The sequence below is a fragment of the Campylobacter sp. CFSAN122748 genome (assembly GCF_045277125.1).
In the GTDB taxonomy this organism is placed as follows: Bacteria; Campylobacterota; Campylobacteria; order Campylobacterales; family Campylobacteraceae; genus Campylobacter_D; species Campylobacter_D jejuni.
Map to the genome: position 1 here is coordinate 1 of NZ_CP116953.1, position 230,686 is coordinate 230,686.

General features: G+C 30.8%; 237 protein-coding genes, 3 tRNA genes, 3 rRNA genes, 1 other RNA gene and 5 pseudogenes (1 of these 249 cut by a window edge). 135 read left to right on the forward strand and 114 right to left on the reverse strand.

What is annotated here, in order from left to right; all coding sequences use genetic code 11:
• The 3 genes from dnaA (at position 1) to gyrB (ending at position 4,888) form a co-directional block, all read left to right on the forward strand.
• Complete coding sequence (dnaA, locus tag OT390_RS00005) at positions 1-1,323, forward strand: chromosomal replication initiator protein DnaA (RefSeq protein ID WP_237952485.1); 1,323 nt, start codon at positions 1-3, stop codon at positions 1,321-1,323.
• Between the two features lie 159 nt (positions 1,324-1,482).
• Positions 1,483-2,550, forward strand: a complete 1,068-nt coding sequence (dnaN, locus tag OT390_RS00010; protein ID WP_002855594.1) for a DNA polymerase III subunit beta — start codon at positions 1,483-1,485, stop codon at positions 2,548-2,550.
• Between the two features lie 28 nt (positions 2,551-2,578).
• On the forward strand, positions 2,579-4,888 hold the full coding sequence (gene gyrB / locus OT390_RS00015) for a DNA topoisomerase (ATP-hydrolyzing) subunit B (protein WP_057031568.1): 2,310 nt from the start codon (positions 2,579-2,581) through the stop codon (positions 4,886-4,888).
• Positions 4,889-4,913: 25 nt separating this feature from the next.
• Here the strand turns inward: gyrB and OT390_RS00020 are convergent, their stop codons facing one another.
• Positions 4,914-5,255, reverse strand: coding sequence for a monoheme cytochrome C (locus tag OT390_RS00020; RefSeq protein ID WP_002853099.1), 342 nt, complete (start codon positions 5,253-5,255; stop codon positions 4,914-4,916).
• Between the two features lie 2 nt (positions 5,256-5,257).
• Positions 5,258-6,496 carry a sulfite oxidase gene (locus tag OT390_RS00025; protein ID WP_002888412.1) on the reverse strand — a complete coding sequence of 413 codons (1,239 nt, stop codon included), beginning with the start codon at positions 6,494-6,496 and terminating at the stop codon, positions 5,258-5,260.
• A gap of 203 nt (positions 6,497-6,699) precedes the next feature.
• Between OT390_RS00025 and OT390_RS00030 the strand changes: the two genes are divergently transcribed.
• From OT390_RS00030 to OT390_RS00040, 3 genes are all read left to right on the forward strand, one after another.
• The gene (locus tag OT390_RS00030) at positions 6,700-8,007 is read left to right on the forward strand and encodes a Na+/H+ antiporter family protein (protein WP_072227286.1); all 1,308 of its coding nucleotides are present in this window, start codon (positions 6,700-6,702) and stop codon (positions 8,005-8,007) included.
• Between the two features lie 133 nt (positions 8,008-8,140).
• Positions 8,141-12,631: a glutamate synthase large subunit gene (gltB, locus tag OT390_RS00035; RefSeq protein ID WP_002859726.1), complete on the forward strand. Its 4,491-nt coding sequence runs from the start codon at positions 8,141-8,143 to the stop codon at positions 12,629-12,631.
• A gap of 9 nt (positions 12,632-12,640) precedes the next feature.
• Entirely contained in the window at positions 12,641-14,086 is a 1,446-nt protein-coding gene (locus OT390_RS00040; protein ID WP_002859727.1) for a glutamate synthase subunit beta, read from the forward strand.
• Here OT390_RS00040 and OT390_RS00045 read toward each other — a convergent pair whose 3' ends face one another.
• The 3 genes from OT390_RS00045 to OT390_RS00055 form a co-directional block, all read right to left on the reverse strand.
• Entirely contained in the window at positions 14,087-14,662 is a 576-nt protein-coding gene (locus tag OT390_RS00045) for a ribonuclease HII (protein ID WP_002853153.1), read from the reverse strand.
• Positions 14,663-14,694: 32 nt separating this feature from the next.
• Positions 14,695-14,934 carry a ComEA family DNA-binding protein gene (locus OT390_RS00050; protein WP_002853093.1) on the reverse strand — a complete coding sequence of 80 codons (240 nt, stop codon included), beginning with the start codon at positions 14,932-14,934 and terminating at the stop codon, positions 14,695-14,697.
• Between the two features lie 64 nt (positions 14,935-14,998).
• Entirely contained in the window at positions 14,999-15,646 is a 648-nt protein-coding gene (locus OT390_RS00055; protein ID WP_002855562.1) for a ferritin family protein, read from the reverse strand.
• A 159-nt stretch (positions 15,647-15,805) separates the two neighbouring features.
• Between OT390_RS00055 and ilvD the strand changes: the two genes are divergently transcribed.
• Positions 15,806-17,482, forward strand: a complete 1,677-nt coding sequence (ilvD, locus tag OT390_RS00060; protein WP_002860154.1) for a dihydroxy-acid dehydratase — start codon at positions 15,806-15,808, stop codon at positions 17,480-17,482.
• An 11-nt stretch (positions 17,483-17,493) separates the two neighbouring features.
• Here ilvD and OT390_RS00065 read toward each other — a convergent pair.
• A pseudogene (locus tag OT390_RS00065) lies at positions 17,494-17,890 on the reverse strand (DUF1440 domain-containing protein).
• Positions 17,891-17,981: 91 nt separating this feature from the next.
• Positions 17,982-19,208, reverse strand: a complete 1,227-nt coding sequence (locus OT390_RS00070) for an HD domain-containing protein (protein ID WP_002855588.1) — start codon at positions 19,206-19,208, stop codon at positions 17,982-17,984.
• 77 nt (positions 19,209-19,285) lie between these two features.
• On the opposite strand from OT390_RS00070, the gene queC reads away from it, so the two are divergent.
• Positions 19,286-19,960, forward strand: a complete 675-nt coding sequence (queC, locus tag OT390_RS00075) for a 7-cyano-7-deazaguanine synthase QueC (RefSeq protein ID WP_002859730.1) — start codon at positions 19,286-19,288, stop codon at positions 19,958-19,960.
• Between the two features lie 20 nt (positions 19,961-19,980).
• Here the strand turns inward: queC and dsbI are convergent, their stop codons facing one another.
• The 6 genes from dsbI to OT390_RS00105 all read right to left on the reverse strand — a co-directional run bounded on the left by dsbI (position 19,981) and on the right by OT390_RS00105 (position 26,431).
• On the reverse strand, positions 19,981-21,507 hold the full coding sequence (gene dsbI, locus OT390_RS00080) for a disulfide bond formation protein DsbI (protein WP_002859731.1): 1,527 nt from the start codon (positions 21,505-21,507) through the stop codon (positions 19,981-19,983).
• An 11-nt stretch (positions 21,508-21,518) separates the two neighbouring features.
• Positions 21,519-21,686: a disulfide bond formation protein Dba gene (gene dba / locus OT390_RS00085; protein WP_002779270.1), complete on the reverse strand. Its 168-nt coding sequence runs from the start codon at positions 21,684-21,686 to the stop codon at positions 21,519-21,521.
• Positions 21,687-21,791: 105 nt separating this feature from the next.
• On the reverse strand, positions 21,792-23,570 hold the full coding sequence (locus OT390_RS00090) for a methyl-accepting chemotaxis protein (RefSeq protein ID WP_002853148.1): 1,779 nt from the start codon (positions 23,568-23,570) through the stop codon (positions 21,792-21,794).
• Positions 23,560-24,474: a cytochrome-c peroxidase gene (locus OT390_RS00095; RefSeq protein WP_394535940.1), complete on the reverse strand. Its 915-nt coding sequence runs from the start codon at positions 24,472-24,474 to the stop codon at positions 23,560-23,562. Before OT390_RS00095 ends, OT390_RS00090 begins: the two co-directional genes overlap by 11 nt.
• A 63-nt stretch (positions 24,475-24,537) precedes the next feature.
• Complete coding sequence (locus OT390_RS00100) at positions 24,538-25,416, reverse strand: fumarylacetoacetate hydrolase family protein (protein ID WP_394535939.1); 879 nt, start codon at positions 25,414-25,416, stop codon at positions 24,538-24,540.
• A gap of 112 nt (positions 25,417-25,528) precedes the next feature.
• Entirely contained in the window at positions 25,529-26,431 is a 903-nt protein-coding gene (locus OT390_RS00105) for an RluA family pseudouridine synthase (RefSeq protein WP_002877921.1), read from the reverse strand.
• 77 nt (positions 26,432-26,508) lie between these two features.
• On the opposite strand from OT390_RS00105, the gene purB reads away from it, so the two are divergent.
• Together purB and OT390_RS00115 are read left to right on the forward strand one after the other, a co-directional pair.
• The gene (purB, locus tag OT390_RS00110) at positions 26,509-27,837 is read left to right on the forward strand and encodes an adenylosuccinate lyase (RefSeq protein ID WP_002857713.1); all 1,329 of its coding nucleotides are present in this window, start codon (positions 26,509-26,511) and stop codon (positions 27,835-27,837) included.
• A 15-nt stretch (positions 27,838-27,852) separates the two neighbouring features.
• Positions 27,853-30,222 carry a ribonucleoside-diphosphate reductase subunit alpha gene (locus tag OT390_RS00115; protein ID WP_002859734.1) on the forward strand — a complete coding sequence of 790 codons (2,370 nt, stop codon included), beginning with the start codon at positions 27,853-27,855 and terminating at the stop codon, positions 30,220-30,222.
• Between the two features lie 39 nt (positions 30,223-30,261).
• Here the strand turns inward: OT390_RS00115 and OT390_RS00120 are convergent, their stop codons facing one another.
• Together OT390_RS00120 and thyX are read right to left on the reverse strand one after the other, a co-directional pair.
• Positions 30,262-31,647, reverse strand: a complete 1,386-nt coding sequence (locus OT390_RS00120) for a cation:dicarboxylate symporter family transporter (protein ID WP_052795004.1) — start codon at positions 31,645-31,647, stop codon at positions 30,262-30,264.
• 119 nt (positions 31,648-31,766) lie between these two features.
• Positions 31,767-32,390 carry an FAD-dependent thymidylate synthase gene (gene thyX / locus OT390_RS00125; protein ID WP_002853111.1) on the reverse strand — a complete coding sequence of 208 codons (624 nt, stop codon included), beginning with the start codon at positions 32,388-32,390 and terminating at the stop codon, positions 31,767-31,769.
• 119 nt (positions 32,391-32,509) lie between these two features.
• Here thyX and OT390_RS00130 point away from each other — a divergent pair, with 119 nt between their 5' ends.
• The 11 genes from OT390_RS00130 (at position 32,510) to OT390_RS00180 (ending at position 50,997) form a co-directional block, all read left to right on the forward strand.
• Positions 32,510-34,141: a CTP synthase gene (locus OT390_RS00130; RefSeq protein WP_002855601.1), complete on the forward strand. Its 1,632-nt coding sequence runs from the start codon at positions 32,510-32,512 to the stop codon at positions 34,139-34,141.
• Positions 34,128-35,699, forward strand: coding sequence for a single-stranded-DNA-specific exonuclease RecJ (gene recJ / locus OT390_RS00135; RefSeq protein WP_002855578.1), 1,572 nt, complete (start codon positions 34,128-34,130; stop codon positions 35,697-35,699). The genes OT390_RS00130 and recJ overlap by 14 nt, the downstream gene beginning before the upstream one ends.
• A gap of 83 nt (positions 35,700-35,782) precedes the next feature.
• The gene (locus OT390_RS00140) at positions 35,783-36,790 is read left to right on the forward strand and encodes a type II asparaginase (protein WP_260629698.1); all 1,008 of its coding nucleotides are present in this window, start codon (positions 35,783-35,785) and stop codon (positions 36,788-36,790) included.
• A 595-nt stretch (positions 36,791-37,385) separates the two neighbouring features.
• Positions 37,386-38,898: ribosomal RNA gene (locus OT390_RS00145) — 16S ribosomal RNA — on the forward strand.
• A 102-nt stretch (positions 38,899-39,000) separates the two neighbouring features.
• Positions 39,001-39,076, forward strand: a tRNA-Ala gene (locus tag OT390_RS00150).
• Positions 39,077-39,084: 8 nt separating this feature from the next.
• Positions 39,085-39,161: transfer RNA gene (locus OT390_RS00155), tRNA-Ile, on the forward strand.
• A gap of 533 nt (positions 39,162-39,694) precedes the next feature.
• A 23S ribosomal RNA gene (locus OT390_RS00160) occupies positions 39,695-42,601 on the forward strand.
• Positions 42,602-42,856: 255 nt separating this feature from the next.
• Positions 42,857-42,973 (forward strand): 5S ribosomal RNA (rrf, locus tag OT390_RS00165).
• Together the 16S, 23S and 5S rRNA genes with 2 tRNA genes alongside form the textbook arrangement of a ribosomal RNA operon.
• Before the next feature lie 105 nt (positions 42,974-43,078).
• Positions 43,079-44,476: a PD-(D/E)XK nuclease family protein gene (locus tag OT390_RS00170; protein ID WP_100608639.1), complete on the forward strand. Its 1,398-nt coding sequence runs from the start codon at positions 43,079-43,081 to the stop codon at positions 44,474-44,476.
• A 60-nt stretch (positions 44,477-44,536) separates the two neighbouring features.
• Positions 44,537-48,283: a class I SAM-dependent DNA methyltransferase gene (locus tag OT390_RS00175; protein ID WP_406611489.1), complete on the forward strand. Its 3,747-nt coding sequence runs from the start codon at positions 44,537-44,539 to the stop codon at positions 48,281-48,283.
• Positions 48,283-50,997, forward strand: coding sequence for a pentapeptide repeat-containing protein (locus OT390_RS00180; protein WP_406611490.1), 2,715 nt, complete (start codon positions 48,283-48,285; stop codon positions 50,995-50,997). The genes OT390_RS00175 and OT390_RS00180 overlap by 1 nt, the downstream gene beginning before the upstream one ends.
• 29 nt (positions 50,998-51,026) lie before the next feature.
• Here OT390_RS00180 and OT390_RS00185 read toward each other — a convergent pair whose 3' ends face one another.
• A complete protein-coding gene (locus OT390_RS00185; protein WP_002782323.1) occupies positions 51,027-51,728 on the reverse strand; it encodes an SIMPL domain-containing protein in 702 nt (233 codons plus the stop codon).
• Positions 51,725-52,927 carry a multidrug effflux MFS transporter gene (locus OT390_RS00190; RefSeq protein WP_011049574.1) on the reverse strand — a complete coding sequence of 401 codons (1,203 nt, stop codon included), beginning with the start codon at positions 52,925-52,927 and terminating at the stop codon, positions 51,725-51,727. Before OT390_RS00190 ends, OT390_RS00185 begins: the two co-directional genes overlap by 4 nt.
• Positions 52,928-53,029: 102 nt before the next feature.
• On the opposite strand from OT390_RS00190, the gene OT390_RS00195 reads away from it, so the two are divergent.
• Positions 53,030-54,379 carry a DUF2130 domain-containing protein gene (locus OT390_RS00195; protein ID WP_052821664.1) on the forward strand — a complete coding sequence of 450 codons (1,350 nt, stop codon included), beginning with the start codon at positions 53,030-53,032 and terminating at the stop codon, positions 54,377-54,379.
• A gap of 23 nt (positions 54,380-54,402) precedes the next feature.
• Here the strand turns inward: OT390_RS00195 and OT390_RS00200 are convergent, their stop codons facing one another.
• The 3 genes from OT390_RS00200 to typA all read right to left on the reverse strand — a co-directional run bounded on the left by OT390_RS00200 (position 54,403) and on the right by typA (position 58,079).
• Positions 54,403-55,446, reverse strand: a complete 1,044-nt coding sequence (locus tag OT390_RS00200) for a c-type cytochrome (RefSeq protein ID WP_002898852.1) — start codon at positions 55,444-55,446, stop codon at positions 54,403-54,405.
• A 177-nt stretch (positions 55,447-55,623) separates the two neighbouring features.
• Positions 55,624-56,271, reverse strand: a complete 648-nt coding sequence (locus OT390_RS00205; RefSeq protein WP_284095374.1) for a poly(A) polymerase — start codon at positions 56,269-56,271, stop codon at positions 55,624-55,626.
• Positions 56,271-58,079 carry a translational GTPase TypA gene (typA, locus tag OT390_RS00210; RefSeq protein ID WP_002859745.1) on the reverse strand — a complete coding sequence of 603 codons (1,809 nt, stop codon included), beginning with the start codon at positions 58,077-58,079 and terminating at the stop codon, positions 56,271-56,273. Before typA ends, OT390_RS00205 begins: the two co-directional genes overlap by 1 nt.
• Before the next feature lie 134 nt (positions 58,080-58,213).
• On the opposite strand from typA, the gene OT390_RS00215 reads away from it, so the two are divergent.
• Genes OT390_RS00215 through OT390_RS00230 form a run of 4 tightly spaced genes read left to right on the forward strand, consistent with a single transcriptional unit; the run spans position 58,214 to position 62,925 of the window.
• Positions 58,214-58,537 carry a hypothetical protein gene (locus tag OT390_RS00215; RefSeq protein WP_002782892.1) on the forward strand — a complete coding sequence of 108 codons (324 nt, stop codon included), beginning with the start codon at positions 58,214-58,216 and terminating at the stop codon, positions 58,535-58,537.
• Between the two features lie 15 nt (positions 58,538-58,552).
• Positions 58,553-60,346: a flagellar hook-length control protein FliK gene (locus OT390_RS00220; RefSeq protein ID WP_074471117.1), complete on the forward strand. Its 1,794-nt coding sequence runs from the start codon at positions 58,553-58,555 to the stop codon at positions 60,344-60,346.
• Between the two features lie 53 nt (positions 60,347-60,399).
• On the forward strand, positions 60,400-61,284 hold the full coding sequence (locus tag OT390_RS00225; protein WP_002805290.1) for a flagellar basal body rod modification protein: 885 nt from the start codon (positions 60,400-60,402) through the stop codon (positions 61,282-61,284).
• Between the two features lie 3 nt (positions 61,285-61,287).
• Entirely contained in the window at positions 61,288-62,925 is a 1,638-nt protein-coding gene (locus OT390_RS00230; protein ID WP_002888850.1) for a flagellar hook protein FlgE, read from the forward strand.
• A 3-nt stretch (positions 62,926-62,928) separates the two neighbouring features.
• Here OT390_RS00230 and OT390_RS00235 read toward each other — a convergent pair whose 3' ends face one another.
• The gene (locus OT390_RS00235) at positions 62,929-64,800 is read right to left on the reverse strand and encodes a FapA family protein (protein WP_002851645.1); all 1,872 of its coding nucleotides are present in this window, start codon (positions 64,798-64,800) and stop codon (positions 62,929-62,931) included.
• Complete coding sequence (locus OT390_RS00240) at positions 64,797-65,522, reverse strand: hemerythrin family protein (protein WP_074471118.1); 726 nt, start codon at positions 65,520-65,522, stop codon at positions 64,797-64,799. The genes OT390_RS00235 and OT390_RS00240 overlap by 4 nt, the downstream gene beginning before the upstream one ends.
• A gap of 179 nt (positions 65,523-65,701) precedes the next feature.
• Between OT390_RS00240 and ffs the strand changes: the two genes are divergently transcribed.
• From ffs to OT390_RS00255, 3 genes are all read left to right on the forward strand, one after another.
• Positions 65,702-65,799: signal recognition particle sRNA small type (ffs, locus tag OT390_RS00245), an RNA gene on the forward strand.
• Positions 65,800-66,036: 237 nt separating this feature from the next.
• Positions 66,037-66,171, forward strand: a complete 135-nt coding sequence (locus tag OT390_RS00250) for a hypothetical protein (RefSeq protein ID WP_032591666.1) — start codon at positions 66,037-66,039, stop codon at positions 66,169-66,171.
• A 335-nt stretch (positions 66,172-66,506) separates the two neighbouring features.
• Positions 66,507-67,550, forward strand: a complete 1,044-nt coding sequence (locus tag OT390_RS00255) for a DASS family sodium-coupled anion symporter (RefSeq protein ID WP_406611520.1) — start codon at positions 66,507-66,509, stop codon at positions 67,548-67,550.
• 34 nt (positions 67,551-67,584) lie between these two features.
• Here OT390_RS00255 and mnmA read toward each other — a convergent pair whose 3' ends face one another.
• From mnmA to OT390_RS00275, 4 genes are all read right to left on the reverse strand, one after another.
• Entirely contained in the window at positions 67,585-68,601 is a 1,017-nt protein-coding gene (gene mnmA, locus OT390_RS00260) for a tRNA 2-thiouridine(34) synthase MnmA (RefSeq protein ID WP_406611491.1), read from the reverse strand.
• On the reverse strand, positions 68,601-69,206 hold the full coding sequence (locus tag OT390_RS00265; RefSeq protein ID WP_002858801.1) for a TIGR00730 family Rossman fold protein: 606 nt from the start codon (positions 69,204-69,206) through the stop codon (positions 68,601-68,603). Before OT390_RS00265 ends, mnmA begins: the two co-directional genes overlap by 1 nt.
• Before the next feature lie 118 nt (positions 69,207-69,324).
• On the reverse strand, positions 69,325-70,473 hold the full coding sequence (locus OT390_RS00270; RefSeq protein WP_032586492.1) for a Cj0814 family flagellar-dependent secreted protein: 1,149 nt from the start codon (positions 70,471-70,473) through the stop codon (positions 69,325-69,327).
• A gap of 57 nt (positions 70,474-70,530) precedes the next feature.
• The gene (locus tag OT390_RS00275) at positions 70,531-71,046 is read right to left on the reverse strand and encodes a hypothetical protein (RefSeq protein WP_002870295.1); all 516 of its coding nucleotides are present in this window, start codon (positions 71,044-71,046) and stop codon (positions 70,531-70,533) included.
• Positions 71,047-71,178: 132 nt separating this feature from the next.
• On the opposite strand from OT390_RS00275, the gene OT390_RS00280 reads away from it, so the two are divergent.
• Both OT390_RS00280 and OT390_RS00285 read left to right on the forward strand, forming a co-directional pair.
• Positions 71,179-72,033, forward strand: a complete 855-nt coding sequence (locus tag OT390_RS00280; protein ID WP_032586494.1) for a hypothetical protein — start codon at positions 71,179-71,181, stop codon at positions 72,031-72,033.
• Positions 72,018-72,614: pseudogene (locus OT390_RS00285) on the forward strand (C39 family peptidase). The gene OT390_RS00280 and the pseudogene OT390_RS00285 overlap by 16 nt, the downstream one beginning before the upstream one ends.
• A 48-nt stretch (positions 72,615-72,662) precedes the next feature.
• On the opposite strand, the gene fliY reads toward OT390_RS00285, so the two are convergent.
• Genes fliY through aroQ form a run of 8 tightly spaced genes read right to left on the reverse strand, consistent with a single transcriptional unit; the run spans position 72,663 to position 78,907 of the window.
• Positions 72,663-73,505, reverse strand: coding sequence for a flagellar motor switch protein FliY (gene fliY / locus OT390_RS00290; RefSeq protein WP_032583199.1), 843 nt, complete (start codon positions 73,503-73,505; stop codon positions 72,663-72,665).
• Positions 73,502-74,581, reverse strand: coding sequence for a flagellar motor switch protein FliM (gene fliM / locus OT390_RS00295; protein ID WP_002851710.1), 1,080 nt, complete (start codon positions 74,579-74,581; stop codon positions 73,502-73,504). The genes fliY and fliM overlap by 4 nt, the downstream gene beginning before the upstream one ends.
• A complete protein-coding gene (locus OT390_RS00300) occupies positions 74,581-75,273 on the reverse strand; it encodes an RNA polymerase sigma factor FliA (protein WP_002851943.1) in 693 nt (230 codons plus the stop codon). The genes fliM and OT390_RS00300 overlap by 1 nt, the downstream gene beginning before the upstream one ends.
• Positions 75,254-75,610, reverse strand: a complete 357-nt coding sequence (locus OT390_RS00305; RefSeq protein ID WP_002851727.1) for a membrane protein — start codon at positions 75,608-75,610, stop codon at positions 75,254-75,256. Before OT390_RS00305 ends, OT390_RS00300 begins: the two co-directional genes overlap by 20 nt.
• Positions 75,611-75,628: 18 nt before the next feature.
• Positions 75,629-76,495, reverse strand: coding sequence for a flagella biosynthesis ATPase FlhG (flhG, locus tag OT390_RS00310; RefSeq protein ID WP_002851985.1), 867 nt, complete (start codon positions 76,493-76,495; stop codon positions 75,629-75,631).
• A complete protein-coding gene (gene flhF / locus OT390_RS00315) occupies positions 76,488-77,942 on the reverse strand; it encodes a flagellar biosynthesis protein FlhF (RefSeq protein ID WP_002860569.1) in 1,455 nt (484 codons plus the stop codon). The genes flhG and flhF overlap by 8 nt, the downstream gene beginning before the upstream one ends.
• 9 nt (positions 77,943-77,951) lie before the next feature.
• Entirely contained in the window at positions 77,952-78,425 is a 474-nt protein-coding gene (gene folK, locus OT390_RS00320; protein WP_002851803.1) for a 2-amino-4-hydroxy-6-hydroxymethyldihydropteridine diphosphokinase, read from the reverse strand.
• A gap of 2 nt (positions 78,426-78,427) precedes the next feature.
• Positions 78,428-78,907: a type II 3-dehydroquinate dehydratase gene (gene aroQ, locus OT390_RS00325; protein ID WP_002852001.1), complete on the reverse strand. Its 480-nt coding sequence runs from the start codon at positions 78,905-78,907 to the stop codon at positions 78,428-78,430.
• Positions 78,908-78,997: 90 nt separating this feature from the next.
• Here aroQ and OT390_RS00330 point away from each other — a divergent pair, with 90 nt between their 5' ends.
• The 3 genes from OT390_RS00330 (at position 78,998) to OT390_RS00340 (ending at position 82,108) form a co-directional block, all read left to right on the forward strand.
• Positions 78,998-80,227, forward strand: coding sequence for a metal-dependent hydrolase (locus tag OT390_RS00330; RefSeq protein ID WP_002867896.1), 1,230 nt, complete (start codon positions 78,998-79,000; stop codon positions 80,225-80,227).
• Entirely contained in the window at positions 80,215-81,111 is an 897-nt protein-coding gene (sppA, locus tag OT390_RS00335) for a signal peptide peptidase SppA (RefSeq protein WP_011049582.1), read from the forward strand. The genes OT390_RS00330 and sppA overlap by 13 nt, the downstream gene beginning before the upstream one ends.
• Positions 81,112-81,199: 88 nt before the next feature.
• Positions 81,200-82,108, forward strand: a complete 909-nt coding sequence (locus tag OT390_RS00340; RefSeq protein WP_079757842.1) for a Cj0069 family protein — start codon at positions 81,200-81,202, stop codon at positions 82,106-82,108.
• On the opposite strand, the gene OT390_RS00345 is transcribed toward OT390_RS00340, so the two are convergent.
• The 3 genes from OT390_RS00345 to OT390_RS00355 form a co-directional block, all read right to left on the reverse strand.
• The gene (locus tag OT390_RS00345) at positions 82,105-82,329 is read right to left on the reverse strand and encodes a hypothetical protein (protein WP_406611492.1); all 225 of its coding nucleotides are present in this window, start codon (positions 82,327-82,329) and stop codon (positions 82,105-82,107) included. The two genes, OT390_RS00340 and OT390_RS00345, sit on opposite strands and share 4 nt — an antisense overlap.
• 66 nt (positions 82,330-82,395) lie before the next feature.
• Positions 82,396-83,097 carry a hypothetical protein gene (locus OT390_RS00350; protein ID WP_002878919.1) on the reverse strand — a complete coding sequence of 234 codons (702 nt, stop codon included), beginning with the start codon at positions 83,095-83,097 and terminating at the stop codon, positions 82,396-82,398.
• Positions 83,097-83,771 (reverse strand): S24 family peptidase, encoded by a 675-nt coding sequence (locus OT390_RS00355; protein ID WP_002791430.1) that lies wholly within the window; start codon positions 83,769-83,771, stop codon positions 83,097-83,099. Before OT390_RS00355 ends, OT390_RS00350 begins: the two co-directional genes overlap by 1 nt.
• Positions 83,772-83,920: 149 nt before the next feature.
• Here OT390_RS00355 and OT390_RS00360 point away from each other — a divergent pair, with 149 nt between their 5' ends.
• From OT390_RS00360 to OT390_RS00430, 15 genes are all read left to right on the forward strand, one after another.
• Positions 83,921-84,121 carry a hypothetical protein gene (locus OT390_RS00360; protein WP_002826948.1) on the forward strand — a complete coding sequence of 67 codons (201 nt, stop codon included), beginning with the start codon at positions 83,921-83,923 and terminating at the stop codon, positions 84,119-84,121.
• The gene (locus OT390_RS00365) at positions 84,118-86,193 is read left to right on the forward strand and encodes a DDE-type integrase/transposase/recombinase (RefSeq protein ID WP_002878918.1); all 2,076 of its coding nucleotides are present in this window, start codon (positions 84,118-84,120) and stop codon (positions 86,191-86,193) included. The genes OT390_RS00360 and OT390_RS00365 overlap by 4 nt, the downstream gene beginning before the upstream one ends.
• A 70-nt stretch (positions 86,194-86,263) precedes the next feature.
• Positions 86,264-87,187, forward strand: a complete 924-nt coding sequence (locus tag OT390_RS00370) for an AAA family ATPase (protein ID WP_002806833.1) — start codon at positions 86,264-86,266, stop codon at positions 87,185-87,187.
• Positions 87,188-87,189: 2 nt separating this feature from the next.
• Positions 87,190-87,381 carry a sigma factor-like helix-turn-helix DNA-binding protein gene (locus OT390_RS00375; RefSeq protein ID WP_002795448.1) on the forward strand — a complete coding sequence of 64 codons (192 nt, stop codon included), beginning with the start codon at positions 87,190-87,192 and terminating at the stop codon, positions 87,379-87,381.
• A complete protein-coding gene (locus OT390_RS00380; protein WP_002824157.1) occupies positions 87,378-87,563 on the forward strand; it encodes a hypothetical protein in 186 nt (61 codons plus the stop codon). The genes OT390_RS00375 and OT390_RS00380 overlap by 4 nt, the downstream gene beginning before the upstream one ends.
• Positions 87,564-87,619: 56 nt before the next feature.
• Entirely contained in the window at positions 87,620-87,961 is a 342-nt protein-coding gene (locus OT390_RS00385) for a DUF4406 domain-containing protein (RefSeq protein WP_002791419.1), read from the forward strand.
• A gap of 106 nt (positions 87,962-88,067) precedes the next feature.
• Positions 88,068-88,553, forward strand: a complete 486-nt coding sequence (locus tag OT390_RS00390; RefSeq protein WP_168952602.1) for a host-nuclease inhibitor Gam family protein — start codon at positions 88,068-88,070, stop codon at positions 88,551-88,553.
• Positions 88,550-88,729, forward strand: coding sequence for a hypothetical protein (locus OT390_RS00395; protein ID WP_002791416.1), 180 nt, complete (start codon positions 88,550-88,552; stop codon positions 88,727-88,729). Before OT390_RS00390 ends, OT390_RS00395 begins: the two co-directional genes overlap by 4 nt.
• A 63-nt stretch (positions 88,730-88,792) precedes the next feature.
• On the forward strand, positions 88,793-89,065 hold the full coding sequence (locus tag OT390_RS00400; RefSeq protein ID WP_002791414.1) for a hypothetical protein: 273 nt from the start codon (positions 88,793-88,795) through the stop codon (positions 89,063-89,065).
• Positions 89,062-89,448: a YopX family protein gene (locus OT390_RS00405; protein WP_002791413.1), complete on the forward strand. Its 387-nt coding sequence runs from the start codon at positions 89,062-89,064 to the stop codon at positions 89,446-89,448. The genes OT390_RS00400 and OT390_RS00405 overlap by 4 nt, the downstream gene beginning before the upstream one ends.
• 111 nt (positions 89,449-89,559) lie before the next feature.
• Positions 89,560-90,522: a hypothetical protein gene (locus OT390_RS00410; protein WP_002878917.1), complete on the forward strand. Its 963-nt coding sequence runs from the start codon at positions 89,560-89,562 to the stop codon at positions 90,520-90,522.
• Positions 90,519-90,788 (forward strand): hypothetical protein, encoded by a 270-nt coding sequence (locus OT390_RS00415; RefSeq protein ID WP_002784531.1) that lies wholly within the window; start codon positions 90,519-90,521, stop codon positions 90,786-90,788. The genes OT390_RS00410 and OT390_RS00415 overlap by 4 nt, the downstream gene beginning before the upstream one ends.
• Positions 90,788-91,480 carry a hypothetical protein gene (locus tag OT390_RS00420; protein WP_002878916.1) on the forward strand — a complete coding sequence of 231 codons (693 nt, stop codon included), beginning with the start codon at positions 90,788-90,790 and terminating at the stop codon, positions 91,478-91,480. The genes OT390_RS00415 and OT390_RS00420 overlap by 1 nt, the downstream gene beginning before the upstream one ends.
• The gene (locus tag OT390_RS00425) at positions 91,477-91,926 is read left to right on the forward strand and encodes a regulatory protein GemA (RefSeq protein WP_002865478.1); all 450 of its coding nucleotides are present in this window, start codon (positions 91,477-91,479) and stop codon (positions 91,924-91,926) included. The genes OT390_RS00420 and OT390_RS00425 overlap by 4 nt, the downstream gene beginning before the upstream one ends.
• Positions 91,927-91,972: 46 nt before the next feature.
• Positions 91,973-92,248: a hypothetical protein gene (locus tag OT390_RS00430; RefSeq protein WP_002795452.1), complete on the forward strand. Its 276-nt coding sequence runs from the start codon at positions 91,973-91,975 to the stop codon at positions 92,246-92,248.
• Here the strand turns inward: OT390_RS00430 and OT390_RS00435 are convergent.
• Positions 92,240-92,911 carry an endonuclease gene (locus tag OT390_RS00435; RefSeq protein WP_002852234.1) on the reverse strand — a complete coding sequence of 224 codons (672 nt, stop codon included), beginning with the start codon at positions 92,909-92,911 and terminating at the stop codon, positions 92,240-92,242. The two genes, OT390_RS00430 and OT390_RS00435, sit on opposite strands and share 9 nt — an antisense overlap.
• A 93-nt stretch (positions 92,912-93,004) precedes the next feature.
• Here OT390_RS00435 and OT390_RS00440 point away from each other — a divergent pair, with 93 nt between their 5' ends.
• The 3 genes from OT390_RS00440 to OT390_RS00450 all read left to right on the forward strand — a co-directional run bounded on the left by OT390_RS00440 (position 93,005) and on the right by OT390_RS00450 (position 94,488).
• Positions 93,005-93,289 carry a Mor transcription activator family protein gene (locus OT390_RS00440; protein ID WP_043012815.1) on the forward strand — a complete coding sequence of 95 codons (285 nt, stop codon included), beginning with the start codon at positions 93,005-93,007 and terminating at the stop codon, positions 93,287-93,289.
• Positions 93,290-93,410: 121 nt separating this feature from the next.
• Positions 93,411-93,617 (forward strand): CJH_07325 family protein, encoded by a 207-nt coding sequence (locus OT390_RS00445; RefSeq protein ID WP_002865476.1) that lies wholly within the window; start codon positions 93,411-93,413, stop codon positions 93,615-93,617.
• Positions 93,583-94,488: a hypothetical protein gene (locus OT390_RS00450; protein ID WP_002878915.1), complete on the forward strand. Its 906-nt coding sequence runs from the start codon at positions 93,583-93,585 to the stop codon at positions 94,486-94,488. Before OT390_RS00445 ends, OT390_RS00450 begins: the two co-directional genes overlap by 35 nt.
• On the opposite strand, the gene OT390_RS00455 is transcribed toward OT390_RS00450, so the two are convergent.
• From OT390_RS00455 to OT390_RS00510, 12 genes are all read right to left on the reverse strand, one after another.
• Entirely contained in the window at positions 94,485-95,462 is a 978-nt protein-coding gene (locus tag OT390_RS00455; protein ID WP_002855003.1) for a phage late control D family protein, read from the reverse strand. The genes OT390_RS00450 and OT390_RS00455 overlap by 4 nt on opposite strands.
• The gene (locus OT390_RS00460; protein WP_002784520.1) at positions 95,456-95,647 is read right to left on the reverse strand and encodes a tail protein X; all 192 of its coding nucleotides are present in this window, start codon (positions 95,645-95,647) and stop codon (positions 95,456-95,458) included. Before OT390_RS00460 ends, OT390_RS00455 begins: the two co-directional genes overlap by 7 nt.
• Positions 95,640-96,014 (reverse strand): phage tail protein, encoded by a 375-nt coding sequence (locus OT390_RS00465; RefSeq protein ID WP_002784519.1) that lies wholly within the window; start codon positions 96,012-96,014, stop codon positions 95,640-95,642. Before OT390_RS00465 ends, OT390_RS00460 begins: the two co-directional genes overlap by 8 nt.
• Before the next feature lie 124 nt (positions 96,015-96,138).
• Positions 96,139-97,377 carry a phage minor head protein gene (locus tag OT390_RS00470; protein WP_002865473.1) on the reverse strand — a complete coding sequence of 413 codons (1,239 nt, stop codon included), beginning with the start codon at positions 97,375-97,377 and terminating at the stop codon, positions 96,139-96,141.
• Between the two features lies 1 nt (position 97,378).
• Positions 97,379-98,755, reverse strand: coding sequence for a DUF935 family protein (locus tag OT390_RS00475; RefSeq protein ID WP_002865472.1), 1,377 nt, complete (start codon positions 98,753-98,755; stop codon positions 97,379-97,381).
• 9 nt (positions 98,756-98,764) lie between these two features.
• Positions 98,765-100,435, reverse strand: a complete 1,671-nt coding sequence (terL, locus tag OT390_RS00480; protein ID WP_002865471.1) for a phage terminase large subunit — start codon at positions 100,433-100,435, stop codon at positions 98,765-98,767.
• Positions 100,435-101,034 (reverse strand): DUF1804 family protein, encoded by a 600-nt coding sequence (locus tag OT390_RS00485; protein WP_002803360.1) that lies wholly within the window; start codon positions 101,032-101,034, stop codon positions 100,435-100,437. Before OT390_RS00485 ends, terL begins: the two co-directional genes overlap by 1 nt.
• Positions 101,027-101,485 carry a phage protein Gp36 family protein gene (locus tag OT390_RS00490; RefSeq protein WP_002855185.1) on the reverse strand — a complete coding sequence of 153 codons (459 nt, stop codon included), beginning with the start codon at positions 101,483-101,485 and terminating at the stop codon, positions 101,027-101,029. Before OT390_RS00490 ends, OT390_RS00485 begins: the two co-directional genes overlap by 8 nt.
• Positions 101,486-101,601: 116 nt before the next feature.
• Positions 101,602-102,579: a major capsid protein gene (locus OT390_RS00495; RefSeq protein ID WP_002865469.1), complete on the reverse strand. Its 978-nt coding sequence runs from the start codon at positions 102,577-102,579 to the stop codon at positions 101,602-101,604.
• A 2-nt stretch (positions 102,580-102,581) separates the two neighbouring features.
• Complete coding sequence (locus OT390_RS00500; RefSeq protein ID WP_002784505.1) at positions 102,582-103,109, reverse strand: hypothetical protein; 528 nt, start codon at positions 103,107-103,109, stop codon at positions 102,582-102,584.
• 2 nt (positions 103,110-103,111) lie between these two features.
• Complete coding sequence (locus OT390_RS00505) at positions 103,112-103,927, reverse strand: phage protease (protein ID WP_002865468.1); 816 nt, start codon at positions 103,925-103,927, stop codon at positions 103,112-103,114.
• A 1-nt stretch (position 103,928) separates the two neighbouring features.
• Entirely contained in the window at positions 103,929-104,363 is a 435-nt protein-coding gene (locus tag OT390_RS00510) for a hypothetical protein (RefSeq protein WP_002784501.1), read from the reverse strand.
• A gap of 147 nt (positions 104,364-104,510) precedes the next feature.
• On the opposite strand from OT390_RS00510, the gene OT390_RS00515 reads away from it, so the two are divergent.
• The 16 genes from OT390_RS00515 to OT390_RS00590 all read left to right on the forward strand — a co-directional run bounded on the left by OT390_RS00515 (position 104,511) and on the right by OT390_RS00590 (position 113,911).
• On the forward strand, positions 104,511-104,900 hold the full coding sequence (locus tag OT390_RS00515) for a D-Ala-D-Ala carboxypeptidase family metallohydrolase (RefSeq protein WP_002878913.1): 390 nt from the start codon (positions 104,511-104,513) through the stop codon (positions 104,898-104,900).
• 10 nt (positions 104,901-104,910) lie between these two features.
• The gene (locus OT390_RS00520; protein WP_002865466.1) at positions 104,911-105,252 is read left to right on the forward strand and encodes a hypothetical protein; all 342 of its coding nucleotides are present in this window, start codon (positions 104,911-104,913) and stop codon (positions 105,250-105,252) included.
• Positions 105,249-105,497, forward strand: a complete 249-nt coding sequence (locus tag OT390_RS00525; RefSeq protein ID WP_002784496.1) for a hypothetical protein — start codon at positions 105,249-105,251, stop codon at positions 105,495-105,497. The genes OT390_RS00520 and OT390_RS00525 overlap by 4 nt, the downstream gene beginning before the upstream one ends.
• A 111-nt stretch (positions 105,498-105,608) precedes the next feature.
• Positions 105,609-105,923, forward strand: coding sequence for a phage holin family protein (locus OT390_RS00530; protein ID WP_002784492.1), 315 nt, complete (start codon positions 105,609-105,611; stop codon positions 105,921-105,923).
• Positions 105,923-106,555: a phage baseplate assembly protein V gene (locus tag OT390_RS00535; protein WP_002827116.1), complete on the forward strand. Its 633-nt coding sequence runs from the start codon at positions 105,923-105,925 to the stop codon at positions 106,553-106,555. The genes OT390_RS00530 and OT390_RS00535 overlap by 1 nt, the downstream gene beginning before the upstream one ends.
• A gap of 8 nt (positions 106,556-106,563) precedes the next feature.
• Positions 106,564-106,755, forward strand: a complete 192-nt coding sequence (locus OT390_RS00540) for a hypothetical protein (protein ID WP_002795238.1) — start codon at positions 106,564-106,566, stop codon at positions 106,753-106,755.
• Positions 106,752-107,042, forward strand: a complete 291-nt coding sequence (locus OT390_RS00545; RefSeq protein ID WP_002795239.1) for a GPW/gp25 family protein — start codon at positions 106,752-106,754, stop codon at positions 107,040-107,042. The genes OT390_RS00540 and OT390_RS00545 overlap by 4 nt, the downstream gene beginning before the upstream one ends.
• Positions 107,039-108,205 (forward strand): baseplate J/gp47 family protein, encoded by a 1,167-nt coding sequence (locus OT390_RS00550; RefSeq protein WP_002878912.1) that lies wholly within the window; start codon positions 107,039-107,041, stop codon positions 108,203-108,205. The genes OT390_RS00545 and OT390_RS00550 overlap by 4 nt, the downstream gene beginning before the upstream one ends.
• A complete protein-coding gene (locus tag OT390_RS00555; RefSeq protein WP_002878911.1) occupies positions 108,202-108,822 on the forward strand; it encodes a phage tail protein I in 621 nt (206 codons plus the stop codon). The genes OT390_RS00550 and OT390_RS00555 overlap by 4 nt, the downstream gene beginning before the upstream one ends.
• A complete protein-coding gene (locus OT390_RS00560) occupies positions 108,822-109,853 on the forward strand; it encodes a phage tail protein (RefSeq protein ID WP_002896214.1) in 1,032 nt (343 codons plus the stop codon). Before OT390_RS00555 ends, OT390_RS00560 begins: the two co-directional genes overlap by 1 nt.
• Before the next feature lie 24 nt (positions 109,854-109,877).
• The gene (locus OT390_RS00565) at positions 109,878-110,384 is read left to right on the forward strand and encodes a DUF4376 domain-containing protein (protein ID WP_002878909.1); all 507 of its coding nucleotides are present in this window, start codon (positions 109,878-109,880) and stop codon (positions 110,382-110,384) included.
• On the forward strand, positions 110,381-110,767 hold the full coding sequence (locus OT390_RS00570; RefSeq protein ID WP_002878908.1) for a DUF1353 domain-containing protein: 387 nt from the start codon (positions 110,381-110,383) through the stop codon (positions 110,765-110,767). The genes OT390_RS00565 and OT390_RS00570 overlap by 4 nt, the downstream gene beginning before the upstream one ends.
• Positions 110,764-111,771 (forward strand): hypothetical protein, encoded by a 1,008-nt coding sequence (locus OT390_RS00575; protein ID WP_406611493.1) that lies wholly within the window; start codon positions 110,764-110,766, stop codon positions 111,769-111,771. The genes OT390_RS00570 and OT390_RS00575 overlap by 4 nt, the downstream gene beginning before the upstream one ends.
• Positions 111,772-111,789: 18 nt before the next feature.
• Entirely contained in the window at positions 111,790-112,983 is a 1,194-nt protein-coding gene (locus tag OT390_RS00580; protein ID WP_406611494.1) for a phage tail sheath family protein, read from the forward strand.
• Between the two features lie 26 nt (positions 112,984-113,009).
• Positions 113,010-113,519: a phage major tail tube protein gene (locus tag OT390_RS00585; RefSeq protein WP_052774619.1), complete on the forward strand. Its 510-nt coding sequence runs from the start codon at positions 113,010-113,012 to the stop codon at positions 113,517-113,519.
• A 152-nt stretch (positions 113,520-113,671) separates the two neighbouring features.
• Positions 113,672-113,911 (forward strand): phage tail assembly protein, encoded by a 240-nt coding sequence (locus OT390_RS00590; protein WP_002873740.1) that lies wholly within the window; start codon positions 113,672-113,674, stop codon positions 113,909-113,911.
• A gap of 111 nt (positions 113,912-114,022) precedes the next feature.
• On the opposite strand, the gene OT390_RS00595 is transcribed toward OT390_RS00590, so the two are convergent.
• A complete protein-coding gene (locus OT390_RS00595) occupies positions 114,023-114,328 on the reverse strand; it encodes a hypothetical protein (protein WP_002865378.1) in 306 nt (101 codons plus the stop codon).
• Positions 114,329-114,369: 41 nt separating this feature from the next.
• Here OT390_RS00595 and OT390_RS00600 point away from each other — a divergent pair, with 41 nt between their 5' ends.
• From OT390_RS00600 to OT390_RS00610, 3 genes are all read left to right on the forward strand, one after another.
• Positions 114,370-116,586 carry a phage tail tape measure protein gene (locus tag OT390_RS00600; protein ID WP_406611495.1) on the forward strand — a complete coding sequence of 739 codons (2,217 nt, stop codon included), beginning with the start codon at positions 114,370-114,372 and terminating at the stop codon, positions 116,584-116,586.
• A gap of 3 nt (positions 116,587-116,589) precedes the next feature.
• Positions 116,590-117,078, forward strand: a complete 489-nt coding sequence (locus OT390_RS00605; RefSeq protein WP_406611496.1) for a phage virion morphogenesis protein — start codon at positions 116,590-116,592, stop codon at positions 117,076-117,078.
• Between the two features lie 201 nt (positions 117,079-117,279).
• Complete coding sequence (locus tag OT390_RS00610) at positions 117,280-118,095, forward strand: DNA adenine methylase (RefSeq protein ID WP_025985917.1); 816 nt, start codon at positions 117,280-117,282, stop codon at positions 118,093-118,095.
• Positions 118,096-118,124: 29 nt separating this feature from the next.
• Here OT390_RS00610 and OT390_RS00615 read toward each other — a convergent pair whose 3' ends face one another.
• From OT390_RS00615 to cdtA, 12 genes and pseudogenes are all read right to left on the reverse strand, one after another.
• Complete coding sequence (locus tag OT390_RS00615; RefSeq protein WP_002865266.1) at positions 118,125-118,412, reverse strand: hypothetical protein; 288 nt, start codon at positions 118,410-118,412, stop codon at positions 118,125-118,127.
• A gap of 79 nt (positions 118,413-118,491) precedes the next feature.
• Positions 118,492-118,686 carry a hypothetical protein gene (locus tag OT390_RS00620; RefSeq protein ID WP_002843339.1) on the reverse strand — a complete coding sequence of 65 codons (195 nt, stop codon included), beginning with the start codon at positions 118,684-118,686 and terminating at the stop codon, positions 118,492-118,494.
• A 9-nt stretch (positions 118,687-118,695) separates the two neighbouring features.
• Positions 118,696-119,016 (reverse strand): hypothetical protein, encoded by a 321-nt coding sequence (locus OT390_RS00625; protein WP_002865000.1) that lies wholly within the window; start codon positions 119,014-119,016, stop codon positions 118,696-118,698.
• An 80-nt stretch (positions 119,017-119,096) separates the two neighbouring features.
• A complete protein-coding gene (locus OT390_RS00630) occupies positions 119,097-119,726 on the reverse strand; it encodes a LexA family transcriptional regulator (protein WP_002878902.1) in 630 nt (209 codons plus the stop codon).
• Between the two features lie 653 nt (positions 119,727-120,379).
• A pseudogene (locus OT390_RS00635) lies at positions 120,380-120,945 on the reverse strand (hemerythrin family protein).
• Between the two features lie 230 nt (positions 120,946-121,175).
• Positions 121,176-121,832, reverse strand: a complete 657-nt coding sequence (locus tag OT390_RS00640; RefSeq protein ID WP_032586499.1) for a lactate utilization protein C — start codon at positions 121,830-121,832, stop codon at positions 121,176-121,178.
• On the reverse strand, positions 121,825-123,264 hold the full coding sequence (locus OT390_RS00645) for a LutB/LldF family L-lactate oxidation iron-sulfur protein (RefSeq protein ID WP_032586501.1): 1,440 nt from the start codon (positions 123,262-123,264) through the stop codon (positions 121,825-121,827). The genes OT390_RS00640 and OT390_RS00645 overlap by 8 nt, the downstream gene beginning before the upstream one ends.
• Positions 123,261-124,001, reverse strand: a complete 741-nt coding sequence (locus OT390_RS00650; protein ID WP_002859761.1) for a (Fe-S)-binding protein — start codon at positions 123,999-124,001, stop codon at positions 123,261-123,263. The genes OT390_RS00645 and OT390_RS00650 overlap by 4 nt, the downstream gene beginning before the upstream one ends.
• A 121-nt stretch (positions 124,002-124,122) precedes the next feature.
• Positions 124,123-125,805: an L-lactate permease gene (locus OT390_RS00655; protein WP_002859762.1), complete on the reverse strand. Its 1,683-nt coding sequence runs from the start codon at positions 125,803-125,805 to the stop codon at positions 124,123-124,125.
• Positions 125,806-125,976: 171 nt separating this feature from the next.
• Complete coding sequence (cdtC, locus tag OT390_RS00660) at positions 125,977-126,546, reverse strand: cytolethal distending toxin subunit Cj-CdtC (protein ID WP_002851967.1); 570 nt, start codon at positions 126,544-126,546, stop codon at positions 125,977-125,979.
• Positions 126,547-126,556: 10 nt separating this feature from the next.
• Positions 126,557-127,354 carry a cytolethal distending toxin nuclease subunit Cj-CdtB gene (cdtB, locus tag OT390_RS00665; protein WP_002851847.1) on the reverse strand — a complete coding sequence of 266 codons (798 nt, stop codon included), beginning with the start codon at positions 127,352-127,354 and terminating at the stop codon, positions 126,557-126,559.
• Positions 127,351-128,157 (reverse strand): cytolethal distending toxin subunit Cj-CdtA, encoded by an 807-nt coding sequence (gene cdtA / locus OT390_RS00670; RefSeq protein ID WP_002854626.1) that lies wholly within the window; start codon positions 128,155-128,157, stop codon positions 127,351-127,353. Before cdtA ends, cdtB begins: the two co-directional genes overlap by 4 nt.
• A 112-nt stretch (positions 128,158-128,269) precedes the next feature.
• Between cdtA and OT390_RS00675 the strand changes: the two genes are divergently transcribed.
• From OT390_RS00675 to cydB, 3 genes are read left to right on the forward strand one after another with little or no spacing between them, the layout of a single operon-like run.
• On the forward strand, positions 128,270-128,503 hold the full coding sequence (locus OT390_RS00675; RefSeq protein ID WP_002851632.1) for a DUF4492 domain-containing protein: 234 nt from the start codon (positions 128,270-128,272) through the stop codon (positions 128,501-128,503).
• Entirely contained in the window at positions 128,504-130,066 is a 1,563-nt protein-coding gene (locus tag OT390_RS00680; RefSeq protein ID WP_002859765.1) for a cytochrome ubiquinol oxidase subunit I, read from the forward strand.
• Entirely contained in the window at positions 130,066-131,190 is a 1,125-nt protein-coding gene (gene cydB / locus OT390_RS00685; RefSeq protein ID WP_002867829.1) for a cytochrome d ubiquinol oxidase subunit II, read from the forward strand. Before OT390_RS00680 ends, cydB begins: the two co-directional genes overlap by 1 nt.
• Positions 131,191-131,383: 193 nt before the next feature.
• Here cydB and OT390_RS00690 read toward each other — a convergent pair whose 3' ends face one another.
• Both OT390_RS00690 and ung read right to left on the reverse strand, forming a co-directional pair.
• Positions 131,384-132,079: an aspartate/glutamate racemase family protein gene (locus OT390_RS00690; protein ID WP_394535968.1), complete on the reverse strand. Its 696-nt coding sequence runs from the start codon at positions 132,077-132,079 to the stop codon at positions 131,384-131,386.
• Positions 132,080-132,198: 119 nt separating this feature from the next.
• Positions 132,199-132,894, reverse strand: a complete 696-nt coding sequence (ung, locus tag OT390_RS00695; protein WP_002859767.1) for a uracil-DNA glycosylase — start codon at positions 132,892-132,894, stop codon at positions 132,199-132,201.
• A 270-nt stretch (positions 132,895-133,164) separates the two neighbouring features.
• Between ung and aspA the strand changes: the two genes are divergently transcribed.
• The 36 genes from aspA to OT390_RS00875 all read left to right on the forward strand — a co-directional run bounded on the left by aspA (position 133,165) and on the right by OT390_RS00875 (position 162,570).
• Positions 133,165-134,571: an aspartate ammonia-lyase gene (aspA, locus tag OT390_RS00700; RefSeq protein ID WP_002851742.1), complete on the forward strand. Its 1,407-nt coding sequence runs from the start codon at positions 133,165-133,167 to the stop codon at positions 134,569-134,571.
• Between the two features lie 16 nt (positions 134,572-134,587).
• A complete protein-coding gene (locus OT390_RS00705) occupies positions 134,588-135,925 on the forward strand; it encodes an anaerobic C4-dicarboxylate transporter (protein ID WP_070309852.1) in 1,338 nt (445 codons plus the stop codon).
• Positions 135,926-136,032: 107 nt separating this feature from the next.
• Positions 136,033-137,394, forward strand: a complete 1,362-nt coding sequence (locus tag OT390_RS00710; RefSeq protein WP_032586505.1) for a COG3014 family protein — start codon at positions 136,033-136,035, stop codon at positions 137,392-137,394.
• Positions 137,395-137,403: 9 nt separating this feature from the next.
• Entirely contained in the window at positions 137,404-137,772 is a 369-nt protein-coding gene (locus OT390_RS00715) for a YcfL family protein (RefSeq protein WP_032582572.1), read from the forward strand.
• A 23-nt stretch (positions 137,773-137,795) separates the two neighbouring features.
• Positions 137,796-138,419 carry a penicillin-binding protein activator LpoB gene (gene lpoB / locus OT390_RS00720; RefSeq protein ID WP_002851945.1) on the forward strand — a complete coding sequence of 208 codons (624 nt, stop codon included), beginning with the start codon at positions 137,796-137,798 and terminating at the stop codon, positions 138,417-138,419.
• 60 nt (positions 138,420-138,479) lie between these two features.
• Positions 138,480-139,838: a DUF6844 domain-containing protein gene (locus OT390_RS00725; RefSeq protein ID WP_070309851.1), complete on the forward strand. Its 1,359-nt coding sequence runs from the start codon at positions 138,480-138,482 to the stop codon at positions 139,836-139,838.
• Between the two features lie 9 nt (positions 139,839-139,847).
• Positions 139,848-141,050, forward strand: coding sequence for a CsgG/HfaB family protein (locus OT390_RS00730; RefSeq protein WP_032586507.1), 1,203 nt, complete (start codon positions 139,848-139,850; stop codon positions 141,048-141,050).
• A gap of 158 nt (positions 141,051-141,208) precedes the next feature.
• Positions 141,209-141,517 carry a 50S ribosomal protein L21 gene (gene rplU, locus OT390_RS00735; RefSeq protein ID WP_002778820.1) on the forward strand — a complete coding sequence of 103 codons (309 nt, stop codon included), beginning with the start codon at positions 141,209-141,211 and terminating at the stop codon, positions 141,515-141,517.
• 10 nt (positions 141,518-141,527) lie between these two features.
• Positions 141,528-141,782, forward strand: coding sequence for a 50S ribosomal protein L27 (gene rpmA, locus OT390_RS00740; RefSeq protein ID WP_002800974.1), 255 nt, complete (start codon positions 141,528-141,530; stop codon positions 141,780-141,782).
• A 106-nt stretch (positions 141,783-141,888) separates the two neighbouring features.
• Complete coding sequence (gene obgE / locus OT390_RS00745) at positions 141,889-142,959, forward strand: GTPase ObgE (protein ID WP_032586508.1); 1,071 nt, start codon at positions 141,889-141,891, stop codon at positions 142,957-142,959.
• Positions 142,960-143,046: 87 nt separating this feature from the next.
• On the forward strand, positions 143,047-143,802 hold the full coding sequence (proB, locus tag OT390_RS00750; protein ID WP_032586509.1) for a glutamate 5-kinase: 756 nt from the start codon (positions 143,047-143,049) through the stop codon (positions 143,800-143,802).
• 73 nt (positions 143,803-143,875) lie between these two features.
• Positions 143,876-144,793: a methionyl-tRNA formyltransferase gene (gene fmt, locus OT390_RS00755; protein WP_002859775.1), complete on the forward strand. Its 918-nt coding sequence runs from the start codon at positions 143,876-143,878 to the stop codon at positions 144,791-144,793.
• Positions 144,756-145,409: a biotin--[acetyl-CoA-carboxylase] ligase gene (locus tag OT390_RS00760; protein WP_002859776.1), complete on the forward strand. Its 654-nt coding sequence runs from the start codon at positions 144,756-144,758 to the stop codon at positions 145,407-145,409. The genes fmt and OT390_RS00760 overlap by 38 nt, the downstream gene beginning before the upstream one ends.
• Positions 145,406-146,191 carry a ParA family protein gene (locus OT390_RS00765; protein WP_002851697.1) on the forward strand — a complete coding sequence of 262 codons (786 nt, stop codon included), beginning with the start codon at positions 145,406-145,408 and terminating at the stop codon, positions 146,189-146,191. Before OT390_RS00760 ends, OT390_RS00765 begins: the two co-directional genes overlap by 4 nt.
• Before the next feature lie 5 nt (positions 146,192-146,196).
• Complete coding sequence (locus OT390_RS00770) at positions 146,197-147,033, forward strand: ParB/RepB/Spo0J family partition protein (RefSeq protein ID WP_002859778.1); 837 nt, start codon at positions 146,197-146,199, stop codon at positions 147,031-147,033.
• A 60-nt stretch (positions 147,034-147,093) separates the two neighbouring features.
• A complete protein-coding gene (locus OT390_RS00775; protein ID WP_002859779.1) occupies positions 147,094-147,519 on the forward strand; it encodes a FoF1 ATP synthase subunit B' in 426 nt (141 codons plus the stop codon).
• 10 nt (positions 147,520-147,529) lie between these two features.
• Positions 147,530-148,042 (forward strand): F0F1 ATP synthase subunit B, encoded by a 513-nt coding sequence (locus tag OT390_RS00780; RefSeq protein WP_002859780.1) that lies wholly within the window; start codon positions 147,530-147,532, stop codon positions 148,040-148,042.
• A 2-nt stretch (positions 148,043-148,044) separates the two neighbouring features.
• The gene (locus tag OT390_RS00785; protein WP_002851861.1) at positions 148,045-148,566 is read left to right on the forward strand and encodes a F0F1 ATP synthase subunit delta; all 522 of its coding nucleotides are present in this window, start codon (positions 148,045-148,047) and stop codon (positions 148,564-148,566) included.
• A 13-nt stretch (positions 148,567-148,579) separates the two neighbouring features.
• Positions 148,580-150,085, forward strand: a complete 1,506-nt coding sequence (gene atpA, locus OT390_RS00790) for a F0F1 ATP synthase subunit alpha (RefSeq protein WP_002851836.1) — start codon at positions 148,580-148,582, stop codon at positions 150,083-150,085.
• Between the two features lie 8 nt (positions 150,086-150,093).
• Positions 150,094-150,978, forward strand: a complete 885-nt coding sequence (atpG, locus tag OT390_RS00795; RefSeq protein WP_002860587.1) for an ATP synthase F1 subunit gamma — start codon at positions 150,094-150,096, stop codon at positions 150,976-150,978.
• Positions 150,979-151,003: 25 nt separating this feature from the next.
• On the forward strand, positions 151,004-152,401 hold the full coding sequence (atpD, locus tag OT390_RS00800; RefSeq protein WP_002852005.1) for a F0F1 ATP synthase subunit beta: 1,398 nt from the start codon (positions 151,004-151,006) through the stop codon (positions 152,399-152,401).
• Between the two features lie 3 nt (positions 152,402-152,404).
• On the forward strand, positions 152,405-152,794 hold the full coding sequence (atpC, locus tag OT390_RS00805; RefSeq protein WP_002885351.1) for an ATP synthase F1 subunit epsilon: 390 nt from the start codon (positions 152,405-152,407) through the stop codon (positions 152,792-152,794).
• The gene (locus tag OT390_RS00810; RefSeq protein ID WP_002885353.1) at positions 152,794-153,348 is read left to right on the forward strand and encodes a MotA/TolQ/ExbB proton channel family protein; all 555 of its coding nucleotides are present in this window, start codon (positions 152,794-152,796) and stop codon (positions 153,346-153,348) included. The genes atpC and OT390_RS00810 overlap by 1 nt, the downstream gene beginning before the upstream one ends.
• 8 nt (positions 153,349-153,356) lie before the next feature.
• Positions 153,357-153,746, forward strand: a complete 390-nt coding sequence (locus OT390_RS00815) for an ExbD/TolR family protein (protein ID WP_002866730.1) — start codon at positions 153,357-153,359, stop codon at positions 153,744-153,746.
• 2 nt (positions 153,747-153,748) lie between these two features.
• Entirely contained in the window at positions 153,749-154,528 is a 780-nt protein-coding gene (locus OT390_RS00820) for a TonB C-terminal domain-containing protein (RefSeq protein ID WP_014516669.1), read from the forward strand.
• Between the two features lie 9 nt (positions 154,529-154,537).
• Entirely contained in the window at positions 154,538-155,746 is a 1,209-nt protein-coding gene (tolB, locus tag OT390_RS00825; protein ID WP_002858647.1) for a Tol-Pal system protein TolB, read from the forward strand.
• Positions 155,747-155,822: 76 nt separating this feature from the next.
• On the forward strand, positions 155,823-156,320 hold the full coding sequence (gene pal / locus OT390_RS00830) for a peptidoglycan-associated lipoprotein Pal (protein ID WP_002859785.1): 498 nt from the start codon (positions 155,823-155,825) through the stop codon (positions 156,318-156,320).
• A 3-nt stretch (positions 156,321-156,323) separates the two neighbouring features.
• A complete protein-coding gene (locus OT390_RS00835) occupies positions 156,324-157,271 on the forward strand; it encodes a tol-pal system YbgF family protein (protein ID WP_002851738.1) in 948 nt (315 codons plus the stop codon).
• 14 nt (positions 157,272-157,285) lie between these two features.
• Entirely contained in the window at positions 157,286-157,855 is a 570-nt protein-coding gene (locus tag OT390_RS00840; protein WP_002851661.1) for a peptidylprolyl isomerase, read from the forward strand.
• Positions 157,856-157,902: 47 nt separating this feature from the next.
• A complete protein-coding gene (locus OT390_RS00845; RefSeq protein WP_229151379.1) occupies positions 157,903-158,775 on the forward strand; it encodes an ACP S-malonyltransferase in 873 nt (290 codons plus the stop codon).
• The gene (gene pfs / locus OT390_RS00850) at positions 158,772-159,461 is read left to right on the forward strand and encodes an aminodeoxyfutalosine nucleosidase (protein WP_002860591.1); all 690 of its coding nucleotides are present in this window, start codon (positions 158,772-158,774) and stop codon (positions 159,459-159,461) included. The genes OT390_RS00845 and pfs overlap by 4 nt, the downstream gene beginning before the upstream one ends.
• Complete coding sequence (locus OT390_RS00855; protein ID WP_002851719.1) at positions 159,458-160,213, forward strand: tRNA 2-thiocytidine(32) synthetase TtcA; 756 nt, start codon at positions 159,458-159,460, stop codon at positions 160,211-160,213. The genes pfs and OT390_RS00855 overlap by 4 nt, the downstream gene beginning before the upstream one ends.
• A 4-nt stretch (positions 160,214-160,217) precedes the next feature.
• Positions 160,218-160,739: an isochorismatase family cysteine hydrolase gene (locus OT390_RS00860; protein ID WP_002785057.1), complete on the forward strand. Its 522-nt coding sequence runs from the start codon at positions 160,218-160,220 to the stop codon at positions 160,737-160,739.
• Positions 160,739-161,353: a recombination protein RecO gene (gene recO / locus OT390_RS00865; RefSeq protein WP_002851895.1), complete on the forward strand. Its 615-nt coding sequence runs from the start codon at positions 160,739-160,741 to the stop codon at positions 161,351-161,353. Before OT390_RS00860 ends, recO begins: the two co-directional genes overlap by 1 nt.
• Entirely contained in the window at positions 161,350-161,757 is a 408-nt protein-coding gene (ybeY, locus tag OT390_RS00870) for an rRNA maturation RNase YbeY (RefSeq protein ID WP_002851664.1), read from the forward strand. Before recO ends, ybeY begins: the two co-directional genes overlap by 4 nt.
• A gap of 123 nt (positions 161,758-161,880) precedes the next feature.
• Complete coding sequence (locus tag OT390_RS00875) at positions 161,881-162,570, forward strand: hypothetical protein (RefSeq protein ID WP_052800351.1); 690 nt, start codon at positions 161,881-161,883, stop codon at positions 162,568-162,570.
• 24 nt (positions 162,571-162,594) lie between these two features.
• On the opposite strand, the gene OT390_RS00880 is transcribed toward OT390_RS00875, so the two are convergent.
• The 7 genes from OT390_RS00880 to bamA are packed head-to-tail and all read right to left on the reverse strand — an operon-like array spanning position 162,595 to position 169,112.
• Positions 162,595-163,521 carry a tRNA-dihydrouridine synthase gene (locus tag OT390_RS00880; protein ID WP_002854309.1) on the reverse strand — a complete coding sequence of 309 codons (927 nt, stop codon included), beginning with the start codon at positions 163,519-163,521 and terminating at the stop codon, positions 162,595-162,597.
• Positions 163,518-164,504, reverse strand: coding sequence for a membrane protein (locus OT390_RS00885; RefSeq protein WP_032586515.1), 987 nt, complete (start codon positions 164,502-164,504; stop codon positions 163,518-163,520). The genes OT390_RS00880 and OT390_RS00885 overlap by 4 nt, the downstream gene beginning before the upstream one ends.
• Entirely contained in the window at positions 164,494-164,856 is a 363-nt protein-coding gene (gene dksA, locus OT390_RS00890) for a molecular chaperone DnaK suppressor DksA (protein WP_002860595.1), read from the reverse strand. The genes OT390_RS00885 and dksA overlap by 11 nt, the downstream gene beginning before the upstream one ends.
• Before the next feature lie 11 nt (positions 164,857-164,867).
• Positions 164,868-165,317, reverse strand: a complete 450-nt coding sequence (locus OT390_RS00895; protein ID WP_002910084.1) for a 23S rRNA (pseudouridine(1915)-N(3))-methyltransferase RlmH — start codon at positions 165,315-165,317, stop codon at positions 164,868-164,870.
• 1 nt (position 165,318) lies between these two features.
• Positions 165,319-166,161 carry an acetyl-CoA carboxylase, carboxyltransferase subunit beta gene (accD, locus tag OT390_RS00900; protein ID WP_406611497.1) on the reverse strand — a complete coding sequence of 281 codons (843 nt, stop codon included), beginning with the start codon at positions 166,159-166,161 and terminating at the stop codon, positions 165,319-165,321.
• 9 nt (positions 166,162-166,170) lie between these two features.
• Complete coding sequence (locus OT390_RS00905) at positions 166,171-166,893, reverse strand: inositol monophosphatase family protein (RefSeq protein WP_002888545.1); 723 nt, start codon at positions 166,891-166,893, stop codon at positions 166,171-166,173.
• Positions 166,893-169,112: an outer membrane protein assembly factor BamA gene (gene bamA / locus OT390_RS00910; RefSeq protein WP_032586517.1), complete on the reverse strand. Its 2,220-nt coding sequence runs from the start codon at positions 169,110-169,112 to the stop codon at positions 166,893-166,895. The genes OT390_RS00905 and bamA overlap by 1 nt, the downstream gene beginning before the upstream one ends.
• A gap of 76 nt (positions 169,113-169,188) precedes the next feature.
• Here bamA and OT390_RS00915 point away from each other — a divergent pair, with 76 nt between their 5' ends.
• The 11 genes from OT390_RS00915 to OT390_RS00965 all read left to right on the forward strand — a co-directional run bounded on the left by OT390_RS00915 (position 169,189) and on the right by OT390_RS00965 (position 180,752).
• Entirely contained in the window at positions 169,189-170,016 is an 828-nt protein-coding gene (locus OT390_RS00915) for a prephenate dehydrogenase (protein ID WP_032586519.1), read from the forward strand.
• Between the two features lie 79 nt (positions 170,017-170,095).
• On the forward strand, positions 170,096-171,469 hold the full coding sequence (locus OT390_RS00920) for a M23 family metallopeptidase (RefSeq protein WP_002858680.1): 1,374 nt from the start codon (positions 170,096-170,098) through the stop codon (positions 171,467-171,469).
• Positions 171,469-172,353 (forward strand): UDP-3-O-acyl-N-acetylglucosamine deacetylase, encoded by an 885-nt coding sequence (lpxC, locus tag OT390_RS00925; protein ID WP_002869857.1) that lies wholly within the window; start codon positions 171,469-171,471, stop codon positions 172,351-172,353. The genes OT390_RS00920 and lpxC overlap by 1 nt, the downstream gene beginning before the upstream one ends.
• Positions 172,354-172,391: 38 nt before the next feature.
• A complete protein-coding gene (locus tag OT390_RS00930; protein WP_032586521.1) occupies positions 172,392-172,793 on the forward strand; it encodes a tRNA (adenosine(37)-N6)-threonylcarbamoyltransferase complex dimerization subunit type 1 TsaB in 402 nt (133 codons plus the stop codon).
• A gap of 8 nt (positions 172,794-172,801) precedes the next feature.
• A complete protein-coding gene (gene thrB / locus OT390_RS00935) occupies positions 172,802-173,680 on the forward strand; it encodes a homoserine kinase (RefSeq protein ID WP_002851909.1) in 879 nt (292 codons plus the stop codon).
• Positions 173,681-173,704: 24 nt separating this feature from the next.
• Positions 173,705-173,962, forward strand: a complete 258-nt coding sequence (locus tag OT390_RS00940; RefSeq protein WP_002859353.1) for a DUF448 domain-containing protein — start codon at positions 173,705-173,707, stop codon at positions 173,960-173,962.
• Complete coding sequence (gene infB / locus OT390_RS00945) at positions 173,949-176,564, forward strand: translation initiation factor IF-2 (protein WP_002868393.1); 2,616 nt, start codon at positions 173,949-173,951, stop codon at positions 176,562-176,564. Before OT390_RS00940 ends, infB begins: the two co-directional genes overlap by 14 nt.
• Positions 176,561-176,923, forward strand: coding sequence for a 30S ribosome-binding factor RbfA (gene rbfA, locus OT390_RS00950; protein ID WP_002778650.1), 363 nt, complete (start codon positions 176,561-176,563; stop codon positions 176,921-176,923). The genes infB and rbfA overlap by 4 nt, the downstream gene beginning before the upstream one ends.
• Complete coding sequence (gene rimP / locus OT390_RS00955; RefSeq protein WP_071311216.1) at positions 176,913-177,335, forward strand: ribosome maturation factor RimP; 423 nt, start codon at positions 176,913-176,915, stop codon at positions 177,333-177,335. Before rbfA ends, rimP begins: the two co-directional genes overlap by 11 nt.
• A gap of 104 nt (positions 177,336-177,439) precedes the next feature.
• On the forward strand, positions 177,440-179,428 hold the full coding sequence (locus OT390_RS00960) for an McrB family protein (protein ID WP_406611498.1): 1,989 nt from the start codon (positions 177,440-177,442) through the stop codon (positions 179,426-179,428).
• Positions 179,421-180,752, forward strand: coding sequence for an McrC family protein (locus OT390_RS00965; RefSeq protein WP_394535969.1), 1,332 nt, complete (start codon positions 179,421-179,423; stop codon positions 180,750-180,752). Before OT390_RS00960 ends, OT390_RS00965 begins: the two co-directional genes overlap by 8 nt.
• On the opposite strand, the gene OT390_RS00970 is transcribed toward OT390_RS00965, so the two are convergent.
• The 3 genes from OT390_RS00970 to OT390_RS00980 are packed head-to-tail and all read right to left on the reverse strand — an operon-like array spanning position 180,741 to position 183,294.
• A complete protein-coding gene (locus tag OT390_RS00970) occupies positions 180,741-181,544 on the reverse strand; it encodes a metal ABC transporter permease (RefSeq protein WP_002874273.1) in 804 nt (267 codons plus the stop codon). The genes OT390_RS00965 and OT390_RS00970 overlap by 12 nt on opposite strands.
• The gene (locus OT390_RS00975) at positions 181,537-182,391 is read right to left on the reverse strand and encodes an ABC transporter ATP-binding protein (RefSeq protein WP_002869855.1); all 855 of its coding nucleotides are present in this window, start codon (positions 182,389-182,391) and stop codon (positions 181,537-181,539) included. Before OT390_RS00975 ends, OT390_RS00970 begins: the two co-directional genes overlap by 8 nt.
• 12 nt (positions 182,392-182,403) lie before the next feature.
• Complete coding sequence (locus OT390_RS00980) at positions 182,404-183,294, reverse strand: metal ABC transporter solute-binding protein, Zn/Mn family (RefSeq protein ID WP_002874274.1); 891 nt, start codon at positions 183,292-183,294, stop codon at positions 182,404-182,406.
• Between the two features lie 268 nt (positions 183,295-183,562).
• Between OT390_RS00980 and OT390_RS00985 the strand changes: the two genes are divergently transcribed.
• Both OT390_RS00985 and OT390_RS00990 read left to right on the forward strand, forming a co-directional pair.
• Positions 183,563-185,533 carry a methyl-accepting chemotaxis protein gene (locus tag OT390_RS00985; RefSeq protein WP_406606533.1) on the forward strand — a complete coding sequence of 657 codons (1,971 nt, stop codon included), beginning with the start codon at positions 183,563-183,565 and terminating at the stop codon, positions 185,531-185,533.
• A gap of 134 nt (positions 185,534-185,667) precedes the next feature.
• Positions 185,668-187,449, forward strand: coding sequence for a PhoX family protein (locus OT390_RS00990; RefSeq protein WP_406611499.1), 1,782 nt, complete (start codon positions 185,668-185,670; stop codon positions 187,447-187,449).
• Between the two features lie 37 nt (positions 187,450-187,486).
• Here the strand turns inward: OT390_RS00990 and trxB are convergent, their stop codons facing one another.
• The 19 genes from trxB to mqnP form a co-directional block, all read right to left on the reverse strand.
• Positions 187,487-188,425 carry a thioredoxin-disulfide reductase gene (gene trxB, locus OT390_RS00995; RefSeq protein ID WP_002867934.1) on the reverse strand — a complete coding sequence of 313 codons (939 nt, stop codon included), beginning with the start codon at positions 188,423-188,425 and terminating at the stop codon, positions 187,487-187,489.
• A gap of 133 nt (positions 188,426-188,558) precedes the next feature.
• On the reverse strand, positions 188,559-188,873 hold the full coding sequence (gene trxA / locus OT390_RS01000; RefSeq protein WP_002778629.1) for a thioredoxin: 315 nt from the start codon (positions 188,871-188,873) through the stop codon (positions 188,559-188,561).
• A gap of 56 nt (positions 188,874-188,929) precedes the next feature.
• Positions 188,930-189,268 (reverse strand): YraN family protein, encoded by a 339-nt coding sequence (locus tag OT390_RS01005; RefSeq protein ID WP_002851874.1) that lies wholly within the window; start codon positions 189,266-189,268, stop codon positions 188,930-188,932.
• Positions 189,268-190,515, reverse strand: a complete 1,248-nt coding sequence (locus OT390_RS01010) for a homoserine dehydrogenase (protein ID WP_002851705.1) — start codon at positions 190,513-190,515, stop codon at positions 189,268-189,270. Before OT390_RS01010 ends, OT390_RS01005 begins: the two co-directional genes overlap by 1 nt.
• 3 nt (positions 190,516-190,518) lie before the next feature.
• Positions 190,519-191,721 carry an LL-diaminopimelate aminotransferase gene (locus OT390_RS01015; RefSeq protein ID WP_002867932.1) on the reverse strand — a complete coding sequence of 401 codons (1,203 nt, stop codon included), beginning with the start codon at positions 191,719-191,721 and terminating at the stop codon, positions 190,519-190,521.
• Between the two features lie 11 nt (positions 191,722-191,732).
• Positions 191,733-192,539, reverse strand: a complete 807-nt coding sequence (locus tag OT390_RS01020) for a hypothetical protein (protein ID WP_002873411.1) — start codon at positions 192,537-192,539, stop codon at positions 191,733-191,735.
• Positions 192,533-193,471: a membrane protein gene (locus OT390_RS01025; protein ID WP_002854357.1), complete on the reverse strand. Its 939-nt coding sequence runs from the start codon at positions 193,469-193,471 to the stop codon at positions 192,533-192,535. The genes OT390_RS01020 and OT390_RS01025 overlap by 7 nt, the downstream gene beginning before the upstream one ends.
• Positions 193,464-194,147 (reverse strand): 23S rRNA (guanosine(2251)-2'-O)-methyltransferase RlmB, encoded by a 684-nt coding sequence (rlmB, locus tag OT390_RS01030; protein WP_044258376.1) that lies wholly within the window; start codon positions 194,145-194,147, stop codon positions 193,464-193,466. The genes OT390_RS01025 and rlmB overlap by 8 nt, the downstream gene beginning before the upstream one ends.
• A gap of 13 nt (positions 194,148-194,160) precedes the next feature.
• A complete protein-coding gene (rsmI, locus tag OT390_RS01035; RefSeq protein ID WP_052775315.1) occupies positions 194,161-194,985 on the reverse strand; it encodes a 16S rRNA (cytidine(1402)-2'-O)-methyltransferase in 825 nt (274 codons plus the stop codon).
• Between the two features lie 2 nt (positions 194,986-194,987).
• Entirely contained in the window at positions 194,988-195,188 is a 201-nt protein-coding gene (rpmE, locus tag OT390_RS01040; RefSeq protein ID WP_002860655.1) for a 50S ribosomal protein L31, read from the reverse strand.
• A gap of 78 nt (positions 195,189-195,266) precedes the next feature.
• On the reverse strand, positions 195,267-195,923 hold the full coding sequence (locus OT390_RS01045; RefSeq protein WP_002851903.1) for a 16S rRNA (uracil(1498)-N(3))-methyltransferase: 657 nt from the start codon (positions 195,921-195,923) through the stop codon (positions 195,267-195,269).
• Position 195,924: 1 nt separating this feature from the next.
• Positions 195,925-196,332, reverse strand: coding sequence for a membrane protein (locus tag OT390_RS01050; RefSeq protein ID WP_002851635.1), 408 nt, complete (start codon positions 196,330-196,332; stop codon positions 195,925-195,927).
• Complete coding sequence (locus tag OT390_RS01055; protein ID WP_002867930.1) at positions 196,332-196,757, reverse strand: cytochrome c; 426 nt, start codon at positions 196,755-196,757, stop codon at positions 196,332-196,334. The genes OT390_RS01050 and OT390_RS01055 overlap by 1 nt, the downstream gene beginning before the upstream one ends.
• A complete protein-coding gene (locus OT390_RS01060) occupies positions 196,757-197,338 on the reverse strand; it encodes a 6-carboxytetrahydropterin synthase (protein WP_002858675.1) in 582 nt (193 codons plus the stop codon). Before OT390_RS01060 ends, OT390_RS01055 begins: the two co-directional genes overlap by 1 nt.
• Positions 197,335-198,078 carry a 7-carboxy-7-deazaguanine synthase QueE gene (locus OT390_RS01065; RefSeq protein WP_002899315.1) on the reverse strand — a complete coding sequence of 248 codons (744 nt, stop codon included), beginning with the start codon at positions 198,076-198,078 and terminating at the stop codon, positions 197,335-197,337. Before OT390_RS01065 ends, OT390_RS01060 begins: the two co-directional genes overlap by 4 nt.
• Before the next feature lie 2 nt (positions 198,079-198,080).
• A complete protein-coding gene (gene moaA, locus OT390_RS01070) occupies positions 198,081-199,043 on the reverse strand; it encodes a GTP 3',8-cyclase MoaA (protein WP_002860653.1) in 963 nt (320 codons plus the stop codon).
• 12 nt (positions 199,044-199,055) lie between these two features.
• Entirely contained in the window at positions 199,056-199,571 is a 516-nt protein-coding gene (locus tag OT390_RS01075) for a DUF6115 domain-containing protein (RefSeq protein WP_002851715.1), read from the reverse strand.
• Positions 199,568-200,065: a hypothetical protein gene (locus OT390_RS01080; protein ID WP_002851641.1), complete on the reverse strand. Its 498-nt coding sequence runs from the start codon at positions 200,063-200,065 to the stop codon at positions 199,568-199,570. The genes OT390_RS01075 and OT390_RS01080 overlap by 4 nt, the downstream gene beginning before the upstream one ends.
• Entirely contained in the window at positions 200,056-200,940 is an 885-nt protein-coding gene (mqnP, locus tag OT390_RS01085) for a menaquinone biosynthesis prenyltransferase MqnP (RefSeq protein ID WP_002859371.1), read from the reverse strand. Before mqnP ends, OT390_RS01080 begins: the two co-directional genes overlap by 10 nt.
• 70 nt (positions 200,941-201,010) lie before the next feature.
• Between mqnP and miaA the strand changes: the two genes are divergently transcribed.
• Positions 201,011-201,880 carry a tRNA (adenosine(37)-N6)-dimethylallyltransferase MiaA gene (gene miaA / locus OT390_RS01090; protein WP_002851982.1) on the forward strand — a complete coding sequence of 290 codons (870 nt, stop codon included), beginning with the start codon at positions 201,011-201,013 and terminating at the stop codon, positions 201,878-201,880.
• On the opposite strand, the gene OT390_RS01095 is transcribed toward miaA, so the two are convergent.
• On the reverse strand, positions 201,866-202,429 hold the full coding sequence (locus OT390_RS01095; RefSeq protein WP_002867928.1) for a manganese efflux pump MntP family protein: 564 nt from the start codon (positions 202,427-202,429) through the stop codon (positions 201,866-201,868). The two genes, miaA and OT390_RS01095, sit on opposite strands and share 15 nt — an antisense overlap.
• A gap of 147 nt (positions 202,430-202,576) precedes the next feature.
• On the opposite strand from OT390_RS01095, the gene OT390_RS01100 reads away from it, so the two are divergent.
• Positions 202,577-202,651 (forward strand) — tRNA-Glu (locus OT390_RS01100).
• 135 nt (positions 202,652-202,786) lie between these two features.
• Here the strand turns inward: OT390_RS01100 and OT390_RS01105 are convergent.
• Complete coding sequence (locus OT390_RS01105; RefSeq protein WP_032586622.1) at positions 202,787-202,969, reverse strand: hypothetical protein; 183 nt, start codon at positions 202,967-202,969, stop codon at positions 202,787-202,789.
• 267 nt (positions 202,970-203,236) lie between these two features.
• On the opposite strand from OT390_RS01105, the gene sodB reads away from it, so the two are divergent.
• Positions 203,237-203,899, forward strand: a complete 663-nt coding sequence (gene sodB, locus OT390_RS01110) for a superoxide dismutase [Fe] (RefSeq protein WP_002851662.1) — start codon at positions 203,237-203,239, stop codon at positions 203,897-203,899.
• Positions 203,900-203,926: 27 nt separating this feature from the next.
• Here sodB and OT390_RS01115 read toward each other — a convergent pair whose 3' ends face one another.
• Genes OT390_RS01115 through OT390_RS01135 form a run of 5 tightly spaced genes read right to left on the reverse strand, consistent with a single transcriptional unit; the run spans position 203,927 to position 208,814 of the window.
• Entirely contained in the window at positions 203,927-205,132 is a 1,206-nt protein-coding gene (locus OT390_RS01115; protein ID WP_032586624.1) for a saccharopine dehydrogenase family protein, read from the reverse strand.
• A 41-nt stretch (positions 205,133-205,173) separates the two neighbouring features.
• A complete protein-coding gene (locus OT390_RS01120; protein ID WP_010891842.1) occupies positions 205,174-206,082 on the reverse strand; it encodes an ABC transporter ATP-binding protein in 909 nt (302 codons plus the stop codon).
• Positions 206,066-207,682 carry an iron ABC transporter permease gene (locus tag OT390_RS01125; RefSeq protein WP_002852018.1) on the reverse strand — a complete coding sequence of 539 codons (1,617 nt, stop codon included), beginning with the start codon at positions 207,680-207,682 and terminating at the stop codon, positions 206,066-206,068. Before OT390_RS01125 ends, OT390_RS01120 begins: the two co-directional genes overlap by 17 nt.
• Positions 207,682-208,686: a Fe(3+) ABC transporter substrate-binding protein gene (locus OT390_RS01130; RefSeq protein WP_394535983.1), complete on the reverse strand. Its 1,005-nt coding sequence runs from the start codon at positions 208,684-208,686 to the stop codon at positions 207,682-207,684. The genes OT390_RS01125 and OT390_RS01130 overlap by 1 nt, the downstream gene beginning before the upstream one ends.
• Entirely contained in the window at positions 208,683-208,814 is a 132-nt protein-coding gene (locus tag OT390_RS01135; protein WP_002859376.1) for a lipoprotein, read from the reverse strand. Before OT390_RS01135 ends, OT390_RS01130 begins: the two co-directional genes overlap by 4 nt.
• A gap of 218 nt (positions 208,815-209,032) precedes the next feature.
• Here OT390_RS01135 and OT390_RS01140 point away from each other — a divergent pair, with 218 nt between their 5' ends.
• The 7 genes and pseudogenes from OT390_RS01140 (at position 209,033) to OT390_RS01170 (ending at position 216,778) form a co-directional block, all read left to right on the forward strand.
• On the forward strand, positions 209,033-209,878 hold the full coding sequence (locus tag OT390_RS01140) for a ChaN family lipoprotein (protein ID WP_032587472.1): 846 nt from the start codon (positions 209,033-209,035) through the stop codon (positions 209,876-209,878).
• Between the two features lie 10 nt (positions 209,879-209,888).
• A pseudogene (locus OT390_RS01145) lies at positions 209,889-212,166 on the forward strand (TonB-dependent receptor domain-containing protein).
• A gap of 18 nt (positions 212,167-212,184) precedes the next feature.
• A pseudogene (locus OT390_RS01150) lies at positions 212,185-212,926 on the forward strand (MotA/TolQ/ExbB proton channel family protein); the annotation flags it as partial.
• Positions 212,913-213,323: a biopolymer transporter ExbD gene (locus OT390_RS01155; RefSeq protein WP_032587474.1), complete on the forward strand. Its 411-nt coding sequence runs from the start codon at positions 212,913-212,915 to the stop codon at positions 213,321-213,323. The pseudogene OT390_RS01150 and the gene OT390_RS01155, both read left to right, overlap by 14 nt.
• A 1-nt stretch (position 213,324) precedes the next feature.
• Positions 213,325-214,071, forward strand: a complete 747-nt coding sequence (locus OT390_RS01160; RefSeq protein ID WP_002860645.1) for an energy transducer TonB — start codon at positions 213,325-213,327, stop codon at positions 214,069-214,071.
• A gap of 50 nt (positions 214,072-214,121) precedes the next feature.
• Complete coding sequence (locus tag OT390_RS01165) at positions 214,122-215,321, forward strand: putative transporter (protein WP_002860644.1); 1,200 nt, start codon at positions 214,122-214,124, stop codon at positions 215,319-215,321.
• 98 nt (positions 215,322-215,419) lie between these two features.
• Entirely contained in the window at positions 215,420-216,778 is a 1,359-nt protein-coding gene (locus tag OT390_RS01170) for a hemolysin family protein (RefSeq protein ID WP_032586629.1), read from the forward strand.
• A 12-nt stretch (positions 216,779-216,790) separates the two neighbouring features.
• Here the strand turns inward: OT390_RS01170 and OT390_RS01175 are convergent, their stop codons facing one another.
• From OT390_RS01175 to tig, 10 genes are all read right to left on the reverse strand, one after another.
• Entirely contained in the window at positions 216,791-217,975 is a 1,185-nt protein-coding gene (locus tag OT390_RS01175) for a metallophosphoesterase (RefSeq protein ID WP_032586631.1), read from the reverse strand.
• 9 nt (positions 217,976-217,984) lie between these two features.
• Positions 217,985-218,194: an alkylphosphonate utilization protein gene (locus tag OT390_RS01180; protein ID WP_002851709.1), complete on the reverse strand. Its 210-nt coding sequence runs from the start codon at positions 218,192-218,194 to the stop codon at positions 217,985-217,987.
• Entirely contained in the window at positions 218,187-218,906 is a 720-nt protein-coding gene (locus tag OT390_RS01185) for a TerC family protein (RefSeq protein ID WP_002900759.1), read from the reverse strand. The genes OT390_RS01180 and OT390_RS01185 overlap by 8 nt, the downstream gene beginning before the upstream one ends.
• A 71-nt stretch (positions 218,907-218,977) precedes the next feature.
• Positions 218,978-219,544, reverse strand: coding sequence for a phosphoribosylglycinamide formyltransferase (gene purN / locus OT390_RS01190; RefSeq protein ID WP_032586632.1), 567 nt, complete (start codon positions 219,542-219,544; stop codon positions 218,978-218,980).
• A complete protein-coding gene (locus OT390_RS01195; RefSeq protein ID WP_032586634.1) occupies positions 219,535-220,905 on the reverse strand; it encodes a bifunctional ADP-dependent NAD(P)H-hydrate dehydratase/NAD(P)H-hydrate epimerase in 1,371 nt (456 codons plus the stop codon). The genes purN and OT390_RS01195 overlap by 10 nt, the downstream gene beginning before the upstream one ends.
• Positions 220,889-221,587: an NYN domain-containing protein gene (locus OT390_RS01200; protein ID WP_002826913.1), complete on the reverse strand. Its 699-nt coding sequence runs from the start codon at positions 221,585-221,587 to the stop codon at positions 220,889-220,891. The genes OT390_RS01195 and OT390_RS01200 overlap by 17 nt, the downstream gene beginning before the upstream one ends.
• 1 nt (position 221,588) lies before the next feature.
• Positions 221,589-223,094 carry a YifB family Mg chelatase-like AAA ATPase gene (locus tag OT390_RS01205; RefSeq protein ID WP_002882259.1) on the reverse strand — a complete coding sequence of 502 codons (1,506 nt, stop codon included), beginning with the start codon at positions 223,092-223,094 and terminating at the stop codon, positions 221,589-221,591.
• Positions 223,091-223,618 (reverse strand): peptide deformylase, encoded by a 528-nt coding sequence (gene def / locus OT390_RS01210; protein WP_002882260.1) that lies wholly within the window; start codon positions 223,616-223,618, stop codon positions 223,091-223,093. Before def ends, OT390_RS01205 begins: the two co-directional genes overlap by 4 nt.
• A gap of 35 nt (positions 223,619-223,653) precedes the next feature.
• Positions 223,654-224,238 (reverse strand): ATP-dependent Clp endopeptidase proteolytic subunit ClpP, encoded by a 585-nt coding sequence (clpP, locus tag OT390_RS01215; RefSeq protein WP_002806309.1) that lies wholly within the window; start codon positions 224,236-224,238, stop codon positions 223,654-223,656.
• The gene (gene tig / locus OT390_RS01220) at positions 224,238-225,572 is read right to left on the reverse strand and encodes a trigger factor (RefSeq protein ID WP_406611500.1); all 1,335 of its coding nucleotides are present in this window, start codon (positions 225,570-225,572) and stop codon (positions 224,238-224,240) included. The genes clpP and tig overlap by 1 nt, the downstream gene beginning before the upstream one ends.
• A gap of 142 nt (positions 225,573-225,714) precedes the next feature.
• Here tig and folE point away from each other — a divergent pair, with 142 nt between their 5' ends.
• The gene (folE, locus tag OT390_RS01225) at positions 225,715-226,287 is read left to right on the forward strand and encodes a GTP cyclohydrolase I FolE (RefSeq protein ID WP_002869503.1); all 573 of its coding nucleotides are present in this window, start codon (positions 225,715-225,717) and stop codon (positions 226,285-226,287) included.
• The gene (gene fliI, locus OT390_RS01230) at positions 226,287-227,672 is read left to right on the forward strand and encodes a flagellar protein export ATPase FliI (protein ID WP_002900770.1); all 1,386 of its coding nucleotides are present in this window, start codon (positions 226,287-226,289) and stop codon (positions 227,670-227,672) included. The genes folE and fliI overlap by 1 nt, the downstream gene beginning before the upstream one ends.
• Positions 227,673-227,674: 2 nt before the next feature.
• Here fliI and purF read toward each other — a convergent pair whose 3' ends face one another.
• The 3 genes from purF to OT390_RS01245 all read right to left on the reverse strand — a co-directional run.
• Positions 227,675-229,012: an amidophosphoribosyltransferase gene (gene purF, locus OT390_RS01235; protein WP_002857257.1), complete on the reverse strand. Its 1,338-nt coding sequence runs from the start codon at positions 229,010-229,012 to the stop codon at positions 227,675-227,677.
• A gap of 1 nt (position 229,013) precedes the next feature.
• The gene (dapB, locus tag OT390_RS01240; protein ID WP_002851754.1) at positions 229,014-229,742 is read right to left on the reverse strand and encodes a 4-hydroxy-tetrahydrodipicolinate reductase; all 729 of its coding nucleotides are present in this window, start codon (positions 229,740-229,742) and stop codon (positions 229,014-229,016) included.
• Positions 229,743-229,804: 62 nt separating this feature from the next.
• A protein-coding gene (locus OT390_RS01245) for a replication-associated recombination protein A (protein ID WP_002868214.1) crosses the window boundary here: on the reverse strand, positions 229,805-230,686 show its 3' portion. It continues 300 nt past the right edge of the window; 882 of the gene's 1,182 nt are visible here — the last part of the coding sequence; its start codon lies off the right edge, out of view; its stop codon occupies positions 229,805-229,807.

Consider the following 230,686-nt stretch of genomic DNA (forward strand, 5'->3'; position numbering starts at 1 on the left):
ATGAATCCAAGCCAAATACTTGAAAATTTAAAAAAAGAATTAAGTGAAAACGAATACGAAAACTATTTATCAAATTTAAAATTCAACGAAAAACAAAGCAAAGCAGATCTTTTAGTTTTTAATGCTCCAAATGAACTCATGGCTAAATTCATACAAACAAAATACGGCAAAAAAATCGCGCATTTTTATGAAGTGCAAAGCGGAAATAAAGCCATCATAAATATACAAGCACAAAGTGCTAAACAAAGCAACAAAAGCACAAAAATCGACATAGCTCATATAAAAGCACAAAGCACGATTTTAAATCCTTCTTTTACTTTTGAAAGTTTTGTTGTAGGGGATTCTAACAAATACGCTTATGGAGCATGTAAAGCCATAGCACATAAAGACAAACTTGGAAAACTTTATAATCCAATCTTTGTTTATGGACCTACAGGACTTGGAAAAACACATTTACTTCAAGCAGTTGGAAATGCAAGCTTAGAAATGGGAAAAAAAGTTATTTACGCTACCAGTGAAAATTTCATCAACGATTTTACTTCAAATTTAAAAAATGGTTCTTTAGATAAATTTCATGAAAAGTATAGAAACTGCGATGTTTTACTTATAGATGATGTACAGTTTTTAGGAAAAACCGATAAAATTCAAGAAGAATTTTTCTTTATATTTAATGAAATCAAAAATAACGATGGACAAATCATCATGACTTCAGACAATCCACCCAACATGCTAAAAGGTATAACCGAACGCTTAAAAAGTCGTTTTGCACATGGAATCATAGCTGATATAACTCCACCTCAACTAGATACAAAAATAGCCATCATAAGAAAAAAATGTGAATTTAACGATATCAATCTTTCTAATGATATCATAAACTATATCGCTACTTCTTTAGGGGATAATATAAGAGAAATCGAAGGTATCATCATAAGTTTAAATGCTTATGCAACCATACTAGGACAAGAAATCACACTCGAACTTGCCAAAAGTGTGATGAAAGATCATATCAAAGAAAAGAAAGAAAATATCACTATAGATGACATTTTATCTTTGGTATGTAAAGAATTTAACATCAAACCAAGCGATGTGAAATCCAATAAAAAAACTCAAAATATAGTCACAGCAAGACGTATTGTGATTTACCTAGCTAGGACACTCACGGCTTTGACTATGCCACAACTTGCGAATTATTTTGAAATGAAAGATCATACAGCTATTTCACATAATGTTAAAAAAATCACAGAAATGATAGAAAATGATGGTTCTTTAAAAGCAAAAATCGAAGAACTTAAAAACAAAATTCTTGTTAAAAGTCAAAGTTAAGTGAAAGGATGTGAAAAATAAATTCTAGAGTGTGAAAAAAAGAAATTAAGCAAAGTATGATAAAATACAAATTTGATTATTTTGCTTTGAAGAATTTCACAATTTCAACAAGCTTATTATTACAACGAATTTAAAATTAAAATAAACCAAGGAGAAAAAATGAAGTTAAGTATCAATAAAAATACTTTAGAATCTGCAGTGATTTTATGTAATGCTTATGTAGAAAAAAAAGACTCAAGCACCATTACTTCTCATCTTTTTTTTCATGCTGATGAAGATAAACTTCTTATTAGAGCTAGTGATTATGAAATAGGTATCAACTATAAGATAAAAAAAATCCGCGTAGAATCAAGTGGTTTTGCTACTGCAAATGCAAAAAGTATTGCAGATGTTATTAAAAGCTTAAACAATGAAGAAGTTGTTTTAGAAACCATTGATAATTTTTTATTTATAAGACAAAAAAGCACAAAATACAAACTTCCTATGTTTAATCATGAAGATTTTCCAAATTTTCCAAATACAGAAGGAAAAAACCAATTTGACATTGATTCAAGTGACTTAAGTCGTTCTCTTAAAAAGATATTACCAAGTATTGATACAAACAACCCAAAATACTCCTTAAATGGTGCATTTTTAGATATAAAAACAGATAAAATTAACTTCGTAGGAACTGATACAAAACGCCTTGCAATCTATACTTTAGAAAAAGCAAATAATCAAGAATTTAGTTTTAGTATCCCTAAAAAAGCTATCATGGAAATGCAAAAACTTTTCTATGAAAAAATAGAAATTTTTTATGATCAAAATATGCTTATCGCTAAAAATGAAAATTTTGAATTCTTTACAAAACTTATTAACGATAAATTTCCAGATTATGAAAAAGTTATACCAAAAACTTTCAAACAAGAACTCAGTTTTTCAACCGAAGATTTTATAGATAGTCTTAAAAAAATCAGCGTTGTAACTGAAAAAATGAAACTTCATTTTAACAAAGATAAAATCATCTTTGAAGGTATAAGTTTAGACAATATGGAAGCAAAAACAGAACTTGAAATTCAAACAGGAGTAAGTGAAGAATTTAATCTTACTATAAAAATCAAATATTTACTTGATTTCTTAACTTCTATAGAAGAAGAAAAATTCACTTTAAGTGTAAATGAACCTAATTCAGCATTTATAGTCAAATCCCAAGGACTATCAATGATTATTATGCCTATGATTTTGTAATAAAACAAGTAAAAGATAAAGGAAAAATATGCAAGAAAATTACGGTGCGAGTAATATTAAAGTCCTAAAAGGCCTAGAAGCTGTTAGAAAACGCCCAGGTATGTATATAGGAGATACAAACATAGGCGGACTTCATCATATGATTTATGAAGTTGTGGATAATTCTATCGATGAAGCTATGGCAGGACATTGTGATACTATAGATGTAGAAATCACTACTGAAGGAAGCTGTATAGTTAGTGATAATGGTCGTGGTATTCCTGTTGATATGCACCCAACTGAAAATATGCCAACTTTAACTGTTGTTTTAACTGTCCTACATGCAGGGGGAAAATTCGATAAAGATACTTACAAAGTTTCAGGCGGTTTGCACGGTGTTGGGGTTTCAGTTGTAAATGCACTCTCTAAAAAACTTGTAGCTACAGTTGAAAGAAATGGAGAAATTTATCGTCAAGAATTTTCAGAAGGTAAAGTTATCAGTGAATTTGGTGTGATAGGAAAAAGTAAAAAAACAGGAACAACTATAGAATTTTGGCCTGATGATCAAATTTTTGAAGTGACTGAATTTGATTATGAAATTTTGGCTAAAAGATTTCGTGAACTTGCATACTTAAATCCAAAAATCACTATAAATTTTAAAGATAACCGCGTAGGCAAACATGAAAGTTTTCACTTTGAAGGTGGAATTTCTCAGTTTGTTACAGACTTAAATAAAAAAGAAGCTTTAACTAAAGCAATTTTCTTTAGCGTAGATGAAGAAGATGTGAATGTTGAAGTAGCTTTGCTTTACAATGATACTTATAGTGAAAATTTACTCTCTTTTGTAAATAATATCAAAACTCCAGATGGTGGAACACACGAAGCTGGTTTTAGAATGGGTTTAACTCGTGTGATAAGTAACTATATAGAAGCAAATGCAAGTGCTAGAGAAAAGGATAATAAAATCACAGGCGAAGATGTGCGTGAAGGCTTGATCGCTGTTGTGAGTGTAAAGGTGCCTGAACCACAATTTGAAGGACAAACCAAAGGAAAACTTGGTTCAACTTATGTGCGTCCTATAGTTTCAAAAGCAAGTTTTGAGTATTTGACTAAATATTTTGAAGAAAATCCTATCGAAGCTAAAGCTATAATGAATAAAGCTTTAATGGCAGCTAGAGGAAGAGAAGCAGCGAAAAAAGCTAGAGAATTAACGCGTAAAAAAGAAAGTTTAAGCGTAGGAACTTTACCAGGGAAATTAGCTGATTGTCAAAGTAAAGATCCAAGTGAAAGTGAAATTTATCTTGTGGAAGGGGATTCTGCAGGAGGTTCTGCAAAACAAGGTAGAGAAAGATCTTTTCAAGCTATACTGCCTTTGCGTGGTAAAATTTTAAATGTTGAAAAAGCAAGATTAGATAAAATTTTAAAATCTGAGCAAATTCAAAATATGATTACCGCTTTTGGCTGTGGTATAGGTGAAGATTTTGATCTTTCAAAACTTAGATATCATAAAATCATCATCATGACAGATGCGGATGTTGATGGATCACATATACAAACCTTGCTTTTAACTTTCTTCTTCCGTTTTATGAATGAACTTGTAGCAAATGGACATATTTATCTAGCACAACCACCTTTATATCTTTATAAAAAAGCTAAAAAGCAAATTTATTTAAAGGATGAAAAAGCTTTGAGCGAATACCTGATAGAAACAGGAATAGAAGGTTTAAACTATGAAGGTATAGGAATGAATGATTTAAAAGATTATTTAAAAATCGTTGCAGCTTATCGTGCGATTTTAAAAGATCTTGAAAAGCGTTTTAATGTGATTTCTGTGATACGCTATATGATAGAAAATTCAAATTTAGTTAAAGGAAATAATGAAGAATTATTTAGTGTAATCAAACAATTTTTAGAAACACAAGGACACAATATCTTAAATCATTATATCAACGAAAATGAAATTCGAGCTTTCGTTCAAACTCAAAATGGCTTAGAAGAACTTGTGATCAATGAAGAACTTTTCACTCATCCACTATATGAAGAAGCAAATTATATTTTTGATAAGATTAAAGATAGAGGCTTGGAATTTGATAAAGATATTTTAGAAGTTCTTGAAGATGTTGAAACCAATGCTAAAAAAGGTGCTACTATACAACGCTATAAAGGTTTAGGGGAAATGAATCCTGAGCAACTTTGGGAAACCACAATGGATCCAAGTGTAAGAAGACTTTTAAAAATCACTATTGAAGATGCACAAAGTGCAAATGATACCTTTAATCTCTTTATGGGTGATGAGGTTGAACCAAGACGCGATTATATCCAAGCACACGCTAAAGATGTAAAGCATTTGGATGTGTAAATTTATCATTGAAGAAATGATTTCTTCAATGAGTTTTGTTTTGTAAGAGTATAGCTAGAGGAATTCTTCTTCTTGTATCGTATTTTTCTCCATAATATTTTTCAAGATAATTTAAAATTTTTTCTTCATCTTCAGGTTCTATTTCCCAAAGTCCTTCACTATCTTGCATCCATCTTATAGCTGCTAACCAAGCTTTTCTACTTGCATGCATATTAGTAATGAGATTGGATCCATGACAAGCTAAACAATTTGCTTCCACTAAAGGTGAATCAGGATCGATAATCAATCCTGTATCAGGGTTAATTTCAAGATTTTGAGCCCAACTTGCACTTAAAAACAATGCTAAGATCAATATAATTTTTTTCATACTTAAACTCCATAAATATTAACTCTATGGCATGCATTATTGATATATCCTCCTGGATTCCACTGTGCTAAAACCATAGGTTGACTGTTACCTTGACTATCGATAGCTCTTGCCCAAATTTCATAATATCCTTTTGTTGGTATTGATATTTGAGCACTCCATTTTTGCCATGCTAATCTATTTAATGGTTTTTCTACCTTTGCTTTAGTCCATGTTACGCCATAATCATTGCTTATATAAACTTCACTAACTTCAAGTTCTCCAGCCCAAGCTTTACCTCTAACTTCAAATTTTTTATTTGCTTTTATTTCAGAACCATTTTTGATATTAGTAATTACAGATCTTATAGGCATTGATTCTATGATTTTCATCTCGCCTTTATAGTTAAAATCTCCTGGTTTTACCGGATTTACAGGAACTTTATAAGAACCTTCCATTTTTTCACCATCATGAATTTTATTTCTTACTGAAATTTTATAAAGCCATTTACCACTTGTACTTGCAGGGTAACCACCACAAACAAGTCTAAGTGGATAGCCATTGACTAAAGGAATATCTTTGCCTTCATAAGCCCAAGCTATTAGAGTTTCATCTTGTAAAGCTTTAGAAATAGGAACTCCTCTACTAATAGGTGAAGTTTCTTCACCATTTAATTTTGTATCTATGCCATAATATCCGATATAAACCGCATCATTTTTGATGCCACAATCTTTTAAAATATCTTTTAAACGTACTCCTGTCCATCTACCGCAAGCTACTGCACCATAACCCCATTGAGTTCCTTTTGTGCTAGGTATAACTTCGGATCTACCATTTCCACCGCATTCAACTGTTAAGGCATAAGTATAGGTTTTAAATTTCTTTTTTAAATCTTCTATGGTGTAAGATTTTTTATTGATAATGCTTTCTCCATCGATTTCTAAAGTCCAACCTTTGTGAAGTCTTTCTTTTATCGTTTCTAGGCTTGGTGGTAAGCCATTATTTCTAACAAAGAAATTTTCAGGTTTGGTAAAATCAGAATCAAGAGCATAAATTTCAGTTTCTGCTGTTAATGGTTTTTCGCCATGGTAGATAAGATCTTTTTTACCTTCTATTTTAAAATCAGGCAATTCTTTTGCCAAAGCCTTACTTCCTAAAAAATTCTCAAAAGAAAAATTTGACAATACACTGATGCCAAGCAAACCAAATCCTATATTTTTTAAGAAATTTCTGCGATCTTCTTTTTGATTGTTTTGTTTCATTGAAATATCCTTATATTTTTATGATTTTTTTATTTTATTATAAATTTTAGGAATTTAAATAATTGATTATATTAATCTTTTTGATTAAAAAAAATAATTATTTTTATAATTTTGCATATTAAAATAAAATCATTATATGTTCGAGTTTTATTACATTTTAACTAAGTTTTTTCTACAATTAAATTTTTAAAATTATTTAAGGAATAATTTTGACTTTACTTACTAATCCTATCATTATCAGTGTTGTTTTGATGACTTTACTTTGTTTGTTTCGTTTTAATGTACTTTTGAGTCTTTTGATCTCAGCTCTTGTTGCAGGTGTATTTTCTCATCTTGAACTCGTAGATACTATGAATATACTTATAAGCGGAATGAAAGAAAATTTAAAAACAGCTCTTAGCTATATACTTTTAGGGGCCATTGCCGCAGCGATTTCAAAGACAAATTTAACTGCATATTTGATTAAGATAGTAAGTCATTTTATATCTCATAAAAAATATTTATTGCTTTTGTCTATAGCTTTGATTTCTTGTTTTTCTCAAAATTTAATTCCTATTCATGTGGCTTTTATACCTTTGTTGATTCCACCTCTTTTAAGTCTTTTTAATAAACTTAAAATCGATCGTAGAGCGGTTGCTTGTGCTTTAACTTTTGGACTTACTACGCCTTATATGGTTTTGCCAGTAGGCTTTGGACTTACTTTTCAAGATCTTTTAAAAGATAATTTAAATGCAAATAATGTAAGTGTATCTTTAAATGATGTTACAAATACTATGTATTTCGCTGCTATTTGTATGATAGCAGGACTTTTTCTAGCGCTTTTTGTGTTTTATCGTAAGTCAAGAGAGTATCAAGAAGTAGAAATTGCTAAAGTGGATTTAGAAAATCTTGAAATGACGCGTAAAGAATGGGGTGTTTTAGCTGGGCTTGTTTTAACTTTAATTTTGCAAATTTTGACTATGAATTTACCTTTATCAGGGCTTTTGGGTTTTGTTTTAATGGTTATTTTGGGTGGAGTTGAATTTTCAAAAGTCAATGAAGTTTTTGATGATGGGCTTAAAATGATGGGTTTTATAGCTTTTGTTATCCTTGTTGCTGCAGGATATGGAGAAGTTTTAAAAGAAAGTGGATCAGTAGTAGATCTTGTAAATTCAGTCGTTCCTTGGATGGAGCAAAGTAAATTTTTAGCAGTATTTTTCATGCTTTTAATAGGACTTATCATCACTATGGGTATAGGTACTTCTTTTGGAACTATACCTATCATAGCTACGCTTTTTTGTCCTATTTGTTTGGAACTTGGTTTTAGTACAGCACTTATTATATTTATCTTAGGAGTAGCAGGAGCTTTAGGAGATGCAGGAAGTCCAGCCAGTGAAACAACCATGGGAACTACTGTAGGATTAAATGCTGATAAACAACACGATCACATTAAAGATACTTGCATACCAACTTTTATTTTTTATAATGGTCCATTATTGATTTTGGGTAGTATTATCGCCATGTTTTTATAATTTTTGCAAATCTATCAAAATATTTTTTAATTTATTTATTTTTAAGATAAAAATTATATCGATTTTAAAAAAATGTATGCTATAATCCTTATAAAGCTAACAAAATTTAAATCAGTCTTATAAGGAGAGCAAAATGGATTTAGAAAATATCCTAGAAAATAATCAAAGCATAGGTTTATACCACCCAAAGAACGAACACGATGCCTGTGGTATCGCTGCAGTTGCTAATATACGCGGTATTGCTTCTTATAAGGTTATTTGTGATGCTTTAGAAATTTTGATGAATCTTGAACACCGAGGTGGTGCAGGAGCTGAAGAAAATTCAGGTGATGGGGCGGGGATTTTAATCCAAATTCCACATGATTTTTTTAAAACTCAAGAATTGGGTTTTGAACTTCCTAAAAAGGGTGATTATGCTGTAGCACAGATGTTTTTATCACCCAATACTGATGCAAAAGAAGAAGCAAAAGAAATATTTTTACAAGGTTTAAAGGATAAAAAACTTGAATTTTTAGGTTTTAGAGAAGTGCCTTTTAATCCTAGCGATATAGGTGCAAGTGCTTTAAAAGCTATGCCTTATTTTTTACAAGCCTTTGTGAAAAAACCAAGTAAAATAAGTGCAGGACTTGAGTTTGAAAGAGTGCTTTATAGTACGCGTCGACTTATAGAAAAAAGAGCTATTAATGTGCCAAAATTTTATTTTTCAAGTTTTTCTTCACGCACCATAGTTTATAAAGGAATGCTTCTTTCAACTCAATTGAGCGATTTTTATCTTGATTTTAAAGATGTCAATATGAAATCAGCCATCGCTTTGGTGCATTCTCGCTTTTCGACTAATACCTTCCCAAGTTGGGAAAGAGCCCATCCAAACCGTTATATGGTGCATAATGGAGAGATTAATACCATACGCGGAAATGTTGATAGCATAAGAGCTAGAGAAGGCTTGATGCAAAGTGAGTATTTTGAAAATTTAGATGAAATTTTTCCTATCATAGCTAAGCCTAGCAGTGATTCTGCAATGTTTGATAATACTTTAGAATTTTTAGCTCTAAATGGTCGTACTTTAGAAGAAGCTTTTATGATGATGGTGCCAGAACCTTGGCATAAAAATGAAAATATGGAAAGCAAAAAGCGTGCTTTTTATGAATATCATTCTTTATTGATGGAGCCTTGGGATGGGCCTGCTGCTATAGTTTTTACTGATGGAGTGATTATGGGGGCGAGTTTGGATAGAAATGGTTTTCGTCCTTCAAGGTATTATCTTACAAAAGATGATATGCTCATACTTTCAAGTGAAACAGGGGCTTTAAAACTTGATGAAAAAAATATCAAAGCCAAAAAACGCTTAGAACCTGGAAAACTTTTACTTGTTGATACAGCAAGAGGTAGGGTTATAGCTGATAATGAAATCAAAGAGCATTATGCTAATGCTAAGCCTTATAAAAAATGGCTTAAAAATTTAGTTGAACTTGAAAAACAAAAAAGCGGAGTTTATAAACATCAGTTTTTAAAAGAAGATGAGGTTTTAAAACTCCAAAAAGCTTTTGGTTGGAGTTATGATGAGCTTAAAATGAGTGTGGCTGCTATGGCTCAAAATGGTAAAGAAGCTATAGCAGCTATGGGTGTAGATACTCCTTTGGCTATACTTTCTAAAACTTATCAACCTTTGTATAATTATTTTAAACAACTTTTTGCACAAGTAACTAATCCTCCTCTTGATGCCATAAGAGAAGAGATTGTTACTTCTACAAGGATTTATCTAGGAAGCGAAGGCAATTTATTAAAACCTGATGAAAACAATGCAAAACGCGTAAAAATAGCCTTGCCTGTGATAAGCAATGAAGAACTTTTTGAAGTTAAGGCTTTAAATAAATTTCAAGTTAAAGAATTTTCTATACTTTATGATTATTCTAAAAAAACTTTAGAAAAGGCTTTAGATGAGCTTTGCGTTAAGATAGAAGATGAGGTTAAAAAAGGTGTTTCTATTATCATTTTAAGCGATAAAGGAGTGGATGAAAAAAACGCTTATATCCCCGCTTTGCTTGCTGTTTCTGGAGTGCATAATCATCTAGTAAGAAAAAATTTAAGAACACACACAAGTCTTATTATCGAAAGTGGTGAACCTAGAGAAATTCATCATTTTGCATGTCTTTTAGGTTATGGTGCGACTGTTATTAATCCTTATTTGGTTTATGAGAGTATACAAAAACTCATTGCCAATAAAGATTTAAATTTAAGTTATGAAAAGGCGGTAGAAAATTTCATCAAGGCAAGTTCAAGTGGCATAGTCAAAATTGCTTCTAAAATGGGAGTTTCTACCTTGCAAAGTTATAATGGCTCTGCACTTTTTGAATGTCTGGGCTTAAGCTCTAAAGTGATTGATAAATACTTCACTTCTACAACTTCACGCATTGAAGGTATGGATTTAGAAGATTTTGAAAAAGAGCTCATTGCTTTACATAAACATGCTTTTAACGATACGCATAAGGCTTTAGATTCTAAAGGAATTCATGGTTTTAGAAGTGCTAAAGAAGAACATTTAATCGATCCACTTGTGATTTTTAATCTTCAGCAAGCCTGTCGCAACAAAGACTATAAAAGCTTTAAAAAATACTCGGCTTTAGTAGATGAAAAACAAGTTAATTTGCGTTCTTTGATGGAATTTGATTTTAGTGAAGCTATCAGTATAGATAAGGTTGAAAGTGTAGAAAGTATAGTTAAACGCTTTAGAACAGGGGCGATGAGTTATGGTTCTATTTCTAAAGAAGCACACGAGTGTTTAGCACAGGCTATGAATAAAATAGGTGCTAAATCAAATTCAGGTGAAGGTGGTGAGGATGAAGAACGTTATGAAATCAAAGAGGGTGTGGATAAAAACTCAGCCATTAAGCAAGTAGCAAGTGGGCGTTTTGGCGTGGATTTAAACTACTTAAGTCATGCAAAAGAAATTCAAATCAAAGTCGCTCAAGGTGCAAAACCAGGTGAGGGCGGACAATTAATGGGCTTTAAAGTCTATCCTTGGATAGCTAAGGCTAGACATTCTACTGCAGGTGTGACGCTTATTTCCCCACCTCCTCATCATGATATTTATTCTATAGAAGATTTGGCTCAACTTATTTATGACCTAAAAAATGCTAACAAAGACGCTAAAATTTCAGTAAAACTTGTAAGCGAAAATGGCATAGGAACGGTTGCTGCAGGTGTGGCTAAGGCAGGCGCGAATTTAATCCTTGTTTCAGGTTATGATGGAGGTACGGGTGCAAGTCCTAGAACTTCTATACCGCATGCTGGAATTCCTTGGGAGTTAGGCTTAGCTGAAACGCATCAAACTTTGATCTTAAATAAGCTTAGAGATAGGGTAAGATTAGAAACTGATGGAAAGCTTATGAATGGGCGTGATTTAGCCATAGCAGCACTTTTAGGAGCTGAAGAATTTGGTTTTGCAACCGCGCCTTTGATTGTTTTAGGTTGTACAATGATGAGAGTTTGTCATCTAAATACCTGTCCTTTTGGTATAGCCACTCAAGATACAGAACTTAGAGATCGTTTCAAAGGCAAAGTAGATGATGTGATTAATTTCATGTATTTTATAGCCCAGGAGCTTAGAGAATACATGGCAAGGCTTGGTTTTGAACGCCTAGATGATATGATAGGTCGCGTGGATAAACTCCGCCAAAAAAGTGTGCAAGGTAAAGCAGGAAAGCTAAATTTAGATAAAATTTTAAAATCCTTGCCTACTTATAATAGAACCGCTGTGCATTTTAAAGATTATAAAGACAATAAACTTGAAAAAACGATTGATTATAGAATTTTACTACCACTTTGTAAAAATGCTGTGGAGAAAAAAGAGCCTATCAAACTTTCTTTAGAAGTAGGAAATCAAAGTCGTACTTTTGCAACTATGCTTTCAAGTGAAATTTTAAAAACTTATGGAAAAGATGCTTTAGATGAAGATAGTATCCATATCAAAGCTATAGGCAATGCAGGCAATAGCTTTGGAGCGTTTTTGTTAAAGGGTATTAAACTTGAGATTATAGGCGATAGCAATGATTATTTAGGCAAGGGTTTAAGTGGTGGTAAAATCATAGCAAAAATTTCAAATGAAGCCACTTTTTCACCTGAAGAAAATATCATCGCAGGAAATGCTTGTTTATACGGAGCTACAAAAGGTGAAGTGTATTTAGATGGTATAGCAGGGGAAAGATTTTGTGTAAGAAATTCAGGGGCTTTGGCTGTGGTTTTAGGAACAGGCGTGCATGGTTGTGAATATATGACAGGTGGACAAGTTGTAGTTCTTGGAGATGTGGGTGCGAATTTCGCTGCTGGTATGAGTGGGGGCGTTGTTTATATCTTTGGAAGACACAATGAAGCTCATGTAAATACCGAGCTTGTGGATATTAAAGATCTTAATGCTAAGGATGAAAAAGAATTAAAAGCCGTGATAGAAAAACATATCACTTATACAGATTCTAAAAAGGCTAAAGATATTTTAGAAAAATTCGATAAAAAAGACTTTTTTAAAGTCATGCCAAGAGATTATGAAAAGATGTTAAAAATGCTTGATCTTTGTAAAAATGAAAAAGATCCAAATTTAGCAGCATTTTTGAAAATCACACAAAAATAAGGAGTAAAAATGGGAAATGCAAGAGGTTTTTTAGACTTTAAAAGAATGGATTTTAAAAAAATTGCTCCTAAGGAAAGGGTTTTAAATTTCAAAGAATTTACTATACCTTTGGATAAAAAAGAACAAGAAATTCAAGGTGGACGATGTATGGATTGTGGGGTAGCTTTTTGTCATACGGGTGTGATGAGCGAAGGAAAAGATGTGGGCTGTCCTTTAAACAATCTCATTCCTGAATGGAACGATCTTGTTTATCGTTCTTTATGGAAAGAAGCTTATGAAAGACTTGATCTTACCAATCCTTTTCCTGAATTTACCGGTCGTGTTTGCCCTGCTCCTTGTGAGGATTCTTGTGTGTGTGCGATAAATGGTGTTAGTGTGAGCATAAAAAATAATGAATTATCCATTATAGAAAATGCTTTTAAGGAAAATTTAGTAAGAGTAAATAAACCTAAGCAATACAATGGCAAAAAAATCGCTGTCATAGGAAGTGGGCCTGCTGGGCTTGCTTGTGCCAATACTTTAAATTCACTAGGTTATAAAGTAAGTGTTTTTGAAAGAAGCGATAAAATAGGCGGACTTTTGATGTATGGCATCCCTGATATGAAGCTTGATAAAAGTATAGTTCAAAGACGGGTGGATTTGCTTAAAAAAAGTGGGATTGAATTTAAAGTGAATGAAAATATAGACAGCAAAGATAAGGTTTCAAAACTTCTAAAAGAATTTGATGCTTTGGTGCTTTGTACAGGAGCAAGTAAGCCTATAGATCTTGATATAGAAGGTAGAAAGCTAAAAGGGGTTGAATTTGCCCTTGATTTTTTAACGCAAAATACCAAAACTTTGTTAAAAACAGGCAAGGGTGCAGATATGGCCAAAGGTAAAAATGTCTTGGTTATAGGAAGCGGGGATACAAGTGTGGATTGTATCGCTGTAGCGACAAGACAAGGGGCTAAATCTATAGTGCGTTTTGAAAGAAGTCCAAAAAGACCTTTGCAAAGAAGCCAAAACAATCCTTGGCCTTTAAAAGCTGACATTTTTACTACTGATTATGGTTTAGAAGAAGCCATTGCTGTATATGGCAAAGATCCTAGGGAATATCAAAAAATGACAAAGAAATTTTTAGGAAAAACTCATGTAGAAGGTGTTGAAGCAAATGATTTAAAACGCGAGTTTAAAGAAGGCAAAGCTATAAATGTCGAAATTTCAAATTCTAAAAAAACTTATAAAGCGGATTTAGTGCTTTTAGCTATGGGTTTTAGCGGGTGCGAAGAAGCTATCTCTAAAAATTTTGGAGTGAAATTAGATGAGAAAAACAACATAAGCACAGAAAATTTCCAAACCACTCATAAAAAAATCTTTGCTTGTGGAGATGCTAGAAAAGGACAATCTTTAGTTGTTTGGGCTATAAAAGATGGTATAGAATGTGCTTTGAGTTTGCATCAAAATTTAGCAAAATAATCATAAAAGTTTAAAACTTTTTCGGTGGAGTTTGCAAATTCCAAATTTAGCTATAAATTCTTTATGAGCTTTTGTGCCATAGGCTTTGTTTTTTTCAAATTCATAACAAGGAAAGTCTTTAGCTAAGAAATTCATCACCCTATCTTTACTAACTTTTGCAAGTATGCTAGCTGCACTTACTTGCAAAATGCTAGTGTCGGCTTTGATTTGTGTTTTTATCCCGTTTATACCTAGGTTGGTGTTTCCATCATATAAGAAGTTATTTTCTGTTTTAAAATGCTTTTTTATAAGTTTTAAGCCTTTTTTTAAACAAGTGCTTAAGCCTAGTGCGTCGATTTGTTCTGAAGAAAAAGCAAGTATGAGATAGTTTGAATTTTTGATGATGATTTCATAAAGTTCTTCGCGTTTTTTTTCGCTTAGTTTTTTAGAATCACACAACCCATCAAGTTGTTTGTTCAGTTTGCAAGCTGCCATCATCATAGGACCTGCTAAAGCACCGCGTCCTGCTTCATCAATACCGATTAAATTTATATCAAATTCGTTTAAAAGTTCTTTTGTGTCAAATAAAGTTTTCAAATTTTTCTAAAAAGAAGGGCAAAAATGCCCTTTTATTCTATTGTGATATCATTTTTGATTTTTTCAAAAAGCTTATCACCTATGCCTTTAACTTTTTTAAGATCATCAATACTTGTAAAATTTGCTTCTTTGCGGTATTCTAAAATCGCTTTAGCCTTAGCTTCGCCAATACCATTTAAACTTTTTAATTCTTTTAGTGTTGCAGTGTTGATATTTACAGCACCAAAGAGAAAAGCCGTTAAAGCAAAAAATAAAAATAGTAATTTTTTCATTTTCTTATCCTTTTATTAAAAAATAATTATAATATTATCTTAAAAAGGATAAGAATTTCTTAACTTAACCCAAAAATTCGCGTTTAAAATACTCTTTTGGTGCTTTACATAAAGGACAGGCTGCTGGAGCTTTTTTGCCACGATGTATATGTCCGCATACTTCACAAACCCATAATTCTTCTACTTCACTATTAAAAAATTCTTCTTCTTCGAGCATTTTTTTAAGCGCTAGATATTCTCTTTCGTGTTCGATTTCTACTTTACCAATAGCTGTAAATAATCTTGCTATAGCCTTTTTACCTTCATCTTCAGCAATTTTTGCAAAATTTGGATACATAGTTGTGTGCTCATAGTTTTCACCTTCTGCAGCACTTACTAGGTTTTTTGTAGTTACTTCTAAAGGTTTTCCATCAACGATTTCATGATAAGCTTTAAATTCTGCTCTTGCATGCCATTTTTCATTTTCAGCTGCTTCTCTAAAATGTCTAGCAACCGCATGCCAACCTTCTTCTTCAGCTACATCAGCAAATAAATCGTATTTGTTTCTCGCCATAGATTCGCCCGCAAAAGCTTTCATCAAATTTACTGCAGTTAAATCTGTAGTGATACATTTCATTTCTTCACCGCAACAACTAAGCTTACCTCCACCTACATTTTGAACTTCTACTTCATTACCACATTTTTGGCATTTATAGGTTTCATATTGTCTCATTTTGACTCCTTTTTTGATTATCAAAAAGCATTGTATTATAAAAAAATATTTTTGTCAATTAATAATTTTTATCATTTATGAAAATGTATATCAAAATAAATTTCACAAAAATTAAGCTTTGCTAAATATAATTTTAAAAAATTATTATCAGGAGTTACAATGAGAAGCGATGCGATAAAAAAAGGACATTTAAAAGCACCTAATCGTTCTTTACTTCGTGCTTGTGGTTTGAAAGATGAAGATTTTGACAAACCTTTTATAGGTGTAGCAAATAGCTATATAGATATAATCCCAGGACATTATTTTTTAAATAATTATGCTAAAATCATTAAAGATGAGATATGCAAAAATGGTTGTGTGCCTTTTGAGTTTAATACCATAGGTGTAGATGATGGTATAGCTATGGGACATGAAGGTATGCTTTATTCTTTACCAAGTCGTGAAATCATCGCAAATTCCATTGAAACAGTGATGAATGCTCATCAACTTGATGCTTTAATCTGTGTTCCAAACTGCGATAAAATCACTCCTGGTATGTTAATGGGAGCTTTAAGAGTAAATGTTCCAACCATTTTTGTAAGTGGTGGGCCTATGGCTTCAGGGGTAACTAAAAAAGGAGAAAAGATTAGTCTTAGCTCTGTTTTTGAAGCTGTAGGGGCTTATGAAGCCAAAAAAATTAGCGAAGAAGAATTTAAAGATATAGAATGTTCAGCCTGTCCAAGTGGTGGATCTTGCTCGGGAATGTTTACAGCAAATTCTATGAATACCTTATGCGAAGCTATGGGTATAGCACTAGAAGGTAATGGAACCATCTTAGCTTTAAGCAAAGAAAGAGAAGAGCTTTTAAGAAAAGCAGCGCGTCGTATTTGTGAAATCGCCTTAGATGAGCGTTTTAAAATTCGCAATATCATCACTCAAAAAGCCGTGCGTAATGCTATGGTAGTAGATATGGCAATGGGTGGAAGTAGCAATACTGTTTTACACATGCTTGCCATTTCGCGTGAAGCAGGGGTGGCACTAGATATTAAAGATTTAAATTTCATCTCAAGCAAAGTTGCACACATAGCAAAAATAGCCCCGTCGCTAAATAGTGTTTATATGGATGATATCCACAAAGCAGGCGGTGTGAGTGCAGTTATGGCTGAAATTTCAAGCAGACAAGGACATATTTTAGAACTTGATGCACTGACCATTACAGGAGAAAGTCTCAAAGAACGCTTAAAAAATGCCAAAATCAAAGATGAAAATATCATTCGTAAAGTAGATAATGCTTACTCAAAAGTAGGTGGGCTTGCCATTTTGTTTGGAAATTTAGCCGAGCAAGGTTGCGTTATAAAAACCGCAGGAATAATCGGAGAAAGAAAATTTAAAGGCAAAGCTGTTTGTTTTAACTCTCAAGATGAAGCTATAAAAGGCATTATCAAAGGCAAGGTGCAAAAAGGAAATGTTTGTGTAATACGCTATGAAGGTCCAAAAGGGGGTCCTGGTATGCAAGAAATGTTAAGTCCTACTTCACTTTTAATGGGTATGGGTTTAGGTGCTGATGTAGCTTTAATCACCGATGGTCGTTTTAGCGGGGCTACAAGGGGTTTAAGCGTTGGTCATATTTCCCCTGAAGCAGCTGAAGGTGGTCTTATAGGACTTTTAAAAGATGGAGATGAAATAGAAATTGATGTAGATGCTTATACTATCCATGCAAATGTAAGTGAAGAAGAAATTGCTAAACGTAAAAAAGAATTTGCATTGCCTCAAAAAGAGGTGTCTTCAAGATGGCTTAGAATGTATCAAAAACTTGTTAGCAATGCTAGTAAAGGTGCGGTTTTAGATATGGAATGAAAGGTTTCCTTTCATTCTTCTATGTCTTTGGTTATACGATTTCTTATATCTCTACGAACTATTTCCATGCCCCACAGCCAAACAATATGGCCAAAAATTTCAGACAGGTGTTCATCAAAAGGAATTTCAGAAAGTGGTGGAACTTCTGCAATTAAAGGCATTACAATAACATGGGCAAAAAGATAAACAAAAAATCCAAAAACTGCACCTTTCAGTAGGTAAGCCTAGTTGTTCTAGAAAAATTTTAGGTGGAGTAACACGTTCTAAAGCATCTGCTGGTCAAAAAACATTGGGATTTCTTGGAGGAAAAGGTACTTCCCAACCCCATTTAACAATAGCTCCGAAAATACCCGCTAATATACCTATAAAAAAGGCTAAAGTATAGCGCTTTTGAAAGTATTTTTTCATAATAACTCCTTTATATTTTATACAAAATAAAATTTGAAATTATAATATTTTTATTTAAAACATATTGAAAATAGTAGTATAAAAATCTTATTTAAATTTTAAAATACTCTCTTAAACTTTCACAAATTTCAAAAAAATTCACCCCATCTATGGTAGGATTTTCTTTAAAAAACTCATACATTCCTAAAAAACCACTTTCAAGTTCTTTAGACTTTACACCATAACTTATACTAAGTCCTGCTTCTATATAAGCAGCAATTTTATCGCAGTATTTAAGCGCCTTACCATCTATAGCACCAAATTCATTTTCATTAAAAGAGCTTAAACTTCCGCTGCAAAGCTCGATTTTAGCATTTTTATAAGTGCGATTTTCAAACTCATTTTTTACAAAATTTGACTCACCGTTTCTACCTTCTCTAATGCCTAAAATATAAGAAAACTCAGCCCTTAAACCCTCAGGTACAAAGGGTAAAATTCTTTCATTAATAAGTTTCATTTCATAATCATTTATGATATCATGAAGTCCATCAATGCCGTATTTTACAGGGCTGATAATATCACGTGTTAAAGACTCTGGCAAATCATGAAACAAAGCACAATAAAAATTATTCTCAAGTCTTTTATCGCAAGCCTTGATTTTTAGTGAGTAAAAATATCCTAAAATCGCCACCACAAGCATATGTCCTAAAACCGCGGTTTCTGGTATGCGTGGAGTTTGAGCCCAACGTTTTTGAAAGCGAAGTCTTCCGCTAAGATCAATAATTTTGGCTATTTTTTGATTTAAAGCAATTTTTCTAGCTCCTATAAGCTCATAGTAATCTTCTAATTCTTCTTCAACTTTGTTTTTAATCTCATCAATATCATTTAAAAAAGCTGAGGTTTGATAAACTATGTTAAATTCCCATCTTGTAGCAAAATATGAAGCTGCTTTTAAGATAAGTCTTTCTTTAGCATAAGCATTACCGTTTAAATACGCTTCAAAACGCTTTAGAAATTCCCCATCTTCTATATCTTCTATCATAGGTTCGATTTTGCTTAAAACCCAAGCATTAACTTCAGCTTTTTTTTGACGCACGATTTCATGATACACATCAGGGCGTATATCAGTTACCACAACACGACTTAAAAACTCAAAAATTCCCCCTTCTATAATCACTCTCATATCCACATCTTTTTCCATTTTAGCGATAAAATATGCGATGATGAATTTATGAGCTTGTTTGTCAAGTTCAACCAAATTTGCCATTCTTGGATAATCATTCCAACGACTGATAGAAGCGGCTTTAAAAATGTGTTCTATGAGTTTTATGTTTATCATGCTTTTGCCTTTTTTTGCAATTTAAATTTAAAAATTTTCGTTAAAATTGTGAAATTATAGCAAATTTAAGGATAAAAATGAGTAAAAAAGCACTTTGTATCATAAGTGGCGGTATGGATAGTACTTTGTGTGCTTATCTGGCCAAAAAAGAAGGTTATGAAATCATCGCTTTGCATTTTGACTATGAACAACGCACTCAAGAAAAAGAAAAAGAATGTTTTAAGCAAATTTGCAAGGCTTTAAAAGTAGAAAAATCTTATATTTTAGATGTGAGTTTTATCAAAGATATAGGGGGTAATGCCTTAACCGATAAAAGTATAGATATCCCTAAAAATGAGCTTTGCATAAGCGATGTCCCACCTATCACTTATGTGCCTTTTCGCAATGGAATTTTCTTAAGCATAGCAGGATCTTTGGCTGAAAAGGAAAATTGTGAGAGTATTTTTATAGGGGTGGTAGAAGAAGATGGCAGTGGTTATCCTGACTGTACTGATGAGTTTATACAAAAGGCACAAGAATTTATCAATGAAGGTACGAGTAAGAATTTCAAAGTTTGTATAAAAACTCCGCTTGTTAGACTAAACAAAGCTAAAATTGTAGAACTAGCCTTAAAAGAAAATGTACCTTTAGAACTTACTTGGTCTTGTTATGAGAGTGAAGATGAAGCTTGTGGGGAGTGCGATAGTTGTTTGCTTCGTTTAAGAGGTTTTGAAAAAGCAGGATTTAAAGATAAGATTAAATATAAGTCCTAGTTTTCACTAGGACTTAAAGCTTAGTTTAAAGTATAAAGCTTGTTTGCTCCATCTTGATAAGAAAGAATATTGATTTTTCCATCTTTAAAGAAAATGCTTCTAGCATTAGTGATAGAGCTTGGGAAAGCGATAGTTTTCACTACTTCTTCTTTGACTGGATCAATTACGGCAATCACATTGTGATTTTTGCTAAGTGCATAAATTTCCCCATCTTTAAAAGTCATAGAAGTTACATAAAGATCGCCTAAAGTTTTACCTTCTTTAAGATTTGCTTTTGGAGTAAATTCTCCTGAAAGAACACGATCTTTTAAAGAAACTTTAGAGATTACAAAAGTTTTAGCGTCTTTGTTGTTTGGAACAGTTGCAAGATAAAGATAATTTCCATCTGTAGTCATACTTGCTACATGGTTAAATTTTGCTCTTACGGTATCAAGTCTTCCGCGACCTAAACTTTCGCCTTGACCTTTAAATTTATCATTGCCTTTTACAAAGTCAGCGTATTGTTTAGCGATATCTTCTTCACTTGCATTAGGATTTTTTGCAAATCTTAAGAAAGATTTGTTTGAGCCCATAAGAATGAATTTATCGTTCATATAAGGTATGATACCGATGATTGGATCAATAGTAGCTGAAAAATAAGGATCAAGTTCAAAACCTTCTTTAACGCTAAAATTATTATCTAAGAAAGCTACATCCCATTTAGAACTTGCTACAAATTCGTTATTGATATAATCAAGAGTATTGATGGCTTTGTCAAAATTTATGGTTTGTTCATTTGTGATTTTAAGCTCATCATTGATTTTTGCAAATGGAGCATTGTTGATATCATTATCAAATTTTATGCCAAGTTTTTCACTTGCAGGTGCAAAAGCATAATCAGGAGCTTTAACATCGCGTTTTCCTAAGAAAGAAATATTTTGCCATAAACCATTCCAACCTTCTTTACTCCAAATGATGTATTTTGGATTTAAACTAAATCTTACAGGATCGCCTTGTCCTACATAAGGAGGAATACCTGTGCTAACAAAGGCTTGGAAAACATTTGATGCTACGATGATAGCACTGATTAAAACTGCTGCAAAGCTAAATTTAGTATATTTTCTAAACTTTTCTCCATTTAGTTCAGCTTCAAAAGCATTAAATTTAGGAGCAAAAGCAAAAATCACACCTAAGAGCAATACAACAGCCCAAAATACTACTTCAGCCCAAAAATAAGTATGGATACCAAAAACTGCTAAACCAAAACCTTGATCTAAATCTCTATGAGCGTGATTACCATAGTGAGCAAAAGATTGATAAAGCCCTACTGCTGTCATGATTAAAAGAGCAGCAAGGTATTTACCTTTCATACCATAACGAACAATGAAAAGCGCCATTACACCGATAAAGATCATTGCTTCTCTTTGTCCCCAGCAAAGCGTGCAAGGACTATCGCCCAACATATAACCAAATATCAAATTTGCAATACCTACAGGCAAGAGTATAATCAAAAAGCCTGCTAAACACATTAGTGTGTAGAAATTTTTTGTTTTATTGATTTCGTTCATTTAGCCCTTCCTTACAGATTCATTATTGTTAATAGTGCGCCTGTTTTGTGGCCAACATAGAAAAAAACCATTAAAAGCCAAGCTACCATTACCAAACCAAAAGCCAAATTTTCTTTTTCTGGTTTTTTGATAATCAGTATCAAGGCGATTAAAACTAATAAAAGTTCAAGAAACTCCATAGTATCTCCTTTGAAATAAAAACTGCTAATTTTACTTGAAAAACATAAATTAAAAATAAAATTTTTATTGAAATTTCACGTTAAGTTAAATTAACGTGAAAAAAGTTACTGAAAGCTACTTAATTTTTCGGAGAGTTTAGAGGCACCATTTAGAACATTTTGAGAGATATTATTGATTTCACATGATAAATCTTTAACAGAATTTGCAAGTTCGTTAACTTTATCTATATTTGTTCCTAAGATAAGCATTTTATCTTTTACTTCCATGCTTTTATCTTTCATGGTTTGGGTTGATTCTATAGAGCTTTCCAATTTATGCATAGAATTTACAAGTTCTTGTTGTAAATCATTGGTTTTTGAAGAGGTTTCTTTCATAGAATCATGGATAAGATCCATTAAGGCTTTGTTGTCATTGATTTGTTGGACTATAGTATTAACAGTAGCATTGATGTTTAAAAGAGATTTACTTGTTTTATCAGCAAGCTGTCCAACTTCATCGGCTACAACAGCAAATCCACGCCCATGTTCGCCTGCTCTTGCAGCTTCGATAGCTGCATTTAGGGCAAGTAAATTAGTTTGATCAGCTATGTCTTTAATGGAGTTTGTGATTTCTATAATATTATCCGCACTTTGGGTTAGATTGTCCATATTGGCTACTATATTTTGTTCTTTTTCATTGTTTTCATTTATTAAATTTACAAGTTCAGATAGAGTAAGTTCTACTTTATCCATTAGTATGTGCATATCTTGCATATTTTCTATACTTTCTTGTGCTAAATTTCCCGCAAGATTGATATGATCATCTAAAACATGAGTGATTTCTTTAACTCCTTGAATTTGTTCATGTTGCGAATTAGAGCTGTTTTCAAGCATCATAGAGTTGTTTTTGAGTTTTTGTGAATTTTGATGACTTGATTTAGCATTTTCTATGGCTTCTATGATTGAGTTTTGAACGGTGGAAATAAATGAATTAATATATTGAGCACTTTGTCCAAGCTCACTTTTTGGATCTATATTTAAACGAGAGTGTAGATTGGCTTCTTTGCTAGCTAAATTAGCGCTTAGTTTTTCTAAAGTATGAATTGGCATGATGACTTTTTTTAGTGTTAATAAAATAAAAAATACAAATAATACAAGAGTGATTCCAAATACTGCTAAAGCGATATAAAATTTAAATAAATTAGATTGTTCTATAGTATTTTGGGTAAAAGTGTTAAGTTGTTTTAACTCTTTCATGAGAGAATTATTCTCATAAATAGAAGAATTATCTTGCATAATAGAAATTTGCTTTACAATCATTTTATAGTGTTTTAAAAAAAGTTGTAAATTTTCACTTTTTGTATCATTTTTGATTTCTTTCATAAGATTGTTGAGTTGATTTAGTGTTGTTTTTTGTAAAATATTTTCAGTTGAAAGAACGCTTAACATAGAACTCATTGTTTTATAGTTGTTTTTATTTGTTTCATGGTTTTGTTCCAATTCTTCAAAATAATTTTTAGCTAGTTCAAATAAATAAAGTTTTGAATTTACTGCTATGGAATTTGCGGATTTAAAATAATTAAGCTGGATTAGTTTGGCATTAAAAATTTCTTCTGCTTTGTTTATGTCAATCCCAAAAGTTTTAAGTTTTGTAAAGTTTTCTTGCATTTTTTTTATTGCTTGCACACTTGGATCGTAGTTGATAAAATTAAAACTATTTTGAAAAATAGAATTGATTTTTTCATCTGAAATTTCTAGTTGCTGAACTATGTTTATCAAGTCTTTGTTATTTTTAGATGAAGAATAGTTATTAAAAATAATAGCCAATAAAACAAGAATGAAAGTCAAAACTAGTATAGATAAGATAATAAATTTTATCAAAAATGAACTTTTTTTATTTGTCATGATATTCTCCTGTTAAGCTTTCTAAGAATGCAACTATATTGTCAACTGTTTCTTGATCTAAAAATTTTCCTAGTTGATAGTAAGCCATAAACTGAACACAAGCATCTAAAGTAGGTATAGAACCATCATGAAAATAAGGCGCGGTTTTGGCTATATTTCTAAGACTAGGAACCTTAAATACCATTTTATCAGCTTCTCTTTTTGTGATTTCATAACGCCCTAAATCTTCTTGGTTTGGGTATTCTTCAAAAATACCGATTTTTTGAAACATATTCCCGCCTATATTTTGACCTTGATGACAAGAGATGCAGCCATTAGCTTTAAAATCTTCGTAACCTTTTTTAGCTTGAGTTGAAATAGCATTTTGATCCCCGCTAAGATAGCGATCAAAAGGAGAATTTGGGGTGATTAAGGTTTTTTCAAATTCAGCAACTGCAAGGGCTATGTTTTCTACCGTAACTTCTCCATAAAGTTTTTTAAAAGTTTTTACATAATTTTCATTTGAATTAACTTTTTGTAAAAGAAGTTCAGGACTTAGCCCCATTTCTTTTGGATTGAAAAAAGGTCCCATAGCTTGTTCTGTTAAATCTTTAGCTCTGCCATTCCAAAATTGCACAAAATTAAACACAGAATTAAAGGTTGTAGGAGTGTTAAAGGGTTTATCGAGTTGATTATCAACTCCTATTGAAAATTCAAGCCCATCAACACCGTGTTGATCAAGCCTATGGCAAGTATTGCATGAAACTTTTCCATCTTTAGATAAACTTTTATCCATATAAAGACTTTTTCCAAGTTCAGCTTTTTCTTTATCATAAGAGATGGAATTTGGAATAGGGGTTATCATATCTACTGCAAAGACTATATTTACATAAGATAAACATAAAATCATTATTATTTTTTTCATGATAAATTTCTGCCTTAATTTAAGTTTTTAAAATGCCATTATAGTATAATTTTAGTAAATTATTTAATAATTGATATTTTTTATTTTATTACAAAGTTCTCCTGAATTTTCTATAACGCAACGTACTTTATCTCCTGATTTTAAAAAAGTAGGTGGATTTAACCCCATACCTACTCCACTAGGAGTTCCCATAGATATAATACTTCCAGCTTTTAAAAGCATGCCTGCACTAAGTTCTTCTAAGACATAAGCAATATCAAAAATAAACAATTGAGTGTTAGAGTTTTGGCGTAGTTCATCATTGACATAGCTTTGAAGTTGGAGTTTAGGAGGATAAGAAATTTCATCTACGCTTGTGATATAAGGTCCCATTATAGTGCTACCTTCAAGACTTTTTGCTTGGTAGAATTGTTTGTGGCGTTTTTGAAGTTCGCGAGCTGAAATTTCATTGATAATAGTATAGCCAAAGATATAATCTTTTGCATCTTTAGCTTTGATTTTATAAGCATCTTTACTTAAAATAAATGCAAGCTCGCATTCATAATCAAGCTGAGAAGTTACATCTGCATGTAAAGGTATATCGCCAAAAGGTGGCGTAGCTTGATTGCAACGTTTTCCAAAATATACAGGATATTCTCTTTCTTCAAATTTTTCACCCTTAAATTTGGCAGATTCTTTGGCATGATCTAAAAAATTAATCCCAAGACATATAATATCTTGACGAGGTTCTATAATAGGGGCTAGATAATTTTCTTGTGGAATTTCATAGGCTATTTTAGAATCCAAGTCTGTAAGTTTGTGTTTAAATTTATCAAAATGGATAATAAATTCATTCATATCGTTAGCTTCAATGCCAAGATCATCAAAACTTACAATTTTTCCACTAGAATTTAGTACTCCTAGATTGGGTTTTTGACCCTGTATAAAATTAACAAATTTCATTTGGAAAATCTCGCTTTTTTATTTAATTATACTTAAAGTTTTAGCAAGAATTATTTTTTTGTTTTAAAATTTGGTAAAAAAGTGATTGATTGTAGCGTAGTGAAACATCATTTTATTTTATAGAATTGTTGAAAATTTCTTTTATGTTTATTTTTGAGTTGATATTAAAATTTTGATTTTTATATTGAAATTTCAAACGATAAGAATGCAAACACAAACGCAAGGCACCTGTAAGTTTTAAGCGTTCTTTGGGGGTTAATTTTTCATCTAAAATACTTTCGATTTGTTCTTTGCTAAGCCCATAAAGTGGATCGCCTAAAATGGTATGATTTTTATAGTGTAAATGCACTCTTATTTGGTGTTGTCTGCCTGTTAAGGGTTTGCAGAGTAAAAGAGTAGCGTTGATTTTAGGAAAGTATTCTAAAATTTCAAACTCAGTGATAGCTTGTTTTCCTTCCTTACAAATTTGCATCCTTGTTTTTACATCATCGTAGTTTTTGGCTAAATTTATGGCTTTATCAATTATAAAATTTTCTTCTATTTTTCCGTTAGCTAGAGCAAGGTATTCTTTTTGAACCAGTTTTTTTTCAAACAAAGCTTTAAGATCAATTTGAGCTTTTTTATTTTTGGCTACAAGTATAAGTCCGCTCGTTTCTTTATCAAGTCTGTGTGCTACGCAAGCTTCTTTTCCCCAAAGATGCCAAATTTCATCACTAAGACTGTATTTACAATGTCTACCATTTGGATGACTTAAGATCCCACTTTCTTTTTCAAGTATGGCAAAGTCTTCATTTTCAAAGACAATTTCTACTCCTTTGGGATTGTTTTCATAGACTATAAGCTCTACTAAACCATTTAAAATTTCATTCTTTTCTTCTACTAAAATTCCATCACAAAAAAGTCTTTTTTTGTCTATGAGTTTTTGTGCTTCATTTATGCTAATTTTTAAATTTTCCATAAGGACTTGAAATGCCTTTTTTCCATTATTTGAGAGTTTTATTTTTATGTAAGCCATTTAATAACTTTCTTAGGATAATTTGATATAATTTCTGTTTTTTAAAATATAAAATTATAGCTAAAAAGGTTTCAAAGATGGTTGAAAGATATAGCAGAGAAATCATGGCTAAAAAATGGGACATGCAAGCAAAATACGATGCGTGGTTAAAAGTAGAATTAGCCGCTGTAAAAGCTTGGAATAAACTCGGTCTCATTAATGACACAGACTGCGAAAAAATTCTTAAAAATGCAAAATTTGATATTGCAAGAATAGACGAAATAGAAAAAACCACAAAACACGATGTTATCGCTTTTCTTACAAGTGTAAGTGAAAGTTTGGGAGAAGAGAGTCGTTTTGTGCATTATGCAATGACAAGTTCTGATTGTATAGATACGGCTGTTGCTTTACAGATAAAAGAGAGTTTGGAGCTTATTTTAGAAGATGTTTCTTTGCTTTTAGAAGTGATCAAAAAGCGTGCTTTGGAGCATAAAAATACCTTAATGGTAGGAAGAAGTCATGGAATTCATGGAGAGCCTATCACTTTTGGTTTAGTGTTAGCTATTTGGTATGATGAAATTTTGCATGCAAAAGAGCTTTTAGAACATGCAAAAGAAGTGATAAGCTATGGAAAAATCAGTGGTGCAATGGGAAATTTTGCTCATGCTCCTTTAGAATTTGAAGAAGAAGTTTGTAAAAATTTAGGTCTTAAAGCTGCCCCTGTTTCAAATCAAGTGATCCAAAGAGATCGTTATGCTCAAGTTATTTCTGCTATTGCAATTTTAGCTTCAAGTTGTGAGCAAATCGCTGTAGCGATAAGACATTTTCAAAGAACTGAAGTTTATGAGGCTGAAGAGTATTTTAGTGTAGGACAAAAAGGAAGTTCAGCTATGCCACATAAAAGAAATCCTGTTTTAAGTGAAAATATCACAGGGCTTTGTCGTGTGCTTAGATCTTTTGTAACTCCAGCTTTAGAAAATGTTGCACTTTGGCATGAAAGAGATATATCTCATTCTAGTGTTGAAAGATTTATTTTGCCTGATGCTTTTATCACGGCTGATTTTATGCTTATGCGTCTTACAAATTTGATTGATAAGCTTTTAGTTTATCCTGAAAATATGATGAAAAATTTAAATCTTACAGGCGGGCTTGTATTTTCAGGGAGGGTGCTTTTAGAGCTTCCATTTAAAGGCATTAGTCGTGAAGAAGCTTATAAAATAGTTCAAAGAAACGCTATGAAAGTTTGGGCAGATTTGCAAAATGGTAAGGCTGCTATCAATGAAAAAAATGAAAGTTTGTTTTTGTTAGCGCTTTTAAGCGATGAAGATTTAAGAAAAAGTTTGAGCGAAGAGGATGTAAGAAAATGTTTCGATTATAACTACTATACAAAAAATGTTGATGTAATTTTTAAAAGAACATTTAAATAAAAAGCAAGGAAGGCAATGAAAGTTATTAAAAGAAATGGTCGTACAGAAGAATTGGATGTTTCTAAGATCAAAAAATGCACCTCTGATGCTGTAAAAGATTTAGAAGGTGTGAATTTAAGCGAACTTGAACTCGATGCAAAGATTCAATTTCGTGATGGAATTTCAACTGAAGAAATTCAAAAAACTTTAATTAAAACTGCAGTAGATAAGATAGATATTGATTGTCCAAATTGGACCTTTGTTGCAGCTAGACTTTTTTTATTTGATTTATATAAAAAAGTTAATGGTATGAATCGCTATAATCATTTGCGTGAGTATTTTGAAAAGGGCGAAAAAGAAGGAAGAATCTTACTTGGTCTTAAAGAAAAATACGATTTAGATGATTTAAATGCTTATATTAAACCTGAACGCGATATGCAATTTACTTATCTTGGTATTAAAACTTTATATGATAGATACTTGATTAAAGATAGTAAAGGTATGCCTATAGAACTTCCTCAACAAATGTTTATGGCCATTGCGATGTTTTTAGCGCAGAATGAATTTAATCCTCAAGAATGGGCGAAGAAATTTTATGATTTAATTTCTAAATTTGAACTCATGCTTGCAACTCCGACTTTATCTAATGCAAGAACAACGCGCCATCAGCTTAGTTCTTGTTATATAGGATCAACCCCTGATAATATTGAAGGTATTTTTGATTCTTACCAAGAAATGGCTTTGCTTTCTAAATTTGGTGGCGGTATAGGTTGGGATTGGTCTAAAGTGCGTGCTATGGGTGGAAGCATAGATGGGCATAAAAATGCCGCAGGAGGGATTATACCTTTCTTGAAAATTACTAATGATATTGCCGTGGCAGTAGATCAGCTAGGAACCAGAAAAGGAGCTATAGCTGTTTATATAGAACCTTGGCACATGGATATAAGTGATTTTATTGATTTGCGTAAAAATTCAGGTGAAGAAAGACGCCGTGCCCATGAACTTTTCCCTGCTTTATGGATCAATGATCTTTTTATGAAGAGAGTAAGAGCTAATGATAAATGGACTCTTTTTGATCCTGCAGATACAGCAGATTTATGTGATTTATATGGCGAGGCTTTTGAAAAACGCTATGAAGAATATGAAAAAGATGAAAGCATTACCAAAGAAATCGTAGAAGCTAAAGAGCTTTGGAAGAAAATTTTGCTAAATTATTTTGAAACAGGCTTGCCATTTTTATGTTTTAAGGATAGTGCTAATAGAGCAAATCCAAATGCTCATGTAGGAATTATTAGAAGTTCAAATTTATGTACTGAAATTTTTCAAAATACCGAGCCAAATTATTATCAAATTAAAGTAGTTTTTGAAAATGGAGATGAACTTCATTTTGATGAAGAACAAAAAGTTGCGATCGATGGGGGATATGAAAAACCAGCCAAAAAAATCTCAACTTTAGATAGTATTGATGGTAATAAAGTTTATATAGTAGAAAAATATAAAAATGATGGAAAAACAGCCGTTTGTAATCTAGCAAGTATAAATCTTAGCAAAGTATATACTAAAGAAGATATAGAGCGTGTTGTGCCAACGGCTATTCGTATGCTTGATAATGTGATAGATTTAAATTTTTATCCTCATAGAAAAGTAAAAGATACAAATTTAAAATCTCGCGCCATAGGTCTTGGAGTCATGGGTGAGGCACAAATGCTTGCTGAAGCTAAGATTTATTGGGGAAGCGATGAGCATTTAAATAAAATCGATGAGATTATGGAACAAATTAGCTTTGAGGCTATTAATGCGAGTTCAAATTTAGCTCTTGAAAAAGGTTCTTATGAGGATTTTGAAGGATCAAATTGGAGCAAGGGGATTTTTCCTATTGATGTAGCAAGTCCTAAGGCTAAAGCTTTAACTTTAAGAGAGGGCTTATTTGATCAAAGTGAATGCGACTGGGTTAAACTTAGAGAAAAAGTTAAAAAAGATGGTATGAGAAATGGTTATTTGATGGCCATTGCACCTACTTCTTCTATTTCTATTTTGGTGGGTACTACGCAGACTATAGAACCTGTTTACAAAAGAAAGTGGTTTGAACAAAATTTAAGTGGTATGATACCTGTTGTTGTGCCAAATTTAAGCCTTGATACTTGGCAATACTATACTCCAGCCTACGAACTTGATCAAAAAATTCTTGTAAAGGCTGCTGCTGTGCGTGGTAAATGGATCGATCAAGGGCAGAGTTTAAATATCTTTTTATCGCTTGATAAAGCAAGTGGGGGATATTTAAATGAAATTTATCAACTCGCTTGGGAGCTTGGAGTAAAATCTACTTATTATCTAAGAAGCGAAAGCCCTGATAGTGAAAAAGTCAATGTTGCAGATCGTAGCATAGAATGTGAAGGTTGCCAATAAATACTAAAACCCAATGAAAAATTATTGGGTTTTAAGAAATTAAGAATTGTAAATTTCTTTATCTAGGGCTTTTAGATTTTTTGCAGTACAAAGTGCCGAAGTCATAGCTCCTGAGACATTACTTGCTGTTCTTGCCATATCTATAATAGGATCTATAGCTAAAATCAAACTTAGCATGACAAAATTATTACCAAATCCAATCCCTGTTAGCATAATAGAAGCTGCCATAGTTGCACTTCCAGGTACTCCAGCTATACCCAAGGATCCAATAACAGCTACCAAAACTATCATTAAAGCAAATGTAAAATCAATATGTGTATGTGTAGCAAAAGCTACAAAAACTGCCGCTAAAGCTGGAAAATATCCCGCACAACCATTAAGTCCTGTTGTTGTACCTATAGATGCTACAAAATTAGCTATAGCTGAATTAACTCCAAATTTATTTTGCAAAGTTGAAGTAGTCATAGGCAAAGTGCCCAAAGAAGATCTTGAGCTAAATGCAAATAACCATACAGGAAATGCTTTTTTTGCATATTTTATAGGGTTTAGCCCTTGTGAAGCAAGAAGTAAAAAATGCACCCCGAACATCATAAACATAGCTATATAAATAAGCATTATAAAAAGTCCAGCTGTTTTGATAGCTTCAAAACCATTGCTTAAAAGCACATTAGCCATCATACAAACTACAGCATAAGGCATAAATCTAATAACTGTAGCAGTCATGTTCATCATAATATTATAAAAGGTTAGGATAAAATTATGAAAACTTTTAAAGGCTTGTTCATACTCTTCTTTTTTAGAAATTTTTTTAGCACTAATTCCTATAAAAAAAGAAAAAATGACAATAGCTATAATATTTTCTTTATTAATAGCTGCAATGATGTTGCTAGGTATTAGCCCTAGTATAATATTTGAAAAAGTTTGAATTTCGCGAATTTGTTTATTTCCTTCATATATAGCAAAATTACTTCCTAAATCAAAACTATAACCTAAAAATATACCCAAGGTTGCAGCTATGGCTGTGCTAAAGAGTATCCAAAAAAGACTTATTCCAAGCAAGGAGGATATTTTGATATTTTTATCAATTTCTATAATTACTTTTATAATGCAAATGCTTACAAGAGGAACAACCAGCATTTTTATAAAAGCTACAAAAACAGAACTTACAAATGCAAACCAATGTTTTGTTTCGCTATACCAAAGAATATTACTTGCTTCTTTAGCATCTGGAAAATTTGCCAAATATTGCAAAGCAAAACCAAACCCCAAACCCATTAAAAGCGCAAATAGCATGCGAAGAGAAAAATTGATTTTTATATCCCGCATTTTTTTTAATGCGTAAAAAACAACACAAAGCATAGCAAGAGTAGTTATAGTATGAGCTTGTGAAAGCATTAGAAAATCTTGAAAAAATTGTTTATCCATAAAAAGTCCTTATAAGAAACTATAATCAAGCACAAGGTATATGAAAATATACTTGCGTAAAGCTTGATTTTATAAATGGTAGCATAACAATATTTTAAATAAGATAAAATTAGTATGATTTATTCTATATCTTTATGTAAGCAATGTTCAAATATAAATTTGTGTTCTTGTGGCAAGGCTTCAAATAAAGCATTTGCTAAATTTCTAATCTCCCAAAGAGCTGATTTTGAACTACGCAAAGAAATGAAATTCTGCAAACTTCTTGCATTAATCGTTAGTGTAAGTTCAGTTTTATAGCTTTCTGGTAAGCAGTATTTGGCTATATCTAGACTAATGCTTTTTTGTAAAATAGTGCGTAAATTTTCTAAGGCTTTAATGCTTGCGTTATCAACCTCTTCATTGCCACAAAGCACAAGATAACGGCTTGCATTTTCAAAATCTCCTATTTTAAATTCAGCTTCATTGCGAAGTTCTTTTAAGGTATAACGCGTGCTTTTTACACTAGGACTAGTGTGACGGTGTCTTGCAACTTCTTGTAAGCAAGCTCTTGAAATTCCTTGTATATAAAAAGTATAGTTTAGATGTTCTAAGGTTGAAGCGTGTTTGAATTTGTTGCCCACGCGATCGATAAGTTCTTTATCTTTTTCGCCACCGCAATCGCCTTTTTCAAAGCTTTGCCAACAAGTTCTTGTTGCATGAGAACAAACAGATAATGGAGTGTGAAAAAGTAAAGTGATTTGCATGCTTATTCCTTTTTTGATAAAAATATTTTTTGTAATTCTTGCATTTTTTACTTAAAATTCTAATGAAATAAAAAGTTTTATCAAGCTATAATTAGATAAAAAAATAAGGCTTATTATCAATGAAACAAACAAAATATATTTTTGTAACAGGTGGAGTTTTAAGTTCTTTGGGTAAAGGGATAGCCGCTGCTTCTATCGCAACACTTTTAAAAAATTCAGGGCTTAAAGTGAGTATTTTAAAAGCTGATCCTTATATCAATGTTGATCCAGGCACTATGAGTCCTTTTGAGCATGGAGAGGTTTTTGTAACTGATGATGGAGCAGAAACGGATCTTGATTTGGGGCATTATGAGCGTTTTTTGGATGAGAGTTTATCTCAAGATAATAACTTCACTACAGGACGGGTTTATCAAAGTGTGATTGAAAAAGAAAGGCGTGGAGAATATCTTGGCAAAACCATTCAAGTTATCCCTCATATAGTAGGAGAAATCAAAGATCGCATTAAAAAAGCAGGAGAAGGCAAAGATATACTTATCGTTGAAATAGGCGGAACTGTTGGGGATATAGAAGGCTTGCCTTTTTTAGAAGCTATTCGTGCTTTGCGTTTGGAAGTGGGTAAAAATAATGCTATGAATATTCATCTTACTCTAGTACCTTTTATTAAGGCTGCAGGGGAATTAAAAACAAAGCCAACTCAACATAGTGTAGGCGAGTTAAGGCGCATAGGCATTAGTCCTGATATGATTATTTGTCGTAGTGAAAAAGCTCTTGATAGAGATTTAAAAGATAAAATTGCTATTTCTTGCGGGGTGGAAAAAAATTGCGTGATAGAAAGTGTTGATGCGGCTAGTATTTATCAAATTCCACTTAATTTTTTAAAGCAAGATATTTTAAGCCCTATTGCTGAAATTTTGGATTTGAAAAATTTAAAACCTAATATGGAAAATTGGGACTCTTTGGTAAAAAGAGTTATAGCTCCAAGCAATGAAGTTAAAATCGCTTTTGTAGGCAAATATGTGGATTTAAAAGAAAGTTATAAAAGCCTTACTGAAGCTATTATACACGCAGGTGCAGCCCTAGATACTAAAGTGGAGTTAAAATGGGTAGATAGTGAAAAACTTGAAAATATGGAAAGTTCTGAAGTATTTAAAGATGTGAGTGGAATTTTGGTTGCTGGGGGATTTGGATATCGTGGTGTAGAAGGTAAGATAAAAGCCATTCAATACGCAAGAGAAAATAAAATTCCTTTTTTAGGAATTTGTTTAGGTATGCAGCTTGCTTTGGTGGAATTTGCTAGAAATGTATTAAAACTTAAAGATGCAAATTCAAGTGAATTTAATGAAAAATGCCAAAATCCTGTGGTTTATTTGATTGATGAATTTATGGATACAAATGGAGAAAAACAAATTCGTACTGCAAAAACTCCTTTAGGTGGAACTATGCGTTTAGGGGCTTATAAATGTGATATCAAGGAAAAATCCCTTTTGGCCAAGGTTTATAATGAAGTAAAGAGTGTAAAAGAACGCCATCGTCATCGCTATGAAGCAAATCCAAAATATAGAGCAGATTTTGAAAAACACGGTTTGATTGTAAGTGGTGAAAGCAAAGGATTGATTGAAGCAGTTGAGCTTAACTGTCATCCTTTTTTCTTGGCTGTGCAGTTTCATCCAGAATTTACATCAAGACTTGAGCATGTTAATCCTGTGATTTGCAGTTTTATCAAGGCAGCTATAAACTATGAAGATAATTAATAAAAATGAAATTAAAAAAATTTTGGCTTCACGCTTTGAAAAAGATTTGCATACCAAACTTTGTGATCTGCCTTTGCCATGCTGTTTAAAGGATGCATATAAAGCAGCTAATCGCATCAAAGAAGCTGTAGAAAAAAATGAGAAAGTCGCCATAGTAGGAGATTATGATGTTGATGGAATCATTTCTTGTGTTATTATGGCAGAATTTTTCGATGATATAGGTTTTGATTATATTATAAGAATTCCAAATCGTTTTAAAGATGGATATGGATTAAATGCTGAGATCATCAACGAACTTGATGTAAATTTAATAATAACAGTAGATAATGGAATAGCTGCTCTTGAAGCAGCCAAACTCTGTAAAGAAAAAAATATAGATTTGATTATCACTGATCATCATATGCCTCAAGATGTTTTACCTGATGCTTTTGCCATTATCAATCCAAAGCAAAAAGATTGTGATTTTCCAGAAATTGAAATTTGTGGAGCTCAAGTCGCATGGTATTTGATAGCGGCTTTAAAAGAGGTGTGCAAGCTTAAATATGACATGTGTAAATTTTTAGAACTTTTGGCGATTGCAATTGTTGCAGATATGATGGAACTTAGAGATTTAAATCGTGCTTTAGTAAGGCGTGGCATAGATCATATTAACAAATCTAAAAGGGCTGCTTTTAGGGCTATTAAGCATTATTATCAAAAGGATAAATTTGCTCTTGATAATATAGGATTTTTAATTGCTCCGCTTATAAATAGTGCTGGAAGAATGGATGATGCAAGTATTTCTTATGAATTTTTACACACTAAAGATTTTAATAAAGCTTTAGAATATCTAGAGCAAATTGTTAGTTTTAATGAAAGTCGTAAAGATGAAGAAAAACAGCTTTTTGAAGATAGTTTAAATCAAATCGATGAAAACGATTCTTGTATTGTGGTATCGGGTTTAAATTGGCATGAAGGTGTTTTAGGGATTGTGGCAAGTCGTTTAGCTAAACATTTTAATAAACCTGCTTTTGTATTTTCTCAAAATGAAGAACACTTAAAAGGCAGCGCAAGAAGTGTTGGCAAGATTGATATTTTAGCTTTAATTTCTAAGACAAATTCTATATTAAGCAATTATGGTGGCCATAAAGGTGCTGCTGGAATCAGTTTAAACTCTGAAAATTTTGAACAATTTAAAAATAAAATCAAAAAAGAATGTTCGCAAATTTCTGAAAGTGAATTTTTGGATACAGATGAAATTTTAGGAATCTTAGAACCTAGCGAAATTGATTTTGAAATGCTTGAAATTTTAGAATCTTTTGAACCTTTTGGACATAAAAATCCACGACCTTTTTTTGTTTTAGAAAATCTTTGTGTAAAAAATAAAAAACTTCTAGGTAAAGATGAAAAACACTTAAAGCTTGTTTTAACTAAGGAAAATAAAACCATAGAAGCTTTATTTTTTAATTTTGATAAAGAGCCAGAATTGAATCAAAATATTTCTTTGCTTGGAAGTATTTCTAAGAATGAATTTAGGGGAATGGTAACTCCACAGTTTGTTGTTAAAGAGATTTTATAAAAATTTTTACTTATAATTTGCATTAATAACATTAAAAAATTAATATACAAGAGATTAAAAAATTATTTATATGTTGTCTTTTTATAGGAGTATGTATGAAAAAAGCTAAATCAAGGATTGCTATTTTAGGAACAGGCGGAACGATAGCAGGCTTCATTGATAGCACTATTGCTACAACAGGATATGCGGCCGGAGCCATTGATATAGATGTATTAATTAAAGCAGTTCCGCAAATTAGAGATTTAGCAGATATTAGTTGGGAGCAAATAGCAAATATTGATAGTTCAAATATGTGTGATGAAATTTGGTTAAGGCTTGCTAAAAAAATTGCTAAGCTTTTTGCTGAGGGGATAGACGGTGTGGTGATAACTCATGGTACTGATACTATGGAAGAAACTGCTTATTTTTTAAATTTAACCATTAAAAGTGATAAGCCCGTAGTTCTAGTTGGCGCTATGCGTCCATCAACTGCTATAAGTGCGGATGGTCCGAAAAATCTTTATAATGCAGTGGCATTAGTTGTCAATAAAGAAGCTAAGAATAAGGGTGTTATGGTAGCTATAAATGATAAAATTTTAAGCGCTAGAGGCGTAGTAAAAACTCATAGTTTAAATGTTGATGCTTTCTCTTCTCCTGATTTTGGGGATTTGGGTTATATAGTAGATGGTAAAGTCTTTTTCTATAATAATGTTACTAAAGCTCACACAAAAAATGCTCCTTTTGATGTAAGCAAACTCACAAGTTTGCCAAAAGTAGATATTCTTTATAGCTATTCAAATGATGGTAGTGGTGTCGCTGCAAAAGCTTTATTTGAACATGGAACTAAGGGCATAGTTGTTGCAGGAAGTGGAGCAGGAAGTATACACAAAAATCAAAAAGATGTTTTAAAAGAGCTTTTAAAAAAAGGGCTTAAGGTTGTTGTAAGTTCAAGGGTCGTAGCAGGTTGTGTTGCTGTGAGTGATTCAGATGAAAAATTAGGTTTTATTAGTGCTGAAGATTTAAATCCTCAAAAAGCAAGAGTTTTGCTTATGTTAGCACTTACAAAAACAAGTGATCCTAAAAAAATTCAAGAGTATTTTTTAAAATATTAAAATTTTTTAAATATTTCTAAACTTAGGGAACTTATCTTCCCTAAGTCAAGCCTTTCAATCCTATTAATAGTATATTATATCTTGTATTTTTTATTATCATTTAAAATCCCCCCCCCCCGCCATTTTTAAACCCACCAAATACTTAATATAAATACTTACACAAATATTTATACTATTTAATCCTTTGTTTAATACACTTTTAAGTTTAATTGGTTATACTTTCATTTCCTTTTTTTGAAAAAAGGACTTAAAATCTTTTAAATTATAAAGTTTCACTAGCTTAGTAGATTTTATAAATTAACTCTTTTGGTTTTTGTCTTATAAACTAAAAGCTTTTTTATAAATCTTGTTTTTTAATTTAAAAACTTTTCTTTTAAAAATGATTTTTTGTTTTGTTCTTTTAACTTAGTATTGTTATTCAAATCTTATTAGTCAATCTTTGAAATCTAAATAAGTGATCGATTGAGCCAGAAAAGATTTAGGCATAAGCAATTATGTAAAATCTATTCAATCTAATAATTAAAAAGATTAAAAGCTTTTCTTTTAATCTTTCATAACTTTTTCTTTGAAGAAAAAGATTAAACTATCTATAATTTTTATGGAGAGTTTGATCCTGGCTCAGAGTGAACGCTGGCGGCGTGCCTAATACATGCAAGTCGAACGATGAAGCTTCTAGCTTGCTAGAAGTGGATTAGTGGCGCACGGGTGAGTAAGGTATAGTTAATCTGCCCTACACAAGAGGACAACAGTTGGAAACGACTGCTAATACTCTATACTCCTGCTTAACACAAGTTGAGTAGGGAAAGTTTTTCGGTGTAGGATGAGACTATATAGTATCAGCTAGTTGGTAAGGTAATGGCTTACCAAGGCTATGACGCTTAACTGGTCTGAGAGGATGATCAGTCACACTGGAACTGAGACACGGTCCAGACTCCTACGGGAGGCAGCAGTAGGGAATATTGCGCAATGGGGGAAACCCTGACGCAGCAACGCCGCGTGGAGGATGACACTTTTCGGAGCGTAAACTCCTTTTCTTAGGGAAGAATTCTGACGGTACCTAAGGAATAAGCACCGGCTAACTCCGTGCCAGCAGCCGCGGTAATACGGAGGGTGCAAGCGTTACTCGGAATCACTGGGCGTAAAGGGCGCGTAGGCGGATTATCAAGTCTCTTGTGAAATCTAATGGCTTAACCATTAAACTGCTTGGGAAACTGATAGTCTAGAGTGAGGGAGAGGCAGATGGAATTGGTGGTGTAGGGGTAAAATCCGTAGATATCACCAAGAATACCCATTGCGAAGGCGATCTGCTGGAACTCAACTGACGCTAAGGCGCGAAAGCGTGGGGAGCAAACAGGATTAGATACCCTGGTAGTCCACGCCCTAAACGATGTACACTAGTTGTTGGGGTGCTAGTCATCTCAGTAATGCAGCTAACGCATTAAGTGTACCGCCTGGGGAGTACGGTCGCAAGATTAAAACTCAAAGGAATAGACGGGGACCCGCACAAGCGGTGGAGCATGTGGTTTAATTCGAAGATACGCGAAGAACCTTACCTGGGCTTGATATCCTAAGAACCTTTTAGAGATAAGAGGGTGCTAGCTTGCTAGAACTTAGAGACAGGTGCTGCACGGCTGTCGTCAGCTCGTGTCGTGAGATGTTGGGTTAAGTCCCGCAACGAGCGCAACCCACGTATTTAGTTGCTAACGGTTCGGCCGAGCACTCTAAATAGACTGCCTTCGTAAGGAGGAGGAAGGTGTGGACGACGTCAAGTCATCATGGCCCTTATGCCCAGGGCGACACACGTGCTACAATGGCATATACAATGAGACGCAATACCGCGAGGTGGAGCAAATCTATAAAATATGTCCCAGTTCGGATTGTTCTCTGCAACTCGAGAGCATGAAGCCGGAATCGCTAGTAATCGTAGATCAGCCATGCTACGGTGAATACGTTCCCGGGTCTTGTACTCACCGCCCGTCACACCATGGGAGTTGATTTCACTCGAAGCCGGAATACTAAACTAGTTACCGTCCACAGTGGAATCAGCGACTGGGGTGAAGTCGTAACAAGGTAACCGTAGGAGAACCTGCGGTTGGATCACCTCCTTTCTAGAGTACAAAGTAATAAGTCTCACAACTATTACTTCAATATATAAACTCAATTGATTCTTGTTTAGATTTCAAAGATTGATGATAAAGCTAATTGTTTATGGGGAATTAGCTCAGCTGGGAGAGCGCCTGCTTTGCACGCAGGAGGTCAGCGGTTCGATCCCGCTATTCTCCACCATTTATTAAGGGCCTATAGCTCAGCTGGTTAGAGTGCACCCCTGATAAGGGTGAGGTCACAAGTTCAAGTCTTGTTAGGCCCACCATAAAAAAGATTTGAATAAAGAAGCTTTAAAATCTAAAGCAAGTATATAAAATAGATTAAATATAAAATATAAACTCTATACTTAGATTTATTTTTATCTTTAACTATAAAAGAATATACTTTAATAGATATAAGTAGCATATACATTATGCATTTATATTTATAATGATTATGTTAATATATATACTTCCTTTAGGTTTTAAACCTAAATGTTCTTTTAATTATCATTGTTAAGAGTCACAAGCAAGTTTTAATAAAAACAATTTTACAGGACTTGTTAAAGGATAAAACCTATTTATCTTTTCTTTAGTTTAACTTAACTTTTAGCTGTCTTCTCTTCTATGAATAAAGAGAATATTAGATTTAAGGATTATAAATTAAAGACAAGTTTCAAACTCACAGCTTAGTTGAGACTAAATCATTTAGTTTTATATTAAGTGTTTGAATGCTTTCCGTCTTAAGATAAAGAAGTCTTATCATAAAAACTTTAACAAGGAAGTGATGCGTTTTAGAATCAATAATAAAAGGTAAAAAAGGTAAGCTACTAAGAGCGAATGGTGGATGCCTTGACTGGTAAAGGCGATGAAGGACGTACTAGACTGCGATAAGCTACGGGGAGCTGTCAAGAAGCTTTGATCCGTAGATTTCCGAATGGGGCAACCCAATGTATAGAGATATACATTACCTATATAGGAGCGAACGAGGGGAATTGAAACATCTTAGTACCCTCAGGAAAAGAAATCAATAGAGATTGCGTCAGTAGCGGCGAGCGAAAGCGCAAGAGGGCAAACCCAGTGCTTGCACTGGGGGTTGTAGGACTGCAATGTGCAAGAGGTAAGTTTAGCAGAACATTCTGGAAAGTATAACCATAGAGGGTGATAGTCCCGTATGCGAAAAACAAACCTTAGCTAGCAGTATCCTGAGTAGGGCGGGACACGAGGAATCCTGTCTGAATCCGGGTCGACCACGATCCAACCCTAAATACTAATACCAGATCGATAGTGCACAAGTACCGTGAGGGAAAGGTGAAAAGAACTGAGGTGATCAGAGTGAAATAGAACCTGAAACCATTTGCTTACAATCATTCAGAGCCCTATGTAGCAATACAGGGTGATGGACTGCCTTTTGCATAATGAGCCTGCGAGTTGTGGTGTCTGGCAAGGTTAAGCAAACGCGAAGCCGTAGCGAAAGCGAGTCTGAATAGGGCGCTTAGTCAGATGCTGCAGACCCGAAACGAAGTGATCTATCCATGAGCAAGTTGAAGCTAGTGTAAGAACTAGTGGAGGACTGAACCCATAGGCGTTGAAAAGCCCCGGGATGACTTGTGGATAGGGGTGAAAGGCCAATCAAACTTCGTGATAGCTGGTTCTCTCCGAAATATATTTAGGTATAGCGTTGTGTCGTAATATAAGGGGGTAGAGCACTGAATGGGCTAGGGCATACACCAATGTACCAAACCCTATCAAACTCCGAATACCTTATATGTAATCACAGCAGTCAGGCGGCGAGTGATAAAATCCGTCGTCAAGAGGGAAACAACCCAGACTACCAGCTAAGGTCCCTAAATCTTACTTAAGTGGAAAACGATGTGAAGTTACTTAAACAACCAGGAGGTTGGCTTAGAAGCAGCCATCCTTTAAAGAAAGCGTAATAGCTCACTGGTCTAGTGATTTTGCGCGGAAAATATAACGGGGCTAAAGTAAGTACCGAAGCTGTAGACTTAGTTTACTAAGTGGTAGGAGAGCGTTCTATTTGCGTCGAAGGTATACCGGTAAGGAGTGCTGGAGCGAATAGAAGTGAGCATGCAGGCATGAGTAGCGATAATTAATGTGAGAATCATTAACGCCGTAAACCCAAGGTTTCCTACGCGATGCTCGTCATCGTAGGGTTAGTCGGGTCCTAAGTCGAGTCCGAAAGGGGTAGACGATGGCAAATTGGTTAATATTCCAATACCAACATTAGTGTGCGATGGAAGGACGCTTAGGGCTAAGGGGGCTAGCGGATGGAAGTGCTAGTCTAAGGTCGTAGGAGGTTATACAGGCAAATCCGTATAACAATACTCCGAGAACTGAAAGGCTTTTTGAAGTCTTCGGATGGATAGAAGAACCCCTGATGCCGTCGAGCCAAGAAAAGTTTCTAAGTTTAGCTAATGTTGCCCGTACCGTAAACCGACACAGGTGGGTGGGATGAGTATTCTAAGGCGCGTGGAAGAACTCTCTTTAAGGAACTCTGCAAAATAGCACCGTATCTTCGGTATAAGGTGTGGTTAGCTTTGTATTAGGATTTACTCCGAAAGCAAGGAAACTTACAACAAAGAGTCCCTCCCGACTGTTTACCAAAAACACAGCACTCTGCTAACTCGTAAGAGGATGTATAGGGTGTGACGCCTGCCCGGTGCTCGAAGGTTAATTGATGGGGTTAGCATTAGCGAAGCTCTTGATCGAAGCCCGAGTAAACGGCGGCCGTAACTATAACGGTCCTAAGGTAGCGAAATTCCTTGTCGGTTAAATACCGACCTGCATGAATGGCGTAACGAGATGGGAGCTGTCTCAAAGAGGGATCCAGTGAAATTGTAGTGGAGGTGAAAATTCCTCCTACCCGCGGCAAGACGGAAAGACCCCGTGGACCTTTACTACAGCTTGACACTGCTACTTGGATAAGAATGTGCAGGATAGGTGGGAGGCTTTGAGTATATGACGCCAGTTGTATATGAGCCATTGTTGAGATACCACTCTTTCTTATTTGGGTAGCTAACCAGCTTGAGTTATCCTCAAGTGGGACAATGTCTGGTGGGTAGTTTGACTGGGGCGGTCGCCTCCCAAATAATAACGGAGGCTTACAAAGGTTGGCTCAGAACGGTTGGAAATCGTTCGTAGAGTATAAAGGTATAAGCCAGCTTAACTGCAAGACATACAAGTCAAGCAGAGACGAAAGTCGGTCTTAGTGATCCGGTGGTTCTGTGTGGAAGGGCCATCGCTCAAAGGATAAAAGGTACCCCGGGGATAACAGGCTGATCTCCCCCAAGAGCTCACATCGACGGGGAGGTTTGGCACCTCGATGTCGGCTCATCGCATCCTGGGGCTGGAGCAGGTCCCAAGGGTATGGCTGTTCGCCATTTAAAGCGGTACGCGAGCTGGGTTCAGAACGTCGTGAGACAGTTCGGTCCCTATCTGCCGTGGGCGTAAGAAGATTGAAGAGATTTGACCCTAGTACGAGAGGACCGGGTTGAACAAACCACTGGTGTAGCTGTTGTTCTGCCAAGAGCATCGCAGCGTAGCTAAGTTTGGAAAGGATAAACGCTGAAAGCATCTAAGCGTGAAGCCAACTCTAAGATGAATCTTCTCTAAGCTCTCTAGAAGACTACTAGTTTGATAGGCTGGGTGTGTAATGGATGAAAGTCCTTTAGCTGACCAGTACTAATAGAGCGTTTGGCTTATCTTTAATAAAGCATCACTTCCTTGTTAAGGTTTTTAAGAAGACTTTGAATATAGATAATATTTAGAGTTTAATAGAAATCTTTCAAGTAGAGTTTGTATTAGAACTTGCTCTTAACATTGTTTTTTAAGTATTCTATATAAAAACTTATCAAAGATAAAAGATAAGAAAAGAAGAAAGAGAATAAAGAAAAAAGTAAAGGAATAAAAGATTAAGTTTTATTCTTAAATTCAATCTTTCAAAGAATATTTAAATAACAATGTCCGTGATTATACAGATGTGGAAACGCCTTGCTCCATCCCGAACCAAGAAGCTAAGCACATCGTGGGTGATGATACTACGCCTTACTGGCAGGGGGAAAGTAGCTCATTGCGGACTTGTTAATTCTACTTAACTTGCCTATAAAATTAATAATCAGTTTTTTTAGTTTGTAATTAAAAATTTATTTACATGTAAAATTGTATAAAATTTGGAAAGTGATACATGGAAAAATTTATTGAAAGGTTGCTTGAAGAAGATATTAAATTTGAAAAAGATGTGAATAATGGTTTGAGTGATATAAATATATTTGATGCTTTGAATATCGAAACAAAAGAAAATTATCATTCTAAATTTATAGCTTATTTAATTGATATAAATAAGGATCATTATCAAAAAAATTTTGCAAAGGTATTTTTAGAAAAACTTGGTAAGAGTTTAGTAAATACGAAATTTGAAAATTTAAACATAGAAGATATAAAAAGCGTAGAAACAGAAGCCTGCATAAAAGATAATAGAAGGATAGATATTTTAATAACATTAAGTGATAAAAGATATATTATAATAGAAAATAAAATTTATGCAAAAGATCAAAAAAATCAATTGAAAGATTATATTAATTTTGTAAGAAAAAATATCAAAAATATAAAAGATTGTTATAAAAACATATTGACTATATATTTGCATCAAGATGAGTGTGCTAGTCCTAGTGATTATAGTTTGGGAAATTTTACAATAAAGACAAATTTGATTAAAGATAAAAATGAAAATAATGTTAGCTATTATTTGAAGATGGATTATATATGGATTAAGGAATGGATTGATGAGTGTATAAAAATATATGAAGAAAAATCAACCAAAGATCAAAAATTTATTCTTGATATACAAAACATTATTTTTACTCTAAATCAATACAAAAGTATTTTACAATGGTATATGACAGATGAGTATACTCAAAGAGATGATGTATTAGAATTTATTTTTCAAGACAATATAAAAATGCAAAATTTAAAAAATGCGATGATTTTATATAGATATAACAAAAACAAATCAGAGCTTAAAAATTTAAATGAAGAAAACTATAAGAAAGCTAAAGATATTATCCAGCATAAATGGAGTAACATCTGCGAATATATAATAGAAGAATTTTTTGATAGTTTTGAACACAAGGAAATTAAAATAGGTGATATAACTTTTATCGGCAATAAAATAGAAGAAAATCGTGTTAATCATGGTGTGTTTATATTTTATCCTATTGATTATAAGAATGAAAGCATATATCCATGTATATATATTTATTTTAAAAAAAAATACTATGATATTATTGGTTTGACATTTGAAATTTCAAATGATGATGAAGAAGATATAGAAAATGAAAAATATAAAGAATGTTTAAAATTATTTAAAGATGTAAAAGAAGAAAATGTTAGAAAATATCAAAATCACTATTATTGTGATAAATTAATAAACAATGAAAAATTAGAAGGAGAATACGCTTTTATTTATTGGTTGATTGAAAATCAAAATTCTAAAAAAGATTTTATTCAAATTTTAAATGATTTTTTTATTAAAAAACCTATACAGGAAGCATATAAAGGTATTAATGATATATTAAATTCTTAAAAAATTTTATATAAAAGTAAAATTTGATAAAATACAAAATATTTTTTATAAAGGTTAAAAATGCATTTCACTTTGCTAAATGAAAAAGATTTTTTCAACCCATACTACCGCAAAAAGCAAATCATGCAAAATGAATTTGATATATTTAACAAGGCTTTAATGCAATATCTAGAAAGACTTGAAAGTTCGCAAAGTGAAAATGAAGATTATCTTGTAGCTAATGCACTTAGTCCATTTTTAACCATGTTAAATTTCAAAACTCACATCAAAACCAAGCAAAAAGGCAAAAGTGAGATTGACTTATCCATCTCTAAAGATGAGTTTAGTAAAGACTTAGAAGTTCTTATTGAGGCTAAAAAGCCAAATTCAAAAGAATTTATCACTCATACAAAGGTAAATTCTAAAGCCTTACACGAGACTATTTTATATTATTTTAGAAATAGAGAGTATAGTTTTAGCTTAAAATTTATTATCATCACAGATTTTTATAAATTTTACATTTTTAAAATTAGTGAGTTTGAAGAGCTTTTTTATAAAAATCCAAGTTTTAAAAAACTTTTTGAAGAATTTTGTAATCCAAATTCACTTTTCAAAGGTAATACTGAAGAATTCTATAAAGAAGTAGCCAAACTCATAGAAAATTCCAAAGAAAACTTAAAAGGCTTTTTGATTGACTTGACGTTTTTAAAAGACAAACAAAAATCAAATTTTAAAAACCTAGCAAGTATTTATAAAACTTTTCATAGAGACTTTTTGCTAAGTGAGTTTAACCCCAACGATGCAAATTCACTCAACAATGCTTTTTACAAAGAGCTTTTATATATCTTAGGGCTTTGTGAGAGCAAACAAAATTCAAAACTCATCATCGCAAAAAGTGAAGAAAGCAAAGAAGAGCAAGGAACTTTCTACACCGCTATAAACTCTAAGCTCAAAGAAGAAAATTTTGAAACCATCTTAAAACTTTTGATCTTATGGCTTAATCGCATTTTGTTTTTAAAGCTTATAGAGTCAAATTTGGTGCGTTTTAATGATGATAAAAATTTGAAATTTTTAAATTTCAAAAAAATCCCTGATTTTGACAAGCTTAGCGAACTTTTCTTTGAAGTTTTAGCCAAAGAAAAAAGCACAAGAAAGAAAAGCGAATTTGCTTATCTACCTTATCTAAATTCTTCTTTGTTTGAAAAACAAAGCATAGAAAACACACTTGAAATTTCAAGCTTAAGCAATGACTTAAAGCTTTTTTACTATAAAAACACCGTGCTAAAAGATGATAAATGCAAGGCTAAAAAAGGACAAGTGGGGCTTTTAGAATACTTGTTTGAATTTTTGGATAGTTTTGATTTTGGTAGCGATGATGAGCAAAGCGAAATTTTAAGCCAAAAAGAACTCATAAGTTCAAGTGTTTTAGGAAATGTGTTTGAAAAACTCAATGGCTACAAAGAAGGAAGCTTTTACACGCCAAGCTTTATCACTTCTTATATGTGCAAAGAAAGCATCACAAAAGTTGTGCTTGATAAATTCAACGCTCAATTTGATCTTGATGCTAAAGATATAAACGAATTAAGAAAGTCTTTAAGAAAAGAAGATAAAAAAGCACAAAAAGAGCTTTTAAACTCTATAAAAATTTGCGATCCTGCGGTGGGAAGCGGGCATTTTTTGGTTTCTGCTTTAAATGTTATGTTAAGCATTTATGATGAGCTAAATCTTTTTGATGAAGAATTTTATCTAGAAGTGCAAAACGATGAAATTCTCATCACGGGTAGAAAAGGCGAGTTTATAGAGTATAAACGCCCAAAAACACCTAAAGATAAAGCCCATCTTATCCAACAAGAACTTTTTCACACTAAAAAAGACATCATAGAAAACAACCTTTTTGGAGTCGATATTAACCCCAACTCATGCGAGATCACCAAGCTAAGGCTTTGGATAGAGCTTTTAAAACATAGCTTTTATCAAAGCTTTGATGATGAGAATTATCACGATCTTAAAACCCTGCCAAATATCGATATAAACATAAAATGCGGAAATTCTTTGGTATCTTACTTTGAAACAGGCAAAAGTCTAAGCCACTACCCTAACATCAAAGAACGTATGGGCAAATACAAACGCATAGTAAAAGACTATAAAGAAGGCTTTTACACAGATAAAAGCCGCATCAACCAAGAGATAAAAAATCTCAAAATTTCTTTTAAAAATTTCTGCTTTGCAGATAAATTTAAAAAAGAAATGAAAGGCTTTAACGATAAATGTGAAAAATACTCTAAAAAATACGGAAATTTCTTAGCCGTAGATGATGAAAATTTGAAATTCTTTGTTAGTGCGAATTTGACTCTTTTTGACTTTGATGAAAAAGAAGCCACAAAAGAATTTGCAAATCTTAAAAAAGAATACGACAATATCTTTAACCTAGAAAGCAATCATCCTTTTGAATGGCGTTTTGAATTCCCTGAAATTTTGGACGATGATGGAAATTTCAAAGGCTTTAATCTCATCATCGGCAATCCACCTTATATAAGACAAGAAGAGCTTAAAGAACTCAAGTCCCATTTAGCTAAAAATTATAAGGTTTATAAAGGTACGAGCGATATTTATACTTATTTTTATGAACTAGGATTTAATGTTTTAAAAGATAGGGGAGGGGTATTGAGCTATATCACTTCTAATAAATACACGCGTGCAGGATATGGGGAAGCTTTGCGTGAATTTTTGCTTAAAAATGTTAAGGTTTTAGAATACACCGATTTAAATGGCATAAAAGTTTTTGATAGTGCTACGGTAGATACTTCTATACTTTGTTTTGAAAAATCAAAAAGCAAAGATAATAAATTCAAATACCTTGCCCTAAGCAATGAAATTTTAAAAACTTGTGCTTATGACATTGGCTTATATAAGGACTTTGCAGAATTTTCGCAAAATTCTTTAAGCAAAGAAAGCTTCACTTTTAGCGATGAGAATACTAGTGCCTTAAAGGCTAAGATAGAACGCATAGGAACTCCGCTTAAAGAATGGCAAGGACTTAATATATATCGTGGAATTTTAACAGGCTATAATGAAGCCTTTATCATCACCACTGAAAAAAGAAATGAAATTTTAGCAAATTGCAAAGATGAAGCCGAAAAAGAACGCACCGCTAAACTCATACGCAAAATGCTACGCGGACGCGATATAAAAAGATATAGTTACGAGTGGGCGGGACTTTGGGTGATAGGAACTTTTCCAAGTTTAAAAATCGGTATAGAACAATATCCTGCTTTAAAGCAATATTTATCTCAATTTTTACCACGCATAGAACAAAGCGGAGAAAAAGGTTGTAGAAAGAAAACTAGCAATAAATGGTTTGAAACTCAAGATAGTATCGCTTATTATGAAGAATTTGAAAAAGAAAAGATAGTGTATCCAAATATGAATAAGGAATTTATAGCGTTTTTTGACAATGAATTCTTTTTGTTAAATCAAAAATGTTTTATCTTATCTCATCAATCAAATAATAAAAAAGAATTGTTATATTTAACGGCATTACTAAATTCTAATGTTAATTTTTATTGTTTTAAGCAAATTGGAGCGAAATTAGGTGCTAGTGGTTATGAAATGAGTAAAATATTTGTAGAAAAACTTCCTATACCAAAAATAAATTCTAAAAATCAAAAAATAGCCGACGAGCTTATAAATTTAGCCGATGAAATTTTAAAAGCCAAAGAACAAGACAAAAACGCAAACACCCAAGAGTTAGAAAATAAAATCAATTCCATCGTTTATAAACTCTATAACTTAACCGAAGAAGAAATAAAAATCATAGAAGGGAAATAATGGAAAGAAATATATATGAAATCGAACTAGAAATACCAAATAGCGGTATTTTTATAATGGGTTTAGAAAATGAAAATTTAATTATTTCTTTAAATATTATGAAATTTATAGAAATTAATGCAGAAAAAATTGCAACTTTAGATGGAAAGTTAGATGTTGGAGGATTAGCTAAACCATTGCACTCATATATCATTTATGAAGTTTTAGAAAAAAATAATAAAAACAATTTTAATGATGTAAAAATTATAGATAAAATAGAAGATGAAAATAATATTATCTATCATTTTAATTTTGGATTGATATTAAATACATTTATAGGAGAAAATGAAGACAATAAAGATAAAGAAGCACTAAAGACGCTCTCATTTATGCAAAATTTTATTCCTGCTTGTTTTTTTTCTTATCAAATTATAGGAGATTCCAAAGCTATTCCTAAAAATGTTCTTGAGGATTTAAAAAATAGATATGGTTATGAAGGGAAAAATTATAAAAGTATTTTTAAGAAAGAAGTTTATATAAATTGTAATTGCTTTGAAAGATTAAATTTTTCTCATTGCGAATTTGAATCCAAAGTATCTTTGCGTTTTTTAAAAGATAATAAATATAAAGAATTTCACAATGGAGTTGATTTTTCAAATTGTATCTTTAAAAATGAAGTTGATTTCAGTTATTTTGCATCAGGCACACCATTGCCTGATAATAAATACTATAATAATGCGCAAAATACATTATTTAAAGATTGTATTTTTGAGAATAAGGTTGATTTCCATAATTCTAAAATTACCAATAATATTTATTTTAACAATGCTCACTTTAAAGATTATGTTGATTTTCACGAGTGTGAATTTGAAAAAACAGCTAGTTTTTATGGGGTGAGATTTGAAAAAGTTCCAAATTTCAGTGCTTGTTATTTTAAGGAACCAAAAGCTGTAAATTTAACAAATGTAAATATAGACAAATTAGATTTTAAATCATTAGAACAATATATAGAAGATAATTATAAAGATGAAAGTTACAAAAACGAAACCAAAGGAATACAAGATGAAAAAGAGATTTTTAAAATTCAAAACGAACACCAATTAAGATATGCCAAAAATTTAAAAGACTCTTTCAGGGTTATAAAAGATGTTTTAATTACTCAAAACAATAAATTAGAAGTTCAAGAATGGCATAAATTAGAACTTTATGCGAAAGAGAAAGAATTGGAAATTCAATTAAGTAAAAATAAAAATGACAATTTAAAAAAAGAATCTAAAAATCAAGTATATAATCCTAAGGATTATGAAAAATTTAATTATTCAAAAATTATACCTCTTATAATATTTTTATTAAAAATAATTGGACATTTATCTGTAAATATATTAATATTTGTTGAGTTAGTTTTGGTCGCTCCATTTTTTACAATAATGTTTTATTGTGTTTATGTTGTATTTTTTATATATAAAATTTTGACATTTATTCTAAAACCATTTTATCCTTTAGATATAAATAAATTTATAATCTTTTGGAGGATAAAATTTAATAAAATTAAAAGAAAATTAATAGTTTCCGGAAGAAAGATGCTAGATTTTACTTTGTGGTCTGATTGTGTTTTGTTACAAGTTTATAGGAATACTAGCAATCACCATACAAATTTCTTAAAAATTTTAAATTTTACAATTTTAATGATTTCATTGTATGCTTTTATGGGTTTTGTATTTTCAAAAACCATAAATTTTATATTATCCCTTAATTCAGTATCGATAATTATAGCAAGCTATATTATTTTGCTTGTATTTGCTTTAATGCTTGTTAATGTTAAAAAACAATTGTATCAATATGCCGTTATTTTGATTTTTATGCTTTGTGGTGCTTTTACAATATCTATGATATTGTTTTTATCATCAGAGTATATTTCAATTTTTTGCTTTTTGATTTATTTTTTAGGCGTATTGATTTTTTATCTTTTTTTTATTTGTAAAATTAAATTATTTATTTTTCTTGTGAGATTTTTTGCTTATATGATTTTTATTGCAACGATTATAACAAAACCACAATTTATAAATCCTTTTACAGGTGTATTTTCATCAGATAAGCTTTATGAAAGTCAATTTGAAAAAAGTTTAAATGATTTAAATGCGAGTGCTATTGTAAATCTAGCAAGCATATTGCAAAATGATTTTAATCTCCATTTAAAAGATCAAAATATTTCTTTTACAGAGTTAAATTCAGCTAAAGCTTTGATAATGGCAAATAAAGAAAAATTAAAAGAAATTTTATCTAAAATGTATAATGATAAATATGAAAGTGATTATAAAAAGGTTTTAAATGAACTAGAAAATAACACATCAAATGTAAAAAATATCATAGAAGAGATAGACAATAAAAACAACAATAGCGTTGTATCTGCTCAACTTAATAAATTTTTAAAATTAAATTTTAGTCAAGAAATAGATATTTTATATGCGATAAAAAGTAATTTTTCTATATCTGAAAAACTATCACCTGAGCAAATGGCTCTTTTTGATCAAAAAGACAGTCAAGATAAATTAAAAAGTGTCTTGGCTCTTTTGAAATTTAAATCAAGTTTTGAAGGGATTTTAAAGATTATAAATCAAGACGAGATTACAGAAAACACCATAAAATCCACTGGTGTTTTATATGGCATTATACTTTTGCTTTGTATATTTTCACTCCAAAAAACCGCACGAAAAAATTCCATAGTGCCAAGCTAAGCTTTAAAGCTTAGCTTGAAATTTTATCATCAGTCCTTTAAGTAGTATTCTATAGTAGAAACCACTCTTATGGTTTTGATATAAGGGGTGTTTTTATCTCTGTTGCTGATGCTAAATTGTCCTTGAGAAGCCTTTTTTATCTTGCCTAGATGGCTGTTTGAGTCTTGTGCGAATTTTATTGCTGCGTTTCTAGCATTGAGCGTTGCTTCTTCTATCATTTGTGGTTTTATCTCATTTAGCTTCGTGTAAAGGTATTCTATATCATAATCATCGATTTTTGTTACTATACCAAATTTTGCAAGACTTGAAATGTTTTCTAGTATGCTTTTTCCAAGCTTTACATTTTGCGTATAGATGAGTAAATTCGCAGTGCCTATGTATCGGTATGCAGCTTGAGTGTCGTTGCTATAAGGATCGCTTAAACGATCTATGATATTTGGCGAGTTGTAGTTGATCTCATCCTCTTTTACGCCTTGTTCTTTTAAAAATTTGATGATATTTTCTTTATCTTGTTCTAGTTCTTCGTATAAATTTGTAAGATTGTTGTTTGATCTTGTGAATTTTATAGGAAGTATCAAAGTATCCGCTTCGACTTCTTTTTGACTTAAACCCTTTACACTTACACTTCTTTCAAGTGTTTTAAAATCACTTAAAGCCTTGTTAAATCCAAAAGCTAGAATCAAACTTGCCAAAACTATGGCTAAAGCCATAAAGATATTATTTGTTTTCATTTTTTCTCCTTTATTTTGATTAGAAAATATATCATATTTGCAACCAATACGCAAGCACACATTACAAAAGCAAGGATTATCGGCGTATTTGCGTTAATAGCCCCAACCACAAAAGAAATAAGCCCTGCAAAACCAAATTGCACCGTTCCAAGCACCCCAGAAGCAGTTCCGCTATGTTCTTTAAACCTTGCCATAGCCAAAGTCGTGGTATTGGGTGCGATGAAACCAAGCATAGCGATACTTGTAAAAATACTAAGTTCAAAAAGCAAGAAATTTGGGTGAAAAAAGGCATTTGCAAGTAAAATCACAGTCGATATAAACATTATCATCAAAGCTTTTGCCAAAATTTTTTCGCTTTCGTATTTTAAAACCAATCTTGCATTGATATTTGCACAGACGACAAAACCTAAAGCATTTGCCCCAAAAAGCAAAGCAAATTTTTGCTCACTTAAGCTAAAAAACTGCGTAAAAACAAAGCTTGATCCTGTGATATAAGCAAACATCGCCGCCAAAGCAAAAGAAGCACATAGTATATAAACTAAAAAGCGTTTATCGCTTAAAACAAATTTGTAGCTTTTCATCGCTTCATGATGGGAAAATTTTTTGTTTTTAAGATGAGGTGCGGACTCTTTTAAACCAAAAAGTATCATCAAAAAAAGTAAAATTCCTAAAGCAAACAAAGTCGCAAAAATACTATGCCATGAAAAATACTCTAGCAAAATTCCCCCAAAAGTTGGCGAAAGCATAGGAGCAAGAGAACTAAAAACCATCATCAAAGCAAAAATCCCTGCAGCTTCTTTGATCTCAAACAAGTCATTGACAATAGCCCTTGCGATAACCACACCTGCACAACCCCCAAGTGCTTCAAAAAATCTCAAAGCGATAAAAGCATAAATATCATCGATAATCACACAAAACAAACTCGAAACGATGAAGAAAAATATCCCCACCAAAGCTGGAATTTTACGCCCAAAAATATCACTTAAAGGCCCATATATAAGCTGTCCTAAAGCAAAAGCGATAAAAAAACTTGCGATACTAAGTTGGGTTAAAAAAGAATTAGTTTGAAAACTTTGCTCCACATGAGAAAGTGCAGGCAAATACATATCTGTAGAAAGTGGTGCTATGCTTGACATCAAAGCAAGGATAACGATGAGTTTAAATTTAGCAAAGCCGTGAATTTTGGTGTGTTTTTGCATTTGTAATCCTAATTATTCTAAAAGAATGATTTTAACAAGTCAATCTTAGAATAATCTTTGTTTTTCTATGTTAAATTTAGGGAAAAATTCTAAGGAAATTTTATGCAAAATTTAAACCAAAATGAACAAATCAAATGCCCAAGTTGTGGAAGTTTTATCGATATCAGCACTGCTTTATATGCTCAAATTTTAGATAAAGCTAAGCAAGAAATGCTAAAACAAAAAAAAGAATTTGATGATGAGGTAAATGCTAAAAGAGCTGAATACACCAAAGCTTTAAATGATTTAAAAACTCAAAAGATAGAACAAGAAAAACTCATAAACGAGCAAGTAAGCCAAAAGCTTCTTTTAGAAAAGCAAAAATTTGAACAAGAACTTCTCACGCAAAAGCAAAATTTCCAAAAAGAATTCAGCGAGAAATTTAACAAAGAGCATGAAAATGAAATGAAAATCATGCAAGAAGAACTCGAGAAAAAAAGCAAAGAGCTTAGCGAGTTTTTAAGCATAAAGGCTGAAAATGAAAAACTCAAAAGAGAGCAAAAAGAAAATGAAGAAAGACTGAAATTTCAAGCCAAAGAAGAGGCTTTTAAAGAATTTAAAGAACAAGAAAGCAAAAATTTGGAATTTGAAAGAGAAAAAATGCGTCTTGAATTTCAAAAAAGCACTCAAGAGCAAGATCTTAAATACAAAGAACTAGAAACGAATTTTAAAAGCGTAGCTCAAAAGCTAGAAGACGCACAACGCAGGATAGAACAAGGCTCACAGCAACTCCAAGGCGAAGCAGCCGAACTACTCATAGAAGAATACATACAAAGTGAGTATTTAAGCGATGAAGTAAAAGAAGTGCCAAAAGGCGTAAATGGAGCCGATTGTCTGCATATAGTAAAGGATAATTTTGGAAATATTTGTGGAAGTATTTTGTATGAGAGCAAACGCACTAAAGAATTTAATAAAGAATGGCTTGATAAGCTTAAGCTAGACAGCATAGCCGCAAAAAGTGATATAGCGGTTTTGATCACAAAAACTATGCCAAAAGATAAAGAAAAAACGCATTTTAAAGAAGGAATTTTGATTTGTACTTTTAATGAATTCAAAGGTGTTTTAGCAGTGCTTAGAGAAAGCATTATAAACGCTTATAAACTCAAAAATGCTTTACAAAACAAAGATGAAAAAAATCACATTTTATACGAATACTTAAATTCCAAGGAATTTAATACGCAAATCACTTTTATACTTAAAACTTATCAAAATATGAAAGAAGAATTAGAAGCTGAAAAAAGAGCTTTGCAAAATATATGGAAAAAAAGAGAAAGAGCTATAGAAAATCTAAGTTTTAATTCCACTGCCATAGTGAGTTCTTTAAATGCGATATTTAGCGACTTACAAGGTGGAAATTTGATAGGCGAAGAAGGGATTAAAAGTCTTGAAAATTTAGCCAAAGATGAGGATTAATTTTGGGCTAAGCCCAAAATTAATCATTCTCCTGGGAAGTGATTTGGATTTTTCCAAGGTCCGTATTTTACTTTTATGTATTCTTTAGGGTCTAAATTTTGTTGTGGTGAAGCAAAATACTCAGGTTTTAATGATGGGGATTTGCTATAAGCTGTATCAAGTCCTGCACGATTTTCTGTAGTGGTTATAGGCATTCTTACAAAACCTGTATTGACATAAGCTGCTATATCCAGTGCATCTTCATCGCTTAATATAGGATTATCTGCACTCGCACCAAAAGGCATGGCTGATTTTAAAAATCTTGCTAAAAATGGTATCATAGCCATGTGTCCACCATCAGGATAGATAAGTAAAGATGGATATAAATGTCCGCTACCTTGTTCGTAATTATCATTTTTTACCCCAAGTCCTCTTTCGCCATGGCAAGCAACGCAATTTTCTTCAAAGAGTTTTTTTCCACGCACAGGGTCAGCTGGGCGATTTGGAAAATTCATCTTAGCAAAAAAATCTCCTTCAAGCTTTACGCCGTCTTTGATACCATAAGCTTCTTTTAGCCATTTAAAATAAGCTAAAATTGCTTTCATTTCTTTAGAATCATTAGGAAATCTATGAGAGTCAGTTCCGCCCATTCCGCGAATTCTATCTTCAACAGAGATGATTTTCATCGTTTCTATGTCAAGTCTTGGATAATTGTTTAGGATATTTAAAAATGGAATAACATATTTTTTTGTCCCTGGCAAACCATTGCCGTCATTGTCCATGTGACAGGAAATACAATTTACTTCGTTGCTTGTCTTTTTTAGCTTGCTATAGGGTCCTAGAGTACTTTCTGTCTTGCTTAAAAGCTCTATGCCATAACGGATTAAATCCCCTTGCTTGCCTTTTGGAACATCATTGATGCTTAAATTTTTATTTGGCCATTCTTGCACAGGTCTTTTGGAAAGTTCCTTAAAATACTCTACTCCTTCCTTGTCGCTTAATTCTTCTCCTACTTTGTAATCACTCACGCTTTTAGCACTAAGACTCAAACTAAGACATAAACTAAGCAATAAAATGTGTTTTTTCATGATTTTCCTCCTTTTTATTTGCAGTTCAAATTGATTTTAGTGTATTTTTTCTTAAATATTAAGCATAATAAGAATAATTTAAATAAAATTAAATTTTAGAGTGTTACTAAAAGTAATATATTTTTAAAGTATATAATTAATATTTATTAAAATTTTATGATATTAACTTTATGTTAATTATTTAAATAGTTTGTTTTTTATAGAGTTTAGATTTTCTTCTAAATTTTTGAAATTGTTTTCAAAATCTTTTTTTATATCTATAAAAAAAGGATTGCTTAAAGTAGCGATAAGATAACGATTTTCTTTAGAAAAGATATGATTTAAAGTGAAATTTTTATCTGTAAGTTTGATATAAATTTGTTCTTCGTTTTCAAAGCTAGGATTTTTGTTTGCTTTTGAAATTTCGAGCAAAATTCCGCAAAAAAAGCGTTTATTTTCGTCCAAAAACTGAATATCATAAATTTTAAAATCCTTAAATTCAAAGCAGTTTTGACTTTTAAATTCTTTCAAATCCTTTGTAAGTCCTAATTTTAAAAAGTCTTTTTGGCTTAAACTTTGCTTTTTAAATTTTGCCCCAAAACGACGTAAAAATAAATTTAAAGCATTAATTTGTAATTCTTTTTGTGCGAGTTTTAGTTTTTTAGCTGTAAAACGAAAGAAAAAAACACCTACAAAAACAGCTAAAATTACTGCGATTAAGGCATCTCTTATAAAAACAAAGGCTAAAAAACCTACAAGTAAGGCTTCGATAATGCTTAGGAATTTTAAGACTCCTAAGCGTTTAAGTATATAAAGTCTATTATTTTCTAAGCTTTTTAAATCCATTAAGATTTTGCTTTTTCCATTCTTTTTCTTTGAGTTGGGTCAAGATAGCGTTTGCGAACACGCACATTTACAGGCGTAACTTCTACAAGTTCATCTTCTTCTATCCACTCTAAAGCTCTTTCAAGACTTAATTTTCTAGGTGGCACAAGCTTGATTGCATCATCGCTTCCACTTGCTCTTACATTGGTAAGATTCTTTCCTTTGATAGGATTAACATCTAAATCATTTGGACGAGAGTGCTCACCTATAATCATACCGGTATAAACTTTAGTTTGAGGCTCTATGAAAAGTACTCCACGCTCTTGAAGGTTAAACAAAGAATACCCTAAAGCCACGCCATTTTCCATAGAAATTAACGCTCCATTATTACGCTTTTCAACCGCACCGCTAAAAGGACGGAATTCTAAAAAGCTATGATTCATCACGCCTTCGCCTTTGGTATCAGTTAAAAACTGACTTCTAAAACCTATAAGTCCGCGTGCTGGAATTTCAAACTCAAGTCTTGTTTGTCCATCGCCTGTTGGTGCCATGGTTTTCATTTCAGCTTTTCTTTTGCCAAGTTTTTCTATTACCGCACCACTAAATTCTTCAGGCACATCGATAACTAAATGTTCAAAAGGTTCTGTTTTAACTCCATCTTCAACTTTTACGATAACTTCAGGTCTTCCCATGCAAAACTCAAAACCTTCACGACGCATATTTTCAGCTAAAATAGTGATTTGAAGTTCGCCCCTACCGCTTACTTTAAATTTACCTTCTCCTGTGCTTTCGTATTTCATAGCAATATTAGTTTTCATTTCAGCTTCTAAACGTTCAGCGATTTTATTTGAAGTTACATGTTTTCCTTCAGTTCCTGCTAATGGTCCATCATTTACAGAAAATACTATGCTTAAAGTCGGCTCTTCAATGTGTAAAGGATCAAGTGGCATAGGATTGTTTGGATCTACAACGCTATCACCCACATCTAAAGCTTCAAAACCTGCTATAGCTACGATATCTCCACTTCCTGCTTCTTCGATGTCCATTTTTTCTAAGCCCATAAAGCCAATGAGTTTTGAAATTCTACCATTTACCTTGGTACCATCAGCTTTTGCAAGCATTACGCTTTGGTTTTTCTTCACAACCCCATTGAAAATTCTAGCAATGCCTATTTTACCTACGAAATTATCATACCCCAAAGTGAAAACTTGAAGCTGCAAAGGATTTTCATCACTACCACTTGGAGCTGGAACGCGTTCAAGTATGGTTTTAAAAAGTGGCTCCATATTATCACTTTCATCGTTTAGATCAAGCTTAGCATAACCATTTTTTGCTGCAGCATAAACTATAGCAAAGTCAAGTTGCTCATCGTTTGCATCTAGGGCTACAAAAAGATCAAAAATTTCATTGATCACTCTTTCAGGATCAGCAGCTGGTTTGTCTATTTTGTTGATTACAACTATAGGTTTAAGCCCTAAAGATAAAGCTTTTTTAACCACGAATTTAGTTTGTGGCATAACGCCTTCTTGAGCATCTACTAAAAGCAAAACTCCATCAATCATTTTTAAAACACGTTCTACTTCTCCGCCAAAATCAGCATGCCCTGGAGTATCTATGATGTTGATTTTTGTACCTTTGTAATTGATCGCTGTGTTTTTTGAAAGTATGGTAATACCGCGTTCTTTTTCTATATCGTTGCTATCCATAACGCGTTCTGAAATTTGTTCTCTTTCGCTAAAGGTGCCTGATTGTTTTAACAATTCATCTACCATAGTGGTTTTACCATGGTCAACGTGAGCTATAACTGCTATATTTCTAATGTTTTCCAAATTTTCTTCTCCAAAGCTAAATTTTTAAAAGCTTAAATTATACAAAAATTTAACTTAAACTACAAAGTATCAAAACTTGGAACACTTCTTGCTTTAAAAACTTATGAAATTAAAATTTTAAAAAGGAAGTTAAAATGTCAAAACCATTAAATGAAGAGATTTTTGTTGAATTTAAAAGTGATTTAGCTGAAAGAAAAAATGAAGTTTTGCTTCAAGTTTTAGAGCTTTTAGAAACTTTTAGATCAGATGAAAACGAAAAAATGGCAAGAATTTCAAGTGAGCTTACAGAAATTTTAGAAAATGAAGAAAATTTAGAGAAAATTTTAAATGCTAAAAATTTAGAAGAGCTTTTAAATATCTTAACTGCTTTAAATGAAGATAAGATGATTAAAGTATATGAAGATTCTTATTTGAAAGAAAAATTTCCTAATGTAATGGTAGATAAATTTTTAAAATAATTTTTTGAAGGAAAAGTGATGTCAAATTTAGCTCCGCAAAATGATGTTTTAAATCTTACGCCGAGTAAAACTTCTACTACTAGCAGTTCTTTTAGTAAAACTAGTAAAAATAAAGAACATGAAAGTAGTGATAGTAAAAATTCAACTCAAGATGATACGGAAAGTTTTTTAAATTCTTTGCTTAATTCTATCAATGAAACCAATGAATTTTTACCTGATCATATGAAGATCAGTCAAAAAGAAGTTGTTAATGAAGCGATGAGCAGACTTCAAAAAGGAGCTTTTGATGAGAGCGATAAGATAAGCATTTTCGAATCTGCTTCTTTTATGCAAATTCTTTCTTTGTTAGATAAGCTAAAAACAGATACAGCAGATGTTAAACTAGCAAATCTTTCTACTCAACTTTCAAGTCTTATTAAAACAGAGGCTAATTTTAATGCTTTAAAAGGTGCATCAAATCTTAGTGAGCTTTTGGACATAGCTAAAGATCTGGGCTTAAATGTAAAAAATATTAAAGTAGATCGTCTTCTTGATCTTAAAGCAACTTTTCCAAATTTAGATAAGGCTGATTTTTTTAAGGGTGCTGTGGATAATGTTTTTAAAGAAATCATCAATAATAAAATTTCCAATGTGAGTAAAAATTTAAATCACAATTTAGAAAATACAACTCATACTACAAGCACTCATTCTATGCAAAAAACAAATTCTAAAGATAGCGGTTCTTTGCTTTCTCAAACTTTAAAAAATTTAGATTCCATACTTTCATCCAAAGAAAGCAAACACGAAAAAAACGATAAAGTTAAATCAAAAATAGAAGAAGATACCACAGATGCTAAAAATACTTTAAAAAATATCAAAAATGATGAGTTTGCAAAAAATTTAACAGAAGAGTTAAATATAAAAGATAAAAAAAACCAAGATAATTTAAATAAAGAAAGCAAAGACTTAAACAAAGATTTTAATAAAGAGTTAAATAAAAATCAAGAAAAAAACAATTTAAATCAAGAAAATATACAAGATCAAAATAAAAATTTAAAGAACAATGATCAAAATTTAAATCTTGATAAAAATTTAAATAAAGAAATTGTTAAAGATACTCAGAAATTAGTTTCAAATTTAACACAAAAAGATTTTAATCTAAATAAAGAGCCTAAAAACAACAACAAAGAAAATAAAGATATAAAACAAAATTTCTTTGATCAAAAATTAAATTTTGAAAATTTAAATAAAACTCAAGTAGTTCAAAACAAAGAGAATAATGCAAATTTTAATAATAATACTACTAATAAAGAAACTTTTACTCAAGAGCAAACAAAAACGCACAGTGAAAATGTAGATAAAAATAGCTTAGATGAGTTAAATTCTTTAGTCAAAGATTTAAATAAAGTAACACAAAACAATGCTCGCAATATCACTCCTAAAGAAACTTTGCAGTATTTTTCACAAGATTTAAAAGAGGCTGTGGATCAATACAAAGCGCCTATTACTAAACTTAGTATCACTCTAAATCCTAATAATCTTGGAGAAGTGGAGGTAACTTTGATACAAAGAGGTAATAACCTTCATATCAATTTCAACTCCAATACCAATGCAATGAATTTGTTTATCCAAAATCAAGCCGAGTTTAAAAATTCTCTTGTAAATATGGGATTTACTGGACTTGAAATGAATTTTAGTGATCAAGGTAAAAGAGAGCAAAATCAAAATCAAGGAAAAAATCGTAGTGGATATGGTTTTAAAGATGCTTTAGATGGAAAAAATGAAAGTGAAAAAGTCAATCTAGAGCTTGTTTTAGCGAAGTATTTTTAAATTGGAACACTTATTGCTTAAATAATAAAAAACTAAATAAAAAGGAGTTTATAATGATATCATCATCGGATTGGAATTTAAATACCACTGCTACAACTTCAGGTACTACTTCTTCAGGAAGTACTAGTGGAACAACTAGAACAGATTCAAGCAGTAGCTCAGGAATAGTGAGCAATCCAAACGCTACCTTAGATAAGGATGCGTTTTTAAAACTTCTTTTGATAGAGCTTCAACATCAAGATCCAACAGATCCTATGGATAGCGATAAAATGCTTACTCAAACTTCGCAGCTTAGCGCACTTGAAATGCAGCAAAATACCAATACAACTATGCAAAAAATGGTTGAAACTATGCAAAAGCTTTCTGATTCTTTTAGTACAAGTATGAGTACTTCAGCTTTAGGGGCTATTGGTAAAATGGCAACTGTTTCAGATAATAAAATCAAACTTACAGGTGCAGATGAGCTTATCGCTCTTAAAATGTATTTGCCTGAAGATTCTGATGAAAACGGTGTTACGCTAGAAATTTATGATAGCAATAATAAACTTGTTTTCAGTGAAAAAAGCGATGCTAAATCTATTTCTCAAGGTTTATTTACTATGGAGTGGCCAGGAAGAAATAACGATGGGGTTTATGCAGGTGATGGTGAGTACACTGTTAAAATGGTTTATAATAATAAAAATGGTGAAAAAATCACTGCAAATTACGGAACTTATCCTATCGAAGGTGTTGTTTTTAAAGATGGTGTTGCCTATGCAAAAATGGCTGGACAAGAAGTTCCTTTTGATGCAATACAAGAAATAACAGATTATAAGCTTGGTTCATCTTCATCTACTGGAGGAAGCGGTTCAAGTGGAGACTCAAGTGGTGGTTCAAGCGATGGAGATTCTTCTGGGTCTGGATCTACAGAAGATGGCGACAAAGAGGAAAAGGCATAAGCCATGATGAATTCATTTTATAATGGGATTTCTGGAGTAAAAAGCAATAGCTTTGGTATTGATATCACTGCTAATAACATAGCAAATGTCAATACCACGGGCTTTAAATACTCTGATGCTCAATTTAAAGATATTTTTTATACTACCATAACAACCCAATCAACCAACCCTGCTCAAGGTGGTTATGGTAGCAGTGCAGCATCTTCTCAAGTTGTTTTCGAACAGGGTTCTCCTGTTGCAAGTGATGGCGAATTTGATGTGGCTTTGCAAGGAAAAGGATTTTTTGGGGTTTTAGGGGCTGATGGCAATGCTTACTATACTAGAAATGGATCATTTAGAAGAGATGCCAATGGATATTTGGTAGATTCTTATGGAAATTTTGTTTTAGGAACAATGAATCCTGCTTTTACTGGTATTAACTATAGCGATAGAGTTGCTGGGCTTATGGGGGATTATCTTAACACAGGAACTCCGGTAAATAATGGTTTTACTGTAAATTCAAATAATTCTTTCAGTATAGGCACAACCGCTTCTCAAGGGGCTATTAAAGTACCTGTGAATATGTATTTACCTCCTCAAGTAACTCAAAATGTAAAATGGAGTGGAAGTTTAAATACTAACACAACAACAGAAGTAGTTAAAGTAGATCTTGATCCTAGTAAATTTAACATTACAAAAACTGAAGATGGAAAATATGTAGTTAGTGGTAGTGTTAGCAAAGAAGATGTGTTTAGTGCTAAAGCGGGTGATAGGATTATTTTAAATTTCACTGATGATAATGGCGTAAAAACAAGCTTTGAAGCGACTTTAGATGAAAATCTAAATTTTAAAAGTAACGAGCTTGATTTAAAAGGATTGGATGAAAATAGCATCAAGCTTGATACAGCTCAAATTTCAACAGAGCAACAAAAAGCCAATAAAGATATTTTAGAATCCCCTATTTATAATGCAGATGGAAGTAAAAGCACTTTAAGGGTTACACTTGAAAGAGTTTTACCGCAAGAAGGCGATAATATACAATATAAAGCTATTGCACAAATTTATGATTCTAATGGCAATGCCGTAGGCAATCCGACTGAAGGAAATATGGTTTTTGATAAAAATGGTGCTTTGCTTCAAAACAATATTACAAGCATTGCAAATCCAAATGGTGGAACAATTAATATTGATTTAGGTTCTCCTTATGATGCTAACAAGCCTGGTTCGGGTTATAGTGGGATTTATATTAAACAAGGCGTCGAAAAAAATGTAGTTACACAACAAGATGGTGTAGCTGAAGGGTTTTTTGAACAATATAATATATCCGATGATGGAAGTATTGTTGCGCAATTTAGCAATGGTAAAAATGCCATAGTTGGAAAGCTTGCTTTATATAATTTTATCAATGAGCAAGGATTAGTTGCTATGGGAGATAATATTTTTGCAGCAACGGCAAATAGCGGTGATGCAAGTTTTATTATGAAAGATGGTCAAGTTGTTAATACAGCTAAATTTAAAGGCGGATTCTTAGAACAATCAAATGTTGATTTAAGCGCAGAGCTTTCAAACCTTATCGTAACTCAAAAAGCCTTTGATGCAAGCTCAAAAAGTATCACTACAAGTGATCAGATGATACAAAAAGCCATTAATATGAAAAGATAATTCTTAGGAATTATCTTTTTCTAATTTTTCAAAAATAATTTTAATTTCTTCTATGTCGCTTTCGCTATAATTATGGCTTGATTTAATATAACTTACTTGCTGTCCTTTTTCAAGATATAAAACCTTTTCATAGTCTTTTAAATTTATATGATGTTTTAGTTCAAGGTTGGTGTTTGTGTTAGGATAAAATTTTAAAAAATTATCCTCTCCGATATTTTCGGCTTTTATGTATATTTTTACATTGTAAACCATTTCATTTAAGAAATTTAATTTCGCATCAATTTGATATTTTAATTTTACAAGTTTTTTATACGAAATGCTAAGATGATTGTATTTTTTTATGATATCGTGATAAAGATTTGAAAATTTCATTTCTATGGCGCTAGGATTTTTAGTCTTTTGAAGTTTGATGATTTTGATTTGATTTTTGATTAGATAATCATAGTAATTTTGCATTTTGCTTATGGTGTCATCAAGCTTACTTTTTATTTTAAGGCTTAGATTTTTAAGATTTTCGCATTCTGTATCTGAGTTGTTTTCAATAGAAACTAGTGGTGAAACTACGATATTGTTTTTAAATTTTATATTGTTTGTTATGATTAGATTTTTTCTTGGATATAAAGTATTATCCGTTAGTAAATTGCAAATATAAATATTTTCTGCTTCTATTTTTCCACCCATGCAGTTTTCAACAAATACATTTTTAGCTATAATTGTCCCATTTTCTAAATTTTTTATATATACAGTGTCAGCTTGCAAAGTTCCTTTGTGTGTTGTAATAAAAATATCTTGTGCAAAAATTTCGCTTTTTGCATGAGTTAAGCCTTTGATACTGATATTTTTTCCATAAAGTTTTGTTGCTCCAACATTCCCATTTACTTTTATATTTGAAGCTTGAACATTTACAATACCTGATTTAATAGCATCATCACTTATATCAAAATTAGTGATTTCTAAGTTTATATTTTCATCGGTATTTGTTTTGATTGAACCGGTTGTTTTAAGCCCTATTTGTGATAATTTTAAATTATTTGCGATACAATATCCTGTATGATCTTTGTTTAAAAATCCATAATTGGCGCTAAAATATTTAATTCTATCTTCTAATTCTTCTGTGTAAATGCTTTCATCTTTTATGATAAAAGGATTATCAAGAAAGGCTATTGGATTTAAATGAAGTATCTCTCCTCTTAAATTTCGTCCTTCTTTTCCAAGAATTCTATAAATGTATTCAAAAAGTAGCTCATTTTTTTCAATAGGTTTACAGTAGTTTCCTTCATCATAGTTAATATTTTCGTCAAAACATTCTTCGTTAACATCTCTATGATAAATAATTTCATCACTTTTATGTTCAATCTTATCTACACCTTTGGCAATTTCAAGCTCTATTTCTTTAATAGATGGACTTTTTTGTATTGATAAGATAAAATCATCAATCTTGTCAAATAAATTTTTATCAAGTCTTAAGATTAAAAATTTTTGTTTGATCATTATTTTGTAGATATTTTGCAAAATATCAAATTTTAAATTAGGGTAATATTTAAAATTTTCTGTAAGGTTGATACTGGCTTTTAGATGGGTTAGGTTGGAGTTGGATCTAAGTTTGACTGTAAAAGGAAAACTTTGGGTTTTTGGGTAAATTTCTATAAGAAATTTTTGCACTATGGTATTGTAGTTTTTTACAAAAAAATCATCTGCATAAAATAAGTCAAAATCCTTTCTTTCATAAGTTTTTGTTTTTGCTGGTTTTACACTAGAACACAGAAGTTTAAAATCTATAACTCTAAAATCAAGAATTTGTTCTGTGTTTGCTTGTTCATGATTTAAACTTTCAAAAGGATTGAAAGTTTCTAAGGTTTTTACTTGAAAATTCATCTATCCCCCCCCCCCATATCATTTTTTTGAGTCGTGAAATGGTGATTTTGTAGCGCATCTTCAAAAATAGCATTGAATTTTTCGAAATTTTGATTCAAATCAAAATAATCCAAATGAACTAAAATTTGCCCACATTTTTCGCACTTTAAGGTATTTTCTTTGCTAACAAGCTCTTGATGTATAGTCTGTGGAACTGCATGGATACGCAAAGAACAATTGCAAATATAATCATGAGTTTTTTCAGCTCTTAGGTCTTGTTTGATTGATTTTAGTTTTATGTATTGTTCTAAGGTATAATGGATTTCTTGAAGGTGTAGGGTTTTTTTTGTAAAATTAGCTATCCATAAATCTTCATTAGCAAAATGATCTAAAATCCAATCTTTGGTTAATATGGAAAGTTCTTGAGACATTTTTACAATATCATTTGAGTGTTCTAAAAGCTCTTTAGTTTTTTCTACTAATATTTGATGAGATTTTTTATGTTCTTCAATCAAAGGAAAATCAATGCTTTCCATAAATTTTTCTTCATCTTTAAAATGAATTTTGATGTATTGAAATAGTTTTGCAAGAATTTGTTTTAGATCATCTTTATACTGTGTATTGTTTTCTTGAATTTTGAGAGTTAAATCATTTGCAAGATTGGTAATTTCAAAAATTAGTTCGTGTTGTTTGTCTAATTGCATATTTTTAATGCTAAAATCTCTACTCCATTTAACTTCCATATTTTTCCTTTTTGGATGTAATAATTATTTTTATATCGTATTTTTTGAAAATAAAATAATAATTTGACAAATGAATTTTTAAAATTCTTATAAAAACAATGGATTGATTGCAAATTTATATATTGAATCTTAACAACTCAAGGCTTTTTAAGTATATTATGATATAATTTTTAAGCCTTTTCTTAGACCTGTGCAATGCTATTTTTAAGCACCGCTTCAGGGTGGGAACACAGCAGAGCACTTGATTTTAGTGTGTGCCGCAGTTATCTGGGGAAGGGTTTTATTCATTTTAAAATTCCCATTTTTCAATTAGGCTAGCTTTTTTATAAATTAAAAATTTATTTAAAAATTATAATTTTAAGATTTATTAAAATATTAGTTAACTAGAATTTAAGCATTGTAAATTACATTACCAATATCAAAGGATAAACAATGGATAGAAAGAAAATTCCCTTGTTGGTGCTGTGTATTTTAATTGCAACTATGTTTTGGCCTATACCTACTCCTTGTAGGTTTGGAAGATAATTCTTGGCATTTTCTTGAGTTTTTTATTGCCGTGATTATGGCAGTGATTTTACAAGTAATGCCTTTTATAGCTATTGCCATAGTAGCTCTTAGTGGTATTACCACTACCCAATTGAAAATCTAAGTAAAATTTACACCAAAGCTACTTCGAAAACTTCTACGCAACAACTTATTGATGAGACTAAAATTTCCTTTAAATACTTCAGCACTTGATTTTTTATATCAAAAGAGCATAAGATGAAAAGGTAAATACTGCTATATCAAATTTAAAATCTAAAACGGGTATAAAAGATGCTTTAAGTGGTTTTTCAAATTCTCTTATTTGGCTTATAGTGATTTCTATTTTGTGGCTCGTGGAGTTATTAAAACAGGACTTGGAGAGCATTTGGCTTATCATTTTATCAGTATTCTTGGTAAAAAAACTTAGGTATTGCTTATTCTATAGCTTTTTGTGAAACTATTTTAGCTCCAGTTACTCCTTCAAATACTGCAAGAGCAGGGGCTATCATAAATCCTATAGTTCAAGTTATTGCAAGAAGTTTTAAATCTACTCCTGAAGATGGAACACAAAATAAAATAGGCACCTATCTTTCTTTGGTGAATTTTCAAGCCAATCCTATTTCTTCGGCAATGTTTATCACAGCCACTGCTCCAAATCCATTGGTTGTTGATTTGGTCGCTCAAGCTACAAATTTAGAAGTGCATTTAACCTGGGGGCAATGGGCTTTAGGTATGTTTTTACCTGGTATAGCGGCTATGCTTTTAATGCCTTTGGTGATTTATTTTCTTTCTCCACCAGAGATTAAATCAACCCCAAATGCTAAGATTTTTGCAAAGGGTAAGTTAGAAGAACTGGGTGCTATGAAGGGTAGTGAAAAGATTATGCTAGGTGTTTTTGTATTGCTTTTGCTTTTATGGGCAGGGGCTTTGGGCTTTCTTTTTGGAATTTCTCTTGATGCTACAAGTGTTGCCTTGCTTGGTCTTTCTTTGGTTTTAGTAAGTGGAGTTTTGACTTTTGGTGAGGTGTTGGCAGAAAAAGCTGCTTGGAATACTTTGGTATGGTTTTCAGCCCTTGTGATGATGGCAACTTTACTTGGAAAGCTCGGTGTAACGCAGTTTTTAGCTGAAGCTTTGGGTGAATTTGCCTCTGCTATGGGACTTGGTGAAATTTCTATTATGATTTTCTTAAGCCTTGCCTTTTTATATACGCATTATTTCTTTGCTTCAACCACAGCGCATATTTCAGCTATGTTTTTTGTATTTTATAGTGCAGGACTTGCTTTAGGGGCTCCACCACTTCTTTATGCTTTTATTATGATAGCATCAGGAAATGTTATGATGGCCTTAACGCATTATGCAACAGGAACAGCTCCAGTTATTTTTGGAACAGGTTATGTAAGTCTTAAAAAATGGTGGTCTGTAGGATTTGTTATTTCAGTGATAGATATAACCGTAATGATACTTGTTGGCCTTATATGGTGGAAATTTTTAGGATTTTATTAAAATCTTATCAAAGCTTTTAAAGCTTTGATAAGTCTTATTCTATAAACCCGCTTGCAATGACTTTATCACCATCGTAAAATACTGCCATTTGCCCACTTGCTAAACCATAAACACTCTCTTTTAAAGAAATGCTTGCGCTTTTATCATTACTTATAATGACTTTACACGGGGTGGATTTTGATCTATAGCGGATTTTTACTTCGCAATCAAGCTCTTTTGCATCGATGAAAAGATTGATATTTTTGAGTTTAAATTCATTGATTTTTAATTCTTCTTTGGTGCCAACGATGATTTGATTTTGTTTAGGATTGATCTTTAAAACAAAATGCGGTTTGTGAGCCCCGCGTACTTCAAAACCGCGTCTTTTGCCTATGGTATAGTGCATATAGCCTTCGTGTTTTCCTACAACCTTACCGCTACTATCTAGCACTTCTCCTGGAATTTTAGTATCCATAAATTGATCTAAAACTTGCACATAAGTATCTTCAACAAAGCAAATTTCAGAACTTTCTTTTTGGGTTGCAAATGATTTTAAAACTTCTATGGTAGAAGCAAATTTTTTCACATCTTCTTTTTTCATTTCGCCTAGCGGAAAAATAAGATATTTTAAAGCTTCTTTATCTGCACTGGCCAAAAAATAGCTTTGATCCTTGCTTTCATCTACTGCGGTTTTTATTAAGTTGTTTTCAAGTCTTGCATAATGCCCTGTGGCAAGTTTTTCACAACCTAAACTTTTAGCAAATTCTAAAAGTTTTCCAAGTTTGATAAAACGGTTGCATAAAGCGCAAGGATTTGGTGTTTTACCCTCTTTATAAGTATCCACAAAAGGCATGTAAACTTTGTTTTTAAAATCTTCTTGTAAGTCTAAAATATGATAAGGAATTTGCAAAAAGTTTGCAACTTTTTCTACTTTTTTGATATTTTCTTCGTGATAATTTGGTTTGCCATGAAGTTTCATATAACAACCTATAACTTCATGACCTAAATTTTTAAGTTTATAAGCAGTGACTGTACTATCAACTCCACCGCTCATAGCGACTAGAATTTTCATTAAATTTCCTTTAAAGTATTAATTATAAAATCCAAGTCGTCAGTGATTTTATACTTTAACTCATCTCCTTTAGAAATCACTTCAAGTTTGAGTAAAGAATTTCTGACGAACTCATCAAAACCTCGCCAAAATTCACTCCCAAACAAAATAATAGGAACATCTTTTTTAAATTCTAATTGTTTTAATGTAAGAATTTCACACAATTCATCAAGTGTTCCAAAGCCGCCTGGGAAGATCACAAAAGCTAGACTCTTTTCAATAAGAGCCATTTTGCGTATGGCTAAGCTCTCAAAAGTAATATTATATTCTACAAAATCATTAAGTTTTTGCTCGTGAGGTAAAAATATATTAAACCCTACAGAACTCATTGAATTTGTATTATTTTTTTGTGAAAAAGCACCTTCGTTGGCTGCACGCATAATACCACCACCTCCACCACTTATCACACAAAAACCATTTTGAGCACATTTTTGTGCCAAAATTTTAGCCTGCTGATAATAAAAATTATCTTCTTTAAGTCTTGCTGAACCAAAAAAAGTTACGGCATTTTTTAGGTTTGGTATATTAGCAAATTTTTCTAAATCTTGGCTTATTTTTTCATTCATTTTTCAACCTTTAGTTAAAATAAATTCCATTCTAGCTAAAAACTTATAATAAGTTCTTTATTATAAGTTTTAATAGGTTTATTTTATTAAGATTAGGAATTTAAAGACTTTTAAATCCTTAAGCTTTAATATCTATACTTTTTGGTGTAGAATTTAAAGAAAGGATTTTATTAAATTCTCCTGCATCATCATCGCTAAATTTCATACCAAAAAGAAGTTCTAACTCATCGCTTGTGCCAAATTTATTTTCCAGTAGCTTTTTTAAAAGCTCATTCATTTTATTATCATCTTTATAGGTTTCGCTTGAACTTTGCGCTTGTATAGGTTTAAATGGCTTTTTTTTGTCTTCTTCTGAAGTTTCTTTGTTATTTGTATTTTTTGTAGGATTGTTTAAATTTTCTTTTTGTTCTAGTATTTTTTGTTTAAAATCATCAATGCTCATATCTGAATTTAATAAATCAAAAAGCTTAAAAATATCTCCTTTAAAATTCATACTATTTTCACTTATGAATTTGTTTAAATTATCAATTTCACTTTGACTCATAGTTTTATCAAATCCTTGCATTTTGCCTAAAATACTTGTTTGTCCTTCGATAAAATAGTTTTTTGCTTGAAATCCAGTAAAGAAAGTCATAAAAATACCACTTTTTGTTATAGTTTTATCATTATTACTATAAGGAGTAGGATCTATTAAAGAATATTTAAAAATATCACTTTTATCATCAAGTGAGAAAAAAGTCATTATTTTTATATTATGGGAAGTCGGAGAGTAATTTTGATAATTAGACATAAAATCTTTATACTCTTTATCATTTAAATTATATTTTTTATTTATCTCCAAAGTATTTTGATTAAATTCGAAACCTTGTGGTATTTTTACTAAGTCTTCTTTTGTAAAATTGATTTTATTGTTTAACTCATCATTTAAAAGTTGTGAAAATACTTTATAAGCATTTCCTATACTTTTTGCTATATCAATATTAATATAACTTGATAATAGACTTTTTGTTTGAATATTAACAAAATTTTCTATATCTTTAGCATAAATCTTATAATCTTTTGGTAAGCCTGCAGCTTCGTTAAAATCGCTTGTAAAAAAGCCATCTTTATCTACGCCATATCCTAGCATTTTACTTACTGCCCTAGATTTATCGCTTACAAGGCTTGAGTTATCATTTGCAACATTAGATGATTTTATATTTGAAGTATTATTACTAAAAGTATTTGTGTAATTGTAGCTTGAATAAGAATTTATACCATTAATCATCTTTGCCACCTTGTAAATGAAATTTTATTTACAAAGTAAATCGGCAAAAATGATTTTTTATCTTCTAGCTCTAGCAGTCCAGCCACCAAGATTACTTTCAAATTGAGTTTTATATTTCATAGTTAATTCTTTAATAACCTGATTATTATTTAAAATCTCACTCGAATTAACTCTATGCAACCCCGTTTGTCTATCAAGTAGTGCAACACCATAGTTAAAAAGAACATAAGGTTTTCCCGAGCTTGATATTGCGATATTTCTTTTTACTGTATAACCTAAAAATGTATTTGAAAAAGTGTTATCGCCAGTTACGGTATAAATGGCTACCAACTGTTTATATGTTGTTGTATTATCTGGAATAGCTAATGCTATATATTCAGAATTTCCAAGTTTGCTTGTAAGAACTTGATATCCACCCTTAACTTGTTTCATCTCATCTAAATTAAGAGCCTTAACTCCTTGAGAATTATCACTTAAAGCACCATTGCTAACCTTAGCTAAAAAATCCCCAGCAAAAGCAGAACTTGTAAATAAAGAACCCAAAATTAAACAATTTACTAATTTTTTTAACATATAATTCTCCTTTTCTTAACTATTTTACTCTTTATTTGAATAATATCATAAATTATATATTAAAATCAAATTTTTTTATTTGGAACATTCATTGCTTTAAAAAAATTTTTTAAAATATTTAGAAAGGTAACAATGAAAAAGATTTATTTAACATTTATGGTTTTAGTCAGTTGTGTTTTTGCTAGTGATGAACTAAATATAGACAGTTTGTTTAAAAAGCAAATAGGTTTAAGAAGTATTACAAGCTTTTCTTTACTTAGCACAGGAAATGCAAACTCGTATTCTCTTTATCCTAATATAACAATAGGCGGAGATCCTACAATTTGGAATGATACAAAGCAAGTGTTTTTAACTCAAACTTTCATTTATACCATAACACCTAAGTTTGACATACTTATTTCAGGGGGCGGAAGTTATGCAAGACAAGAATATACAAACTTTTTTACAAATGAGTATTCTAGTAAAAACAGAATAGGTTTTGATAGTTTATGGCTAGGTTTTATTTATACAGGCGATAGCATTGCAGATTTAATTCCACAAATTACCTTTCAAACTGCAGTCGTTCAAAGAGAAAAAGCAGTCAATCAAACCAAAAACTTTTACCTAAAATCACAAAGCTTACAAGCTAGTCTAAGGGGATATAGCGATCCTGTTGTATATAGCATTTATACCGGCTTTGGTTATAACCAATCAAGAAAATTTAAAACCCTTAAAATAGAGTATGGAAATAGTATTTATGTGGGTGGGGATTTATCTATTATTCTAAGCCCCAAAATTACTTTAGATTTGGGGGCAGAGCAAAGATTTCAGACTGAGCAAAAAATCAATGGCCATCAAAATTCTGAAGTGCGATCTATTCCAACTTTAAGTATAGGTTCTACTTATAGCATTAATTCAGATACAGCAGTCTCAGTTAATGCTAGTTTTGGGGGAAGCTCTGCTTCACCTGATAGCATATTTGGGATAAGTTTATGGAGAAAATTCTAAAAATTTTATTATTTTTTATCCATTCTTGCTTTAAGTGCAAAAGCTGAATGGGTAGTCAAATCTTACCAAGAAATTAAAAACGAAAGAGTAATAAGGCAAACTTATGGGCAATCTTGTGGAGCTTCATCTTTAGCAACTTTGCTTAATATACTTGATGACAGAAAGTTTGATGAGCTTAAACTTTTAAAGACTATGAGTGGACAAAATCTTTATACGGATATGGTAAGTTTTGCAGATTTAAATGATGCGGTTAAAAAGCTAGGTTATGAAAGTAACTCATATCAAATCAATAGAGAAAACTTGGATAAACTTGTAAATATTCCAATGCTTGTAAAAATTGAAGATGATCCACGCTTCCCACATTTTGTTATAATTATCAATCATAAAGGTAATTATTTACAAGTGCTTGATCCAAGCCATGGAGAATATATAAGTTCTAAAAGTCAATTTTTTAGTATTTGGGATAGATATAATAAAGGTGGTTATGCTTTATTGTTGCTCCTAAAAAAGAGCTAAAACCTTTTAAGTTAAACACTCCAAAATCTTTACATTTTGATTTCAGCCCTTTTAGTTTGTTTTAGTTTTAATTCGTTTATATTTATTATTCTTAATTTGTAGGCTAAAACTTTTTATCTTAGTTGTTCTAATCTTTCTTTTTTAGAACCAATTTCTGTAATTTGAACGCCGAAGTTACCATCGACAATTACTACCTCGCCATAAGCAATTCTTTTATCCCCAATTAAAATTTCAAGCGGATCGTTTGCAAGTTGATTAAGCTCCACAACTGAACCTATATCCATAGTTAAAACATCTTTTAAAAGCATTTTTTTATTGCCTATACGCACACGAACAGGCAAACGCACATCCATGATAAGATTGATATTTTTAAGCTCTTCGCTAAGCATTATCGCTTTTTCTTCAGTATCGTGATTAGAATCAGTGCTTGTATTTCCTGTTTCAGCAGGTTTCCCGCTTAGGATGTTATGGAGTGTTTGATCCATGGCTAAAGAAACTTGTTCTTCTAAATCGCCTATTTTTACATCATATAAAAATAATTTTTTAAAATCTTTAAAATCTACGCTTTCAGGCACAAATTCACAAGATTCTATGCTAAAATCCATTTTTGGAATGTCTTTTTGGGCTCCTAAGGTTGTAGAAAATGCTGAAATGATATTTTGGATGGCTTCTTTAGCTGCATCCATTTCATCAGGACCTAGTTTATCGTTTTTGGTGATCTCTTCTTCACCCATCATCCATTCACCAATGGCACTCATTAAAACAGCACCAGCTAAAATTCCTATTTTTCCACCATTTGCTATATTAAATATAGCATACACTAAAGGTGCTTTTAAAGTATCGCTTGCATTGACATCAAATTCTTTATATTCGCTAAATTCAGCACTTTTTCCTGTTAAACCTTCAATGGTGCTGATGCATTCATTTGTAAACATTTTTAAAAAATCATTGATCATATTTCTTCATCCTCCTCTTCAGGCTCATCATAAACACTAGCTTTAGCTTTACGCTCTTCTTCGTATTTTTCCAAAATTTCTTTGATTTCATCTTTATCTGTGCGTATAAGTTCTAAAATTTTAATAGATTTTCTAAAACGATGCAATCCAATTTGTGCTAAGAAAACATCTTTTTTATCGATGCTTACTATAGCTTTATCATCTGCTTCTCTATCAAGTCTTAAGATATCGCCTTGTTTAAGTTCTAAAAATTCATGAACATTAATTAAGGTTTTTCCTAAAATTGCCTCATATACCACTTCAGCGCGACCGATTAAAGTTTTAAGTTCTTTGTTGCGTGATTTTTTGGCTGAGGTTTCACCCATCATAATATCACGGTTTGCTAAACGGCTTAATATACTTTCTAAATGTACTACAGGATAGCAGATATTTACCATTCCGCTTGAATTTCCTATGATGATTTCCATTACCACCATGATAACAATCTCATTTTGAGATACGATTTGTACAACATTTGGACTTGATTCTTTAGCTTCTATACTAGGATAAATTTCAGTTACGGTAGCCCAGCTTTCTTTAAGTCTTTGCATAATGATACGCAAAATAGAATCAAGCAAATTAAGCTCAATATCCGTAAGCTCACGCGAAGCTTCATAGCTATCACCTTGTCCGCCCAAAAGTCTATCTATCATAGGAAAAGCTATGCTTGGATTGATTTCTAAAACACAGTTTCCATCTAAAGGTTTGATAGAAAAAACGTTAAAACTTGTTGGGCTTGGCAAAGACATTAAAAACTCTCCATAAGTCATCTGATCGACTGAATGAAGTTTAGTTTCAACAATACTTCTCATCATCGATGAAATTTGAGAGGCTAAATTTCTTGCTAATTTATCATGTATGCCTTTGATTGTCCTAAGTTGTTCTTTTGAAACTCTGTTGGGACGCTTAAAATCATATACAACGATATTTCTTTCATCTTTTTCATCTTTTGAATTTGAGGCTATGGGTGTGTCAGTGTTATCATCGACAACTTCAAGTAGAGCATCAATTTCTTCTTGGGAGAGTATCTCAGCCATTACACTAGCCTTTCTCTAAGTTTTTTAAGAAGTTTTTTGTGAATTTGTGAAATTCTGCTTTCACTGATTTGTAAAATTTCACTGATTTCTTTTAGGCTTAATTCTTCATAATAATAAAGCTGAATAATTAACTGATCGCGCTCTTTAAGATCATCTAGCACTTCGTGAATTTTTTCTAAAAGTTCTTCTTTTTCAATTTTTTCTAAAGTATTGTCTTCATTATAAAGTTCGATTTGCTCATCAATGGGCAGGGTATAGCTAATAGCATGAGCTGTTCTTACTTCTTTGATTTTTTCTACATCTAAATCAAGTTTTTTGGCTAGATACTCATCATCAGGTTCGCATTCATGTTCTAAAAAATATTCATCCATGATTGCATCAATATCTTTAATAATTTTACGATTATTTCGACTCATTACATCAAGACTTCTAAGATAATCAAGCATAGAGCCGTTAACTCTTTTTCTTGCAAAACCCCAGAAGTTATCATTTTGTTCTTTATCGTAACGGCGTGAAAGCTTTATCATTTCTTCAACGCCTATGCTAATAAGATCATTAACATCTATACTTGAAGGCAAGCGTTCTTTTAGTCTAAAAGCCATAGCACGCAGAGCTGGCATGTAAGAAAGCACAAGCTCATCTTGCTCTTTCTTTAGCATTTGTGCATAAGCTTTAGGCGGCTCTTTTAGCATTTCTTCGTCTTTCTTTGAATTCGTTTTTCTTTAGCTCTTCTCTTTCTTCATTGAGCTTTTCTAAAATTATATCCATTTTCTTTTCACGAATAACTAAATCGTTGATAATATTATTGCTAGTTTTTTCATAATCGTGTTTATTAAAGATTCTGCCACTAATTTTCTTTACATCTATAAAATTCATAATAGCAATATGAACAAAAACATAAAACATAAAAGTAATAAAACAAGTAAAAATCAGTATATCAAAGGCTTCATCTATACTAATAATGCTAAATGCAAGTCCTATAAAAAATCCACAAACAGTGAAAAATGCTACGTAATTTTCTGGCCTCATAATCTCTTCTCTTTATTGCTAAAATCTTTCAATAATTTTTCTAAAAAAACTTGAAAAACTACGATTTGAAACATTATCAAGCACTTTCCGTTCCAATCTATATAAAAGCTTGGAAGCTAGGGCTTTAATCTCATCACTTGAGGCTGTGTTTTCATCGCTAAATAAAGTTCTTTTTTTAATACTACCACTTACATCTTTAGAAGCGCTTAAATGACCTAAGAATTCTAAATTTAAAGGATTTTTAATGTTTGCATCTGCAACTTTTTTAATATTTTCAAAAACTTTTAAAGCTTCATTTTCATTTTTTACAACATTAAAGAGCATTAGTAAATTTTCTTTTGTCTTAGAAGTTGTTTTTATGGTTGCATACGCATCAGTGATTGCTGCAGGATCAGGAACAGTTACTACTATAACTTCATCAGCCATTTCTAAAAAATTTAAAATATTTCCACCAATACCCGCGCCTGTGTCGATAATAAGAAAATCAAGTTCATCTAAAATACTTGCTTGATTTAAAAATCTCTCGTAAATATTTTTATCATTATATTTTAAAATCTCATCTCCACTTTCGCCTGGGATGAGCCATAAATTTGGCTTAACTTCTATTAAAATGTCTTCCAAGGAGCATTCTCCGCGTAAAACATGCAAGAGATTTTTTTGTATGCGTACATTTAAAATGACATCCAAATTTGCCAAGCCAATATCAGCATCAAAAAGCCCAACTTTATAGCCATTATTTGCTAAAACATTGGCTAGATTCGCGCTAATCGTACTTTTTCCAACGCCACCTTTTCCACTTGTAATAGCTATAAAATGAGTGTTTTGGGATTTTTTGGTTCCATTTTGACTCATGAGATTGCGAAGTTTATTTGCTTGGTTATTCATTATTTTTTCCTTTGTTAAACCCTTCTAAAATACAATGAACTAGAAAATCACTATTGGCTACTTCTAAATCATCTGGCACTTCTTGTCCTATAGAGAAAAAGCTTAGAGGAATATTTGTTTCATAAACAAGAGAGAAGATATTTCCAAAAACCTTTGTTTCATCAAATTTAGTAATAATCAAAGTATCAATATTTAAGAATGAAAAATTTTTATAAATTTCCATTAAATCTTCCTGTTTGGTGTTTGCAGAAACCACTAAATTTACATCAATTTCTGCATTTGAGTGCATTAAAAATTCTTTAGTTTTAGCAAGTTTGCTTTGATCGTATTGTGAATTTCCTATAGTATCAACTAAAATTACTTCGCAATTATTTAAGCTTTTTATCGCTTCATCTAAATCCTTTGGTTCTATGCTATCAATAATAGGAAGTTTCATCATTTTTGCATACTGAAAAAGTTGCTCAACCGCACCGATTCTATAAGTATCAAGCGTAATAATACCTGTTTTATAACGCTTATCTCCATAAGCATAGCGAAAAGCTAACTTAGCTAAGGTTGTTGTTTTTCCGACTCCTGTTGGGCCTACTAGCATCATGATTTTTTGTTTTTTTATATCGCTTTCAACACGACAAGGCAAGATATTTCTTAAAAGTGAGTGAAAATATCTTTGAACTGCATCTTTGTTGGTTTTCATAGCAGCTGGCATATTTTCTATAGTTGCTTTCATAATCGCTTCTAGATGATTTTCAAGCATTCCACTTTCTTTGGCTTGTTTATAAATACTTGCAAATTCAGGAGGTATCATAAGATTTTTTCTAGCTTCAGCTTTATCGTCCCACATCATATCTGCAAGAAGATCTATTTTATCGTTAAGCTTGTTGATTTGTTTTTCAAATTGCTTTTCAAAATTTTCTATTTTTTTATTATAATTTGGATTAGGGGTGTAATTTTCTAAAGGTGTGTTTGTGACTTTAGAAATTTCATTGCTAACTTCACTTAGTTTTTCTTTAAAATCATCAAAGCCTAGAGTCTTATTTTGATGAGGGTTGATTTTGTTTTGTGGAAAATCTTGATAGGTTTTTTTAGTTAAGTCATTGTTTTTTACAGTGTTTAAATTTGTATTTAAGCGAGTGTTTGAGAAATCCAAGACTACATCTTCATCTTCTTGAGGGATTTGAGATCTAATTTTTTCTTCTGCAAGAGAGGTAGAAGATGGTTTTGGCGAGCTTTTTTTTGCAGGTAAAGATTTTCCTTGTTTTTTTAAGTGTTCTTCATAGTCGCTTTCTTCTATGGCTACCATAACCTCATAAAGCGCACTGCGATTTAAGGTTTTAGGACGAATTTGTTTATTTGTTATAATTAAAGCTTTATCTCCGTAATCTTCTTTTACTTTGGGTATAATTTGTTCTGTATCTTCAACAGTAAAAGTATGTATAAGTTGTCCCATTTATATTCCTTATATCATGCCTAAAGGCAAAATTACACTCACTCTTTCTTTAGCCCCTTTATGAGGCACCTCACACCACTTATCACGCTTGACTTTTTGTGAAAAGTATAAAAGATCTAAATCAAGCGTTCTAGGAGCGTTTTTGAAAGTTCTCTTGCGTTTAAATTTTACTTCATAATAAAGTAAAACTTTCAAAAGTGCTCGTGCATGCAAATTAGTTTGTATCAACATAACAGCATTGGTAAAATCTTTTTGCTCTTTAAAACCAAAGGCTTCATTTATCAACATAGGAGATGTGGATAAAATTTTAAATCTTTTATCATCCATCATTACTCGAAAAAGCATATCAAATCTTTTTTTTTCGGGCTCTATATTGCTTCCTAAGCCTATAAGAGCTAAATATTTAAAAGATCGTATATTTTGACTAAAAAAAGGAAAAAAACGACTTTTTTCAAAGTGTTTTACTCCTTGAATTTTTAGCATTATTATTTATTCGTTTGTTGTGCTTGTTGCATCGCACGCAAATTTTTTATTTGTTCGCAAATTTGAATTATACCCATTAAAGCCAAGTGATAGCCAAAAGGACCAAAACCAACAATAGTTCCAGAACATACAGGCGCTATAAGACTTTTTTGACGAAATTCTTCTCTGCGATAAACATTGCTAATATGTACTTCAATTGTAGGCAAAGCTACTGCTGCAATAGCATCGCGAATAGCTACTGAAGTATGAGTATAGCCTGCTGCGTTGATAATAATTCCATCAACTGTTCCAAGACATTCTTGAATTTTATCTACGATTTCACCTTCAAAATTACTTTGGAAAAAGTCAAGTTCTACATTGTTTTGAGATGCTGCAAGTTTCATTTGCTCATGAATTTCTTCCATTTTCATAGCACCATAAATTCCCACTTCTCTTACGCCAAGCATATTAACATTTGGGCCTTGGATAATCATTATTTTCATGGATTTAACCTTAAAAATTTATTTTTAACCTTTTATTATAACATTTTAAAAATAAATTTTTGCTACAATGTAATTTTTGAAAGGAAAATCGTGTTTATAGTTACTGCAAGATATCTTTTTTTATGCGATGAAGATTTTACGATACTAGAAAATCAAGCCTTTGTTTTTGAAGATAAAATTTTAGAATTGGGTGAATTGGATAATTTAAGAAAAAAATATCCCAAGGCTAAAATCATCAAAACACCTAAAAATTCGGTTATTTTACCTGCTTTTATAAATCCTCACACACACTTAGAATTTAGTGCAAATTCAACAACTTTACATTTTGGAGAATTTTTAATTTGGCTTAAAAGTGTTATAAATTCTCGTTCCATGTTAAATGCACAGGCCAAAGAAGAATTAATACTTCAAAGCATTAAAAAAATGCAAAAAAGCGGTATAGGCACTATAGGTGAAATTTCAAGTTTTGGGAGTGATTTAGATCCTTGCTTAAAGGCTAGTCACAAGGGTATGCGTATAGTATTTTTTAATGAAATTTTGGGTACAAATGAAAATCAAGTTGAAGATAAAAAACAAGAATTTTTAAAAAGATTTGAAAATTCTTTGAAATTTAAAAATGATTTTTTTATCCCGGCAATTTCGATTCATTCTCCTTATTCAACTCATCCTAGTTTGGCTCATTTTGCTCTTGATTTAGCTAAAAAGCAAAATTTACTAGTTAGTACGCATTTTTTAGAAAGTAAGGCTGAAAATATCTGGCTTAGAGAGTCTAAAGGGAGTTTTAAAAAATGGCTTGAAAATTTCACACTTCATCCTAAGCCTCTTTATACACCAAAGGATTTTGTTAAACTTTTTAAAGGAGTAAGGACTCTTTTTACGCATTGTGTTTATCTAAAAGAATATGAATGGTTAGATAAAAATTTACATTCTATTACACATTGTGCATTTTCAAATCGCCTTTTAAGTCAAAAAAGCTTAGATTTAAAAACGGCTTTAAAAAGTGGATTAAATATCCATTTAGGAACCGATGGACTTAGCTCAAATATTTCATTGTCTTTACTTGATGAAATGCGCGCGAATTTGCTTATACATAAGAATTTTGATTTATTAGAGTTAGCCTCTAAGCTTTTGCAAATGGTAACACTTTATCCTGCAAGGGCTTTAAATTTAAATTTAGGAGAGCTTAAAAAAGGTAAAATTGCTGATTTTAACGTATTTGAGCTAGGAGAATGTGATAAAAAGCAAGCTCCTTTGCAGTTTATTTTAAATGCTAAGGAAGTAGATAAATTATTTATAAAAGGAAAAGAATGCAAATTTTAAAATCATTTTTTAAGGCTTTAGGATGCGGTATAAAATTTATCAATACTTATTTTAAAACCTTTGTTTTATTGTTGATTGTTATATGGATTTTAATGCCTAGTGCAAATTCAAGCTCCAATCTTGCAAATTTAGAACGCATTGATTTAAAGGGTGAAATTTTTGACAGCTCTGCGGTTTTGGAAAAAATTATCAATGCTAAAAATGATAGCAATATTAAAGGAGTGCTTTTTGTTATAGACTCTCCTGGTGGAGCTTTTGCTCCTAGTATGGAACTAGCTCTAGCTATAAAGGATTTAAAAATTAAAAAGCCTGTGCTTGTTTATGCAAGCGGAACTATGGCAAGCGGAAGTTATTTAGCAGGAGTTGGAGCTAATAAAATTTTAGCCAATCCAGCAAGTTTTATAGGCTCTATCGGTGTGATTATGCAAGGAGCTGATTTAAGCGGATTGGCTAATAAACTCGGTATTAAAGAACAAACTATTCAAGCGGGTGAATTTAAAAGTGCTGGAACTTTTGCAAGAGCTTGGAATGAGAATGAAAGAAATTTTTTACAGGGTTTAATTGATCAAAGTTATGATCTTTTTACAGGTTTTGTTGTCAAGGAAAGAGCATTAGATCTTAATAAAAAAGATCAATGGGCAAATGCAAGAGTGTTTTTAGCTGCCAAGGCTAAGGAGCTTGGTCTTATAGATGAGCTTAGTAATTATGAAAATGCTAAAAAGGAGCTTGAAAAACTTGCTAATGTTTCAAATCCTGTTTGGAAAGAAGAAGATAAGATTGATAAATTTCTTAACCGCCTAGAAGGACAAACATCAAGTTTGATAAGTAAAAGCTTAATCGAAATCGCTTATAAAACTAATAGCAGTTTTATAAACGCTAGATAAAATATATAAATATTTTTATTTAATTTTTGTAATATTTTTATGCAATAATTATTTATATCTTAGATAAGGAGTAAAATAATGAAAAAATATTGTTTTTTTCGAAGTTAAAGGTGGGAGTGATAAAGGTGAAGATGGCTATAGAAAAGATACCATGCCTATGGTAAATGCCTTAAAAGCTAAGGGTTGGAATGCTGAGGTGATTTTTTTTGAAGTGGGTAAAAAAGATGAAATTTACAAATATGTAAAAGAAAATTTTGATGGTTATGTTTCTCGCATCAATCCTGGCAATCTTAAAGAAGAAAATGAGTATTTTGATATGTTAAGAAAACTTTGTGCCGATAAGCTTGTAGGTATGCCTCATCCTGATGCTATGATGGGTTATGGTGCTAAAGATGCACTTACAAAATTAGCAGATACTGATCTTGTTCCAAGCGATACTTATGCTTACTATGATATTAAGACTTTTAAAGAAAATTTTCCAAAAAGTTTGGCTAAAGGTGAAAGGGTTTTAAAACAAAATCGTGGCTCTACAGGAGAGGGAATTTGGCGTGTGAGTGTAGAGGGTAATGTTAGTGGAGATAGTTTGCCTTTAAACACAAAAATCAAATGTACAGAAGCTAAGGATAATCATGTAGAACATAGAGAGCTTGGGGAATTTATGGATTTTTGCGAGCAATATATCATAGGTGATAATGGTATGCTTGTGGATATGACTTTTTTACCGCGCATTAAAGAAGGTGAAATCAGACTTTTAATGCTTTATAACACCCCTGTAAATGTAGTGCATAAAAAACCAGCCGAAGATGCTGATGCTTTTTCTGCTACGCTTTTTAGTAGGGCAAAATATCGCTATGATAAGCCAGAAGATTGGAAAACTTTGGTGGATATGTTTTTAGGCGAGCTTAATTGTTCTTGTGTAGGTTTTACTTCTCATTTAGAACTTGCTGATGAAGTAGCTTCAAATATTATTAATATTGTAAGTAAAACTAAGGCTTAGTCTTTAAGCTTAATGTCCATTTTATTATTGTAAAATGGACATTCTTTTTCTATTGTTTTTAAGTTTGAGCTATATTTTATCGAGAAAAAATTTTCACAAAATGAGCATTTTGTATCTTTGGTTAGTATAGGATAGGAATAGTCAAATTTATCCAAAATAAAATATTTTATTTTTTTATCCTTAAATTTCCTTCTGTCGGCGGAAAAATAAAATGTAACCATAGAAAAATAAAATGATACTTTTTGGTTGCATTTTATTTTTCCATAAAACTTAAACTTAAAATGTAATTATATTATTTCTTTTACTTTGTTTTTCCAAAAATCAACAAATTTTCTATCAATTTTAGGATTTGCCTCAGCTTCTTTTATTAAATCATTTATACAATCAATTCTTTTTTGTTTGGATTTAATAGTTTTTAATTTCCCAGCTTCTTCATAATACTTAATACATTGATTTTCAAAAAGACTTACATCATAATTATCTTCCAAAAGTTGAATTGTATCTACAATTAAGCCATAGGCTTTGGGATGTCTTTCCTGTATTTTTTGTTCCATTTCTAATGCAAGTTTTCTTCTGCTTTCTGCAGTATCTTTATTTTTTGATTTTAAAGCTATGCTAACACTTTCTTCTGCGATTAAGATAAAATTTATTGCTTCTAAATAATTATCTTGATTATTTGAAGAGAGATAATGTGAAATTTTTTCATGTTTATTTGTAGAAAAATTTTTACACTGCTCATATAATTCTCGATAAGGTCTTTCTAATCTTAAAATCATTTCTTCTGTAATCATGGCTTTACCATAATGAATTTTAGCTGCTTCCATTAAAGAAATTTCATAATATTTAGATATTGCTTCTATTTCTTTTAAATCTTGTTTAGTAAGAGTGCCGTTTGTTGCTATTTTTATTAATTTTGATTTTATTCTAAAACCAGAATAAACAAATAAACCAATTGTTGCAATCAATATTATAATAATAAAATATAACATCACTCGTACTTTATAATAGCATTTTCAAAAGTTTTAATTGATATTGCCTTACAAACAACGCCTATAATTTCAGCGTTGTTAATATGCTCAATATTAACAACAATATCTTTGTAAAAAGAGTTCATAGAACTTAATACAATTTCATTTACAAATGGTTGTTTTAAAAGCTTTTTACAGTAAATTTCGCCATCAAGGTTGATAACCACAATATCTCCATTTTTAACAAGGTCAAGTTTATTTTTGCTCACATCAATAGCTATAACATCTCCACTATGGATAAAAGGCTCCATACTATCTCCTATAACTTTAATAATATCGAGTTTAGCTAAAGGCGGTAATCCTAAGGCTTCGCAGGCAAATTTTTTACTTATTGCTATCTCAGTATATTCTAATTGACTATTTATAGCACCATATCCAGCGGCGGCTGCCGCATCTGTATAATATCTTAATTTCAAAATATCATCTATAATTCGCATTTTGTCAAAAAAGATAGCATCAAGTGAAATATTGTGTTCTTTTGAAATTTTCATTAATAAATCGTAGGGAATGGTATTTCTAGTTCTCCAAGTGCTTAATGTATTGGGTTTTACTTTAAAAATTCCACAAAATTCTTTATCATCGGTGATATTTAACAGAGCATAAACTCTATTCAAAATGTCTGCTGTTTTATGCATTATAAGCCTTCTTTTATTAAAAAATTCACAAAATGCGATAAAATATCTTGACTTAATTCGCATTTTGTCTTATAATTTGATATTTTAATAGCAAATTGTATCTTAAAATAACTCAATTTGATATAAAAATATCAAATTAAAGGAAAAAAATGTTAAAACAATACTTCGAAGATAATGGTATTAATATAAAAAAATTCGCACAAAAACACAATCTTGACTATTTAAGTACTATTCGCGTTATAAAAGGTGAATATTTAGGAAAATACAAAGCGAAGAAAAACACTAGAGCAGTTTATGAAAAACTTTTAGAACTTAAAATCATTGATGAAATGCCTAAGGCTTGTTCATGAGTTACTTCTTAGAAACCAAAGAAGCCGCACAAACTTTTAATGTAAGCACAGGAGCTTTGAGGCTTGCAGTAAGTAGAAACTCAAATAAATATGAGTGGCTAAAAGTGGATAATGAAAAAGGTGGCAGGGGTGGTAAAAAACTACTATTTAAAATAAGCAAAGATGAGCTTTTAACCGCTTTTAATCAAGAATTAATCAGTAAAAATACTTTGATTTTTAATGAAAAAATGCAAAAAGTTAAATTGAGCGAAATTATTACTACCGATAATTTAAAAACTACAAATAATAGTTTAAAAACTAGTAATTTAAATTTAACAGAGCCAAAAATAGACAATGATTTGGCTGTTTTAAATATAAAGTTTGAAAATTTAAGCGATGAAATTAAAAACAATGCTAGAGAAAAGCTTAAGTCTTTAAAGCAAGTAGAAAAATATATTGAAGGAGGACTTAAGCAGAAAAGAGCTTTGGAATTATGCGGTATTTCTAAAATAGAAATTTTTAGAATTCGCAAAGCATATAAAGAAAATGGCATTCTAGGTCTTATCGACACTCGCGGACTTCACCGCAAAGATAAAACCAAGCTTAGTGCTTGGATGCAAGAATACGCTTTAAGAGAATATCGCACCTTTGGGGCAGGTGGATTTAATTTCACTGAGCTTTGGTGGCAAATTCACAAGGAAGCAGCCATTAAAGAAAATTATGACTTTATAGGTTTTGATTTGGGAAAAGTAAAGCCACTCTTTAGTGTAAAAACCTTACAAAATTTCATTAAAAACTATTATAAAGACAAGCCTTTGGAGCATTGTATTATCACACAAGGCTTAGATAAAGCAAAAAGTAAGTTTCTCCCTGCACAAGGCAATCAAAGAGAGCTTTATGATATGAAAAACATGTGTTGGCAAATCGATAGCTCTCCAGCTGATTTTATAGTAAGAGATGATGAAACACTAGAGCCTTTCCGCCCGCACATCTTAAGTGTCGTTGATGTCTTTAGTGGCATGGGAGTAGCTACCTTAGTAGGAAAATCAAACTCTTTAAGCCTAACTAGACTTTTATGGAAAGCCATAGATAAGTTTGGTAAGCCTGATATGATTAAAGGGGATAATGGTAAAGATTATCTTTCAAAAGATTTTCAAAGCTTACTTGATAGTCTTAATATAAGCTATGATGCAGCTATTGCTTACGCAGGAGAGCAAAAAGCTTTAGTTGAAAGGCGTTTTGGAACACTTCAAAGAGCTAGATTATCTCAAATGCACGGTCACATTGGAAATAGCTTAGCTAAAAGAGAAATGATAGAGCAAAAAACTCCTAAGAAAGAAAGAAAAGCTAAAGATGAATACGGCTTTGCTAAAAAAACTAATCAAAAACTCCTTCACACCTTCAGCGAAGCTTGTGAGCTTTTGGAAGCTGAAGTGATCAAGTGGAACATGAGCAAAGTTCGCCGAAAAAAAGGCGTTAAAACTCCACTTGAACTTTGGAACTCGTGCGATAGAGCTATTGTAAAAATATCTTATGAAGAATTTTTGTTTAATGCTGGGAATAAAGAACTTAGGGTCGTGGGCAAAAAAGGCATTAACTTTGAAAGTAGAGTTTATAAAAGTGCTTTAATGCCAAGTGTTGGCACAAGGGTTAAATGTGTGCAAAATATCGATAATATTAAAGAACTTTTCATTTATGATTTAAGCGGAAACTTTCTTTGTCTAGCACTTGATGAAAGTATCGCTAAACTTAGTAAAGAAAGCTATAAAATGCTTAAAAAAGGTTATGAAAGTGAAGTTAAAGCGATTAAAGAAGTGCTTAAAAAAGATGAGATTGCCGCCTTTACTAAACTTAATATTAAACAAGACTTACAAGATTTACAAAGTGCTTTTGAAAACTCACTCGTAGAAGCTAAAGAGGTGCATCAAAAATCCCTTGCAAAAGAAACTTTAAAAACTCAAAGAGAATTAGAAGAGATTAAAAATAATGCTAATGCAGATGAGCTTATTTTAAATGCTAAAAAAGAAATAAATAACGATGAAAGCGAGTTTGACATGGAAGCTTTTGTCGAAAAGAAATATTTTGCTGGTTAAAAATTGTTTAAAGCTTGATTAATTCAAATTTTAAAGAGTTTTTACTCATAAAAAAACAAAAGGATAAAAAATGCAATTAGTAGAACTTACTAAAAAGTTTTTAAGCACCCAAAACATCTCTCAAAACAATCTCTCCGATCGTTTAGGGATTAATAAAAGCTATATGGTGGGCTATATGAAAGAAGGAAGTAGCTATAAATACGCTTCAAAAGTAGAGCCTTTACTTGAAAAATACATTAAAAGCTTTGTGGAAGAAAAAAGCGTGAAAGAGCTTCAAACACCTTTTATTGCCACTAAAGATGCAAAGGCGATTAATGTAACCATTGAAAGTGCCATGAGCAATCGCGAAATGGGAGTAATCATTGGCGAAGCGGGGACTGGAAAAAGCAGAGCCATTAAAGAATATGCCGCTAAAAATGGAACAAGAGTGGTGCTTTTTGAAGCAACAACTGAGACAAGCAAAAGAATGCTTTTGGTGGGGCTTGAAAATAAACTCAATGTGTGTTTTAAAGGTTCTTTGGATGATAAGATTAGAGGCATTGCTAGCGAGTTAGCAAGAACTTCAAAGGTTTTAATTATAGATGAGAGTGAGCATTTGCCGTTTCGTGCTTTGGAGTGCTTAAGACGCATATATGATTTTTCAAATACTGCTTTAATCTTAGTAGGTACTAGAAAACTTAAAAACAATCTTACAGGCATTGGCAGAAATGATTACAACGAGTACGGACAACTAAGCTCTAGAATTGGTGCAAAATGGGAATTAAAAGGACTTTGCTACCAAAACAAAGAAGGTTTAAAAGATGAAGACTTAAAAACACTTTGTAATCATTTTGATGTGGAGGAGAAAAAGGCTATTGATTTAGTTTTTAACCTCGCTCGTGGCAACTTTAGAAAAAGTGAGAAGCTTTTAAAAAGAGCTTGTGAATTTGCAGATGGAAAAGCGGTTGAGCTTAAACACATAGAAGCTGCCGCATCATTTTTAATGCTGGGCTAAAAATGAGTTTTGAAGAGATAGCTAAAGAACTTAATCTTAGCGTGACACGCGTTCATCAAATCTATACTGAAGCTCTTAGAAAGTTAAAGAGTCCTAAAAATAAAGATAAGTGGATGGCTATCTTTGAAACGATTGACTTAATCAAAAAAGAAAAAGCAAAGAAAGAAAACTTAATACAAGGAGAGAAAAAATGATACCAATGATTAAAGGTGAGAAAGCTGATTATAGTGCTTCGCTTTTTGAGATAAAGGGTGTAAGCATTATTTATAAAGAAAGTGGAGTGTTTGTAGATGTTTTAAAAGGAATTTATCCTGATTATATTGCAAAAAAAATCATTCGTTTTCATTTGGGTAAAAAGCTTAACAAAAGTGCTTAAATTAAAGCACTTTGATTAAGTTTTTTAAAACTTAAATTTATTAGAAAGGATTAACAATGGCATTAGTTTATGTAGCCTCTCCTTACAAAGCTTTAGTAGTAAGAGAAAGTCAAAGAAAAGCACAAGCTATTAGCATAGCTCAGCAAGAATGCTTAAAAATTATGCGTGAATGTGAAGGTTTTGTGCCTGTTTCACCCATACTACAATTTAGTTATTTGGATGAAAACAAGCACAGAGACAAAGCTTTACAAATGGGATTAGAGCTTTTAAAAGCGTGTGATTATATTTATCTTAGCAAACACAAAGATGCAAAATATTCACAAGGTATGCAAGAAGAATTAGCACTTGCTAAAAAGCTTGGCATTAAAGAGCTAGTTTTGGAGTTGCCCTTACAATAAGGGCTTAAGGATAATCAAGAAAAAAACTAAACACGCAGTGCTTTTAAGATATGGCGTAATTCTTTGGGATTATCAAATTAATAAATTTAATTTAAAAGGAGAATAGATGCAAATAAATAATTTAGAAGATGTTAACTTAGCACTTAAAAAAGTGGCAGAACTTAGCGTAAAAATAGAAAAGATTAATGGCGAGGTGACTTTAGCTTGTAATGAGATTAAAGAAGCTCGTGCAGGAGAGATTAAGGTTTTAAGTGATGAACTTAAATATATAGAGCAGTGCATTACAACCTTTTGTGAAAATAATAAACACGAGTTTGCAGAAAAAAGAAGCAAAGAATTTACCTTTGGCAAGATTGGCTATCGCTTAAGTAAAAGTGTATCTTTACCACGTGTGAAAGAAAAACTAGAAAACTTAATCAAAGCTTTAAAAAGCTATGGACTTAATGATTGCATTACTTATAAAGAAGAACTTAATAAAGATGCTATTGCAGAGCTTGAAGATAGCGCCTTAGTAAAGCTAGGACTTAAAAGAGTTGTAAAAGATAATTTTAGAATAGAGCCAAAGATTGAAAGCTTGGAGATTGAAAAATGAGAGAGCTTTCCTTAGCGACTTTTAAACTTTTAAATAGTGTTTTTAAAACAAAAACAGCTCATTTTAATGGCTTTTTAGAACTTGATTTTAAAAATAAGCCTAAGCTAAAAAAGCAAAGCTTTAAAAGAAAAAAGAAAATGACTTCAAAGCAAAAAATTAGACTTAAAAGAATTTAACAAGTCCGCTAAGGCGGATTTGATTAAGTTTTTAAAACTTAATTTAAAACAAAAGGATAAAAAATGTATGTCAATGTAAGCATAGATGCGAGTGATTTAGAAGATATAGATGCTCATGATTTGGCTGAACTTTTTGAAGATTTAAGCACAAAAGAGCAAGAGGAATTCTTTGGAATTATCCATAAGGATATCAAGCCATTAGAAAGAATAAGAGCTATTCTTTCTAATTTGTCTAATGATGAAGCACTTAAACTTTTAAAAGAACTTAATAATGAGTTTAAAAGCGATGAGGAATGGCAAAAAACTATAAAAAGTATAAATGGAGGTAACAAATGAAACTACAAGATTTTGATTTTAGAGTTTGGGATAAGCATCACAAGGGTTGTGGTAATAAGGATTGCAAATGCCAAACAAAATATGTTTATGGTGAAGAAGCCAAAACAAGGTTATCTGAGTTTAAAGAGGATTGTGAAATAGAGCTTTTTACAGGGCTTTATGACAAGAAAGGTAAAAAAGTATACGAGAATGATATTGTTAAAGTTAAAAGTCTATACGATTACTTTTTAGCAAAAATCAGCATTCACAAAGAAGGGACTTTTTATTTTGAAGGAAAAAATGGAGATTACATAGGCTCTTTAATTTATTTAGTTGAAGATGAAGGATATACTATTGAAACTATCGGCAATATCCACGAGAATCCTGAACTTTTGAAATGTTAAAAAATATTAAAAATTTTAACATAAAAATGAAATATGTTAAAAAAAGCCAAAAAATTTAACAAAACTCACTAATTAGTGGGTTTGATTAAGTTTTGACAAGGAAAAAATAAAATGAATTTGGATTTTTTAAATGAGTTTAAGCTAAAAAATAAAGATTTAAATGAGAAATTAGAGTTTTTAATCCCTGATTTTTTAGTTAAAAAAGCAATAACCATTATTTACGCAAATGGCGGCAGTGGAAAAAGTTATTTAAGTGCTGCTATTTCTAAAACACTTTGCAAAGATGCAAGGGTTAAAAGCATCGTTTATGTTGACATGGATAATCCTTTAAATGTTTTAAATGAAAGAGGTTTTGGTGAACTTATTTTAAATGAAAGCAAATTCACTTATATTCACAGATCAAGCTTAAAAACTTCAGCTTATGAACTTTTAGAAATGATTGAAGGCAAAGGCGTAGCAGGAAGCTATGAAGGGGTTTTATTTGTACTTGATTCTTTACGCAATTTTGCAGATATTGATAATGATACTAAAATGATGTCTTTAATGTCTTTGCTCATGAATTTAAGAGAATGTGGGGCAACCATTATGGCTTTACACCATTCTACAAAAGATGGCAGAGCTTTTAAAGGCTCAAATCATATTAGAAACTCAAGTGATTGCATGTATTTTTTACAAAAAGTGGCTAACTTAGAACAAGGCTTTGAAGTATTGCTTAGTGTGCAAAAAGAAAGAGCAGGAATTAAAGATCAAGCCTTTTTTATCAATACAAAAACTCTAAATATTAAAAACACCGACTTGCAAAACGCTAAAATCAGCGATAAAGAAGAAGCTTTTATAGATAAAGTTTTAAAGCTTTTAAACGAAAAAAGCCTAAGCACAAGTGAGATTTTATCGGCTCTTGATGTCAGTAGGAGTGATAATTTTTCAAGGAATACTTTAGAGAAATTTAAAGGTGTTTTTTGGGAAAGTGAGCTTGGCGGAGAGAATGGTCGCACTTTTGTTTGGAAAAGTTTAAAAGCTGACAATAAAGACAGCAACGACAAAGAATTAAGCTTATTTGGGGGTGAGTTATGAAATTTAACCCTCCAAGCAAAGAAGATTTAATTAAAGCCATTGATGAGTTTAATGCTAAAAACTCTTGCTCTATCCCTTATTTTATAGCAGATAGTTTTATAAATTACTATAAGCAAGACGATGGAAGATGGCTCATGGCTAATAAAAAGCCTTTAAAATGCTGGAAAAGAGCACTTAATTCAACTTGGCTTCCAAAACTGGCAAACAAATATAAAAACAAAGATAAGCAAAAAGCTTTAGCTTCTTGGCTAGAAGAGGAGTTTTAATGGATAATGCAAAAGAGGCACTAAAAGAGCTTTTTGGTATTAGTGAAGTTCAAGCAGTGGTTATAGAAAAACTTTATTTTAAAGCCAAAACACCAAAAGATATACTAGGCTTTAAAAAATACTATGATTTAACCATGTTAAAAAAGCAATTTGTTGGTACAAGCTATGAAAAACTTTCTCTTGTGTGCGCCTTTGCAGAGCTTGATTTAAACTTAAGGTACAAAAATATAGAGTCTTTTTTAGAATGGCTTTTCATTTCATTTTCAAATCGTTTTATTTTTCAAACAAAAAAAGGAGATTTCTCATATTCTTTTGTACTTAGATATTATGATGGTAACATTGTTTATGATGAGTTAGGAAAGCCTGTTTTAAAGCATGTTGATTGTGGGGATAATCTTTATTTTATTAATGCTAATAAAGAGCTTTGTGATGAGCAAAGAAAACCACTGAATGTAGGAGAGTTTTATAATAAGCTAGTTGAATATATGTTTAAAAACCAAGATAAAATCATTTTTGATAATAAAATTGAAATAAGCCCTGTTATTAAAACTCAAATTCCTAGCCAAACTAAAATAAATAAAGATTACGAGCAAAACTATTTAGAATACAAAAAAAATCAAGATAAGCTTTATAATGCAAATATTGATAAATTCACTTCAAAACTAGAGCAAATTTTAAAGGCTAAAAAATGAATACTCAAAACACTTTAAAAAAGCACTTAATTAAAATCATTCATACCTTAAGAAAAGATACTAATTTAAGCGATGATGAAAGCTATCGCTGGGTTTTAAATGAAAGATATGGCAAAGCTTCAAGTAAGGATTTAAGCATAGATGAACTAAGGGACTTTGCTATAACTTTGGGCTATGATGAAAAGTTTTTAAAAAAGCAAAATACCAAAAAAGCAAGGTATTTTAAAAAAGAAAACACTAAAAGCGGAAGGGCTACAAAAAAGCAACTTAATATGATACAAGCCATTTGGAGTAAAAATGCTAAAAATCCTACTCAGTGGGCTTTAAGAGAGTTTATTAATAATATTATTAAAAAACGACCTTTGTATCTTTGGTATTTAAGCGTTGAAGATGCTAATAAAGTTATCCTAGGGCTAAAAAATTTAGAAAACAACAGCACACATTAAGCCAAACGAAGCTAATGTTGTCTCATCAAAACAAAAGGAGATTAAAATGATTTTAGAAATACATTCTTACGATGCAGAGTTTTTTTTAACCTTAGGCATAGAAAAACACTCACAAATTGCCTTTGCCGCAAAAAGAACAAGCCTTGAAATAATGCATAATGGAATCACTCATCAGATTAAAACTGATAAAGATTTTGGGATTTTACTTAATGTGATTTGCGTAATTAGAGAAAGAATTGATGAGAGTTTTGAGGAAGAAGATAAAAGCTTGGTTATTGATATAGATGAAATTGTGGCTAAAGTTTGCAAAGAATTAGAGTAATTCTCTAATTCTTTTTTCTTTCTCATCCATAGGGTATTGTTTATCCCAAGCCTCCATAAGCTTTCTTTCTTGATCTGACAATTTAATATTATAGGTCTTACTCATATATAAATAGCTTCTTGCAATCCAGCCTTTAGAATAATTTGCAGGATAAAATCTTTTTGCTTTAAAATCAGTATAAACCTTACAATTTCCATATTGAGTATATTTTAAATTAGTAGGAGCCTCAGCATATCTAAAATTGCTTCTATCCCCATTTATCTCTCCTATGGCTGGGACTAGGTTTTGTTTATCGGCTTCCATTTTTGCAAAAGTTGGATCATTTTTACAAGCTTTTCTGCCACCTTCTTTCCAGCAAGGTAAATGCTTTCCAAAGTTTTGGGCGGGCATAATATGCTCCCATTCTATGCGTTTGATTCTTTGGTTAATTTTTCCTTTTTTGGTGTATTCGTTTCTAGGAGCATATAAATCACTTTTAATCACTTCAAAACTAATATATTTTCCTTTTTTATTAACCTTAAAAGGTGCTTGACAATAAAAATCATACCAGTAAGAGCTCCCTAGATCATTATAAAATTTTACTAATTCTTTTTTGCTTTCTTCAAAACTTTTAGCATTTAATAAGCTTAAAGCAAGTATTAAAACGCTTATTATTTTTTTCATTTATTCTCCTTTTTATTTTTTAAAATTATACCCTACTAAATAAAATTTAGCTTTTTTGCTATAATTTGCAAAAACACTCAAATAGGACTAGCATTGCTTAGCAATAACGAATACTTTGAATATTTTATTGATTTTGTGAAAAATAACGACAAACGAGAAATCTTAAAAGAATTTGGCGGTGCAAATATTTACATACCAAGCTATAAAACCTTACTTAGAGATGAAGAATTAAAACAGGATTTTAAAACACTCATAAAACAGGGAATAAGCACTAAAAATGCAAGTGCGGAATGTGCTAAAAAATACGATTTAAGTTTAAATGCTGTGTATTTAATCACTAAAGAATTAAGAGAAAATTTGGAACCAAGTTTGTTTTAGTTTGGATTATGTTGATAATAAACTTCAATTAAATTTGCAATATTTGTTAAAATATGATAGCATTTAGGCTTGAGAAATATTTTAATTTGTCAATGTTTTTTTATATCTTTAAGGAAAATAAATGGAAAAGTTAGTTAGAGATAGTTATGGAAAGGTAAATTATATTAATATACCCTTTCATAACACTGGTAGCGTATCTGATATATGTATCAAAATAGAAGATAAAGAGCTAAACCAAGCTTTGCAAGATTTGAGTGATTCTATAGATAAAAGTTATAAAAATTCGGGTGTTTATGAGTTTATCACAAACAAATATAGAAAAAAATAAAATAGAATTAATAAACAGATTATTTAAATGCTACTTAGATTATCTTCAAGTTGATTTATCTAATTTTTTCAGAAATGATTCTGATAGAGGTAGAAATATTGATGCTATCGTAAGTTTTAGAGACATATTTGGGAGTATTTTATTTTTTGACCAAATTAATAGTACATTGCTTTCTGATACCAAGCATGATTTGGATAAATTAGAGATTTTTATCGAAAAACTTCTTAAAAAAGGAAGAAACCTTACTAAGATAAAAAAAGATAATATAAATCCATCTTGTATTAAAAAAATACTCGAAGATGATCAGATTGTAGATTTAATCGGAGAAATTTTAAATGCAGCTGGTTATTTTAGGGAATCTTCTGAGAAGCCGTATATGAAAGATTTTAAAAATGTATATTGTGATTGTAGTAAAATTAATAAACTTATTAAGTCCATCATAAATAAAGCTAAAGAAGATATCCTTAGTATTCTTAAACAATCAAAAGATGGCAAAAGCAATGGTTTTGTTCAGCCTGTTTTGGAGGTTCATAATGCTTTTTCACACCTAGCTACATTTTTTTATCAAGATAATCCTGAAGATCCATTTAAAAATATTGATAAAGCTAAAAGCCATCTTTATAGAGCGATACTTGATTATTATAAAATACTTATTAGATTCTCAATTAACGAAGTAAAAAAGAAAGATATGCTGACTAAGTCATTTTATTTAATACGAGAACAAGAATTTTTACTTTTAGGCCAAGATCTAAAAGATAAAAAAATTACTTTTTTTAACCCCAAATTAGAGAAAGAAGAGCAACAGGATATAATGATAGCCTACAAAATACTTTTTGAAACGATTGATGAAATTTTAGAGCATCAGTCTTAACTCTCAAACTCCACACTAACTATATAAGCTGAGTCATTAAAGCTATGACTCACGCTTTTAATACTAAATTCATAATGATCCATATTAATATCTTTAATCTTAAGTTTTCCACCTGCTCTTATTTCACGCCCAATAAGCTCACATCTTCCATTTAATCCACCTTTTTGAAGCTCATTGAGTTTTGCTTGTGCTTTTTTAAAAGCTTCATTATCATTTTTTGGTTGTGAGATTTGCATTTTATATATATTCTCCCCACTTCCTACTTTTATGCTTTTTATCTTTGCCTCATTTATATCTTGCCATTCTGCTATTACGGCACTATATTCATTTCTAGCACTTTCTGAAATTTCTAATGAAATACATTCTTTTAAAGCTATTTCAAATAAGGGTAAATTTTCATTCTTGCTTGTGATATTAGCAGCATTATCGCCAATCTTACCATCTTTTGGAGTAATGATTAAAGTATTTTCTTTTACACAGCAAATAAAACCATAATCAAAGCATATACTATATAAGAATTCTAAATTACTTTGATTATTTTGTAAAATACTTACTATATTTTGATCCTCTCCACTTGTTTTGATTTTTAGATTGTTTTCATTTGCGATTTTTCTTGCTATGGTAAAAAGAGTAGTGTTTTCAAAGCTTCTTGTCTTTTTCTCTTTTATATTAACGCTGCCTTTTCCACTAAAATTAATAGCACTTGCTCTAACTTCAGTAGTATTTGAAGTATAGTTTTTACTCACTACATTCACACTAAAGCTTCCACATTTATAAAGCTTTTCAAAGCCAAGCCAAAGCTCTAAACTATCCCCAAAAAGTGGCTTGGAATAAAGCCCAAAAACACTTAAACTTATCTCATCACTTTCAGCTTTTTCTTTATCTTCATAACTAATGCTAATAAGATTTTTAGAAAGTTTTTCTGTGATATCCTCACCTTTGGCAATAAGTTTAAACTTAGGTTTTCTTACCATAAAGCCTTTTCCTTGCTTTCTTTGATTTTAATACTAGGTAAAATCACTTTATCCCCTGTTTTTAAAAGAGGCTCTAATCTTGGATTGGCTAATAAAACTTGATTAAAATACAAAAGTGTCCCATAATGCTTATAGACTATACTATCAAGCCTCTCGTTGTTTTTAGCTATGTAAATCTTACTCATCAAAGTCCCTTTCTAAATCCATGCTAAAGCTTTGTGCTACAAAGCCACTTCCATCTACAAATGCACTTCTGTTTTCATTTAAGGATAAAATCACAAATTTACCATAATACTTTCCATTAGCTCCTGTTAAGATAAAAGATCTTTGTTCTTTTGCCATATTCTCAAGCTTATCTAAATAAGTATTTCTATCCCCTTTTAAAGGTAAAGTTTTGCCTTGTATTTTAATCTTTTCGCTTTCTTTAGAACTTGCAAATAAAGCATTATGATTATTAAGCCTATTTTGACTTTGTATGTTATATTCTAAGCTTCTTTCTAAATTATCAAAATTTAAAGCTTTAAACTCAAATTCTCCTAAAGCTAAAACCATTTAAACTCCTTTTTAGTTTCATCAAGCTAAAATTATCTTAATTAGATAAGGTTGATACCTAAAATGTAGTAGTAGGATAGTCCAATTAATTGGGGTATGTATTGTGAGTGCAAGTCTCACCGCCTTATCTGATCTTAATATATGTCTTATTATCTTTATTAATCGCTTCTACTTTTCCTAATGTAACTATTGCATTGGTTTTACCAAACTTCTTTAGCTTATAATCAGGGGTAATTACAATTTTATTGATACGACTAGCATCTTTTTTATCTTCAAAGAAATACAATAAAGAATTATTTGCATTATCCCAATAAACTTCTTTTGCTTCATCTAAAACTTTAACAATTTGCTTGATTTCATCCGCGCTTAAAGCTTGATTATAACTTGCCTTTCTTTTAGGGCTTGCGTGTAAAAGATTGTTTTTGCTCAGTGTAAAGTATAAGTCTTCTAAGTCTTTTTTATTTAATTTTTCTAAAAACTCTTTGGTGCTTTTATCCATTTTACCTACTTGTATGAAATTGATAGGATATTTTTGATTATCTTTGATTAATACTTCATCCACCATATCATCTAAGCTTTTTTGCCAAGTGTAAAGTTCTTTTTGATGAGCAAAGCTTTTAACTTCTTTTGTTTTTTTAGCCGCTGCACTTAACATATCAAGCTTTATAAAGTTTTGAATGACTTCAGTGTTTTTTTGTTTATAAAGCTCATCTAAAAGCTCTTCATCGTTAAAGCCATTAAATTCGCTTTCTTTGGTATTTGAAGGTGGAATTTTTAAGTCTTTAACTTCACTTTCGCCTAGATTTATAACTTTACACCTACAACCATAATCATGCATGGTTACATGTGGGTAATGAGTGTCCCAAAAAGGATCATCTTTATGTAAAACTATGCCATCAAAGGCTCTGTGTTTGTCCCTAACCAAAGAATCTTTTTGGGTGCAGTATTTAAAATAAGGTTTAGTGCTTTTCATTTGATTTTCATAGATAGCTTTAGCTTTAGCTTTTCTTGAGTTTTCCTCAAAGATTTTTTTTAATCTTGCACTATTAAAATGAGTTTTTTTAACTTCTCCTGTTTTAGGGTTTATGACTTCCTTTGAACCCCACCAACCCTTAGCTTTTAATTTCTCCTCTGCAATCTTACTCCAAGTGCTAAATTTATCCCCATTTTTAATAGCATTTACTAAAGTATCTTGCATATCTTTTAACAAGCTTTCATCCATAAGCTTAGCAATAGTAAAGACTTTTTTATGGGTTGAATATGAAAGTTCATCATAATCAAAACTAAGCTCTGGCTTTTTATTTTTTAAAAAATCAACAGCTTTAGTAGGTTCTGAAAAAAATCCTATTTTTGCACCTGTCATTTTAATCCTCCAAGTATCCTAAAATACTCGAATTATTTAAAGCTATAAAAAGATGTTTTTCAAACTCGCTTTGCTCTAAACTAGAAAAATTTTCTTTAAGTTTATTGAGTGCCTCGTTAAAATCTTTACAATCTTTTACAATGCTTTCAAATTGCTCTTGAAAAAACTTTGACATGCTCTCATCGACTTTTAAGTATTCTTTTTGTTCCAAAGCTTTGTCAATAAAATCTTCTTCAAAGCTCTCTAACTTTGCTTTGTTTTCAAATAAAGCTTTTTTGTTTTCTTTATCATCTTTTAAGACTTTGCTTTCTTGATTTAAAAGCTCTTTTATAAGCTTTCCCTCTACATTATAAGTGCTTTTAATGTATTCTTCATCAAAGTTAAAGCCCATATTAAAGAGTTTTAAATCTCTTTCGCAAAGCTCACTTTTTGGTTCTGCTTCGCTAAAAAACTGCACATAGAGTTCATCTTTAAAATGATTGATTTCTTTGAAAAACTTAATGGCACGATTTAAAATAAAAAGAACGATTTGTCCATCTTGGGCGGCTAAATCTTTTCTTATTTGATTATGTGACTCAGCCGCTGCTAAAGAACCTCCGCTTACTTGAGAACTTAAATTAGCTCCTAAAACCACGCTTCTTATTTGATTATCTAAGTAATCTATTATTTCATTATAATTTGCCTTAGCCTTTGGCTGGATTAAATCAAGCTCTTCTTCTTTATCAATGACCGCACTATCGCCATTTAGCATTTGATGGATTTCAGAAGCTAAGGCATCAGGATCGCTATCTGTTTTTGCAACCGCCCAAGGAGAGCCAAATCTTTCTAAAAACTCCATCCAAAACTTTAAACTTGCATTTTTAAGCTTTACTGGAAAATAAAGTTTGGTTAGTAAGGCGTCTCCATTTTTAAATAAGAAATTAGAGCCAAAAAGCCCATAAATTGCTTTTTTATCTTCTATAATTTCATCAAAACCATTGCCATTATAAATTAGCTCATCGTTTTCATTAAAGCCAAAATTTCTAAAATCTCTTTGTTTTAAGATTGGATAGTAAAAACCATCTTTTAACTTGTAATTAACCTCAAAAACATTAAGTCCATAAAGATAGGTTTCTAAGATTTGACCTATTAAATCGGGATTAAAAAGATACTCAAAGCTTTCTTTAATTTTTTCATTTTCACAAACGATTTGAAGCTCTTTGGCTAAAATCACACTTCTTCTTGATTGATGAGCTTGAGTAAAGCTTAGATCTTTAAAAATCATTCTTTGATCGTTTTCGCTGATTTTAAGCACATTTATATAGCTTGAATTGATAAGAGTGTTAATAAGACTATTATTTTTTAATATCACTTCTCTTTTACTTTTTGTTTCTTTCATATTCTTCCTTTAAAAACGCCTTATTCTTGAAACAGAGTTAAAATGATGCTTTCTTCTTTTAATGCTACTTTTAGTTCTTGCTAATAAAAATGCTCCTGCTAAGCTATCAGGTGCATCATCATTTTTCCCTTCTGGAAATTCTAAAAGTTGATTTATAAGCATAGTTTGGCTTTTATGTAAAAAAAGCTCTTCATTTTCAAAAGCAAGGCTTAAACTCTCAATGCGTTCAAACTTGCTAACGCTATTATTTTTACCACGCAAAGGCAAAAAAACTCCACTTTCTAAGCTTTTTTCTTGTAACCATTTTTTTAAGAAAAATTGACCGCCATTAGTTTCAATTTCAATCAAGCGACATTTATAAATCTTTTGAAGATTAAAAATGGTTTTTATAATGCTTTGTGCTTTTAAGATTTTTACGATGCTTTCTGCTACATAAAAACCCTTTGTACCTTTGCCAATAATGGTAATCGCAGTAAAGTCACTTTTTGCTTTTTCTCCTGCTGGGTCAATATACATATAATACTGATTAATGGCGGGTAAATCATCATAAAAATTAATGCCATCAAGGCTAAAGATTTGATTTTCACTTCTTGGATTATTGAGTTGCTCTTTATTAAAAGCTTTTAGATTTTCAGCCCTTAACTTCATTAAATCCTCTAAGCTTTTAGCTTCTTCCCAAAGAACCTTAGCTCCTTTATCCATTAAAGCTTTATTTTTTAAATAAAATTGATGAGCGGTATTAAAATCAGCATTTCTATAAAGCGTGGCGTATTCATCCCATAAATCAAGCCTTTGTGGAAACTCTTCGATGGAACGGAAGACTTTAGGATTCCAAAAACCAAGCTTTAATTTTCTAGATAAAACACTATCATTATGTAAAATGGTTCCAATATAAAGCACATCTAAACTTCCATCTGCACTCCCTAAGTTTAAAACCGCTTCATCCACCCAATCTTCTAATTTATCCCTTTGATCTTTACTCCTGACATTAGTATCATTTTCTAAATCATCTAAAATAACTAAATCAGGTCTTTTAACCCCATATCTAACCCCACGAAGTCTTTTTCCACTGCCAAAGGCTTTAATCTTTACGCCATTATTACTTACAAACTCTCCTACGCGCCAAGTCTTGCCAATTCCTACTACTTCGGGAAAATCAAGCTTTAAATGCGGATTATCTTCAAGCTCTGCTTTAATAGCTTCAAGCATTCCTTCCATAAGTTCGACCGCATCTGAAATCTCTACTATAAAGCTTTTATAATTAAAAACTAAGCACCACAAAGGAAAGAGTTGTGAAGTGTAGGTGGATTTACCATGAGCTCTTGGTGCAGCTATGGCGTGTTTTTCACCTTTGCTTTCTTTTTTAAGTGCGATTTTTGTAAAAACTTCATTTAAGTGCAAATGTAAGCCACATTCTCCTTTAATGGTAAAATAATGCGGAAAATAAGTTCTTGCAAAATAATCAAAATCCACACTCGCTCTTTTAATTCTTTCTTGTTTTAAAGTAGGATCTAAATGGCTTTCATGCAAAAATTGAGTTTTTAATTCATTTTTTAGCTCATCCATCCATTCTAAAAAGTCTTTTCTTTGCATAGCACCTTTTAGTTCATTTGGAGTGTTTTTGTGCTTTTGTTCGTTTGAGATTAAAAACTCATCGAGTTCTTCTTTGGAAAAAAGCATTAAATATCCATTGCTAAAATTTCTTTTTCTATCACTCCACTTTCTAAAAGTGATACAAGTTTTGCTACGCAATCTTTATCATTTTTTAAATGACTTATGATAATTTCAACCACTTTTTTAGCAACATTTAAACGATAGCTACTTGGATCTTCTAATCTTGCAACCTTTCTCATTTTTGAAAAGCTATCGCCTATCCTTGCAATGGCTTCAGTTTTCTTTTCTGCATTCATTTTTTCATCAGTATTTATATTTTCAATCGCACAAAACATTTGCTCAGTAAAACTTTCATATAATGAGGCACTTTCTTTATCTTTTATTTTTGAAGTTAAAAGATTAGCTTTTTGCTTATCCCAATCGCCATCTTTGGCTTTGTAGTTTCTAATCGTTTTTTCATTGCGGTTTAAAATTTTTGCAATTTTAAATATATCAAAACCTGCAATATAAAGTTCTTTTGCTAAATCTTTTAAGTTGTTTTGAGACTTCGCGGATGAAGTAAATTTATCCTTACGAGCAGGAGTTTCACTCTCTGCACCCACCTGAAGGCCGCACCCGACCTTTGCCATCTTAGGCTTTGTGGTGGAAGTTAAATTTTTAGCCATTTAATCTCCTTAAATCCATTCTTTTTCTTTTAATTTTAAACGCTCTAACTTTGTTTTGTGGAATAAAGTTATCTTCGTTGATTTCAGTTGGAATTTTTTTATTTGCCATTTTTAAAAGTAAATCATTAGCCCACTCTCTAATCTCTTCTAAGCTTTCTTTTGGAAAATCATTTCGGCGTTTTAATTCCATAATTGTAAGCTTTACACAGATATCTTTTAAAAGAGGAGTTGGGTTTTTAGGTATCTTTATAAAACTTGCAATATAACTTTGTGCATCATTAATAGCATCATCAATCACTTCTTTATCACAAACCCCATCAGCATTTAAATCGCTAAGCTCTGCTATGGCATGAACGCTTAATTCTTTGATTAAATCCTTTTCATCTATCATAAAAAAATGCGTTTTAGTTTCTGTGATAAGCTTTTCTTCTAAAATGTCTTGATAATTCATTTAAAAAAACCTTTTTTTAATGTGGTTAAAATATGGTTAAAATCGTTTAAAATCTTTTTCTAATATCTTTTTAGCTTTAAAAGCATTTTTTGCCTTTAAAGCTAAAATTGTGCGTTTTACTCTAAAACAAGCTTAATAAGTCCATTTGGTCTGGTGCAAACTGGCATGGCTCTCATTTCGCCTACAATTTCAATTCCAGCCCCACGAGGTAAAATCTCAGGCTTAGAAACAAACATTAAACTTGGTGCTTTTCCTAAAGCATCAGTATGATTTGCTCTTGTATAATAAATGCGATTAGAATTATCCTTTGGCACAACCATACCCTCAGTGCCTTTTAAAAATTCAACGCTTTTTCCATTTGTATTTTTATATTTTGCACTATAACGGCGATATTTGGTGCCATATAAAATTAAGGACTTATCTTTCTCATCCCTACTTGCAAGATGATTTTTATAAAGATCTTCGCTTAATGCCAAGTTAGAAATAGCCGCAAAAAGTTCATTTCCACAAAGCACTTCATAATCAGCACTTGTTCCAAATTCATCAATAATTGCTGAATCAATCGCATCACAAACGCTGGCTAAAGTCACACTCCCATCTTTTTTAACACTAACAGCTTTCTTACTTGCACTTCCAAAATCAAAAAGCACATTTCCTTTGCCATCTAAAATCTTGCCAAATAAAGCACCATTTGCCATATATTCAAGCGTAGTGTTAAAGCTTTCTTTCATTTCTTTAACCAAAACCCCAAGAGCTCCACTTAAGCTTTTAGTCTGAGCTTCTTGCAATGCTAAAGACCTTAAAGAATTAATCTCGCTTGCACTGATTCTTTTTGCTAATGCAAAGCGTGGTAAAGGTATATTTAAAATATAAGCGTCTTTAGTATTTTCTAAAGAATGTTCCCCATTATCTGAAATGCTATTTAAAACAATTCCAGCACCTTTTATAATTTCAACCCTTACAGTGCTCTCTAAACTTGGGATTTTATCCTTAAAAAAAGTATCACTTACAAAGCGAGGTGAAGCTTTGGTTTGATTAATAACTTCAGTTATTTTTGTACTTGAAAAAAGTTCCAAAAGTTGCTCTAAATCCATTTTTACTCCTTAGTATTAATAATTAAATTTTGCATAAAAGCCTTTTTAACCGCACTTACATGAACGCCTTTTAAATTGATTTCTCCTGCTAATAAAACCCCATAAACTCCAGAACTAAGAGCGTGATCTTTAAGCATTGCTAATTTAACATTTTCTTTTGCACTAATATCTTCATTTGGACATTTTTTAAAGCTTTCTCCAAAATCTTCGCTGATTAAAAGCGTTCCAAGAGCTAAACTTTCATTAGTTTCAAGATCTATTTTCGCATTAATTGAAAACAAATCTTTATTGATAAAACTTTCAAGGCTTTTTGGCATAGCAATTAAAGGATCATTGCTTAAGCTTTTTGGTGTGACCTTTGATGGCATTTCTTCTCCTTCTTCATTTATAAATTCCTTAGCGGTTTCATTTTCACTCACAGCTTCTTCATTAGCTAGGTTCTCATCTTCTAAAGACAAAGCTTTAGGTAAGTCTCCAGTTTCCAAGTCTTCATTTTCTAGGTTTTGGGTTTCTTTTTTAGCTTTAGCCATTTTTAATCCCCTAACATCATTTTCACAACATCAAACTCATTAGTTTTTGCTGTGTTTTTATTTGCAAAAACATTATTTTTTGGAACTTGCACTTGATCATTCTTGGTATCTAAAAAGCTTTTAAAGCCTTCTAAATCCTTACAAGCATACATTAGCGCCCATTCTTTTTGGGAATTAGCAATTTTTCCGCTATTTAAAGCATTATCAACTAAAGAGCTTGCTAAGTTTTTAACGCTTTCTTCGTTTTGTTTTTTTAAAGCTTCATTTTGTAAAACGAGTGAGCTATTTTCATTTTTTAAAGCTATAATCTGAGATTCTAGCTCTTTGATTTTTTCATCCATTTTCTCTCCTTTGTTTTGATGAATATTATTTTTGTTAGCAATGAGTTCGCCTAGCTCATCAATAAATGGCGTATTAGTTAGTGCGACTGAGTGAAGCTTAGCTCTTACTAGTTCTCCACTTTTATTGTCTTTTGAATTAAATTCAAACACAGGGGATAAATAGCGGTATTGCTTATTTGCTATATATTTTTTAGCCTCTTCGTTAAACTCAGCCTTAGCCATTAAGGCATCATTTTCCAAATAAAGCTCTTTAATCCAACCTGCAGCAGGTGCTTTTTCATTTTTTAAGCTTTGATGCTCATAGTCAATAACCAAATCAATCTTTTTTTGATTAAAATTATCAATCATCGAGTTTAAATCTTTATCATCAACCTTAAACCTGCCATTATTATGCCCTTTCCACTCACCCTTAATTGCCACTTTTATGGGCTTATCATTGCTAACTTCGACTAAATTTTCTTTATTGATAAAAAGCATTTTAAATCCTTAAAAAATCATCTTTTGGTAAAAAGCTACTTTGCAAAGTTCTTGCATAAATGCTTAAATAGCCATGATCGCTTATTCCTTCGTAAACCTTTTTAAGATCTTTAAGCTCTATTCTAAAACCATTGCTAGGTTCTGCATTTAAAAGCACTTTATCAACAGCTTCTATTGCATCAAATAATTTATGCTTAGCATCAATTCTGTGTTTAGGAGCTTTTGATTTTGTATGGGTTAAAATATAAAGTTTCCAAGTTCCCACTTTATTTTCTAAATCTTTATAACTTTCTCCTTCAAAATCAAGCAAAAGCGAAGCATCTAAATTATTAATACAACTTGCTATGTTTTGGGTGTCTTCAAACTCGCCTAAATACATTCTTACTTTAAAATCTTTTAATAGTTCTAAAAGCTCATTTTCAAAACTTTTAAGCATTTTTCATCCTTTAAAAATTAGCGGCAATTTTAAAATGAGTTCTTTTTTTAATCAAGCAAATTATTTTTTCAAAGAGTTTTAGCACAAAATTTTTCTAGTTTTTGGGTCAGCTTTTTAACTAAACTTACGACATTTAAAGGAGTGAAAATGAAAAATAACCCTTATTTTAAAGAAAGCGAATTTAAATGTAAATGCGGCAAATGTGAATTGCCTCAAAATGTACCAAGTGATGAGCTTATAGACATTCTTTGTGAAATCAGAGAACATTACAATGCTCCTATTATTATAAATAGTGGATATCGCTGCAAAGAGCATAATGCAGAGGTTGGTGGAGCCCCTAAAAGCCAACACACTATAGGAAGTGCAGCAGACTTTGTGGTTAAAGGAGTTAAAACAGAAGAAGTTCATCAATATGTTTTAAACACCTATGGCGAAAGGAGCTTGGGAATTGCCATAAAGCATAATTTTAATGATCCTTATGCTGGGTTTGTACATTTAGACACTAGAGGCAAAAAAGCAAGATGGACTTATCCATAAGGAAAAGATTGTGTTTAGTTTTATTTTATCAAGGTTTTTAAGTCCTTCAAAAATAGCTTTTTTTGTTCTAATTGCTCTTTGTGGTTTTTTATATTTAAAAAACAATGCTTTAGCTTTAGAAAATGAAAATCTAAAACTTAAAGCTTTGCATTTTAGCAATGAAATCAATGTTTTTAAAGATAAATTAACCCAGCAAAATAAAGCTATTGATAAATTAAAACTTGATTTAAAGCCCAAAGAGACTTTAAAAGAAGTTTTAAAAGTGGATAAGGTTTTTATTAAAGATAAAAGCTGCCAGAGTGAACTTAAAGCTTATAAAGAATTATTTAATATTTTAGGAGCAAAAAAGTGAATGATAAAATGAGAATTTTCCTATTAATTATACCTTTTGTTTTTTTAAGCGCTTGTGCTTCTAAAGATATTTTGATTAAAACTGAAATCAAAGAAGTTAAAGTTCCTATTAAATGCCCTTTAAAACTTCCTTTAAAGCCTTTAGACAAAAAAGACTTAGAAAGTGCTAAAGAAATCTCTAAGTATTACTTAGAAGTTGAAAATATAGCCAAGCTTTGCACAGGAGAGAAAGATGAAAGAAAATAATAAAATGATAAATCAAAAAAGCATTGCAAAAGATCTTCTTATAGCTCTTTTGTTTTCAACTTTTGCATTAGCTTTATTATATTTATTTGAAATTTTTACAAGGAACTAGCAATGAAATTAGAAGATATATTTGTATATATGGTTTTAATGATAGTAAGCTTTATAGCTGGACTTGTAGGAATTGTAACAAAAAATAAATTAAGCAAAGCTCTTAATTTAAAAGGTAAATTTACACTCTTTTTAAAAGGTATGCTAGGTTCTATGTTTGTGGCATATCTAGTTTTTGAAATTGTAAATTATCTTAATTTTGGCATAAAGCTTAGCGTTGCAGTGGGTGGTTTTGCAGCTTATATGGGGACAGATGCATTGCTTAAAATTGAGCAACTTGTAGAAAAGTTAATTAATAAAAAAATGGAAAAACTATAATGAACGAACTTGGCATCATTTGCGACATTAAAGACAATAAAGCTAAGGTTGCTATTGGAGATATGGTAACGGATTTTTTAAGTGTTTTTCAAAGTCTAGCTAATTCTTATGCAGTGAGCTTTTCTCCTTTAAGAATAGGAGAGCAAGTATTAGTCATACCTGTGCGTGGGGATTTAAATAGTGGAGTTATTTTGCGTGGGCTTTACCAAGAAAAACATAGAGCAAAAAACACAGATGAAAATACTTTTAATATAGATTTTGAAGATGGAACGCATTTAGAATACAACTCTAAGAGTAGCACTTTAAAACTTGATGTGGTTAAAAATATAAATATCACTTGTGTAGATAAAACCACCCATAACCAAAACAACACCTTAAATACTAAAAATCATACTACAAACGCTAATACCATAACGCTTAACGCTCCAAGTATTAATTTAAATGGTAATACTCAAATTGCAGGAGCAATTTCTACAAGTGGCGAAGGTGGGGCAAGTGGTACTTTTAGCATAAAAGGAAATTTAAACTTAATAGGCAATTTACAAGTTAGTGGAAATATAAGCGATAGCAAAGGTGATTTAACAAATCATACCCATTCTTGTACTTGTGGTGCCACAGCTTCGCCAAGATAGGAAAAACTATGAAAGAATTATTTTTGCTTTTATTTTCATTAGTCTTTTTTATGCTCTTTTGCATGGGGGCATTTTATGCTTTTTTAAACCTAAACTTTTTTATCAAAAGCATTTTTATAGGCTTTTTTATAGCTTTTATGTTTTTAGGATTTTCGCAAATGCTAGAAAACATTTTTGAATTTTACAAAGGTTTAAAATGAATTACATGGTAAGCATCGAAGAAAGTATCAAAGACATTTTAATCACTCCTTTAGGCTCAAGAGTAATGAGACCAGAATATGGTTCTTTACTTTATACACTCATAGATAGAAAAATCGATGATGATTTTAAGATAAAGCTTACTAGATACACTGCAGAAGCAATTTCAAAGTGGGAAAAAAGAGTAAAGCTAAAAGGTGTGAGACTTAATGAGTGTAAAGACAATAAATTAAGCATTACCTTGCTTTTTGAAAATTATGGGGATTTAACAATGGAGCTAGGCAAATGAGTGAGCTTTTAAGTGCAAATGATAGCTATTTTAAACAAAGCTTTTTAAAAGACATTCCTTACCCACAAATCATAGAAGAGCTTGATTATGAAAAGCTTTTAAAAGCCTATGAAGAACTTTTTAAAAGCTTTTTAAAAGATAATGTAGAGCTTTTAGAATCTGACCCTTTTAAAGCCATTTTAGAAGCTTTAGCTTATAGAGAAATGATAATTAGAGCAAGAATTAATGAGAGTATAAAAGCAACTTATCTTCATTATGCAAAGGGAAGTGATTTAGATAATGTAGTAGCTAATGGCTATTTGATACAAAGGCTTAAAGGGGTTAAGCCCACAGCTAAAGTAGAGTTTGAATTAAATACTTTACTTACTTATGATGTCATCATCCCAAAAGGTGCAATTTTTTCAAATGAAAAAGCAGACCTTGCCACTTTAAAAGAAGAAGTGGTGATTAAAAAAGGGCAAAGTAAAGCACAAGGTATTTTAGAACTTAATAAATTTATTCAAAGCAAAGAAAGTAAAACCGAGTTTTTACAAACCCCACTGCCTTTTGTAGCTAAGATTAAACAACTTGAATATTTTAGTGGTGGAGCCAGTGAAGAAAGCGATGAGGCTTTAAGAGAAAGAGCTATAATGAGTGTACATCGCTTTTCAACCGCAGGAAGTGAAAAAGGCTATATCTATCACGCTTTAAGCGCAAGTGCAAAAGTCGCTTCCATAAAAGCTTTAAACAATGGAGCAGGAAAAGTAAGAGTTATCATTAAAAGTGAAGATGAATTAAGCGTTGATGTGGTTAAAGAGTATTTAAGTGCGGATGAGCGAAGACCTTTAACTGATGAAGTCAGCGTTGAGTTAGCTAAAAAAAGAGAGTTTATCGTAGATGCCAAACTTTTGCTTTTAGAATTAAGCCGTGCTAATGAAATAAGTGAAAAGATTAATGCTTTGCAAAAGGACTTTGATTTAAGTGTGGATTTAGCACTGGGATTTATTTATAAATGTCTTCATCAAGACGGAGTTTATAAAAGCGAAATTTTAAGCATTAAAGAAAAAATCATAAATGAAGAAGAGCAAGAATTAAAAGACTTGCCCTTAGAAAATATAATAATAGCTGATGATGAGTTTGCAACCCTTAGCTTTTCACTTAGTTATGAAAAGGCGGTGCTATGAATACACTAATACTAAACCACCATCCAAAACAAAGCAAGGCTATTGATTTAAGTGCTAAAACAAGATTTGAAGATTTAAATTTATCTAGTATCACAAATCTAGCTCTAAATTGCGATGAAAGATTATTGCCAATTTTAGCCAATGCTTATGATGTAAGTATTGATGGTTTAAATGAAAAAGAAGCAAGAAAGCTTATATCTAAAGCCTTGCTTTTAGACAGATACAACGGCACAACTTGGGCTATAAAAGAAGCTTTAAGAGCCGTATTTCCTACTGCAGTGGTTAAAGAGTGGTTTAATTATGGTGGAAAGCCTTATTTTTTTAAAGTTAAAGTAAGCACAACTAATGTTAGCTTTGATGAAAGAACGCTTAATACTTTAGAAAGACTAATTTATGATTTTAAAAATGTTAGAAGCGTTTTAGAAGCGATTGAAATAGAGATTGAAAGTAAAAATGATAGTTTTAATGCTAATGCACAAATAAGTGGAGAAACTATAGAAATCTTACCTTTTCAAACCACGCAAATTGAAAACAATCAGAAACCAAGTTTAAATGCAATGGGTGTTTTTATTTGTGAAATAACAAGAACTAATATTGATTTTAAAGGAGTGTATTAATGGCAAAAAGTGAATACTATACCATACTAACTAAAATTGGCATTGCTAAATTTATTGCCGCAAGAGCAAGTGGAAATGGTATCAATTTAAAAAGCTTTAAATTAAGTTCAAAAGTTATTTTGCCCAGCGAAGAAATGCAAAGCTTAGAAGAGATTGTTTATGAAGCTAATATTAGTAGCAAAAGCGTGGATGAAAGCAATCCAAACTATGTGAATTTAATGTGTCATGTGCCAAGCGATGTGGGCGGGTTTGAAGTTAATGCAGTAGGCATTTATGATGAAGCAGGAGATTTGCTTGCAGTAGGAAATGTCCCACGCACTTATAAACCTATCTTAAAAGAAGGCAGCGCTAAAGAGCTTATGATAAAAATTGTCATGGAGCTTTCTAATGCAGAGGAAGTTATTTTAAAACTAGATCCTAGTGTAATCATGGCAAGTCGTGATTATGTGGATGCTATTAAAGTGGAACTCAATCTTAAAATTGATGCTTTAACGCAAAAATATGATGCAGAGTTTAAAAAAGTATGGGATGAGCTTTCTAAATATCTTTTAGAAAATAAATTTAATACAGAAATTGCCAAATATGTTACTTTAGCTACTAATCAAACCATTGCAGGAGCTAAAAACTTTACCAAACTACCTACAAGCTCTATAAAAGCTACAAATGACAATCAATTTGTAAATTTAGCTACCTTAAAAGAACAAGCTCCTAGCTTAATAGGAGGATTGGGAGTAAATCAAGCTTGGCAAAATGTTTCAAGAGCCTTTGATGTAACTTATACAAATAATACAGGAAAACCCATAGCAGCCAAATTTCAAGTTAATGCTAGTGCAAGTGGGGGTGTCAGTTTTTCTTGTAGTGAGCAATTTGTAGTTTCTATGTTTCAAACTTCATTATCCAATGGTGGAGTAAGTCGAACTTATTTTGGTTTTGGAATCATTCCACCAAATGGGCAATACAGATTAAATACACCAGAACACAGCGGATTTTACCCAAGCAAAAGCATTGTATCTTTTATGGAGCTTAGATAAGCATCAAGCAAATAAGGAGAAAAAATGAAATATTTTATAGACAAAAACGATAATAATCAAATTTATGCTTATGAGGATGAAGTGAGCGATGAGCAAATTAAAACAGGCTTAACACCTATTAACGAAGAAGAATTTAACTCTTTAATAAATCCTCCTAAAAGCGAAGAAGAGCTTTTAAACGAGGCAAAAGAGTTAAAAATCAACGAGATTAATGCAAAAAAAGAAAATATTCTAAATGGTGGATTTTCTTTTAAAGGTAAAATCTATCAAAGTTCTAATGAAGATCAGTTAAGAATTAATGGAGCAGTAACCAATGCTCTTGTTAATCCTAATTTAATTCCTTATATTGATTGGATTGCGCTTGATAATTCAACTACAAGATTTAGCGTAGATGAGTTTAAACTCTTTGCAAGTAGCATGGCTTATTTTGTGCAAGAAACTATTTTTAAAGCAAGTGCTTTAAAAGAAAAAGCTAGAAATGCACAAAGCAAAGAAGAACTTGATTTAATTGTTTGGGAGAGTGAAAAATGACTAAAACAGAATTAAAAAGGGTTTGTGTAAAGCCATACGATAAGGACAGGTTTGAAGTGATTAGTGATTATGCTTTTTCTTTGCCAAATTATAAAGGCATTGTACCACAAGGCTTTAAAACTGATGGTGCAAGTATCCCACGCCTTTTTTGGTCTTTGTTTCCACCTTTTAAAAGTGAGTATTTTAGCGCTTGTGTGGTGCATGATTTTTTATGCGAAAAAGCAAATTCAAGAACTGATTATAGGACAGCTGATTTAGCATTAAAAGAAGCTATGACTTTGCTTGGATGTTCTAAGTTTAAAATCTTTGTATTTTATCATTCTTGCAATCTTTATCATGCAATAAAGTGTGTGTTTAAATCAATAAAAAAGGAGTTAAAATGAAAGATTATGGAATTTCTTTTATTCCAGATATTAATCAAGGCTCAAAAGAGCCAAGTGAACCTATAGTTAGTGATAAGCTTAATGCTCAAAAAGTTAATGAGCTTATAGATAAAAAACTAAAACTTTTTAAAGAAGAGCTTGTTAATAAAGAGGAGCTTAAAAGTCTCATTGAGGAAATTTTACAAGATCAAAATTTCCAAAATACAAACATAAAAATATCAAAAACTCCACCTAACTACAATACACAAGCTAAAGTGGGAGAAATTTGGGCGGTTGTAGAAAGTAAAAAGCAATTATTTATTTGCACTGCTAATGATAATGATTTTACAAGCTGGGTTGATTTACTAGGAGATGGTAACAATGATATTGCCCCTAAAGAAAAAATCATTATCACATTTGATAACACTACAACAGGTGGACAATATGGGGGTTGTATGAGTGATTTAAGACTTGGTTTTGAAAATGGTTTTGCTACTCCAAATAAAGTTCAAGATGAATATGAAAACGCAAAATTTACTATGACTAAAGATGGCAATGGGCTTAATAGGAGTGATTTTACTATAGATTCTAATCCTACTCCTACAGATAATCAAATTGTAGGAACGATTAAAACAAGTGGGATTTATCAAGAAACCTATCACAAAATCGCCCATGTGTTTAAAAAATATAATGGTGGCGCTGATGAGTGTTGCTTATGGTCTAGTTCAGGAAGTAGAGAGGTAAGCATAGAACTTGAAAATACACCAATGCCTAATAAGCTTTTTGCTAGAGGTAATGGATATTATGGTCAAACAGAAATTACCAATATAAGAGTAAAAAAATCCATTTTTATAGGTGAGCAAGAAATTCAAAGTGAAGATTTTAATGTTGAAAAGTTAGAAGCTAGTTCTGATACTTATGGAGATTATGCCTTTTTATTTGAAATTTCTAAACAAGATCAAATTGTTATGAAAAAAGAGCTTAATTTAAATCCTAAAAAAACAAAAAAATACAAAAAAATGTAAAGAAATAAGGAGTGAATAATGGCAGCAAATTATGGAGTTAATTTTAATATCAGTAATAGTGCAGCAAGTCCTATTAAAGTGCAAAGTGATACGCCTATTGGTATTGCTGGGGCTATAAAAGGTGCAAGTAAAGAAATGATTTACACAAAGGCTGGTTATGAAAGCGCGGATAGCTTTCCAATCTTTGCCTTTTCAAATGTAAGCAAAGCAAAAGAATTTGTAAACGATTTAATCAAAGAAAATAACTTACAAGATTTTAGACTTTTAGATACTTTAGAATGTATCAATTTACAAAATGTAAGCAATGTTATAATCGTCAGCTTTTTTGAAGAAAGCGAGGAAAGTGAAAACACTTTAACCAATATTGTTAATGCCATAGAAGCCTTTAAAAAAGCCAAACATAAAACAGGCTTTAGTCCTGATTTAATCATTACTCCTTATTACTCACATGAAGCAGGAGTAAAGGCTAAGCTTGAAAGTGTGGCAAGTTCTATGAATATCACAGCTATTGTGGATCTTTACGCTACAAATGTTGGCGAAGCTATTAATACAATGGAGGCTTTTAGCTCTAAAAGATTAATTGCCACTTGGCCACAGGTTCAAATCTTAAACACACAAGGAAAATACGCTTATGTTCCACAATCTCCTATCATCGCAGGTTTAATAGCCCATACAGATGGGGATAAAGAATATGGTTTCAGTGATTCTTACTCAAATAGAGTGATGAATGGGGTTACTGGCACAGAGCATTTTATAGAGTTTATCAATGGCTTTGATTGTGATGCAGAAAGATTAAGAAATGCTCACATCTCAACTTGTATTTTAAGTGAAGGTTATCGCTCTTGGGGTGGGGAGACTAGCCATGAAGATACGATTTGGCAAGATTTAGCTCGTGTAAGAACTTTTGATCGTATAGCCCTAGCAGGACAAAAAGCAGCTTTTAAGGCTATTGATAAAAAAGCAAGTGAATTATATTTTATAAAAATCAGCATTGAAGAATTGCTAAGAGATTTAAAAGGAGCTAAGGTTTTAATTGGCTATGAGGTAAGCTGGGATGAAGAAAGAAACACAGATGCCAATGTGAGTGCTGGTAAGTTTTATCTAAATATAAAAATGATGAATAATCCAATCGTTAAACAAATCACTTTAGAGTTCATCTACTCTGATAAATGGGCGAGTGATTTGATTAAAACTATTAGTGCGGATAGTTAATAAATTTTTACAAGGAGAAAATAAAAATGAAAAGAATAATTGGCGAAGTTATACAGGAAGGTAATATTTATATAAATGGTCAAGGTTATCTTGGAGTGGTTAGAAATTTAAAATTGCCTGATATAGAACAAGAGATGATTGAAACCAAAGGAGTTTTAGGAGCAAATTATAGTAGCGGGGTTTTAAAGCCTTTAGAAATTAGCTTTAAATTAGCCGTTGTTGATCCAGTGCTTTATGCGGCTTTCTTTCATACTACTTTTAGCGAGATTAAAGCTCCTTTGCTTTTTAGAGAAAGTGTTCACAAAGGTGGAAAAAACTATGGTATTAGTGCTGAGTTTTTAGGAGAGTTTATAAGCATAAGTGAAAGTGATCATGAAAGTGGAAAAGAGGTGGAAGCTGAAATTAAAATGGCAGTTCATTTTTACATGCAACGCCGCAATAACATTCCAATCATTACCTACGATCATAAAAACACTATTTTAATGATAAATGGGGTGGATATGATGAGTGATGTAAGAAGCAATTTAACCCTTTAAACACTGATTAATCGGAGTTTAATTAACAATACTGGGATTTTAGGATTAAAGTTTGGCTTCTTGGGCATTGCGTAGCAATGGGTGGGGAAGCCTTTAGTTGCTTCTTAGGCGGAATTACTTCCGCCATAAAGAAGGATAAAAAGGAAAGAAAAATGAAAGAAAAAATAATCAAACTTGAAAATGGCGAAGAATTAAAAATGAGAGAGCCAAATGTGCGTGTGCTAAAAAACGCCACTAATAAAGGTGAAAAAGAAATGGAGCAAACTATTTGTATGATAGCTGCACTTACCAATAAGCAAGAAAGTGAAATTGAAGATTTGAATCTTAAAGATTTTAAAGCTTTACAGGACGCTCTTAAAGATTTTTTGGTAGAAGCAGGAGTTATAGCTTAGAGGCTATAGCTCTTATAAGTCATACTTTGCATTGGGGATTAAATGAAGTTTTAGATTTAAGCTTAGATGAGTTTGAAGAAGCTTTGGAAATTTCAAAAGAATTTTTAAAGGCTAAGAGTTTTTGATTGTTTTATTTTTCAAAAAATAAATTTTTAAAATAGCAAAAAGAATAAAATCTAAACTTATTACAATTAGCCAAGTGGGTAAAATAAGCAATAAAGCAATGGGTGGCATAATCATCACTAAAATAGCAGTTATGATAATGCTTGCAAAATAAGAAAAAATAAAAATAGCCATTGTATTAAAAAAACCATCACTTGCACTTTGATAGCTTATGTAAAAAGCAGGTATGAGCGTTGTTAATAATAAGGCAATATGTGAAATTATATCATCGTTAATAAATTTTAAAACTTTCATAGTAAAGATTTTAAAATACAATCGCTTAAAAAGGGTTGAATATGGAAAATGCTGGAAGTATTGGAATTGGTGTTATTTTAGGACTAGCGATTAAAAACGCAAGTGCGGTTGGCAAGGTAGTTAAAGATTTTAGCAATTTAGAAAAAATAGCAGCAAAAACTAAACTCGGCATTAGTGGATTGCAAAAAGAATTAAACACTCTTAAACTCAATGCCAATTTAAGAGCGGAATTAAAAGCTCAAAGAAAAGGTTTGCAAGATGAGTTTTTAAGTTTAGGTAATGTTATTCGAGGTGGAATTATTGGTAAGGGTTTAGGAGAAGCTATCAGCTTTGAATCTGCTATGGCTGATGTGAGAAAGGTTGTGAATTTTGATGAAGGCGATGATATTAAAAAAATGAGTGCTGATATCCTTAAGATGTCTCAAACTTTACCTGTTACTGCCAATGAGTTAGCAGCTATAGCTGCTGCTGGAGGACAGATTGGACTTGGTTCAAAAGATGTAAGAGAATTTACAAATCTTGTAACTAAAATGAAAGTGGCATTTGATATGAGCGCTGAAGATGTGGGAGATAGCGTTGCGAAAATTAAAAATATTTTAGGCATTTCTTTAAAAGACATGGAGGATTTAGGTGATAGTATTAATAATCTTTCAGATAATAGTGCATCTAAGGCTAGAGAGATTATTGATGTTATGAAAAGAACTGCAGCTGCTGGAAAGCAAATAGGATTTACTAAAGAACAAATTGCGGCTTTAAGCTCTTCTTTTATATCTTTAGGTAAGGGACCTGAAGTAGCAGGAACAGCTATTAATAGTCTTTACCGCGTTTTAGCCACAGCTGATAATATGGGAACTAAAACTGAATCTGCTTTTGCAAAGCTTGGTATAAGTGGAGCATTTTTAAAACAAGCCAGTTTTGATGATCCTCAAAAAGCTTTAGATATGTTTTTACAAAGAATTTCAAAACTAGACCAAAAAGAACAAATGGGCGTTTTAGTTGATATTTTTGGTCGTGAATTTGCAGATGATATGGCAACTCTTGTTGGAGGGCTTGACACTTATAAAGAAGCTTTAAAAAATGCTGGCGATGAAGCAAAAAAAGGCTCTTTACAAAGGGAATTTGATACAAGGGCTGCTACCACTGAAAATTCTATTATATTAATGAAAAATGCTTTTAATTCCTTAGCTGTTAATTTAGGTTCGGTTTTTTTACCTGCAATATCATGGGTGAGTGCTGGAATTTCTTATCTTGTTAATAGTATCACTTATATTACAGGACTTGTCCCTGGTCTTAATGGGGTTTTAGGAGGACTTATAGCTACTTTTTTGCTCGCCAAACCTGCAGTCTTAGCTTATGCTATTGCTAAAAACTATCTTAAAGATTGCACCATTTTACTTAAAAGTGCTTTGATTAAAACAAGAATACATCTTTTAGCTTTTCGTAATTCTTGTATATTATCTAATATTACTTTAAAAGCAAAAACCGTCACAACTACTATTTACACAACCTCCCTTAAAGCCTTATCTTTTGTTTTAGGTGGGCTTAATAAAGTTTTTAAAGCCGTAGCTAATGGCATTAGAGTCTTAAGCGTGGCTATGATGAGTAATCCCATTGGTCTTATTTTAGGGGGCATTGCAATAGTGGCTGGGCTTATTATTGCAAATTGGGATAAGGTTAAGTCTTGGTTTAAATCTTTTATAGAATGGCTTAAACCTGTTTGGGAGCCTATATACAATGTCATTAAAGCAGTATTTGATAAATGCGCCCTTGTATTTACAAGTTTTAAAGATATTATTATGAGCGTTGCTTCTCCATTAGCTGAGTTTTTAAATTCTATTTGGCAAGGTGTTGGGGATTTCTTTTATAGTATTTTTGGTTCTTTATTTGATTGGTTTGCTTCTAAGCTTTCTTGGGTAGGAGATATGATCTCATCTATAAGTGGCTTTATAAAAGATGCTCTTGATTTTATAGGGCTTAGAGATGATGAAGAAGTTAAGATAAGCCAAAGTGAACAAAACAAAGAAAAAGTCTTTACTACAAACACTTATAAAGATGAATTAGCTGAGACAAAAAGTATAAATCATACTCCAAGCTTTAATAATGGCAATATCAATGTAAGTGTTAATGGCACTTTTAACATAGCAACTAAAGATGGCAATTTTAATATGCAAGAATTTGCAAATGCTATACAAAAAAGTGTATTCGACGCTTTAAGAAAGCAAGAACAAAACAAAATTAACACTACAATTTATGGATAAAATATGAGTGAATATATAGAAATAAAAGGGCTTGAAAACTTTTTTAAAGCTTGTGATAAATTAATAGATATGGATAAACACGGGCAAAGCATTATGGCGGGTGCTGGAGAGAGTATAAGAAATAGCATTATAGACTCTTTTAAAAACGAATGCAGTATTTTTAATGGAAAATGGAAAAGCTTAAAACCAGCTACCATAAAACAAAAGATAAAAGATGGTAAGAATAAAGGAATTTTAAAAAGAGATGGAGAATTAAGCAATGCTTTAAATTGGCAAAGCGAACCTACTAAAAGTGGCGTAAAAGTCTTTAATAATATACAGACTGAAAATGGCTTTAAATATGGTTATGTTCATCAATGGGGAAACAGAAAAAGAAAAATTCCTCAAAGAGCTTTTTTACCCATAGATAATAACAAAGTCTTGCACCCAAGTATAAGAAGTGTGATTTATAAAGATACTAAGGATTTTATTGAAAAAATTGTTAAGAAGTGACAATATGGGGCATTGCATAGCAAGGAATGGTCGGGCGTGGCCTTTAGTGATGCGACTTTTTGGAAAATCGCAATTTTTCAAAAAGTGTTAGCAAGAATGGCAAGGAAGACTAAAGCCTTCCTTTTTCTAAAAACTAGCAAAAGCATTATAGCTTTATTTTTAAAGACTAGCTTTTTAAATTTTATTTTGAAAGGAGTTTGTATGAAAAATAATACAGACAAATTTCTAAAAACTAGCACACTTACTAAACCTACAAGAACTACACTAAAAGCTCCGTTTGCTTGGGTGGGTGGTAAAAACTATTTAGCTAAAGAAATCATCGCTTTAATGCCTGAGCATAAAAGCTATATTGAAGTCTTTGGTGGAGCTTTAAGTGTTTTTTATCAAAAAAGTGCTTCAAAAATAGAAGTCATTAACGACATTAACGACGAGCTTATTAATTTACATCTTTGTATAAGAAATAAACCCCAAAGCCTAGCAAATGTGCTTAATTCTATGATAATAAGTAGAAAAATCTTTCATATGCTTAAAAATAAAGAAATCAAGCCAAAAAATGACTTAGAAAGGGCTGCTTTTTATTTTTATCTTATCAGTACTTCTTTTGGTTCAAGTATGGGACAATTTGCTATGAGTAAACAAAGAGCACCAAAGAGATTATGTAGGGATTTTAGCTTACATACAAAAAGACTTAAAAATGCCAGTATTGAAAATAAAAGCTTTGAATATATTTTAAAAGAATATGATTACAATGAAGCTTTATTTTATTTAGATCCACCTTATGTTGGAACTGAGAGTTATTATAAAAATGTGCCTTGTTTTGGCTTAAAAGAACACGAGCTTTTATGTAATTTGCTTAAAAATATCAAGGGTAAATTTATGCTTTCTTATAATGATTGTGAGCTTATAAGAGAGCTTTATAAAGATTTTAATATTAAGGAATTAAAAATAAGGTATTCTTTAAATAATAATGTTTTAAAAAGAAAAGAAAGTAAAGAGCTTTTGATTATGAATTTTTAAAAGCTAAGAGAATATTTTTATATTCTCTTTTATTTTAGCAAAGAGCTTAAAAACTTTAGAGCTTCTTTGCTAAAATCTTTATTGTATTCTTCTAGGTAATTTTTATCTAAAATAGCACCGTATTTTAATAAAAGCAAAATCGCTCCAAAATTATTATGAGTTATTGCATAAAACATAGGCTCTTCGCCCATGCATTCTTTAGTTGCACTCATACCATTTTTAAGATATTCTAAAACAAGTTCATTGTTATGGTTGCAAATTGCGTTTATAAAAGTCTTGCTAAAACCTTTTTTGATATCTACTATTACTTTACTCATCTTATCTCCTTTTGTTTTGATAAGACAAGATTAGCTTCGCTTGGCTGAATGTGTGCTGTTGTTTGACATCTTTTTGAAATCAATTTGTATTAACCCAATCTTGCACCACATTTAATAAATGATTATAATCACTACTCATGGCTTCTTTTTGAAATTTACTTATTTCTTCTTTGCTTACACCTGCTTTTTTTAAAGCCTTGCTTACTCTTGCTAGAATACTAAAAGCATTGCCATCTTCGCCAACTAATTTCACATAAACATTAGGATATTTCATCTTTTCTCCTTAAAATTCACAAAAGGTACTTTTTAATTCGTATCTTTGTTTTTCATCATTATATTTAACTACAAATTTTCTACCTATAATATATCTTTCAAACAAAGGAACTTGTATAAGACTTTTATCTTCATTCATCTCAAATCTTTTAGCGATTGAATAAGAGTTTATGCCCATATTATAAATAGTCATAAGCTCTAATATATTATCCCTAGCAAGATAATCTTTTTCTTTTAAAAGCTTTTTGTACAAAATCCTAAATTCACTCTCTAAATCTTGTATGATTTTTTCTTTTAATTCTTTATCGGTGTAATTTTTGATATCTTTCATGTTTATCTCCTTTTTTGATAGAACAACCTTGTGTTTTACACTCTCTGTGAGATTAGCTTGACTTAGCTTATTGTGTACTGTTACATCTTAGAAAGTTCTCCAATTACCACACCAATTAGCAAAAAATCTCCATTTTTATAAAATATATCTTTATATAAAGGATTTAAAGAGTGTAAAATCACTCCATCATCTTGTTTTAAAACTTGTTTTATAAAAAGTCCATCTCTAGTATTAATCACACAAATGCTTTTATTCTTAAAAGTTTTATTTCTATCTATTACACAAATACTTCCATCTTTTATAAGTGGCTCCATGCTTTCTCCATAGCAAGTGATAAACTCACACTCTTTACTACCAAAAAAGTTTAATAATTTTTCATCTACAATAAGCTCAGAGCAATCTATTAAATCATTTATTCCACCTCCGCCTAAACTCGCATTTGTTTTATAAAGCTTTAAAATTTTATATTTATTCTCACATTCTAATTGATCTTTAGGAGAGACACCATAGAAAAAATAATTAATGCTTATATTCCTCTCATTTAAAAAGTTTAAGATTTGTGGATAAGGAATGGAGTTTCTAAATTTCATGGAATTAAAAGTATCAGGATTGATTCCTAATTCTTTGGCTATATCTTTTGTTTTTAAATCTCTTTTGCCTTCACTCGCAAGTATATCCTTTAACTTTTCAATCACTTCTTGCATTTGCATTTTAAATCCTTTGATTTTAACTTCAAAGAATTTAAACATAAAATTTCAAAAAGCAATTAAAAACTTTTGATTTGAAAGATTTTTAATATAAGAGCTTGAAAAATCTAACTTCAAGCTCTCTAAATTGATATTTAAAAACATCTTACTAAGCTATTTTTTTAACAAGATTTCATAAAAAATTGCTTCATTACTTTTTAAGTTTTCTATGTAACTATCTTCCAAAGCTTAATGCCATAGATAGTTACATGCTATTTTTATATAAAAAGTGGTTAAACTATGATTATATAGTGTTTTATGGGGATAGTTACATCAATAAGAAAATATAAAAATACTTTAAGCAAAAATGTAACTATCCTAGAGGGTAAAAAACACTTTTGGGATATAAAATTTAAAAGCAAAGCTCGTGTTTATCCATCTTTTAAACAGCATTTAATCACTTTTTTGGGACAAAGCGGACATTTTGGGATATTTGGGATATTTTACGCTTTAGATTAGGAAAGATAAAAAGTCATTTTTGTAAGCTTTAAAATCCTATTATTTGGGATTTTTGCTAAAATTATTTAGGGATAGTTACATGTTCTTTTTAAAATACCCCTTACACCTTCTTTGTCTAACTTATACTTTATTTATTATTTTAACGCATAAATAGTTAATTAGAAATTTTCTGAATATTTTTTATAAAACTGTATGGCTTCTTTGCATTTTTTACATTTAAATTTTACGCCCTTAAGTTGAATTTTTTGATGAATTCCAAATGGTACATCATGCATTTGTTCTACGCATTCGCATGTATAAAGATAAACTGTATTTTCATCATCTTTTTCTTCTTTGACTTCTTCAAAGCTTACTTCCCCATCATCTTCAGAAGTTAAAGAAGATCTTCTGTATTGTTCAACTTTCACATCTTTATAGAGTATATGTTCTAAAAGCCATTTTTTAGAAACTGTGTAAAGCTTCTCTTTTAAATCATTAGTGGTTTTTATGTTTTGTATAAGATAAGACATATCACGAATGATATTTTATGCATGATTTTGTGTTCATTTAAATAAGGATAATGAATTTCTTGCATATAATCTTCTTCATTACTAAAATGTTCTTTCATGTAGTTAAAAAGTTCTGTTAAAATTTCTTTGAGTTCTTCTCGTTTTACAAATTTATAAACAGTACTTTCAACCTTGCCTGCAAGTTCAAAAAGTTTTTGGTGTTGAATGTCAATCATTGTGTCATGAATACTGTATTTTTCATTCCAAGTTGGAATTAGCTTATTAAAAAGCACTTTCTTTAATTTTTGTATTTAAAATTAATTTAATATATTTTATTAAAATATTACATAATATTTTAATAAAATATTATTAATTAGAAATTATTCATTTTATTTATATTTGTATAATATAAAAAATATATATAATTAAGATTAAAAATTAAGACTTACTGATTCTAGATATAGAATCAGTAAATAATAATATGTGCAATTTGTGGTCCATGAACGCCAAAAACAGTGATAAGTTCTATATCTGCTGTTCTTGAAGGCCCTGCGATAAATAAGATATTAGTAGGTAAGATTTCATTTTCTTTTTTTACCAAATTTAAAGCTTCACTAAGACTTTTAACAACATTTTCTTTTTTAAGTAGCACTATACAAAGTTTTGGTGCAAGGCTTAGCATTCTAGGTTGGGTTTTGCTTGAAGGTATAAGTGCAACTCCGTGAGAACTCACTCCTGCTCTTGCGTGAATAATGGAAAAATCACTATGAAAAACCTCAGATCTTAAATTTTCGATTTCCTTATCAAAGCAAATTTTCTTTTCTGCCTTGATTTGTTCTAAATTTAAATTTAAATCTGCCCCATAAATCATACTTTTAAACCCGTATTTTGAAACAATTTCATTGATTTTTTCTTCTAAGGTATCTTTTGTAGCATTTTCAACAATGTATTTATTATCGCTCATTTTTTGCTTCATTTCTGCAAGCATATCTTGGGTTGTTTGGATGTGTTCTACAGGATCTATACTTTCAATACGTGTGAAAGTTGTTTCTTTGTAAGCTTTTTTAAGATGTTCTAAAATATTTGCCTTACTTTTGCTTGAAATTTCATCGATTTTACTCATAGCTTACTCCTTCTAGTTTTTGCACTTCTTTGTAAAGATCCATTTTAATTTGAGGTAATTCTTTAAAAGCGTGCCATTTTTTAATCACAGGTAAAATACTTGCGAAATTTTGCACTGCCCAGTTGAAATAATGTGCTTTTGAAAGTGAAAAACGCCATTTATCGCCATTGGTTGCGATATTTTTAAATTGTTTAAAAGCAAAGGCTTCTAGAGCATTGTGATGAACATTGTTTGCTCCTAAGGGTGGATTTTTACCTTGTCCTATTTTATCGCATCTTAATTTGCGAATAAGATCAGCCAAAGGAATTTGGACTGGACAAACTTCAGAACAACGCCCACAAAGTGAACAGAAATTCAAAATATCTCCTGTATGATCTATACCAAAAATATTAGGACTGATTACTTCTCCTATAGGTCCTGGATAAGTGGTTTGATAAGCATGTCCGCCGATTTGATCATAAACAGGGCAAAAATTCATACAAGCCCCGCATCGAATACAACGCAAAGCCTCATAATAATCCTCATGAGCTAACATTTTAGAGCGATTGTGATCAAATAAAATCACATGTACTTCTTTAGGACCATCTAAATCTCCATTTTTTCTAGGGCCTGTAATGATATTGTTATAAGTTGGTATAAATTGTCCTGTGGCTGAAGGAGTAAGTAAAGAAACCATAGTAGCCGCATCTTCAAAGCTTTCCATGACTTTTTCTATACCACAAAGTGCGATATGAATATCAGGTGCTGTAGTGCACATTCTACCGTTTCCTTCATTTTCTATAAGCCAAAAAGCCCCTTCTCTTGACATGGCAAAATTGACCCCACTAAGTCCAAGTTTTAAGCCTTCAAAATCTTTTCTTAAATGTTCTCTAGCTACCGCATTTAAACTTTCAGGTTCATCGTTTTCTAAATTTGCTCCTAATTTTTCTTTGAAAATTTCTCCGATTTCATGACGGTTTCTATGTATAGCAGGTACAACTATATGTAAAGGAGGCTCTTCGTTAAGTTGCAAAATAAGCTCTCCAAGATCGGTTTCTATAGCTTTTAATCCTTTTTTTTCTAGGTAGTGATTTAGGCCTATTTCTTCGCTTGCCATAGATTTACCTTTTAAAAGCTTGGTGATATTTTTTTCTTTCATGATTTCATAGACGATTTCACAGGCATCTTCATCACTACTTGCCCAATGCACTTTAATGCCATTTTTTGTAGCATTTTTTTCAAATTCTAAAAGCCTTTCTTCTAAACTCATTAAGGCATTGTTTTTAGCTTGTTTAGCTTTAGATCTTAAACCCTGCCAGTCTTTAAATCTAGCATCAATAACATTGAGTCTATTTTTTTGTAAAGTATGCATGGCAGTCATTAAATTTTCTTGCATTTGTTTGTCATTGAGTTTAATTTGAACGATTTGTTCGTGAGGAATTTTTTGACTCATAGTCTTTCTCCTTCTAAGCGTTTAAGTAAAAAGTCATATAAATGTATGCCTTTTATATCTAAACCCATTCTTTTCATTGTACCATCTATATTTAAAAGACAACCTCCATCGCCACTGATGAGATATTTTGCACCGCTATTTTGTATATCTTTAATTTTACTTCTTACCATAGCATTTGAAATTTCAGGCTCTTTTACTGAAAAAGTTCCGCCAAAACCACAACATTCTTCTTCGTATTGAAGTTCTACTAATTCTACATTTTTTAGTTTTTTGATAAGATTCTTGCTTGCTTGTATGCTTTTTTGCACTCTTAAAGCATGGCAATTAGAATGCCAAGTTACTTTTATAGGTGCACCTTTATCTTCATAATCTACTTTTAAAACTTCATCAAGGTATTGTGAAAGTTCTATAACCCTAGAGCTAAAATCTTTGACTTTAGAAAATTCAGGTCTGTTTTTAAAAAGTTCTTTATAGTCATGACTCATCATACCCGCACAAGAACCACTTGGCACAACGATGGGATAATCTTTATCAAATAAATCTACATTATATAAAGCAATCTCACGACTTTCATCGAAATAACCTGAGTTAAAAGAAGGTTGAGCACAACAGGTTTGATTTTTTTTAAAAATCACTTCAATACCTTCACGCCTTAAAAGTTTTATTGCATTTAAAACGCTTTGTTGCATAGCAGCAGTTCCTAAGCATGTGGCGTAAAAATACACTTTTTTCATCATTTTTCTCCTTTTAGGATAATTTAGGATAAATATTCTAATCCTGTAAAAATAAAAGCAAAGTAAAATTTCCAACAAATATTCTAAAAATGAATATTTGTTGAAATAAAACTTAAATTTTTAATTATTTCACTATAACTTCAGGGATGATTCCTTGTAAGAAAAAAGCTATAATGCAAGTCCAAATTCCTATTAAAACAATAAAAGCTACAGAATATTTTAATGTGAATTTGAAAAGATCAGATTCTTTTCCCACAAGTCCAACCGCTGCACAAGCTATAGCAATGCTTTGTGGACTGATCATCTTTCCAACAACCCCACCTACTGAATTAGCTGCTAAAAATAAAGCTTCGCTAATACCTAGTTTTTGAGCGCTTACTTGTTGCAAGGTTCCAAAAAGTAAATTAGCACTTGTATCAGAGCCTGTTAAAAATACTCCTATCCAGCCAATGATTGGTGAAAAGAAAGAAAAAGCATCACCTGTGTGTGCAAAAGCAAGTCCTAAAGTAGTGCTCATACCGCTATTTTTAGAGATAAAAGCAAAGGCCACAACCAAACCTATGGTGATACAAGGTATAGCCATTTCTTTTAAGGTAACCCAAAAGCATTCTGCAGCATCTTCGGCTTTGATTTTTAAAATAGCTATAGTTAGAAAAGCAGCAAGTAAAATCGCTGTTCCTGCTTGAGCTACGGTTTTTCCATTGATTAAATCTACACCCAAGGCCAAAGATAAAGGCTTAGCTTCTCCTATGCCTGTGATAGAAGGGCTTAAAATTCCAGTTGTGATATTGCTAAATTGTAAAGTAATACTTGTATAGCTTAAAATTCCGTCCTTGTCAAAGAGGGCTTTAAACCAAGGTTGTGTCCAAATGATAATACAAACAATGAGTAAAATAAAAGGTGACCAAGCTTTTAAAATTTGATTAAAACTTAAGGTGTTATCTTGAGTGAAATTGCTTTCATTGTCAAATCTAAAAATATTTTTTGGTTTCCAAAATTTCAAAAATACAGTCGTAACTGCTAAAGAAACCACAGCTGAAATAATATCAGGTAATTCCGCTCCTAGGTGATTTGAGCTTAAAAATTGAGTAGTTGTAAAACTTAGCGCCGCAACTAAAATAGCTGGAAAAGTTTCTTTAATACCTTTAAATCCATCCATTAAAAAAACTATGAAAAAAGGTATAGTAAGGCTTAAAGGAACTAGCATTCTACCTACCATGGCAGAAACTGAATGCTGTTCTATGCCGACAAGATTTGCCATAGCAATAATAGGAATTCCCACCGCACCAAAAGCAACAGGAGCGGTATTTGCGATAAGACAAAGCCCTGCAGCTTGTAAAGGACGCAAGCCAAGTCCTACTAAAAGTGCAGCGGTTATAGCCACAGGGCCACCAAAACCTATAGCACCCTCTAAAAATGAACCAAAACAAAAACCTATTAAAATCACTTGAATTCTATGATCTGGAGTAATGCTCATCACGCTTTTTTTAATGATTTCAAAAGAACCTGACTTGATAGAAAGTTTGTAAAGAAAGATTGCCGCGATGATAATCCAAGCTATAGGCCACATACCATTTGTAAAGCCTTGAATAAAACTTGCACCCACTAAATTCCAAGGCATTTTATAGGCAAATAAAGCTACTAAAGTAGCAAGTATAACAGTTAAAAAACCTGCTTGATAGCCTTTAAGTTTTAAAACAACCAAACAAACTAAAAAACATAGTATAGGTAAAAATGCCACTAAAGCACTTAGCCAAATGTTTGAAAAAGGGTCATAAATTTGTTGCCATGTTAAAATTTGTTCCAATTTTTCCTCCTTGATAATTATTATGTATAAATTTATTGTAACAAAAAATTAAATTAAAATAAAAGAATTATAGAGTAAGGTAAATTACATTGTATTATTATTAATTATTTTGTGTATTTTAGTAATATCATAAATATTAAATAAATATAAAAATAGAACAAGATAAAAATCTTATTCTAAAGGGGTAGCAGCTGTTAAAGGTGGGGTTATAATCATTAGTTCATTTACTTCAGCAAAAAAAATAGGATCTAGGGTGCAAGGGGCTATTCCAAAGCGTTTTTGTATAGGAATATTTGGATTAAAAAAAGTTACTATACATTCATCAGATTCCAAAACTAAAGAACGAATTTGCACAGCTGAAGTTGTTGTTGGCATTATAGAAAATACAGTTTCTAATTTACCATCTTTTAGATCATCTTGACAAGATTTTGCTCCAAAGGTTCCATCTTCTAAGATGGCTAAACAAAGATCGCTTTCTTTTGGATTTGTAAATTGCACATAACCAAAAGGAAGTTCATCAGCTAATTTATCTTTTTGTTTTAACTCATCGCTTAAAACAATTTCTTTAATATTCCAATTTTGATCAATAGGATCTTTTGAGGTATCCCTAAAGGCGCTTAAAAAAATTCCCGTTTCTAAGCTTCTTATAGAAACCATTTCGGTAAAATCTTTCAAATCTCCAGTAGGAGTTGCAAAGGCTAAAGTTATAAACATAAAAAACAAAGTAATAATTTTTTTCATATTAAATGTCCTAAAATTTTCTAAAATTTACTGGAAAATGATCTGAAACTATATGAGATCTTAAACTTGCAAGCATTAAAATCGCAGCTAAAAGCGGTGGAGTATAGGTTTGTTGTCTATTTGAATTTCCTGTAATTGCATAATCAAGAGTCCCTCCGCTTGCTTGAGTTGCGCTAGTTGGAAAAACCACTCTAATTCTATTTGCTAATTCTCTATCCACTGTACTTGTTATAGTAGAAGGATCACGGTTAAAATCCCCTGCTATCATCCAGTTAACTTGAGGCATATTTGCAAAATGTGCATCTACAGCTGTGATAATTGCTCCTACATCTGTTCCTCCATTAGCTAAAGCATGGATATTGAAAAAAGCATCATTTCCATTGCGAATTCCTATAATGGGTCTTGAAACTGTAGTAGGTGGAGGTAAAACAATCACTTCTTCAGCTTGCATTCTTGAAACTATAGCTAAATTTACACGATTAGCTCCTACATCAACGCGAGAATAATAAATAAAAACCCTATCAGGCCTTGAAAGAGTTCCTAAATTCCACTCATATTCATCAATAGGTGTTCCACCTTGTTGCACATGGCGTCCTGTTGGAGTGGCTGTTCTTGGTAAAGTTCCTGCTTCTTGTATCATTAAGATATCTAAGGGGTTTGCTCCACTTACAAGTTGTCTTACGCTAACACTCCATTTGCTTTCTGTGGCTGCAGATGAGCCTTGCAAATTCCAAGTGCCAACATTAAAATTTTCTAAATTTGCAAAAGCAAGGTTAAAAGATAAAAATAAACATATAATTTTTTTCATCGTACCTCTCCTTGGCGATATAAAGGTTTTGCAGTAAAAGGCGGAGTAGTTAAAAACCATTGTTGATCAAAATTATCTTTTTTTGCACACTCTACGGTAAAAATTTTAAAAACCTTGTGAAAATCACCATAAAGATTTGTAATAGGTGCTTGTATGCATTTTCCATTTCCTAAATTTTTAATTTGAACCGCTGTATTGCTCATAGGGATAAGTTTCCACATTTGTGCGTGATTGCTTGCATCGCAAGGATAATGGACAATTCCATTACCATAAGCATTAAGACAAGTATTGGTTTTGGCATTTTTAATCATTGCAAAATCATTAGGATAAAGCAAAAGTTGCCAAACTCTAGCATCGCCAAATCCTTTACTATCGATTAAAGTATAGCCCCAAATCCAATTTCCTTGTGCTAAAGCCCAAACCGTTAAAGCTGCTCCGCTAGGGCCTAAAATGGTTAAAAAATCAGAAACCGCAGGGCGATTTTCAAAAATTAAAACATCATTAAAAGCTTCGTCTTTAAAGCGAGGATTGATCCCATTTACTGCATTATTGTTGGCACTATTGCTTGTTCTAGTTAAAGGTGGGGTAATAGGAGTAATAGGTACTAAATCAGCACCGCTAATTAAACTTGGAATTTCTTGATTGGTAGGAAAAGTAGGTTCAAGTCCTAGTTTTAAAGGATCAGTATCTTCAAATTCTCCAAATGAACGCCCCAAAGGATTTACATTTTCAAATTTAGAAGAACATGCATAAAGAAAAAAAGTCATAAAACAACATAAAATAAAAACTATAATTTTTTGCATTAAAAACCTTGATATGTATTTAAATTTTTAAGAAAATAATAACATAAATTTCATTATAATTTTCCGCTTTTTAAAAATGTTTTATTTTGTTGTTTTTAAAGGTAGAATTTACATGTATCTTAAACACTTATATTTTAGCATCTCTCAAATTTTTAATTTTTACAAAGAAGGTTTTAAAAATTTAACTCTTGGAAAGACCCTTTGGAAAATTATCTTTATCAAACTTTTTGTTATGTTTGTGATTTTAAAACTTTTTGTTTTTGATGTAAATTTTAATTCTATTTTTAAAAGCGACAAAGAAAAAAGCACTTTTGTACTCAAAAATCTTACACTCGAAGGAAAATAAATGAACGAACTTAGTAGCGTTGATTGGTCAAGAGCGCAGTTTGCCTTAACTGCACTTTATCATTTTTTGTTTGTGCCTTTAACCTTAGGCTTGTCTTTTATGATTGCTATCATGGAAACCATCTATGTAAAAACTAAAAATGAAAGATGGAAAAAAATCACCAAATTTTGGCTTTCATTATTTGCCATAAATTTTGCTATCGGTGTAGCTACAGGTATTATAATGGAATTTGAATTTGGAACAAACTGGGCAAATTATAGCTGGTTTGTGGGCGATATTTTTGGCGCACCTTTGGCGGTTGAAGGTATTATGGCATTTTTTTTAGAGGCTACTTTTTTTGCAGTTATGTTTTTTGGCTGGGATAAAGTAAGCAAGGGTTTTCACTTACTTTCAACTTGGTGTGTGGCTATAGGAAGTAATCTTTCTGCTTTTTGGATTTTAGTGGCAAATGGTTGGATGCAATATCCTGTAGGAATGAGCTTTAACCCTGACACAGCAAGAAATGAAATGCAAAGCTTTTTTGAAGTAGCACTTTCTCCTGTAGCTATTTCAAAATTTTTACATACCATAGGCAGTGGTTATGTGATTTCAGCTTTATTTGTAATGGGAATTTCAGCTTGGTTTATGTTAAAAGGACGCCATATTATCGAGGCTAAAAAAAGCTTAGTTGTAGGAGCTAGTTTTGGTTTGGTTTGTTCAATCTTTTTGTTTTTCAGCGGAGATGAAAGCGCTTACCGTGTAACTCAAACTCAACCTATGAAACTTGCAGCTATGGAAGGGGTTTATCAAGGTGAACATCGTGCAGGACTTGTACCTTTTGGAATTTTAAATCCTAAAAAAACCATAGATAATAACGAAAGTGTGTTTTTATTTGACATTACTATACCTTACGCTCTTTCTATATTAGGAAACCGTGATCCAAATTCTTTTGTTCCAGGAATTGAAGATTTGATCTATGGAAATGAAAGCAAAGGTATAGAACCTATGCAAAATCGTATCGATAGAGGAAAAATCGCTATACAAGCTCTAAAAGACTATAAACTTGCTAAAGAAAACAATGATACAATAGCTATGGCAAATCACAAATCCATTTTAGAAACTCATTTTAAAGATTTTGGTTATGGATATTTAGAAAAACCAAGCGATACTATTCCACCTGTGGCTTTAACTTTTTATAGCTTTCATATCATGGTTGCTTTAGGAAGTTTTTTCTTTTTACTTTTCATCGTTACGCTTTATCTTACCATGGCAAATGATATTGAGAAATTTAGAAAAGTACTTTGGGTGTGTTTGTTATCCATTCCATTGGGTTATATTGCCGCTGAAGCAGGTTGGATTGTTGCTGAAGTAGGCAGACAACCTTGGGCAATTCAAGACTTGCTTCCTGTACATATCGCAGCAACACAACTTGGAAAAGTCAATGTTCAAATTTCATTTTGGATTTTTGCAGTACTTTTTACAGCCTTATTGATTGCAGAAGTTAAAATCATGCTTACTCAGATTAAAAAAGGTTTTGACGCACATGCAGGACATACTCCACTTATGGGCAAAGGAGAAAAATAATGTTTTTTGGTTTAGAACTTGAAGGTTTGCAAATTTATTGGTGGTTGATTTTAAGTTTACTCGGCGGACTTTTGGTTTTTATGTTTTTTGTCCAAGGTGGACAGACTTTAATCGATGAGCTTAGCAAGGATGAGCTTGAAAAAACCATGCTAGTCAATTCTTTAGGGCGTAAATGGGAGCTTGGTTTTACAACTCTCGTACTTTTTGGTGGAGCAGCTTTTGCGGCTTTTCCACTTTTTTATAGTACAAGTTTTGGCGGTGCTTATTGGGCTTGGCTTTGTATTTTATTTTGTTTTATCTTGCAAGCTGTAGCTTATGAATATCGCAAAAAAGAAAATAATGTTTATGGCTCTAAAACCTATGAAATTTTTCTTAAAATCAATGGCTATTTAGGTGTGTTTTTAATCGGAGTTGCGGTAAGTAGCTTTTTTAGCGGCTCTGAATTTATCTTAAATGAGCATAATTTTGTTTCTTGGCAAAATCCTTTGCATGGCTTAGAACTTTTACTTAATCCTTTTAATTATCTCTTAGGCTTAGCTTTAGTATTTTTAGCAAGGCTTTTAGGTGCAGCGTATTTTATGAACAATATCAATGATGAGAATATCAAAATAAGAGCTATGAAAAAACTCATGGTCAATAGCATTTTATTTTTACCTTTTTTCTTAGGTTTTTTAGTGTGGATTTTCTTAAAAGATGGTTTTAGTGTAGATGCAAATGGAGTTGTAAGCATGAGTGCGAATTTGTATTTATATAATTTCTTAAATCAAATGATTTTTGCTATCTTGCTTGTTGTTGGTGTGATTTTAGTGCTTTTAGGTATGGTTCAAGGAGCAAAAGGTTGCTCTAAAGCTATTTTTACCCTAGGACTTGGAACGGTTTTAACAGTTTTTGCTTTATTATCAAGCATTGGTTTAGGTCAAAGTGCTTTTTACCCATCTTTAAGTGATTTGCAAAGTTCTTTAACTTTAAAAAATGCAAGTTCAAGCTATTATACTCTAAGCGTCATGGCTTATGTGTCTTTACTTGTACCTTTTGTTTTAGCTTATATTATCTATGTTTGGAATGCAATGGATAAAGTAAAAATCACACGTGAAGAAATCGCAAACGATGATCACGCATATTAAGGAGAAAAAATGTTACATGCTTTGTTTTTATTGGCTTGGCCTTTAGTAATTTATCTAAGCTATAAATTTATCATGCTAAATATCAATCAATTAGAAAAAGATAGCAAACTATAAAGCAAGATAAGATTTAAACCGATATAAGTATAAATCTTTTCAAAATATTGCAATTTGCCCATTTTTGGGCATCTTTTAATTATAAATCTTTTAAAGCTTCATTAGCAGCATCAAGGGCGTGAATAAGACTTGTATCAAAAATTTTGATATTTGTATCATTTTTGGATATTAATAAACCAATTTCAGTGCAAGCTAAAAGCACTCCCTTTGCCCCTTTTTCTTGTAGTTTTTTTATAATATTTAAATATTTTTCTTTAGATTCTTGCTTGATTTCACCTTTACAAAGCTCATTAAAAATAATATCATTAACGATTTTTATATCTTCATCGCTAGGAATAATAACGCTAATATTTTCTTCAATCAGCATTTTTTTATAAAAATCCTGAGTCATTGTGTATTTAGTACCCAATAAACCAATTTTTTGTATGTTTTCTTGTTTTAAAGCCTTAGCAGAACTTTTTGCAATATGTAAAATAGGGATATTTATATTTTGTTGAATTTCATCAAAAATCTTATGCATAGTATTAGTTGCAATTATTATAAAATTAGCCCCTGCAAGTTCTAATTTTTTAGCACATTGAGTCAAAATTTGTGCAGCTTCTTGCCATTTATCTTGGCTTTGTAAATTTTCTATTTCTTCAAAATTAACACTGTAAAGTAAAATTTTTGCAGAATTTAAAGATTTTAATTTATCATTTATAGCTTGATTTATTGTTTTATAATAAGTAATAGTGCTTTCAAAACTCATTCCGCCTATAATACCAATGGTTTTCATTTTTCTCCTTAAGAATTAATTTTTGAGTCGTTTTATTACAATATATTTCATAGAAATATGATTTATTTTTAAATAAATAAATATATTTTAATATTTTTATTAAAGTTTAAAATAATTTTTTAAACTATTTTCCAATCTATAGGAATTTTACCAACTTTTTTTAAAAATTCATTAGCCTTTGAAAAATGCTTACAACCTAAAAATCCTGTTCTAGCTAAAGGACTTGGGTGAGCTGCTTTTAAAATCAAATGCTTAGTATTATCAATCAAAATCTCCTTGTTTTTTGCGTAATTTCCCCAAAGCATAAAAACAAGCCCTGATTTTTCATTACTTAATTTATGTATTATAGCATCACTAAATTCTTGCCAACCCCACGAACTATGGCTAGCTGCTTTATTTGCTTCAACGCTAAGAATAGAATTTAAGAGCAAAACTCCTTGTTTTGCCCAAGAGCTTAAATCTCCGCTTTTTGCTGGAGTGATGTTTAAATCATTTTGCAATTCTTTAAAAATATTATTAAGACTTGGTGGGATTTTTACATTTTTTGGAACCGAAAAACTAAGCCCCATTGCTTGATTTGGTTGATGATAAGGATCTTGTCCTAGGATAATAATTTTAATTTCTTTTAAAGGACATAAATTAAAAGCATTAAAGATTAAATTTGCAGGCGGATAAATAACTATATTTTGATTAATCGCATTTAGGTATTGTTTTTTGATTTCTAGAAAATATTTTTTTTGAAATTCGTCTCTTAAAAATTCTTTCCAGTCATCATTTATTTTAATCTTATCTATGTTTATTGTAATTTCTTCCATATTATCCCTAATTATTTAAATTATTAAAAATTTTATTCTAACAAAAAAGCTTGCAAAAATATATTAATTTTTTTTGAAGTAAATAAAATTTTTTATATTAATAAAAATTAAATATAAAGACATAATAGGATATAAAAATACTTAATTTATTGTATTTGAAAGTAGTTTTCTTATTAACCAATTATTAACTAAAAATGCAATATCATTATTTTATGATTTAAATCAAAAATTTTTGATTTTAAATTAAAATACTTTTATGAAAGGTTCAAAATGGGAACAAGAAAAGAACATGATTTTATTGGGGAATTAGAAATCTCTGATGAGGTTTATTATGGAGTGCAAACTTTTAGAGCTGTTGAAAATTTTGATATTTCTCATGATAGATTAAAAGATTTTCCTCGCTTTGTTAGAGCTTTGGCTAGAGTAAAAAAAGCTGCAGCTATGGCAAATCATGAATTAGGTCTTTTGGATAAAAATATCCAAGATGCGATTATTAAAGCGTGCGATAAAATTTTAGAAGGCGGGTATTATGATCAATTTGTAGTAGATATGATCCAAGGAGGTGCTGGAACAAGTACAAATATGAATGCTAATGAAGTTATAGCGAACATAGGACTTGAACTTATGGGTCATAAAAAAGGTGAATACCAATATCTTCATCCAAATGATCATGTTAATTTAAGCCAAAGTACTAATGATGCTTATCCTACGGCTTTACACCTTGCCTTGCATGATTATTTAAGTGATTTGGCAAAAGCTATGGAACATCTAAAAAAAGCTTATGAGAGAAAAGCTGAAGAATTTAAAGATGTTCTTAAAATGGGTAGAACCCAACTGCAAGATGCTGTACCTATGACTTTAGGTCGTGAATTTAAAACTTTTGCCGTAATGATAGGTGAAGATATACAAAGAGTATTAGAAGCTAGAAAATTGATTTTAGAGATCAATTTGGGTGGAACTGCTATTGGAACGGGAATTAATTCTCATCCTGATTATCCGAAGGTTGTAGAAAGAAAAATAAGAGAAGTGACAGGTTTTGAATATACTGTGGCTGAGGATTTGATCGAGGCGACTCAAGATACGGGAGCTTATGTACAAATTTCAGGTGTTTTAAAACGTGTTGCAACAAAACTTTCTAAAGTATGTAATGACTTAAGACTTTTAAGTAGTGGTCCAAAATGTGGTCTTAATGAGATTAATCTTCCAAAAATGCAACCAGGTAGTTCTATCATGCCAGGTAAGGTAAATCCTGTTATTCCTGAAGTAGTTAATCAAGTTTGTTATTTTGTTATTGGAGCAGATGTAACTGTAACTTTTGCTTGTGAGGGTGGACAATTGCAACTTAATGTTTTTGAACCAGTTGTAGCATATAGCTTATTTAATTCTGTCGTAATGCTAGAAAAAGCAATGTATACTTTAGCTGATAAATGTATAGATGGTATTACCGCAAATGAAAAAATTTGTTCAGACTTTGTCTATAATTCAGTAGGTATAGTAACAGCTTTAAATCCTTATATTGGTTATGAAAATTCAGCTTCTATAGCTAAAGAGGCAATGAACACTGGAAAAAGAGTGGCTGATATTGCGCTTGAAAGAGGGCTTTTAAGTAAAGAACAAATTGATGAAATTTTAACTCCATCAAATATGCTAAATCCTCACATGGAAGCTAAAAAATAGCATTTTAGGATTTAATATGGATATAATGATAATTTTGCAAGTAATCGTCCTTCTTGGGGCGATTTTTATCGGTATTCGCCTAGGCGGCATTGCTATAGGTTATGCTGGAGGATTAGGTGTAGTTATACTAGGACTTGTTTTAGGTATGAAACCTGGTAATATTCCTTGGGATGTTATTTTAATTATTGCTGCAGCTATTGCAGCAATTTCTGCTATGCAACAAGCAGGTGGACTTGATTATATGGTAAGGGTGACAGAAAAAATTTTAAGATCAAGCCCTAAATTTATAAATTATTTAGCTCCAGCTTGTGGATGGTTGCTTACAATCTTAGCAGGAACAGGAAATGCAGTATTTTCTTTAATGCCTGTTGTAGTTGATGTTGCAAAATCTCAAAACATAAAACCTAGTGTTCCACTTTCATTAATGGTTGTTTCTTCGCAAATTGGAATCACTGCTTCTCCTGTAAGTGCAGCTGTGGTTTATATGAGCGGAGTTTTAGAGCCACTTGGATGGAATTATCCAACTTTAATTGGAATTTGGATTAGCACAACTTTTGTAGCTTGTATGCTTGCAGCTTTTATAGTGAGTTTAATCACTCCTATGGATTTGAGTAAGGATAGTGTTTATCAAGAACGATTAAAAGCAGGACTTGTAAAGGATGCAGGAGCTGTTTTGCATGGCGAAGATAAACCAGGTGCTAAACTTTCAGTGGTAATTTTCTTGATCACTGTTTTGGCAGTTGTACTTTATGCAACCGCAATTTCAAGTAATATTAAATGGATTGATCCTGTTGTGGTTCCAAGAGATGCAGCTATTATGAGCTTTTTACTTACTGCAGCAACTTTGATCACTTGGCTTTGTAAAGTTGAACCAGGTAAAATTCTTGACACTAGTGTATTTAAAAGCGGTATGACTGCTTGTGTTTGTGTTTTTGGTGTAGCATGGCTTGGAAATACTTTTGTTGCAGGACACGAAGCTTCTATCAAAGAAGTAGCAGGCGACTGGGTTAAACAAACCCCTGCTATGTTAGCAGTTGCATTTTTCTTTGCAAGTATGCTTTTATATTCTCAAGCAGCAACCGCAAAGGCCATTGTACCTGTAATTATCACCGCTTTAGGAATTTCAGCAGCAAATCCGCATGATTCTTATATGCTTGTAGCTTGTTTTGCAGCAGTTTCGGCACTTTTTGTGCTTCCAACTTATCCAACCTTGCTTGGTGCTGTGCAAATGGATGATACAGGAACGACTAGAATTGGTAAATTTATATTTAATCACTCTTTCTTTATACCAGGAGTTTTAGCTATTGCAATTGCTGTAGCATTAGGCTTTGTATTAGCTCCTATGTTTATTTAAATCAAACCCTAGGTTTTTCTCTCCTAGGGTTAAAATTTTTTCATTAGTTTTTAAGTATATACTACGCTATAATATTCATTTTTAATTTTCTTTAAGAAAGGAATTTAATGAAGATAAAAGTTGGGTTGATTTTTTCAGGTATTGTTTGCCTTTTTTTAACAGCTTGTGTTAATCAGGTTAAACAAAATACAACATTTGAAAATACTTTAACACAAAAATATTGTGGTGATGATTTTTTCAATCAAAATTTAGAAAAAATTAAAAAAAATGATGATGTCATTTATACAGGATTAAATGCAGGTTTGATTGCTAGAAATTGTGGTGATTTTAATAAAAGTAATGTATTTTTTGATGCTGTAGAAGAATCTTATAAATATGATGTGGATTTAGAAAATGTAAGCCCTAAAGCAGCTAAATTTATTGGTACAACCTTGCTTAATGATAATATAGTAGATTATGATGGTTCTTTATATGAAAGAATTATGGTTAATATATATAAAGCTCTAAACTATATGGAAGAAGATGATTATGAAAATGCAAGAGTTGAGTTTAATCGTGCTTTAATGCGTCAAGATAAGGCAAAAGAATATTTTGCTAAAGAAATTGAAAAAAATCGTGCTGATTTAGATAAGGCAAAAGAAGATAAAAATTATGATAAAAATATGAATGAAAATTCAAAAGTTATAGAAGAGCAATATGACAACTTATTTAAAGAATTTGATACAACAAAAAATTTCATAAATCCTTATGCGACTTATCTTGCTTCAATATTTTTCTTTATGGATAAAGATTATAGAAAAGCTGCAGATTTATTTAGAGAAGTAGCTATTATTTATCCAAAAAACAAAACTATCAAAAAAGAGGCTAAAATTTTTAAAGAATATGCCACAAAAATAAAAGTCAAAAAAGCTAAAAAATATGTTTTTGTAGTTTATGAAAATGGATTTGGTGTAGTTAAGGATGAATTTGCTTTAACCTTACCTTTTATAGTGGATAAAAAAATTATTAGCACAAATATTGCTTTACAAACCTTGAAAAAAAGGGAAGCTTCTTTTGCAAATTTAAATATAAATGGTCAAAATACAAATGATTTTGTAGATTTAGACAATATTGTCGCTACTGAATTTAAAATAAATATGCCTGCAATGATTGCTAAAGCCTTAGCTCAAACTATAATTAAAACCACTTTAAATGTAGCTGTTGCAAATAATGACTCTACAGGTGGATGGCTAAGTCTTGCAACAGCAGTAGCAACTGCTGCAACCAATAAAGCTGATGTGCGTTCTTGGAGAGGTTTACCAAAAAGTATTGCTATAGCAACAATAGAAAACGACGGAAATTTAGAAATCAAAGATCCACAAGGCAATATTTTGTTTCAAAAATCATTAGATAAAAATAAAAATGTTCTTGTGATAGTGCGTTCTTTTGCTCCGTATTTAGCCGCAAGTGTTGCTATCATGAAAAAATAAGGCTAAAAGATGAAAAAAATTATTTTATTTATTTTAATGTTTTTACTTAGTGCTTGTGCACCAAGTTATCAAATAAATTCAAATCAAAATACTGTAATTTTAGGTTCAAATTTACCAAAAAGTTTAGTAAAACAATTTCAAAAGCGTATAAATAGCAATGGTTATTTAGAATTTGAAGTGATTTTACGCAGTACTTTTGCTAAAGATGTAATTTATAAAGTAGATTGGTTAGATAAAGATGGTTTTGTGTTAAGAGATGTTTTAAATGAGGACTATCAAGCCCTTAGAATTCCAGCGGGACAAGAGGTGATTCTTCGTAAATTTGCATCTGATATAAGAGCGAAGGATTTTAGGCTAGAAATTAAAGCAAAAAATTAATCTCATTTTAGGAAGGATAAATCATGAAAAAAACAAAAATTTTAGGAACAGCTCTTATTGGAGCTTTGCTTTTTAGTGGTTGTGCGCAAACAGCTTATACAGATGGAAAGGCAAGTCAGGTGAAAAAAGGCGATGCTTTAACCTTGGGTCTTGATAGACAAGATTTTGAAAGTGCAGCTGAAACTATGATAAATAGTATGTTAAGCGATCCTGCTTTTGCAAATATTAAACCAGGTACAAGAAAGGTTATTGCTATTGGTAGGGTTGTGAATGATACCCCACAAAGAATCGATACTGAAAAACTCACCGCAAAAATCACTTCTGCATTAAGAAAATCAGGTAAATTTGTTCTAACTTCAGCAGTTGCTGCAGGTGGAGCACTTGATAGCATGAGTGAAGATGTAAGAGAATTAAGAGATAATGATGAGTTTAATCAAAAAACCATAGCAAAAAAAGGGACATTGGTATCGCCTGATTTTTCTCTTGCGGGTAAAATTAGACAAGATAATGTAAAACTTAGCAATGGTAAAACTCAAGTAGAATACTTTTTCTTATTAAGACTTACTGATTTAACATCAGGTTTAGTTTATTGGGAAGATGAACAAACTATTGATAAAACCGGTTCTAGTAAATCAGTTACTTGGTAAAATAAAAATTAATTTATGAATAAAATTTTTTAGCTCAAGTGTTTAGCTTGGGCTTTTTTTATGATTTTTAAAAGGATACGAAATGAAAAAATATTATTTATCGGCTCTTTAGTTATGGCAAGTTTACTTTATGCACAAGGTTCCCAGCCTGTAGAAATTACACAACAAGATATAAATATTCAAAATGAAATGTCTGACGCAAGTACTAAGGATATTACCCCAAAATCAATTGAAGATTTTTTTGAAGAATTTGCGGATAATTTCGGTATAGAATATGGTATAACCAAAGATGGAAAAACTTTTTATACAGGAAAAGGTACTGTTGCTGTAAATGATACTGATCCACAATTTGCACAAGCTTTACAAAATGCTTATCAAAAAGCAATGTTAAATTTGCAAAGCGAATTTATAAGAGATGCTTTTGGAAGAATTGCTACAAGCAGGATTCAAAATTATGAAGCAGATAATTCTACGAATGCTAAGGAATTTGATGAATTGCCAAAAGGTGATAAGGTTGATCAAATTTTAAATAAACTTACACAATTAGCTGGTGCTCAGCTTGATAAGGCATTAAAAGATTTAGGTATAGATACAAATTCTTTAAGCGAAGACAGAAAAAAGACTTTATTAAAGCAAGAATTTCTTAATAAAACTATGACAAATGCCATAGGTTCTATGAGTGGACTTGTTCCTGTGCAAACTATAGTTACACAAAGAAGAGGTGAGTATGATATAGGTGTTATTGCTGTTATTTCCAATAAAACTCGCCAATTAGCAAAAGATATGGCACTAGCAAGACAGAGTGCTATTAAGGGTAAAGGCAAGGCAATAAGTGAGTATCTGCCAAAAGATACAAAAGGCTTTTTAAATGAATATGGAATTCGCTTAGTTTATGATGAAAATGGTGCACCTATTATTTTAAGTTATGGAAACTGGGGTTATGTAGCAGATCCTAGCAATGCTAAAAAAACAAATATTTTAGAAGATAGAGCCAAAGAAACAGCACTTACTATGGCTGATGCTGCTATTATAGAGTTTATTAATACAAATTTAAGTCTTAAAGATGAAAGAACAACTGGTGATACTTACGAGGAAATCATCAAACAAAGTATTAATGTTAATGATAGTTCCACTCAAGAACAAACTCAAAACATAACAAATATTATTGACAAAGTAAATAGTAAAATAAAAGCAAGCGCAAGCGGTAAAATTCGTGGTATTCGTACTCTTAAAAAATGGAGCTATACAAGTGAAAATGGTATTGAACATGTAGGAGCTGTGAGATTTTATTCTTATGAAAATTTAGCTAACACAAATGAGGCTTTAAATTCAAAGTCAAATGCAACAAAAAATGAAGCTAAAAAATCTTCTAGCATACAAAGAAGCTCTAATGTTGTAAATAGTATGGATGATTTTTAAAGGTAAAAGATGAAAATAATTAAAATTCTTTTTTTAGGCTTATTTTTAAGCCTAAGTCTTAATGCTAAAGTTATAACCACAACTTCAACAAAATCAAGCACAGGTGAAGGCACAGGCTTGACTAGGGAAGATGCGATAAACAATGCCATTATAGAGGCTATAGGAAAAATGAGCGGAGTAAGCATCAATTCTCTTAAGAAATCTAATACTAGCGTTTCAACTGATAATTCAGGTTCAAATATACAAGATAATTACAGCGAGCAAATTTCAAAAGCCACCAAAGGTAGAGCTGATACTTATGAAATCAATAGTGTTGAACAAGATGCAAATGGTAAATATGCAGCTAATGTAACGATTTTTAAAACCACAACAACAAAAAAGTATCAAGCTCCAGGTTTAAGTGCAGATAATAGAAGAAGTATTACTGTTTTTGATTCTACTCCAGATGCTGCAAAAAGAGGCATAGGCTCAGCTTTGCAACAAAAAATCATTTCTGATTTATTGCAAAGTCGTAAATTTAATGTTTTGGACCGTGATTCTAGTGGCTATTATGAAATGGAAAAAGCTTTAATTAAAAGTGGCGACGCAGCTAGTGATGAAGTTTATAAACTTAAAAATGTGTTAGCAACAGATTATATTTTATTGTTTTCTATTTCAGGACTTGAAGGTAAACAAAAAACAAGCAATTTAACAGGAAAAAGCAAAACTGAAATTGAAGTTATCGTAGATTATCGTGTGCTTTTATTTGCTACAAGACAAATTAAATTTTCTAATACTTTAAGCATGAAAGTCAATCTTAAAGACAATAGTCTTAGTGCCAATGAAACCGCACTCAAACAAATTGCAAATCGTATAGCAGGAGATATTTTAAACGCAATTTATCCTTTGAAAGTTGCAAGTGTTGAAAACAATGAAGTAATATTTTCTCAAAGCTTAAATCAAGGTGATGTTTATGAATGTTTTGCTCTTGGGAAGGTTATAAAAGATATTTATATAAAAGAAAATACAGGAAGAGTAGAAAGCAAAACAGGAAGTATTGAAATCACTCGCACAAGCCCTAAATTTTCTTATGCAAAAATCACAGAAGGTAGTGTAAAAGTGGGCGATATTTGCAGACCTTTAAGTAATACTGGTAGTGGAAATGGCTACACTATAGGTCGTGATACAAATTATGAAACCCAAGAAGGCGGCGGAGTAAATCTAGGCTTTTAAATTTTTAGAGTTTGATTTTTCTCAAACTCTAAACTCTTTCTTAAATTCATCAAAAATTAAAGAAAAATTTTGTAAAATCGAAATTTTATTAAACCACTAAAGCTTTTAAATCCGTTATTACGGTGCTTTATGGTACTACCAATTTATAAGGAAAAGCAATGTATGCTATTATCAAACACAGCGGAAAGCAATACAAAGTAAGTGTTGGCGATGAGCTAAAACTAGATCACTTTGAAGCTGAAAGCAAAGCAAGTATTGAAGTAAGCGAAGTTCTTGCTATCAATGATAAAGAATTAAAGGTAGGTGCGCCTTTCGTAGCAGGTGCAAAAGTTGTTTTGGAAGTGATCAATCACGGAAAAGATAAAAAAGTTGTGATTTACAAAAAAAGACGCAGAAAAGATTCTAAACTCAAACGCGGTTTTAGAAGACAATTTACTCGCGTTGTAGTAAAAGATATTAAAGCTTAAGGAGTAAAGAATGGCACACAAGAAAGGTCAAGGTTCAACTCAAAATAACCGCGATTCCATAGGTCGTCGTTTAGGTGTTAAAAAATTTGGTGGCGAGTTTGTTAGAGCTGGAAATATCATCATTCGCCAAAGAGGAACTGCAACTCATGCAGGTAACAATGTAGGCATGGGAAAAGATCATACTATCTTTGCTCTAATTGATGGTTTTGTAAAATTCGAAAGAAAAGACAAAGATAGAAAAAAAGTTTCTGTATATCCTGCATAAGTTTTTAGGACGCTTTTTAGTGTCTTGAAAACTTTAAATTTATAAATTTAACTTCTTTTATTTACTCAAATTTAGCTTTATAAATTTAAAGTCAAAGGCAATTTAAATGTTTATTGATAGTGTTAAAATTACTTTAGCTTCAGGCGATGGTGGTAAAGGTGCTGTAAGTTTTCGCCGTGAAAAACATGTTCCACTTGGTGGCCCTGATGGAGGAGATGGTGGAAATGGTGGTGATATTATTTTCGTATGTGATAATAATACCCACACTCTTGTAAATTTCAAAGGCAAAAGAGAATTACGCGCGCAAAATGGTGCTGGTGGAATGGGACGCAATAAAAATGGCAAAAAGGGTGAAAATTTAGAACTTATAGTGCCCGAAGGAACGCAAGTTATCGATGTACAAACCAATGAAATTTTACTTGATCTTACCAAAGAAGGACAAAGAGAGCTTTTTTTAAAAGGTGGAAAAGGTGGACTTGGCAACACCCATTTTAAACACGCCACCAATCAACGCCCCGATTACGCACAACCTGGTATAAAAGGAGAAAGTCGCTTAGTCAGACTTGAACTTAAACTTATTGCCGATGTAGGGCTTGTGGGCTTTCCAAATGTGGGAAAATCTACTCTTATAAGCGTTGTTTCAAATGCAAAACCTGAAATTGCAAATTATGAATTTACCACCCTTACTCCAAAACTTGGACTTGTAGATGTAGATGAGTATAATTCCTTTGTTATGGCTGATATTCCAGGGATTATCGAAGGAGCAAGTGGGGGTAAAGGCTTAGGACTTGCCTTTTTAAAGCACATAGAAAGAACGAGCTTTTTACTTTTCGTGCTAGATCCTATGAGGCAAATGCCTTTAAAAGAACAATTTATAGTACTAAGAAAAGAACTTGAAAAATTTTCCAATGAACTTTTTGGGCGTAAATTTGGCATCATGATTTCAAAAAGTGATAGTGTTCGTTTAGGAGAGGAATTTGCTGAGCAAATTGCTTTAAACATTAATGAGTTAGACAATTATCTCAAAGAAATAAATAATCCACAAAGCTTTTTAATCAAAGTCTCAAGCCTTGAAAAAACAGGACTCAAAGAACTTAAATTCATGCTTTTAGAAGAAATTAAAACTTTAAGAAATAACAAAAAAAATTTTAACAATCTAGGAAGTGTTTTATATTAAAAATTTCAAACACTCCCTATTTTTTCAAAAATAACTAGTTTATATGAAATTTTGGCTAAAATTATAAAAATTTTTCAAGGAATAAGCATGAAAAGAATAGTTGTTAAAGTGGGTTCTCATGTGATTAGCGAAGAAAACACTTTAAGTTTTGAGCGTCTTAAAAATTTAGTCGCATTTTTAGCTAAACTCATGGAAAAATATGAAGTAATTTTAGTAACCTCGGCGGCTATTTCGGCAGGACACACCAAACTAGATATCGATAGAAAAAACCTTATTAATAAACAAGTTTTAGCTGCTATTGGACAACCTTTTTTAATCAGTGTTTATAACGAGCTTTTAGCCAAATTTAACAAACTAGGCGGACAAATTTTACTTACAGGCAAGGATTTTGACTCTAGAAAAGCTACCAAACACGCAAAAAATGCTATCGATATGATGATAAATTTAGGAATTTTGCCTATTATCAATGAAAATGACGCTACAGCTATAGAAGAAATTGTCTTTGGTGATAATGATAGTTTAAGTGCTTATGCTACGCATTTTTTTGATGCGGATTTGCTTGTGATTTTAAGCGATATTGATGGATTTTACGATAAAAATCCTAGTGAATTTAGTGATGCAAAGCGTTTAGAAAAAATCACTCATATTAAAGAAGAATGGCTACAAGCAACCATAAAAACAGGTAGTGAGCACGGAACAGGTGGTATAGTAACCAAACTTAAGGCAGCTAAATTTTTACTTGAACACAATAAAAAAATGTTTTTAGCAAGTGGCTTTGATTTAAGTGTGGCAAAGACATTTTTATTAGAAGATAAACAAATATGTGGAACTTTGTTTGAGTGATTAATTTATTAAATTCTCTTTTAAAATCAAATAAGCTATAATTAAAACTTTTAATTTCACACAAAGCGAAAAAATGAAAAAAATTATTTTTATGGGCACTCCATCTTACGCAACTTGTATTTTAAAAGCACTAGTAGAAAATGAAAATTTTAAACTCGTAGCACTTTTTACTCAGCCTGATAAAGCCGTAGGTAGAAAGCAAATTTTAACTCCAAGTGATACTAAGGCTTTTTTAAGTCAAAATTATCCTAGTATTCCTATTTTTACTCCAAGTTCTTTAAAAGATAAAAATATTATAAGAGAGATTAAGGATTTAAATCCTGATTTTATCGTGGTTGCTGCCTATGGAAAAATTTTACCTAAAGCCATTTTGGATTTAGCGCCTTGTGTGAATTTGCACGCTTCTTTACTTCCAAAATACCGTGGTGCCAGTCCGATCCAAAGTGCAATTTTAAATAAAGATGAAAAAAGTGGAGTTTGCACCATGCTCATGGAAGAAGGGCTTGACACAGGTGCTATACTTGAAAGCTTAGAATGTGATATAAAAGATAAAAATTCAAGTGAAGTTTTTGAACTTTTAGCAAATTTGGCCGCTAAGCTGATCCTCTCTACTCTTTTAAATTTTGATAAAATCACCCCTAAAAAACAAGAGGAAAGTCTAGCAACGCTTTGTAGAAAAATCAAAAAAGAAGATGGGCTTATAAATTTGCAAAATGCAAGAGAACTTTATCAAAAATATCTAGCTTTCACCCCTTGGCCTGGAGTTTTCTTGGAAAATGGACTTAAATTCTTAGAACTTGAACTTGTGGATGAATTAAAACAAAATGCTAAGATGGGTGAAATTTTAGAATTAGAAAAAGAAAGTTTTTTGCTTGCTTGCAAACAAGGAGTTTTGCGTATTAAAAAACTTCAAGAAAGTGGAAAAAAAGCTCTTGATGGCAGGACTTATTTAAATGGAAAAAGGCTTAAAAGTGAAGATAGTTTGTGTTGAAAGTATAGACTCAACTCATCTTTTTTTATGCGAGCAAATACGCAATGGAAAGATTGATGAAAATTTTGCTATTTATGCTTTAGAACAAACAAATGGAGTTGGAAGTAGGGAAAATTCTTGGCAAAGCTCTAAAGGAAATTTACATCTTTCTTTTTGTATTAAAGAAGAAGATTTGCCAAAAGATTTACCTTTAGCTTCTGTGAGTATTTATTTTGCTTATTTACTTAAAGAAGTTTTACAAGAAAAAGGTTCTAAAATTTGGCTTAAATGGCCTAACGATCTATATTTAGATGATAAAAAAGCTGGAGGAGTTATAAGTGCTAAAATTTCAAATTTTATCATAGGCGGTATGGGTTTAAATCTTAAATTTGCACCCCAAAATACAGCTTTATGCGATATAGAAATTTCGCTTAAAGATTTAGTGAGTGAGTTTTTGCAAAAAGTAGAAAAAAAAATTTTATGGAAGAATATTTTTAGCAAGTATATGTTAGAATTTGAAAAATCAAGAAAATTTAGCGTCCATCATGAAGGTAAAGTTTTTTCACTTGAAAATTCTTTTTTGTACGAAGATGGTTCAATTTTACTAGGCGATAAAAGGGTGTATAGTTTAAGATGAGCGAAATTATTACAATAGCAAATCAAAAAGGTGGAGTAGGAAAGACTACAACAGCAGTAAATTTAGCCGCTTCTTTGGCTGTGGCTGAAAAAAAAGTACTTTTGATTGATGTTGATCCACAAGCTAATGCGACTACAGGGCTTGGTTTTAATCGTAATAATTATGAGTATAATATTTACCATGTTTTTATAGGAAGAAAAAAGCTTTCAGATATTATTTTAAAAACAGAATTGCCACAACTTCATTTAGCTCCTTCAAATATAGGTCTTGTAGGTATAGAACAAGAGCTTGCTAAAGGTGAAAATAATGAGAAAAAAATGTTACTTAAAAATCAAATTCAAGAAGTAATTGATGAGTATGATTTTATTATTATTGATTCTCCACCTGCTCTTGGAAGTATTACTATAAATGCTTTTGCAGCAAGTGATAGCGTAATTATCCCTATACAGTGTGAATTTTATGCGCTTGAGGGTGTAGCTATGGTTTTAAATACAATTAAAATTATCAAAAAAACTATTAATTCTAAACTCAGGGTTCGTGGATTTTTACCGACAATGTATAGCTCTCAAAATAATCTTTCTAAAGATGTTGTAGATGATTTGAAACAAAATTTTAAAAAACAACTTTTTACTATTAATGGAAACGAAGATGACTTTATTGTGATCCCTCGCAATGTAAAACTTGCAGAAAGTCCAAGTTTTGGAAAGCCTATAATTCTTTATGATATTAAATCGCCAGGTTCTGTTGCTTATCAAAATTTGGCGTATTCTATATTAGGATAATTATAATGGGGTTAAATAAAGATAGGGGTTTAAGTAGTTTAATCAGTGATATGGATACTGTTTATAGCAAAGAATTGGGTTTTGATAAAAATCAAAGCACTATGATAGAAATTGATCAAATTTCACCCAATCCATTTCAGCCAAGAAAGAATTTTGATCAAGAAGCTTTAGATGAGCTTGCTAATTCTATCAAAGAATTTGGACTTATTCAGCCTATTATTGTATTTAAAAAAAATAATAAATTTATTTTAATTGCTGGGGAACGTCGCTTAAGAGCAGTGAAAGCATTAGGAAAAAAAGAAATTCTAGCTTTTATTGCTGATATTGATGAGAATAAACTTAGAGAATTGGCTCTTATTGAAAATATACAAAGAGAGAATTTAAACCCTATTGAACTTGCTAATTCTTATAAGGATTTGATGCAAGTTCATAAGATTACTCAAGAGAATTTAGCAGAACTTATTCATAAGTCTCGTACTCAAATAACAAATACTTTAAGACTTCTGAATTTAGATATTAGAACTCAAGAGTTGATTGCTTCTGGAAAAATTTCTCAGGGTCATGCTAAAGTTTTGGTTGGTTTAGATCAAAAAGATGAAAAAATGTTGGTTGATAGCATAATAGGTCAAAAACTTAATGTTAGAGATACTGAAAAAATAGTTAAAAAAATAAAAAATAATGAAAGCTTACCTAATCAAGAATTTGAAGATGAAATAAAAAAATTAAAACAAATACTAAATCGCTTTGGATTTGACTGCAAAAATAAAAATAATGATTTTGTAATTCATTTAGAAAATATTGATAAAATTAAAAAATTAATCAAAATGCTTGAAAAGTTTTAACCAAAATCTTAGCTTTTTTATGGTAAAATAGTCCTTCAAAAATTCTAACCAAGGAGAATTATGTTTGAAGATATGCATCCTTCCATAATGCTTGCTACTATAGCTATTTTTTTGGCTATGATAGTTATTTTAAATAGTATGCTGTATAAGCCGCTTTTAAAATTTATGGATGAAAGAAATGATTCTATAAAAAATGATGAGAATAAAGTAAAAGAAAATTCTCAAGAAGTTTTATGTGTGAATGATGAATTAGAAGTTATTCATATTAACACTAGAGAAGAAATTCAAAAAATCAAACAAAGTGCTATAGCTGCTGCTAAAGAAGAGGCAGAGCAAATTCTTAGAAGCAAGAAAGAAGAATTAGAAAGAAAAATGGCCAGCTTTTATGCAGATTTAGCTATTCAAAAAAAAGAGTTACAAGAACATTTAAACATACATTTACCTGAGCTTAAGCAAGCTTTGCAAAATAACATAAAGAAAATTTAAGAGGAGAGAAATGAGTAAGTTATTATTTATTATATTTTTGCTACCTTTGTATGCTTTTGGTGCATCAAACGGTAGTGGAGAATATGATATTATTCCAAGGACTATTAATTTTCTAATTTTTGTGGGTATATTGTATTATTTTGTTGCAACTCCATTTAAAAATTTTTACAAAAACCGTATTGTAAAAATTTCTTCTAAACTTGATGAAATTCAAAAAAAACTTTTAGAAAGTAAAGCTAAGAAATTAGATACGATGAAAAAACTTGAAGAAGCTAAGGCAAGTGCTGCTGCCGCTTTAATTACAGCAAAAAAAGAAGCTGAAATTTTAGTTCAAAATATTAAGAAAGAGACTCAAGATGAGTTAGATTTACTTCAAAAACATTTTGAGGAACAAAAAGATTATGAATTTAGAAAAATGGAAAAAGAATTAGTATCAAATACTTTAAATGAAATTTTTTCTGATCCAAATATGACATTAAAACAGAGTGAAATAATAGAACTTATGATGAAGAAGGTATCTTAAATATGGAAAATATAATTGCAAGAAGATATGCAAAAGCGATAGCTTCAAGAGCTGATATAAATGATTTTTATCAGAATTTGTGTATTTTAAATTCTGCTTTTGTTTTGCCAAAATTTAAAAATATTATAGAATCTAATGAGATTAAAAAAGAAAGAAAAATGGAATTTCTTGATTCTTTTTTTGATATTAAAAATTCTAGTTTTCAAAATTTTTTAAGACTTTTGATTGAAAATTCAAGATTAGAATGCATTCCTCAAATAGTTAAAGAACTTGAAAGACAAAAAGCTTTTAAAGAAAATATTTTTGTTGGTATTGTATATTCTAAAGAAAAATTAAGTCAAGAAAATCTTAAAGATCTTGAAGTCAAACTTAACAAAAAATTTGATGCAAATATTAAACTAAATAATAAAATCAGTCAAGATGATAGTGTTAAAATAGAATTAGAAGAATTAGGTTATGAACTTTCTTTTTCTATGAAAGCTCTTCAAAATAAGCTAAACGAATATATATTGAAAATTATCTAAGGAGAAAAAGTAAATGAAATTTAAAGCTGATGAGATCAGTTCAATAATCAAAGAAAGAATTGAAAATTTTGATTTAAATCTTGAAATTGAAGAAACAGGAAAGATTATTTCTGTAGCTGATGGTGTTGCTAAGGTATATGGACTTAAGAATATTATGGCTGGAGAAATGGTAGAATTTGAAAATGGTGATAAAGGAATGGCCTTAAACCTTGAAGAGTCGAGTGTAGGTATTGTTATACTTGGAAAAGGAGAAGGTTTAAAAGAAGGTGCTTCTGTAAAAAGACTTAAGAAATTACTTAAAGTTCCAGTAGGTGAGGCTTTGATTGGCCGTGTTGTAAATGCTTTAGGTGAGCCAATTGATGCTAAAGGTGTGATCAATGCTAATGAATATCGTTTTGTTGAAGAAAAAGCAAAAGGTATTATGGCGAGAAAAAGTGTTCATGAGCCTTTACATACAGGAATTAAAGCTATTGATGCGCTTGTGCCAATTGGTCGCGGTCAAAGAGAGCTTATCATAGGTGATAGACAAACAGGTAAAACTACTGTTGCTGTTGATACTATTATATCTCAAAGAGGTCAAGGAGTTATCTGTATATATGTTGCAATTGGTCAAAAGCAAAGTACAGTGGCACAAGTGGTTAAAAGACTAGAAGAACATGGTGCTATGGAATATACTATTGTTGTAAATGCCGGTGCTTCAGATCCTGCGGCTTTACAGTACTTAGCTCCATATACTGGTGTAACCATGGGTGAATTTTTTAGAGACAACGCAAAACATGCTTTAATTGTTTATGATGATTTGAGCAAGCATGCTGTAGCTTATCGCGAAATGTCTTTGATTTTACGTCGTCCTCCAGGTCGTGAAGCTTATCCAGGCGATGTTTTTTACCTTCATTCAAGATTGCTTGAAAGAGCAAGCAAGCTAAATGATGAATTAGGTGCTGGTTCTTTGACGGCATTGCCGATAATTGAAACACAAGCAGGAGATGTTTCTGCTTATATTCCAACTAATGTTATTTCAATTACAGATGGACAAATTTTCTTAGAAACTGATTTATTTAACTCAGGAATTCGTCCTGCAATTAATGTTGGTTTATCAGTATCTCGTGTAGGTGGGGCTGCTCAAATTAAAGCTACAAAACAAGTTTCAGGCACATTAAGACTTGACCTTGCTCAATATAGAGAGCTTCAAGCTTTTGCACAATTTGCTAGTGATTTAGATGAGGCAAGTAGAAAACAACTTGAACGTGGACAAAGAATGGTTGAACTCTTAAAACAACCACCTTATTCTCCGCTTAGCGTTGAAAAACAAGTAGTTTTAATTTTTGCAGGAACCAAAGGTTTCTTAGATGATATTGCTGTTTCTAGAATTAAGGAATTTGAAGATGGAATTTATCCTTTTATTGAGGCAAAACATCCAGATATTTTTGAGCAAATTCGCTCTAAAAAAGCTTTAGATTCTGATTTGGAAGAAAAACTAGCTAAAGCCATTAATGAGTTTAAAGCAAATCATTTATAAGGTCTTTTATGTCTAATTTAAAAGAAATTAAAAGAAAAATTAAAAGTGTTCATAACACTCAAAAGACTACAAATGCTATGAAGCTAGTTTCTACTGCTAAGTTAAAAAAAGCAGAAGAAGCAGCTAAAAGATCAAAAATTTATGCACAAAAAATCGATGAAATTTTGAGTGAAATTTCATTTCAGATCAATAAAATTGTTCACAATGAAGATGATGTGCGTTTATCTTTGTTTCATAAAAAAGAACAAATTAAAACCGTAGATTTAATATTTATCACTGCAGATAAAGGCTTATGCGGTGGTTTTAATATTAAGACTTTAAAAACAGTAAGTGAAATGCTAAAAGAATATGAAGCAAAAAATATTAATATTCGTCTTAGAGCTATAGGTAAAACTGGGATTGAATATTTTAATTTTCAAAAAATAGAATTGTTAGAGAAATATTTCCATCTTAGTTCTAGTCCTGATTATGAGAAAGCATGTGAAGTAATTCATGCTGCTGTAGATGATTTTTTAAATGGAAATACAGATGAAGTGATTTTAGTTCATAATGGTTATAAAAATATGATTACCCAAGAACTTAAAATTAATCATCTTATTCCAGTTGAGCCAAAGAGTATTGAACAGACTCATAATTCTCTTTTAGAGCTTGAACCGGAAGGAACTGAGCTTTTAGAAGATTTAATGAAAACGTATTTTGAGTATAATATGTATTATGCGTTAATCGATTCTTTGGCGGCAGAGCATAGCGCAAGAATGCAAGCTATGGATAATGCAACTAATAACGCAAAGGCAAGAGTGAAACAACTAAATTTAGCTTATAACAAAGCAAGACAAGAATCCATTACTACTGAGCTTATAGAGATTATCAGTGGTGTTGAATCAATGAAATAGTAAAATTTTAAGGAGAAGATAAATAATGCAAGGATTTATTTCACAGGTATTAGGTCCGGTTGTTGATGTAGATTTTAACGACTATTTACCTCAAATTAATGAAGCAATTGTTGTAAATTTTGAAAGCGAAGGAAAAAAACATAAACTTGTTTTAGAAGTAGCAGCTCATTTAGGAGATAATAGAGTTAGAACTATTGCTATGGATATGACAGATGGTTTGGTAAGGGGCTTAAAAGCTGAGGCTTTAGGTGCTCCTATTAGTGTTCCTGTTGGTGAGAAAGTTTTAGGAAGAATTTTCAATGTTACTGGAGATTTGATCGATGAAGGTGAAGAAATTTCTTTTGATAAAAAATGGGCAATTCATAGAGATCCACCAGCTTTTGAAGATCAAAGCACAAAAAGTGAGATTTTTGAAACAGGGATTAAAGTTGTAGATTTACTTGCTCCTTATGCAAAAGGTGGTAAAGTAGGTCTTTTTGGTGGTGCAGGTGTTGGTAAAACTGTTATTATTATGGAGCTTATTCACAATGTTGCATTTAAGCATAGCGGCTATTCTGTATTTGCAGGTGTGGGTGAGAGAACTCGTGAAGGAAATGACCTTTATAATGAAATGAAAGAAAGTAATGTTTTAGACAAAGTTGCTCTATGTTATGGACAAATGAATGAACCACCAGGGGCAAGAAATCGTATTGCTTTAACAGGTTTAACAATGGCTGAGTATTTTAGAGATGAAATGGGTCTTGATGTGCTTATGTTTATTGATAATATCTTTAGATTTTCACAATCAGGTTCTGAAATGTCAGCACTTTTAGGAAGAATTCCATCAGCTGTGGGTTATCAACCAACCTTAGCAAGTGAAATGGGTAAATTCCAAGAAAGAATTACTTCAACTAAAAAAGGCTCAATCACTTCAGTTCAAGCTGTTTACGTTCCAGCTGATGACTTAACAGACCCAGCTCCAGCAACTGTTTTTGCTCACTTAGATGCTACAACGGTTTTAAATAGAGCTATTGCTGAAAAGGGTATTTATCCTGCAGTTGACCCACTTGACTCAACTTCAAGAATGCTTGATCCAAATATCATTGGAGAAGAACATTATAAAGTTGCTCGTGGTGTTCAATCAGTGCTTCAAAAATACAAAGATTTACAAGATATCATCGCCATTTTAGGTATGGATGAGCTTAGCGAAGAGGATAAACTTGTAGTTGAAAGAGCAAGAAAGATTGAAAAATTCTTATCACAACCATTTTTCGTTGCAGAAGTTTTCACAGGTAGCCCAGGAAAATATATAAGCCTTGAAGATACAATAGCAGGATTTAAGGGAATTTTAGAAGGTAAATATGATCATTTACCAGAAAATGCTTTCTATATGGTTGGAAATATAGATGAAGCTATTGCAAAAGCGGATAAATTAAAAGGTTAATTTATGAACGATTTGATTAATTTCGAGATAGTTACGCCTTTGGGTGTAATCTATCAAGGAGAAGTAAAATCTGTTACTTTACCAGGTAGTGAAGGAGAATTTGGTGTGCTTAAAGGACATGCTGCTTTGGTTTCTTCTTTAAAATCTGGAGTAATTGATATTGAAAAAGCTGATTTAAATCATGAGTTAGTTGCTATTGATGCTGGACATGCAAAGGTAGATGAAGATAAGATTTGCGTATTAGCAAAGGGTGCGATTTGGGTTTGTGGAAGTGATGAAAGTGAGATTGAAAGAAATCTTGCTCAAGCAAAAGATTTGATTAAATCTATGAGTTCTGATAATGCAGCTTTAGCAGCAACTTTTTCAAAACTTGATAATGCAAGGATGCATTAATGAATTTTGAAGCTATATTTCATTTTTTCAATAGTTCAAGTATTATTACTTATATAGTTTTATTATGGCTTTCTTTATATTTTATTTTAGCATTTAGTATTTTGTTTGCTAGATTGACTTATTTGGCTACATGGAGAAACAAGGAGAAAGAAAGTTTAGAAACTTTGCTCTTGGGTGAGAAGGATTTAAGTCGTACTGATTCGATTTTAAGAAAATGTAATGATACAACTTCAAATCATTTAGAAATCTATAAAAATTTAGCAAGTCGCCGCGCTTCTGCTGGACTTACTTGGCTTAGTATTATTGCTTCAACTTCACCTTTTATAGGTCTTTTTGGGACAGTTATTTCTATACTTGAAACTTTTGGTGGGCTTGGAACTCAAAATTCTTTAAGTCTCATAGCTCCTAAAATCAGTGAGGCTTTAGTTGCTACAGGTTGTGGTATTTTAGTAGCAATTCCTGCTTATACATTTCATCTCATCATTAAAAGAAAAGCTTTTGAACTTTTAAGCATTATTGATAGCGAGATTAAAGTTATAAGTTCGAGTAAATAAGGTTAAAAATGCCATTTGATGATGAAAAACCTGAACTTAATATCACACCTTTAGTAGATATTATGCTTGTATTGCTTGCGATTTTAATGGTAACAGCTCCAAGCATTACTTATGAAGAAAAAATTAATCTTCCACAAGGTAGTCAAAAAAATACTAGCGCTCCAACTGTTAAGAGTTTAATTATTAGTATTAATGCAAAAAAAGAAATTTTTTTAAATCAAGAAAAATACGATTTTATAAGTTTTGCTGACAATCTTGCTCAAAGAAAAGCACAATTTAATACCGAAGATCCGGTTTTTATACGCGCTGATAAAAGCTTAAAATATGACGATGTTATTTCAGTCTTAAGAAGTGTAAAAAATTTAGGATTTAATAAAGTTGCTTTACAGACTGAATAATCATGAAAAATTATGGTTTGAGTAATTTAAATTCGTTTTTACTTGCTTTAGCAATATATGTTGGTATAGTAATTCTTGTTTTTTTTAGACTTGTAAGCGAGGTTGAACCTGCTATACAATATACCGATATAAAAGATAGTTTTGTAGATATTGAACTTGCTGAACCATCAAAACAAGTTATTACTCAAAGCAACACTCCTAAAGAAATACAAAAATCAACAGAGCAAATTGATATAGAAAAGCTTTTTGCTCAGACTACAAATAAAACAGTTAAAACCGAAGATATTGACCAAAAGGCAAGTAATTTTAATGAGCTTTTTGGAAATATTAAAGAAATACAAGAAGAAAAGACTACAAAAATTCAATCAAGTGCTAAATCAGGAATTTCTAGTGCCCCAAAACCTCAAGCTTCTGAACTTGTAAAACAACTTAATGATAGCTTGCTTCAAGAAGAAAGTTCAACACAAGGTGAAAGTACAAAGGCACAAAAAATTGGAATTTATGATGAATTTTTAGGGAAAGTTGTGCGTATTATCACTCAAAGATGGACTCAGTATTATCCAAATAGTGAAAAAATTTCTGTTAAGGTAAAAATTTTTATTGATGAAAATGGAAAATTTGGCTATACTTCAGTTGAAAAAAGTGGGAATCCTTTATATGATGCTAAAGTGGCTGAATTTTTAGAAAGTCAAAAAGGTAAATTTATTACTTATCCTCCGCAAAATAAAAATATAAGCATTACCATGAATTTAAGAGATGAAGTGAAAGTTAAAAATGATTAGGAGAAAAAAATGAAAAAAATTGTAGCAATTTTTTTAGTCTTTTTAGGAAGTCTTTGGGCAGAAGATCCAGTGATTGATGTTGTTAATTCTGGTGTAGTTTTACCAAAGATTATTGTTAAAGACAATTCAAATTTAAGTGACGAGAATTTAAAGAAAAGCTTTTATAATATCATTGTGAACGATTTGAAAGTAAGTTCAAACTTTGAAGTTGTTGCTAATGCAACTGAGACAAGTAATTATATTTTTGAATACACTTTAAATAAAAATGGTAACACTTTGAGTTTAAATGTAAAAATAAAAGCTGGCGGTTCTGATAAGTCAGAGCAAACTTATACTTTAAATGGTTTAGAGCAATATCCATTTTTGGCACATAAAAGCGTCAAAGCTTCTGTAAATGCGTTAGGACTTGCACCTGTTGATTGGATGGATCATAAAATTTTGATCGCGAGAAATTCTAGCTCTAAAAAAAGTCAAATTATTATGGCTGATTATACTTTAACTTATCAAAAAGTTATTGTTGATGGTGGACTTAATTTATTTCCAAAATGGGGAAATAAAGAACAAACTCTATTTTATTATACAGCTTATGATCATGATAAGCCAACTTTATACCGTTATGATTTAAATACCAATAAAGCTAGTAAAATTTTATCAAGTGGCGGTATGGTTGTAGCAAGTGATGTGAATGTAGATGGAAGTAAACTACTTGTTACCATGGCTCCAAAAGATCAGCCTGATGTTTATTTATATGACTTAAATACCAAAAATCTAACACAATTAACTAATTATTCTGGTATTGATGTTAATGGAAATTTTATTGGCTCAGATGATAGTAAAGTAGTATTTGTAAGCGATCGTTTAGGATATCCTAATATTTTTATGCAAGATTTAAATAGCAATAGTGCTGAACAAGTTGTTTTTCATGGTAGAAACAATTCGGCTGTTTCGACTTATAAAGATTTTTTGGTTTATTCAAGTCGTGAACCAAATCAAGCAGGTGTTTTTAATATTTATTTGATGTCAATTAATAGTGATTATATTCGTCAACTTACAGCAAATGGAAAAAATTTATTTCCAAGATTTTCTAGTGATGGTGGAAGTATAGTATTTATCAAATATTTAGGTGCGCAAAGTGCTTTGGGTGTTATTCGTGTAAATGCAAATAAGACTTTTTATTTTCCTCTTAGGGTTGGAAAAATTCAATCAATTGATTGGTAAAAATTTCAATTTTAGGTTAAAATTAATTAAAAATTAGATATAATAATAAGAATTTATTAACTTTGAAAGGTCATAAATGAAAAAAATTCTTTTTATTTCAATTGCAGCTCTTGCAGTTGTTATTAGTGGTTGTAGCACAAAAAGCACTAGCGTAAGCGGTGATAGTAGTGTTGATTCAAATCGTGGTTCAGGTGGAAGTGATGGTTGGGATATTGATTCAAAAATTTCTCAACTTAATGATACTTTAAATAAAGTATATTTTGATTTTGATAAATTCAACATTCGTCCTGATATGCAAAATGTTGTAAGCACAAATGCTAATATTTTTAACACTGAAGTAAGCGGTGTAAGTATTACTGTTGAAGGAAACTGCGATGAGTGGGGAACCGATGAATATAACCAAGCTCTAGGTTTAAAAAGAGCAAAAGCTGTAAAAGAAGCTTTAATCGCTAAAGGTGTAAATGCTGATAGAATTGCTGTTAAAAGCTATGGAGAAACAAATCCTGTGTGCACTGAAAAAACTAAAGCTTGCGATGCGCAAAATAGACGTGCTGAATTTAAATTATCAAGATAATTAATGAAAAAAATATTCACAGTAGCTCTTCTTGGAGCTACTTTACTTTATGCAGAAAGTTCAGCTTTTGGTGCAGGAGATATAACAAGCAATTCTTCTTATGGTTTAACTTCAAATGAAAAATTATTTAAAGAAAAGTTAGATAATTTAAATAATGAAAATATACAAACAAATGCTAGAATTAATGAAATTAACGAAAGAATCGAGGGTTTACAAAGCACTTTAGAAGGTATAAATTCTCAATATGCCAAATCAAATTCTAGATTAAGTCAAGTTGAAGAGAATAATCAAAATATTGAAAATAATTTTACTAGTGAAATTCAAAAATTAAAGGCTTATGTTGAAGAAAGTAGAAAAATTCAAGAAGCTAATAATAAGCAAGTAAAAAAAGTTTTAGCCGAACTTAGTTCTTTAGTAGATGCTATTAATGCAAATTATGTTTCTAAAAACGAATTAAATGATGCAAATTTAAGCGTTAAAACTATTACACCTAGTGTTGTTGTTTCAACTACAGATTCAAATAGTACCATTGAAAACAATAATACTCAAAATACCCAAGATGATAAAGCAAAACAAATTGATGAATCTTGGAAAAAGAAAAAAAATAATGAAATTTTAGAATTAGCGATAAAAGATGTTGATAAAAATGCTTTTGAAGATTCCAAAGCAAAATTAAATTTTCTCATAACAAAGCAGTATAAACCTGCAAGAGCAAATTTTTGGTTAGGGGAGATCGAGTATAAACAAAAAAATTATAACAATGCTATTGTTTATTATAAAAAAAGTTCTTCTTTGAGTACAAAAGGAGATTATTTCCCAAAACTTTTATATCATACCGCCATTTCATTGGATAAAACAGGTGATACAAAAACAGCAAATGGTTTTTATAAAGCTTTAAAAACTAATTATCCAAATTCACCCGAAGCAAAAGCTTCACCTAATAGAAAATAAATTAAGGAGATAAAATGGCTATAGAAAAAAATAGTGTAGTTTCAATGTTTTATGAGTTAAAAGATGCAAATACAAATGAAGTTTTAGAATCAAATTTATATTCTCAACCTATTTCTTTTATTTTAGGCAAAGGTCAGATTTTAGAAAGCTTAGAAGAAGAAGTGATGAAGCTTGATTGCCCTAGCAATGCTGATGTGGTAATTAAAAAAGAAAAAGGTTTAGGCGAATACGATGAAAATGCGGTTCAAACTTTACCAAAAGAGCAATTTGCAGGTATTGATTTAAAAGTAGGTATGGAACTTTTTGGCGAAGGTGAAAATGGCGAAACCGTTCGTGTAACTGTAAAAGAAATTGGTGAAAATGATGTGACAATTGACTATAATCACCCTTATGCAGGTCGTGATTTGCTTTTTTCTTTAAATATCGTAGATGCTAGAGCTGCGAGTGAAGATGAAATTCTTACAGGTATTATCGCAGGAAGTCATAGTTGTGGTTGTGGAAGCGGACATGGACACGATCATCATCACGGACATGGACATGGTGGCGGCGGTTGCTGTGGTGGTGGCGGTTGCGGTTGTCATTAATGAATGCTGCGTTTATATTTCCAGGTCAAGGCTCTCAAAGTCTTGGCATGGGAAAAGATTTTTATGAAAACTCTATAAAAGCCAAAGAACTCCTTCAAAACGCAAGTGATTTTTGTAAGATTGATTTTAAACATTTGCTTTTTGAAGAAAACGAAAAACTCAATCAAAGTGAATTTACTCAACCCGCCATCGTTTTAAATTCCTTAATGGCTTATAGTGTTTTACTTGAAAAAAAACCTGATTTAAGTTCGAAATTTGCTTTAGGCCATTCTTTGGGAGAATTTTCAGCCTTAGCTGTCAATGGTGCTTTTGATTTTTTAGAGGCTCTTTCTTTGGTCAATAAAAGAGGGCTTTTCATGCAAGAAGATTGTGCAAAAGTTGAAGCAGGTATGATGGTGGTTTTGGGGCTTGATGATGAAAAGGTTGAAGAGCTTTGTCAAAAAGCACAAAAAGAAAACAAGCAAATTTTCGCTGCAAATTATAACTGCGATGGACAAATCGTTGTAGCAGGTTTAAAACCTGATTTAGCAAGTTATGAAAGTGTATTTAAAGAAGCAGGAGCTAAAAGAGCTATGCTTTTAAATATGAGCGTGGCAAGTCATTGTCCTCTTTTGGAAAATGCTTCAGCTAAGCTTTGTGTGGAGCTTGAAAAGGTGTTAAAACCAAATTTTAAAGCCGTAATTTCTAATGCAAATGCCAAAATTTATACAAGCAAAGAAGAAGCCCTTGAGCTTTTAAAAGCACAACTTATCTCTCCTGTGCTTTATAAACAAAGCATTAAGGCATGTGAAAATGAAGTAGATTATTTCATAGAATTTGGCGCAAGTGTGCTTAAGGGTTTGAATAAAAAAATCACTTCAAAAGAAACTTATGCTTTAACAAATATGAATGATATTGATGAATTTTTAAAGGTTGTATGATGAAAATAGCAATTTTAGGAGCCATGAGTGAAGAAATCACTCCTTTACTTGAAACACTTAAAGATTATACGAAAATAGAACACGCTAACAATACTTATTATTTTGCAAAGTATAAAAACCATGAACTTGTTTTAGCGTATTCTAAAATTGGCAAGGTAAATTCTACTCTTAGTGCTAGTGTGATGATAGAAAAATTTGGCGCACAAGTGTTGCTTTTTACGGGTGTTGCAGGTGCTTTTAATCCAGAGCTTGAAATTGGTGATTTGCTTTATGCAACAAAATTAGCTCAATACGATCTTGATATTACCGCTTTTGGGCATCCTTTGGGTTTTGTTCCAGGTAATGAAATTTTTATCAAAACCGATGAGAAATTAAACAATCTTGCTTTAGAAGTTGCTAAGGAATTAAATATCAAACTGCGTGCAGGCATTATTGCAACGGGTGATGAGTTTATTTGCGATGAAGCAAAAAAAGCAAAAATCAGAGAAATTTTCAATGCTGATGCTTGTGAAATGGAAGGCGCAAGTGTGGCTTTGGTTTGTGATGCCTTAAAGGTGCCTTGTTTTATCTTAAGAGCTATGAGTGATAAAGCAGGGGAAAAGGCTGAATTTGATTTTGATGAATTTGTGATCAATTCAGCTAAAATTTCAGCCAATTTTGTGCTTAAAATGTGCGAGAAATTATGATAAATCTTAGCAAAAAACTCATACGCCAAGTTGCACAAGCTAATGCTAAATTTGGACTTATTAAAGATGGAGATAGGGTTCTTTTAGGGCTTAGTGGCGGGAAAGATTCTTTGGCTTTAGCCCATCTTTTAAATCGTATGCAAGCTCATGCTCCTTTTAAATTTGAACTTGAAGCGGTAACTTTGAGTTATGGCATGGGCGAGGATTATTCTCATCTTCATGCACATTGTGAAGAACACGGCATTAAACATAGCGTGCTTGATTCAAATATTTATGAAGTTTCAGGCGATACCATAAGAGAAAATTCAAGTTTTTGTAGTTATTTTTCGAGAATGCGTCGTGGAGCTTTATATACTTACGCTCTTGAAAAAGGTTTTAACAAGCTTGCTATAGCCCATCATTTAGATGATGCAGCAGAAAGCTTTTTTATGAATTTTATTCATAATGGAGCTTTAAGAACCTTAGCGCCTATTTATCAAAGCAAACGCGGTATAACTGTGATACGCCCTTTGATTTTTGTGCGAGAAAGACAGCTTAGGGATAATGCTACGCAAAATGAACTTAGCGTGATAGGAAATGAATTTTGTCCTGGTATGAAACTCAGTGAAAAAAATGTAAAATTTCCACACGCTAGAGAAGAAGCTAAACAGCTTTTAGCAAATTTAGAAAAAGATCATCCTAAGCTTTTTACAAGTTTAAAAACCGCTTTTGCCAATTTACACACGGAGAGTTTTTGGCTTCAAAAGGCATAAAAGCATGAAAAAAGCTTTTGTTTTAGTGGATTATCAAAATGATTTTATTGATGGAAGTTTAGGTTTTGATAAGGCTTTAAAAATCAAAGAAAATATTCTTAAAGCCTTAAATCAAATCGATTTTAATAACACGCATTTGCTTTTAACCTATGATACGCATGATGAGCATTATCTACAAAGTAAAGAAGGTTTAAATTTACCTGTAAAACATTGCATTAAAGAGAGTTTGGGTTGGCAAATGCCAAAGGAATTTGAACCTTTTTTACAAAAAGCTCATAAAATTTTTTATAAAAATACTTTTGGTAGCTTAGAATTAGCTAATTTCATACAAAAAAGTGATTATGAAGAACTTCATTTTGCAGGGCTTGTTTCTCATATTTGTGTGTTTTGTAATATTATTTTAGCTTTTGGTGCTAAGCCTAATGCAAGGATAATTTTACACCAAAATTTAAGTGCAAGTTTTGATGAAAATTTAGAAAAATCCGCTTTTGATATACTTAGGGCTTATGGTATTGAAATTGTTTAATGCAAGGCTTTATACTTCATACTCAAAAAGTTAAAGATGAGGATTTGATTGTTTATATTTTAAGTCCTAAAATGCTTATTAAGGCTTATCGTTTTTATGGACTTAGACATTCTAGTATTTTAAGCGGCTATAAAATCGACTTTGCTTTAGAAGAAAATCCTAGTTTTTTACCAAGACTTAAAGATGTATTGCATTTGGGATTTTTATGGATTATGCAAAGGGATAAAATGCTTATTTGGCAAGAATTTATCCGTCTTTTATATAGGCACTTAAAAGATGTAGAAGAGCTTGATAGTTTTTATTTTGATTTACTTGATGAGTGTGTGAAAAGGTTTGAAAAACAAAATCCAAAGCGTGTTATTGTTGATGCTTATTTAAAAATTTTGGAATTTGAAGGAAGATTGCATAAAGATTTTTTTTGTTTTGCCTGTGATGAGAAAATTCAAAATTCCATTACATTGCTAAGGGCTTTTTTACCTTCGCATTCTCAATGTGCTTTAGGATTTGAGTTTGAAGAGAAAAAACTAAAACAATTTTATAGTAGTAAAAATTGTGCGATTTTTGATGATGAAGAAATAGAAAATTTATATCATTTGATTAAGGAAGGTTTATGATATTAAGTGATGAAAAATGTGATTTTTTAGAATCTATAGCAAGTTTTTTAAGTCCTAAAGATGTGGAGCTTGTCTTTGTGGATAGTAAAGAAATGCAAGAAATTAACTTAGAGCAAAGAAAACAAGATAAAACCACTGATGTACTTTCTTTTCCACTTGAAAATATCGATGAGAGTTTGCCTTTGGGTTCTGTTGTGATCAATGTGGATTTGGCAAAAGAAAAGGCTAAAGAGTTAGGGCATAGCTATGAAGAAGAAATAAGCTTGCTTTTTATCCACGCTATGCTTCATTTGTTAGGTTTTGATCATGAAAATGATAATGGAGAAATGAGAGAAAAAGAGAAAGAACTTATAGAGCATTTTAATTTACCTAAAAGTTTGATTGTAAGGACTTTGGAAGATTAAGTAAGATTTTTTTCAAGGGCTAGAAGACTTGCGCTTTATATTTTAAATATATGAGTAAAAATATTAAAAAAAATCATTTTTGCCGATTTACTTTAGAATAAAATTTATTCCAAGGTGATAAAGATGATAGTATTTCCTCTAAGCTCTTTTAATAGATATTTTGGAAACAATCCTTTGCAAACACTTACCAAAATAAGAGATGAAAGTATTGAAAATGGAAATCCCGAGCTTACAAAAAAACAAAGAGAAGAATTAGGTAATGATTTGATAGATTTGTATAAGATTTCTAAAAAATTCAGCGATAAAATAGAATTAGTCGAGGGTTCAATAGAAGATAAGCTTAGAAACAATGAATTACCAGAATCAGAAGTTAAAAATTTATTTCAATGGATGGATGAAAATGCTAAACACCCTCGTTGGATGCATATTGATGGCGTGAGTTATGATGAATCTTATGTTAAAATTTTTCACACAAGCAAAAGTATAGATGAATTTAAAGAAAAATATCTTGAGCTTCAAAAAAAATATTTTGTTGATTTTAACAATATTGATTCATCGCAGAAAAAACTGCAAGAAACTTCAGAAGAAGACAAAAAAGCTTTCAAACCTATACAAGTAGAAAGTAAAAGCGAAACCTACAAAGATGATAATAAAATGAATGAGCTTTTAAGAAAACTACTAGAAACTAAATTTGATACAAGCGATGAGCTAGAAATTCTTTTTGGTATGAATTTTAGCAATGATAATGCAGGGGAATTTAATAAAATTCTTTCTCAAAACACTTCAGCAAAAATTATAGATATTAAGGCTTAAGATTTTTTAAATTATAAAAATCAATCAAGTTAAACTAAAAAATTCTTCTATTTTTTTTCGCATTTCTTCGACATTGTCGATACGATTAACGGTATCTCTAAAGGCTGAAGCGTCTTTATGCCCTTTAGAATACTCGTGTAAATGCTTGCGAAATATACTTACACCTTGATCTTTGTAGTGTTTTATCATTTCATCAAAATGAGTGAGTATGATTTCTTTTTTGAGTTTTTCATCTACACTTTTACCGCTTTTGATTTCATAAAATATCCAAGGATTTCCTACGCTTGCACGCCCTATCATGAGTCCATCACATTTTGTGATTTTATAAACTTCTTTAGCGTTTTGTGCGTTAATATCGCCATTTGCAATCACAGGAATTTTCACGCTTGCTTTAGCATTGGCAATGGATTCATAATCGGTTTTTCCGCTATAAAGCTGTTTTCTTGTGCGTCCATGAATACTTACAAAATCCACCCCCAAGCTTTCGCAAATTTTAGCCATTTTTTCAGGATATTTTTCATTAAATCCTAGTCGAAATTTCACACTTGTAAGGCTTTTTTTATTGTTTTCTTTAATCACTCCTACAAGATTTTTAAAAAGCTCTAAATTTTCTAGCAAAGCACTGCCAGCACATTGTTTAACAACTTTATTTACAGGGCAACCGCAATTAAAATCGATCCCATCTACAAAATCCATTTCATTTAGCATTTGCACTGCTTTTTTTAGCACTTCTTTATCTCCACCTGCAATTTGGACTATATAGGGATTTTCTAATTCAGCTCTTTCTAGCATATGTAAAGTTTTAGAACTTTCATAAACTAAGGCATTAGAACTTATCATTTCACTTATGGTAATATCAGCACCAAATTTTTTTACTACATTACGAAAAGGCAGATCTGAAAAACCTGCCATAGGGGCTAAAAACAGGGGTTTTTTGCTAAAATCTATCATTGTATGAGTTGATTTAGATCGATTTTGATATTTTTTTCACGCAAGGCTAAAAAGGCTTTAAAATCATTAAATTTTTTATCATCATTGTGAATTTGTTCTCTTAACTCATCTAAAAGTCCAAATTCAGCCAAAAGATATAAATATGCTCTTAAAGCTTCGCTTTTTTCATTTTTAATTTTGTTAAAAATTCCTAAAATAGCATCAGGATTTAAAAGTTTAGTACTTAGTTTTGCTGCGTTAAGATAGTCTTTTTCGCTTAATATGTTGTGTGAAAGTAAAACTTCATATTCTGCTACACTAAGTTCTAAATTTCCTTCTTTAAAACGCTTGATAAGTGTGAGAACTTCAGAAGGCTTTTTAGGGATTTTTACATTTTTAATTTGCTCATAACTAGCTTTTTCTATAAGAGTGTTAAAAGCAATTTCTTCAAATTCATCTTTGATTTCATTAAGGTTTTTAAGTTTGTTATAGGCATAATTTGCATCATTTTTGAGATGATTTTTTTCATTTTGCAAATATAAAACATTGTTATTTTCGAGTTTAAATTTGCTAAGGTTAAAAAATTCGTTTTTATTTAAACCATCAATAAGATCTAAAATTTCATTGATTTTATTTGAGTGTGGAATTTTTTCATGTGTTTTTATGGTTTTAAAAAGTTGTGCTACAGATCTAAATTCTTTTGTTTGAAAAGTGGTTTTAAGATCTTTTTCAAGGAGTAAATCTTGAGTATAAGCTTCAAATTTAGCTGCATCTTTAAAAAAATGCTTAAATTTTAAATAACGCAAAAATCCATGAAATGCTATGTGTAAAACGGCTAAAATCATATAAATAAATAAAGGAATAACAAGCCATATCATAATAGGTAGTTCAAAGGTATAAGTGCTGATATTTAGAGTATAGCTTCCTAATTCTAGATGCCAAGCAAAGGCAAAAATAAGTGCTATATAAATAAAACTTGCAAGTAAGAAGAGTTTAATTTTCATGTTTTTTTCCTTGTTCTGCAATTTGACGGCAAGCGATACAATATCTTGCGTGAGGTTTGACTTTTAGTCTTTGAGAGTCGATTTCATCATCGCAAGATTCGCAAATTCCATAAGTACCGTTTTTGATTTTATCTAAAGAATCTTCGATTTCTATAAGTTCTTCTTTGAGATTGGTGCTGATAGCAAAGTCAATTTGAGATCCTGTTTCTATGACAGAAAAATCCACACTATCGCTTGGGACGCTATTGTGAAGAGCTTCGATTTCATTTGAATTGCTTTGCAAATTTTCTAAGATGGCTTTTTTTCTTTCTTCTAAAATATTTTTGAAATTTTGTATTTCATTTTTTTTCATTTTAAAACTTTCTATTTGTGATAAGGGTGATTGTTGTTGATGCAAAATGCACGATAAATTTGTTCTAAAAGTAAGGTTTTAACAAATTGATGTGCTAAAGTAAGTTTGCTTAATGATAGTCTAAAATCCAAACTTTGATTAAATTCTTCTCTTAAACCATAAGCACCGCCTATAAAAAAACTTAATTCATTTTTATCTTGGATGAGTTTTGCAAATTCTATACTTGTAAGTTCTTTTCCTCTTTCATCAAGAGCGATACAATAGCCTTTTTTATAAGGCATAAAAGCTTCTTCATAGCTTTTTTTTGCTTCTATGGCATTTAAATTTTGAGCTAAGGCTATTTTTTTATTAAAAACATTTATTTCTTTTAAAGTGGAGTATTTGGAGATGAGTTTAGAGTATTTCTCACTCCAAGTTTTAAATTCATCACTTTTTTGAATACAAAAGATATTAACTTGCAAATTATTTTCCATTAAAAAATTTTAGTACATCGCTAAGATATTGTTTTTGTTCTCCTCTTTCAACTATGGCATCTATAAGTCCATGTTCTAACAAGAACTCTGCTTTTTGAAAACCTTCAGGTAAATCTGCTCCTATAGTTTGTTTAATAACTCTTGCACCAGCAAAACCTACTAAAGCTTCAGGTTCAGCAATGATTAAATCTCCAAGCCAAGCAAAAGAAGCACTTACCCCACCCATAGTAGGATCGGTTAAAATGCTAATATAAGGAAGTTTTTCTTTGCTAAGAAGTTTAAGTGCAGCGCTAGTTTTGCTCATTTGCATTAAAGAATAAGTACTTTCTTGCATTCTAGCTCCACCGCTTGCACTTACGATGACAAGAGGGGTTTTGCTTGTGATGGCTCTTTGTATAGCTCTAACGATTTTTTCTCCTTCAACAGAACCTAAAGATCCGCCCATAAAAGAAAAATCAAATACAACAAGTTGGGTTTTTAAACCATTGATTTCACATTCTCCACTGATGACAGAACTTTTTCTACCTGTTTTACTTTCACCTTCGCTAAGGCGTTTTTTATAGGATTTGCTATCAACAAATTTTAAAGGATCTATAGCTTCTAAATTTGCATCATACTCAATAAAACTGCCTTCATCGCTTAAAAGTTTAATACGTTCATCAGCTGAAATTCTCATGTGATAATTGCATTTAGGACAAACATTAAAACAAGATTCTATTTCTTTATAATACATCAAAGCATGACAACTTTGGCATTTTACCCAGTGATTTGGAGCTTCTTTAATACTAGGTTGTTGTCTTCTTATTTTTGAAAAAATATCTGCAAAATTCATAATATTCACCTAATTATTTTTTAAAAATTCCAAGATTATATCAAAAATTTTTTTGTCTTGGCTTAGGAGAAGGAAATTTTCATTTTTTTCTATATATAAATTTTGATGAATTGCTAAAGCAGCTGCTGTATCAAAAATTCGTGTTTTTCCAAGAATTAATACAAAACTAAAATACGAAGCATAAGCGAGACTTAAGGCTGTTGCACCCAAAGAGCGAAATTTTAATTGATTTTTTGTTAAAAAATCGAGAAGTTTTGGATAAAGTGAAATTTTTTCAACTATACCTATTTTAGAAAATAGATTAGGTGTTAAGGGTGAGTATTTTGGATCGGAAAGATTGGATTTAAAAGCTTGATTGTTATTAAAAGCAAAAATTTCTTGACTGACAAGATTGCAAACAAAAGCACTTTTTGCCTGATCTTTTTCCATAAGAGCTATAGAAGTTCCATAAAATGGTATTTTAGAAACAAAATTTGAACTTCCATCCAAAGGATCAAGAATCATTTGTTTTGGGCTAGCTTTTCCGATCAATCCGCTTTCTTCAGAAAAAATTTGTCCAAAACAACTAAGATATTTTATGAAAATTTGTTCACATTTTAAGTCAAGCTCATAGCCTTGATTTTTATCATAGCCTAATTTAGAGCAAAGTTTAAGATCATTTTGTGGGATATTATTTAGATACTTGCGTATTTGCAAATTTGCATTTAAGCAAGCATCTAAAAATTCTTTCATTAAAAGCGTGTTCCAAGATTAAATTCAAAACTATTAGTATCATCACCTTTTTTATCATTAAGAGGTTTGGCAAATACAAGCTGTAAAGGTCCAATTGGTGTAATCCATTCAATGCCTATACCTGTACTCATTCTTTTTATTTCATCTAAATTTTTACGCCCTATCATACCATAATCAAAAAACACGCTACCACGAAGTTTGATTCTATCAATCAAAGGAAAACTAAGTTCTACAGAATTGGCAAAAGCTATGGTTCCACCTACTTCATCTCCCCATTGATTTTTAGGACTTACCGTTCTGCTTTCAAAACCGCGTATCGATCTAATACCACCTAAATAAATTCTTTGGTTAATTGGTAAATAACCTTCATTCCATACTTTATAAAAACTCGCTTTATAGCGATAAATAAGATCATATCCTATATAGTCTTGCAAACCTTGATAAAAGTTAAATTTAGAGCTTGATGAAATAAATTCTTGATCTCCGCCAAGTCCAGCGTATTCTAAACTAGTTGAAGCAATGATACCTGATCGTGGCAGATAATAATCATCTGTATTGTTAAAGGTGATTGCTGGAGTTATAGAGCTTTTAATACTTTTGCCAAGTTCATATCCTGTTCTTAAAAGAGTTGGACTTAAGTGATATATATCGCTTTGTTCAAGATTATAAGTTAAGCTTACATTATAGTATCTTGCAAATTGGCGTCCAACTGTTATATCAAAGCCGTAATTTTTTTCTGAATAATTATCCCATTCATAGTCATTTGAATAAAGTGTTCCACCCAGACTATATTGACTATCAAGAACGCGTGGATTTATGAGACTAATCCTTCCCGATAAGGTATCATCGCTTTTATCCACGCTTACAGAGCTTTTTATTCCTGAACCAAAGATATTTGTATCTGATAAAGAAGCATTAAGTAAAATACCATCGCTTGATCCATAGCCAATGCCTCCAGAAATAGCTCCTGTAGAAGCTTCTTTAACATCAACAATCAAATCAATATGTGTATCATCAACTTTTTCTTCTTTGATATTTACATCGTCAAAATAAGAAGTTCTTTTTAAAGCATTTTTTGACTCGCTTAAGTCTGTTCTATTGTATAAATTACCTTCTGTTATATATAATTCTCGGCGTATGACGCGATCTACGGTGCGTGAATTTCCTGAAATAATAACATTTCTTATATAAACTTTATCGTGAGGGATTACTTTAAATACAACGGTGGCTTCTTGAGTTTGATCATTTTTTTGAATATCAGGATAGACTTCTACAAACGCATAACCCAAATCAGCACTTTGTGTTTCTATGGTTTTAACATCTTTTCTAATGTCTTCGATATTGATAGTTTTGCCAGCGCTTGATCTTAAATCTTTTACGGTTTGTGCATTTTGCTTATCATCAAATAAAGGATTTTCTATGCTTATACTTTTAATTTTATAAGGCTTTCCTTCTTTGATAAAATAAGTCAAATTTGCTTGATAAGTATCTGTGTAGGTTTTAAGATAAGGGGAGGATACTTGAACATCTAAATATCCTTTTTTCATATATTCATCAGCAATTCTTGAACTATCGTTACTAAGTTCAAAAACTTTTAATTTTCCATCATTGCGTCCCCACATCCATCCCATAAATTCTTTTTCTTTGTTAACAACAGCAGGTTCTATATCAGAATATGAAAATTTCTTGGCTCCACTTAAATGAACATTATCAATAATGATATTTTCGCCACGATTTACTATAAATTCAAGCTCTAGTCCATCAGTATTTTCTAAAGTCTTTTTTTTGTATTCTACAATAGTATCAAAATAACTTTTTGCTTCATAATAAGCTTTAATGCGTTCAATAGCTTCTTTTATACTTCCTTCATCAAGTAGTGTACCTCTTTTAATCCCTAAAATACTTTCAACTTGTTTTCTATCATTAGAAGCTATACCTGTTATACTAACCTTTGCTATAGTTGGTTTTTCAGTAACTATAATTTCCAAAATTCCATTGTTGTTTTCTACTGCAATATTTTCGAAATAATTTTGTTTATAAAGATTAAGAATAGCAGTGTTGATTTTTGCAGGATTTATTTCCTCGCCTATTTTAAGCCCCGCGATATTTATAGCGCTTGTGTTCGATAAATGATTTAATCCGATAAATTTAATATTTTTAATGGTTGCTGCATTGGCCATAGCAACTAAAGCACAAATACTAATAAGATGTTTTTTCATTGATTTTTTACCTAAAGCTTTATTAAAAGCTGTATAATAGCAAAAAAAATTTAACAAAAAAACTAAGGTAAAAAGTATGAAAATAGCAATTATAGGGCTTGGGCTTATGGGTGGATCTTTAGGGCTTTGTTTGAAAGAAAATAAGCTTATTTCTTGTATTTATGGTATGGATTTAAGCAAAGAAAATGAAAAAGATGCCCTGCAATTAGGTCTTATTCATGAGCTTATAGAATTTAAAGATTTAGCTTTATGTGATATGATTTTTGTCGCAACTCCTGTTGATGCTATTATAGAAATTTTACAAAAGTTAGTTGATTTGCCTTCTAATGTAACAATTATAGAGCTTGGAAGTACAAAAAGAAAAATTATAGAAAGTTTGCCTAAGAATTTAATCAAACAAACTCTTTTTGCTCATCCTATGACAGGAACTGAAAATTCAGGTCCAAAAGCAGCTTTTAAAGAGCTTTATAAAGATGCAGTTTGTGTTCTTTGTGATAGTGAAATAGCTGATGATTTACATCAAAAAAGAGCGGTAGAAATTTTTTCTCATTTAGGGATGAAAATTGTTTTTATGGATAGTAAAGCCCATGATCATCATGCTGCTATTATTTCTCATTTGCCTCATGTTATAAGTTTTTCTTTGGCAAATTTTGTAATGAAGGAAGAAGATAAAAGAAATATTGTTCATTTAGCCGGAGGATCTTTTAAAGGTATGAGCAGAATTGCCAAATCATCGCCACAAATGTGGGAAAGTATTTTTTTACAAAATAAAGATAACTTATTAAGTTCTATTGATTTTTTTCAACAAGAATTAGAGAGATGTAAACAAATGATACAATTAGACAAAAACGATGAATTAAGAGAATGGATGAAACAGGCTAATACCCTAAGAGAAATTTTATAAATTTGCTAGATATTTACTGAAAATATAATAGAATTTATATTAAAAGCAACAAAAACATTGAAAATTTTTAAGGAAGGTTATGGCAAAAAGAAAAGGCAAAACTTATTTATCTGTTTTAATTTTAGTTTTAATAGCAATTTTGATTTTTTTTATTTCAAGATTAAGTATTTTTGAAAAAAATCCTCCTCAAATTTTAATGCCAGATGTTGTATATACTGATCTTAAAAAACCTATTTTAGTGCATATTAAAGATGATGAAAGTTCTATCAAAAACGTACAAATTATATTGCATAAAGACGACAATACTAGTGCAATGGTTATAGCAGATGAAAAGATTTCTAATTTAAAAGATATTACCTTACAAGTTGCTTTGCCAAAATTTGGTTACAAAGAAAATGTAAAATCTTTTGTTTTGGAGGTGATAGCTAAAGATTCTAGTTTTTGGAATTTTTTTAGTGGCAATGAAGCAAGAAAACAAATTGCGGTATTAGTAGATAATACGGCTCCAAAAATCAATATCATAAGCAATTCTTACCAAATCGAGCAAGGTGGTGCTGGGGCAGTTGTTTTTAAGGCTGATGATGCTAATTTAGATAAGGTGTATATAGAAACAAATAAAGGTAAAATCTTTAAAGCCACACCTTATGTAAAAGAAGGATATTATGCGGCTTTGATTGCTTGGGATGCAAGAGATGAGGAATTTCGTGCATTTGTTATCGCTACGGATAAAGCAGGCAATATTTCAAAAGAACGTATAAGGTATTATTTTGTTAATCGTAAATATCGTGTTTCAAATATCAATCTAACGGATAAATTTTTAGATGGAAAGATTGAGAATTTAGCAAATCAGTACGCTCCAAAAGATAATAATCTCAATCGTTATGAAAAATTTAAGTTTGTCAATGAAACTTTAAGAAATAGCAATGAAAAACTTATCCATGAAATCACTTCAAAAGTACCTGAGGAAAAAATTGATAATTTTGATTTGAATTTATTTTTACCTCTTAAAAATGGTATGAAAGTAGCGGATTTTGCTGATCATAGGTATTATTCTTATAATGGGCAATTTGTGAGTGATTCTTATCATATGGGGCTTGATCTAGCAAGCGTAGCACAAGCTCCTATCATAAGTAATAACGCAGGCAAGGTTGTTTTTGCTGCTGAAAATGGAATTTATGGTTTAAATTTAATTGTTTATCATGGTTTTGGAGTATATAGTCTTTATGGGCACTGTTCTTCTAAAAATGTTGATTTAGATGAAATGATTAATAAACAAAGCATTATAGGCAAAACAGGAACAAGTGGTTTAGCCTTAGGCGATCATTTGCATTTTGGAGTTTTGGTTCAAGGGGTTGAAACGCGTCCTGAACAATGGCAAGATAAAAAATGGATAGAAAATAATATTTACAATGTTTTAAATGATGGTAAAAAGATAATTTTAGGAAAAAATTAATGAAACAATTAACTTTAGCAAAAACTGTCAAAGGCGTAGGTATAGGACTTCATAAGGGTGAACCCATAGAAATTACTTTAGAGCCTTTAGAAGCAAATAGTGGTATAGTATTTTTTAGAAGTGATCTTAATGCAAGCTATAAGGCAAGTCCTGAAAATGTGATCAATACTCAAATGGCAACTGTTTTAGGAGATGAAAGAGGGTTTATTTCTACAATAGAGCATTTAATGAGTGCGATTAATGCTTATGGAATCGATAATGTACGCATTGTTTTAAATGCAAATGAAGCTCCTGTTATGGATGGATCAAGTATTAGTTTTTGTATGATGCTTGATGAAGCAGGGGTAAAAGAACTTGATGTGCCTAAAAAAATTATGGTAATTAAAAAGCCTATAGAAGTAAGAGATGGTAATAAATTTGTGCGTTTAACTCCTACTAAAGAACCCCGTATTAATTACACAATTAAATTTGACAATGCTGTTATAGGTGAACAAAGTTACAATTTTGAATTCAGCAAAAAAAATTATATAGAAAACATAGCAAGGGCTAGAACTTTTGGTTTTTTAAAAGATGTTCAAGCTCTTAGGAGTATGAATTTAGCACTAGGTGGAAGTTTAGAAAATACTATAGTAGTAGATGAAAATCGTATTTTAAATCCTGAGGGTTTGCGTTTCAAAGATGAGTTTGTAAGACATAAAATTTTAGATGCAATTGGAGATTTAACCTTACTTGGATATCGTGTTTTTGGAGATTATACTTCATATGCTGGGAGTCATCATTTAAATCATTTACTTACTAAAGAAGTTTTAAAAGATAAAGATGCTTATGAAATTGTAAGCCTTGAAAAAACAACCCAAAAAGCTTATGAAAAGGTATTTGCATAAAAACTTCTCTTTTACTTAATACTTTATCTAAGCCTTTAATGATCGGAATTTATCAAGATGATAAACTTATAAAAACTTATAAAAGTGAAGAAAAAGCAAGCAAATTTTTACCAAAAATTTTAGATGAATTGCTTAAAGAATATGATTTTACAAGTTTAATCTATGCTAATGGTCCAGGTTCTTATATGGGGATTAAAATTTCTTATGTAAGTTTGAGTACTTTAAGTATAGTAAAAAATATTCCTTTATTTGCGGTGAGTGCTTTTGAATTAAATGGCTATAAACCCATAAGTGCAAATAAAAATTTTTGTTTTGTATATAAGGAAGGTGAAATTTGTTTAGAGCAAAATATCCCAGCAGAGTTTTTTTTACCAAAAAATTTACAAGAGCTTAAACTAAATAATGATAATCTTCCCTTTTATTTTTTAGATGTAATTTAGGATGAAATTTGAAAATTTTAGTTCCAGCTACGAGTGCGAATTTAGGGCCAGGTTTTGATTGTTTAGGACTTAGTTTAAAGCTTTTTAATGAAACTCAAATCCAAAAATCAGGTGTTTTTAGCATTAGTATTGGAGGCGAGGGAAGTGATAATATTTTTCTTAAAAAAAACAATATATTTGTAAATATTTTTTATGAAATTTATGAAAAACTAAGCGGAAAAAAAGATAATTTTCGTTTTATTTTTCAAAATAACATTCCTCTTTCAAGAGGATTAGGAAGCTCTTCAGCTGTGATTGTTGGAGCTATTGCCAGTGCTTATTATATGAGTGGATTTAAGGTAGAAAAAGAACGTATTTTAGATGAAGCTTTAATTTATGAAAACCATCCAGATAATATCGCTCCAGCTACTCTTGGTGGTTTTGTGTGTTCTTTGGTTGAAAAAAATAAAGTTTATAGTATCAAAAAAGAGATTGATAAAGATTTAGCTGCTGTGGTTGTGATCCCAAATTTGGCAATGAGCACGGAACAATCACGCCAAGCTTTGGCCAAAAATTTAAGTTTTAATGATGCGGTTTTCAACCTTTCTCATGCTTCATTTTTAACCGCTTGTTTTTTGGAGAAAAAATATGAATTTTTAAAATTTGCAAGTCAAGATAAGCTCCATGAAATCAATCGTATGAAAAACTTACCCGAGCTTTTTGAAGTGCAAAAATTTGCCTTAGAAAATAAAGCTTTAATGAGCACACTTTCAGGTTCGGGATCGAGCTTTTTTTCTTTAGCTTTTAAAGATGATGCTTTAGCTTTAGCAAAGAAAATACAAACAAAATTTAAAGATTTTCGTGTGCAATATTTAGAATTTGATGATAATGGCTTTGAAATTTGCTAAAAAATATAAAAAAAAGATATAATTTTGAAAAAACATATACCAATTAGAATGTGCATAGTGTGTAAAAACCGCTTTGAGCAAAATATGTTATTTAGATTTAAAGTTGTTTTAGGAGATATTGTGCCTAAAGCAGAACATGGAAGAAGCGGATATTTATGTCAAAATTGTATTGAGAGAGAAGATAAAGTCTTACAAAAAGCATTTTCTAAAATATGTAAAAATTTAAATACTAAAATTACTCAGCAAGGACTTAAGGAGATATTTTTAAATGGCAAAGATTAGAATTCATGAAATCGCAAAAGAATTAGGTTATGATAGTAAGGAAATTATTGAAAAGGCAAATGAATTAGGACTTGGAATTAAAACAGCATCAAATGCTGTAGAACCTGAGATTGCGGCAGCTATTTATGAGTATATACAAACAAGAGAAATTCCAGAAGCTTTTAAGAAAAATATCAAAACTCCTACGGCAAAAAAGCCTAAAAAAGAAAATATAAAAGAACAAGAAAAGCTAAATGAATCTGAAAAAAAAGAACCTAAAAAAGAAGAAAAGCTTAAACAAGAAGTTAAAAAAGAAGAATTAAAAATTGAAAAAGAAAATGCAAAAGAGGAAGAAAAACAAGAAATTATTGATGCTCATAAGCCACAAAGCCTTGCTAGTGCAACTTTAGCCAAAAGACGCGGACTTGTTATTGTTAAAAAGAAAAAAGACGAAGAAGAAATTCAAGTTAAAAAAGAAGAAGTAAAAAATTCAAATGATATATCTATCAATAATGAAGAGCGCTTAAGTTTAAAAACTATGTTTTCAAATGCTGATGAGAGTTTAAAGAAAAAGAAAAAAGAAAAAAAATCTTTTGTTGCGAGTAAAAAAGAAAGTACCGAAAAAATGAATTTTTTAGATGAACATGATTTTGGTGATATTTCTTTAGATGATGAAGATGAGGTAGTATTACCTGATTTTAGTGTAAAAGAACAAGAAAAACCACAAAATATCAATAAAAAACAACCTAATTTTATAAGACAAGCTGTTGGAAATTCTGCGGGTTTTGGGCTTGAAGGTGGAATTCAAAGAAGAAGTCGTAAAAAACCATCTAAAAAGATTGAAAAAAAGGAAGTAGAAGAAGTAGGTAGCGTTGCTATTTCTAAAGAAATTCGTGTGTATGAATTCGCTGATAAGATAGGAAAAAGCACTAGTGAAGTGATTTCAAAACTTTTCATGCTTGGAATGATGACAACAAAAAATGATTTCTTAGATGAAGATGCGATTGAAATTTTGGCTGCTGAATTTGGTATAGAGATCAATATCATTAACGAGGCTGATGAGTTTGATTATGTAAAAGACTATGAAGAAGAGACTGATGAAAAAGATTTAGTGACTAGAGCACCTGTGATTACCATCATGGGGCATGTTGATCATGGTAAAACTTCTTTGTTAGATTATATTAGAAAATCACGCGTTGCAAGTGGTGAAGCAGGGGGTATTACTCAGCACGTGGGTGCTTATATGGTAGAAAAAAATGGACGTAAAATTACTTTTATTGATACTCCAGGTCACGAAGCTTTTACTGCTATGCGTGCAAGGGGTGCAAGTATCACTGATATTGTAATCATCGTTGTAGCCGCAGATGATGGGGTAAAACCACAAACTAAAGAAGCGATAAATCATGCTAAAGCAGCAGGTGTGCCTATTATTATTGCTATTAATAAAATGGATAAAGAAGCAGCAAATCCCGATATGGTAAAAACTCAACTCGCAGAAATGGAAATCATGCCAGTAGAATGGGGCGGATCTTATGAATTTGTAGGAGTTTCGGCTAAAACAGGAATGGGGATTGAAGATTTGCTTGAAATCGTGCTTTTACAAGCTGATATTTTAGAACTTAAAGCCAATCCAAAAAGTTTTGCTAAAGCAAGCATTATAGAAAGTTCTGTGCAAAAAGGGCGTGGTGCGGTGGCTACTATCATCGTGCAAAATGGAACACTTACTATAGGAAGTACCGTGGTTGCAGGCGAGGCTTATGGAAAAGTGCGTGCGATGAGCGATGATCAAGGTAAAGCCTTAAAAGAAATTAAACCAGGCGAATGTGGGGTTATCGTAGGGCTTAGTGAAGTAGCAGATGCAGGTGAAATTTTAATCGCAGTAAAAACCGATAAAGAAGCAAGAGAATATGCTAATAAACGCCACGAATACAATCGCCAAAAAGAACTTAGCAAATCCACTAAAGTTAGCATTGATGAGCTTGGAGCTAAGATCAAAGAAGGTAATCTAAAAGCCTTGCCTGTTATTTTAAAAGCTGATGTGCAAGGATCTTTAGAAGCCTTAAAGGCAAGTTTAGAAAAACTTAGAAATGATGAGATTAAAGTGAATATCATTCATAGTGGAGTAGGAGGAATCACGCAAAGTGATATAGAGCTTGCAAGTGCGAGTGAAAACTCTATAGTACTAGGTTTTAACATACGCCCAACAGGGGAAGTTAAAGAGCGTGCTAAGGATAAAGGCGTAGAAATTAAAACTTATAATGTAATTTATAATCTTTTAGACGATGTAAAAGCCTTACTTGGTGGTATGATGAGCCCGATTATTTCTGAAGAGCAATTAGGACAAGCAGAGATTAGACAAGTGATCAATGTACCAAAAATCGGACAAATTGCAGGTTGTATGGTAACTGAAGGGGTGATTAACCGTGGAGCTAAAATTCGTCTTATCCGTGATGGAGTTGTGGTTTATGAAGGCAATGTGAGTTCACTCAAACGCTTTAAAGATGATGCTAAAGAAGTGGCAAAAGGCTATGAATGTGGCGTAGGTATAGAAGGGTGTGATGATATGAGAGTGGGTGATTATATAGAAAGCTATAAAGAAGTAGAGGAACAAGCAAGTCTATGAACCCAAGTGAGATTAAAAAACTACGCACTGAAAGTATCTTAAAAGAGCTGATCCCTGAAGCTTTAGCAAATTTAGATGATGAAAATTTGAAAAATTTGTGTGTAGTGGATGTAGAGTGTAAAAAAGGCAGATACGATGCTTTTGTGTATCTTGATAAGATGTTTTTTAATGTTCATGAGCAAGAAAAAATTTTATCTTCTTTAAAAAAGGCAAGTAGAGCTTTGCAAAATTACTGCATGAGTGAGCAGGGCTGGTATAGGTGTCCGAATTTTCATTTTAAATTTGATGATAGGCTTGAGTATCAAAACCATATGGATGCACTTTTTGAAAAAATAAAAAAGGATAAAAATGAATCTTGAAGCCCTTTGCAAAGAAGCAGGACTTAGTTTTTATGATGATGAGCTAGTAAGTGAAAATGGCAGAAAAATTTATAGAATTTATGTACAAAAAGAAGGCGGGGTAAATCTTGATGATTGTGCAAGGTTTAGTGAAATTTTATCGCCTATTTTTGATGTAGAGTCACCTGTAAATGGAGAGTATTTTTTAGAAGTATCTTCACCAGGACTTGAAAGAAAACTTAGCAAGATAGAACATTTTGCAAAAAGTATAGGTGAACTTGTGAAGATCACAACCAATGAAAAAGAAAAATTCGAAGCAAAAATCATTGCTGTAGATGATGAAAATATCACTTTAGAAAATTTAGAAAATAAAGAAAAAACTACTATAAATTTTAATGATATAAAAAAAGCTAGAACCTTTGTGGAGTGGTGAAAATTTAGAAATATGATTTTTTAATTACCTTTTATATAATTAAATTTAAATATAAACACAAAAAACTATAAAATTTTATATTTGTAGGTTAAAAGGAAAATAGTATGAATATTGCTGAATTTCATTTTTCAAATGGAAATAAAATACAAGCACAAATAGAAGATTCAAATGAGAAAATTTTTAAGATATTTTTGGAAAAAAGACTAAAAAATTACAATCAATATATCAAAGCTACAAAAGACATAATTAAAGAATGTAAAAGATTAAATATTGTCAATAGAGATGATTTTGATACGTTTCAAATAAATTCTATAGAAGTTTTAACAAATTTGTTATTTGAATTAAAAAATGGGCTATTGCGAGAATATGATCTTAAGAGCAGCAATCGATGTCCGCATGCTTGTATTAAATCTCATTATTTGGAATTTGTAAAATATGTCAATGCTTATAAAAATTATGTTTCAAAAGATATGGTTAAGTATTTGAAGACAAGAGGTGGTGAGAAAGAATTTAAAGTAGAAATAAAAAATCAAAAGATAGAAATTATTGCTAGTATTAATAATATTAGAAAATACTCTTCGAATAGATTTTTGGAATATAGTGTTTTAGGTAAAAATGAAGTTGAGTCATATGCTAAACCATTATTTGAAGATATATTAAGCAACTCAAATCTTAGTGCGATTAAGCAAAGCGAAAATGAAAAGATACTAATTGAAAATCAAAATATACCTTTAAATCAAATTCTTTATGGGCCTCCAGGGACAGGAAAAACTTATCATACTATAGATAAAGCTTTAGAAATTTTAGGTGAAAATTTAGAAAACAGAGATGAGAAAAAAGCAAAATTTGATGAGTATGTAAAAAATGGACAAATAGTTTTTACCACTTTTCATCAAAGCTATGGATATGAAGAATTTGTAGAAGGCATAAAGCCTCGCATAGATAGCAAAGAAAATTCTAAGGAAGTAGAATACGAAATAAAAGACGGAATTTTTAAAGAACTTTGTAAAAAAGCTTTGGATAATTACAAAGTATCTTTATTAACACAAGAAGAATTTGTAAAGAGTGAAGATTTAGAAAACAAAATAGAAATTTTTTTAGATGAATTAGTAGATCAACAAAAATTTATAGAAAAAATTCAAAGTGGTGGATTTAAATTAGAAGAATATAATGAAAAATATAGAATTATCACAGATGATACTAATGCAAATTTGTATTTAAATTTAGAAATTTTTAAAACGCTTTTGGAAAATAAAGATAAGATTATAAACGGAAGAAGCATTAAGCAAATTTTAAATAATAAACATAGAAGACAAATCGATAGTTACTATTTTCAGCTAGTTAAATTGTTTAAAGAACGAGAACAAGATTATAAAGTAGATAATAATCCTAGTGAAAAGCCAGAATTAAAACCTTATATAATCATCATCGATGAAATCAATCGTGGTAATGTAAGTAAGATTTTTGGTGAGCTTATAACCTTGATAGAAGCTAGCAAAAGGATAGGTGAAAAAGAAGAGTTAAAAGTGACTTTGCCTTATAGTGGCAAAGAATTTGGAGTACCTAAAAATGTTTATATCATAGGTACTATGAATACAGCCGATAGAAGCATAACTTCTCTTGATACAGCTTTAAGAAGAAGATTTGAATTTATTGAGATGATGCCTGATGTGAGCAAATTATCTATGGATTGTGAAGGTATTAATTTACAAGAATTATTAAAAGCTATAAACACTCGTATAGAATATTTACTAGATAGAGAAAAAACCATAGGTCATGCATTTTTTGTAAGTGTTGAAAATTTAGAAGATTTAAAAAAAGTTTTTCAAAATAAAATTATTCCGCTTTTGCAAGAGTATTTTTATAATGATTATGCTTTGATTAATGCGGTTTTAAATCATAATGGTATGATTAAAGAAGATAAAAAAGATGATAAATATCTTCAAAAAATAAAAAATCTAGATAGTGTTAATAGCGAGAGAAGTATTTATAATATTGCTTCATTTGATGATAAAATTTGGGATAAAATAGAAATATATCAAGCAATTTATAATGATGAAATAGCAAATAAATTAAAAAACGAAAATGAATAGCACTTTTTCCATCATCGAATACCAAGCTTTTTCTAAAGAAGATTTAAAAGAAATTTTCAAAGAAAAGGCCGAAGGGTTTTATAAAGAGCTAGAAGACTTTGCAAAAAATAATGAAAATCTTCTAGGCTTTAAAAATAAAAATACCTTAAAAGCTAAAAATTATGTCGGCATTATACAGACTAAAAGTGGGGTTTTGGAGATTTTGCCAAAATGCACGAATTTAGATAGCTATAAAAAAGAAGATAGCTCTTCAAATCATGACAAAGAAAAACTAAGAAGATGTTATGAATTAGACAATATTTCTAAAAATAATGATTTTTATGAACAAGATTTTAAATTTAATCCTAAAAATCTTTTGATAAATATGCTAAAAACCTTAAAAAACTTCCCCTTTAAAAAATCACAAATTTCATCTTTGCAAAGTTCTAAAATTCCTTTATTTGAAGTGTTTATCACTATGTTTTTAGATGAATTTGATAGCGTATATAAAAAAGGCTTGATGAGATCTTATCTAAGTTGCGAAGAAAATAGGGCTTTTTTAAAGGGAAAATTACTATTTAACGAGCATATCAAGCGAAATTTGATACACAAAGAAAGATTTTTTACAAGCAATGATGAGTTTGTTTTAGATATAGCACCCAATCGTTTGATAAAATCAACGCTAAATTTTTTAAAATCAAAAACAAGTTTGAATAAATTTAGACTTATAAAATCTATGCAAATTCTCGATGAGGTAGAATTTTCTAAAAATTATGAAAAAGATTTTAGTTATAAAATTTCAAGACATTTTGATTATTATGAAAACTTGCTTTTGTGGTGTAAAATTTTCTTAAAAAATGAAAGTTTTATGCCTTATCATGGTAAAAATGAAGCTTTTGCTTTGCTTTTTCCTATGGAGAAAATTTTTGAAGATTATGTAGCTTATATGCTAAAAAAAGTAAATCCAGCTCAAGATATTAAAGTTCAAAACAATGGAAAGTATTTAATCTCAAAAAATGATGAAAATTGTTTCATGTTAAAGCCTGATTTATATATAGAAAATAAAATGATCCTAGATACCAAATGGAAAATTCCAAATGATAGTGAAGATGAGAAAAAACAGGGTATAGAACAAAGCGATTTGTATCAAATGTTTGCTTATGCTTGCAAATTTAAAATTTATGATATTAAACTTGTGTATCCTTTATGTGAAAAAACTCAAGATTTACAAAGAAAAATCGCAGAAAAATTTTTTGTTTTTAAGGCAAGCGAACATTTGTATTTTAAAGAACAAGGGCAAAAAGATATAAAAGTGCAAGTGTGTTTTGCACCTTTACCTTTTTAAAAATTTGCCTATCAAATGCATTAAAAAACCAAAACAAGCTACAGCTATGATACAAGCACCGCTTGAGAGGTTAAGATAATAGCTAAGTATAAGTCCTAAAACACAAAAAATCATACTTAAAAAACTTGCCAAAATCATGATAAAGCCAAGTCTTTTAGTAAAATTTTCAGCAATAAAGCTTGGGATACTAAGTAAAGCCATAACTAAAATAAGCCCTACAAGGCGTATAGAAATAACTATACAAAAAGCCATAAGGGCGATTAAAAGATAATGAAAAAAACTTGTATTGATACCACGAACTTTTGCAAATTCCGCATCAAAGCTTAATGCTTCAAATTGTCTATAAAATAAAAAGATCAAAAGTACCACCACGCTATCAACCAAAGCCATAAGCCATAAATCTTGTGTTCCTACAGCCAAAATGCTCCCAAAAAGATAAGCCATTAAATCTGTGTTATAACTAGGGCTTAAATCGATTAAAATAATCCCAACAGCCATTCCAAAAGCCCAGATTACAGCGATAATACTATCACTTCTGTGTTCATAGTGTTTAGCTAAAAAAGCTACTAAAAAAGCCAAAAATAAAGTAAATATTCCCGTGCTTAATAAAATAGGTAAAGAGAAATAAAAAGCTATACCTATACCACCAAAAGCCCCATGTGTTATACCTCCAGCCATAGAAAAAAGGCGATTTATCATCACCAAAGTACCTATGATCCCACAAGCTATACTGACTAAAATCGCTCCTAGTAAAGCGTTTTGAAAAAAGGTGAAATTTAAAATTTCAAGCATTATTTTCCTTTGAAAATTTTAAACAAAAATTTTCTTTTTTAAATTCTGTTTTTTTCAAATTTCTTCTTGTAAATTCTTGTTCGCATAGTTTTTTACTATCGCAATTTTCTTCATCGCAAAAACAAGTATTTAAACTCATTTCTACATCACAAAAATGAGAGTGGTTTTCGTATAAGTGTTTTAAAAATGAACTTTTTTCTTTTTCTTTAGTATTGGTATGCAAGAAAAGTTCTTTGTTTAAATGTGCAATTTTATCGCTATAAGCTAATACAAGGTTGATATCGTGACAAATGAGTAAAATTCCCATGCCTTTTTGGTGCAAAGAGCTTAGAAGTTCAAAAATTTGTATAGCAGACTTGTTATCAACGCTTGCGGTAGGTTCATCTAAAATAAGCATTTTGCATTCACTAGCTAAGGCTCTTGCGATAAAAACACGTTGTCTTTGTCCTCCGCTTAAAGAATCAATGGTTTTGTTCCAAAATTTTTCCATTCCTACACTTTTTAAAGCTTGCATAGCTTTTTCTTTATCTTTTTTCCCATAAAAACCAAAAATTTTTTTACTTACAAGTCCCATAAGAATGATTTCAAGTACTCTTGGACAAAAATTAGGATTGGCTAGAGTGTGTTGAGGAACATAGCCTATTTCTTTTTTTTGAAGAGCTTTGAAATGGATTTCATTTTTGGATTTTAAAAGTCCTAAGATAAGTTTTACGAGTGTTGATTTTCCTGCGCCATTTGGACCTATGATAGAGAGAAAGTCTTTATTGTCATAGCTAAGATTGATGTTTTTTAAGATGATTTCATTATTATAAGCGTAGTTTAGATTAGAAATTTCAAAAAAAAGCATCAAAAAACCTGATTATAAATTATGAGAAAAGGCATCAGCAGTTTTTAAAAGCTCATTTTCCCAATCATAAGATAAATGATCTATTTTGTAAATTTTTGCATCACATTCTTTAGCAAGTGTTTTTGCTGCATTTTCAGGGAAACCATTTTGAACAAAAATGACTTTTAAATTTTTATCTTTCATTAGAGTGATAAGTTTTTGCAAATCTTTGCTTTTTGGTTCCTTACCTAAAATTTCTACAGGAATTTGCGTAAGATTATAGCGTTTTGCAAAATATGTCCAAGAAGGATGATAAACTACAAATTCTCTATTTTTTAATTTTTCTAATTTTGAGGCAATTTGTAAATTTAAACTATCTAATTCTGCTAAAAATTTATCTAAATTTTCTTTATATAAATTTTCATTTTGTGGATATTTTTGAATCAAGGTGTCATAAATATTTAAAGCCATAGTTTGGACTAAAATAGGATCTAGCCAAGTATGAGGATCAAAATGCTCATGTTCGTGGTGTTCATGCTCATGAGAGTGTTCGTGTGTATCATGAGTTTGAATCAAAGCTATGTTTTTTTGCATATTTACAACTTGAAGTTTTGAAAAATTTTGTTTAAATTTATCCGTAAAAACTTTTTCAAATTCTAAGCCTATAGTGAAATAAATATCACTTTTTTCAAGTTTTTTCATAGTACTTGGTTTAAATTCAAAATTATGCTCATTGCTATTTGGGGGCAAAATAACATTGACATCTAGAGTATTTGCAGCTATTTTTTTAACAAAAAATGCTTGAGGTGCTATACTGACACTAACTAAATTGCTACTAGTATTTTGTTCTTGCTCTAAATTTTTAGCTTGTATGAAAGTATAAAATATCCCTAAAGATAAAATAAATAATAGAATTTTTTTCAAAATATTTCCTTCGATATAAATTTTTTAAATTATAACGATATTAAGCTTAATACATAGAATTTTCGAAGCGATATTTATTTAAATAAAAATAATAAATATAAATTAATTTAATATTTATTAAATGAAATTTTTTATCACTTTTATATTTAAGTAAAAATTTAGATTTTTTAATTTATAATTCTTAAGAAAATTTAGCATTATTTTATATTTTATAAAATTAATGTTAAAAGTTCTTTTACAAAAATTAATTAAATTTAAAAGGAAAATAATGAATAGTATTAAAATAAAACTTTCTGTTATTGCAAATTCAATTGCAATTTTTGCTTTAAGTATTTTGAGCATCATTAGCTTTTACTTTACAAAAGATTCTTTGTATCAAAGTACGCTTTATACTGAAACAGAACTTCTTAAAGCAACACAAATTTCTATAGAGGATTTTAGATCCAGAAATATATCTTTGCTTAATACTCTTGAAAAAGATATATTAAAATTACCCTATGAAGCACTAAATTCTCAAGATAACATAGTTAATAATGTAGGGGCCATATTAAAATACTACCGCAATAGTGGAAATTTGCTTGCTGTTTATATTGGTTTAGATAATGGTGAAAATATCATGAGTAGTGATCTAAGCGAGAAAAAAAATACTAATATAACTATAAATGGAAAAGCCAACAACTATAATGCAACTACTAGGGAATGGTATAAAGAAGCTAGAAATAGTAATCAAATCTATATAACCCCAGCTTATATTGATGCTATTAGTAATGAATACTGCATTACTTACTCTAAAGCTCTTTATAAGGATGGTAAATTTATTGGTGTTTTAGGAATTGATATTTTATTAACTAGTTTACAAGATCAAATCGCTAGAACTCCAGGCAATACCTTTGTTTTTGATAATAAAGATAAAATTTTTGCAGCCACCAACGAAGCTTTATTAGATCCTTCGGTAGACCATTCTCCTGTTCTAAATGCATATAAAGCTCATGGTGATAACAACTTCTTCTCTTATAAGTTAAATAATGAAGAAAGACTTGGAGCTTGTACTAAAGTCTTTGCTTATACAGCTTGTATTACCGAAAGCGCTGATATTATAAATAAACCTATATTTAAAGCAGCATATATACAAGTTATAGCCTTAATTGTTATGATATCTATTAGCATCATCCTCCTTTATTTCATCGTATCAAAATACCTCTCCCCACTTGCAGCTATCCAAACAGGTTTAACTTCATTCTTTGATTTTATCAACTATAAAACAAAAAATGTTTCTACTATAGAAGTAAAAAGCAATGATGAATTTGGACAAATCTCAAATGCTATCAATGAAAACATTCTTGCTACTAAAAGAGGCTTAGAACAAGACAATCAAGCCGTTAAAGAATCAGTTCAAACCGTATCAGTTGTAGAAGGTGGTAATTTAACAGCAAGAATTACTGCTAATCCAAGAAACCCACAACTTATTGAACTTAAAAATGTTCTAAATAAACTTCTTGATGTTTTACAAGCTAGAGTAGGTTCTGATATGAATGCTATTCATAAAATTTTTGAAGAATACAAAAGCTTAGACTTTAGAAATAAATTAGAAAATGCTAGCGGTAGTGTAGAATTAACTACTAATGCTTTAGGTGATGAAATAGTTAAAATGCTAAAACAAAGTTCAGACTTTGCTAATGCTTTAGCTAATGAAAGTGGAAAATTACAAACTGCTGTTCAAAGCTTAACCACTTCTTCAAATTCTCAAGCTCAATCTTTAGAAGAAACTGCAGCAGCTTTAGAAGAGATCACTTCTTCTATGCAAAATGTTTCAGTTAAAACTAGTGATGTTATCACTCAATCTGAAGAGATTAAAAATGTTACAGGTATTATAGGTGATATTGCAGATCAAATCAATCTTTTAGCTTTAAATGCAGCTATTGAAGCAGCTCGTGCTGGAGAACATGGTAGAGGCTTTGCAGTGGTAGCTGATGAAGTTAGAAAGTTAGCTGAAAGAACTCAAAAGTCTTTATCAGAAATTGAAGCTAATACTAATTTACTTGTTCAATCTATCAATGATATGGCAGAAAGTATTAAAGAACAAACTGCAGGTATCACTCAAATCAATGATAGCGTAGCTCAAATTGATCAAACTACTAAAGATAATGTTGAAATTGCTAATGAATCAGCTATTATTTCTAGTACAGTAAGTGATATAGCTAATAATATCTTAGAAGATGTTAAGAAGAAAAGGTTTTAATTAATCATTTATACCTAGTGAAAAACTAGGTATAAATTTTTTCTTCAATTTAAATTTTTCATCAAAGTTTCTAAAAAGTTTCCAAATATTTTTATACTTCCATTGTTTTAAATTTCAATATGGGGTAAAAACAAATGGAAAGAAGATTGTTTTTAAAAGGTTCAGCTTTAGGTTCTATGGTGGCTTTTTTTGCAAGTTCAAATTTAAGTGCTGTTGTGCTTAAGGATAAGGATTTGTTAGGTTTTAAAGCTGTTAGTGCAAGCACACAAGATAAAGTTATAGTACCGCAAGGTTATGAAGCAAAGGTTTTAATTTCTTGGGGTGATCCACTTTTTAGTAAAGCAAAACCTTATGATGAAAATAAAATCATCGATATGAATGCAGTTAAAAATGCTCATTTGGTTTTTGGAGATAACGATGATGGTATGAGTTTTTTTCCACTTTCAAAAAACAGAGGAATTTTAGCCGTTAATAATGAATATATAAATCCTGAAATCATGTTTAATCATCATGGTAAAAATTTAAGCAAAGAAGATGTTTTATACGAGCAAGCCAGTGTGGGTGTGAGTATCTTAGAAATCGAAAAAAAGGGTGATGATTGGACTGTGGTTTTAGACTCTAAGTATAACCGCAGAATCGATGCAAACACTAAAATGCAAGTAAGTGGAGCAGCTAAAAAAGAAGTTTTAAAAAATGAAAAATTTGTTCATGGAACTTTTGCAAATTGTGCAAATGGACAAACACCTTGGGGAACTTATATCACCTGTGAAGAAAATTTTGACGATTTTTTTGGAAGTTCAGACGAAAATCTAGAATTTAATGACTCTCTTAAACGCTATGGATTTAACAAAACTAGTCTTTATGGATGGGAAAAATTTGATGAAAGATTTGATTTAGCTAAAAATATCAATGAAGCCAATCGTTTTGGTTGGATAGTGGAAATCAATCCTTTTGATGCAAAAAGCACACCTGTTAAAAGAACTTCTTTAGGGCGTTTTAAACATGAAAATGCAGAAATTATCGTAGAAAAAGATGGTTCTGTTATAGTTTATATGGGTGATGATGAGATGAATGAATTTATTTATAAATTTATTAGCAAACACAAATACAAAAAAGGTGTTGATACAAGTAAAATTTTAGATGAAGGCACTTTGTATGTAGGACAGTTTAACGGCAATGTGGGAGATTTTAAAGGACAGGGAAAATGGATAGCCTTAGAATATGGCAAAAACGGCCTAGATGAAAAAAATGGTTTTAAGTCTCAAGCTCAAGTACTCATCAATACGCGTCTTGCTGCAAGCATTGTAGGTGCAACTCCTATGGATAGATGTGAATGGATAGCAAGCCATAAACAAAGTGGTTCTAAAGAAGTATTTGCAACACTAACGAACAACAAAAATCGCCAAGAACCTAATGCAGCAAATCTAAGAACTAAAAATGTTTATGGACAAATTTTAAAATGGATGCCAAAAAATTCTCATAAAGACGATGATTTTACTTGGGAAATTTTTGCTCTTGCTGGAAATCCTGATAACCAACAAGGCTTATATAAAGGCTCAAATAATATTACAAGTGAAAATAAATTCAATTCTCCTGATGGACTTAAATTTGATAGAGATGGAAGACTTTGGATACAAACAGATGGATCTTATTCTAATAAAGATGAATACGAAGGCATGGGAAATAACTGCATGCTAGCAGCAAATCCAAAAACAGGGGAAATCAGACGCTTTTTAACAGGACCTATTGCTTGTGAATTAACAGGGATTGCTTTTAGTGAGGATTATACTACAATGTTTGTAGGCATACAACATCCAGGAGAAGGTTTGAAAGGTAGTACTTTTCCTTATGGAAAAACGCCAAGATCAAGTGTAATGATGATAAGAAAACTTGATGGTGGAGTGATAGGAAGCTAAATAAAAATAAAGTTGCTTTTAGCAACTTTATAAAATCTTAATGCAAGCTTTCTATATAAGCCATAGCACTTAATGCAGCTACAGCTCCATCACCTGCAGCACAAATAACTTGCTTAGGCGCATCTTTTCTAAGGTCCCCTGCGGCAAAAAGTCCAGCAACGCTAGTTTGCATTTTAAGATCAACACTTACTTGCCCACCTTCTTCCATATTGCATAAAAACTTACCATCGTCTTGTTTTAAAATTTCATTTCTTACATTAAGACCAACAAAAGTAAAAATTCCTGGAACATTTAAATCTCTAATACTACCATCTTTTAATTTTACTTTTACCCCAGTAACACCCATTTTATCACCATATACTTCATCTACACTTGCGCTAGTAATGAGTTCTATTTTTTCGTTTTTCTTAACTTTTTCTACTGTAGATGGAGCTGCTCTAAACTCATCTCTGCGGTGGATAAGATAAACCTTAGAACAAATATTTGCTAGATATAAAGCTTCTTCTAAAGCCGTATCTCCACCACCTAAAACTGCAACTTCTTTATTTTTATAAAAAAATCCATCACAAGTTGCACAAGTGCTTACACCTTTTCCAAAAAATTCATCTTCGCCCTTAAAACCTGCTTTTTTTGGAGCTGAGCCTGTACAAACTATCACAGCTTTAGCAAGTTCTGTTTTACCACCTTCTAATTTGATGGTAAAACTTCCATCACTATTTTTTAAAATTTGTTCTACTCCAACCATTTCATGTTTTAAACCAAAACGCATACATTGTTCATTCCAAGGAGTCATAAAAGAAATTCCATCCATAACTTGGGCTACACCTGGATAATTTTCTATTTCAGAACTTGAGGTAATTTGTCCACCAGGCATACCTTTTTCAAACATTACTACATTCTTAAGACCACCTCTAGTTGCATAAAGTCCAGCACTAAGTCCAGCAGGACCTCCACCTATGATTGCTACATCTAACATTTATATTTCCTTTATATTGAATTTTATTATTAATAATGATATAAAAATTATTCTTAATAGTAGTTAATAAAAATTATTATTTAGTATAAATTTGAAATTTTTAAGAAGAAGGCTAGTTATACTAGCCTTTAGTTTATAGTAAAGAGTTTAGTTTATCACTAATTGCTTGTTTAGATTGTGCACCAACGAGTTGATCTACAACTTCACCATTTTTAAAGAAAATAAGCGTAGGAATAGAGCGAACACCAAATTCAGCTGCTAAATCACCTTGTTCATCTGTATTTACTTTGCAAATTTTAGCTTTACCATCGAAGTCATTTGCAAGTTCATCAATAACTGGAGCAAGCATTCTACAAGGTCCGCACCATGGAGCCCAAAAATCAACTAAAGCTACACCTTCTTTTGCTTGAGCAAAATTATCACTTGTTAATTCAATATATTTTCCCATAATTTTTCCTTTCTTTAATTTTTGTCTAATTGTATTTTATTTTTTTAAATATCAGCTTAAAAACTTATATTTTCGCAAAATTGTATCACATCATTTTTAATGCAAATCAGATCAATCTGAAAATCCGATGAAATTCCATTTTTAAGATGATAAAATTCTATAGTTTTTAAAATTTTTTCAAGTTTTTTTCTATCCAAACGCTCGGAAACTTCATAATCATTTTGAGTAAATTTAACCTCTATAAAATGTAAAATTTCATCTTTTTTGGCTATTATATCGATTTCTCCAAATTTAGAATGGAAATTTCTTTTTAAAATTTCAAAGCCTTGTTTTTTTAAAAATTTACAAGCCTTATCTTCCCCTAAAATTCCATCTAAATAAGCTTTTACACCCATTATTCTATACGCATCATAAAAGGCTTGGTTTTTATAAAATCTTGTTTGCGTAAAATTTCAAGCAAATTTTGTATGCTTTTTTCATAAGTTAAATGTGTAGTAAAAAACAAAGTGCTGTAATTTTCATCATTTTTTTTAGGTTTTTGTAAAAAACTATCGATAGAAATATTATTTTCACTCATCAATTGTGTGATTTTAGATAAAATCCCTATTTTATCTTCAACTTTCACCCTTAAATAATATTTTGTATAAATTTCATCTTTGCTTAAAAGCTTGTATTCTAAAGTATTCACAAAACCAAGCATTGGTGCTTTTACCTGATCTCTTGCTATATCCATAAGATCTGAAATCACAGCACTTGCAGTGGCCTCTCCTCCTGCTCCTGCTCCATAATACAAACTTTCACCCAACAAATCTCCATTAATGCTTATAGCATTCATCACTCCATCAACTTTTGCAAGCATTTTTTCTTTATCTATCATAGTAGGATGCACCCTTAATTCTACTTTATTTTCACGCACCTTAGCTATACCTAAAAGTTTTATGGTAAATTCAAACTCATTAGCAAAATACATATCTTCAGGTGCAATTTCACTAATACCCTCGATCAAAATATCTTCAGGTTTAGCTTTAAGATTATAAGCGATACTTGATAAAACAAGCAGTTTATGTGCTGCATCTTGCCCTTCTATGTCAAAAGTTGGATCAGCCTCTGCATAACCTAAATTTTGAGCTATTTGCAAAGCTTGTTTAAAACTCATATTTTTTTGACTCATAGAACTTAAAATATAATTACTCGTACCATTTAAAATCCCTTTTATAGCCAAAATATTATTTGCACTTAAACCTTCTTTTAAAACCTTGATAATAGGAATTCCTCCAGCCACACTTGCTTCATAACCAAAAGCTAAATTTTTAGCCAAATTTTCAAGTTCATAACGATGATAAGCAAGCATAGCTTTATTTGCAGTAACAACAGCTTTTTTCTTTTTTAAAATTTCACTCACTATTTTAAAAGCTTCATCCACCCCACCCATTAATTCTACAAAAACATCTACATCAGCATTTAAAATTTCTGCAACGCTATGAGTAATTGGAATTAAAGCATTTTTTTTAGGACTTCTAGCAAGAGCGATCACAGGAGTTATGCTTTGCCCACATCTTGCACGAATAAGTTTATCATTTTCTAAAAGAAATTTAACCACCGCACTTCCAACAGTGCCATAACCAAGAATCGCTACTTTCATAACTTACTCTTTTAAATATTTTTTGATATTACGTGCAGCTTGGCGTATGCGATTTTCATTTTCAATTAAAGCAATTCTTACATACTCATCACCTGCTTCGCCAAAACCTACCCCAGGACTTACTGCAACACTAGCACGCTGTAAAAGTTGCTTTGAAAATTCTAAACTTTTTAAATGTCTTTTGCTTTCAGGGAGTTTTGCCCAAACAAACATACTTGCTCTTGGTTTTTGAAGTTTCCAGCCTGCATTTTCAAAAGCTTCAAGTAAAATGTGCATTCTTTTATCATAAGTTGCACGGATTTCATCTACACAAGTTTGATCTCCATCTAAAGCTATGGTAGCTGCTACTTGAATAGGTGTGTACATACCATAATCAAACCAAGATTTTATTTTTTTAAGCGCACTGACTAAGCGTTTATTTCCTACTACAAAACCCACGCGCCAGCCTGCCATATTGTAAGATTTTGAAAGAGTGTAAGTTTCTACCGCTACATCTTTTGCACCTTCAATTTCCAAAATAGAAGGAGTTTTATAGTTATCATAAGTTAAATCTGCATAAGCAATATCTGAAATAATATAAAATCTTTCTTTTTTTGCCGTTGCTATCAATCTTTCATAAAAACTTTTCTCACAAGTTACTGTTGTTGGATTATGCGGGAAATTAACAACGACATATTTTGGACGCGGGATGCTTTCATTTAAAGTTTTATGTAAATTTTCAAAAAATTGATTTTCATCAAGCTCAAATTTTTCATTATAAGCTAAAGGCATTTTTGCTACATTACCTCCTGCTATAATAAAAGCTTGAGTATGTATAGGATAAGCAGGAGTTGGCACAATAGCAACATCTCCAGGATTTATAATCGCTCTTGCAAGATTTACAAAACCCTCTTTTGAACCCATGGTAGCTACAACTTCATTTTCAGGATCTAAATTGACATTATATTTTCTTTTATACCAATTACAAATTGCTAAGCGAAGTTTATAAATCCCCATGGATGTAGAATATCCCGAGGTTTTATCTTTGTTAGCACTTTCACAAAGTTTATCTATAATGTGTTGTGGAGTTTTACCATCAGGATTTCCCATTGAAAAGTCGATGATGTCCTCTCCAGCACGTCTTGCTGCCATTTTTATCGCATTTACCTCTGCGAAAACATAATTTGGAAGTCTTTCTATGGTATTAAAACGGATTTCATCAAACATTTCTTAATCCTTTATTTTTTAAGTGTGATTTTTAAACCCCTGCGTATATTATCTAAACTATACATATCGCTTACAATAGCATATATAGCACCATTTGGAATAAGTTCTGAAAAATGATTATTTTTATTTTCGCTTTTTACTGCTTTAATTAGATTCAGATTTTTATCTAAAAAGAAGATTTTAGGAAACCAATTGTCTAAATCATTTGCATCAATAATCAAATTTGTAGCATTTTTTAAATCAAGCACATAGTCTTTAAGGGGTTTTTCTAATGATTTTGGAGTATTTAAATTAACATTTGTATTGGTTTTTAATACAGCATTGGAAAAATTTAAATCATATTCATAGTCATATGCTCCAATGCGCTTAATATTATCTATATAGACAGAATTTTCTTTTAAGAGATTGTAAAGCGTTCCAGGATCTAAAACATATTGAGATTCTACTTGTATGGTATAGTCAATATTTCCTTCTCTTAAAATCAAATCTGTAGGGATAAAATATATATATCCGGCATCTGTTAAAACATCGGATAAAATTTTAAAAAACATAACTTCATCAGCTTTTGCTTTAAAATTTAGTTTTAGACTTTGAGGATTTGATAGTGTTAAGGCAATTAAAGAATTGGTTTTTAATATTTGAGATATTTTTGCAATATCACAATTTCCATTATTATCTATGTAAGAATTATTTGAGAATAATAATTCTAGTTGAGAATTTTTACTAGGATTGTTTACTAAATTTTTTGCTAATTCAAGACTTGAGATTGCAAAAGATATATTAACCCAAAAAGTAAGAATAATAATTTTTTTTACCATTCTTTACCTTTATTTAATTTTACAAATTCAGCAGCTGAAATACTGGTAATTTTTCCATCTTTAATCAAGAAACGTTTTGAAATTCCTACAGGAAATTTTTGTTCTTTATTTTCTTGATCAAACATTGTTAAAGCTGCAGCCCCTGTTAAAATTAACTGATCTTTATCTAAAGAAATATTAAAATCTTTTTCTTTAACAAAGCTTGTTTTTTTAAGGCTTTTTAAATCTATCAAACCTATCCAAATCTTGGTAGAGGTTTTAAAATGTGCTTCTTTTAAAGAATCAGTTTTTAGTGTATTTGTGTCTTCTTGGATTTGGGTATTTTTTTCTTCATCGAGTAGAGTTGTGTTATTTTCACTGATATTATTTTCTATGCTTATGTTTTTATCATTTTCTTGTAATGAGGTGTTTTGGCTTGGTAAAACGCTCTCTGTTTGATTTGTTTCTTGTGCTTTATTGTTGTCTATAACAACAACATTGTTTCCACTTAAAGATTTTAAATTTTCTTGTGCTTGTCCTATTATGTCTATAACTGTTGCACTAGTATTATTTTGTTCATCTTTGAAAAAAGTTTTAAGTGTATCAAAATAATAAATTCCACTTCCTATAATCACTAAAACAATAAGAACAATCAAAAAAGGCCAAGCGTTAGAGGATTTTTGACTATAAGCATCTAGTTTTGGGGTTATCATTTTTGATTTTGTTTGTGGAGTAGGATTGTTTTCGTTAAGATAAGCTTCATACTCTTCGTTAAAATCACTAAAGTCGAGTTCGTATTCTCTGCTTAAAATTTTAACAAAACCTTTAACATTAAAACGACTTAAAACAGCAAAATTCTTTTCTACTAAAGCTTCAAGAAAATCAAGTTCAATTTGCGTTTTTGCTGCAACTTCTTTTAAATTTAATTCTTGTATTTTTTTCCAATTAAGCATTTAACATCCTATCACAAAGTATTGCAAAAGCAGCGCTGACATTAAGACTATCAAAATTATTTTTCATCGCAATGCCCACACATTCATCGCACTTTTTTATAATTTTAGAGTTTAAACCAAAACCCTCACTACCCAAAACTAAAACTTTTTTACCATTGCTTATTTTTACACTGTGAATTTCTTTTCCCGAGCCATCGCTCGCATAAAAATAAAAACCTACTTGTTTTAGTTCGTTTATTACACTTAAAGCATCGTTGCTTATTGCAATAGGTAAATCAAGAGCCGCTCCGCTGCTTGTGCGAATTACTCCTTCCATGGCTAATTTTTCACCAATAAAAATTAAAGCCCCAACCCCTAAAGCATAAGCTGTACGCGTGATAGCCCCTATATTTCCTACATCGCTAATTCCATAAAGCATAACAATAAAATCATTTTTTTTGATCTCATTTAAATTCGCAAAAGAACTTTCTTTAATATCTAGCAAAAAACCTTGATGATTTCCACCTTTCGCATAAGCTTGAGCAGTTTTAAAATCAAGTTTTTTGATTTTAAAACCTGATTTTGCGATTTTGGAAAAAGTAATTTTATCACATTCTTTTGCTAAATAAAGCTCATTGATACAGTCTTTATGATATTCTAAAATATAAAAAAATATTTGCTTCCCATAAACTATCATATTAAAATTTTACCTAATCTTGACTTAAAAGCAGTTTTTGATAAATTTCTTTTGCATTTTTTCCATTGATCTTTGATAATAATTTTGCTTTTGCTTTTAAAGACAGCTCTAAATCCATAATATCTTTTTCACAAAGAGTATTTTGCAAAAAATTTTGCTCTTTTGATTGCAGTACTACAACCCATTCACCGTTTAAATTAGACTTTTTTAAAATTTCAGAAAGCTCTTTAGCATTGCCTTTAAATTTTTTTTCAAATTTTTTACTGATTTCTTTAATCAAAAAAATTTCTCTTTGGCCGTCTAGAATCATAATCTGTTCTACTAAAGATAAAATACGCTTGGGGGATTCGTAAATAATACTTGGATAAGGAAAGTTTAAAATTTTTTCTATATCTTTTTGTCTTTCTTTGCCTTTATTTGCTAAAAAACCAATAAAGATAAATTCTTTTTGACAAAATGCTGAGCTTACAAGAGCAACTAAGGCTGCATTTGCACCTGGTAAAATTTCATAGGTGATATTATTTTCTTGTGCAAATTCTACCAAAGCCTTGCCAGGATCACTAATCCCTGGCATTCCTGCATCGCTTAAATAAGCTACATTTTTTTCAAATATCTTTAAATCAATACTTGCTAAAACTTCTTTTTCATTATGGGAGTGTAAGGCTATAAATTTAGAAATATGTATATCAGTATGAAATTTGGTATTTAATAACGAAATCAAAGACTTACTTACTCTTGTATCTTCGCAAAACACAAGATCGCAAGTCTTTAAAAGTTCTAAGGCTCTAAAAGAAATATCGCTTAAATTTCCTATGGGAGTAGGAATAAAATAAAGCATAATTATTGCATTGCGTATTTTTTCTTAAATTTCTCTACACGACCTGCAGCATCTACAATTTTTTCACTGCCTGTAAAAAAAGGATGGCAATTTGAACAAATATCTACTCTTAATTCTGCTTTGTTTGACTTTGTTGTAAAAGTATTTCCACAAGCACAACTTACTTTGCATTCTATATATTCTGGGTGAATTTCTTTTTTCATTAGTTTTCCTTAAAAATTAAAACAATAAGCCGTGATTATAAATTATTTAACATAAAAAAGAGATTAATTTAAGAAAAGTTAAAGCAAAATTTTTGAAGCTATAGCTATAATAGCTGTTTGACTTTTTAGAATATTAGAGCTTTTAAGAGAGATTTTCCGGTTAAACAATAATCTCTCATCATTGTTAAATCCACCTTCAGGACCTATAAAATATAATTCTTTTTCATCGAAATGACTTTGTTGTTCTCCTTGAAAATCAACCATAATTGCATTTGGAAATTTTTGAACAAATTCTTGAGTGCTTTGGTGGATAATTAAATCCATTTTAGTATTTCTACCGCATTGTTCACAAGAAGAAATAATGATTTTTTCAAATCTTTCTAAATCGATTTTAAAATTTCTTTGTGAAAAATTTGTAAAAACCAAATGTAACTTTTTTACTCCAAGTTCATTTAAGAAAGGTAGAGTTTTTTCTAAAATTTTAATATCTATAATGGCTAAGGCTAAGTTTAATTCACTTTGTTTTATATTTTGTGATTTTTTGTTTAAAAATTTTAAAGTGCAAGAATTTCTTGTTAAATTTGTGATTGTATAGTTGTAAAGAAAATTATCTTGTAAATTTCTAAGATTTAGCTCCGAATTTTCCTTTACTCTTCTTACTTTTAAATGGTTAAAGTTTTCACCTTGAAGTTGTATAAACTCTTCTCCAGCTTGCTTGTTATACAAAAATTGCATTTTATAGATATCTTTCTATTAAAAAAGGCAAAAACAATAAAAAAATTTCAAAAGGTAAAATCAAACAACTAATCCATCTAAAAGTGGCATATTTTCTAAATCTTCTTGCTTTTTTAAAACAAACAAAGTGAAAAATTGCTAAGGCAAAAATTAAGATCCAAGAAAAAATCATTACCCAGATATTGACATTCATTTGAAATTGTTTCATTGCTGATAACAAACAACCTGTAAAAATAATCAAAGCTAAAAATAAATAATAAATTGGTAAAAATAATCGTATTCTGCGAATAAAAATGAATTCGGTTTTAAAATTTCCTTGTGTTAGTATAAGATAAAAAAGCATTAAAAAACCGCTCGCATAAAGACTATAAAGATGTAAAGCTAAAAAGAATTCGTAACTTTGATCCATTATTTTCCTTTGTTTATAAAATCAGCTAAATTTTGAATTTGTTCATCACTTAAAAAACTATGGTTTTTATCTTTTATCGTTTTTATTTTTTGTATAAAAATTTTATTGCTCAAGGTTTTAATGGCCGTGCTGTTTTTAGGTTTTAATTCCCCTTTTTCTCCATGACAAGTGGCGCATTTTTGTTTATATAAAGAGTTGATAATACTAGGATTGACTTCATGTTCATCATCTGAACTTTGTGCTTCATCATCTACAGGTAAAGGCAGGTTGGAGTCACTTAATTCTGTTTTTTCATCGTTTTGTTCTATTTGGACTACTTCTTGATCTGTATTTTGAGTCTTGGAAATATTTTTTTCATCATTAGAACAGGCAGATAAAACTAATAAAAAAAAACTTAAGGCAATTAAAATTTTAGCTTTTTGCATTAAATCTCCTTTGGATTTATAAAAATTTCTTCATTTTTTAATTTGTTATAAAAATCTATATCATTCCATTCTGCTTTAATGCCATTGGAAAATTCTATGTCTTGAAGTGAAATTTTTGGCATTAGCTCACTATAGGCATCTTCTCTAAAACCTTGTGCATAACCTGTTCTTGTTTCATGAACAATGATGCTTTGTAAAGTCACTCCTTGTTCTCCATTTACCATTTTCGTTTGTTTTAATAAAGCATCTATAAGTATGAAAAATACACGACAAAAATTTTCAGCACTTACATTAACAGGCAGGCAAATCCAACGACTTGAATATTTTTTCATTTCTTCTAAATATTTTGCGTCATCATATTTAAAAAGAGTGATAGCATGATCAAAACTATCAATAATTTGGCGTATATAGGTTTTTAAAAGTCCAAAATCATAGACCATTCCAGCATTATCTAAATATTTGCTTTCAAGTAAAACTTCAACTTTGTAAGAATGTCCATGAATGCTACTTTTGCAACGCTTAGAAGAACAAAATCTAACAATGTGTGCGTTTTCAAATTCAAATAATTTTCTTATAATCATACACCCTCTTTATCGTTCCAAAGACGAATATGAATTCTATCAGAATAATTATAACCATTCTTAATACAAAATTCAGCAATTTTTTGAGCATTTTTTTTAAGGTTTTGCTCATTTTCACCCATAGGCATACAAAAAATTTGATTTGGAGCTTCTTTTAGAATTTCATTGATTTCTAAAAATGAATTATCAAGAGTATTGGCATCTAAAACAAATTTATAAAAACTATCTTTTGCGTAATTTTTAAATGCTTTTAAAGCTTTAAAATTTAATCGTTTATCTTTTTTTATCCCACTATTTTGGAGTTTAACGCTTAAAGCAAAAATACATTCTTTGTAAAAAGGATATCTATCAAAATCAATTTCTATGCTTCCATTGCTTTCAAAGTGTATTTCGAATTTATTTTTTAATAACATTTGGATAAATTCTATAAATTCAGGATTTTCATAATGGATTAATGGCTCTCCACCTGTGATAACAACTATAGGATCAAAGTCTTGTTTTAATTTTATCACTCTTTTTAAAAGTTCATTAGCATTTAAAGTTTCATAACTTTCTTTAAAATCTTTTGTGAAAACAGCTCTTATCGTGTCACATCCAATGAGAGTTTTATCGTTTTTTGATATTTTTACATTAAAACCTAAACAGTTGAAATTACAACCAGCAAAACGCATAAAAATAGCTAATTTTCCATTATATTTACCTTCTCCTTGAATGCTTAAGAAACTTTCAACAAGTTGCAAAATTAACCTCCAGTTTGATAAAAAGCACGAGATGAGGTTTCATTATCAACAACACTCCATTTATTTTTTTCTGGTTTATTTCTTAATACTTCTTGTAATATTTCTACAGCGGCTTTAATATCACCTTTTCGAACCGCTTCTTTTATGCTTAATGCTTCATCAAAATAAAGACAAGGTATTAACAAGCCTTCAGCACTTAAGCGTATGCGATTGCAAGAATCGCAAAATTCATGGCTATGAGGATCTATAATTCCAAATTCATAATCATCTGCCTTGTAAATACTCACAGGTGCTTTTTCATCTTTTTTTATAAGTTGAATTTGATATTTTTGACTCAAAATTTGTATAATTTCATCTCTTTTTAATCCTTGTAATTTACCATAAGCATGAGTATTTTCCATAAATTCTATAAAGCGAATTTGAGCTTTTTTTGATTTTGCAAATTCCAAAAGAGATATCAGTTCATCATCGTTTAAATTTTTAAGAGCTACAGTATTAAGTTTTACTTTCAAATCTAGATTTAAAGCTTCATCAATTCCAGATAAAACACTATCTAATATATCTTTTTGCGCAAGAGTTTTTGCTTTTTTGTGATCTAGGGTATCAAGTGAAATATTAAGTCGTTTAAGTCCAGCATTTTTTAGGTCTTTAGCAAAGTCTTTTAGTAAAAATCCATTTGTAGTTATAGCAAGGTCAATATCGCTTTTATAATCGTTAATCATTTTTATAAAAATACTTAAATCTTTTCTTAATAAAGGTTCCCCACCTGTTATACGGATTTTTTCAATTCCTTCGTCTATAGCTGCTTTAACAAATAAAAAAAGTTCTTCGAAGCTTAATAAATTTTCTTTTGGCTGATAATCGAAAGGAATTTTTGGCATACAATAAAGGCAGCGAAAGTTACATCTTTGTGTAACTGAAATTCTAAGATAATTTATCTTTCTACCGAATTGATCTATAAGCATTTATTTTCCATTCTATTTTATTAATTTCTTAAATTTTAAGACAAGTTCTACATTTCCAGTGCCAATGCGTAAATCTTTAGCGATTTGTTCTATGCTTTTTCCTTCTTTGAAAAGATTTTCTATTTTTTGTTCTTCTGTATCGTAATTTGGTGTAAGTTTAGCCATGCTTTGTGCTTTTTGTTCCAAATTTAAAAGACGATTTTGTTGTTCATTTTGAAAATCTTCTATGATATGTTCCATAGTTTTTAGTGTTCTTAAAACAGGAGTGATTTTTGAACTGATTTGTTTATCAAGTTCAATCATAATTTCTTCTTTTAAAAGAGAGGTTTTATAGTCTTCATCCTCTTCGCTATCATCTTTAACTCCTAATTCTTTACGAAAATAATGAAGTTCTTTGGTAATATCTTCTATCACATTTTGAAGTTTTGCTATTTTTGCATTATTTTCTCTTTCTTTGATATTCATGTAGGCTAGCATTGCAATTAAAAGCACAATTATAAAAACTAAATAAAGTACATCATCACTCATTCTTGGCCTTTCTTATTTCTTATCATATTTCTTTGGATTTCAACAACAAAAGCATCAAAAGCCATTTTGTCTTCAGGCTTAATTTTGATAATTTTTGCCAATGTTTGACTTTGAGCTTTGATAAAAATAGCTATTTTTTGATTATTTAAATCAAATCTTAAATAATATTCTTTATCTTCTTCTAAAATAGTATCCAAAAAATTTAGATACTCAAAATTTAAAGATTCTATTACCCCTTTTTGCTTAAGTGGTATAAGTTCTTTATTTTTATCTAAAGAATTTTCAAGCCTTAAAATATCTTCTTTTAGACTTAAAAGAAGATCAAAAATAATTTTTTCACCCTCGTCAAAATCAATGCGTAAAGCAAGTTTTTTCCATTTTAAAATTTGAGAAATTGCTCCAAGTTTTAGGTATTCTCCAAGAAAACGGTTATTTTCTATTTCACAACATTCTAAATGAGCTTCAAATCCTGCTTTAAAAAGTGCTAATTCCATAATAAATCAATCCAAATAAAAATAAAAAAGATAATACTTAAATAACCATTTAGAGTAAAAAATGCTCTATCAATATGAGCAAAATTCTTGTGAACAATTTTATGTTCCAAGGCTAAAATAATACCGCTTATAATTACCCCAATAAGTGCTATTTTTCCAAGTGCTACACCCCAAACTTCCCACACAAAAAGAAGCCAAAATAATACCGCTAAAATATGGCAAAAAGCTGATATAAATAAAGTAGCCTTTGAACCAAATTTAGCAGGAATAGAGTGAAGTCCTATTTTTTTATCATACTCCATATCTTGTAAAGAATAAAGCAGATCAAACCCAGCTGTCCAAAAAGTTACACCTAAACATAAAATAACGCTATAAATGTGAATTTCACCCATAATTATAACACTTCCTGCAATAGGCGCAAGTCCTAAACAAAATCCTAAAACTAAATGTGCTAAAGAACTAAAGCGCTTAAAAGCTGAATAAATAGCCAATACCAAAAGCACAGGAAAAGACAAATAAAAGGCCAAGGTATTAATAAAATAAGAACATGATATAAAAATAAGTGCATTAATAATGATAAAAATCCATACGCTTTTTCTACCTATTTTTCCACTGACATTAGGGCGATTTGCACAACGAGGATTATCCTTATCTATATCTTCATCCATTAAACGATTTGTAGCCATGGCAAAATTTCTTGCACTTACCGCACAAATAATGCCTAAAATCAACGCCTTAAAACCAAACCAAGCAGTGTCATTTGCAAGTTTTGATGCTACAATCATAGAGGAAAATAAAAAAGGCAAAGCAAAAATAGAATGCTTAAATACTACAAGTTCTAAAATATCTTTAAATTTTATCCAGAATGTGTTCATTTTTCTACTTTAAAATATTTTTTGCTATGATTTTACTAAAATTTTTATAAATTTTAGGATAAATATTAAAATGTTTTTTGAAATAGCATTAATAGGAACAACCGCGAGTGGAAAAACATACATAGCCAATACTTTAGCAAGAGAATTTAATGCTGTTGTTTTAAGTCTTGATAGTCTTTGTGTTTATAAAGAGATTAATATAGCAAGTGCCAAGCCTTCACAAGATGATCTTGCGAGTATAAAATACTTTGGGGTAAATTTATTGAGCGTGAATGAACATTTTAATGTTGAGTTATTCATAAGAGAATATCAAAAAGCAAAAGAATTTGCTTTAGCTAGAAATTTACCTCTAATTATAGTAGGTGGAACTGGATTTTATTTAAAAACTATGATAGATGGTTTAAGTGAAAAAACCTTAGAGTCAAAGAGTTCTTTAAATAACGATGAAATTTATGCTCTTTTATTAAATATTGATCCAAACTATAAAATAGAAAAAAATGATACTTATAGATTAAAAAAATGGCTGGGTATTTATGAACAAACAAGAGAAATTCCTAGTGAATTTTTAAAAAGAACACAAAAAACTGGGGTGCTTAAAGATATAGAAATTTATGAGCTTGCGTGGGATAAAGAAATTTTAAAAAAACGTATTAAAACTAGAACAAAAGAAATGCTTGATAATGGACTTTTAGATGAAGCAAAAATTCTTTTTTCTAAATTTGATCATAAACTTAAAGCATTAAATTCTATAGGTTTGAAAGAGTGTAAAGAATATTTAGATGGAGAAATTTCCTTTAAAGAGCTTGAAAATTTAATCACGATACATACTACACAACTTGCCAAAAGACAAAGAACTTTTAATAAAAAATTTCAAAGTAAAGCCTTGGAATTTGATAAAGCTTTAGCTACTTTAAGAATGAAATTTTCAATCGAAAAATAAATGTTCTATTAGAATTTTTACTCCTAGTATAATTAAAACCAATCCGCCTAAAAGTTCAGCTTTATTTTTAAGATAAATTCCAAATTTATTCCCTATTTTTAGAGCAATGATACATAAAATGAAGGTGATAATACCTATTAAAAATATAGCTAATAATAAATTTATATTTAAAAATGCAAAACTCACACCAACTGCTAGTGCATCGATACTCGTAGCAATTGCTAAAGCTAGCATGGTTTTAAAGCCAAATTGATTGGCATTACTATCGCAATTTTCATTTTCCAATGACTCTTTGATCATTTTTAATCCTATTAAAGAAAGTAAAATAAAAGCTATCCAATGATCAATACTCGCAATAAAAGATGCAAAAGTTATGCCTATAAAATAACCAATAGTTGGCATCAAAGCTTGAAATCCACCAAAATAAATTCCAACAATAAGATAATGTTTTAAATGTAGTTTTTTAACACTAAAACCTTTGCATAGTGATACAGCAAAAGCATCCATTCCTAAAGCACAGGATAAAAAAATAAGACTATAAAAATCCATAATAAATCCTAAAATTTTATAAAAAATTGAAGATGAAATTATAATTAAACAAAGATAAAAATCACATAATTTTGATATATTTAATTAAATTTTAAGAAATAAATATATATAATTCAATTTCATTTTTATTTTTTACTCCTTAAAAGTGGCCCATTCGTCTAGCGGTTAGGACATCGCCCTTTCACGGCGGTAACACGAGTTCGAGTCTCGTATGGGTCACCACTTTTTAATTTTTCTTTTAAAATAACAATTTTTTCATTTTTTCTATTGAAATTTAATAAATATTAATAATTTATTTTGTAGAATACGAATAGCTTTTGATATAAGTCTATTATAGACTTATATCAAGGCTGGGCATTATTGAGCTGGTGTTTCCTCTTTTGTTTTTTTGTGAGTTTTAGCTTCATGTTTTTTATCAGCTTTAGCTTTTGAATGATGAGCTTTTGTATGTGTTTGATTTACATCGCTTGGAGTATCAGCTGCAAAAACATTAGCTGCGAAAGCACCTAGTAATGCTGAGATTAGTACAACTTTTTTCATATTTTCCTCCTTATGAATAATTTTTAGTTGCAAATTAATTGTAATTATTAAAAATCAACAAATAGATATTTTTGTAAAAATATTTCAAAAAAATATAATTTTTTATAATATATTTAAATTATTATTAAAATATATTATAAATGTATCTTATTTTATTTAGGTTAAATAAATAGAAATTTTACCCACTAAGCTTTTAAGATATTTTTACTCTTTTTAATATTATTATGGTAATATTTTCAATATCAAACTAAAAATAAAGGAGAAATTATGTTTGAATTAAGAAAATTACCTTATGATACCAATGCTTTTGGTGATTTTTTGAGTGCTGAAACTTTTAGCTATCATCATGGAAAACATCACAATACTTATGTTACAAATCTAAATAATCTTATTAAAGATACTGAATTTGCAGGTAAAGATCTTGTAAGTATTATCAAAACTTCAAATGGGGGCGTATTTAATAACGCAGCTCAAGTTTATAATCATGATTTTTATTTTGATTGCATTAAGCCAAGTACAGGCTGTGGCTGTGGCGGTTCATGTCAAAGTATAGATGCTAATTTACAAGCGGCACTAGAAAAAGAATTTGGATCTTTAGAAAATTTCAAAGCTGAATTTATCAAAGGCGCTACAGGAGTTTTTGGTTCAGGATGGTTTTGGTTAGTTTATAATACTAAAAATCAAAAACTAGAATTTGTAGGTACTTCAAACGCAGCTACACCAATTACTGAAGATAAAGTTCCTTTACTTGTTGTAGATGTTTGGGAACATGCTTATTATGTAGATCATCGTAATGCACGCCCTGCTTATTTAGAAAAATTCTATGCTCATATTAACTGGGAATTTGTTGCAAAAGCTTACGAATGGGCTTTAAAAGAAGGCATGGGATCAGTTAGCTTTTATGCAAATGAACTTCACCCTGTAAAATAATTTAAAGGCATCAAAACGATGCCTTTTTTACTCTCCTAAGCTTGGAGTCATTTCGATAATCTTCCAAGGAAGTCCTTGAGAATTCAGCTCTTCCATAAAAGGCTTAGCGTCAAATTCTTCCATATTAAACACGCCTTTTCCTTGCCAAATTCCTTTAGCGATTAATTTCGTACCTATCATAGCAGGAACACCTGTAGTATAGCTCACAGCTTGCGCGCCAGTTTCTTTGTAACATTCTTCATGATTGCAAACATTATAAATATAAACTTGTTTGTCTTTTCCATCTTTTTTACCACGAATCACACAACCTATATTGGTATAACCTTTAGTGCGTGGTCCTAAACTTGCAGGATCAGGAAGCAAGGTTTTTAAAAATTCTATAGGAATGATTTCTTTACCTTGGTGTATCACAGGTTTAATCCCTAGCATTCCAACATTTTCAAGACATTTCATGTGAGTTAAATAACTTTGTCCAAAAGTCATAAAAAAGCGTATTCTTTTTAAACCTTTGATATTTTTTACCAAGCTTTCAAGTTCTTCATGATAAAGCAAATAGCTATCTTTCACTCCTACTTCTGGATAATCCCACTCCATTTTTATTTCCATAGGCTGCGTTTCTATCCACTTGCCATTTTCCCAATAACGCCCTTTAGCAGAAACCTCACGCAGATTGATTTCAGGGTTAAAATTCGTCGCAAAAGCATAGCCATGATTACCTGCATTGCAATCTAAAATATCTATATAAGAAATTTCATCAAATAAATTTTGCTGTGCATAAGCACAAAAAACATTAGTTACACCAGGATCAAATCCACTTCCTAAAAGTCCTAAAATTCCTGCTTGTTTAAACTCATCATTTCTCACCCATTGCTCTTTGTATTCAAATTTAGCTAAATCAGGATGTTCATAATTTGCCGTATCTATATAATCAATCCCTGCTTTTATACAAGCATCCATTAAACTCAAATCTTGATAAGGCAAAGCAACATTGAGTAAAATTTGCGCTCCTGTTTTCTTGATAAGTTCTACAACCGCATTGCTATCATCAGCATCAATTTGCGCTGTTTCAATTTGAACCCCTAAACGCTCTTTGATAAAAGTAGCGATTTCATCACATTTGCTTTTTGTTCTACTAGCTAAAGTGATTTTGCTAAAAGTATCAGAATTCATTGCGCATTTTACAGTAGCCACACGACTTACTCCACCTGCGCCTATGATTAAAAGATTTTTCATTCCTATCCTTCAAAAATTTTTTTGATTTTATCAAATTTAAACTAAAAATTGATAATATCAAAACTTATTTTCTCTTCTAAATCATAACTTGAGCTCACCAAAATAAAAAAAATTATATTTTTATAAAGTAATTTTAGCCTACAAAAAGCCCCTAAAAATTCTTTTTGTAAAATTTTAGCCTCAAAGCGATTTCCTATTTTAAGCTCTGCATAACCAAAAATATAATTTTTTGAAGCTATCCAAGCAAAAAATTCATCTTCTAAATCAAGTTTTTCTTCTATGATATTTAAATCAGGTAAAATTTGTGCACTTTTAAAATCAGGTTTAAAATAAAGCTCTTTAGGATTTGCATGAGCTAAAATTTTTCCTTTTTCTAAAAAAGCGATTTGATCAGACATACAATAAGCATCTTCAATATCATGAGTTACCATAATAGCCGTAATGCCTTGATTTTCTATCATTTTTTTCAATTCTCTTCTTAAATCCTGTTTTAAATTTTGATCCAAATTAGAAAAAGGTTCATCTAAAAGCAAAAGCTTACATCCTCTTGCCATAGCTCTAGCAAAAGCCACTCTTTGCGCTTGTCCTCCTGAAATTTCATCGATTTTTTTATATCTTAAATCTTCAATTTCAAAAGTTTTAAGCAAATGATTTAAAATTTGATTTTTATCTTTTTTATCATAAAGTGCAAAAAGTATGTTTTTCTCAACATTTAAATGAGGAAATAAAGCATAATTTTGAAACATCAAAGCCACTTCACCTTTGCAAGAAAACAAATCATAAGAACTAGCTTGTTCAAGCTTAGCAATAATCCTTAAAAGCGTGCTTTTTCCGCTTCCACTACCTCCTAAAATGCTTAAAAATTCTCCTTCTTTGACATGAAGATTGATATTTTCTAAAGCTTGTATTTTTCCAAAATTTTTAGATAAATTTTTAATTTCTAACATCATCTTTCCTTGTGATTTTATCCATCCAAACAACAACCATTAAAGAAAGAAAAACGATAAACAAGGAAGGCAAAGCTGCATCATAAATTCTTTCATCACTTGCAAACCAGAAAGCTTTAACACTTAAAGTTTCAAAGCCAAAAGGCGCTAAAATTCTACTTAAAGGAAGTTCTTTAATCGTATCAATAAAAACAATAATAAAAGCCAAAAATAAAAAATGTTTCATTAAAGGTGTGTGAATTTTAAAAAATAAAATAAAATAACTCGTTCTTAAATTTAAACTTGCTTCATCAATATTTAGATGAATTTTATTATATCCTCCCTCTAAAGAATAAATTGCACTCGCTAAAAAACGAATTATATAAGCAAAAACAAGAACAAGTAAAGAATTTCCCAATAAACTCATGTGAAAAAATTTATCCAAAAATACAAAAAGCACTATAATGCTAATCCCTAAAGCAGCAGCAGGTATAGAATAACCCAAAGAACTTATTTTTAAAATAAATAAATTAAAAAAATGATTTTTAACTATCCTAGAGCTAAACATCAAAAAATAAGCTAAAAAAGTGGTAATTAAAGCAGTGATTAAAGCTAAGATTATAGTTTGAAAACTGATAATATAAAATTGCGATTCAAAAAGCTTATGATCTTTTAGCCCCCAATAAACTAGCCAAATAAAAGGTAAAATAAAACCTACAAAAGCAATCATAAAACAATAAATACAGGATAGAATTTGTTTAATAGGATTTAATTTTCTTTTTTTGATAAAAAGAGCTAAATTTTGATTAAAACTATAATGATGTTTATTTTTATAATAATAATCCACATACATAATCAAAAATACAAAAAGCATTAAAATACCCGATAAAACACTAGAAGAATAAGAATCATTCAAATCATACCAGAGTTTAAAAATTCCAGCCGAAAAAGTATCCACTCCCAAATAAGCACTTGCACCATAATCACTCAAAGTTTCCATTAAAACCAATAAAGCTCCAGAAAAAATGGCAGGTCTTGCACTCAAAAGTGCCACGCGTGTAAAAATTCTAAATTCAGAATATTTCATGATTTTAGCTACTTCATAAGCCTCTTTAGCTTCACTTTTAAAAGCTGTTTTAGCAAATAAATAAATATAAGGATATAAAGAAATAGCCAAAACAAAAATAACACCATAATGATTGAAAAAATCTATCCTAAAGCCAAAATTTTCGTGAAAAAATCCTTGAAAATCCATAATTCCCACATAAACAAAGGCTAAAATATAAGCAGGTATGGCTAAGGGTAAAATGAGTAATTTTTCTAAAATTTTACAGAAATAAAAATCATAATTTGCAATCAAATAAGCAGAACTCACACCCAAAATCAAGCTTAAACACAATACTCCCATGCTAATTATAAAAGTATCTTTGATGAATTTTAAAAATAAATAATCAAAAAAATGACTCAAATTTTCTTTAATAGATGAAAATTGGGTTAAATCACTTGTATTAAAATTTTGAAATAAAATATAAAAAAGTTCAGCAAAAATACCAAAAATAGGTAAAGCAAGAAAAAGGGCAAGTAAAATTGCCCCGAGTTTATAGTATTTTAAGGTTTTATACATTATCTAAAACCGACTTCATCGTAAATTTTAACCGCTTCTTTAATATTTTCTGCTATCTTACTCACAGGGATTTGATCTTCTTTGAAAGTTCCAAAATCTTTTACCGTTTGGCGTAATTCTACATCATTTCTTATAGGAAATTCATAATTACTATCAGTAAGAATTTTTTGAATTTCAGGACTTAACATAAATTCCATAAATTTTTTAGCCGCATCTTGATTTTTACTTGATTTTGTCATAGCAATACCGCTAATGTTAATATGCGTTCCTCTATTGTCTTGATTAGGAAAAATAATACCCAAAGAATTCCCCACTTCTACATCTTTTGGATTTTTAGAATTCTTTAAAAGCCCTATATAATAAGTATTCATAACTGCAAATTTAGCTTCGCCTGCAAATACTTGTCTGGCTTGATCTCTATCCCCACCCTTTGGATTTGTCGCAAGATTTTCAAGCACACCTTTAGCCCATGCTTTAGCCTCTTTATTTCCGTCATTAGCTATAATAGATGCTAAAAGAGTTTTGCTATAAGGAGCTGTAGCACTTCTCATAACAATTTCTCCTTTAAATTCAGCTTTTGCTAAATCTTCATAATTTTTCATTTTGCTAATATCGATATTTGCGTTTTTGTTGTAAGCAATAATTCTTGCTCTTTTTGTAATCGCAAACCATTCTTTATCCTTATCTCTTAAATGAGCGGGTATAAATTCTTCTAAATATTTTGATGAAACAGGGGATAAAAGTCCTAAATTCTTAGCTTCTGTAAGATTTGAAATATCAGCTGTGATGAAAATATCAGCAGGAGAATTACTTCCTTCAAGAGAAAGTCTTTTAATAAGTTCTGAAGCTTTAGCTTGAGTATGATTGACCTTAATACCTGTTTTTTCTTCGAATTTTTTTATGATTTCAAAATCAGCATTATAATGTCTTGCTGAGTAAATATTAAGCTCACTAGCACCTAAAAATGAAACAGCTGTTAAAAACATAAAGAAGATTTTTTTCATATTTTATCCTTTAATTGAGAATTATACTCGGTTTTATTAAGATCTTTAAAATCGGTATGAGAATGTTCAGAGCAAGCAAAAGCAAAGCCAACGCATAGTAAAAATAAAATTATTTTTTTCATAGATATTAATTCCTTTTAGATATTTTGATAAGAAATATTAATATTAAAAAGTAAATATAAAGTAACTTAATGACTTTATAACTGATAAATATTTTCATTTTATTATAATAAATTTTGATATTAATTATAAATAATTAAATCTTAATATAAATATTTAAGAGTATTTTTATATATAAAATATTAATATTCAATATCAAAAATAAACGACTAAGAAAGTAACAATAATGACAAAATTTTATATTATACTAGGCACGCTATTTATAGGTTTTATATTTAATGCTTGTGCTGTTTTGCAAAAATCATCTCCACTTCAAGAAAATAAAGATTTTTATATACTTGATGCTTATACTCAAAAAAAGATTTCTTTTGAAGATATGATTTTAGAATTGCTAAAAGCAGATGTGATACTGCTTGGTGAAAAACATGATGAGGTTAAACATAAGATAAGCCAAGTTATGATTTTTAATGCTTTAGAAGGAAATTTAAGTTCTCAAAATATCAGCTTTGATGTAGCTTTAGAAATGTTAGCAAGCACAGAGCAAAATCACTTAGATAAAGCTTTTAAAAATAAAAAAAACATTAAGGCTAACGAACTTGCTAATGCCTTAAATTGGGATAAGGTCTGGAAATGGAAAGATTATGAGCAATTTGTCAATGTGGTTTTTTATTCAAAGTCAAAAATATTAGGTGCAAATCTTTCACGCTCAGAAATTACAAGTATTTATAATGGGGCTCAGCCCTTAAAAGGTTATGTTTCAACCACAAATGAAGTAAAAAAACAACTTTTTGACATTATATCCTTAAGCCATGAGTTAAATCCTGAAGAAAATAAAAAATTGCTAGATAAATTAGTAGAAATTCAGCAATTCAAAGACAGGCGTATGGCGGATGTATTGGTTCATCATCCAAATAAAGTTTTATTGCTAGCTGGAAGCTATCATACAAGTAAAAAAATAGGAATTCCTTTACATATACAAGATTTTAAAAGCAGTAAAAAAATAGTTGTAGTGAATTTAAACTATGGAGGAATGGATTTAAAAGACAGTGATTATACTTTTATTTATTATTAAGGAAAAATTAATGAAAAAATTAAGTTTATTTTGTGTTATGGGTTTATATTTTGCTAATTTTGCTTTTTCCGAAGAATTAGAATTTGATAGTCTTGAAATTTCAGGCTCAAAAATCAAAAATGATGAAAAACCCTTTGTAACTCCCGGAGCAACAAGCACAAGAGATAATTTAAATTCAAGCACTCAAAGTATAGATTCTATAGTGCGTAGTATTCCTGGTGCTTATACTCAAGTAGATCAAGCGCAGGGGGGGGGGTTCAGTAAATATTCGCGGTATGACAGGACTTGGAAGAGTAAATACACAAATTGATGGTGTAACTCAAACTTTTTTTGGTTCTGCAAGTGATGATAGCTTTCATGGGCAAATTGGAACTTCAAGTTTTACAGCTCCAATAGATAAAAATTTTTTAGTCGCCTTAGATGTTAATCGTGGAACTTTTAGCGGGGCAAATGGAGCTAATGCTTTAATGGGTTCGGCTAATTTTAGAACTATAGGCGTAGATGATATAGTACAAGAAGGAAGAGTTTTTGGTTTTTTGGGAAAATACTCTTATGGTAGCAATGCTATAGGACCTAATTTTATGGGTGCTATAGCAGGAAAAATTATGTTAGAAAATAATGCTAATTTAGGCATTTTATTTGCTTATAGTGGGCAAAATGTTTCTCAAAATTATAAAATCGGAGGTGGAGGCTATATAGGCGATCAAAAACCCCCATTTGACACTGATGATGGCACTCCAGATGATAATTTAGCAGCACCTATAAATCCAAACAATCTTTATAATCAGCCTAGAAGTCAGCTCTTTAAAGTAGAATACAAATCTGATATCAGTGAGGCGATTTTAAACTATAGAGCTTATAATAACAATCTTGCGGGTAGAAAGATTACAAATGATACTTATCAAATTGACTATCGTTTAAATCCTGATTCTAATCTTTTGGATTTAAAATTTTTATTTGCTTATAATGATGGAAAGCAAAAGTATAATCAAGACAAGACTTGGGGTTATCACAATATGAGTGGAATTAAAACTAAAAATCGAGCGGTAACTTTTGATCTTAGCAATACCATGAATAAAGAATTTTCACAAGATTCAAATTTGTATTTTACTTATGGGGTTAATATTTTAAATAATCATTATAGCAATGATTTTCCAGAAGATAGAGTGCTTTTGCCTTATATTTTGACTAGTTTTTATCCTAAAGGAAAACAAGATATTAAAACCTTTTATTTGGATACGAGTTTTACAAAGGGAATTTTCACCCTAAATTCTAATGTCAATTGGATCAATGCACAATTAAGTGGATATAAGGGAGTTTGTAGTATGGCTAATTCTTATTGTCAGCCAAAAAATGCGACAAATTTAGAAAAGGATTACAATAATTTTAATTATTTTTTAATGCTTTCAGCAGATATCCATCCACTTTTTAATCCTTTTATTTCTTATTCTAAAAGCCATAGAATCCCAAATGTCCAAGAGTATTTTTTTACCCATGATGTAAATGAGGGGGAGCATAATATGAACACATTTTTAAGGGCTGAAAGTGCAAATACTTATCAAATCGGTTTTAATTCTTTTGCACATGAAATTTTAAACAATAATGATACTTTAGGTTTTAAAGTGCTTTATTATGATACTAAGGTAAAAAATTATATTTATAATAGAAGATATTGGCTAAAAGCTGACAAAGCTATTTTTATTATGCAATTAAATGATGATGAAAAAGCTAAATTTCATGGAGTTGAGCTTGAATTCAAATATGATACAGGATTTTTTTATTCTATACTATCTTATACTTATCAAAAATCCAAGCATAAATTTTCAGATACAGAATCTTTAGAAACAGGTGGAGCGCAATCAGGCCAAAGCCAATTTGCTCAACTTCCAGAGCATTATGCTAATCTTGATATGGGTGTAAGATTATTTGAAGAAAAACTGACTCTAGGAGCTCTTGCCAAATACACAGGAAAAGCAAAGAGAATAGCTCCTGTAGGCAGTTTGGAAGATGATCCAAATAATCCTGATGCTATGGCTCCGCTTAAAACTACAGATAAATTACCAAAAATACCAACTATCGTTGATCTTTATGCAAATTATAAAATTTTGAAAAACTTTACAATCAAAGCAGAGATACAAAATTTATTTGACAAAAACTATATGGATGCGCTTTATACTTATAATACTGGTGATAGTCAAAATGTTGGAGGGTTATTTAATCCTATTTATATTTATAATAATTCTGCTCGCGGTCGTACTTTTATAGTAAGTTTTGAATATAAATATTAAGGAATATACAAATGTTAAAAAAAATGTTTTTATTTTGTTTTTATTGTTAAATTTAAATGCAACAGATACAAATTTATCTTTTGATTCTTCTAAGATAGAAACCGAAGCACCTAAAATAGAGCTTTCTCTTTCTAGTCTTTATCAAAATGCTGATGAGGTGGTAAAAGGTGTTATTTATATATTGGTTTTATTTTCCATTTTAGCATGGGCAGTTTTTATTTCTAAGCTTATGCAATTTTATTTTATGAAAAAAAATTTAGACTCATCTATACAAAAGATAAAAGAATTAAAAAATCTCAATGAATTAGATCAGACAAAGGATTTTGCAGGTGTTTTATCTTTAGAAATTCAAGATGAGCTTGAAAAAAGTGAATATAAAAATGATCATATAAAAGAGCGTATAGAATTGCGTTTGCAAAATACCATCTCAAAGCAAATCACAGCAAGCAAAAATGGCTTGAGTTTGCTTGCGAGTATAGGTGCTAGCGCACCTTTTATAGGGCTTTTTGGAACAGTTTGGGGAATTATGAATGCATTTATAGGTATAGCAAATCTTGGCAATGCTTCTTTAGCAGTCGTTGCGCCTGGTATAGCTGAAGCCTTGTTTGCTACAGCTTTTGGCTTGATAGCTGCTATCCCTGCGGTGCTTTTTTATAATTATCTTACAAGAAAAAATTTAAAACTTATGCACCATTTAGATGAGCTTGCAAATTTTGTCTATATACTTTTTCATAGGAGTTATTTTAATGATAAAAACTGAAATGGCTCACAAAGAAGAGGAGTTAAGTGAGATCAATATAACTCCTTTTATAGATATTATGCTTGTATTATTGATTGTTTTTATGGCTGTTACTCCTCTTATCACAAGTTCTATCAAAATAGAATTACCCAAGAGTTCGCAGCAAGCAGAGGATAAGCTTAAAAATCCCATCATACTTTATTTAAATACTGATAATACTTTGGCTATTAATGATGATAAATTAAGCCTAGAAAATCTTTCAAGTGCTTTAGATATAAAAATCAAAGGCAATAAAGAAGAAATTATTTATTTTCATATCGATAAAAGTGTAAAGTATGAAGATATTATGCAAGTAATGCAAAAATTAAAAGAGAATGGCTATGGAAAAATAGCTCTTTCAAGTAAAAAGATGGATTAGTATGAAGTCTAGTGTGATTTTTGGGTTTGTGTTAAGTTTGATATTACATGCTTTAGTATTAATATTTTTCCTTTTTTCTTTTTATACTCAAGAAAAATCAAGTGGTGTTGATTTTAAACAAGGATTAGAATTTACTTCCATTATGATGGTATCAGAGCTTCCTATCGGGGAATTAAAAGAAGTTTCGATTGATCAAAAAAAGAGTAATTCTCAAGATAAAAACAAAAAACAAGACGAAAGAATAAATCTTGATTCTCAAGATAAAAATGCTGTATTAAAAGTTCAAAAAAAGATTAAAAAGCAAGATAAAAACCAAGCTCAAAAAGAAATAGCTAATGCAAGTGAAAATTCAAAATTTAAAAATGAATCGCTCAGTGCTCCGCTACAAAGTAATGAAGATAAAACACAAACTATAGTAAGTGGCAATGCTAAAGAACAAGTTAAAAGCTATCAAGCTTTGCTTATGGCTCATTTGACTAAATTTAAAAAATATCCTCAAGAAGCGATAATGCAAAAACAAGAAGGCGTTGTAAGAATTCGCGTAAGCATTGATGAAAGCGGAAATGTCTTAAGCAAAGAGCTTAAAAAATCTTGCCCTTATGCAGCGCTCAATAATGAAGTTTTAAGTTTATTTAAAAGAGCTTCTCCATTGCCAAAACCGCCTAAAGAAATGTTAAAAAATGGTGATAAAATCAGTTTTATTATGCCTATTGATTACAATATTAAAGACTATTTAGGTAAAAAATAAACTTTTGATTAAAAAAAGTTTATTAGAATTTTTATTTTAAAGGTGATAATATGTTCTCTTCGTTTTTTAAAAGTAAAAAATGGGCTTTATGGGCTTATTTAGGACTTTTTTTACTGTTATTTTTCTTATATATACAAACAAGCTTAAATGTTGCAATCAATTCATGGTATAGTGATTTTTACAATGTTTTACAAAAGCCAAAAATAGAACTTTTGGATTCTAATTCAACACAAAAAATAGAAACTAATTTTGAAAATAATGCCACTTTAATTCAAGAGGCTAATCAAAGAGCTGAGCAAAATTTCCAAAAAGCTAATTTTATCAATAAAGGCGCATTGTATTATTATCAAAATTTATTAGAATATTTTTTCAACTCTAGGGCTATGATTGAAAAGCCAAATTATTCAGCAAATGATTTTTATGCTTTGATTTTAGTTTTTTTGGCTATTGCTATTCCTTATGTTTTAATCGCTACGATTAATATCTATTTTGCTAGCGTCTATGCTTTTAAGTGGCGTGAGGCTATGACTTTTTCTTATTTAAAATTTTGGAAAAATAAAGATGACAATATAGAAGGAAGTTCGCAAAGAATTCAAGAAGATACTTATAATTTTTCTAAAATCGTAGAGAGTTTAGGACTTAGTTTTATAAAAGCTTTGATGACCCTTGTAGCATTTATTCCGATTTTATGGAGTTTAAGTGATGTTGTGAGTAAAGCTTTATTTGCAAATTTAAGCGAAAATTCTTCTTTTTATTTTTTAAAAAACATTGATGGTTTGCTTGTTTATATTGCACTTTTGATTTCTTTAGGAGGCTTGGTTGTGTCATGGTTTGTAGGTATTAAACTACCCGGACTTGAATATAACAATCAAAAAGCTGAAGCCGCCTTTAGAAAAGAGCTTGTTTATGCTGAGGATAATCGCAAAGAATACGCTAAAAATGAGACGATGATAGAGCTTTTTACAGGGCTTAAATTTAACTATAAAAGACTTTTTTTACATTATGGATATTTTAATATTTGGCTCATTTTATTTGAGCAAATGATAGTTATAGTGCCATTTTTAATCATGGCACCAGGGCTTTTTGCTGGAGCTATAGGACTTGGTATTGTAATGCAGATTAATAATGCATTTGATCAAGTGCGAAGCTCTTTTAGTATTTTTATCACAAACTGGACAACTATCACTCAACTTAGAAGTATATATAAGCGTTTAAAAGAATTTGAGAAAAATATTTCTTATAAGTCTTAGTTTTTTCTTATAAAATACAAGAAAAAATTCAAATATTAAATTTACTTTTAATTGTGTATAATAAGGTTTAATAATATTTTATTTCTTAAGGAGCTTCATTGGACCCCAGTCAGGTTTTGGATTTAAACCAAACTTCTACAGCATCTTTTGATGCAGGATATTCTATACTTATGGTTGTTGTTGCACTTGCTCTAGTGTTTTTAAATGGTTTTTTTGTTTTGTCTGAATTTAGTATTGTTAAAGTACGTCGTTCCAAGCTTGAAGAGATGGTAAAAGAAAAAAAAGCTGGTGCCAAGAAAGCTTTGGAGGTTACTTCAAGACTTGATACTTATCTTAGTGCTTGTCAATTAGGAATCACTTTAAGTTCTCTAGCTCTTGGTTGGATAGGTGAGCCTGCTATTGCAAAAATGCTAGAAATTCCGCTTATTAATCTTGGTTTTAGCACTGTTATTATCCATACTATGGCTTTCATTATTGCTTTTAGCATTATTACTCTTTTACATGTGGTTTTAGGAGAACTTGTGCCAAAAAGTATAGCTATTGCAGTTGCAGATAAAGCGGTTTTATTTATAGCTAGACCTCTTCATTGGTTTTGGATACTCTTTTTGCCTTGTATTAAAATTTTCGATTTTTTAGCAGCTATAAGTTTGAAACTTTTTGGAATAAAACCTGCTAAAGAAAGCGAGCTAACTCATAGCGAAGAAGAAATTAAAATCATAGCAAGTGAGAGTCAAAAAGGTGGAGTTTTAGATGAATTTGAAACAGAGATCATACGCAATGCTGTTGATTTTTCAGATACTGTTGCTAAAGAGATTATGACTCCTAGAAAAGATATGATTTGTCTAAATAAACAAAAAAGTTACGAAGAAAATATGCAAATCATTTGTGAACATAAACATACTCGCTTTCCTTATATTGATGGCTCTAAAGATACTATTTTAGGTATGATACACATACGAGATATAATACAAAATGAATTAAGCCATAAAAGTCAAAATTTAGATACTTTTGTTAAACCTTTGATTTTGGTTCCTGAAAATATCAGCATTTCAAAAGTACTTGTAATGATGAATAAAGAACGCTCTCATACTGCATTAGTAGTTGATGAGTATGGTGGAACTGCTGGAATTTTAACCATGGAAGATATCATGGAAGAAATTATTGGCGAAATTAAAAGCGAGCATGAAGAAGACAGCTATAAAAAACTTGCTGAAAATATCTATGAATTTCAAGGACGATGCGATATAGAAACTGTTGAAGAAATGCTTGTAATAAACTATGATGAAGACTTAGAACAAGTTACTATAGGTGGATATGTATTTAATCTTTTAGGACGCTTGCCTATAGTAGGAGATCGCATTGAAGATGAACTTTGTTACTATGAAGTTAAAAAAATGGACGGGAATTCTATAGAGCGTGTTAAGGTGGTTAAAAAAACAAATAAAGATGAAGAATAAGCCTCTTTAGGCTTATTTCTTTTTGTAAATTTGGTTTTTAATTTCTATACACTCAAAACCTTTTTTATCTAGTGTAACTATGCGTAAATATCCACCATCATCTATTTTACCCTCGCATAAAAATACTCTTTTGGCTATTTTCATAGGAAGTTTTTCTTTATTTCTGTGTCCAAAGATTTGATAAAGATTGTCCGAGGTAAAATTACAAAATTGATTTGCTATTTTTTGACTGTCTTCATATCCACCTACACCATAAATAAAATCATGGCTTGGTATAAAACTTATTTTTTCAGGTTTGGAGGGTATAAAATTTACTCCTCCATGTGAACAAAATATGAATTTATTTTGGAATTTGTAGTATAAACATTCTTTTAGATGAGGATAGAGTTTTCTAGCATCTCTTGGAGTAAGTTTTTCTTTTCTAAAATCCTTTAAAGTATTTTCATTAAATTCTTTGGAATTTGACAATTCTCCATTAGCCCATTCTATAAGATGTCTTTCGTGATTTCCTTCTAATAAGCATACATTTTCTTTTTCGCAAATTTTTAAAAGAAATTTTATTACTTTGCCATTTTCTATACCTCTGTTGATATAATCTCCCAAAAATATATAAAATTCATCTTCTTTGATTGTTTTAATGTATTCTTTTAAAACACTATAACAACCTTGTAAATCTCCTATATGATGAATTTTTTTATATTTGCTTAAATTTGGCATTTGGTAAAGACATTTTTTCCAGTCGCTCGAGTCTAAAATTGGGTATTTTTTTGGATTTTTTTTGAGTAAATCTTGAGTTTTTTCCAAAAGAGCATAAGGGATGATATATCCATTTTTTTTAGCTTCTAAAAGATTTTTTTCTTGACATTGTTTTAAAGAGCTATCAAAAACAATAACATACATTTTATAGCGATATTGTTTAGCTAAGTCTTTGTAAATTTTTAATGTTTCATTGTAAGCGTTTATGATGCAAAACTCACCTTTTTGCATACGCATTTCTAGAAGTTTGAGTAAAATTTTACTCAAATCTTCATCATTTTTAACATTTAAAATTTTATATTCACTGACTATATTTTTAACGCTTCCTGATAAAAGACGCAAAGCATTTAAATCAAGTGTATAATTTTGAAGTTTATTATTTTTGATAAATTCTTCTTGTCCTGCGTAATAATTCCCTCTTAAAACAAGTAAGATTCGCACATTCTTTGCCTAGATTTTCTTTAAAAATTCAGTTTTTAAAACAATAACGCCAAATTTATCTACTCTAGCCTCAATTTCACCTTCTTTAGAAGTGAGCTTAATATTTTTTATAGTAGTTCCACGTTTTAAAGTTGTACTTGCACCTTTAACCTTAAGATCTTTTATTACACTCACGCTATCACCTGTGTTAAGTTCTATTCCATTAGCGTCTTTAGCCATTTTTTTCCTTTCTTTGATCTAAAATATTTAAAATTTGCACCACTAAAGCAAAAGCCATAGCGGTATAAATATATGCCTTATCAATATGAATATCAAAACTTTCAGCAACTAAAACTACGCCTATTAGCACCAAAAAAGCTAAGGCTAAAATTTTAATGCTTGGATATTTTTCAACAAAATCTGCTATAGGTTTAGAAGCAAAAAGCATCACAGCTACTGCGATAATAACAGCGATAATCATGATGGTTACATCTTGAGCAATTCCTACTGCGGTAATAACACTATCAAGCGAAAACACTATGTCAATCACAGCAATTTCAGCTACAACTATCCAAAGTTTATTGCTTGCTTTAAAATGACTTTGACTTTCTTCTTGATGAGAAATTTGCTCTTTAATTTCTTTAATAGACTTTACAATCAAGAAAAGCCCACCTAGTAAAAGAACTAGATCTCTTCCTGAAATTTCATTGTCTAATACACTAAACAAAGGTGTTACAAGTTTCATCACCCAAAAAAGAGATAAAAGAAGTAAAATTCTTGTAATCATTGCAAAAGCTAAACCTAAGATACGTCCTTTATCACGATGTTCAGGGGGTAGTTTGCTTACTAAAATAGCTAAAAAAATGATATTATCTATCCCTAGTACAATTTCAAGAGCACTTAAAGTAGCTAAAGTAATCCAAGCATCAATACTAAATATCCATTCAAACATAAATTTCCTTGAAAATTTTAAAATTTTTTAAAGCGATATTTTATAGTTTTAAAGCAAATACCTTTAATTCTTTAAGAAAAAATTTCAATCACACTTAAGGGTAAAATTTCATGTTCTAGACTATGAATTTTTTCTTCAAATTCTTCAAAACTCAAATTTCTTTTTTCAAAAGCTTTTTGAGCTATAATCATTCCACCATCAAGTTCTTCACTGACCCAATGCACACTCACACCAGCCACTTTCATATCACTTTCATAACTTTCTTTAATTGCATGTGCTCCTTTAAAAAGGGGTAATAAAGAAGGATGAAGGTTAATTGCCTTAATATTTTTTGTAAAAACAGGACTTAAAATTCTCATAAAACCTGCCAATACAGTAAGATTTGCTCCACTTTCTTTGATTTTTTGTACCAAAATCGTATCAAATTCTTCACGAGTATTATAAGCCTTATGATCAATAATTACAGTATTAAGACCAAATTTTTTTGCTCTTTGTATACCAAAAGCATTTTTTTTATTGCAAAGGCAAAGTACTACTTCATAGGTATTTTCCCCTATGGTTTTTTTATGAAGTTTTTCTAAAATATTTTCTAAATTACTTCCATTTCCACTAAAAAGTACAGCTAATTTTACAAGCATTTTAATCCTTTGATAAGTTTTAAAGCGTCAAAGCTATTTTTATTAAATTTATATTTTTTTGCAACAAGTCCATGAGCTAAAGTAGCATTTTTTGCTGCTTCTAAAGCGCTAAAACCAAAACCTAAATGTGCAGCAATCATTCCACTTAAAACATCTCCACTCCCACCTTTAGCTAAGGCTTGATTTCCTAAATTTCCAACAAATAATTTTTCTTTTTGCACAATAATAGGATTTGCTCCTTTTAAAACAAGAACACAATCATAATTTTGCGAAAATTTTCTAGCATAGAAAAAGCGATTTTTTTGCAATGTTTCTATATCTAAATCCTCATCAAAGCACATTTTATAAAGTTTTATAAATTCTTTTGGATGAGGGGTTATAACGACATCTTTTCTGTTTAAATACCAAAGCAAAGCTTCACTTAAAAAGCAGTTTGCATCCAAGATCAAAGGAGTGTTTTGCAAAATTTCATCTTTTAGAAAATCCAAATTTTCAAGCCCCATACCTAAAGCAATAGCACTTGCATTATTTTCAATTTTTTCTTTTAACATCAAAAGAGGCGAGAAGCTTTTTTGCGCTACTAAAGAAACAAGACCTGCTCCAAAATTTAAGGCTCCAAGTCCTGCTAAAGTTCCAGCGCTTGCATTGGCAACTATATAAATATGGCCAAAATTTCCTTTATTGGCGTTGATTTTTCTATCTATAGTTTTTAAATCTTTTTTTTCAAGCAAAAAAGCTTGAGAATTAGAGTAAAATTTCTTAGAGCTAATGCCTAAATTGGCTATTTTAATCCTTCCTACAAATTCCTTAGCAAAATCTTCAAGTAAAATTTCCTTTAAAACTCCCATACAAAGTGTAATATCAGCTTTAAAACAAGGATAAAATCCCAAATTTGTAGGTATATCACAAGCTATTTTTAAAGCCTTGCTTTGACTAACTTTTTGAATGATTAGACTTGTTTTTTCATCTAAGCAACGATTTGAACCTGTGCCTAAAATACAATCAATAATAATATGAAATTTTTTAAAATTGGGTTCTTTTTTACAAAATTTAAAAGCATAATTTTGTAAAATTTGCTCTTGTTTTTTAAAAAGCGTATTTTCTTTAAAGCCTATTTTATAAGCTTTAGCGTGTTTTAAATTTCTTAAAGCCACCAAGCCATCTGAAGCATTGTTGCCCCCGCCTAATAAAAAAAGTATTTTTACTTTTTTAATCTTGCGTTGAATGCGGATTTTTTTAGCTTCTTTTTTAATCAGCTTAGCTAAATTTAATCCCGCATTTTCCATTAAAATAAGCTCATCTAAGCCTTTATTTATAGCATTTTGTTCTAAAATTTTTATATTATCAATAATAGCTTTCATAATCTTTTTTCACCAAAAAATATATATTTTTTTCTCTTTCTTCTTCAAATTTTTTCATTTTAGGTAAAAATTTCTGGATCAAAGCACGAAAATTCTTAAAACCATAATTTTGCGGATGAAAATCCGAGTATTTGCGGTTCATATTAGTGCGGATTTGTGCATATTCGGCACGCCCTTTTTCATCGATAAGCTGTTCGGTGATATTGATTAAAGCTCTTAAATAATCCTTACTTAAAATATCTTCTTTTTTACTCTCATCTTTATCTAAATAAAAAAATTCACTAAAAGCATTTACATAGGATTTTATAGACTTTTCAAGCCCCATTCCTATAACTTGTTTTTTATTTTCTCTTAATTTTTGAATGAGTGAAGTATAATCACTATCGCTTGAAACAATAACAAAAATATCTATATTTTTTTCATAAAATATGGACATGATTTCAGTGATTAAATACATATCGCTTGAGTTTTTGTTGGCTGCAAAATTAAATTGTTGCATAGCGATTAAAGAATATTCAGCAATTTGCTCTCTCCAACCTTGTATATTTTTTTGAGTCCAATCCCCATAAATGCGTTTAATGATAACCTCTCCATAATCTGAAGCGATATCAAAAATACTTTTAGCGTATTTTGCAGGGATATTTTCTGCATCTATAAAGATAGCTATACTTTTATTTTCCATTTTAATTCCTTGCTCTAAAGCTTAAAGCTTCTAAAATATGGGTTTTGTTAATATTAAGACTTTGTTCTAAATCCGCTATACTTCTTGAAACTTTTAAAATTTTATTAAGCGATCGCAAAGAAAGATTATAACGTGAAATTGCTAAATCTAGCGTATCTTTGGCATCTTTTTCCAATACACAAAAACGACTTAAATCTTCATCTTTTAATTTCCCATTAAATTCTTTTTGCCCCCGTTTTTTACTAAAAATAAAAGCTTGTAAAATTTTTTCACTCATTTCTTTAGAACTTATACTCGTTTTATCATCCTTGCTGATCTCATCCATAGCTACATAAAGATCAATCCTATCCATAATAGGAGCTGAAATGTGATTTTTGTATTTTTTAATCTCATTTTCACTACAAACACAAGAAAGATTTTTAGAAAATAAATTTCCACAAGGACAAGGATTTTGGGCAGCTATAAAGCTAAATTTTGTTTCATAAGTGATTTTAGAATTTACTCTTGAAATATGAATTTTATGATCCTCCAAAGGTTCTCTTAAACTCTCTATGATTTGCTTGTTAAAATGTGGAAATTCATCAAAAAACAATACTCCACCATTTGCAAGTGCGACTTCTCCAATTCTAGCATTTTTTGTTCCTCCGCCAAAAATACTTGCTCTTGTAGAAGTATGATGAGGATGACGAAAAGCACGAATTTTAGTAAATTCACAATCTTTTGAATCTAAAGACATATAAGCATTTTGCGTTAAAATTTCACTTAAACTTTGAGGAGGCATGATATAAACAAGGCGTTTAGCACACATACTTTTACCACTTCCTGGACTTCCTTCAAGTAAGATATTATGCATACCTAAAGCAGCTATCATACAAGCTCTTTTAGCTTTTTCCTGCCCTTTGATATCTTTAAAATCAAGTTTAAAATCCATATTTTGTAAAAAAATTTCATTTTCTATTTGTAAAGGACTTGCGAATAAAGGATGATTGTGAGAAAAACGAAAATTTTCATAATTTTTTTCTTTAAAAAACTCTATTGCTTCATTTAAATTTTCAAGTCCATAAACCTCTAAATTTGGTATCATGGAAGCTTTTTGTGCTATACTTTTTGGAACAACGATTTTAGCTTTTTTAATTTTAGCAGAAAGAAACAAAAGCAAAGAAAAAAGCTCATTTGTGCTTTTAATACTTCCATCAAGTCCTAATTCTCCTACTACAAAAAAGTCATCTAATTCTTCATTTTGCAAAAGGATTAATAAAGCGATAGCCAAATCAAAATGCGACCCCTTTTTTGGGATGCCTGAAGGACTAAGATTAATAGTAATTTTTTTAGCAGGAAAAGCAAAATCACAACTTAAAAGCGTGGCTTTGATGCGTTCGACACTTTCCTTAATCGCTACACTTGCAAGTCCTACTATGCTTAAATTTGGCAAACCTCTTGTAAAAGTGGATTCTACCTCTATAATGTCTAAGCCTTCATGAAAGCTTATGCACTTTAGTTTTTTCATTTCTCTTTTTTATGATTTTTCTTCTTTTTCTTAAATTCTTTATCGAATTTTTGACGCTTAGCAAAAGAAATTTTTTCTATAAATAAATGTCCATTCAAATGATCATTTTCGTGTTGAATAGCTACAGCTAAAAAACCTTTTGCTTCAAGTTTTTTAAATTCTCCAAAGCGATCTTGATATTTAAGCAAGATATGATTATAGCGTTTTACTTCTTCGAAAAAATCTGGCACACTCAAACATCCTTCTGTGCAAGTGATCATTTCTTCATCTAAAGGAATAATTTCAGGATTAATAATCTCTAGTAAATCTTCTTTTTTTTGTTCATCATTTTCATCAAAAATATTTACAAGTAAAACACGCAAAGGAATATCCACTTGAATAGCTGCTAAACCTACTCCATTACTTGCTATCATAGTTTCATACATATCATCAAGCAAGGTGTGAAGTTCTGTATCAAATTTATTTACAATTTCAGAGTTTAAAAAAAGTCTAGGATTAGGATAAGTGATAATTTTTCTAACCATTAAAAAACCTTTGTTTTAAATGATCTCCAAAGAAATCATTTAAAACTTTTTTCCAAAACCTTATCAATCAGCCCATATTCTTTAGCTTCTTGTGCTGACATGAAAAAATCTCTTTCTGTATCTTTTGCTATTTTTGCAACTTTTTGCTTAGTATTTTTTGCCAAAATATCATTAAGTATAGTTTTAAGTCTTAAAATTTCTTTGGCTTGAATTTCAATATCTGTGGCTTGACCTCTAGCTCCACCTAAAGGTTGATGAATCATAATGCGTGAATTAGGCAAAGCAAAGCGTTTTCCTTCTGCACCACAACTAAGCAAAAATGCTCCCATAGAAGCAGCTTGTCCTATGCAAATCGTACAAACATCAGGTTTGATATAGTTCATAGTATCATAAATACTAAAACCACTTGTAATTACACCACCTGGAGAATTAATATAAAGATAAATATCTTTTGTAGGATCTTCAGCTTCTAAAAAAAGAAGTTGTGCTACGATAGAAGCAGCAAGTTCATCATGAATTTCGCCACTTAACATAATAATTCTATCTTTTAAAAGACGTGAATAAATATCATAACTTCTTTCACCACGACTAGATTTTTCAATAACATAAGGAATAAACATTATTTATCTTCTTTCTCTTTTTTGCTCGCTTTTTCCGATTTTTCTGTTTTTGGCATAAAAATATCATTAAAAAGTTTTTCTTCAATCAAAGCCATTTTCACAGCAGGTAAAGCTCCTTGTTTTTTATAGCTTTCTAAATGCTCTTTTGGATTCATACCATAGCGATATGCTTCAAAATAAATCGCTTGAATCAATTCTTGATCATTTACCTCAATCTTACGCAATTTTGCAAGCTCATCAATAATAAAAGTAAGTGTTACACTTTTTTGCGCTTCTTCTTTAAAAGAATCACGTTTTTCTTGGTATTTTTCTTTACTTGCTTTAAGCTCTTCAATTTCTTTTTCGCTAAAAGTATTAAAAGCCGCACGCATCTGCATATCAGTTTCTTGTTCTACTATGCCTTTAGGTAAATCAAAATTATATTTTTCAATCAAAGCATCTGCAAATTTGCCTTTTAATTCATCATTTACAAGTTTGAAAAGTTTTTCATTTTTGATTTGCTCTTTTAATTTTTCATCTAAAACTTCAACACTAGCTTTTTCTTCTCCTGGTAAAAGTTTTTTAAGCATTTCATCATCAAGTTCTGGAATTTTAAGCTCTTGAATTTCATGTAGTTTTACTTTAAATACTGCATCTTTACCCGCTAAATGCGCTGCGCCGTATTCTTTAGGGAAAGTTACTTTGATATCTTTTTCTTCACCTATTTTCATTCCTACCATACCATCTTCAAAACCTGGAATAAATTGCTTAGAACCAATTTCTAAAACATAATTTTCAGCTTTACCACCTTCAAAAGCTTTATCATCTACAAAACCTTCAAAATCAAATTTTGCAAAATCACCTTCTTTTAAAGCTCTTTTTGTTTTTATAGCTTCAGGAGTAGCAAAACGCTTTAAAAGTTCATCTTTTTTCTCATCAATTTCTTTTTTACTTACTTTTGGAGTTTGATATTCAGGGATGAGTTTTTCATAACCCTCAAGTTTGATTTCAGGTTTAAAAGAAAGTATTAATTCAGCAATAATTTCTCCATCTTTACGATCAAATTTTTCAAAATATGGCTCACCTACAAGCTCTTTATTTTCTTTTTTAAGTTCTTGTAAAGCGCTATTTACAGCGGATTTAAAAAGATTTTGTTCTGCATCTTGAGTGAGCTCTCTTTCATATCTTTTAAGTACGGCACTTACAGGAACTTTTCCTGGTCTAAACCCATCCATTTTTACACTTTTAGAAGCTTTTTTTGCTAAATTTTCTACTTCACTTTTGATCATTCCTGAAGGAATTTTTACACTAGCAGTCGCATTAACAGAATCTAGTTGCTTTGCCTTTACTTCCATAGTTTTTTCCTTATAAAATAAAATTTGCCTTCAATGATAGCAAATTTTTCCTTATTACTTGCATAAAATTTTAAAGTAATTTATGATAAAATTGCAATATTACATTATTATTAAAATATAAAAAATATTTTTGGAGAAAAATTTGCAAAAAAAATTTGAAGATTGTGTTAAAACCATACTTGAAATTATAGGAGAAAATCCAAATCGTGAAGGGCTTATTAAAACACCAAATCGTGTTTTTAAAGCTTATGAATTTCTTACTAGTGGTTATACGCAAAATGTCAAAGACATTTTAAATGATGCTTTATTTGAAAGCTCTAATAATGAAATGGTTTTGGTGCGTGATATAGAATTTTATAGTCTTTGCGAACATCATCTTTTACCTTTTTTTGGGCGTGCTCATGTAGCCTATATCCCTAATAAAAAAGTAGTAGGTTTAAGCAAAATTCCACGCCTTGTAGAAGTGTTTGCAAGAAGACTTCAAATTCAAGAACAACTTACTGAACAAATCGCACAAGCTTTAATGGAAAATGTTGATGCAAAAGGTGTGGGTGTAGTCATAGAAGCAAGACATATGTGTGTTGAAATGCGTGGAATACAAAAAGCTAATTCCACCACTACAACTTCAGCTTTACGTGGAATTTTCTTAAAAAATGAAAAAACCAGAGAGGAATTTTTTTCTCTCATAAACTCTGCTAAACAGGTAAGATTTTAATGAATCTTGAAAAACTACGCTCCAAACTTGGTAAAGAAAATTTAAGTGCTATCTTTGGAGAGATTACAAAAATTTCTGCTACGAGTATAGAAATTCGTGGGCTTAAAACAGGGGTTGGAGATATAGTGAAGCTAGTTTCCAATGAAAATGAAAATTTAAACACTCTAGCTATGGTCGTAGAAATCAAGGAACAATTTAGCTATTTAAGCCCTTTTTCTTTTATAGAAGGTTTCAAAATAGGCGATCGTGCTTTCATAAGTGATGCAGGTATGCAAATAGGCGTTAGCGATGAACTTTTAGGCAGAGTAGTAGATCCTTTTATGCGCCCAAAAGATGGTAAAGGAGCTATAGAAGTAACCAAATATATGCCTATAATGCGTGCACCTATTGATGCCATGAAAAGAGGGCTTATAGAAGAAGTTTTTCCCGTGGGTGTTAAAACCATAGACGCGCTTTTAACTTGTGGTGTAGGACAAAAACTTGGTATTTTTGCAGGAAGTGGGGTAGGAAAATCCACTCTTATGGGAATGATAGTTAAAAATTCCAAAGCTCCTATAAAAGTAGTGGCACTCATAGGAGAAAGGGGGCGTGAAATTCCTGAATTTATACAAAAAAATTTAGGCGGAAAGCTCGATGATACAGTGATTATTGTTGCTACAAGTGATGATAGTGCTTTGATGCGTAAATACGGTGCTTTTTGCGCAATGAGTGTGGCAGAATACTTTAAAGAACAGGGCAAAGATGTACTTTTTATCATGGATAGTGTAACGCGTTTTGCTATGGCACAAAGAGAAATTGGACTAGCTCTTGGAGAGCCTCCTACAACCAAAGGTTATCCGCCAAGTGTTTTAAGTCTTTTGCCTCAACTCATGGAAAGAACCGGTAAAGAAGAAGGTAAAGGCACTATAACAGCCTTTTTTACCGTTTTAGTGGATGGTGATGATATGAGCGATCCAATCGCCGATCAAAGTCGTTCTATCTTAGATGGACACATTGTTTTAAGTCGTGAATTAACAGACTTTGGAATTTATCCTCCTATTAATATACAAAACTCTGCTTCAAGGGTGATGAGTGACATTATAAGTCCTGAACATAAACTTTGGGCAAGAAAATTTAAGCGTTTAAACTCGCTTTTAAAAGAAAATGAAGTATTGCTTCGCATCGGTGCTTATCAGAAAGGAAGTGATAAAGAACTTGATGAAGCTATTTCTAAAAAAGAATTTATGCAAAAATTCTTAGGACAAAATCCTGAAGAAAGCTTCGAATTTAATCAAACTTTAGAGCTTTTAAGTCAAATTGATGCACCAAATACTCCTTTGCTACCAACTCAAAATATAAATGTAGGAAGTGCAAGTGCAACCTTGCCTAATCCTAATTTAAAATAAAATTATTTAATAAAATAATCTCCATCAAAACTGATTAAAGAATATTTTCTTTCATCGCCTATGCTTTGAGTTAGCTCTTCTATGCTTAAAAAACTTAGCGTATCAGCTTCTACATATTCACGCACTTCTTCAGCATTTTTATTTGCGCTGATAAGTTCTTCAAAAGTTGGAGTATCTATACCATAAGTATCAGGAAATTTGATCTCAGGACAAGCTATGGCAAGATGGATTTTACTCGCTCCTGCAGCACGAAGTAAGGAAATTATTTTTTTAGAAGTAGTGCCACGCACCAAGCTATCATCAATGACTACAATTTCTTTGCCTTCTAAAACTTTACGCATAGGATTAAGCTTTAATTTTACTTTTAAATTTCTAAGCTCTTGAGTTGGCTCTATAAAAGTTCTTCCTACATAATGATTTCTTACTATTGCCATTTCAAGAGGGATTTGTAAATATTGAGCAAAACCTATAGCTGCACTTACTCCACTATCTGGCACAGGCACGACAAAGTCTGCTTTATAAGCAAATTTTTTAGCTAAAGCTTCGCCCATTTTTTTACGCACTTCATACACGCTTTTACCTTCTACTATGCTATCAGGTCTAGCAAAATAAATGTATTCAAAAGCGCAAATTCTAGGAGTTTGAGAAAAAAGTTCTATGCTTTCAAATTTATCATTTCCCTGAGTAAAAATAAGCATTTCCCCTGGTTTAACATCACGAATAAATTCAGCCTCTATAAGATCAAAAGCACAAGTTTCACTAGCAACTATATAGCCTCCATCTTTTAAACGCCCTAAAGACAAAGGACGCACCCCATGAGGATCTCTTACAATATAAAGTTTATCTTTGCTTGCTAAAACAAAACAATAAGCTCCTATACATTCTTTTAAACTCTCAATAAATCTATCTTTTAGACTTTCTTGCTTACTTCTTGCGATAAGATGAACAACATTTTCTGTGTCCATATTGGTTTGAAAAATAGCCCCATCTTGAATAAGTCTTGATCTTACTTCTTCTTTATTGACTAAATTTCCATTATGCGCTAAAGCAATATCACCTAAAACCGAAGTGGCTGCTATGGGTTGGGCATCGTTTAAACTTGAATTTCCTGCTGTAGAATAGCGATTATGCCCTATAGCGATTTCACCTTCTAAAGTTTTTAGATTATCAGGATTAAAAATTTGACTCACTTCACCTTTAGCTTTAATAGTCTTAATATTTTTACCATTACTCACACTAATGCCACTTGCTTCTTGCCCACGGTGTTGCATAGCAAAAAGCGCATAATACGCATAAGTGCTAGCATTTTTTGAATTAATAACTCCTACAACTGCACACATTTTAAATTCCTAAAAAATCATTGATTGAATACATTTTTGCTTCTTGCTTGCTAAGCCAAATAGCGATTTTAATCGCACCTTTAGCAAAAGTCGCCCTTGAAGTAGCGGTATGATTAAGTTCTAAAAACTCACCATCTTCGTAAAAACCTACCGTATGGCGTCCTACTATATCGCCACCCCTTAAACTCATCACGGCAATCTCATCTTTACTTCTTTCACCTATAATGCCATCTCTTCCACTTACTCTTACTTTTTCAAGTTCTAAATTTCTAGCTTTTGCTACACTTTGAGCTAAAGTCATAGCTGTACCACTTGGGGCATCTTTTTTATGGCGATGATGCATTTCTAAAATTTCTATATCAAAATTTCTTAGCATTTGACTGGCTTTACTAGCAAGATAGTTTAAAACCGCAACACCTAAAGACATATTGGTCGCATAAAAAATCGGCATCACTTCACTAGCACTTTGCATCAAATGTAAAATTTTCTCATCAAGCCCTGTTGTACCTATTACCAAAGGTTTAGGCATAGTTCTTGCATAATTTAAAAGCTCATGAGTTCCACTTGGGGAAGAAAAATCAATAATCACATCGCTTTTTTCAAAAAGCTCTCCTAAATTTCCACCCTTATCATAAAGTATCGAAATTCGTGCTTGTGTTTCGCTTTTTAAACATTCTTCAATCTGTTTTCCCATTCGTCCTTTAGCGCCATAAATTCCTATTTTAATCATCTTTTTCCTTGAAAATAAAATATTGATTTTAGCATTTATTTTGTAAATTTTAAATAATAAAATTAAGCTTTATGGTTTTTTAATTTATATAAATTATCTAACAATTTTGCTTCTTCTCCTAAGCCCTTGCTATGATAAAATTTTAAATTTTTACTAAGATATTTTTGCTCTACCCAGCCACCAAAATCATGTGGATAAAGATAGTTTTGTTTTTCTTGATGATTGTTGTTAAGATAATTAGGTATTTCTAAAGCTTCATTATTTTTTACATAGTTTAAAGCTTCATTGATAGCTTTGTAGCTTGCATTGGATTTGATTGTGCTTGCTAAATAAACTACGCATTGGGCTAGGATAATTCTTGCTTCAGGATAACCTATATTTTTAACAGCATCTAGAGTCGAAACTGCTAAATTTAAAGCATTTGGATCGGCATTTCCGACATCTTCACTTGAAAAAATCACCAAACGCCTAGCGATAAAATCCGCACTTTCTCCTGCATCAATAAGTCTTGCAAGATAATAAATAGCTGCATCAACGTCACTTCCGCGTAAACTTTTTATCATTGCACTTGCTAAAATATAATGTGTATCTTTTGAGCTAACACCTTCACTATTTATGGTGTTGCGAAGTTTTTTAAGATTTTCAAGACTGATATGTTTTTCATCTAAAACCAAGACAAATTCAAGCAAATTTAGCATAGCTCTTGCATCAGCACTTTTAAGTAGAAAATCTTTAGCTTCTTTATCAATACTAAATTTCATTTTTTCCTGTACGCGTAAGAGTAAAGTTTCAAGTTCCTTTGCCCCTAAAGATTTAAATTCAAAAAGCATGGAACGACTTCTTATACCAGAACTTAAAACAAAATAGGGATTTTCAGTGCTTGCACCAATTAAAATTAAACGGTAATTTTCCATAGGAATTAAAAGCATTTCTTGTTGGGTTTT

What these genes read in the sequence shown, in the direction of transcription:
- dnaA (WP_237952485.1), top strand. Translation starts at nt 1, where the DNA reads ATGAATCCAAGCCAAATACTTGAAAATTTAAAAAAAGAATTAAGTGAA.
- dnaN (WP_002855594.1), top strand. Translation starts at nt 1,483, where the DNA reads ATGAAGTTAAGTATCAATAAAAATACTTTAGAATCTGCAGTGATTTTA.
- gyrB (WP_057031568.1), top strand. Translation starts at nt 2,579, where the DNA reads ATGCAAGAAAATTACGGTGCGAGTAATATTAAAGTCCTAAAAGGCCTA.
- OT390_RS00020 (WP_002853099.1), bottom strand. Translation starts at nt 5,255, where the DNA reads ATGAAAAAAATTATATTGATCTTAGCATTGTTTTTAAGTGCAAGTTGG.
- OT390_RS00025 (WP_002888412.1), bottom strand. Translation starts at nt 6,496, where the DNA reads ATGAAACAAAACAATCAAAAAGAAGATCGCAGAAATTTCTTAAAAAAT.
- gltB (WP_002859726.1), top strand. Translation starts at nt 8,141, where the DNA reads ATGGATTTAGAAAATATCCTAGAAAATAATCAAAGCATAGGTTTATAC.
- OT390_RS00040 (WP_002859727.1), top strand. Translation starts at nt 12,641, where the DNA reads ATGGGAAATGCAAGAGGTTTTTTAGACTTTAAAAGAATGGATTTTAAA.
- OT390_RS00050 (WP_002853093.1), bottom strand. Translation starts at nt 14,934, where the DNA reads ATGAAAAAATTACTATTTTTATTTTTTGCTTTAACGGCTTTTCTCTTT.
- OT390_RS00055 (WP_002855562.1), bottom strand. Translation starts at nt 15,646, where the DNA reads ATGAGACAATATGAAACCTATAAATGCCAAAAATGTGGTAATGAAGTA.
- ilvD (WP_002860154.1), top strand. Translation starts at nt 15,806, where the DNA reads ATGAGAAGCGATGCGATAAAAAAAGGACATTTAAAAGCACCTAATCGT.
- OT390_RS00070 (WP_002855588.1), bottom strand. Translation starts at nt 19,208, where the DNA reads ATGATAAACATAAAACTCATAGAACACATTTTTAAAGCCGCTTCTATC.
- queC (WP_002859730.1), top strand. Translation starts at nt 19,286, where the DNA reads ATGAGTAAAAAAGCACTTTGTATCATAAGTGGCGGTATGGATAGTACT.
- dsbI (WP_002859731.1), bottom strand. Translation starts at nt 21,507, where the DNA reads ATGAACGAAATCAATAAAACAAAAAATTTCTACACACTAATGTGTTTA.
- dba (WP_002779270.1), bottom strand. Translation starts at nt 21,686, where the DNA reads ATGGAGTTTCTTGAACTTTTATTAGTTTTAATCGCCTTGATACTGATT.
- OT390_RS00090 (WP_002853148.1), bottom strand. Translation starts at nt 23,570, where the DNA reads ATGACAAATAAAAAAAGTTCATTTTTGATAAAATTTATTATCTTATCT.
- OT390_RS00095 (WP_394535940.1), bottom strand. Translation starts at nt 24,474, where the DNA reads ATGAAAAAAATAATAATGATTTTATGTTTATCTTATGTAAATATAGTC.
- OT390_RS00100 (WP_394535939.1), bottom strand. Translation starts at nt 25,416, where the DNA reads ATGAAATTTGTTAATTTTATACAGGGTCAAAAACCCAATCTAGGAGTA.
- OT390_RS00105 (WP_002877921.1), bottom strand. Translation starts at nt 26,431, where the DNA reads ATGGCTTACATAAAAATAAAACTCTCAAATAATGGAAAAAAGGCATTT.
- purB (WP_002857713.1), top strand. Translation starts at nt 26,509, where the DNA reads ATGGTTGAAAGATATAGCAGAGAAATCATGGCTAAAAAATGGGACATG.
- OT390_RS00115 (WP_002859734.1), top strand. Translation starts at nt 27,853, where the DNA reads ATGAAAGTTATTAAAAGAAATGGTCGTACAGAAGAATTGGATGTTTCT.
- OT390_RS00120 (WP_052795004.1), bottom strand. Translation starts at nt 31,647, where the DNA reads ATGGATAAACAATTTTTTCAAGATTTTCTAATGCTTTCACAAGCTCAT.
- thyX (WP_002853111.1), bottom strand. Translation starts at nt 32,390, where the DNA reads ATGCAAATCACTTTACTTTTTCACACTCCATTATCTGTTTGTTCTCAT.
- OT390_RS00130 (WP_002855601.1), top strand. Translation starts at nt 32,510, where the DNA reads ATGAAACAAACAAAATATATTTTTGTAACAGGTGGAGTTTTAAGTTCT.
- recJ (WP_002855578.1), top strand. Translation starts at nt 34,128, where the DNA reads ATGAAGATAATTAATAAAAATGAAATTAAAAAAATTTTGGCTTCACGC.
- OT390_RS00170 (WP_100608639.1), top strand. Translation starts at nt 43,079, where the DNA reads ATGGAAAAATTTATTGAAAGGTTGCTTGAAGAAGATATTAAATTTGAA.
- OT390_RS00175 (WP_406611489.1), top strand. Translation starts at nt 44,537, where the DNA reads ATGCATTTCACTTTGCTAAATGAAAAAGATTTTTTCAACCCATACTAC.
- OT390_RS00180 (WP_406611490.1), top strand. Translation starts at nt 48,283, where the DNA reads ATGGAAAGAAATATATATGAAATCGAACTAGAAATACCAAATAGCGGT.
- OT390_RS00185 (WP_002782323.1), bottom strand. Translation starts at nt 51,728, where the DNA reads ATGAAAACAAATAATATCTTTATGGCTTTAGCCATAGTTTTGGCAAGT.
- OT390_RS00190 (WP_011049574.1), bottom strand. Translation starts at nt 52,927, where the DNA reads ATGCAAAAACACACCAAAATTCACGGCTTTGCTAAATTTAAACTCATC.
- OT390_RS00195 (WP_052821664.1), top strand. Translation starts at nt 53,030, where the DNA reads ATGCAAAATTTAAACCAAAATGAACAAATCAAATGCCCAAGTTGTGGA.
- OT390_RS00200 (WP_002898852.1), bottom strand. Translation starts at nt 55,446, where the DNA reads ATGAAAAAACACATTTTATTGCTTAGTTTATGTCTTAGTTTGAGTCTT.
- OT390_RS00205 (WP_284095374.1), bottom strand. Translation starts at nt 56,271, where the DNA reads ATGGATTTAAAAAGCTTAGAAAATAATAGACTTTATATACTTAAACGC.
- OT390_RS00215 (WP_002782892.1), top strand. Translation starts at nt 58,214, where the DNA reads ATGTCAAAACCATTAAATGAAGAGATTTTTGTTGAATTTAAAAGTGAT.
- OT390_RS00225 (WP_002805290.1), top strand. Translation starts at nt 60,400, where the DNA reads ATGATATCATCATCGGATTGGAATTTAAATACCACTGCTACAACTTCA.
- OT390_RS00230 (WP_002888850.1), top strand. Translation starts at nt 61,288, where the DNA reads ATGATGAATTCATTTTATAATGGGATTTCTGGAGTAAAAAGCAATAGC.
- OT390_RS00235 (WP_002851645.1), bottom strand. Translation starts at nt 64,800, where the DNA reads ATGAATTTTCAAGTAAAAACCTTAGAAACTTTCAATCCTTTTGAAAGT.
- OT390_RS00240 (WP_074471118.1), bottom strand. Translation starts at nt 65,522, where the DNA reads ATGGAAGTTAAATGGAGTAGAGATTTTAGCATTAAAAATATGCAATTA.
- mnmA (WP_406611491.1), bottom strand. Translation starts at nt 68,601, where the DNA reads ATGAAAATTCTAGTCGCTATGAGCGGTGGAGTTGATAGTACAGTCACT.
- OT390_RS00265 (WP_002858801.1), bottom strand. Translation starts at nt 69,206, where the DNA reads ATGAATGAAAAAATAAGCCAAGATTTAGAAAAATTTGCTAATATACCA.
- OT390_RS00270 (WP_032586492.1), bottom strand. Translation starts at nt 70,473, where the DNA reads ATGATTAATGGTATAAATTCTTATTCAAGCTACAATTACACAAATACT.
- OT390_RS00275 (WP_002870295.1), bottom strand. Translation starts at nt 71,046, where the DNA reads ATGTTAAAAAAATTAGTAAATTGTTTAATTTTGGGTTCTTTATTTACA.
- OT390_RS00280 (WP_032586494.1), top strand. Translation starts at nt 71,179, where the DNA reads ATGAAAAAGATTTATTTAACATTTATGGTTTTAGTCAGTTGTGTTTTT.
- fliY (WP_032583199.1), bottom strand. Translation starts at nt 73,505, where the DNA reads ATGATCAATGATTTTTTAAAAATGTTTACAAATGAATGCATCAGCACC.
- fliM (WP_002851710.1), bottom strand. Translation starts at nt 74,581, where the DNA reads ATGGCTGAGATACTCTCCCAAGAAGAAATTGATGCTCTACTTGAAGTT.
- OT390_RS00300 (WP_002851943.1), bottom strand. Translation starts at nt 75,273, where the DNA reads ATGCTAAAAGAGCCGCCTAAAGCTTATGCACAAATGCTAAAGAAAGAG.
- OT390_RS00305 (WP_002851727.1), bottom strand. Translation starts at nt 75,610, where the DNA reads ATGAGGCCAGAAAATTACGTAGCATTTTTCACTGTTTGTGGATTTTTT.
- flhG (WP_002851985.1), bottom strand. Translation starts at nt 76,495, where the DNA reads ATGAATAACCAAGCAAATAAACTTCGCAATCTCATGAGTCAAAATGGA.
- flhF (WP_002860569.1), bottom strand. Translation starts at nt 77,942, where the DNA reads ATGGGACAACTTATACATACTTTTACTGTTGAAGATACAGAACAAATT.
- folK (WP_002851803.1), bottom strand. Translation starts at nt 78,425, where the DNA reads ATGCTAAAAATTCAAGGAGTAAAACACTTTGAAAAAAGTCGTTTTTTT.
- aroQ (WP_002852001.1), bottom strand. Translation starts at nt 78,907, where the DNA reads ATGAAAATAATGATTATCCAAGGCCCAAATGTTAATATGCTTGGCGTA.
- sppA (WP_011049582.1), top strand. Translation starts at nt 80,215, where the DNA reads ATGCAAATTTTAAAATCATTTTTTAAGGCTTTAGGATGCGGTATAAAA.
- OT390_RS00345 (WP_406611492.1), bottom strand. Translation starts at nt 82,329, where the DNA reads ATGGTTACATTTTATTTTTCCGCCGACAGAAGGAAATTTAAGGATAAA.
- OT390_RS00350 (WP_002878919.1), bottom strand. Translation starts at nt 83,097, where the DNA reads ATGTTATATTTTATTATTATAATATTGATTGCAACAATTGGTTTATTT.
- OT390_RS00355 (WP_002791430.1), bottom strand. Translation starts at nt 83,771, where the DNA reads ATGCATAAAACAGCAGACATTTTGAATAGAGTTTATGCTCTGTTAAAT.
- OT390_RS00360 (WP_002826948.1), top strand. Translation starts at nt 83,921, where the DNA reads ATGTTAAAACAATACTTCGAAGATAATGGTATTAATATAAAAAAATTC.
- OT390_RS00365 (WP_002878918.1), top strand. Translation starts at nt 84,118, where the DNA reads ATGAGTTACTTCTTAGAAACCAAAGAAGCCGCACAAACTTTTAATGTA.
- OT390_RS00370 (WP_002806833.1), top strand. Translation starts at nt 86,264, where the DNA reads ATGCAATTAGTAGAACTTACTAAAAAGTTTTTAAGCACCCAAAACATC.
- OT390_RS00375 (WP_002795448.1), top strand. Translation starts at nt 87,190, where the DNA reads ATGAGTTTTGAAGAGATAGCTAAAGAACTTAATCTTAGCGTGACACGC.
- OT390_RS00380 (WP_002824157.1), top strand. Translation starts at nt 87,378, where the DNA reads ATGATACCAATGATTAAAGGTGAGAAAGCTGATTATAGTGCTTCGCTT.
- OT390_RS00385 (WP_002791419.1), top strand. Translation starts at nt 87,620, where the DNA reads ATGGCATTAGTTTATGTAGCCTCTCCTTACAAAGCTTTAGTAGTAAGA.
- OT390_RS00390 (WP_168952602.1), top strand. Translation starts at nt 88,068, where the DNA reads ATGCAAATAAATAATTTAGAAGATGTTAACTTAGCACTTAAAAAAGTG.
- OT390_RS00395 (WP_002791416.1), top strand. Translation starts at nt 88,550, where the DNA reads ATGAGAGAGCTTTCCTTAGCGACTTTTAAACTTTTAAATAGTGTTTTT.
- OT390_RS00400 (WP_002791414.1), top strand. Translation starts at nt 88,793, where the DNA reads ATGTATGTCAATGTAAGCATAGATGCGAGTGATTTAGAAGATATAGAT.
- OT390_RS00405 (WP_002791413.1), top strand. Translation starts at nt 89,062, where the DNA reads ATGAAACTACAAGATTTTGATTTTAGAGTTTGGGATAAGCATCACAAG.
- OT390_RS00410 (WP_002878917.1), top strand. Translation starts at nt 89,560, where the DNA reads ATGAATTTGGATTTTTTAAATGAGTTTAAGCTAAAAAATAAAGATTTA.
- OT390_RS00415 (WP_002784531.1), top strand. Translation starts at nt 90,519, where the DNA reads ATGAAATTTAACCCTCCAAGCAAAGAAGATTTAATTAAAGCCATTGAT.
- OT390_RS00420 (WP_002878916.1), top strand. Translation starts at nt 90,788, where the DNA reads ATGGATAATGCAAAAGAGGCACTAAAAGAGCTTTTTGGTATTAGTGAA.
- OT390_RS00425 (WP_002865478.1), top strand. Translation starts at nt 91,477, where the DNA reads ATGAATACTCAAAACACTTTAAAAAAGCACTTAATTAAAATCATTCAT.
- OT390_RS00430 (WP_002795452.1), top strand. Translation starts at nt 91,973, where the DNA reads ATGATTTTAGAAATACATTCTTACGATGCAGAGTTTTTTTTAACCTTA.
- OT390_RS00435 (WP_002852234.1), bottom strand. Translation starts at nt 92,911, where the DNA reads ATGAAAAAAATAATAAGCGTTTTAATACTTGCTTTAAGCTTATTAAAT.
- OT390_RS00445 (WP_002865476.1), top strand. Translation starts at nt 93,411, where the DNA reads ATGGAAAAGTTAGTTAGAGATAGTTATGGAAAGGTAAATTATATTAAT.
- OT390_RS00450 (WP_002878915.1), top strand. Translation starts at nt 93,583, where the DNA reads ATGAGTTTATCACAAACAAATATAGAAAAAAATAAAATAGAATTAATA.
- OT390_RS00455 (WP_002855003.1), bottom strand. Translation starts at nt 95,462, where the DNA reads ATGGTAAGAAAACCTAAGTTTAAACTTATTGCCAAAGGTGAGGATATC.
- OT390_RS00460 (WP_002784520.1), bottom strand. Translation starts at nt 95,647, where the DNA reads ATGAGTAAGATTTACATAGCTAAAAACAACGAGAGGCTTGATAGTATA.
- OT390_RS00465 (WP_002784519.1), bottom strand. Translation starts at nt 96,014, where the DNA reads ATGGTTTTAGCTTTAGGAGAATTTGAGTTTAAAGCTTTAAATTTTGAT.
- OT390_RS00470 (WP_002865473.1), bottom strand. Translation starts at nt 97,377, where the DNA reads ATGACAGGTGCAAAAATAGGATTTTTTTCAGAACCTACTAAAGCTGTT.
- OT390_RS00475 (WP_002865472.1), bottom strand. Translation starts at nt 98,755, where the DNA reads ATGAAAGAAACAAAAAGTAAAAGAGAAGTGATATTAAAAAATAATAGT.
- terL (WP_002865471.1), bottom strand. Translation starts at nt 100,435, where the DNA reads ATGCTTTTTTCCAAAGAAGAACTCGATGAGTTTTTAATCTCAAACGAA.
- OT390_RS00485 (WP_002803360.1), bottom strand. Translation starts at nt 101,034, where the DNA reads ATGGCTAAAAATTTAACTTCCACCACAAAGCCTAAGATGGCAAAGGTC.
- OT390_RS00490 (WP_002855185.1), bottom strand. Translation starts at nt 101,485, where the DNA reads ATGAATTATCAAGACATTTTAGAAGAAAAGCTTATCACAGAAACTAAA.
- OT390_RS00495 (WP_002865469.1), bottom strand. Translation starts at nt 102,579, where the DNA reads ATGGATTTAGAGCAACTTTTGGAACTTTTTTCAAGTACAAAAATAACT.
- OT390_RS00500 (WP_002784505.1), bottom strand. Translation starts at nt 103,109, where the DNA reads ATGGCTAAAGCTAAAAAAGAAACCCAAAACCTAGAAAATGAAGACTTG.
- OT390_RS00505 (WP_002865468.1), bottom strand. Translation starts at nt 103,927, where the DNA reads ATGCTTTTTATCAATAAAGAAAATTTAGTCGAAGTTAGCAATGATAAG.
- OT390_RS00510 (WP_002784501.1), bottom strand. Translation starts at nt 104,363, where the DNA reads ATGCTTAAAAGTTTTGAAAATGAGCTTTTAGAACTATTAAAAGATTTT.
- OT390_RS00515 (WP_002878913.1), top strand. Translation starts at nt 104,511, where the DNA reads ATGAAAAATAACCCTTATTTTAAAGAAAGCGAATTTAAATGTAAATGC.
- OT390_RS00530 (WP_002784492.1), top strand. Translation starts at nt 105,609, where the DNA reads ATGAAATTAGAAGATATATTTGTATATATGGTTTTAATGATAGTAAGC.
- OT390_RS00535 (WP_002827116.1), top strand. Translation starts at nt 105,923, where the DNA reads ATGAACGAACTTGGCATCATTTGCGACATTAAAGACAATAAAGCTAAG.
- OT390_RS00540 (WP_002795238.1), top strand. Translation starts at nt 106,564, where the DNA reads ATGAAAGAATTATTTTTGCTTTTATTTTCATTAGTCTTTTTTATGCTC.
- OT390_RS00545 (WP_002795239.1), top strand. Translation starts at nt 106,752, where the DNA reads ATGAATTACATGGTAAGCATCGAAGAAAGTATCAAAGACATTTTAATC.
- OT390_RS00550 (WP_002878912.1), top strand. Translation starts at nt 107,039, where the DNA reads ATGAGTGAGCTTTTAAGTGCAAATGATAGCTATTTTAAACAAAGCTTT.
- OT390_RS00555 (WP_002878911.1), top strand. Translation starts at nt 108,202, where the DNA reads ATGAATACACTAATACTAAACCACCATCCAAAACAAAGCAAGGCTATT.
- OT390_RS00560 (WP_002896214.1), top strand. Translation starts at nt 108,822, where the DNA reads ATGGCAAAAAGTGAATACTATACCATACTAACTAAAATTGGCATTGCT.
- OT390_RS00565 (WP_002878909.1), top strand. Translation starts at nt 109,878, where the DNA reads ATGAAATATTTTATAGACAAAAACGATAATAATCAAATTTATGCTTAT.
- OT390_RS00570 (WP_002878908.1), top strand. Translation starts at nt 110,381, where the DNA reads ATGACTAAAACAGAATTAAAAAGGGTTTGTGTAAAGCCATACGATAAG.
- OT390_RS00575 (WP_406611493.1), top strand. Translation starts at nt 110,764, where the DNA reads ATGAAAGATTATGGAATTTCTTTTATTCCAGATATTAATCAAGGCTCA.
- OT390_RS00580 (WP_406611494.1), top strand. Translation starts at nt 111,790, where the DNA reads ATGGCAGCAAATTATGGAGTTAATTTTAATATCAGTAATAGTGCAGCA.
- OT390_RS00585 (WP_052774619.1), top strand. Translation starts at nt 113,010, where the DNA reads ATGAAAAGAATAATTGGCGAAGTTATACAGGAAGGTAATATTTATATA.
- OT390_RS00590 (WP_002873740.1), top strand. Translation starts at nt 113,672, where the DNA reads ATGAAAGAAAAAATAATCAAACTTGAAAATGGCGAAGAATTAAAAATG.
- OT390_RS00595 (WP_002865378.1), bottom strand. Translation starts at nt 114,328, where the DNA reads ATGAAAGTTTTAAAATTTATTAACGATGATATAATTTCACATATTGCC.
- OT390_RS00600 (WP_406611495.1), top strand. Translation starts at nt 114,370, where the DNA reads ATGGAAAATGCTGGAAGTATTGGAATTGGTGTTATTTTAGGACTAGCG.
- OT390_RS00605 (WP_406611496.1), top strand. Translation starts at nt 116,590, where the DNA reads ATGAGTGAATATATAGAAATAAAAGGGCTTGAAAACTTTTTTAAAGCT.
- OT390_RS00610 (WP_025985917.1), top strand. Translation starts at nt 117,280, where the DNA reads ATGAAAAATAATACAGACAAATTTCTAAAAACTAGCACACTTACTAAA.
- OT390_RS00615 (WP_002865266.1), bottom strand. Translation starts at nt 118,412, where the DNA reads ATGAGTAAAGTAATAGTAGATATCAAAAAAGGTTTTAGCAAGACTTTT.
- OT390_RS00620 (WP_002843339.1), bottom strand. Translation starts at nt 118,686, where the DNA reads ATGAAATATCCTAATGTTTATGTGAAATTAGTTGGCGAAGATGGCAAT.
- OT390_RS00625 (WP_002865000.1), bottom strand. Translation starts at nt 119,016, where the DNA reads ATGAAAGATATCAAAAATTACACCGATAAAGAATTAAAAGAAAAAATC.
- OT390_RS00630 (WP_002878902.1), bottom strand. Translation starts at nt 119,726, where the DNA reads ATGCAAATGCAAGAAGTGATTGAAAAGTTAAAGGATATACTTGCGAGT.
- OT390_RS00640 (WP_032586499.1), bottom strand. Translation starts at nt 121,832, where the DNA reads ATGAGTAAAATCGATGAAATTTCAAGCAAAAGTAAGGCAAATATTTTA.
- OT390_RS00645 (WP_032586501.1), bottom strand. Translation starts at nt 123,264, where the DNA reads ATGAGTCAAAAAATTCCTCACGAACAAATCGTTCAAATTAAACTCAAT.
- OT390_RS00650 (WP_002859761.1), bottom strand. Translation starts at nt 124,001, where the DNA reads ATGATGAAAAAAGTGTATTTTTACGCCACATGCTTAGGAACTGCTGCT.
- cdtC (WP_002851967.1), bottom strand. Translation starts at nt 126,546, where the DNA reads ATGAAAAAAATTATTACTTTGTTTTTTATGTTTATAACTTTAGCCTTT.
- cdtB (WP_002851847.1), bottom strand. Translation starts at nt 127,354, where the DNA reads ATGAAAAAAATTATATGTTTATTTTTATCTTTTAACCTTGCTTTTGCA.
- cdtA (WP_002854626.1), bottom strand. Translation starts at nt 128,157, where the DNA reads ATGCAAAAAATTATAGTTTTTATTTTATGTTGTTTTATGACTTTTTTT.
- OT390_RS00675 (WP_002851632.1), top strand. Translation starts at nt 128,270, where the DNA reads ATGTATCTTAAACACTTATATTTTAGCATCTCTCAAATTTTTAATTTT.
- OT390_RS00680 (WP_002859765.1), top strand. Translation starts at nt 128,504, where the DNA reads ATGAACGAACTTAGTAGCGTTGATTGGTCAAGAGCGCAGTTTGCCTTA.
- cydB (WP_002867829.1), top strand. Translation starts at nt 130,066, where the DNA reads ATGTTTTTTGGTTTAGAACTTGAAGGTTTGCAAATTTATTGGTGGTTG.
- OT390_RS00690 (WP_394535968.1), bottom strand. Translation starts at nt 132,079, where the DNA reads ATGAAAACCATTGGTATTATAGGCGGAATGAGTTTTGAAAGCACTATT.
- ung (WP_002859767.1), bottom strand. Translation starts at nt 132,894, where the DNA reads ATGGAAGAAATTACAATAAACATAGATAAGATTAAAATAAATGATGAC.
- aspA (WP_002851742.1), top strand. Translation starts at nt 133,165, where the DNA reads ATGGGAACAAGAAAAGAACATGATTTTATTGGGGAATTAGAAATCTCT.
- OT390_RS00705 (WP_070309852.1), top strand. Translation starts at nt 134,588, where the DNA reads ATGGATATAATGATAATTTTGCAAGTAATCGTCCTTCTTGGGGCGATT.
- OT390_RS00710 (WP_032586505.1), top strand. Translation starts at nt 136,033, where the DNA reads ATGAAGATAAAAGTTGGGTTGATTTTTTCAGGTATTGTTTGCCTTTTT.
- OT390_RS00715 (WP_032582572.1), top strand. Translation starts at nt 137,404, where the DNA reads ATGAAAAAAATTATTTTATTTATTTTAATGTTTTTACTTAGTGCTTGT.
- lpoB (WP_002851945.1), top strand. Translation starts at nt 137,796, where the DNA reads ATGAAAAAAACAAAAATTTTAGGAACAGCTCTTATTGGAGCTTTGCTT.
- OT390_RS00725 (WP_070309851.1), top strand. Translation starts at nt 138,480, where the DNA reads ATGATTTTTAAAAGGATACGAAATGAAAAAATATTATTTATCGGCTCT.
- OT390_RS00730 (WP_032586507.1), top strand. Translation starts at nt 139,848, where the DNA reads ATGAAAATAATTAAAATTCTTTTTTTAGGCTTATTTTTAAGCCTAAGT.
- rplU (WP_002778820.1), top strand. Translation starts at nt 141,209, where the DNA reads ATGTATGCTATTATCAAACACAGCGGAAAGCAATACAAAGTAAGTGTT.
- rpmA (WP_002800974.1), top strand. Translation starts at nt 141,528, where the DNA reads ATGGCACACAAGAAAGGTCAAGGTTCAACTCAAAATAACCGCGATTCC.
- obgE (WP_032586508.1), top strand. Translation starts at nt 141,889, where the DNA reads ATGTTTATTGATAGTGTTAAAATTACTTTAGCTTCAGGCGATGGTGGT.
- proB (WP_032586509.1), top strand. Translation starts at nt 143,047, where the DNA reads ATGAAAAGAATAGTTGTTAAAGTGGGTTCTCATGTGATTAGCGAAGAA.
- fmt (WP_002859775.1), top strand. Translation starts at nt 143,876, where the DNA reads ATGAAAAAAATTATTTTTATGGGCACTCCATCTTACGCAACTTGTATT.
- OT390_RS00760 (WP_002859776.1), top strand. Translation starts at nt 144,756, where the DNA reads ATGGAAAAAGGCTTAAAAGTGAAGATAGTTTGTGTTGAAAGTATAGAC.
- OT390_RS00765 (WP_002851697.1), top strand. Translation starts at nt 145,406, where the DNA reads ATGAGCGAAATTATTACAATAGCAAATCAAAAAGGTGGAGTAGGAAAG.
- OT390_RS00770 (WP_002859778.1), top strand. Translation starts at nt 146,197, where the DNA reads ATGGGGTTAAATAAAGATAGGGGTTTAAGTAGTTTAATCAGTGATATG.
- OT390_RS00775 (WP_002859779.1), top strand. Translation starts at nt 147,094, where the DNA reads ATGTTTGAAGATATGCATCCTTCCATAATGCTTGCTACTATAGCTATT.
- OT390_RS00780 (WP_002859780.1), top strand. Translation starts at nt 147,530, where the DNA reads ATGAGTAAGTTATTATTTATTATATTTTTGCTACCTTTGTATGCTTTT.
- OT390_RS00785 (WP_002851861.1), top strand. Translation starts at nt 148,045, where the DNA reads ATGGAAAATATAATTGCAAGAAGATATGCAAAAGCGATAGCTTCAAGA.
- atpA (WP_002851836.1), top strand. Translation starts at nt 148,580, where the DNA reads ATGAAATTTAAAGCTGATGAGATCAGTTCAATAATCAAAGAAAGAATT.
- atpG (WP_002860587.1), top strand. Translation starts at nt 150,094, where the DNA reads ATGTCTAATTTAAAAGAAATTAAAAGAAAAATTAAAAGTGTTCATAAC.
- atpD (WP_002852005.1), top strand. Translation starts at nt 151,004, where the DNA reads ATGCAAGGATTTATTTCACAGGTATTAGGTCCGGTTGTTGATGTAGAT.
- atpC (WP_002885351.1), top strand. Translation starts at nt 152,405, where the DNA reads ATGAACGATTTGATTAATTTCGAGATAGTTACGCCTTTGGGTGTAATC.
- OT390_RS00810 (WP_002885353.1), top strand. Translation starts at nt 152,794, where the DNA reads ATGAATTTTGAAGCTATATTTCATTTTTTCAATAGTTCAAGTATTATT.
- OT390_RS00815 (WP_002866730.1), top strand. Translation starts at nt 153,357, where the DNA reads ATGCCATTTGATGATGAAAAACCTGAACTTAATATCACACCTTTAGTA.
- OT390_RS00820 (WP_014516669.1), top strand. Translation starts at nt 153,749, where the DNA reads ATGAAAAATTATGGTTTGAGTAATTTAAATTCGTTTTTACTTGCTTTA.
- tolB (WP_002858647.1), top strand. Translation starts at nt 154,538, where the DNA reads ATGAAAAAAATTGTAGCAATTTTTTTAGTCTTTTTAGGAAGTCTTTGG.
- pal (WP_002859785.1), top strand. Translation starts at nt 155,823, where the DNA reads ATGAAAAAAATTCTTTTTATTTCAATTGCAGCTCTTGCAGTTGTTATT.
- OT390_RS00835 (WP_002851738.1), top strand. Translation starts at nt 156,324, where the DNA reads ATGAAAAAAATATTCACAGTAGCTCTTCTTGGAGCTACTTTACTTTAT.
- OT390_RS00840 (WP_002851661.1), top strand. Translation starts at nt 157,286, where the DNA reads ATGGCTATAGAAAAAAATAGTGTAGTTTCAATGTTTTATGAGTTAAAA.
- OT390_RS00845 (WP_229151379.1), top strand. Translation starts at nt 157,903, where the DNA reads ATGGGAAAAGATTTTTATGAAAACTCTATAAAAGCCAAAGAACTCCTT.
- pfs (WP_002860591.1), top strand. Translation starts at nt 158,772, where the DNA reads ATGATGAAAATAGCAATTTTAGGAGCCATGAGTGAAGAAATCACTCCT.
- OT390_RS00855 (WP_002851719.1), top strand. Translation starts at nt 159,458, where the DNA reads ATGATAAATCTTAGCAAAAAACTCATACGCCAAGTTGCACAAGCTAAT.
- OT390_RS00860 (WP_002785057.1), top strand. Translation starts at nt 160,218, where the DNA reads ATGAAAAAAGCTTTTGTTTTAGTGGATTATCAAAATGATTTTATTGAT.
- recO (WP_002851895.1), top strand. Translation starts at nt 160,739, where the DNA reads ATGCAAGGCTTTATACTTCATACTCAAAAAGTTAAAGATGAGGATTTG.
- ybeY (WP_002851664.1), top strand. Translation starts at nt 161,350, where the DNA reads ATGATATTAAGTGATGAAAAATGTGATTTTTTAGAATCTATAGCAAGT.
- OT390_RS00875 (WP_052800351.1), top strand. Translation starts at nt 161,881, where the DNA reads ATGATAGTATTTCCTCTAAGCTCTTTTAATAGATATTTTGGAAACAAT.
- OT390_RS00880 (WP_002854309.1), bottom strand. Translation starts at nt 163,521, where the DNA reads ATGATAGATTTTAGCAAAAAACCCCTGTTTTTAGCCCCTATGGCAGGT.
- OT390_RS00885 (WP_032586515.1), bottom strand. Translation starts at nt 164,504, where the DNA reads ATGAAAATTAAACTCTTCTTACTTGCAAGTTTTATTTATATAGCACTT.
- dksA (WP_002860595.1), bottom strand. Translation starts at nt 164,856, where the DNA reads ATGAAAAAAAATGAAATACAAAATTTCAAAAATATTTTAGAAGAAAGA.
- accD (WP_406611497.1), bottom strand. Translation starts at nt 166,161, where the DNA reads ATGAATTTTGCAGATATTTTTTCAAAAATAAGAAGACAACAACCTAGT.
- OT390_RS00905 (WP_002888545.1), bottom strand. Translation starts at nt 166,893, where the DNA reads ATGAAAGAATTTTTAGATGCTTGCTTAAATGCAAATTTGCAAATACGC.
- bamA (WP_032586517.1), bottom strand. Translation starts at nt 169,112, where the DNA reads ATGAAAAAACATCTTATTAGTATTTGTGCTTTAGTTGCTATGGCCAAT.
- OT390_RS00915 (WP_032586519.1), top strand. Translation starts at nt 169,189, where the DNA reads ATGAAAATAGCAATTATAGGGCTTGGGCTTATGGGTGGATCTTTAGGG.
- OT390_RS00920 (WP_002858680.1), top strand. Translation starts at nt 170,096, where the DNA reads ATGGCAAAAAGAAAAGGCAAAACTTATTTATCTGTTTTAATTTTAGTT.
- lpxC (WP_002869857.1), top strand. Translation starts at nt 171,469, where the DNA reads ATGAAACAATTAACTTTAGCAAAAACTGTCAAAGGCGTAGGTATAGGA.
- OT390_RS00930 (WP_032586521.1), top strand. Translation starts at nt 172,392, where the DNA reads ATGATCGGAATTTATCAAGATGATAAACTTATAAAAACTTATAAAAGT.
- infB (WP_002868393.1), top strand. Translation starts at nt 173,949, where the DNA reads ATGGCAAAGATTAGAATTCATGAAATCGCAAAAGAATTAGGTTATGAT.
- rbfA (WP_002778650.1), top strand. Translation starts at nt 176,561, where the DNA reads ATGAACCCAAGTGAGATTAAAAAACTACGCACTGAAAGTATCTTAAAA.
- rimP (WP_071311216.1), top strand. Translation starts at nt 176,913, where the DNA reads ATGAATCTTGAAGCCCTTTGCAAAGAAGCAGGACTTAGTTTTTATGAT.
- OT390_RS00960 (WP_406611498.1), top strand. Translation starts at nt 177,440, where the DNA reads ATGAATATTGCTGAATTTCATTTTTCAAATGGAAATAAAATACAAGCA.
- OT390_RS00965 (WP_394535969.1), top strand. Translation starts at nt 179,421, where the DNA reads ATGAATAGCACTTTTTCCATCATCGAATACCAAGCTTTTTCTAAAGAA.
- OT390_RS00970 (WP_002874273.1), bottom strand. Translation starts at nt 181,544, where the DNA reads ATGCTTGAAATTTTAAATTTCACCTTTTTTCAAAACGCTTTACTAGGA.
- OT390_RS00975 (WP_002869855.1), bottom strand. Translation starts at nt 182,391, where the DNA reads ATGCTTTTTTTTGAAATTTCTAATCTAAACTACGCTTATAATAATGAA.
- OT390_RS00985 (WP_406606533.1), top strand. Translation starts at nt 183,563, where the DNA reads ATGAATAGTATTAAAATAAAACTTTCTGTTATTGCAAATTCAATTGCA.
- OT390_RS00990 (WP_406611499.1), top strand. Translation starts at nt 185,668, where the DNA reads ATGGAAAGAAGATTGTTTTTAAAAGGTTCAGCTTTAGGTTCTATGGTG.
- trxB (WP_002867934.1), bottom strand. Translation starts at nt 188,425, where the DNA reads ATGTTAGATGTAGCAATCATAGGTGGAGGTCCTGCTGGACTTAGTGCT.
- trxA (WP_002778629.1), bottom strand. Translation starts at nt 188,873, where the DNA reads ATGGGAAAATATATTGAATTAACAAGTGATAATTTTGCTCAAGCAAAA.
- OT390_RS01005 (WP_002851874.1), bottom strand. Translation starts at nt 189,268, where the DNA reads ATGGGTGTAAAAGCTTATTTAGATGGAATTTTAGGGGAAGATAAGGCT.
- OT390_RS01010 (WP_002851705.1), bottom strand. Translation starts at nt 190,515, where the DNA reads ATGAAAGTAGCGATTCTTGGTTATGGCACTGTTGGAAGTGCGGTGGTT.
- OT390_RS01015 (WP_002867932.1), bottom strand. Translation starts at nt 191,721, where the DNA reads ATGTTTGATGAAATCCGTTTTAATACCATAGAAAGACTTCCAAATTAT.
- OT390_RS01020 (WP_002873411.1), bottom strand. Translation starts at nt 192,539, where the DNA reads ATGGTAAAAAAAATTATTATTCTTACTTTTTGGGTTAATATATCTTTT.
- OT390_RS01025 (WP_002854357.1), bottom strand. Translation starts at nt 193,471, where the DNA reads ATGCTTAATTGGAAAAAAATACAAGAATTAAATTTAAAAGAAGTTGCA.
- rlmB (WP_044258376.1), bottom strand. Translation starts at nt 194,147, where the DNA reads ATGATAGTTTATGGGAAGCAAATATTTTTTTATATTTTAGAATATCAT.
- rsmI (WP_052775315.1), bottom strand. Translation starts at nt 194,985, where the DNA reads ATGCTTTATTTTATTCCTACTCCCATAGGAAATTTAAGCGATATTTCT.
- rpmE (WP_002860655.1), bottom strand. Translation starts at nt 195,188, where the DNA reads ATGAAAAAAGAAATTCACCCAGAATATATAGAATGCAAAGTAAGTTGT.
- OT390_RS01045 (WP_002851903.1), bottom strand. Translation starts at nt 195,923, where the DNA reads ATGCAATTTTTGTATAACAAGCAAGCTGGAGAAGAGTTTATACAACTT.
- OT390_RS01050 (WP_002851635.1), bottom strand. Translation starts at nt 196,332, where the DNA reads ATGGATCAAAGTTACGAATTCTTTTTAGCTTTACATCTTTATAGTCTT.
- OT390_RS01055 (WP_002867930.1), bottom strand. Translation starts at nt 196,757, where the DNA reads ATGCAAAAAGCTAAAATTTTAATTGCCTTAAGTTTTTTTTTATTAGTT.
- OT390_RS01060 (WP_002858675.1), bottom strand. Translation starts at nt 197,338, where the DNA reads ATGATTATAAGAAAATTATTTGAATTTGAAAACGCACACATTGTTAGA.
- moaA (WP_002860653.1), bottom strand. Translation starts at nt 199,043, where the DNA reads ATGCTTATAGATCAATTCGGTAGAAAGATAAATTATCTTAGAATTTCA.
- OT390_RS01075 (WP_002851715.1), bottom strand. Translation starts at nt 199,571, where the DNA reads ATGAGTGATGATGTACTTTATTTAGTTTTTATAATTGTGCTTTTAATT.
- OT390_RS01080 (WP_002851641.1), bottom strand. Translation starts at nt 200,065, where the DNA reads ATGGAATTAGCACTTTTTAAAGCAGGATTTGAAGCTCATTTAGAATGT.
- mqnP (WP_002859371.1), bottom strand. Translation starts at nt 200,940, where the DNA reads ATGAACACATTCTGGATAAAATTTAAAGATATTTTAGAACTTGTAGTA.
- miaA (WP_002851982.1), top strand. Translation starts at nt 201,011, where the DNA reads ATGTTTTTTGAAATAGCATTAATAGGAACAACCGCGAGTGGAAAAACA.
- OT390_RS01095 (WP_002867928.1), bottom strand. Translation starts at nt 202,429, where the DNA reads ATGGATTTTTATAGTCTTATTTTTTTATCCTGTGCTTTAGGAATGGAT.
- OT390_RS01105 (WP_032586622.1), bottom strand. Translation starts at nt 202,969, where the DNA reads ATGAAAAAAGTTGTACTAATCTCAGCATTACTAGGTGCTTTCGCAGCT.
- sodB (WP_002851662.1), top strand. Translation starts at nt 203,237, where the DNA reads ATGTTTGAATTAAGAAAATTACCTTATGATACCAATGCTTTTGGTGAT.
- OT390_RS01115 (WP_032586624.1), bottom strand. Translation starts at nt 205,132, where the DNA reads ATGAAAAATCTTTTAATCATAGGCGCAGGTGGAGTAAGTCGTGTGGCT.
- OT390_RS01120 (WP_010891842.1), bottom strand. Translation starts at nt 206,082, where the DNA reads ATGATGTTAGAAATTAAAAATTTATCTAAAAATTTTGGAAAAATACAA.
- OT390_RS01125 (WP_002852018.1), bottom strand. Translation starts at nt 207,682, where the DNA reads ATGTATAAAACCTTAAAATACTATAAACTCGGGGCAATTTTACTTGCC.
- OT390_RS01130 (WP_394535983.1), bottom strand. Translation starts at nt 208,686, where the DNA reads ATGAAAAAAATCTTCTTTATGTTTTTAACAGCTGTTTCATTTTTAGGT.
- OT390_RS01140 (WP_032587472.1), top strand. Translation starts at nt 209,033, where the DNA reads ATGACAAAATTTTATATTATACTAGGCACGCTATTTATAGGTTTTATA.
- OT390_RS01155 (WP_032587474.1), top strand. Translation starts at nt 212,913, where the DNA reads ATGATAAAAACTGAAATGGCTCACAAAGAAGAGGAGTTAAGTGAGATC.
- OT390_RS01160 (WP_002860645.1), top strand. Translation starts at nt 213,325, where the DNA reads ATGAAGTCTAGTGTGATTTTTGGGTTTGTGTTAAGTTTGATATTACAT.
- OT390_RS01165 (WP_002860644.1), top strand. Translation starts at nt 214,122, where the DNA reads ATGTTCTCTTCGTTTTTTAAAAGTAAAAAATGGGCTTTATGGGCTTAT.
- OT390_RS01180 (WP_002851709.1), bottom strand. Translation starts at nt 218,194, where the DNA reads ATGGCTAAAGACGCTAATGGAATAGAACTTAACACAGGTGATAGCGTG.
- OT390_RS01185 (WP_002900759.1), bottom strand. Translation starts at nt 218,906, where the DNA reads ATGTTTGAATGGATATTTAGTATTGATGCTTGGATTACTTTAGCTACT.
- purN (WP_032586632.1), bottom strand. Translation starts at nt 219,544, where the DNA reads ATGCTTGTAAAATTAGCTGTACTTTTTAGTGGAAATGGAAGTAATTTA.
- OT390_RS01195 (WP_032586634.1), bottom strand. Translation starts at nt 220,905, where the DNA reads ATGAAAGCTATTATTGATAATATAAAAATTTTAGAACAAAATGCTATA.
- OT390_RS01200 (WP_002826913.1), bottom strand. Translation starts at nt 221,587, where the DNA reads ATGGAAAATAAAAGTATAGCTATCTTTATAGATGCAGAAAATATCCCT.
- OT390_RS01205 (WP_002882259.1), bottom strand. Translation starts at nt 223,094, where the DNA reads ATGAAAAAACTAAAGTGCATAAGCTTTCATGAAGGCTTAGACATTATA.
- def (WP_002882260.1), bottom strand. Translation starts at nt 223,618, where the DNA reads ATGGTTAGAAAAATTATCACTTATCCTAATCCTAGACTTTTTTTAAAC.
- clpP (WP_002806309.1), bottom strand. Translation starts at nt 224,238, where the DNA reads ATGTTTATTCCTTATGTTATTGAAAAATCTAGTCGTGGTGAAAGAAGT.
- tig (WP_406611500.1), bottom strand. Translation starts at nt 225,572, where the DNA reads ATGGAAGTAAAGGCAAAGCAACTAGATTCTGTTAATGCGACTGCTAGT.
- fliI (WP_002900770.1), top strand. Translation starts at nt 226,287, where the DNA reads ATGAATCTTGAAAAACTACGCTCCAAACTTGGTAAAGAAAATTTAAGT.
- purF (WP_002857257.1), bottom strand. Translation starts at nt 229,012, where the DNA reads ATGTGTGCAGTTGTAGGAGTTATTAATTCAAAAAATGCTAGCACTTAT.
- dapB (WP_002851754.1), bottom strand. Translation starts at nt 229,742, where the DNA reads ATGATTAAAATAGGAATTTATGGCGCTAAAGGACGAATGGGAAAACAG.